This is a genomic window from Aeromonas sp. 600724 (genome assembly GCF_049175135.1).
Taxonomy (GTDB): domain Bacteria; phylum Pseudomonadota; class Gammaproteobacteria; order Enterobacterales; family Aeromonadaceae; genus Aeromonas; species Aeromonas veronii_A.
Genome location: NZ_JAAKUM010000001.1, coordinates 57,672 through 288,357 on the forward strand (window position 1 = coordinate 57,672; position 230,686 = coordinate 288,357).

200 protein-coding genes, 1 tRNA gene, 2 pseudogenes and 1 other annotated feature (1 of these 204 running past the window's edge) are annotated in these 230,686 nt (G+C 58.5%); of the genes and pseudogenes, 92 read left to right on the plus strand and 111 right to left on the minus strand.

Features of this window, described 5'->3' with window-relative positions:
* The 6 genes from fabA to G5168_RS00280 all read right to left on the minus strand — a co-directional run.
* Positions 1-226 carry the 5' end (the start) of a 3-hydroxyacyl-[acyl-carrier-protein] dehydratase FabA gene (fabA, locus tag G5168_RS00255; protein ID WP_196783564.1) on the minus strand. Its footprint begins 314 nt before the window's first position, so 226 of the gene's 540 nt are visible here — the first part of the coding sequence; its start codon is at positions 224-226; its stop codon lies beyond the left edge, outside the window.
* A gap of 98 nt (positions 227-324) precedes the next feature.
* The gene (locus G5168_RS00260) at positions 325-2,301 is read right to left on the minus strand and encodes a Lon protease family protein (protein ID WP_421172904.1); all 1,977 of its coding nucleotides are present in this window, start codon (positions 2,299-2,301) and stop codon (positions 325-327) included.
* A gap of 176 nt (positions 2,302-2,477) precedes the next feature.
* Positions 2,478-2,870, minus strand: a complete 393-nt coding sequence (locus G5168_RS00265) for a DUF2158 domain-containing protein (RefSeq protein ID WP_216962706.1) — start codon at positions 2,868-2,870, stop codon at positions 2,478-2,480.
* A 30-nt stretch (positions 2,871-2,900) separates the two neighbouring features.
* Positions 2,901-3,263: a hypothetical protein gene (locus tag G5168_RS00270; protein WP_216962703.1), complete on the minus strand. Its 363-nt coding sequence runs from the start codon at positions 3,261-3,263 to the stop codon at positions 2,901-2,903.
* A 1,290-nt stretch (positions 3,264-4,553) separates the two neighbouring features.
* Positions 4,554-5,831: a tyrosine-type recombinase/integrase gene (locus tag G5168_RS00275; protein ID WP_216963855.1), complete on the minus strand. Its 1,278-nt coding sequence runs from the start codon at positions 5,829-5,831 to the stop codon at positions 4,554-4,556.
* Between the two features lie 394 nt (positions 5,832-6,225).
* Entirely contained in the window at positions 6,226-6,528 is a 303-nt protein-coding gene (locus G5168_RS00280) for a YebG family protein (RefSeq protein WP_216962699.1), read from the minus strand.
* Positions 6,529-6,698: 170 nt separating this feature from the next.
* On the opposite strand from G5168_RS00280, the gene G5168_RS00285 reads away from it, so the two are divergent.
* The gene (locus tag G5168_RS00285) at positions 6,699-7,574 is read left to right on the plus strand and encodes an esterase/lipase family protein (protein ID WP_421251659.1); all 876 of its coding nucleotides are present in this window, start codon (positions 6,699-6,701) and stop codon (positions 7,572-7,574) included.
* Between the two features lie 90 nt (positions 7,575-7,664).
* Here G5168_RS00285 and G5168_RS00290 read toward each other — a convergent pair whose 3' ends face one another.
* A complete protein-coding gene (locus G5168_RS00290) occupies positions 7,665-9,638 on the minus strand; it encodes an SDR family oxidoreductase (protein WP_421221752.1) in 1,974 nt (657 codons plus the stop codon).
* A gap of 248 nt (positions 9,639-9,886) precedes the next feature.
* Here G5168_RS00290 and G5168_RS00295 point away from each other — a divergent pair, with 248 nt between their 5' ends.
* From G5168_RS00295 to G5168_RS00310, 4 genes are all read left to right on the plus strand, one after another.
* Entirely contained in the window at positions 9,887-10,459 is a 573-nt protein-coding gene (locus G5168_RS00295; protein WP_005333118.1) for a phasin family protein, read from the plus strand.
* 94 nt (positions 10,460-10,553) lie between these two features.
* Positions 10,554-11,741: a patatin-like phospholipase family protein gene (locus G5168_RS00300; protein WP_421251660.1), complete on the plus strand. Its 1,188-nt coding sequence runs from the start codon at positions 10,554-10,556 to the stop codon at positions 11,739-11,741.
* 1 nt (position 11,742) lies between these two features.
* Positions 11,743-12,384 (plus strand): TetR/AcrR family transcriptional regulator, encoded by a 642-nt coding sequence (locus tag G5168_RS00305; RefSeq protein WP_227342928.1) that lies wholly within the window; start codon positions 11,743-11,745, stop codon positions 12,382-12,384.
* A gap of 25 nt (positions 12,385-12,409) precedes the next feature.
* Positions 12,410-13,198, plus strand: a complete 789-nt coding sequence (locus G5168_RS00310) for a hypothetical protein (RefSeq protein ID WP_227342930.1) — start codon at positions 12,410-12,412, stop codon at positions 13,196-13,198.
* Positions 13,199-13,313: 115 nt separating this feature from the next.
* Here G5168_RS00310 and G5168_RS00315 read toward each other — a convergent pair whose 3' ends face one another.
* Both G5168_RS00315 and G5168_RS00320 read right to left on the minus strand, forming a co-directional pair.
* Positions 13,314-14,744 carry a wax ester/triacylglycerol synthase family O-acyltransferase gene (locus G5168_RS00315; protein ID WP_319920515.1) on the minus strand — a complete coding sequence of 477 codons (1,431 nt, stop codon included), beginning with the start codon at positions 14,742-14,744 and terminating at the stop codon, positions 13,314-13,316.
* A 255-nt stretch (positions 14,745-14,999) separates the two neighbouring features.
* The gene (locus G5168_RS00320; RefSeq protein ID WP_100645872.1) at positions 15,000-15,332 is read right to left on the minus strand and encodes a polyhydroxyalkanoic acid system family protein; all 333 of its coding nucleotides are present in this window, start codon (positions 15,330-15,332) and stop codon (positions 15,000-15,002) included.
* A 259-nt stretch (positions 15,333-15,591) separates the two neighbouring features.
* Between G5168_RS00320 and G5168_RS00325 the strand changes: the two genes are divergently transcribed.
* Complete coding sequence (locus tag G5168_RS00325; RefSeq protein ID WP_421251661.1) at positions 15,592-16,320, plus strand: FFLEELY motif protein; 729 nt, start codon at positions 15,592-15,594, stop codon at positions 16,318-16,320.
* A 99-nt stretch (positions 16,321-16,419) separates the two neighbouring features.
* Here the strand turns inward: G5168_RS00325 and G5168_RS00330 are convergent, their stop codons facing one another.
* From G5168_RS00330 to prpB, 3 genes are read right to left on the minus strand one after another with little or no spacing between them, the layout of a single operon-like run.
* Complete coding sequence (locus G5168_RS00330) at positions 16,420-17,865, minus strand: bifunctional 2-methylcitrate dehydratase/aconitate hydratase (protein WP_421251662.1); 1,446 nt, start codon at positions 17,863-17,865, stop codon at positions 16,420-16,422.
* Positions 17,866-17,875: 10 nt separating this feature from the next.
* Complete coding sequence (gene prpC, locus G5168_RS00335) at positions 17,876-19,003, minus strand: bifunctional 2-methylcitrate synthase/citrate synthase (protein WP_421251663.1); 1,128 nt, start codon at positions 19,001-19,003, stop codon at positions 17,876-17,878.
* Positions 19,004-19,013: 10 nt separating this feature from the next.
* Positions 19,014-19,901 (minus strand): methylisocitrate lyase, encoded by an 888-nt coding sequence (gene prpB, locus G5168_RS00340; RefSeq protein ID WP_421251790.1) that lies wholly within the window; start codon positions 19,899-19,901, stop codon positions 19,014-19,016.
* 147 nt (positions 19,902-20,048) lie between these two features.
* Here prpB and G5168_RS00345 point away from each other — a divergent pair, with 147 nt between their 5' ends.
* From G5168_RS00345 to rsmF, 4 genes are all read left to right on the plus strand, one after another.
* Positions 20,049-20,675, plus strand: coding sequence for a paraquat-inducible protein A (locus G5168_RS00345; RefSeq protein ID WP_005345516.1), 627 nt, complete (start codon positions 20,049-20,051; stop codon positions 20,673-20,675).
* On the plus strand, positions 20,659-21,261 hold the full coding sequence (locus G5168_RS00350) for a paraquat-inducible protein A (RefSeq protein ID WP_421251664.1): 603 nt from the start codon (positions 20,659-20,661) through the stop codon (positions 21,259-21,261). The genes G5168_RS00345 and G5168_RS00350 overlap by 17 nt, the downstream gene beginning before the upstream one ends.
* Positions 21,262-21,316: 55 nt before the next feature.
* On the plus strand, positions 21,317-23,869 hold the full coding sequence (locus tag G5168_RS00355) for an MlaD family protein (protein WP_421251665.1): 2,553 nt from the start codon (positions 21,317-21,319) through the stop codon (positions 23,867-23,869).
* A 144-nt stretch (positions 23,870-24,013) separates the two neighbouring features.
* On the plus strand, positions 24,014-25,444 hold the full coding sequence (rsmF, locus tag G5168_RS00360) for a 16S rRNA (cytosine(1407)-C(5))-methyltransferase RsmF (RefSeq protein ID WP_421251666.1): 1,431 nt from the start codon (positions 24,014-24,016) through the stop codon (positions 25,442-25,444).
* Positions 25,445-25,668: 224 nt separating this feature from the next.
* Here rsmF and G5168_RS00365 read toward each other — a convergent pair whose 3' ends face one another.
* The 15 genes from G5168_RS00365 to yceD form a co-directional block, all read right to left on the minus strand.
* Complete coding sequence (locus tag G5168_RS00365) at positions 25,669-25,953, minus strand: RepB family protein (protein ID WP_041235150.1); 285 nt, start codon at positions 25,951-25,953, stop codon at positions 25,669-25,671.
* Between the two features lie 161 nt (positions 25,954-26,114).
* Positions 26,115-27,056 (minus strand): site-specific integrase, encoded by a 942-nt coding sequence (locus G5168_RS00370; RefSeq protein WP_227342943.1) that lies wholly within the window; start codon positions 27,054-27,056, stop codon positions 26,115-26,117.
* A 373-nt stretch (positions 27,057-27,429) separates the two neighbouring features.
* Positions 27,430-28,209 (minus strand): TatD family hydrolase, encoded by a 780-nt coding sequence (locus G5168_RS00375; RefSeq protein ID WP_421251667.1) that lies wholly within the window; start codon positions 28,207-28,209, stop codon positions 27,430-27,432.
* 25 nt (positions 28,210-28,234) lie between these two features.
* Positions 28,235-29,182, minus strand: a complete 948-nt coding sequence (gene holB / locus G5168_RS00380; protein ID WP_042011462.1) for a DNA polymerase III subunit delta' — start codon at positions 29,180-29,182, stop codon at positions 28,235-28,237.
* Entirely contained in the window at positions 29,167-29,808 is a 642-nt protein-coding gene (gene tmk, locus G5168_RS00385; RefSeq protein WP_005345536.1) for a dTMP kinase, read from the minus strand. Before tmk ends, holB begins: the two co-directional genes overlap by 16 nt.
* Positions 29,808-30,809: an endolytic transglycosylase MltG gene (gene mltG / locus G5168_RS00390; protein WP_005333156.1), complete on the minus strand. Its 1,002-nt coding sequence runs from the start codon at positions 30,807-30,809 to the stop codon at positions 29,808-29,810. Before mltG ends, tmk begins: the two co-directional genes overlap by 1 nt.
* Positions 30,799-31,605 (minus strand): aminodeoxychorismate lyase, encoded by an 807-nt coding sequence (gene pabC, locus G5168_RS00395; RefSeq protein WP_421172891.1) that lies wholly within the window; start codon positions 31,603-31,605, stop codon positions 30,799-30,801. The genes mltG and pabC overlap by 11 nt, the downstream gene beginning before the upstream one ends.
* 68 nt (positions 31,606-31,673) lie before the next feature.
* Positions 31,674-32,915, minus strand: coding sequence for a beta-ketoacyl-ACP synthase II (gene fabF / locus G5168_RS00400; RefSeq protein WP_005333158.1), 1,242 nt, complete (start codon positions 32,913-32,915; stop codon positions 31,674-31,676).
* An 82-nt stretch (positions 32,916-32,997) separates the two neighbouring features.
* On the minus strand, positions 32,998-33,234 hold the full coding sequence (acpP, locus tag G5168_RS00405; RefSeq protein WP_005300909.1) for an acyl carrier protein: 237 nt from the start codon (positions 33,232-33,234) through the stop codon (positions 32,998-33,000).
* Between the two features lie 158 nt (positions 33,235-33,392).
* Positions 33,393-34,127: a 3-oxoacyl-ACP reductase FabG gene (gene fabG, locus G5168_RS00410; protein WP_005351850.1), complete on the minus strand. Its 735-nt coding sequence runs from the start codon at positions 34,125-34,127 to the stop codon at positions 33,393-33,395.
* 13 nt (positions 34,128-34,140) lie between these two features.
* A complete protein-coding gene (gene fabD / locus G5168_RS00415) occupies positions 34,141-35,076 on the minus strand; it encodes an ACP S-malonyltransferase (RefSeq protein WP_421231043.1) in 936 nt (311 codons plus the stop codon).
* 71 nt (positions 35,077-35,147) lie between these two features.
* Complete coding sequence (locus G5168_RS00420) at positions 35,148-36,107, minus strand: beta-ketoacyl-ACP synthase III (RefSeq protein WP_040065495.1); 960 nt, start codon at positions 36,105-36,107, stop codon at positions 35,148-35,150.
* 7 nt (positions 36,108-36,114) lie between these two features.
* On the minus strand, positions 36,115-37,134 hold the full coding sequence (plsX, locus tag G5168_RS00425; RefSeq protein WP_100653778.1) for a phosphate acyltransferase PlsX: 1,020 nt from the start codon (positions 37,132-37,134) through the stop codon (positions 36,115-36,117).
* 9 nt (positions 37,135-37,143) lie between these two features.
* Positions 37,144-37,311 carry a 50S ribosomal protein L32 gene (gene rpmF / locus G5168_RS00430; RefSeq protein WP_005300935.1) on the minus strand — a complete coding sequence of 56 codons (168 nt, stop codon included), beginning with the start codon at positions 37,309-37,311 and terminating at the stop codon, positions 37,144-37,146.
* 19 nt (positions 37,312-37,330) lie between these two features.
* Entirely contained in the window at positions 37,331-37,852 is a 522-nt protein-coding gene (gene yceD / locus G5168_RS00435) for a 23S rRNA accumulation protein YceD (RefSeq protein ID WP_216953599.1), read from the minus strand.
* 119 nt (positions 37,853-37,971) lie between these two features.
* Between yceD and G5168_RS00440 the strand changes: the two genes are divergently transcribed.
* Positions 37,972-38,553: a Maf family protein gene (locus tag G5168_RS00440; protein ID WP_421251668.1), complete on the plus strand. Its 582-nt coding sequence runs from the start codon at positions 37,972-37,974 to the stop codon at positions 38,551-38,553.
* 105 nt (positions 38,554-38,658) lie between these two features.
* Here the strand turns inward: G5168_RS00440 and G5168_RS00445 are convergent, their stop codons facing one another.
* Together G5168_RS00445 and rluC are read right to left on the minus strand one after the other, a co-directional pair.
* A complete protein-coding gene (locus G5168_RS00445; protein ID WP_421251669.1) occupies positions 38,659-39,321 on the minus strand; it encodes an HAD family hydrolase in 663 nt (220 codons plus the stop codon).
* Complete coding sequence (gene rluC, locus G5168_RS00450) at positions 39,321-40,265, minus strand: 23S rRNA pseudouridine(955/2504/2580) synthase RluC (RefSeq protein WP_005351815.1); 945 nt, start codon at positions 40,263-40,265, stop codon at positions 39,321-39,323. Before rluC ends, G5168_RS00445 begins: the two co-directional genes overlap by 1 nt.
* Before the next feature lie 413 nt (positions 40,266-40,678).
* Between rluC and rne the strand changes: the two genes are divergently transcribed.
* On the plus strand, positions 40,679-43,762 hold the full coding sequence (gene rne / locus G5168_RS00455; RefSeq protein ID WP_421251670.1) for a ribonuclease E: 3,084 nt from the start codon (positions 40,679-40,681) through the stop codon (positions 43,760-43,762).
* A 446-nt stretch (positions 43,763-44,208) separates the two neighbouring features.
* On the opposite strand, the pseudogene G5168_RS00460 reads toward rne, so the two are convergent.
* The 5 genes and pseudogenes from G5168_RS00460 to apbC form a co-directional block, all read right to left on the minus strand.
* Positions 44,209-44,831: pseudogene (locus G5168_RS00460) on the minus strand (IS3 family transposase); the annotation flags it as partial.
* A gap of 116 nt (positions 44,832-44,947) precedes the next feature.
* Positions 44,948-46,417: an inorganic phosphate transporter gene (locus G5168_RS00465; protein ID WP_216950818.1), complete on the minus strand. Its 1,470-nt coding sequence runs from the start codon at positions 46,415-46,417 to the stop codon at positions 44,948-44,950.
* Between the two features lie 376 nt (positions 46,418-46,793).
* Positions 46,794-47,375 (minus strand): dCTP deaminase, encoded by a 582-nt coding sequence (gene dcd, locus G5168_RS00470; RefSeq protein ID WP_005336719.1) that lies wholly within the window; start codon positions 47,373-47,375, stop codon positions 46,794-46,796.
* Between the two features lie 63 nt (positions 47,376-47,438).
* Positions 47,439-48,083, minus strand: coding sequence for a uridine kinase (udk, locus tag G5168_RS00475; protein ID WP_005352133.1), 645 nt, complete (start codon positions 48,081-48,083; stop codon positions 47,439-47,441).
* A 110-nt stretch (positions 48,084-48,193) separates the two neighbouring features.
* Complete coding sequence (gene apbC / locus G5168_RS00480; RefSeq protein ID WP_421251671.1) at positions 48,194-49,276, minus strand: iron-sulfur cluster carrier protein ApbC; 1,083 nt, start codon at positions 49,274-49,276, stop codon at positions 48,194-48,196.
* 186 nt (positions 49,277-49,462) lie between these two features.
* Between apbC and metG the strand changes: the two genes are divergently transcribed.
* Positions 49,463-51,496, plus strand: coding sequence for a methionine--tRNA ligase (gene metG / locus G5168_RS00485; RefSeq protein ID WP_201932064.1), 2,034 nt, complete (start codon positions 49,463-49,465; stop codon positions 51,494-51,496).
* Between the two features lie 137 nt (positions 51,497-51,633).
* On the opposite strand, the gene G5168_RS00490 is transcribed toward metG, so the two are convergent.
* A complete protein-coding gene (locus G5168_RS00490) occupies positions 51,634-52,500 on the minus strand; it encodes a CHAD domain-containing protein (RefSeq protein WP_421251672.1) in 867 nt (288 codons plus the stop codon).
* Between the two features lie 15 nt (positions 52,501-52,515).
* Positions 52,516-52,788 (minus strand): acylphosphatase, encoded by a 273-nt coding sequence (locus G5168_RS00495; RefSeq protein WP_005345583.1) that lies wholly within the window; start codon positions 52,786-52,788, stop codon positions 52,516-52,518.
* An 82-nt stretch (positions 52,789-52,870) separates the two neighbouring features.
* Between G5168_RS00495 and G5168_RS00500 the strand changes: the two genes are divergently transcribed.
* Positions 52,871-54,301, plus strand: coding sequence for a methyl-accepting chemotaxis protein (locus G5168_RS00500; RefSeq protein WP_421251673.1), 1,431 nt, complete (start codon positions 52,871-52,873; stop codon positions 54,299-54,301).
* A gap of 129 nt (positions 54,302-54,430) precedes the next feature.
* Here the strand turns inward: G5168_RS00500 and G5168_RS00505 are convergent, their stop codons facing one another.
* Positions 54,431-54,910: a flagellin gene (locus G5168_RS00505; protein WP_421251674.1), complete on the minus strand. Its 480-nt coding sequence runs from the start codon at positions 54,908-54,910 to the stop codon at positions 54,431-54,433.
* Entirely contained in the window at positions 54,900-56,000 is a 1,101-nt protein-coding gene (locus tag G5168_RS00510; protein WP_421251675.1) for a hypothetical protein, read from the minus strand. The genes G5168_RS00505 and G5168_RS00510 overlap by 11 nt, the downstream gene beginning before the upstream one ends.
* A 293-nt stretch (positions 56,001-56,293) precedes the next feature.
* On the opposite strand from G5168_RS00510, the gene G5168_RS00515 reads away from it, so the two are divergent.
* Complete coding sequence (locus G5168_RS00515) at positions 56,294-57,487, plus strand: class I SAM-dependent methyltransferase (protein WP_421251676.1); 1,194 nt, start codon at positions 56,294-56,296, stop codon at positions 57,485-57,487.
* 344 nt (positions 57,488-57,831) lie between these two features.
* Positions 57,832-59,016: an acyltransferase family protein gene (locus G5168_RS00520; protein ID WP_421251677.1), complete on the plus strand. Its 1,185-nt coding sequence runs from the start codon at positions 57,832-57,834 to the stop codon at positions 59,014-59,016.
* Between the two features lie 34 nt (positions 59,017-59,050).
* Here the strand turns inward: G5168_RS00520 and G5168_RS00525 are convergent, their stop codons facing one another.
* Positions 59,051-59,479: a GNAT family N-acetyltransferase gene (locus tag G5168_RS00525; RefSeq protein ID WP_421251678.1), complete on the minus strand. Its 429-nt coding sequence runs from the start codon at positions 59,477-59,479 to the stop codon at positions 59,051-59,053.
* Positions 59,480-59,884: 405 nt separating this feature from the next.
* Between G5168_RS00525 and selD the strand changes: the two genes are divergently transcribed.
* From selD to G5168_RS00540, 3 genes are read left to right on the plus strand one after another with little or no spacing between them, the layout of a single operon-like run.
* The gene (gene selD / locus G5168_RS00530; protein ID WP_201905315.1) at positions 59,885-60,922 is read left to right on the plus strand and encodes a selenide, water dikinase SelD; all 1,038 of its coding nucleotides are present in this window, start codon (positions 59,885-59,887) and stop codon (positions 60,920-60,922) included.
* Positions 60,919-62,034, plus strand: a complete 1,116-nt coding sequence (gene mnmH, locus G5168_RS00535) for a tRNA 2-selenouridine(34) synthase MnmH (protein ID WP_421251679.1) — start codon at positions 60,919-60,921, stop codon at positions 62,032-62,034. The genes selD and mnmH overlap by 4 nt, the downstream gene beginning before the upstream one ends.
* A 22-nt stretch (positions 62,035-62,056) precedes the next feature.
* Entirely contained in the window at positions 62,057-62,701 is a 645-nt protein-coding gene (locus tag G5168_RS00540; protein ID WP_270904892.1) for an MBL fold metallo-hydrolase, read from the plus strand.
* A 188-nt stretch (positions 62,702-62,889) separates the two neighbouring features.
* Here G5168_RS00540 and rnd read toward each other — a convergent pair whose 3' ends face one another.
* The 7 genes from rnd to G5168_RS00575 form a co-directional block, all read right to left on the minus strand.
* Positions 62,890-64,002 carry a ribonuclease D gene (gene rnd, locus G5168_RS00545; RefSeq protein WP_216962853.1) on the minus strand — a complete coding sequence of 371 codons (1,113 nt, stop codon included), beginning with the start codon at positions 64,000-64,002 and terminating at the stop codon, positions 62,890-62,892.
* A gap of 108 nt (positions 64,003-64,110) precedes the next feature.
* Positions 64,111-65,787 (minus strand): long-chain-fatty-acid--CoA ligase FadD, encoded by a 1,677-nt coding sequence (fadD, locus tag G5168_RS00550; RefSeq protein WP_302054526.1) that lies wholly within the window; start codon positions 65,785-65,787, stop codon positions 64,111-64,113.
* Positions 65,788-65,985: 198 nt separating this feature from the next.
* Complete coding sequence (locus tag G5168_RS00555) at positions 65,986-66,864, minus strand: alpha/beta fold hydrolase (RefSeq protein ID WP_421251680.1); 879 nt, start codon at positions 66,862-66,864, stop codon at positions 65,986-65,988.
* An 8-nt stretch (positions 66,865-66,872) separates the two neighbouring features.
* Positions 66,873-67,388, minus strand: coding sequence for a Slp family lipoprotein (locus tag G5168_RS00560; protein ID WP_076491763.1), 516 nt, complete (start codon positions 67,386-67,388; stop codon positions 66,873-66,875).
* A gap of 118 nt (positions 67,389-67,506) precedes the next feature.
* Complete coding sequence (tsaB, locus tag G5168_RS00565; RefSeq protein ID WP_202003965.1) at positions 67,507-68,208, minus strand: tRNA (adenosine(37)-N6)-threonylcarbamoyltransferase complex dimerization subunit type 1 TsaB; 702 nt, start codon at positions 68,206-68,208, stop codon at positions 67,507-67,509.
* Between the two features lie 90 nt (positions 68,209-68,298).
* Positions 68,299-70,218, minus strand: a complete 1,920-nt coding sequence (locus G5168_RS00570; RefSeq protein WP_421251681.1) for an ATP-dependent DNA helicase — start codon at positions 70,216-70,218, stop codon at positions 68,299-68,301.
* Positions 70,219-70,285: 67 nt separating this feature from the next.
* Complete coding sequence (locus tag G5168_RS00575; RefSeq protein ID WP_005336755.1) at positions 70,286-70,531, minus strand: hypothetical protein; 246 nt, start codon at positions 70,529-70,531, stop codon at positions 70,286-70,288.
* A 187-nt stretch (positions 70,532-70,718) separates the two neighbouring features.
* Positions 70,719-70,843 (plus strand) — a sequence feature (His leader region).
* A 29-nt stretch (positions 70,844-70,872) separates the two neighbouring features.
* On the opposite strand from G5168_RS00575, the gene hisG reads away from it, so the two are divergent.
* From hisG to hisIE, 8 genes are read left to right on the plus strand one after another with little or no spacing between them, the layout of a single operon-like run.
* On the plus strand, positions 70,873-71,769 hold the full coding sequence (hisG, locus tag G5168_RS00580) for an ATP phosphoribosyltransferase (RefSeq protein ID WP_071910208.1): 897 nt from the start codon (positions 70,873-70,875) through the stop codon (positions 71,767-71,769).
* 12 nt (positions 71,770-71,781) lie between these two features.
* On the plus strand, positions 71,782-73,107 hold the full coding sequence (gene hisD, locus G5168_RS00585) for a histidinol dehydrogenase (protein ID WP_421251682.1): 1,326 nt from the start codon (positions 71,782-71,784) through the stop codon (positions 73,105-73,107).
* Positions 73,104-74,174, plus strand: coding sequence for a histidinol-phosphate transaminase (gene hisC / locus G5168_RS00590; RefSeq protein WP_421251683.1), 1,071 nt, complete (start codon positions 73,104-73,106; stop codon positions 74,172-74,174). The genes hisD and hisC overlap by 4 nt, the downstream gene beginning before the upstream one ends.
* A 15-nt stretch (positions 74,175-74,189) precedes the next feature.
* Positions 74,190-75,299: a bifunctional histidinol-phosphatase/imidazoleglycerol-phosphate dehydratase HisB gene (gene hisB, locus G5168_RS00595; protein WP_421251684.1), complete on the plus strand. Its 1,110-nt coding sequence runs from the start codon at positions 74,190-74,192 to the stop codon at positions 75,297-75,299.
* Positions 75,299-75,940, plus strand: a complete 642-nt coding sequence (hisH, locus tag G5168_RS00600) for an imidazole glycerol phosphate synthase subunit HisH (RefSeq protein ID WP_421251685.1) — start codon at positions 75,299-75,301, stop codon at positions 75,938-75,940. Before hisB ends, hisH begins: the two co-directional genes overlap by 1 nt.
* A gap of 5 nt (positions 75,941-75,945) precedes the next feature.
* On the plus strand, positions 75,946-76,707 hold the full coding sequence (gene hisA / locus G5168_RS00605; protein ID WP_236398436.1) for a 1-(5-phosphoribosyl)-5-[(5-phosphoribosylamino)methylideneamino]imidazole-4-carboxamide isomerase: 762 nt from the start codon (positions 75,946-75,948) through the stop codon (positions 76,705-76,707).
* Positions 76,707-77,480, plus strand: a complete 774-nt coding sequence (hisF, locus tag G5168_RS00610; protein ID WP_058056834.1) for an imidazole glycerol phosphate synthase subunit HisF — start codon at positions 76,707-76,709, stop codon at positions 77,478-77,480. Before hisA ends, hisF begins: the two co-directional genes overlap by 1 nt.
* Entirely contained in the window at positions 77,473-78,123 is a 651-nt protein-coding gene (gene hisIE / locus G5168_RS00615) for a bifunctional phosphoribosyl-AMP cyclohydrolase/phosphoribosyl-ATP diphosphatase HisIE (RefSeq protein WP_421251686.1), read from the plus strand. The genes hisF and hisIE overlap by 8 nt, the downstream gene beginning before the upstream one ends.
* A 33-nt stretch (positions 78,124-78,156) precedes the next feature.
* Here the strand turns inward: hisIE and G5168_RS00620 are convergent, their stop codons facing one another.
* Positions 78,157-79,671 (minus strand): KAP family P-loop NTPase fold protein, encoded by a 1,515-nt coding sequence (locus tag G5168_RS00620; protein WP_227340601.1) that lies wholly within the window; start codon positions 79,669-79,671, stop codon positions 78,157-78,159.
* Positions 79,672-80,030: 359 nt separating this feature from the next.
* Here G5168_RS00620 and G5168_RS00625 point away from each other — a divergent pair, with 359 nt between their 5' ends.
* Positions 80,031-81,320, plus strand: coding sequence for a sensor domain-containing diguanylate cyclase (locus G5168_RS00625; protein WP_421251687.1), 1,290 nt, complete (start codon positions 80,031-80,033; stop codon positions 81,318-81,320).
* Between the two features lie 86 nt (positions 81,321-81,406).
* Here G5168_RS00625 and G5168_RS00630 read toward each other — a convergent pair whose 3' ends face one another.
* Entirely contained in the window at positions 81,407-83,029 is a 1,623-nt protein-coding gene (locus tag G5168_RS00630; RefSeq protein WP_257687535.1) for an acyl-CoA synthetase, read from the minus strand.
* A gap of 666 nt (positions 83,030-83,695) precedes the next feature.
* Here G5168_RS00630 and G5168_RS00635 point away from each other — a divergent pair.
* Positions 83,696-85,222 (plus strand): YfcC family protein, encoded by a 1,527-nt coding sequence (locus G5168_RS00635; protein WP_201910884.1) that lies wholly within the window; start codon positions 83,696-83,698, stop codon positions 85,220-85,222.
* Positions 85,223-85,284: 62 nt separating this feature from the next.
* On the opposite strand, the gene G5168_RS00640 is transcribed toward G5168_RS00635, so the two are convergent.
* Positions 85,285-85,473 carry a hypothetical protein gene (locus G5168_RS00640; RefSeq protein WP_106843660.1) on the minus strand — a complete coding sequence of 63 codons (189 nt, stop codon included), beginning with the start codon at positions 85,471-85,473 and terminating at the stop codon, positions 85,285-85,287.
* Between the two features lie 502 nt (positions 85,474-85,975).
* On the opposite strand from G5168_RS00640, the gene G5168_RS00645 reads away from it, so the two are divergent.
* Entirely contained in the window at positions 85,976-86,515 is a 540-nt protein-coding gene (locus tag G5168_RS00645) for a glycine zipper 2TM domain-containing protein (protein ID WP_026035120.1), read from the plus strand.
* 115 nt (positions 86,516-86,630) lie between these two features.
* On the opposite strand, the gene xdhC is transcribed toward G5168_RS00645, so the two are convergent.
* The 11 genes from xdhC to mocA all read right to left on the minus strand — a co-directional run bounded on the left by xdhC (position 86,631) and on the right by mocA (position 104,563).
* Positions 86,631-87,116 (minus strand): xanthine dehydrogenase iron sulfur-binding subunit XdhC, encoded by a 486-nt coding sequence (gene xdhC, locus G5168_RS00650; protein ID WP_021230037.1) that lies wholly within the window; start codon positions 87,114-87,116, stop codon positions 86,631-86,633.
* Positions 87,113-87,991: a xanthine dehydrogenase FAD-binding subunit XdhB gene (gene xdhB, locus G5168_RS00655; protein WP_421251688.1), complete on the minus strand. Its 879-nt coding sequence runs from the start codon at positions 87,989-87,991 to the stop codon at positions 87,113-87,115. Before xdhB ends, xdhC begins: the two co-directional genes overlap by 4 nt.
* Positions 87,984-90,302, minus strand: a complete 2,319-nt coding sequence (xdhA, locus tag G5168_RS00660; protein WP_421251689.1) for a xanthine dehydrogenase molybdenum-binding subunit XdhA — start codon at positions 90,300-90,302, stop codon at positions 87,984-87,986. Before xdhA ends, xdhB begins: the two co-directional genes overlap by 8 nt.
* A gap of 373 nt (positions 90,303-90,675) precedes the next feature.
* A complete protein-coding gene (locus G5168_RS00665) occupies positions 90,676-91,977 on the minus strand; it encodes an NCS2 family permease (protein ID WP_180343373.1) in 1,302 nt (433 codons plus the stop codon).
* A 397-nt stretch (positions 91,978-92,374) separates the two neighbouring features.
* The gene (gene guaD / locus G5168_RS00670) at positions 92,375-93,691 is read right to left on the minus strand and encodes a guanine deaminase (RefSeq protein WP_005336781.1); all 1,317 of its coding nucleotides are present in this window, start codon (positions 93,689-93,691) and stop codon (positions 92,375-92,377) included.
* 51 nt (positions 93,692-93,742) lie between these two features.
* The gene (locus tag G5168_RS00675; protein WP_421251791.1) at positions 93,743-95,266 is read right to left on the minus strand and encodes a nucleobase:cation symporter-2 family protein; all 1,524 of its coding nucleotides are present in this window, start codon (positions 95,264-95,266) and stop codon (positions 93,743-93,745) included.
* A 95-nt stretch (positions 95,267-95,361) separates the two neighbouring features.
* A complete protein-coding gene (locus G5168_RS00680; RefSeq protein WP_421251690.1) occupies positions 95,362-98,259 on the minus strand; it encodes a molybdopterin-dependent oxidoreductase Mo/Fe-S-binding subunit in 2,898 nt (965 codons plus the stop codon).
* Complete coding sequence (ygfM, locus tag G5168_RS00685; protein WP_421251691.1) at positions 98,256-99,032, minus strand: molybdopterin-dependent oxidoreductase FAD-binding subunit; 777 nt, start codon at positions 99,030-99,032, stop codon at positions 98,256-98,258. Before ygfM ends, G5168_RS00680 begins: the two co-directional genes overlap by 4 nt.
* An 80-nt stretch (positions 99,033-99,112) precedes the next feature.
* Complete coding sequence (gene ssnA, locus G5168_RS00690) at positions 99,113-100,441, minus strand: putative aminohydrolase SsnA (protein WP_421251692.1); 1,329 nt, start codon at positions 100,439-100,441, stop codon at positions 99,113-99,115.
* A 30-nt stretch (positions 100,442-100,471) separates the two neighbouring features.
* Positions 100,472-103,582, minus strand: coding sequence for a putative selenate reductase subunit YgfK (gene ygfK / locus G5168_RS00695; RefSeq protein ID WP_421251693.1), 3,111 nt, complete (start codon positions 103,580-103,582; stop codon positions 100,472-100,474).
* Positions 103,583-103,912: 330 nt separating this feature from the next.
* A complete protein-coding gene (gene mocA, locus G5168_RS00700; protein WP_421251694.1) occupies positions 103,913-104,563 on the minus strand; it encodes a molybdenum cofactor cytidylyltransferase in 651 nt (216 codons plus the stop codon).
* Here mocA and yqeC point away from each other — a divergent pair.
* Together yqeC and yqeB are read left to right on the plus strand one after the other, a co-directional pair.
* Positions 104,562-105,410, plus strand: coding sequence for a selenium cofactor biosynthesis protein YqeC (gene yqeC / locus G5168_RS00705; RefSeq protein WP_421251695.1), 849 nt, complete (start codon positions 104,562-104,564; stop codon positions 105,408-105,410). The genes mocA and yqeC overlap by 2 nt on opposite strands.
* A gap of 27 nt (positions 105,411-105,437) precedes the next feature.
* Entirely contained in the window at positions 105,438-107,030 is a 1,593-nt protein-coding gene (yqeB, locus tag G5168_RS00710) for a selenium-dependent molybdenum cofactor biosynthesis protein YqeB (protein ID WP_421251696.1), read from the plus strand.
* 119 nt (positions 107,031-107,149) lie between these two features.
* On the opposite strand, the gene G5168_RS00715 is transcribed toward yqeB, so the two are convergent.
* From G5168_RS00715 to ygeW, 7 genes are all read right to left on the minus strand, one after another.
* Entirely contained in the window at positions 107,150-108,235 is a 1,086-nt protein-coding gene (locus tag G5168_RS00715) for a calcium/sodium antiporter (RefSeq protein WP_151285962.1), read from the minus strand.
* A gap of 160 nt (positions 108,236-108,395) precedes the next feature.
* The gene (locus tag G5168_RS00720) at positions 108,396-109,319 is read right to left on the minus strand and encodes a DMT family transporter (RefSeq protein ID WP_421251697.1); all 924 of its coding nucleotides are present in this window, start codon (positions 109,317-109,319) and stop codon (positions 108,396-108,398) included.
* 171 nt (positions 109,320-109,490) lie between these two features.
* Entirely contained in the window at positions 109,491-110,423 is a 933-nt protein-coding gene (arcC, locus tag G5168_RS00725; protein WP_421251698.1) for a carbamate kinase, read from the minus strand.
* Between the two features lie 95 nt (positions 110,424-110,518).
* Positions 110,519-111,943 carry a dihydropyrimidinase gene (gene hydA / locus G5168_RS00730; protein WP_421251699.1) on the minus strand — a complete coding sequence of 475 codons (1,425 nt, stop codon included), beginning with the start codon at positions 111,941-111,943 and terminating at the stop codon, positions 110,519-110,521.
* Between the two features lie 119 nt (positions 111,944-112,062).
* Positions 112,063-113,280 carry a YgeY family selenium metabolism-linked hydrolase gene (locus tag G5168_RS00735; RefSeq protein WP_201973183.1) on the minus strand — a complete coding sequence of 406 codons (1,218 nt, stop codon included), beginning with the start codon at positions 113,278-113,280 and terminating at the stop codon, positions 112,063-112,065.
* Positions 113,281-113,419: 139 nt separating this feature from the next.
* A complete protein-coding gene (dpaL, locus tag G5168_RS00740; RefSeq protein ID WP_421251700.1) occupies positions 113,420-114,619 on the minus strand; it encodes a diaminopropionate ammonia-lyase in 1,200 nt (399 codons plus the stop codon).
* Positions 114,620-114,756: 137 nt separating this feature from the next.
* Positions 114,757-115,944 (minus strand): knotted carbamoyltransferase YgeW, encoded by a 1,188-nt coding sequence (gene ygeW / locus G5168_RS00745; protein WP_005336811.1) that lies wholly within the window; start codon positions 115,942-115,944, stop codon positions 114,757-114,759.
* A 610-nt stretch (positions 115,945-116,554) separates the two neighbouring features.
* Here ygeW and G5168_RS00750 point away from each other — a divergent pair.
* Complete coding sequence (locus G5168_RS00750; RefSeq protein WP_421251701.1) at positions 116,555-117,148, plus strand: hypothetical protein; 594 nt, start codon at positions 116,555-116,557, stop codon at positions 117,146-117,148.
* A gap of 41 nt (positions 117,149-117,189) precedes the next feature.
* Here G5168_RS00750 and G5168_RS00755 read toward each other — a convergent pair whose 3' ends face one another.
* Positions 117,190-118,194 carry a Wadjet anti-phage system protein JetD domain-containing protein gene (locus G5168_RS00755; protein ID WP_421251792.1) on the minus strand — a complete coding sequence of 335 codons (1,005 nt, stop codon included), beginning with the start codon at positions 118,192-118,194 and terminating at the stop codon, positions 117,190-117,192.
* Positions 118,195-118,406: 212 nt separating this feature from the next.
* Here G5168_RS00755 and G5168_RS00760 point away from each other — a divergent pair, with 212 nt between their 5' ends.
* The 3 genes from G5168_RS00760 to G5168_RS00770 all read left to right on the plus strand — a co-directional run bounded on the left by G5168_RS00760 (position 118,407) and on the right by G5168_RS00770 (position 121,256).
* On the plus strand, positions 118,407-119,648 hold the full coding sequence (locus G5168_RS00760) for a lipase family alpha/beta hydrolase (protein WP_421251702.1): 1,242 nt from the start codon (positions 118,407-118,409) through the stop codon (positions 119,646-119,648).
* A 479-nt stretch (positions 119,649-120,127) separates the two neighbouring features.
* The gene (locus G5168_RS00765) at positions 120,128-120,331 is read left to right on the plus strand and encodes a hypothetical protein (protein ID WP_158110807.1); all 204 of its coding nucleotides are present in this window, start codon (positions 120,128-120,130) and stop codon (positions 120,329-120,331) included.
* A 298-nt stretch (positions 120,332-120,629) separates the two neighbouring features.
* On the plus strand, positions 120,630-121,256 hold the full coding sequence (locus tag G5168_RS00770; RefSeq protein ID WP_042055942.1) for a heme-binding beta-barrel domain-containing protein: 627 nt from the start codon (positions 120,630-120,632) through the stop codon (positions 121,254-121,256).
* Between the two features lie 36 nt (positions 121,257-121,292).
* Here the strand turns inward: G5168_RS00770 and G5168_RS00775 are convergent, their stop codons facing one another.
* From G5168_RS00775 to cmoM, 6 genes are all read right to left on the minus strand, one after another.
* A complete protein-coding gene (locus G5168_RS00775; RefSeq protein ID WP_421251703.1) occupies positions 121,293-121,820 on the minus strand; it encodes a DUF6979 family protein in 528 nt (175 codons plus the stop codon).
* Positions 121,821-121,978: 158 nt separating this feature from the next.
* On the minus strand, positions 121,979-122,365 hold the full coding sequence (locus G5168_RS00780) for a septal ring lytic transglycosylase RlpA family protein (RefSeq protein ID WP_162506377.1): 387 nt from the start codon (positions 122,363-122,365) through the stop codon (positions 121,979-121,981).
* Positions 122,366-122,623: 258 nt separating this feature from the next.
* Complete coding sequence (mukB, locus tag G5168_RS00785; RefSeq protein WP_421251704.1) at positions 122,624-127,051, minus strand: chromosome partition protein MukB; 4,428 nt, start codon at positions 127,049-127,051, stop codon at positions 122,624-122,626.
* A gap of 3 nt (positions 127,052-127,054) precedes the next feature.
* Entirely contained in the window at positions 127,055-127,774 is a 720-nt protein-coding gene (mukE, locus tag G5168_RS00790) for a chromosome partition protein MukE (RefSeq protein WP_005336835.1), read from the minus strand.
* Positions 127,755-129,074, minus strand: a complete 1,320-nt coding sequence (mukF, locus tag G5168_RS00795) for a chromosome partition protein MukF (protein ID WP_042030892.1) — start codon at positions 129,072-129,074, stop codon at positions 127,755-127,757. The genes mukE and mukF overlap by 20 nt, the downstream gene beginning before the upstream one ends.
* A 100-nt stretch (positions 129,075-129,174) precedes the next feature.
* Positions 129,175-129,951 (minus strand): tRNA uridine 5-oxyacetic acid(34) methyltransferase CmoM, encoded by a 777-nt coding sequence (cmoM, locus tag G5168_RS00800; protein ID WP_033113262.1) that lies wholly within the window; start codon positions 129,949-129,951, stop codon positions 129,175-129,177.
* A gap of 101 nt (positions 129,952-130,052) precedes the next feature.
* On the opposite strand from cmoM, the gene elyC reads away from it, so the two are divergent.
* The 3 genes from elyC (at position 130,053) to pfkA (ending at position 132,835) form a co-directional block, all read left to right on the plus strand.
* On the plus strand, positions 130,053-130,823 hold the full coding sequence (elyC, locus tag G5168_RS00805) for an envelope biogenesis factor ElyC (protein ID WP_421251705.1): 771 nt from the start codon (positions 130,053-130,055) through the stop codon (positions 130,821-130,823).
* Between the two features lie 135 nt (positions 130,824-130,958).
* Positions 130,959-131,714 (plus strand): triose-phosphate isomerase, encoded by a 756-nt coding sequence (gene tpiA, locus G5168_RS00810; RefSeq protein WP_421251706.1) that lies wholly within the window; start codon positions 130,959-130,961, stop codon positions 131,712-131,714.
* A gap of 149 nt (positions 131,715-131,863) precedes the next feature.
* Positions 131,864-132,835: a 6-phosphofructokinase gene (gene pfkA / locus G5168_RS00815; RefSeq protein ID WP_005336840.1), complete on the plus strand. Its 972-nt coding sequence runs from the start codon at positions 131,864-131,866 to the stop codon at positions 132,833-132,835.
* Positions 132,836-134,478: 1,643 nt separating this feature from the next.
* Here the strand turns inward: pfkA and G5168_RS00820 are convergent.
* Entirely contained in the window at positions 134,479-135,720 is a 1,242-nt protein-coding gene (locus G5168_RS00820; RefSeq protein WP_005352303.1) for a dicarboxylate/amino acid:cation symporter, read from the minus strand.
* 270 nt (positions 135,721-135,990) lie between these two features.
* Here G5168_RS00820 and G5168_RS00825 point away from each other — a divergent pair, with 270 nt between their 5' ends.
* From G5168_RS00825 to G5168_RS00835, 3 genes are all read left to right on the plus strand, one after another.
* Positions 135,991-136,275, plus strand: a complete 285-nt coding sequence (locus G5168_RS00825; protein WP_005336842.1) for a pyrimidine/purine nucleoside phosphorylase — start codon at positions 135,991-135,993, stop codon at positions 136,273-136,275.
* Positions 136,276-136,427: 152 nt separating this feature from the next.
* Positions 136,428-137,813 carry an L-serine ammonia-lyase gene (locus tag G5168_RS00830; protein ID WP_139443603.1) on the plus strand — a complete coding sequence of 462 codons (1,386 nt, stop codon included), beginning with the start codon at positions 136,428-136,430 and terminating at the stop codon, positions 137,811-137,813.
* Positions 137,814-138,088: 275 nt separating this feature from the next.
* A complete protein-coding gene (locus G5168_RS00835; RefSeq protein WP_005336844.1) occupies positions 138,089-139,459 on the plus strand; it encodes an L-serine ammonia-lyase in 1,371 nt (456 codons plus the stop codon).
* Positions 139,460-140,283: 824 nt separating this feature from the next.
* On the opposite strand, the gene G5168_RS00840 is transcribed toward G5168_RS00835, so the two are convergent.
* Positions 140,284-140,562, minus strand: coding sequence for a YcgL domain-containing protein (locus G5168_RS00840; protein ID WP_005360946.1), 279 nt, complete (start codon positions 140,560-140,562; stop codon positions 140,284-140,286).
* A gap of 107 nt (positions 140,563-140,669) precedes the next feature.
* Here G5168_RS00840 and minC point away from each other — a divergent pair, with 107 nt between their 5' ends.
* The 5 genes from minC to mtgA all read left to right on the plus strand — a co-directional run bounded on the left by minC (position 140,670) and on the right by mtgA (position 143,788).
* Positions 140,670-141,389 (plus strand): septum site-determining protein MinC, encoded by a 720-nt coding sequence (minC, locus tag G5168_RS00845; RefSeq protein ID WP_227340627.1) that lies wholly within the window; start codon positions 140,670-140,672, stop codon positions 141,387-141,389.
* A gap of 18 nt (positions 141,390-141,407) precedes the next feature.
* Entirely contained in the window at positions 141,408-142,220 is an 813-nt protein-coding gene (minD, locus tag G5168_RS00850) for a septum site-determining protein MinD (protein WP_005336847.1), read from the plus strand.
* Positions 142,221-142,222: 2 nt separating this feature from the next.
* Positions 142,223-142,489, plus strand: a complete 267-nt coding sequence (gene minE, locus G5168_RS00855; RefSeq protein ID WP_005336848.1) for a cell division topological specificity factor MinE — start codon at positions 142,223-142,225, stop codon at positions 142,487-142,489.
* A gap of 196 nt (positions 142,490-142,685) precedes the next feature.
* Entirely contained in the window at positions 142,686-143,012 is a 327-nt protein-coding gene (locus G5168_RS00860; protein ID WP_005352317.1) for an HI1450 family dsDNA-mimic protein, read from the plus strand.
* Positions 142,997-143,788 (plus strand): monofunctional biosynthetic peptidoglycan transglycosylase, encoded by a 792-nt coding sequence (gene mtgA, locus G5168_RS00865; RefSeq protein WP_227340628.1) that lies wholly within the window; start codon positions 142,997-142,999, stop codon positions 143,786-143,788. Before G5168_RS00860 ends, mtgA begins: the two co-directional genes overlap by 16 nt.
* Before the next feature lie 3 nt (positions 143,789-143,791).
* Here mtgA and G5168_RS00870 read toward each other — a convergent pair whose 3' ends face one another.
* A complete protein-coding gene (locus G5168_RS00870) occupies positions 143,792-143,920 on the minus strand; it encodes a hypothetical protein (protein ID WP_019445852.1) in 129 nt (42 codons plus the stop codon).
* Positions 143,921-144,067: 147 nt separating this feature from the next.
* Between G5168_RS00870 and G5168_RS00875 the strand changes: the two genes are divergently transcribed.
* On the plus strand, positions 144,068-144,391 hold the full coding sequence (locus G5168_RS00875; RefSeq protein ID WP_005336851.1) for an HI1450 family dsDNA-mimic protein: 324 nt from the start codon (positions 144,068-144,070) through the stop codon (positions 144,389-144,391).
* Between the two features lie 57 nt (positions 144,392-144,448).
* On the opposite strand, the gene G5168_RS00880 is transcribed toward G5168_RS00875, so the two are convergent.
* Together G5168_RS00880 and G5168_RS00885 are read right to left on the minus strand one after the other, a co-directional pair.
* Positions 144,449-144,760, minus strand: a complete 312-nt coding sequence (locus tag G5168_RS00880) for a DUF1289 domain-containing protein (RefSeq protein WP_107683055.1) — start codon at positions 144,758-144,760, stop codon at positions 144,449-144,451.
* Position 144,761: 1 nt separating this feature from the next.
* The gene (locus tag G5168_RS00885; RefSeq protein WP_005336853.1) at positions 144,762-145,622 is read right to left on the minus strand and encodes a CvfB family protein; all 861 of its coding nucleotides are present in this window, start codon (positions 145,620-145,622) and stop codon (positions 144,762-144,764) included.
* 231 nt (positions 145,623-145,853) lie between these two features.
* On the opposite strand from G5168_RS00885, the gene G5168_RS00890 reads away from it, so the two are divergent.
* The 4 genes from G5168_RS00890 to G5168_RS00905 all read left to right on the plus strand — a co-directional run bounded on the left by G5168_RS00890 (position 145,854) and on the right by G5168_RS00905 (position 148,237).
* A complete protein-coding gene (locus tag G5168_RS00890; protein ID WP_421251707.1) occupies positions 145,854-147,068 on the plus strand; it encodes a UPF0149 family protein in 1,215 nt (404 codons plus the stop codon).
* A 170-nt stretch (positions 147,069-147,238) separates the two neighbouring features.
* Positions 147,239-147,703, plus strand: coding sequence for a MarR family winged helix-turn-helix transcriptional regulator (locus G5168_RS00895; RefSeq protein ID WP_005336856.1), 465 nt, complete (start codon positions 147,239-147,241; stop codon positions 147,701-147,703).
* 2 nt (positions 147,704-147,705) lie between these two features.
* On the plus strand, positions 147,706-147,894 hold the full coding sequence (locus tag G5168_RS00900) for a DUF4250 domain-containing protein (protein WP_227340630.1): 189 nt from the start codon (positions 147,706-147,708) through the stop codon (positions 147,892-147,894).
* A 163-nt stretch (positions 147,895-148,057) separates the two neighbouring features.
* The gene (locus G5168_RS00905; protein WP_139741912.1) at positions 148,058-148,237 is read left to right on the plus strand and encodes a hypothetical protein; all 180 of its coding nucleotides are present in this window, start codon (positions 148,058-148,060) and stop codon (positions 148,235-148,237) included.
* A 186-nt stretch (positions 148,238-148,423) separates the two neighbouring features.
* Here the strand turns inward: G5168_RS00905 and G5168_RS00910 are convergent, their stop codons facing one another.
* Positions 148,424-149,011 (minus strand): FMN-dependent NADH-azoreductase, encoded by a 588-nt coding sequence (locus G5168_RS00910; protein WP_162506373.1) that lies wholly within the window; start codon positions 149,009-149,011, stop codon positions 148,424-148,426.
* A gap of 226 nt (positions 149,012-149,237) precedes the next feature.
* Here G5168_RS00910 and G5168_RS00915 point away from each other — a divergent pair, with 226 nt between their 5' ends.
* The 4 genes from G5168_RS00915 to G5168_RS00930 all read left to right on the plus strand — a co-directional run bounded on the left by G5168_RS00915 (position 149,238) and on the right by G5168_RS00930 (position 152,653).
* Positions 149,238-150,128, plus strand: a complete 891-nt coding sequence (locus G5168_RS00915) for a DMT family transporter (protein WP_100653666.1) — start codon at positions 149,238-149,240, stop codon at positions 150,126-150,128.
* Between the two features lie 85 nt (positions 150,129-150,213).
* On the plus strand, positions 150,214-151,392 hold the full coding sequence (purT, locus tag G5168_RS00920; protein ID WP_227340632.1) for a formate-dependent phosphoribosylglycinamide formyltransferase: 1,179 nt from the start codon (positions 150,214-150,216) through the stop codon (positions 151,390-151,392).
* A 126-nt stretch (positions 151,393-151,518) separates the two neighbouring features.
* Positions 151,519-152,178, plus strand: coding sequence for a hexitol phosphatase HxpB (hxpB, locus tag G5168_RS00925; RefSeq protein WP_005360961.1), 660 nt, complete (start codon positions 151,519-151,521; stop codon positions 152,176-152,178).
* A 271-nt stretch (positions 152,179-152,449) separates the two neighbouring features.
* Positions 152,450-152,653 carry a CPXCG motif-containing cysteine-rich protein gene (locus tag G5168_RS00930; RefSeq protein ID WP_042012540.1) on the plus strand — a complete coding sequence of 68 codons (204 nt, stop codon included), beginning with the start codon at positions 152,450-152,452 and terminating at the stop codon, positions 152,651-152,653.
* 80 nt (positions 152,654-152,733) lie between these two features.
* Here the strand turns inward: G5168_RS00930 and G5168_RS00935 are convergent.
* Positions 152,734-152,977 (minus strand): annotated as a pseudogene (locus G5168_RS00935) (IS5/IS1182 family transposase); the annotation flags it as partial.
* 87 nt (positions 152,978-153,064) lie between these two features.
* Entirely contained in the window at positions 153,065-153,712 is a 648-nt protein-coding gene (locus G5168_RS00940) for an Arm DNA-binding domain-containing protein (RefSeq protein ID WP_227340633.1), read from the minus strand.
* A gap of 188 nt (positions 153,713-153,900) precedes the next feature.
* Here G5168_RS00940 and sbcB point away from each other — a divergent pair, with 188 nt between their 5' ends.
* Together sbcB and G5168_RS00950 are read left to right on the plus strand one after the other, a co-directional pair.
* A complete protein-coding gene (gene sbcB, locus G5168_RS00945) occupies positions 153,901-155,316 on the plus strand; it encodes an exodeoxyribonuclease I (protein WP_421251708.1) in 1,416 nt (471 codons plus the stop codon).
* A gap of 155 nt (positions 155,317-155,471) precedes the next feature.
* The gene (locus G5168_RS00950; protein WP_005360277.1) at positions 155,472-155,972 is read left to right on the plus strand and encodes a hypothetical protein; all 501 of its coding nucleotides are present in this window, start codon (positions 155,472-155,474) and stop codon (positions 155,970-155,972) included.
* A gap of 78 nt (positions 155,973-156,050) precedes the next feature.
* Here G5168_RS00950 and G5168_RS00955 read toward each other — a convergent pair whose 3' ends face one another.
* A complete protein-coding gene (locus tag G5168_RS00955; RefSeq protein WP_421251709.1) occupies positions 156,051-157,760 on the minus strand; it encodes a glycoside hydrolase family 36 protein in 1,710 nt (569 codons plus the stop codon).
* 164 nt (positions 157,761-157,924) lie between these two features.
* Here G5168_RS00955 and G5168_RS00960 point away from each other — a divergent pair, with 164 nt between their 5' ends.
* The 3 genes from G5168_RS00960 (at position 157,925) to cdd (ending at position 160,034) form a co-directional block, all read left to right on the plus strand.
* Positions 157,925-158,281: a CidA/LrgA family protein gene (locus G5168_RS00960; RefSeq protein ID WP_005333279.1), complete on the plus strand. Its 357-nt coding sequence runs from the start codon at positions 157,925-157,927 to the stop codon at positions 158,279-158,281.
* Positions 158,278-158,964, plus strand: a complete 687-nt coding sequence (locus G5168_RS00965; protein WP_108572843.1) for an LrgB family protein — start codon at positions 158,278-158,280, stop codon at positions 158,962-158,964. Before G5168_RS00960 ends, G5168_RS00965 begins: the two co-directional genes overlap by 4 nt.
* Positions 158,965-159,149: 185 nt before the next feature.
* Positions 159,150-160,034: a cytidine deaminase gene (gene cdd, locus G5168_RS00970; RefSeq protein ID WP_421251710.1), complete on the plus strand. Its 885-nt coding sequence runs from the start codon at positions 159,150-159,152 to the stop codon at positions 160,032-160,034.
* A 135-nt stretch (positions 160,035-160,169) separates the two neighbouring features.
* Here cdd and G5168_RS00975 read toward each other — a convergent pair whose 3' ends face one another.
* Positions 160,170-161,555, minus strand: coding sequence for a tryptophanase (locus G5168_RS00975; RefSeq protein ID WP_421251711.1), 1,386 nt, complete (start codon positions 161,553-161,555; stop codon positions 160,170-160,172).
* A 460-nt stretch (positions 161,556-162,015) separates the two neighbouring features.
* Here G5168_RS00975 and G5168_RS00980 point away from each other — a divergent pair, with 460 nt between their 5' ends.
* From G5168_RS00980 to asd, 4 genes are all read left to right on the plus strand, one after another.
* Complete coding sequence (locus tag G5168_RS00980) at positions 162,016-162,180, plus strand: DUF2256 domain-containing protein (RefSeq protein WP_128816034.1); 165 nt, start codon at positions 162,016-162,018, stop codon at positions 162,178-162,180.
* Positions 162,180-163,700, plus strand: a complete 1,521-nt coding sequence (locus G5168_RS00985; protein ID WP_421251712.1) for a cryptochrome/photolyase family protein — start codon at positions 162,180-162,182, stop codon at positions 163,698-163,700. The genes G5168_RS00980 and G5168_RS00985 overlap by 1 nt, the downstream gene beginning before the upstream one ends.
* A 142-nt stretch (positions 163,701-163,842) precedes the next feature.
* Complete coding sequence (locus tag G5168_RS00990) at positions 163,843-165,150, plus strand: D-amino acid dehydrogenase (protein WP_323896744.1); 1,308 nt, start codon at positions 163,843-163,845, stop codon at positions 165,148-165,150.
* A gap of 360 nt (positions 165,151-165,510) precedes the next feature.
* Positions 165,511-166,623: an aspartate-semialdehyde dehydrogenase gene (gene asd, locus G5168_RS00995; protein ID WP_005345266.1), complete on the plus strand. Its 1,113-nt coding sequence runs from the start codon at positions 165,511-165,513 to the stop codon at positions 166,621-166,623.
* Between the two features lie 105 nt (positions 166,624-166,728).
* On the opposite strand, the gene fdhD is transcribed toward asd, so the two are convergent.
* The 5 genes from fdhD to G5168_RS01020 all read right to left on the minus strand — a co-directional run bounded on the left by fdhD (position 166,729) and on the right by G5168_RS01020 (position 173,402).
* Positions 166,729-167,559, minus strand: coding sequence for a formate dehydrogenase accessory sulfurtransferase FdhD (fdhD, locus tag G5168_RS01000; RefSeq protein WP_323905560.1), 831 nt, complete (start codon positions 167,557-167,559; stop codon positions 166,729-166,731).
* Positions 167,556-169,688, minus strand: a complete 2,133-nt coding sequence (locus tag G5168_RS01005; protein WP_421251713.1) for a sigma 54-interacting transcriptional regulator — start codon at positions 169,686-169,688, stop codon at positions 167,556-167,558. The genes fdhD and G5168_RS01005 overlap by 4 nt, the downstream gene beginning before the upstream one ends.
* Positions 169,689-170,116: 428 nt before the next feature.
* On the minus strand, positions 170,117-170,515 hold the full coding sequence (locus tag G5168_RS01010) for a hypothetical protein (RefSeq protein WP_005351584.1): 399 nt from the start codon (positions 170,513-170,515) through the stop codon (positions 170,117-170,119).
* 96 nt (positions 170,516-170,611) lie between these two features.
* Positions 170,612-172,756, minus strand: coding sequence for a formate dehydrogenase subunit alpha (fdhF, locus tag G5168_RS01015; RefSeq protein WP_421251714.1), 2,145 nt, complete (start codon positions 172,754-172,756; stop codon positions 170,612-170,614).
* 46 nt (positions 172,757-172,802) lie between these two features.
* Complete coding sequence (locus G5168_RS01020; RefSeq protein ID WP_033112617.1) at positions 172,803-173,402, minus strand: 4Fe-4S dicluster domain-containing protein; 600 nt, start codon at positions 173,400-173,402, stop codon at positions 172,803-172,805.
* 791 nt (positions 173,403-174,193) lie between these two features.
* On the opposite strand from G5168_RS01020, the gene G5168_RS01025 reads away from it, so the two are divergent.
* The 20 genes from G5168_RS01025 to hypA all read left to right on the plus strand — a co-directional run bounded on the left by G5168_RS01025 (position 174,194) and on the right by hypA (position 198,967).
* A complete protein-coding gene (locus G5168_RS01025; protein WP_421251715.1) occupies positions 174,194-177,562 on the plus strand; it encodes a hypothetical protein in 3,369 nt (1,122 codons plus the stop codon).
* A gap of 5 nt (positions 177,563-177,567) precedes the next feature.
* Positions 177,568-178,026, plus strand: coding sequence for a response regulator (locus G5168_RS01030; protein ID WP_139724729.1), 459 nt, complete (start codon positions 177,568-177,570; stop codon positions 178,024-178,026).
* Positions 178,004-179,218, plus strand: coding sequence for a hypothetical protein (locus G5168_RS01035; protein WP_421251716.1), 1,215 nt, complete (start codon positions 178,004-178,006; stop codon positions 179,216-179,218). Before G5168_RS01030 ends, G5168_RS01035 begins: the two co-directional genes overlap by 23 nt.
* 563 nt (positions 179,219-179,781) lie before the next feature.
* Positions 179,782-181,650 carry a low affinity potassium transporter Kup gene (gene kup / locus G5168_RS01040; RefSeq protein ID WP_158113053.1) on the plus strand — a complete coding sequence of 623 codons (1,869 nt, stop codon included), beginning with the start codon at positions 179,782-179,784 and terminating at the stop codon, positions 181,648-181,650.
* Positions 181,651-182,124: 474 nt separating this feature from the next.
* On the plus strand, positions 182,125-182,790 hold the full coding sequence (locus tag G5168_RS01045) for a 4Fe-4S dicluster domain-containing protein (RefSeq protein ID WP_005360206.1): 666 nt from the start codon (positions 182,125-182,127) through the stop codon (positions 182,788-182,790).
* A complete protein-coding gene (gene hyfB, locus G5168_RS01050) occupies positions 182,790-184,661 on the plus strand; it encodes a hydrogenase 4 subunit B (RefSeq protein WP_421251717.1) in 1,872 nt (623 codons plus the stop codon). Before G5168_RS01045 ends, hyfB begins: the two co-directional genes overlap by 1 nt.
* A gap of 1 nt (position 184,662) precedes the next feature.
* Positions 184,663-185,616: a respiratory chain complex I subunit 1 family protein gene (locus G5168_RS01055; RefSeq protein WP_005345231.1), complete on the plus strand. Its 954-nt coding sequence runs from the start codon at positions 184,663-184,665 to the stop codon at positions 185,614-185,616.
* An 80-nt stretch (positions 185,617-185,696) separates the two neighbouring features.
* A complete protein-coding gene (locus G5168_RS01060) occupies positions 185,697-187,415 on the plus strand; it encodes an NADH-quinone oxidoreductase subunit C (RefSeq protein WP_421251718.1) in 1,719 nt (572 codons plus the stop codon).
* Between the two features lie 9 nt (positions 187,416-187,424).
* Entirely contained in the window at positions 187,425-187,982 is a 558-nt protein-coding gene (locus G5168_RS01065) for a formate hydrogenlyase complex iron-sulfur subunit (protein WP_005345227.1), read from the plus strand.
* A complete protein-coding gene (locus G5168_RS01070; protein WP_421251719.1) occupies positions 187,982-188,797 on the plus strand; it encodes an NADH-quinone oxidoreductase subunit B family protein in 816 nt (271 codons plus the stop codon). The genes G5168_RS01065 and G5168_RS01070 overlap by 1 nt, the downstream gene beginning before the upstream one ends.
* Positions 188,790-189,203, plus strand: a complete 414-nt coding sequence (locus tag G5168_RS01075; RefSeq protein WP_421251720.1) for a formate hydrogenlyase maturation HycH family protein — start codon at positions 188,790-188,792, stop codon at positions 189,201-189,203. Before G5168_RS01070 ends, G5168_RS01075 begins: the two co-directional genes overlap by 8 nt.
* Positions 189,203-189,694: a hydrogenase maturation peptidase HycI gene (gene hycI / locus G5168_RS01080; protein ID WP_421251721.1), complete on the plus strand. Its 492-nt coding sequence runs from the start codon at positions 189,203-189,205 to the stop codon at positions 189,692-189,694. The genes G5168_RS01075 and hycI overlap by 1 nt, the downstream gene beginning before the upstream one ends.
* Before the next feature lie 213 nt (positions 189,695-189,907).
* Positions 189,908-189,999: transfer RNA gene (locus G5168_RS01085), tRNA-Sec, on the plus strand.
* A 314-nt stretch (positions 190,000-190,313) separates the two neighbouring features.
* Entirely contained in the window at positions 190,314-191,792 is a 1,479-nt protein-coding gene (selA, locus tag G5168_RS01090) for an L-seryl-tRNA(Sec) selenium transferase (RefSeq protein ID WP_421251722.1), read from the plus strand.
* 4 nt (positions 191,793-191,796) lie between these two features.
* The gene (selB, locus tag G5168_RS01095) at positions 191,797-193,680 is read left to right on the plus strand and encodes a selenocysteine-specific translation elongation factor (RefSeq protein ID WP_421251723.1); all 1,884 of its coding nucleotides are present in this window, start codon (positions 191,797-191,799) and stop codon (positions 193,678-193,680) included.
* Positions 193,677-196,103 carry a carbamoyltransferase HypF gene (gene hypF / locus G5168_RS01100; RefSeq protein ID WP_421251724.1) on the plus strand — a complete coding sequence of 809 codons (2,427 nt, stop codon included), beginning with the start codon at positions 193,677-193,679 and terminating at the stop codon, positions 196,101-196,103. Before selB ends, hypF begins: the two co-directional genes overlap by 4 nt.
* Before the next feature lie 5 nt (positions 196,104-196,108).
* Positions 196,109-196,360 carry a HypC/HybG/HupF family hydrogenase formation chaperone gene (locus tag G5168_RS01105; protein WP_216962483.1) on the plus strand — a complete coding sequence of 84 codons (252 nt, stop codon included), beginning with the start codon at positions 196,109-196,111 and terminating at the stop codon, positions 196,358-196,360.
* Entirely contained in the window at positions 196,354-197,466 is a 1,113-nt protein-coding gene (hypD, locus tag G5168_RS01110) for a hydrogenase formation protein HypD (protein WP_335841370.1), read from the plus strand. The genes G5168_RS01105 and hypD overlap by 7 nt, the downstream gene beginning before the upstream one ends.
* 85 nt (positions 197,467-197,551) lie before the next feature.
* Positions 197,552-198,556: a hydrogenase expression/formation protein HypE gene (gene hypE, locus G5168_RS01115; protein ID WP_216962479.1), complete on the plus strand. Its 1,005-nt coding sequence runs from the start codon at positions 197,552-197,554 to the stop codon at positions 198,554-198,556.
* Positions 198,557-198,625: 69 nt separating this feature from the next.
* Positions 198,626-198,967, plus strand: a complete 342-nt coding sequence (gene hypA, locus G5168_RS01120; protein WP_024944968.1) for a hydrogenase maturation nickel metallochaperone HypA — start codon at positions 198,626-198,628, stop codon at positions 198,965-198,967.
* On the opposite strand, the gene G5168_RS01125 is transcribed toward hypA, so the two are convergent.
* Positions 198,945-199,301, minus strand: coding sequence for a hypothetical protein (locus G5168_RS01125; protein ID WP_421249252.1), 357 nt, complete (start codon positions 199,299-199,301; stop codon positions 198,945-198,947). The two genes, hypA and G5168_RS01125, sit on opposite strands and share 23 nt — an antisense overlap.
* On the opposite strand from G5168_RS01125, the gene hypB reads away from it, so the two are divergent.
* Positions 199,188-200,054 carry a hydrogenase nickel incorporation protein HypB gene (hypB, locus tag G5168_RS01130; RefSeq protein WP_421251793.1) on the plus strand — a complete coding sequence of 289 codons (867 nt, stop codon included), beginning with the start codon at positions 199,188-199,190 and terminating at the stop codon, positions 200,052-200,054. The two genes, G5168_RS01125 and hypB, sit on opposite strands and share 114 nt — an antisense overlap.
* Before the next feature lie 361 nt (positions 200,055-200,415).
* Here hypB and G5168_RS01135 read toward each other — a convergent pair whose 3' ends face one another.
* The 15 genes from G5168_RS01135 to G5168_RS01205 form a co-directional block, all read right to left on the minus strand.
* The gene (locus G5168_RS01135; protein ID WP_421251725.1) at positions 200,416-201,057 is read right to left on the minus strand and encodes an ATP-binding cassette domain-containing protein; all 642 of its coding nucleotides are present in this window, start codon (positions 201,055-201,057) and stop codon (positions 200,416-200,418) included.
* A complete protein-coding gene (locus tag G5168_RS01140; protein ID WP_421230785.1) occupies positions 201,057-201,845 on the minus strand; it encodes an ATP-binding cassette domain-containing protein in 789 nt (262 codons plus the stop codon). Before G5168_RS01140 ends, G5168_RS01135 begins: the two co-directional genes overlap by 1 nt.
* Positions 201,839-202,654, minus strand: coding sequence for an ABC transporter permease (locus tag G5168_RS01145; protein WP_421251726.1), 816 nt, complete (start codon positions 202,652-202,654; stop codon positions 201,839-201,841). Before G5168_RS01145 ends, G5168_RS01140 begins: the two co-directional genes overlap by 7 nt.
* A complete protein-coding gene (locus tag G5168_RS01150; RefSeq protein ID WP_421251727.1) occupies positions 202,644-203,654 on the minus strand; it encodes an ABC transporter permease in 1,011 nt (336 codons plus the stop codon). Before G5168_RS01150 ends, G5168_RS01145 begins: the two co-directional genes overlap by 11 nt.
* Positions 203,639-205,249 carry an ABC transporter substrate-binding protein gene (locus tag G5168_RS01155; protein WP_421235823.1) on the minus strand — a complete coding sequence of 537 codons (1,611 nt, stop codon included), beginning with the start codon at positions 205,247-205,249 and terminating at the stop codon, positions 203,639-203,641. Before G5168_RS01155 ends, G5168_RS01150 begins: the two co-directional genes overlap by 16 nt.
* 131 nt (positions 205,250-205,380) lie before the next feature.
* Positions 205,381-205,920: a hydrogenase-2 assembly chaperone gene (gene hybE / locus G5168_RS01160; RefSeq protein ID WP_421251728.1), complete on the minus strand. Its 540-nt coding sequence runs from the start codon at positions 205,918-205,920 to the stop codon at positions 205,381-205,383.
* Positions 205,902-206,432 (minus strand): HyaD/HybD family hydrogenase maturation endopeptidase, encoded by a 531-nt coding sequence (locus tag G5168_RS01165; protein ID WP_421235825.1) that lies wholly within the window; start codon positions 206,430-206,432, stop codon positions 205,902-205,904. The genes hybE and G5168_RS01165 overlap by 19 nt, the downstream gene beginning before the upstream one ends.
* Complete coding sequence (gene hybC / locus G5168_RS01170) at positions 206,432-208,135, minus strand: hydrogenase 2 large subunit (protein WP_421251729.1); 1,704 nt, start codon at positions 208,133-208,135, stop codon at positions 206,432-206,434. Before hybC ends, G5168_RS01165 begins: the two co-directional genes overlap by 1 nt.
* On the minus strand, positions 208,132-209,319 hold the full coding sequence (gene hybB / locus G5168_RS01175) for a Ni/Fe-hydrogenase cytochrome b subunit (protein ID WP_421251730.1): 1,188 nt from the start codon (positions 209,317-209,319) through the stop codon (positions 208,132-208,134). Before hybB ends, hybC begins: the two co-directional genes overlap by 4 nt.
* On the minus strand, positions 209,312-210,358 hold the full coding sequence (hybA, locus tag G5168_RS01180) for a hydrogenase 2 operon protein HybA (RefSeq protein WP_115522337.1): 1,047 nt from the start codon (positions 210,356-210,358) through the stop codon (positions 209,312-209,314). Before hybA ends, hybB begins: the two co-directional genes overlap by 8 nt.
* A gap of 2 nt (positions 210,359-210,360) precedes the next feature.
* Positions 210,361-211,494 carry a hydrogenase 2 small subunit gene (gene hybO / locus G5168_RS01185; RefSeq protein WP_005333367.1) on the minus strand — a complete coding sequence of 378 codons (1,134 nt, stop codon included), beginning with the start codon at positions 211,492-211,494 and terminating at the stop codon, positions 210,361-210,363.
* Positions 211,495-212,465: 971 nt separating this feature from the next.
* Positions 212,466-213,602 carry a glycosyltransferase family 4 protein gene (locus G5168_RS01190; RefSeq protein WP_421230778.1) on the minus strand — a complete coding sequence of 379 codons (1,137 nt, stop codon included), beginning with the start codon at positions 213,600-213,602 and terminating at the stop codon, positions 212,466-212,468.
* 12 nt (positions 213,603-213,614) lie between these two features.
* Positions 213,615-214,886 (minus strand): glycosyltransferase family 4 protein, encoded by a 1,272-nt coding sequence (locus tag G5168_RS01195; RefSeq protein ID WP_421251731.1) that lies wholly within the window; start codon positions 214,884-214,886, stop codon positions 213,615-213,617.
* Positions 214,883-216,289 carry an O-antigen ligase family protein gene (locus tag G5168_RS01200; protein WP_100653873.1) on the minus strand — a complete coding sequence of 469 codons (1,407 nt, stop codon included), beginning with the start codon at positions 216,287-216,289 and terminating at the stop codon, positions 214,883-214,885. Before G5168_RS01200 ends, G5168_RS01195 begins: the two co-directional genes overlap by 4 nt.
* Positions 216,277-217,596 carry a lipopolysaccharide biosynthesis protein gene (locus tag G5168_RS01205; RefSeq protein ID WP_421230776.1) on the minus strand — a complete coding sequence of 440 codons (1,320 nt, stop codon included), beginning with the start codon at positions 217,594-217,596 and terminating at the stop codon, positions 216,277-216,279. The genes G5168_RS01200 and G5168_RS01205 overlap by 13 nt, the downstream gene beginning before the upstream one ends.
* A gap of 299 nt (positions 217,597-217,895) precedes the next feature.
* On the opposite strand from G5168_RS01205, the gene G5168_RS01210 reads away from it, so the two are divergent.
* The 4 genes from G5168_RS01210 to G5168_RS01225 are packed head-to-tail and all read left to right on the plus strand — an operon-like array spanning position 217,896 to position 222,872.
* On the plus strand, positions 217,896-218,651 hold the full coding sequence (locus tag G5168_RS01210; protein ID WP_021230246.1) for an acyltransferase: 756 nt from the start codon (positions 217,896-217,898) through the stop codon (positions 218,649-218,651).
* Positions 218,648-219,847, plus strand: a complete 1,200-nt coding sequence (locus G5168_RS01215; RefSeq protein WP_421251732.1) for a glycosyltransferase — start codon at positions 218,648-218,650, stop codon at positions 219,845-219,847. The genes G5168_RS01210 and G5168_RS01215 overlap by 4 nt, the downstream gene beginning before the upstream one ends.
* A complete protein-coding gene (locus tag G5168_RS01220) occupies positions 219,844-222,384 on the plus strand; it encodes a hypothetical protein (RefSeq protein WP_421251733.1) in 2,541 nt (846 codons plus the stop codon). The genes G5168_RS01215 and G5168_RS01220 overlap by 4 nt, the downstream gene beginning before the upstream one ends.
* An 11-nt stretch (positions 222,385-222,395) precedes the next feature.
* Positions 222,396-222,872 (plus strand): hypothetical protein, encoded by a 477-nt coding sequence (locus G5168_RS01225; protein ID WP_421251734.1) that lies wholly within the window; start codon positions 222,396-222,398, stop codon positions 222,870-222,872.
* On the opposite strand, the gene G5168_RS01230 is transcribed toward G5168_RS01225, so the two are convergent.
* On the minus strand, positions 222,850-223,296 hold the full coding sequence (locus G5168_RS01230; protein WP_042083518.1) for a hypothetical protein: 447 nt from the start codon (positions 223,294-223,296) through the stop codon (positions 222,850-222,852). The genes G5168_RS01225 and G5168_RS01230 overlap by 23 nt on opposite strands.
* Positions 223,283-224,050, minus strand: coding sequence for a hypothetical protein (locus G5168_RS01235; RefSeq protein ID WP_042083515.1), 768 nt, complete (start codon positions 224,048-224,050; stop codon positions 223,283-223,285). The genes G5168_RS01230 and G5168_RS01235 overlap by 14 nt, the downstream gene beginning before the upstream one ends.
* A 157-nt stretch (positions 224,051-224,207) precedes the next feature.
* Between G5168_RS01235 and G5168_RS01240 the strand changes: the two genes are divergently transcribed.
* Positions 224,208-225,053: a DUF1194 domain-containing protein gene (locus G5168_RS01240; protein ID WP_042083513.1), complete on the plus strand. Its 846-nt coding sequence runs from the start codon at positions 224,208-224,210 to the stop codon at positions 225,051-225,053.
* 85 nt (positions 225,054-225,138) lie between these two features.
* Here the strand turns inward: G5168_RS01240 and G5168_RS01245 are convergent, their stop codons facing one another.
* The 4 genes from G5168_RS01245 to G5168_RS01260 form a co-directional block, all read right to left on the minus strand.
* Positions 225,139-225,783 (minus strand): tetratricopeptide repeat protein, encoded by a 645-nt coding sequence (locus G5168_RS01245; protein ID WP_155395931.1) that lies wholly within the window; start codon positions 225,781-225,783, stop codon positions 225,139-225,141.
* Positions 225,784-225,914: 131 nt separating this feature from the next.
* A complete protein-coding gene (locus G5168_RS01250) occupies positions 225,915-226,514 on the minus strand; it encodes a hypothetical protein (protein WP_421251735.1) in 600 nt (199 codons plus the stop codon).
* 333 nt (positions 226,515-226,847) lie between these two features.
* A complete protein-coding gene (locus G5168_RS01255; protein ID WP_155395930.1) occupies positions 226,848-227,552 on the minus strand; it encodes a Cthe_2314 family HEPN domain-containing protein in 705 nt (234 codons plus the stop codon).
* Positions 227,553-227,937: 385 nt separating this feature from the next.
* Complete coding sequence (locus tag G5168_RS01260; protein WP_421251736.1) at positions 227,938-229,362, minus strand: GumC family protein; 1,425 nt, start codon at positions 229,360-229,362, stop codon at positions 227,938-227,940.
* A gap of 157 nt (positions 229,363-229,519) precedes the next feature.
* Here G5168_RS01260 and G5168_RS01265 point away from each other — a divergent pair, with 157 nt between their 5' ends.
* Positions 229,520-230,683, plus strand: coding sequence for a glycosyltransferase (locus tag G5168_RS01265; RefSeq protein ID WP_421251737.1), 1,164 nt, complete (start codon positions 229,520-229,522; stop codon positions 230,681-230,683).
* Positions 230,684-230,686 lie beyond the last annotated feature (3 nt).

Sequence of the window (230,686 nt, forward strand, 5' to 3'; positions counted from 1 at the left end):
CGAAGAACCAGAGATCCGGAGTAATGTCGAGCTCAGCCAGGATCTCGCCCTTGCCGTGTTCGCCGCCGTTGTCATTGATCTTGACGATGCGGTCCATCATCAACATGTTGGGGGCAGGCAGCTGACTGTTACCCTCACCAAACAGTTCGCCACGGCTGCAAGCCAGCAGCTCTTCACGGGTAAAAGAGTTCTTGCCCTGTTCGCACAGGGAAAGGCGGGCTTCCATGGTGGTATTGTCTACGGTCACGCGGTATTTCCTTCAAATGGGTCAAATCCGGGCCAATTTAGCTTACAGTTGTTCGCTAAACAACTCCGATCACTTCATCAGCGGCCAAACAGGCGCCCCAGCAGGGATTGCAGCAGTCCGACTTTGGCAGTGGAGCCGTTCAACTCGTCCAACCGCTCCTGAATACGGCCAAACAGGGTATCGGGTATATCAGGCTCACCGGCGACACAGCCAGTCAGCAACTCGATGGCCTCTTCCACATGATCCACCGGGTGGATGTGGAACTGGCCCGCTTCAACCGCTGCAATCACCTCGTCAGAGAGGTTCAGCTGCTGGATGTTGGTGCCCGGCAAAATGATCCCTTGCTTGCCAGTGATGCCGTGGATTTTGCACACCCGGAAGAAGCCTTCAATCTTCTCGTTGACGCCACCAACGGCCTGCACATTGCCAAACTGATCGACCGCACCGGTCACGGCGAAGTGCTGATAGATAGGCTGGCGGGCGAGGGCAGAGAGTAGGGCACACAAGCCGGTCAGGGAGGCACTGTCGCCATCAATTTCGTGGTAAGACTGCTCGAACACCAGATTGGCCGACAGGGGGGAGGGGTTCTCTGCACCAAATTTGTTGGAGAGATAGCCGTGGATAATCATCATCGCCTTGGCGTGGATATGACCGGCCAGCTCCGCTTTGCGCTCGATATCCGCCACATCGCCATCACCAAGGTGTACGGTAGCAGTGAGGCGCACCGGTTCACCGAAGTCATAGGGGTGACCGGAGACCTGAATGACAGACAGGCCGTTGATCTGGCCAATCTCTTCGCCATCGGTTTGCAGCAGGATCTGGCCGTCGATAACCCCCTGATCGGACTGCTCAACCAGATAGTTGAGGCGGTAATCCTGCTCTTCCAGTGCGCCGCGAATATGCTCGTCGGTGACCACATCAGATTCCAGCTCCCGGGCCAGACTGTCAGCCATCCGCATGATGGCGGAGAGTTGCACTTCGGAGAGCGACAGCCACTCCTGATGGTCACAGAGGCGGCTGGCATGACGACAAATGGCGGCGAGGGCGGCTGGCGTGAAGTCCAGCAGGCTCCAGCGCTGGCGCAGCCAGGCCAGGTACTGCAGAAATTCCTGCAGATCCTCTTCAATATTCACCTCTGACACCAGATCCGCGCGCAGGAAGATGCGCTCGGACATATCCCGATCCAGCATCTGGAACTCGGCCACGTCGAGTCGGTCACCCACCAGGATCAGCTTGAGCTTGATGGGGGTCGCTTCAGGCGCGAAGAAGGGGGTCAGGGTTTTCCCTTCCTGATAGGCGTTCCAGTCCAGCTCGCCTTTTTGCATGGCATTTTTCAGTTTGAACCAGAGGTGCGGCTGATCCAGCAGCTCGTCCAGTTGCAAAATGAGGTAGCCGCCGTTGGCTTCGCGCAGCAAGCCAGGCTCCAGCAGGTGCTGGTTAGCATACACAGAGCCTTGCTCGGTCTGGTAGTTGATGGAGCCAAACAGGGTATCCCAGTTGAGATCACGGCCATAAATTACCGGCGCTTCCTGCGCTTCGTGGTGGATCAGCAAGTTGATCAGAATGGGGTGCTGGAATTCCAGACCCAATGCCACGTGAGCCGCCAGATCGGAGAGGAAATCATCGATTTTCGGATCATTGTTCTGCTTGCGCATGATGCGGGTCACGATGCGTTCGGCATCGAGATGGTGGCTCAACAGCTTGAGCAGCTCGCCAACCATTTCGCAAAACTCAACGCCGGTGCCTGGTTGCAGGCGCAGCCAGATAGGCTTGTAGGGGTTGTTCAGATTCTCGGTGTAGCAGAGATCAAACAGGTCACCATCCTTGCCATTGGAGTCGGCAATCAACGTTTGGCAAACGCCTTCGTAATCTGCGCCGGGGAACCCGTTGAGCAGCATGACCGGACAGTCACCATCAAAGCTGGCAAGACGTTTGATGCCGGAAATGGCTCTGGGTTGCAGCGCAGCAAAGGGGATAGGTTCAAGCTCGCTAAGCTTGGGGAACTGTTCAATCGCAAAAGCGGGTTTTAATTGTTCTGATGTTAATTCAGCCACTTAAGACATCCGGTCGAAGATAGGATCAATTGTTGCCATTATACACAGTTCAATAAGTGGTGACAGGAAACAAGACAATTGATTTAACATAATATACATTATGCGCAGTAATGCTTAGGGGCATGACAAAGGGGCCGGAGGCCCCTATATACGAAGTCACAGCAGATTTTGATGATCTATACTGCCACGAGCATTTCCGATGGGAATGAAGACATCAAAGGTTCTCGGCTTTTCTTATCGTGCCAGATGCAAAACACCAAGGTCACACCGGTAAGGCTTTGGCTATTCTGCACTGTCATCGACGGCCCGCCACTACGAAGCCTTACTGCTGCACCAGGCTCAAAACGAGTATGCAAATAGCCATATTGCTCCTGATTTTCTTGCAACTTCAGAATGCGGCTTGGGAAAGTCCATTCTATAGGTTCGCCGCCCATGTCGGTGTTGAACCAGACACAGCAAGCGTCAATCCCTTTGTCATCTTCATCTTCGGCAGGTTTAACGGTCATGGGGTAACTACCGCCCGACAGTGTAACGACTTGCCCAGGATAGAAGTATTGGTATTTTTGCATCATCATTCCTTGTTATGCCAAAAACTATGTTTATAGGTAAGCGAGAGCTGCTTTATAGACGATATTCAGATCTCGAGTAATATTCAGGGTCATATTGTCGGTTGATTTAAATCCATCTAGAAAACCAGCCGGTCTTCTTGCCGATTCTTCAAAGCGTTGATGCCATGAGTGGTCATCAGTCACGATGACCGGATCACTACAATCAGGAAACTGGTCTGCAGTGATATCGATAATGTATCCACTGACCTCTAACCAAGCATGGGATTGCTGGTTATCAGCTGAGCCGCTGACGTAATCGATGTCATTGATTCCTTGTTTATAAAGGTATTCGGCGAGAATATCGCTGATATCCCCACACGTCCCAGCCGGAAATTGTCTGAAGTTCGCTGGCATAGAACCCCAGTCTCAACGTTCCAAAGCCAGACGAAAGTCGCTAGCGTGCTTCCTAAGCTCAAAAATGTTCATAAATCCCTCGTCAGGGACAAGACGCCGATAAATAGGGTTATCGGCATCATTGTGAGAGATAACAAGGCTTGTTAAAAGCAGTAGCCCGCAGCTTTTCCTTAGCTAAAAGGTTCGGAAATCGATCTGGATCGAGGCTACACACAGACCTCCAGCAATCTTACTGCCCAAAGCAGAAGGACAATATCTGGTTGATTCCCCCTGCAGATGCTCTTGCAGCGATAACAGAATAACACATCAACCGCCCTGCCCCACATCACCGAAATGTCCCATTTTGAGACAAGAGTCCACTATTAAATCAAGACGTTGTGCGGAATCCCCCTCACTTATTGAACATTATGTTTGATTTTCACAGTTATAACCCTCGTTATTACAATGAATATTCTTAGAAATATCTGCCCCCCTACTTGAAATGTCTCTCTCTGGAGATATTGATACTCCTTCTTGTAAAACAGCCATAAAATGCCGACTATCGCGATAGATTCCCCTCCCCTTAATCGTCACGGCTTATTGTTGTGGCTGGTATGATTGCGGCTTGAAGAGTATTTTGCATTTCTTTTTGGAAGTTTGGTCAATTCATATTCAAGGCACGTTTGGCGATGGCCAATGTGGGTGGCTGGCAGGTCAAGTAGAGGTTGCTGTTGAATTGCTGCAATATGCGTTTGAGCTCGTTCATATCATCGGGATGGAGGGTTAAGGACCAGAGTGCTCTGGGCTGGCCGTGATAGAGGCCATTGGTATAGATAATGGTGCAATCTTCAATACGCAACTCTTTGCAGTGGGCCTGAAGAGATAAAGGTGAACTGGGCCATGAGCGACCCTTTGCCAACGATCCTGAAGGTGTTTTCCACCACTGCCACTTGCATACCTGCTCCTTGGTACCTCATTAATATTGACATCAATATCACCAATGATGACTGGATATGCAAGTGTGATAACAAGGCGCTGTTCAACCGAATATGATTGCTTCCGGCATCGGGTGTTCTCGTTGTTTCAGCAAGCAATTTCGTTTTTTGCTTCTCTGCTACGGGATAAATATGTATCCCGCAGATGGCAAGGTGCCTGTTCTGAATCATCCATGTGTGCCAAAAATATTTCCTGAACCGATTGTCATCCAGAGAAGTACAACATTGCCGAGCCAACTTCTATGACACCCCAAACAAGCCATTGTGTTTTCTAAGAGCAGTCAATACAAATCAAGGGTTAATGTCACGTTGTTCGTTAGCTTTTGTGAACGTTATCTCTCATTTGTTGCTTCAGTCGGTCTAGCGGCTTTTGCTGGGCGCTCTCATGTCGTTCACTGTTGCTGGTGTGCAGGTATTTCGAAGTGGTGTCGATGCTGTCATGTCCTGCATCGGCCTGTACGTGGGAGAGCGGCCGCCCGTGCAGATTGATGTCATGGGTGATCCCGGTATGGCGGATCGCATGGGGAGATAGTTGCCGCATTTCGGCTGCATCCTGGGCAAATCCATCCTGCTCTGCCAATTCTGCCCCTTTACCGATGATCACCATGATCAAATCCCGTAGCTGGCGAATGCCGAGGTTGGCGTTGATCTCCCCCTGCTCGCGACCGTGGGCTGCCGCTTTATGGCGAACGAACAGTGGCGTCTGTTCATCCGGTGTCGGCAAGGGAGAGAGACCGAGGAAGCGGCGGTAGCGTTCAAGTGCCGCCAACAGTGCTTGGGATACCGCTACGGTACGCCGTTTGCCCCCTTTGCTTTGCGGAATAAAGTAGCCCCAGACGCCGGTTTTGCGATCCCGCCTGAACTGCCCCATCACAGGGGTAAAGCCCGGCCGGGCTGCAACCTCAGAGATCCGCAGATAGCAGGCGTACATCAGAATGGTGAGAAAACGGCTGCGCTCGTGTTGCTCCGGATGGTCGTTGGCAAGGGTATCGGCGGCCTGCATCACGTATGACCACTGCAATTCGCTGAAGGCCTGCACCTGATCATCGGCCTCCTGCTGTTGCGGCCGTTTGACCCGCTGCAGCAGCAGAGCGGGATTCCTGTCCATGTACTCCTCCTGGATCAGGAACTGGAAGAAGGCCGACAGGATGGCGAGCTTGGTCTTCATCGCCTGCTCGCTAAGACGATAGGGCAAGGTGCGGCCCAGCTCCCGCTTGCCGAGGAACGGTCGCCATTGCGGATTGGGCAAGCGCTCTCCCCACTCCTTGTCGAGGACAAATTGCGCCACGTTGCGATAGGCGATCAACTCGTCAGGGGGGGACTGACAATAGTCGAGATAGCGGATCATGATGCGGCGAGTGAGATCTTTCGGGCTGATGGCCGCCTCTCGAAAGCACCAGTGCAAAAAAGTGGTCAGTTCGCTGCGATAGGTTTTGTAGTTGTTTTCGCTGTTGCGCTGCTCCAGCAGCCAATCGACCGCCAGTTCGTAAACCAGCCCTGCATCGGGAACATCGTTGAGGCTGAGGTTGGCAAGGTACTGATTGACCTGTGGGTTACCGGCCTCCAGATAGATAAGGCTGTCAAACAGCGGCATGGCTGGCGGCAAGGATAATGGTTGTTGAATCATGGTGTTGCTTGTTGCTTGTTGCTTGTTGATGCTGAGATGAGTCGATATGAGACTGTGAGCCGAGTTGCTAGAAAAGGGCTCGTGATACATGAATGCGGCTTCTATTGGGATTGGTACTACCTCTTGTTGTTGCTGATTAAGGTCACCAGGAGCGATCTGGATAACGTTTTCTCCACTGTTTGCTCATGATTTCCTCATAGATCTGGCTGATGTCGCTCAGTGGTGCACGCTATTTAGTTATGCATTAGATATGCACCGTTGTTAGAAAATTCTCGGGGGAAATAGCCGTAAAATTAGTTTTAAATGCAAATAAAGTGAATGCCGCGAGCTGTTTATCCCGAGAAATAGCAGGTCTGTGCAATCAGGCCACCTGCTTGAGTGGCTTCTCCTTGCGCTTGGCTGCTGGGGCATCTTCCTCTTTCGTGCCCGCCTGAACCTTGCCGCCGCGCAGCAGGGTTTGCAGCACATCGCGCTGTTCTGCCAAGTAGAATGCCAGACTCTCTTGCTGCTCTGGTGCCAGCTCGATCGGGGCGCCAGCCAACAGGGTCATCAACTCATCGGCTGTATCCAGCAGCTTGTCATAGGCATCGGCCTCTTTTTTGCTGGCAAAGGTCATCTTTTCCACTCCCCCACGAACAACCACATATTTGATCTCGACAGCCATGATGGCCTCCTCTTGGTGATGATGGATAGAGTATATGTATGGATATACAGTATTGCAAATAACCTCATCGGAAAAGAGTTCGCCGGGGGTTAGCGACAAAAGCCGCGCTGGATCAAGCTGTCTCAAAGTGCCATTTGACTTCCACGCCTGACTGGTCGGATCATGGCCTTATGACGATCGTACGACACCTGTTTATCCTGCTGATGGTAGAGGTGCTGCTCCTCGGGAGTATCGCCCACTTGGTCGTGGGACTTTCTTGGTTGCTGACCCTGCTGTTTGTCGTGTTTGCCCTGCTTGGGTTGCGCTGTTTGGTGGTGCTCGGCAGCTGGCTGTTTACCCGCTTCTACCCCTCCCCGGCTATCGGCCCCGGGCGCCGGGTGAAGATGATGGCGCAGGAGATGCTGGCCTACCTCTACACCTTCACCTTGCTGTTGCCATTCGAGCCTTTGCTGATGGCACCCGATCGGCTGCGTCCATGCCAGCGTCCCGTATTGCTGGTACATGGTTACGGTTGCAGCCGCGGGATCTGGCGCACCCAGCGCACCCGGCTAGAGACCGCAGGCCATGTGGTCGCCACCATTACATTGATGCCACCATTTGGTCATATCGATGAGATGGTGCCGCTACTGGCCAAGCGAATTGACGATGTGCTCGCGCAAACCGGGGCTGACAAGCTGGTGCTGGTCGGTCACAGCATGGGTGGGCTGGTCTGCCGCGACTATCTGGCTATCCATGGTGGTGACAAGGTCGTGCGTCTGATCACCCTGGCTACGCCTCATCAGGGGAGTCAGCTTGCCGCCCTTGGGCTTGGGGCCAATGCCCGTGAGATGGAGCCCGGTTCCGGCTGGTTGCAGCGTTTCGCCTCGGTTCCTCTCTGCGTACCCGGCATCTCGGTGCGCACCAGTCACGACAATGTGGTGATGCCGCAGGAGCGGCAACGATTGGCGGGAATGGAAGATATCGAGTTGCCTGCCATTGGCCATCTCTCTCTGCTCTACTCCCGTCGCACGACTGATCTGCTGCTTGATCTGTTGTCCCGAGTCTGACCCTCCTTATTCGTCCTTCAACTGTTATTCCAAATAAAACAGGGGCCTGATTGCTCAGGCCCCTGTTGATCTCTTTATCCCATCATCCGGTTAGAAGTGTATCCCCTTGATCAGGGTCGAGACGGCAACCTGATCGGCGGTGGCTTTGGATTTGTCGCCATCCTTGGGATCGGCAAAGGTGCGGAAGCTGGTGTTCATGATCACCTGGGCGACACGTGGTGCCAGGGCATGCACCACCTGACCAAACACCCCGAGGCGAGTGGCCAGTCGCACATGCTTGTTGATGATGGTATCGCACACCAGATCGGCCGCCTCTTCCGGCGTCATCATAGGTACCTGCTCATAGACCTTGGTCGGCGCTACCATCGGCGTTTTCACCAGCGGCATATTGATGATGGAGAAGCTGACCCCCTTATCGGCAAACTCGGAGGCGGCGGTACGCACCCAGGCATCGAGGGCCGACTTGGAGGCAACATAGGCGGAGAAGCGCGGCGCATTGGTCAACACCCCGATGGAGGAGATGTTGATGATGTGCCCTTTTTTCTTCTCAATCATGGTGGGCAGCACCCCCATGATCACCTTGAGTGCGCCGAAGTAGTTGAGCTGCATGGTGCGCTCCAGATCGTGGAAGCGATCGAAGGAATCCTCGATGGAGCGGCGGATGGAGCGGCCGGCATTGTTGACCAGAATATCGACGCCGCCGTGATCGGCCACGATGCGAGCGGTGATCTCCTCGGCCTGCGCCAGATTGGAGAGATCCCCCTGATAGATCTCGATGGTCAGCCCCAGCTCGGCAAACTCGGCTTTAGTCTCGGCAATCTTCTGCTCGTCGCGGGCGATGGTAACGACGTTGGCCCCCGCACCCGCCAGCTTGCGCGCGGTTGCACGGCCGATACCAGAGGTTGCCCCGGTCACCAGCACTACCTTGCCCTCTACCCGACCACGCAGGGAGCGATCGATAAAGAGCTCGGGGTCAAGGTGGCGCTCCCAGTAATCCCACAGCCGCCAGGCGTAGCTGTGCAGTGGTGGCACTTCGATACCGGTCCCTTTCAGTACTCGCTGGGTTTCGCGACTGTCGAAACGGGTGGGATAACTGATAAGGCGGAACACATCCTTGGGCAGACCCAGATCGGCGATGGCGGCATCGCGGATGCGGCGCACCGGCGCCATGGTCATCAGCATGGCGGTCAGGTGGCGGGGAATGAAATTAAAGAGAGAGGCATTGATGCGGATCGCAGGCTCCGGCGCATGGGCGGCGCGGGAGAAGGTGCTCAGCATGTCGCCGACCCGCATCGGGTTGGGGTCGGTCAGGTGGAAGGTCTTGTTCTCCTCGCCCTCTTGATGGGCGATATGCACCATGGCATCGACCACGAAGTTGACCGGCACGATATTGATGCGCCCGCCCTCAACCCCGATGGCTGGCATCCAGGGCGGCAGCAGACGGCGCAGCTTCTGAATGGTCTTGAAGAAGTAGTAAGGGCCGTCGATCTTGTCCATCTCGCCGGTATTGGAGTCACCGACAACGATCCCCGGTCGATAGACTCGCCACGGAGCTGTGCACTCGTTTCGCACAATCCCTTCCGCTTCGTGCTTGGTCTGGAAGTAAGGCATGTCGAGGTGTTCGGCCTCATCGAACATGTCCTCGCGAAACAGACCGTCAAACAGGCCCGCTGCAGCGATGGAGCTGCAGTGGTGGAACTGCCCCGCCCCCAGCCGCTCGGCAAGTTGAACAGCCTGACGGGTCCCTTCGGTGTTGACCTGCTGCTGGATCCCCGCCTTGGCGTTGAGATCATAGATGGCAGCCAGATGGAAGAAGTGGTCGATCTTGCCGATCAACTGCTCCTGCATCTCGACCGATACCCCCAGCAGCGGTTGTGTCATGTCGCCAAAAACCGGGACTGCGCGCGATTCATCCACATTCCAGAATGAGAACAGCTCTGGCAATTTCTCCTGATGAGAGGCGCGCATCAGAAAATAGACGGTACAGTCGGGATGCTGTTGGAATAACTTTTTGATCAATCGACGCCCGATAAAACCACTACCGCCAGTAATGAAATAGTTCATAAAGAGAATCCTGCTACTGATTAGGGTGTTACTAGGTTGTTAGATATATCACGATTCATATGGGAATCTGCAATTTGATTGTCGGTTCGTGAGCAAACCCTAATTTCGGTGGTGTGCCTGTTCCGTTATTAGGTAGAACCCTCTATTTTTTGTCCCTAGACTGAAGTCGAAAAATCAGTAATGCCACAACCCGATTGCAGTTTCGTTGTCGCCATTACATTTAACAGTCGTTATTCAAGGAGAAGATCATGGCTAAGAAATTGAAAGCGCTGGCAGGGTCAGTGACCGACAACCAACTCACCTCCACCATCAAGGAGTCCACCCAGCAGATCTGGTTGGCGGGTCTGGGTGCCTATGCCAAGGCGCAGGAAGAGGGTGGCAAGATCTTTGAAGCCCTGGTGCAGGAAGGGGAAGCATTGCAGGCCAAAACCCGTCAGAGCGCAGATGAGAAGATTGCCGCTGTGACCGACAAGACCGCCAATACCTGGGGTCGTCTGGAGCAGGTGTTTGAAGATCGCGTGGCCCGCGCTGTGGCCAGCCTCGGCATTCCGACCCGCAAGGATATCGACAAGCTCTCCAAGCGCATGGCCGAGCTGACCGATGTAGTCCAGCAACTGCTGGATGCGCAGGAAGAGGAAGCCCCTGCCGCTGAAGCCAAACCGGCTGCCGCCAAAAAGCCCGCTGCCCGCAAGCCTCCGGTAAAGAAGGCGCCGGTAGCCAAGGCTAAAGAGGCCGTGGTTGAGCAGGCCGCCGATCTCCTCTCCGCCGCTGAAGATGCGGTGAAAGAGGTGAAAGCCAAAGCAGAGAGCGTCCTGCCCTGATCCCTCGCGGTGACGGAAGGTGATTGATACCGGCCCATGCCCTGCGCTGGGCCGGTCTTGTCATGGTGAATGTCATGGATAGAGAGGCGACGCTATGAGTACCATCGCAATTGCCCTTGCTGGCGGCGGGCCGCTCGGCGGCATCTACGAGATCGGTGCCTGCGCAGCCCTCTCTGACAGCATCAACGGCCTGCGCCTTGACCATGCCGATATCTATGTCGGCGTCAGTTCGGGGGCCGTGGTGGCATCGGCGCTGGCCAACGGCATCTCGCCGGCTAAGCTGGTGCGGATCCTGCTCAGCGATGATTCGGGGGAGATGTTTGACCCGGCCACCTTGCTGCGCCCCGCCTTTCGTGAATATGCCGACCGCCTGACCTCGATCCCGCCACTGGCGTGGCAGAGCCTGACCTACTATCTGGCGGCGCCCTGGAAGCGCAGCCTGTTTGAATCGCTGCAGGGGCTCTCCAAGGCCATTCCGACCGGACTGTTCGACAACCGCGGGGTGGATCGCACCCTGACCCAGTTTTTCTCTCGTCCCGGCCGCAGCAACGATTTCCGCCAGTTGCGCAGTCGACTGTTTGTGGTAGCCACCGAACTCGACACCGGTCATCCGGTCGCCTTCGGCAGCTCGGGGCTCGATGATGTGCCCATCTCGGCGGCGGTACAGGCGTCAGCCGCCCTGCCCGGTCTCTTTCCGCCCTCCTTGATCAACGGTCGTTACTATGTGGACGGGGCGCTGATCAAGACTCTGCACGCTTCGGTAGCGCTGGAAGAGGGGGCGGATCTGGTGTTCTGCATCAATCCGCTGGTGCCCTATGATGCGGACATGGCCGCCGGCGCGCCCACCAATCTGGTGGACAGCGGTCTGCCGGTGGTACTGGCCCAGACCTTTCGCGCCATCATCCACTCCCGTATGCATGTGGGGATGGATCGCTACAAACACCAATATCCGGACGCCGACGCCCTGCTGTTTGAGCCCTCTTCTGCCGATGGCGAGATGTTCTTCACCAATGTGTTCAGTTATCGGGATCGCCGCCGTCTCTGCGAGCACGCTTACCAGCATACCCGCCGCGATCTCTGGCAGCGCCGTGACGAGCTGGCGCCGGTGCTGGCCAAGCATGGCCTCGAGCTCAATCTGGCCGCGCTGGCCGATGAAGATCGCACCCTGCTGGCCCCCGGCATTGGCTCGGTTGCCGCCCTCGACAAGTCGCTGGAGCAGCTGCAGCACTGGCTTGCCAAACGCTATCGCCACGGCGTGCGTCGTTCATCACCAAAGGAGTAGCATGGATCGCAAACCCAAACGTCGTACCCGGGAGCGGATCCTGACCACTGCCCTCGCCTGCTTCAATCGACAAGGGGAACCCAGCGTCACCACCTCGGCCATTGCGGCCGAGATGGAGATCAGCCAGGGCAATCTGTACTACCACTTCCACAACAAGGAGGAGATCGTCAACGCCCTGTTCTGCGAATTTGAACAGCAGATGGATCGCCTGCTGGAGGCGGTCAGCACCCCGTCCGATGAGCCAGAAGATATCTGGCTCTTTCTCCACCTGATGTTTGAAGCCATCTGGCAGTACCGTTTCCTCTACTACGATATCGCGACCCTGATGAGTGGTTATCATCAGGTAGAGCACCGCTTTTCCGCCCTGCTGCGCCGCAAGGAGCAGACTGCCATCGCCATTTGCAACCATCTGCAAACGGTCGGGCTGATGGAGGGCACGGCGCAACAGATGCGCACGCTGGCGGCCAATGTGGCGCTGGTGGGCACATTCTGGATCTCTTATCAGCGGGCACTGCACCCCAAGGCGGACGCCGATATTGCCCTCGGCGTCTTTCAGGTGATGCAGCTGGTCGCACCCTATTTGCGGGCCGATGCTCGCGCTCATTTGGGCGCCCTCGCCCACCACTACACCGACAAGGTTTGATTCACATGCTACAGGGAGAACAAGCATGACCACTTCACAACTCGAATTTGTCCCCTTCCCCTACGCGGATGCGGCCTATGACTATGCCGGCCAGAAGCTGGCGGACAACTGGGATCGACTCCATCAGGGGGATGCCGAACCTTGGCCTGAAGATGAACAGGTTCAGGATGCCTGGCGGGCCTATCATGCCGGGGATTTTGCCCAGGCCGTCGCCCTTGGCGAAGCGGCCGGTGAGGCGGGCTTCAATGTGGCGAACAAGGCACTGGTGATCCATGCCAGCTATCTGCTGGAAGACAAATATGCCAAGCGCGCCGCCTTCGAGCGGGCGGCCAGCCATGCCGAGAAGCTGCAAAAGCGTCAACCCAAGAACGCCAACGCCTGGTATTTCCACGCGCTGGCCCTCGGGCGCTACAGCCAGGTGATCTCCATCTCCAAGGCCCTCTCGCAAGGAATTGGCGACAAGATCAAGGCAAGCCTTGAGAAGACTCTGGAGCTGGCGCCAGATCACGCCGAGGCCCATATTGCCTTTGGCGCCTGGCATGCGGAGATCGTCGACAAGTTGGGGGCCATGATCGGCGGCCTCACCTATGGCGCCAAGAAGGAGGAGTCCGAGCGTCACTTCAAGGAGGCGCTGGCGCTGATCCCCGACTCGGCTATCGCCCGCATGGAGTACGCCAACGCTCAGGTGATGCTGCACGGCAAGAGCCGCCTGAAAGCAGCCGAAGCCCTCTATGCCGAAGCGGCTGAGTGCGAACCCATGGATGCCATGGAGCGCCTCGATGTAGAGGCGGCGCGGGAAGAGTTGGAGGATTAACCACCATTCTTGCCACGGATAGATAACAAAACAAGAGGCCAACCCGCGGGTTGGCCTCTTTTATGATGGGGGCTGACCGGTTGGCTACGCCGTTACCGGTCGCTCAAGTGCACACTCAACCGAGCAGCGCATCCAGTCCGTTGGGGTCAAACAGTAGCTCCGGCTCCATCAGAACCAGCAACAGCAGTTGCTCGAACTCCACCGCAAACCGCTCGACCACCCGATCCGGATCCGGTACCAGCTTCTTGTCGGTGATAAGGCCCAGCTGCACCTTGTGATCGTAAGAGAGGATGGAGACGCCGACGCCGATATCCCCCGATTGCGGCACCCAGAACAGCGGCTGACGCAATTTTGCTCCAGCCAGATAGAGGGTCTGCTGCGGGCCGGGCACATTGGTGATCACCGCGCTGGCCTTGGCCGTGAGCAGCTCGACGGCCTGCTGTTGCACCGCATTGGGGGCCATGCCAAGGGCATGTAACAAGTTGAGCACCACCACGGGTTGCAGCGAGGTGCGTAGCGCCTGCATCCGGTCACGCACGGTATAGAGCCGCTGCAACGGGTGTGCAACATCCAGTGGCAAGTCCAGGGCCACCAGCCCGAAGCGGTTGCCAAGTGCCCCCTCATCGTCCGGTGCACGCATATTGACCGGCACCAGGGCGCGGATCTTGACCTTGTTGGCATCATCCCCCTTCTCCTGCAGGTAGTGGCGAAACGCCCCTGCGGTGGCGGCGATCAGCAGATCGTTGACCGAGCAGCCCAGCACCTTGCCCACTGCCTTGATATCCGGCAGATCAATTTGCTCCGACCAGGCCACCCGCTTGGTGCTGGTGGTCTTGCCCCGCAGGCGGCAGGGTGAATCATCACCTAGGGTGGCGATATTGCACAGCTCGCTCGCCACATCCCGCCCGGTCTTGAGGTAATCCACCGCCTTGGTGGGATGGGTGACCACTTCGACATATTTGGACCAGAGGCTACCGGTCAGCTTGAGACCGGCCCGCACCAGACGGCTGCCCTGGTGGCAATCCTCCTCATCCTCGTCATCGCTGTCATCCAGTGGCTCCGGTGACGGTGGTCGCGGCGCCCCTTCCGGGGTGTTATCCATCATGGTCAGCATGGCCCGCACCAGCGAGAAGCCGTCGCCCATGGCGTGGTGAATGCGCACCACCAGCGCTTGCCCACCCAGCGACGTGTCGGTCAGGTGCATATCCCACAGGGGGCGCTGGTGGTTGAGCGGCGTCGAGGCGAGATCGGCCACCAGCTTCTCCAGCTCCAGCTTGCCTGCTTCACCCGGCAGGATCACTCGCTTGAGGTGCTGATCGAGATCGAAATCGGGATCATGGCGCCAGTAGTAGGAGCCCCCCTCCAGCACGGCCCGCTGGTGGAAGCGGGGTTGCACCGAAATGGTGTGGCGCAATCCGGCCCGCAGACGCGCTTCATCAAGCTCTCCTTCAAACATCAGGACACCGATGATCTGCATCAGGTTGTTGGGTCTGTCCATGCGTAACCAGGCGGTATCGACGCAGGAGATAAATTCACTCAGTGGCATGGTTGTTTCCCTACAAAATGAATTTACCGAGGCGGCAAATTGCTCCTGCCCTCATATCCGGATGAAGACTTGATGCAATCAGAATGACATTAATGAGTGCCGACTCGAAATATGAAATAAAGATGAAAGATTACTTAAAAAATAGAATTGAGACCTCGCCGAATAATAAATCTGACAAACTATATGGCTTGCCAACTTATTTCAAACAGCCATCGTTTACAGCTGGTTTATTTAAAACCAGTGCAACGAAGAGTTTCAAACACGTTTGGGGCAAGGTAAGCGATTGTCGACATAATCGAGGATCTCCTGCTCCAGTACGCTGCGTACAGGCAACAGCATCAAACCAAGATGCACTTCCAGTTCCAGGGTATCTTCGTCCAGGGTGAGAGTGCCATGTACCCCTGAGCCGCGAAAACGAAGCTCGGTCTCCTCTTCATCTGCCCATTCGCAATCGAGTTGATAGCTCTCGCTCATGTCCGCAGCGATGGCTTCGGCCGCGATCCGGGCGGCGGCCAATCCCAGCGGATGCTGACGGCTGATCTGGATGGTAGAGAGTGCGCTGCTGCCAGCGAGCGAGTTGAAGAACATGGTCGTTACTCTGGGTCATAAGTTAGTTATTGATATTAAACACATGTTCACAACAAATGAAAGGATGGTTCACATAAATGGGACTCACTTAACAGAGTCGAGAGGGATGCAGGCCATCAGCGGGGCATGGCATTTATTCCCTCCCCCGTGCGCGCTACACTTGTCACGGAACCTTCAGCAAAAGCTGCTTGTTTTTCATTCACTTGTATCTTCGTATCACCCAATTCCCATCAATGGGCCCAAGGCCAGAGAGCTGTAGATGACGCATCAAGAACATGCCCACGACGACGATAGCACCCTGGGTCGGCTATACCGCCAGCTCAAGCGGGTTGCAGCCTTGCGCGAGCAGATGCGTGCCCACCCGGAAGATCAGCAGGATCGGGATCGGCTACGCCAGTGGCAGGCCGACCGGTTGGGGCGAACCCATCGTGATCTGCTGGAGAGTGACCGCTACGGCCCTGCCGCCGAGTTTTTCCTGACCGATCTCTATGGCCCGGGGGATTGTGCCCGCCGCGATGCGGACGTGATGCGGGTGATGCCGACCGCCGAGCGGTTGTTGCCGGAGTCCGGTCTCAAGGTGCTGGCGCAGGCGATCGAGCTAGACGCTCTCTCCGAAGAGCTGGATTACCTGATGGTGGTGGCGCTACGGCGCATTGGTGGCATTGCTCCCATCACACCGGACCATTACACCATCGCCTATCGTGCCGTAGGTGAACAGGCGCGCCGGGAACATCAGATTGCGCTGGTGAGCGAGCTTGGCATGACGCTGGACAGGCTGGCGAGAAAACCACTGCTGGGGGCGACCCTCAAGCTGGTGTCAGGTCCCGCCCATCTGGCGGGGCTTGGCGAGCTCTTCTCCTTTGTCGAGCGTGGTTATCAGGTGTGTCATCAGATGGGGTGTGCCAACGAGTTTCTCGAAACCATCGCCAGTCGCGAGACGGCCATCATGACGGCGCTTTTTAACGGCGACAGCCGTGTGCTGGGGTGAGGCTTATCGAGGGATAAGCCGCCAGAATAACAAAGCGGGCCGATGAGCCCGCTTTTCGTTTATCACTGTTTGCCGATATGTTGGCCAATGCAAGACCGGTCAGATCACCAGCAGATCCATAAAGGCGTGTACCGGGGTGGCGGCAAGACGCGGCCCATCCTGACAGAGGGCCAGAATGTCGCTGACCCGTTTGGCCGGGAAGCGGGTGGCCAGATTGTGTTGGAATTTCTCCACCAGCAGCGGGATCCCCTCCTCCCGACGGCGACGATGGCCGACCGGGTACTCCACCTCCACCTTGGCAGTGTGAGTGCCGTCCTTGAAGAAGATCTGGATGGCGTTGGCAATGGAGCGTTTGTCCGCCTCCAGATATTCGCGGCTGTAGCGTTTATCCTCTTGTACCACCATCTTGCTACGCAGCGCGTCGATGCGGGGATCGGCGGCTACATCGTCCTCGTAATCCTCGGCGATCAGGCGACCGAAGATCAGCGGTACTGCCACCATGTACTGCAGGCAGTGATCCCGATCGGCCGGGTTGTTGAGGGCGCCGACCTTGCTGATGATGCGAATGGCCGACTCATGGGTGGTGAGCTCGATGCGGTCAATCTCGTCGAGCCGCCCCTTCACCTGCCCATGCAGCTTCATGGCGCACTCTACCGCGGTCTGGGCATGGAACTCGGCGGGATAGGAGATCTTGAACAGCACGTTCTCCATCACATAGCTGCCGTATCCCTGATGCAGGGCGAACTGGTTGCCCTTGAATAGCACGTCGTAAAAACCCCATTTGGGCGCGCTCAGTACGCCGGGATAGCCCATCTCGCCGCTCATGGTGATAAGGGCGAGGCGCACTGCGCGGGAGGTGGCATCCCCCGCCGCCCAGCTCTTGCGCGACCCTGCATTGGGGGCATGACGGTAGGTACGCAGGCTCTGGCCATCGACCCAGGCCTGGGAGACCGCATCGATCACCTGATCGCGGGTGCCCCCCAGCATATGAGTCACCACGGCGGTACTGGCGACCTTGACCAGTACCACGTGATCGAGACCGACCCGATTGAAGGAGTTCTCCAGCGCCAGCACCCCCTGAATTTCGTGGGCTTTAACCATGGCCACCAGCACATCGCTCATGGTGAGCGGCGCCTTGCCCTCGGCCACGCGAGTACGGGAGAGCCAGTCGGCAGTGGCGAGAATACCGCCCAGATTGTCGGAGGGATGACCCCACTCGGCGGCCAGCCAGGTGTCGTTGTAATCGAGCCAGCGGATGATGGCACCGATGTCCCAGGCTGCCTTGACGGGGTCGAGGCAGAGCTGGGTACCGGGCACCCGGGCACCATGGGGCACGACAGTACCGGGTACGATGGGGCCAAGGTGCTTGGTACACTCGGGGAAGCGCAGGGCCAGCAGGCCACAGCCGAGCGTATCCATCAGGCAGTAACGGGCGGTGTCGAGAGCCGCCTTGCTGGTAATGGGGTGGTTGCAGACATAATCGGCAATATCGACCAGCACCTGATCGGGGTCTGGTCTGTGGTTGACGTCGACGTTGGCGGACATCGTGACTTCCTTATCGTTGTTGTAGAGAGACAAAGTGACGGGGGGCCGGGCCGACATAATCGGCGCTCGGACGGATGATCCGGTTGTGCTCGCGCTGCTCCATCACGTGGGCGCACCAGCCGGTGACCCGCGAGCAGACGAAGATGGGGGTGAACAGCTTGGTCGGGATCCCCATGTAGTGATAGGCGCTGGCGTGGAAGAAGTCGGCGTTGGGAAAGAGCTCTTTCTCCTCCCACATCACCTTCTCCGCCTCGCAGGAGACGCGATAGAGGCGATCATCACCCACCGCCTCGGCGAGCTTGGCCGACCACTCCTTGATGATGACGTTGCGCGGATCCGAGGTGCGGTAGATGGCGTGGCCAAAGCCCATGATCTTCTCCTTGGCCGCCAGCTTGGCCAGCAGTTCGCGCCTTGCCTGCGTCTCGTCTTGCCAATCTTCGATCATCGCCATGGCTGCCTCGTTGGCCCCGCCATGGAGCGGGCCGCGCAGGGTACCGATGGCGGCGGTGATACAGGAGAACATGTCGGAAAGGGTCGAGGCGCAAACCCGCGCCGCAAAGGTGGAGGCGTTGAACTCATGCTCGGCGTAGAGGATGAGAGAGACATGCATCACCCGCCGCTCCAGCTCGCTCGGTGCCTTCTGGTGCAGCAGCGCCAGAAAGTGGCCACCGATACACTCCTCGTCGCTGTCGAGGGCGATACGAATACCTTCATGGCTGAACTTGTACCAGTAGATCAGAATGCCCGGAAAGGCCGCCAGCAGCCGATCCGCCACTTCATGCTCATGCTCGAAACCATCTTCCGGTTCCAGATCGCCGAGCATGGAACAGCCGGTGCGCAGCACATCCATGGGGTGAGCATCGGCGGGAATGCGCTCCAGCACTTCCAACAGCGGCTGGGGCAAAGTGCGCAGGCGACACAGTTCGCGCTTGTAGGCGTCAAGCTGCTGCTCATCGGGCAACTCCCCCTTGAGCAGCAAATAGGCGACCTCCTCGAACTGGGCGCTGTCGGCCAGCTCCTTGATGTCATAGCCGCGATAGGTAAGACCGGTACCACTCTTGCCTACTGTGCAGATACTGGTCTCCCCCGCACTCTGCCCGCGCAGACCTGCCCCACCCAACGGTTTTTGCTGTCCCATAAGCTGCCTCCTATTCCTTGGCTGTAAACAGACGATCCAGTGTCTGCTCGTAGTGGTGATATCCGAGGAAGTCGTAGAGCGACTCCCGGGTCTGCATGGTCTCCACGACAGCCCTTTGATGGCCATCCTGGCGAATATGTTGATAGACGTTGAGAGCGGCCTGATTGGCGGCTCGGTTGGCACTCAAGGGGTAGAGCACCATGTCGACTCCGTGCGCAGCCAGTTGCTCTTTGTCAAACAGCTCGGTTTTGCCGAACTCGGTCATGTTGGCGAGGATCGACACGTTGGCCGCTTGCTTGAACTGGTCGTACTGGGCCAGCTCGGTCACCGCCTCGGCGAAGATCATGTCGGCCCCGGCGGCCACATAGGCGGCAGTGCGTTCAAGAGCCGACTCCATCCCCTCCACCGCCAATGCATCGGTGCGGGCCATGATGACGAACTCGCTATTCTCGCGGGCATCCACCGCTGCCTTGATGCGATCGCACATCTCCTCAAGCGACACCACCGCCTTGTTGGGACGGTGGCCGCAGCGCTTTTGGGCCACCTGATCTTCCATATGGACGGCGGCAACTCCGGCCCGCTCGAACGCGCGGATGGTGCGGGCGATATTGAATGCCCCGCCCCAGCCGGTATCGATATCGACCAACAGCGGCACACGGGTCGCTGCGGTGATCCGCTCGGCATCGATCAGCACGTCGTTGAGGGAGGTCATACCGAGATCCGGCAAGCCGTAGGAGGCATTGGCTACTCCGGCGCCGGAGAGATAGAGGGCTTGAAAACCGCTGCGCTCGGCCATCAGCGCCATATAGGCATTGATGGTGCCGACGATCTGTAGTGGCTTTTCGTTGGCAAGGGCGGTGCGAAAGCGCAGGCCTGCAGAGGGGGACAAACTGGACATCATGACTCCTTTCACCTGTCTAGTCTGGCTATCTAATATCACGTTTACGTTAACGTCAATTATACTTTCGTAACATTCCGGCCGCAGGCAAGACAGGAAACCGGTTTTAGGGTAAATTTCACCAATTCCTTCAACAGGTTGAATTGTATGATGGAGCCCGGTTCCGTAATTGTCTGTCCGGCGTGCGACTTGCTGATCCAGCGCAAAGCACTGCCGCTGCGTCGTCATGCCCACTGCCCGCGTTGTCACCAGCATCTCTATGGCCGTTATGCCTTTCGTCCCTCCCAGTTGATGGCCCTGACCATCACCGGATTTCTGCTACTGCCCTCTGCATTTTTTGAGCCGTTGATCTATCTGCGGCTGGCTGGGGTCAACACCGATGCCGACCTGCTGCGCGGTATTCTGGTGCTGTTTGGCGAGGGCGAATGGTGGGTGGCCAGCCTGGTGCTCTGGTGCGCCGTGTTGGCGCCGGTGGGATTATTGGCGGGGATCTTTGTGCTGGCTTCGGGTCTGGCCAAACGTTGGCACATTCTTCCCGTCACCTTGAAGCTGGTCGAGGTGTTTCGCCACTGGGCCATGCTGGAGGTCTATATCGTCAGCCTGCTGGTTGCCCTGTTCAAACTGATCGACATCGCCGATGTGCGCCTCGGTGGCGGCTTGCTCAGCCTCGGTATTCTGATGCTGCTCAACATGACCCTGCTGATCCTGTTTGACCCCGCCCCCTACTGGGCGCGGATCCCGTTAAAGGAGCCGGAACATGACCAGCGCCCGTGAGATGGGGCTCTGCCGCTGCCATACCTGTGGTTTGCTGGTGCGCTATCAAGCCGGGGCAGTCTGCCCCCGTTGCAGCAGCAAATTGCAGGTGCGCATCCCCCGTTCCCTCGCCTGGTCGTGGGGCTTGCTGGCGCTCGCCACCTTCATGTTGCTGCCTGCCAATCTGTTGCCCATTACCCATTTCTACAACAAGGGGTTGCTGCAGTCAGATACCATCTTCAGCGGTATCATGATGCTCTATCGCAGCAAAATGAGCGGGATTGCCACCATAGTCCTCACCGCCAGCATACTGGTGCCGGTGGGAAAAATATTGGGGCTGGCCTGGATCTGCTGGCAGTTGCAGCGGGCCAGACCGGTGCGGCGCAAGCGCCAGCTGGTGATGTATCGGGTGATCGATTTTATCGGTCGCTGGTCAATGCTGGACCTGTTCGTGATTTCTCTGATGGTGGCGCTGGTCGATCGGGGGGTGCTGCTGAGTGTCCGCGCAGGCCCGGGGGCCACCGCCTTTGCCGGTGTGGTAGTGCTGACCATGATGTCGGCCCGCATGCTCGATACCCGTTTACTGTGGGACAAGGCGGCCCGTTGATGATTTCTCTGTTTTTGTCTGATGTGCTGTTTAATCCAGCCAATAAGGAGTCACTATGATCGGGGCTGAACCCGTCATCGAAAAGCGTCGCTGGTTATCGCCGGTCTGGCTGTTACCCCTGATAGCCCTGCTGCTGGCAGGTGGCTTTCTCTATCAGCAGGTATTGAGCCGTGGCCAGCTTATCCAGATCAACTTCGCCCAGGGCAACGGCATCTTGCCGGGTAAAACCCAGGTTCGTTATCAGGGGGTGGCCATCGGCGTGGTGCAAGAGCTGGAGCTGGCTGAAGATGGCCGCAAGATTGCGGTGATGGCCAAGATTGACAGCCGTGCCAGACCGCTGATCCGCAAGGGATCCGACTTCTGGCTGGTGAGCCCCAAGGCGTCGCTCACCGAGATCTCCGGCCTCGATACCCTAGTCTCCGGCAACTACATCAACCTGCAACCGGGGCGTGAAAGCAATCCGCTGGAGGAGACCTTCGATGCACTGGAGGGCCCTCCTCCCGGCTATCAGGCTCAGGGGCGCATGCTGCACCTGACTGCCGATTCGCTGGGTTCTGTGGGGATTGGCGCCAAGCTCTATTTCCGCGGCATCGAGGTGGGCAGCGTCATCAATACCCGTCTGGGTCAGGACAATCAGAACGTCATTCTGGATCTGGTGATCGAGCCGCGTTTCGAGCATCTGGTCAAAGCTGATACCCGCTTCTGGAATATCAGTGGTATCAAGGGCTCCTTCAGTCTGGCTGGCGTCAGCGTGGAAGCTGGCAGCCTCACTTCCATTCTGAGCGGCGGCATTGCCTTTGACTCGCCCAAAGATTCACCGGAACCGGAGAAGGGACAGACTTTCGTCCTCTATAAAGGGCTGGCGGAAGCGGCGCGTGGCGAGCGTATCGACATTGCGGCTGGCGATCTTCCGGTCAAGGAGGGGATGCCCATCCTCTATGAGGGGATCGAGATTGGTCGTATCGACCCCATTCGCCTCACCGACAAAGGCCGTGTGGTCACAGCGCTGATCAACCCGGAGCAGGCTTACCGCATTACTGACAAGAGTCAACTGGTGTGGGAGAGCGTCTCCCTCTCCGCGACCGGCGTGCAGCATGCAGATCGCCTGCTCTCCGGCCCGGCCATTCGCCTCGACTATGTAGCGGGCAAACCGGTACAGAAGATGACCCTGACCGATCGCGCCCCCCAGAGCGGTACCAAGGTGACGCTGCAGGCTGACGATCTGGCGGGGCTCAATCAGGATGCACCTGTCTGGTACAAGGGATTGCATGTGGGCCGTATCAGCCAGCTCACCTTGGATGCGCGCGGCAATGCCAGCGTTGAGCTGGTGATGGCGCCGAACTATGGCCATCTGCTCAACCGTGCCCGCTTCTATCGCGCCGCCCCGTTGCAGATCGATGCCGATCTGAGTGGCATCAAAGTAGAAACCAGTCCGGCCAGTGCCTGGTTGGGAGGCGGGATCAAGCTGATACAAGCCAGTAGTGGCGAGCGGATTAACCGTCTCTACCCGAGTCAGGAGTTGGCACTGCTCGGTACCCGTGATGCCAAGCCGCAGCGCTGGTTGCTCAAGGCAGATCAGGCCGATGGCATTGGGATTGGCTCGCCTGTGCTCTATCTGGGGTTGGAAGCGGGCAAGGTCAAACAGCTGCGCGCCGCCAAAGAGGGGATCGAGATCGAACTCGAGATTGATGGGGTCTATGCTCCCCTCCTCGTCCAGCAACCCCAGTTCTGGAAAAAACCGGCCATCGACACCAAGGTGCGGGTCGATGGGGTGCAGGTCAAGGTGGGCAACCTCGGTACCCTGCTGCGCGGCGCCATCGAGTTCGATCGGCTGGCCAATGGCCGCAGCAGTCATCAACTGTTCGATTCCAGGGAGCAAGCCAAGGCCAAGGTGCGCCAGCTGTCACTGGTGGCAGAGAGTAACCCGGGGCTCGGGATTGGCAGCCCGATCCGCTATCGTGGGGTCGATATCGGCAAAATTGAAGAGATCGAGCTGGAGCCGTCTCTGGGTCAGGTGATCTTCAAGGCCGAACTCGATGGCCACTATGCCGAGCGTTTCCTGCAGTCCGGCGCCCGCTTTACTCTGGTGCAGGCCAAGCTGGGGCTGGGCGGTGTCGCTCACCTCGATACCCTGATCAAGGGGGCGTTTGTAGAAGCACAACCCGGTAAAGGCGCTGGCAAAAATCGCTTCCCCTTAAGTCAGGTCGGCCCGGTGGGTCTGGCCCTGACCCTCAAGAGCCCCTCCGTCAATGGCCTGAGCGTCGGCAGCCCGCTGCTGTTTCGCAAGATGGTTGTGGGCAGTGTCACCAAGGTGGCGCTGGCTCGGGATGGTAGCGAGGTGGTGATCGACGTTAACGTGGATCAGGAGTATGCCCATTTGGTGCGGGCCAACTCCCGTTTCTGGAATGTCTCCGGGGTCAAGGCGGATATCGGGCTGACCGGCGGCACCATCGAAGTGGAGACGGTGCAGAGCCTGCTGGCTGGCGGCATTGCTTTCAATACGCCGGAGAGAGAAATGGGTCCAACCGTCAAGGCAGGACACAGCTATCCGCTCTACGGCAAGGCCGAGAAAGAGTGGTTAGAGTGGAGCCCTCGTATCCAGCCCTGATCTCTTCCCTTTGTATCTCATCAAAGCCCGGCACTGTGCCGGGCTTTTTTATATTCCGGTGCTTGTTGATAGGGTTCAGATTCAGAATATTCTTAGCCTTGTGGTAGGATATCGCCCCTCTTTTTCGGTCAACGAGACGGCACAGTGCACGACAACACCTTCCTTCCCGATTACTTTTTACGCCACATTGCGGCCATCATGCCGGCCCATCTCTCGATGGAAGACTTTGTGGCCAGTTGTCGACGTCCGCTGCGCCGCAGCATTCGGGTCAATACCTTGAAGATCGCCGTCTCGGATTTCGTCGCCCTGATGGAGCCACTGGGTTGGCAGCTCGACCCCGTACCTTGGTGTGATACCGGCTTCTGGCTGACCCGCAGCGATGAAACTGTCCCCCTTGGCAACACCGCCGAGCACTTGAGCGGGCTCTTCTACATTCAGGAAGCGAGCTCCATGCTGCCGGTGACGGCACTCTTTGCCAGCGACAAGATCAAAGCGGATGGCATGTTGCTGGATGCGGCGGCGGCCCCCGGCTCCAAGACCACCCAGATAGCCGCCTTGATGAACAATCAGGGAATGCTGGTTGCCAACGAGTTTTCCAGCAGCCGGTTGAAAGTGCTTAGCGCCAATATCCAGCGCTGCGGCGTGACCAATGTGGGGATGACCCATTTTGATGCCAAGGTATTTGGCCAGTGGTTGCCGGAGACCTTCGACGCCATCCTGCTCGATGCCCCCTGCTCCGGCGAAGGGACGGTGCGCAAGGATGAAGATGCGCTGCGCAACTGGAGCATCGAGAGCATCGACGAGATTGCAGCGGTGCAACAAGGGTTGCTGGAGAGCGCCTTCCATGCCTTGAAACCGGGCGGTGTGCTGGTCTACTCCACCTGTACCTTGAGTGAGCAGGAGAATCAGGCGGTCTGCCAATCCCTGCTGGACAAGTTTGGCGATGCCTTGAGTTTTGATTCGTTGGCAGACCTGTTCCCCCATGCAGAGCAGGCCTGTACATCCGAGGGATACCTGCACGTTTGGCCCCAGATCTTCGACAGTGAGGGCTTTTTCGTCGCCAGATTGCGCAAGCATCACTCGGTGCCCAACACCATGTTCAAGCCGGGCAAGCTAGGTAAATTCCCCTTTGCGCCGCTTCTTGCCAAAGAGGCGGAACCCATGTTGCGCGAGATTGAAGCCAACTTCGGGGTGGCACCGCAGGGTCAGCTGTTTGGCCGCAATGACGAGATCTGGCTCTTCCCCCAGCGGTTTGATCAGGTGCAGGGCAAGTTGCGCTTCGATCGCATCGGCATCAAGTTGGCCGAGACCTTTAAAAAAGGCTATCGCCTCACTCATGAGTGGGCACTGGCCTATGGCGATACAGCGAGCAAGGGCGTGGTTGAGCTTGATAGCGCCAATGCGCGGGAATTCATGATGGGGCGGGACGTCTGGCCAGAACAGGATGCGGGCACTGGCGAGGTGATCGTCCGCTATCAGGGACATACCCTGGGGATGGGGAAATGGGTGGGTAGTCGGGTCAAGAATGCCCTCCCCCGCGAGTTGGTGCGTGACAACAATCTGTTCAATGCGTAGGGCCGTTCGGTGCATAAGCACTTGAACGAGTCTGAAATACCCACACTCTGGTTGAACTTTTCTTCGGATCTTGAAAAGCCTTGAGCCTTGTCTAAGCTTAAGGCAATCCGAACACCAGTTAGCGCACGGCTCTGCAAGGAGCCAATTCCCCTATGCCAGGTACAAGGAATTCGTACCTGGCTTTTTTTATCTCTTCACGTATCGCTGTTACTTCACTCTTGTGTCTATTCAACGGTCTCTTCGACCTGTGTGGCGACTCTGTTTTCAAACGGAGGTTCTCTACCCAGCTCATGTTGGTAGAGCAGATCGATCGCCTGCTCGATGAGTGATGCCTGACTGTCTTCGAGATGAAGACCCAGTGCGGCCAATCGTTCGGCGTGGCGATTGCTGATCCAGCATTGCAGCCGGGTATGGGTCTCCTGCTTGCGTTTTACATGTTGGCGCTGCCGCTCGGCATTGTTTTGGGGCCCCGCTTCTTGCTCTTCACGCACTGTCATTTCTTGGCTCATATGTCCTTGCGATATTACGTTTCCGAGTTTGTTATCTCTCATCACATGCCATTATCCATTGGAAGATGCCCCTTCCACCTTGGGCTGCTGGCTACACGGCAAATATATCATCAGATCAACAAGATATCATTTAACATAAAAAATGCAGTAGCGCAGTTGTGTCAAAGCAAGCCATCAAGGGCATGATCGGAGAATTTATGGGCGTCATCGAAGTACTCCTGCAGGGTTCGCATATCCTTGTGGCGCGTTACCTCGATGATCTTGTTCATTGGCTTGCCGGCAGTCACCGCCGAGGTGATAAATCCGCGCCGCAGGCTATGGCCACTGACGTAGAGATCGTCGATGGTTTGACCGGTTCGCCGCTTGATCATCAGATTGATGCCCTGGGGGCCGAGTGGTTCAGCCATCAGTTGACCCCAGCGGTTCATGCGCCGAAACAGCGGCCCCTCGCTGATCCGGCTTTTGTGTAGCCACTTTTGCAGTGCCGAGACGGGACAGTAGTGCTTGCCCGGGATCAGGGCGATCTCGGTTTCATGCAGCTGATGTTTGCTCGGTTTGAGGCGAAGGCGGATCCCCTGCCCCATAAAATCGAGATCGCTCACCTCAATTCGGGCCGCTTCCGAACGGCGCAAGGCGCCACTGAACATCAGCAGTATCAGGGTGTGATCACGTAAACCCGCGAGGTCATTGGTGTCGATGCCATCCAGCACCTGGGTCAATGGTTGCAGCGTCAGGGCGCCGGTTTTGCGTTTACGGTTATCCCCCAACCTGACAATACCGCGCATCATCTCCTTGATTTCGGGATGTTCGGTGGGCATGGGGTGAATGCCTTTCTGCTTGAAGGCATAACGGATCCCCGCCAGCCGTCTCACCAGGGTTGCTGGTTTTCGAGGCTCGCCATTACGCAGTTCTCCCTTCCCCTCCTCTTTATCCAGCCATACCCAGTCGGCCAATACGCCGTCGGCCTGATCAGCGAGAAAATTCATGATGTCGTGATGGGTCGTTTGCAGCGGATCCAGCCCGTGCAATTGACACCAGAAGACAAAAATACGGGTATCCGCCTGATAGGCATTGAGGGTGGAATCCGCTTTTGCACTGCGCAAAAAGCGGCGTGCCCGACTATTTAGCTGTGCATCGAAAACAGTCTGCAGTGACTGATGAGCCGGATTGGATAAGGATGGATATGCCACGGAACACTATGATTCATATGAAGTTTGATAGGATCTTACAGGATCCTCCACACACATCAAGTATCGATAATGAATATTATCGTTACTTAGAACATCTTATTTCAATACCCTTTGACCACGCTGAATAAAGGAAACATAGGAATATCATTCGACCCAGTTTAGCAAAAACGAAAAAGTAAAATTGGCAGGAAGAAGTGAGAGATAACGTAGCTCGGTGTTGATATTCAAGTGGGTAATCAGCTTGATATTTGAAAATTAAAAAGCCCCGAATAACGGGGCTTGGGGGTTATTTTTTCGCCAGCTTGAACAGTTCAAAGAAATTCCGGCTGGTGGCTTCTGCCAATTCATTTAGCGGAATATGACGCAGGTCAGCAATAAACTGGGCAACGTCTCGTACAAAGGCGGGTTCGTTCTCCCTCCCCCGATGCGGTACGGGGGCAAGATAGGGTGAGTCGGTCTCGACCAGCAATCTGTCGAGGGGCAGAGCCTTGACCACCTCTTGCAGGGCAGACGCATTTTTGAAGGTGGCGATCCCGGAGATGGATATATAGAACCCCATCGCCATTGCTGCTTCTGCCATTTCGAGGGATTCGGTGAAGCAGTGCAGCACACCGCCAACCTGATCAGCGCCCTCTTCAAGCATGATCTGCAAGGTATCTTGCTGGGCATCGCGGGTATGGATGATCAGCGGCTTGTTCAGCGCGCGAGCAACCCGGATATGTTCGCGGAAAGAGGCTTGCTGAACTTCCTTGTTCTCGGGCGAGTAAAAGTAATCGAGACCGGTCTCACCGATGGCCACCACACGTGGATCGGCAGCTTGCTTGAGCAGCAACTCGGCATCCACCCCGGGTTCCTGATTGAGCGGGTGTACCCCGCAAGAGGCAAACACCTGGGGATAGGGGGCGATCGCCTCGAGCATGGTCGGGAACTGTGCCTGAGTCACACTGACACAGAGAAAATATCCCACGTCCAGTTGCGCGGCCTTGGCCAGCACATCGGCCATGCTGGTCTGCTTGCTACCATAGCTGAGGCGATCGAGATGACAGTGGGAATCAACGAGTAACATATAAAACCTTTCTACTTGTCGGTACTTATAACCAGCGACTGAGCCAGTTCATCAGATGGATGGTGGGATTGGAGAGCTGACCCGGCTGGCATGCCGCTTTCAGGGCAACCAGATCTTGTTCTGCCTCCAGCAGTTTTTCGCTGGAGTGCTGCTCCGCCAACCGTTGACTCAAGATGGCCAGATCAGGCATTGCCAGCTGATGGTGACCGCATCCTGCCTGGGTTTTCAGGGCATCGCACAAGAAGAGCTGCAACCAGTGCAACCTGACCTGCGTCTCCTGACCAAGCTGGCTGCACAGTGCCGTCGCCTTGACCGGACTTTGACTCAGGGCGACAAACTGCTCCAGCAATTCGCGGCGAGTACCGTCCTGTTGCTGCTCGATATAGTCGAGTACCCGCAGCGGGGCCCCCTGACAGATCCGCACCTGAGCCAGAGTAGCCTGATGACCCTGCTCGGCCAACCAGCGTACTGTTTCCCCTTCCGCTGGCAACTGGCAGACATGTTTGTGACAGCGACTGAGAATGGTGGGAAGCAACCGGGAAACCTGGGAGGCAATCAGCAACAGCAAGCTGTCGCCGGCCGGCTCTTCCAGGGTTTTCAGCAGGGCATTTGCCGCCGATTCGGTCATCCGCTCCGCATCTGGAATGATCACCACCTTGCCACGGCCGAGCTGGGCAGAGCCCTGCAGCCGGGTGCAGATCTCGCGAATGGCCTCTACCCCGATGGTCTTGCTGTCGCGAGTTATGGTGCCGAGATCCGGGTGGTTGCCCTTGTCAAACAGCTGGCAAGAGTGGCAGTGGCCGCACGGCTCTCCGCGATCCGGTTGCTGGCAAAGGTGCAAACGTGCCAGCCGCTCGGCCAGTTGCTCCTTGCCAAGACCGGGATCGCCCAGCAACAACCAGGCGTGACCGAGACGTCCGGACTGAGCCGTCTGGCTCAGGGCATGCCAGTCGGGGATCAGCCAGGGATACATAGCGGCTCGTTCGACAGATAGTGATCCAATGCACGCTCGATGGCAGCTTTGACCTGTTCCGGCGTTTGCGCCGCATCGATCACCACAATGGAATCATCCTTGGCGGCCAGTTCGAGATAACGAGTTCGGGTACGCTCGAAGAAGCTCAGTTGCTCCAGTTCGATGCGATCCAGCTCGCCACGATGGCGCGCGCGCTGCAAGCCAAGGGCAGGATCGATATCGAGATAGAGGGTGAGATCCGGCTTGAAGTTGCCGAGCACCGCCTGTTTGATGGCTCCGATAAGCTGGGCATCGATACCACGGCCACCCCCCTGATAGGCCTGGGAGGAGAGATCGTGGCGATCCCCCACCACCCAGACACCGTCGGCCAGTGCGGGTTTGATGCGGGTCTCCACCAGTTGTACCCGGGAGGCATACATTAGCAGCAGTTCCGCCTCGATGGTGAGGCGTTCGTCGTGCACCTCTTTGACGATGGCCCGCATCCGCTCGGCCAGCGGCGTACCACCCGGCTCGCGGGTGCACTCGATCCGGTTGATGCCGTGGCGCTGCAGATAGTCGGTCACATAACGCACGGCCGAGCTCTTCCCTGCCCCTTCCAATCCTTCGATCACAATAAATTTAGACATTAAGGTTTCTTCAATATGTATTCGCGAACCGCCCGATTGTGTTCATCGAGGGTCTTGGAGAAATAGTGGGCACCGCCCCCCTTGGCGACAAAGTAGAGATAATCGGTCGACTTGGGGTTAAGCGCAGCTTCGATGGAGGCCTTGCCCGGCATAGCGATAGGCGTGGGCGGCAAACCGTCAATCACATAGGTGTTGTATGGGTTCTTGTCGGTCAGATCGCTACGGCGAATATTGCCATCGTAGCGATCCTTCACCCCGTAAATGACAGTGGGATCGGTTTGCAACTTCATGCCCAGACGCAGACGATTGACAAACACCGAGGCGATCTGTGCCCGCTCGTCCGGCTGACCGGTCTCCTTCTCGATGATGGAGGCCATGATCAACGCCTCGTAGGGGGTCTTGTAAGGCAGGTTGGCCTGACGTTTCTCCCAGCTCTGCTGCAGGAAAGTCTCCATATCCTGATGGGCACGACGCAAGATCGAGAGATCGCTGGCATGGGTGGTATAGGCGTAGGTTTCCGGCAGGAACCACCCCTCCAGCTTGCCATTCTCGATGCCGAGCTCCTGCGCCAGGTCGGCTTCTGATTGCTCGACGGTCAATCGCTCAAGGTATGGCGCGCTGGAGAGCTGCTTCTGCCAATCCTCGAAACGGGAACCTTCGACGAAGGTGAGGCTGAAGTGAAACTCCTTGCCCGATGCGAACAGAGAAAGGGTCTCCTTGAGAGGGGCCCCTTCCTTGATTTCGTAGGTGCCCGATTTGATGGCCACCAGTTCGGGGTGGCTACGCAGCCAGAGCCGTACCGCCCAGGGGCTGGTTTCCCCCTCCCCCAGTTCGGCGATGAGGCGCGCCGCATGGGCGCCCTTCTCCACCGTAAAGAGCCGGGTCGGCCCCTTGTTGGTGAGCGTTTCTACCTGTTGCCATTTGTAATGTACATAGCCCCCGGCAGCGGCTACCGTCAGTGCCGCCCCCGCGAGCAGGGTGTAAAGCCGATTAAACTTCAATGACCAAACGCTCCTGTAAACGGCGACTCAATACCGCTGGGGGATAGTGAATATCCTCGATGCCATTGACCGGCACGATCCCCATCAGGGTATTGGTGAGCCACACCTCTTCCGCCTGCCATAGTGACTCCAGCGGAGCCTCTACCACACGCAACTCAATACTCATCTGTTTCAACATCGCCATCACCTGGCGGCGCATGATGCCATCGACACCACCGCGGGCGAGATCGGGCGTAAACACCGTCTTGCCCCGACGCCAAAACAGATTGGCACTGACCCCTTCAATGAGAAAACCGCGACTGTTAAGCACTATCCCTTCGACTGCATTTCGGCTGACAAGTTCGCTTTTCAGCAATACCTGCTCCAGACGATTCAAGGTTTTAAGCCCGGCCAGCATGGGGGCATCGCCGATCCGCTGGCGGCACACCACCATCTCGATCCCCTCCTGTTGCCACTGGCCATAGTGAGTGGGAAATGGCGCCAGAGTGACCATCCGGGTTGTGTGCTGACATCCGCTGCCATCATAGCCCCGTCCCCCTTCGCCGCGGGTCAGGATCACCTTGGCCACGCATTGTGGCTGGTCGGCCACCATCTCTTCAACCTCCCGGGTCAAGAGATCCCAGTCCGGTTCAACCAAGCCCAACCGGTTGTTCGCCTGCTGCAACCGTGCCAGATGGGCAGGCCACTGCAACACGCGACCCTCCCTGACCGCCATGGTGGTGAAATGACCGTCACCATAAGCCAGCCCCCGATCATGGGCCGAGATGGTATCAAGCTTCATGCCATTGATAAGCAAAGGGATCCCTCCGATAAAAAAGGCCCGATACCGGCAGTATCGGGCCTGTGTCTTTGCCCTGCGGCAAATTATACGCGTTTGAAGATCAGTGAGCCATTGGTGCCGCCAAAACCAAACGAGTTGGAAAGGGCGTACTCGAAGCTACCTGGCTTGGCCACATGGGGCACCAGATCCAAGTCGCACTCTTCATCCGGGTTGTCCAGGTTGATGGTGGGCGGAGCCACCTGATCACGCAGGGCCAACACTGTGATGATCGCCTCGATGGCACCGGCGGCGCCCAACAGGTGACCGGTCATGGACTTGGTAGAGCTCACCATCAGGGATTTGGCGTGCTCACCAAACACCGACTTCATGCCACGCAGCTCGGCCACATCACCCAGCGGGGTGGAGGTACCGTGCGCGTTGATGTAACCAATCTGCTCGGGAGCAATGCCGGCATCCTTGATAGCATTTTTCATGGCGCGAGCACCACCGTTGCCATCTGCAGGAGGCGCAGTCATGTGGTACGCGTCACCGCTCATGCCAAAACCGACCAGCTCGGCGTATATCTTGGCGCCACGGGCCTTGGCGTGTTCGTACTCTTCCAGTACCAGCACACCGGCACCGTCACCCAGCACGAAACCATCGCGATCTTTATCCCACGGACGGCTCGCTTTTTGCGGCTCATCGTTGCGGTTGGAGAGTGCCTTGGCGGCAGCAAAACCACCCATCCCCATCGCGGTGGAGGCTTTCTCGGCACCGCCAGCGACCATCACGTCTGCATCACCGTAAGCGATCATCCGGCCAGCCATACCGATGGCATGGGTACCAGTGGTACAGGCGGTAGTCACGGCGATGTTCGGCCCTTGCAGACCTTTCATGATAGAAAGATGACCGGACACCATATTGATGATGGTGGACGGAACGAAGAAGGGACTGATCTTGCGCGGGCCGCCGTTGACCAAGCTTTCGTGGTTCTGTTCAATCAGACCCAGACCGCCGATACCGGAGCCAATCGCCACGCCGACACGTTCGGCATTCTCTTCATTGATGGTCAGGCCGGAATCATCCAGCGCCTGCATACCGGCCGCGATGCCGTATTGAATGAAGAGATCCATCTTGCGAGCGTCTTTACGGTTGATACCGTACTGCTCTGGATCGAAATCCTTGACCAGACCTGCGAAGCGGGTTGCAAACTCGCTGGCATCAAAGTGTTCGATAAGGGAAATGCCGCTCTGCCCGTTGAGCAGTGCTTGCCAGCTGGATTCGGCAGTGTTACCCACCGGGGAAAGCATCCCCAAGCCGGTCACCACGACTCTGCGTTTTGACACTGAGGTAGTCTCCGAGAGGTGTTTTGAAAAGGAACAAATACAAAAGAAGCGGCCCTTGGGCCGCTTCTTTCAGAACAGGAACTTATTCCTGATTAGCGGTGATGTAGTCGATAGCCGCTTGAACAGTGGTGATCTTCTCGGCTTCTTCATCAGGAATTTCGGTATCGAATTCTTCTTCCAGCGCCATTACCAGTTCAACGGTATCCAAAGAGTCAGCGCCCAGGTCGTCGACGAAGGAGGCAGCGTTCTTAACGTCTTCCTCTTTAACACCCAGTTGTTCGATGATGATTTTCTTTACGCGTTCTTCGATGTTGCTCATGACCTGAATTTTCCTTTAAAAATACGCTATTTGCGTCTGGTTGGAGTAGTTTATTCAATTGACGTGAGTTTGCAAGTAGCTTGCCGCTGGTCAAACCACGAAATGTGCCAAACTTCGGCGTACTATCGCAAATTTGAACAGATCTTACGACAAATTGATTACACCATGTACATCCCGCCATTAACATGCAGGGTTTCGCCGGTGATATAGGCTGCTTCATCAGAAGCCAAGAATACCACAGCTGCGGCAATTTCTTTTGGATCACCCAAACGGGCGGCAGGCACCTGACTCATGATGCCGGCACGTTGATCGTCATTCAGGGCACGGGTCATGTCGGTTTCGATGAAACCGGGAGCAACCGCGTTCACTGTGATACCACGGGATGCCACTTCCCGCGCCAACGATTTGGTAAAACCAACCAGACCGGCCTTGGCGGCAGCATAGTTGACCTGACCGGCATTGCCCATGGTTCCCACCACGGAGCCAATGCTGATGATGCGACCGTGACGTTTCTTCATCATGGCACGCAACACCGGTTTGCTCAGACGGTAAAGCGAGGTCAGATTGGTATCGATGATCTCGTTCCACTCGTCATCTTTCATCCGCATCAACAGGTTGTCACGGGTGATCCCTGCGTTGTTGATCAGGATGTCGATGTCGCCAAAGCGCGCCTTGATGGCGGCGAAGACAGCTTCGATGGATTCCTGGCTGGTCACGTTCAGTGCCATACCGCAACCATTGTCGCCCAGATAGGCGCTGATTGCCTCGGCACCGCTCTCGCTGGTCGCCGTACCGACCACTTTCGCGCCACGGGCCACGAATGTTTCGGCAATCGCACGGCCGATGCCACGACTGGCACCGGTCACCAACACAACCTTATCGGTAAAACTCATCACTTGCTCCTGTTTACTTGATCTGGGCCAGCGCCTGCTCGAAAGAGGCGGCATCGTTGGCGTGAATACCTTCCACGCGCTTGTCGATGCGCTTGGCGAGCCCGGTCAACACTTTGCCCGGTCCCATCTCGATCTCGAGGGTAACCCCATCATTGGCCATCCGCTCGACAGTCTCGGTCCAACGAACCGGGCTGAACAGTTGACGTACCAGCGCTTGCTTGATGGCGGCCGGATCCTGTTCACAGGATACGTCGACATTATTGATGACCGCGATGGTTGGAACCTTGATCTCGATCCCGTCCAGCGCAGCTGCCAGTTTTTCTGCGGCAGGTTTCATCAGCGCGCAGTGAGACGGCACGGAGACCGGCAGCGGCAGCGCACGCTTGGCGCCCGACTCTTTCATCAGCACGTTGGCGCGCTCAACGGCTTCTTTGTGACCGGCGATAACCACCTGGCCCGGGGAGTTGAAGTTGACCGGAGAGACGACCTGCCCTTGTGCCGCTTTTTCGCAGTTGGCTGCGATGGATTCGTTATCCAGACCGATGATAGCAGCCATGGCGCCGGTGCCTTCCGGTACCGCTTCCTGCATGGCCAGACCACGCAACTCGACCAGTTTGACCGCATCGGCAAAATCGAGTGCGCCGCTGCAAACCAGCGCGGAGTACTCACCCAGGCTGTGACCCGCCATCATGGCAGGAGTTGCCCCACCCAGCTGTTGCCACAGGCGCCACAGAGCGACAGAGGCAGTCAGCAGTGCAGGCTGGGTGCGCCAGGTTTTGTTCAGATCTTCAACCGGACCATCCATCACCATGGCAAACAGGTCATAACCCAGCACCTGACTCGCCTCGGCGAAGGTCTCCTTGATCACGGCATGTTGTTCGGCCAGCTCGGCCAGCATGCCTACGGACTGGGAACCTTGTCCCGGGAAGGCAATGGCAAATTGGGTCATCATTGATTCCTTTTAGATAAGACAAAAATGAAATCGGTGACGGGATGATAGGCGCACCATCCCGCCGAAGATCAGAGGCGAACCAGCGCCGAGCCCCAGGCGAAACCGCCACCAAAGGCTTCCAGCAGTACCAGCTGACCCGGTTTGATCCGGCCATCCCGCACCCCTTCGTCGAAGGCGACCGGAACGGAAGCAGCAGAGGTATTGCCGTGCTTGTCGAGGGTCAGCACCACTTTATCGAGGCTCATACCCAGCTTCTTGGCGGTGGCACTGATGATGCGGAAGTTGGCTTGATGCGGTACCAGCCAGTCCAGCTCGCTCGGCTCGATGCCAGCTGCGGCCAGCGTTTCGGTGACGATCTCGCTCAAACGGGTGACCGCGACCTTGAAGACATCGTTGCCCTTCATATACATGTAGGCTTCGAGCTCAGCACCCGGCATGCCGCGACGGGGATGAGGCAGCTTGAGCAGCTCACCATAACGGCCATCGGCATGGAGATGGGTAGAGAGAATGCCCGGCGTCTCGCTGGCACCGACAATCACAGCCCCTGCCCCATCACCAAACAGGATGATGGTGCCGCGATCTTGCGGATCGCACATGCGGGAGAGCACATCGGCCCCGACGACCAGCACATGGCGGGCGGCGCCGGATTTGACGAACTGATCGGCAATGGAGAGTGCGTAGGTGAAACCGGCACAGGCCGCTGCCACGTCAAAGGCAGGAATGCCCGGTACGCCGAGCAGCCCCTGCAGCTCGCAGGCGGCAGCCGGGAAGGCATTTTCAGCACTGGTGGTGGCCAGCACTATCATATCGAGATCGGCAGCGGTCAAACCGGCTGCATCCAGGGCGCGCAGAGCGGCCTGGTAAGAGAGGGTGGCAACGGTCTCGTCAGCCCCGGCAATACGGCGCTCACGGATACCGGTACGTTCCACGATCCACTCATCACTGGTCTCAACCATCTGCTCGAGATCGGCGTTGGTACGCACTGAACTCGGCAGGTAGCTGCCAGTACCCAGAATTTTGCTATGCATAGAGTTCTTATAGATCCCTGTCAGAGAAGACAGCTTCAAGGCGATCTGCTATTTGCAGTGGAAGTTGATGTTTGGCCTCTTGTGCGGCCAGCAGGATCGCATTACACAGAGCGCGCCGTTCGGCCCGCCCATGACTTTTTACCACAATGCCGCGCAATCCTAACAGACTTGCTCCGTTATACTGGTCGGGGTTCAGGTAAGAAAAACGCCGTTTGAACATAAATCCGGCGATCCGGCCAAGAAAAGTGCGTTTCTTGCGGGGATATCCGGCCAGCTGGGCCATCATCCGCACCACCCCTTCTGCCGTCTTGAGGGCGACATTGCCGACAAAACCGTCGCAGACGATCACATCGCTGTCGCCGCTGAAGATGCGATCCCCTTCGACGAACCCGACATAATTGAGCGCTTGGCACTGACGCAACAATTCGGCGCTGTGGCGCACCAGATCGTTGCCCTTGATCTCCTCCTCGCCGATGTTGAGCAAGGCAACACGGGGGGATGCAATGCCTTCTACCTTTTCGGCCACGACGGAGCCCATCACCGCAAACTGCAGCAAGGTATCCGCATCGCAACTGACGTTGGCGCCTAGATCCAGCATCACGGTGCGTTTGCCGCTCAATGTCGGCAGCGCCTTGATAAGTGCCGGCCGATCGACCCCGGGCAGGGATTTGAGCACGCACTTGGCCATCGCCATCAACGCACCGGTATTGCCGGCACTGACGCAGGCATCGGCCTCACCGGCTTTCACCAGATTGAGTACCACCCGCATGGAGGAGTCTTTCAGAGTACGCAGCGCCACGATCGGTTTATCGCCCATGCCAACCACTTGGGATGCATGTACGAAACGGACTCGGGGATGATTCAGCAAACCATGTTGCTGCAGCAGAGAGGAGGTCTGGTGCTGGTCGCCGACCAGGATCAGTTTTAACTGGGGTAAAAGAGACAGTGCCTGCACGGCGGCAGGCACTGTTTCCGAGGGGCCAATATCTCCCCCCATGATGTCTAGCGCGACAGTTTGCGTAGACAAAGGCAATCCTTAAGCGATTACCTTTTTACCGCGGTAGAAACCATCGGCAGTCACGTGGTGACGACGATGAATTTCGCCACTGGTCTGATCAACAGTCAGGGCAGCGGTGGTCAGCGCATCGTGGGAACGACGCATGCCACGCTTGGCACGGGTTTTACGGTTCTGTTGTACGGCCATTGTAGGCTAACTCCTAAATTCACTTACGTTTAAGCTCTTCAAGAACTGCAAAGGGATTCGGCCGCTCATCAGCAGGTTCGATTTCACCCCAAGTCATCTCCATGTTTCCTCTCGGGCATGCATCCAGAGAATGCATTGCGACTTGAGGCAACGAGAGGATGAGCTCATCCTCCAGGATTTGATGAAGATCTATCTCGCCGTTTTCGTCCAACTCAATGGGCTCATAAGCTTCCGGCAGTTCTTCCTCGTTTGTTCTTTCGAACAGCGGAGTGTAGATAAATTCAGCTTCACAGAGGTGTTCGAATGTCTCTCCGCAACGTTGGCAAACCAGGTCAACCTTGGCATGGGCAGTGCCTTTCATAACGGTCAACTTCTGGACATCTTTACCAAAGTGCAGTGATACATCGATATCACTCTGCAAGCCAGCGGTTGATTCCTCCAGCCTGGGCATCTGCGACTTTTCCACTATCCCGACATAGTCGAGCAGCTTCAAGGCACTACGGACTGGATCAACCTTAACGGGCAACTTCACCTTTTGCATAGGGCGCGAATAATATAGGTCCAACAACTGATAGTCAAAGGAAAAAGTCCTTACCGCCGATGATTTTAACGTCACAAGTCCCTAGAATGCCGGTACCTGCTTTCATCGGTAACTCGATTATGCCACAGAATCTGATCCTCGCCTCAACTTCTCGCTATCGCAAATCCCTGCTGGAGAAGCTTGGTCTCCCCTTTGAATGTGCCGCCCCCGATGTGGATGAGCGACCGCTGGCTGGCGAATACGCCGAGGCGCTGGTGGCCAGACTGGCTCGTGCCAAGGCTGATGCCATCGCCCAATATCGTGATCACGGCTTGATCATCGGCTCTGATCAGGTGTGTGTCTGCAATGGCCACATCCTCGGCAAACCGGGCACCATAGACAATGCCATAGCACAGCTGATGGCGGCTCAGGGGCGCAGCGTCACCTTTTACACCGGCCTGTGCGTACTTAACGCTGCAACCAATGAGATTCATCAATTGATTGAACCGTTTACGGTTCACTTTCGCGATCTCGACGAAGCCGCCATTCGCCGCTATGTAGAGGCTGAACTGCCCCTCGATTGTGCTGGCAGCTTCAAATGCGAAGGTATGGGCATCGTACTGTTCAAGGGGCTGGAAGGGCGCGATCCTAACGCCTTGATCGGTCTGCCACTGATCGGCCTGATCGAACTGCTGGAGCGCCACGGTATTGCCCTGCCCTGATTGCGGACGAGACGAATAGATAAGCTAGATCGAGGATATAAAAAGCCCGATCAATACACCGGGCTTCTGTTATCAATCAGATTGATGTCTCTTAAAGAGAGGCATCTATAACAGCCCGCGAAGAGCCGCCATAGAATCCACCACCGCCACTGGCCCGTGACGACTGAGGGTATCGCGGCTATCCACCCCCCAGGTGACACCAATACGCGGCATGGCGATCACCTCGGCCATCGCCATATCGTGAACAGAGTCGCCGATCATTACGGCCTGACGGGGTGACAGCCCCAGCTCGTCCAGGATCTGCTCAAGCATCAGCGGATCAGGCTTGGATCGAGCCTCATCGGCCCCACGACTGGTCATAAACAACGGGCGCAGCCCGGTCTCATCCAATACCCGATCCAGCCCACGGCGCGATTTGCCGGTCGCGACGGCCAGTTGCAGCCCTCGTGACTGCCAGTCATGCAGCAACTCCCCTGCCCCGGCAAACAACGGGCTGGGGGTGGCATCGTGCAGATAGTGATGACGATAGCGATCGATGAGTGCGGCAATCTGGCGCTCATCAAAGGCACTACCACTGCCACTACTTAAAGGAAACAGACGGGACATGGCGACATCAAGGCTCAATCCGATGATCTGCCGGATCTGGGCTGGTGCAGGTACCGCCAGCTCACAATCTCTGGCGGCCCCTTGCACACAGGCAACAATCCGGCCTACCGAATCCATCAGGGTGCCGTCCCAATCGAAAATGGCGAGCCGGATATCTTGCATCAGCGTGGCAAGCCGTTGAGGAAGTTGTCGAGCTCAGGTGCCAGCGGCGCTTCTACCTGCATTTCGCGACCATCGGCCGGATGGGTGAAGCTGAGCTTCCAAGCATGCAAAAAGAGCCGTTTCAGACCTTGGCTGCGCATTTTCTCGTCAAACGCCGCTTCACCGTACTTATCGTCACAGGCGATCGGGTGACCGGCATGCAGGGTGTGCACGCGGATCTGGTGGGTACGACCAGTAATGGGGCTGCACTCGACCAGAGTCGCTTCGGCAAATTGACGCACGATGCGGAACCGGGTTTCGGAGGGCTTGCCATCGGCACTGACCCGTACTACCCGTTCACCGGATTGCAGATCGTTTTTGCGCAGCGGCGCATTAACCACCTTGACGTGAGCCTGCCACTTGCCACGCACCAGCGCCAGATACTGCTTGCGCATGGTCTTGACGCGCAACTGCTCATGCAGGCTGCGCAGGGCGCTGCGTTTTTTGGCAACCAGCAATACCCCAGAGGTGTCGCGATCCAGTCGATGAACCAGTTCAAGGAAGCGGGCTTCCGGACGCAGGGCGCGCAGCCCTTCAATCACGCCAAAGCTCAGACCGCTGCCACCGTGTACTGCCATGCCGGAGGGCTTGTTCAGCACGATCATGGCATCGTCTTCGAACAGGATCTGGCTCTCCAGACGCTGGATAACCCCGAGGTTGGCTGAAGGCAGCTCATTCTTCTCGGCAACGCGCACGGGGGGTACCCGCACCTCGTCACCTGCGCAGAGTTTGTACTCCGGTTTGATGCGCTTTTTGTTTACTCGCACTTCGCCTTTACGAAGGATGCGATAGATCAGGCTCTTGGGGACGCCCTTTAGCTGAGTCTTGAGAAAATTGTCGATGCGCTGCCCGTCATGCTCAGCTTCGATGGTGAGCAGCTGCACTTGTTGTTGTATCTGTGTCATGGCGCGGATTTTAACACTGCCAGCGCCCCTTGGCTGCATGGTTTGTTGAAAAATGGCGCCTTGCTATAAAAGAGGTTTAAATGGGATAATAAACAAGGTTTTGTCATTGTGTTCAAGCCTTGTACTAAGTGGCCAAAAAGTATGCCACCCAATCCCGAAACACCGTGTATACAAGAACATGACGGTTCCCGGGTGCGAGGTACAACGCATGGAGAACACAAACATCACCGTTTATTTGTCTCCATTTCGGCATCCTTATTCATTCCTTCTCGAGAAGTGATGACCAGAACGCCCTTAGTTTGCGCCTCATGCATACCCCAACCGGGAGGTTGCCCCAGTATGCTGAAGACCCGAGGCCGGCGCTGGCAGGACCCAGATGGAGGAAATCAAAATGACACAATAATGAGAACTCAATGAAAAGAATGCTTATCAACGCAACTCAAGAAGAGGAGTTGCGCGTAGCGCTGGTTGACGGACAACAGCTCTACGATTTGGATATTGAAAGTCCGGGACACGAGCAGAAGAAAGCGAACATTTACAAGGGTAAGATCACCCGCGTAGAACCCAGCCTTGAAGCTGCTTTTGTCGACTACGGCGCCGAGCGCCACGGTTTCCTGCCGTTGAAGGAGATCGCCCGCAATTACTTCCCCTCCGGTTACTCCTATCAGGGTCGTCCCAACATCAAAGAAGTGGTCCGCGAAGGTCAGGAAGTTATCGTCCAGATCGACAAGGAAGAGCGTGGCACCAAGGGTGCAGCCCTCACCACCTTTATCAGCCTGGCAGGTAGCTACCTGGTACTGATGCCCAACAACCCCCGTGCCGGTGGTATCTCCCGCCGCATCGAGGGTGATGAGCGGACTGAACTGAAAGAGGCCCTGAGTGGATTGACCGTGCCGGAAGGCATGGGCCTGATCGTGCGCACCGCTGGTGTGGGCAAGTCTCCGGAAGAGCTGGAGTGGGATTTGAACGTTCTGCTCAACCACTGGGACTCCATCCACAAGGCCTCTCAGGAGCGCGCTGCGCCGGTGCTGATCCACCAGGAAAGCAACGTCATCGTGCGTGCCATCCGTGACTATCTGCGTCGCGATGTGGGCGAGATCCTGATCGACAATCCGGTGATTTTTGATCGCGCCAAGGCCCATATCGAGCTGGTACGTCCCGATTTCCTCAACCGTGTGAAGCTGTACAAGGGTGAAGTCGCCCTGTTCAACCACTTCCAGATTGAGAGCCAGATTGAATCAGCCTTCCAGCGTGAAGTGCGCCTCCCCTCCGGCGGCAGCATCGTTATCGATCCGACCGAAGCGCTGACCTCCATCGATATCAACTCCTCCCGCGCCACCAAGGGCGGCGATATCGAAGAGACTGCGCTGCAAACCAACCTGGAAGCGGCCGACGAAATTGCCCGTCAATTGCGTCTGCGCGACCTGGGTGGCCTGATCGTTATCGACTTCATCGACATGACGCCGGTTCGCCATCAGCGCGAAGTGGAAAACCGTCTGCGTGAAGCAGTTCATCAGGATCGTGCCCGCATCCAGCTGGGCCGGATCTCCCGTTTCGGTCTGCTGGAGATGTCTCGCCAGCGTCTGCGCCCCTCCCTCAACGAATCCAGCAGCCACATCTGCCCACGTTGCCAGGGTCAAGGCGTGATCCGTGACAACGAATCTCTCGCCCTGTCCATCCTGCGTCTCATCGAAGAAGAGGCCATGAAGGACAACACCGAGCAGGTTCACGGTCAGGTGCCGGTAGATGTTGCCGCCTATCTGCTTAACGAGAAGCGTGCCGCCATCGCCAGTCTGGAACAGCGCAATGATGTGCGTGTTTACATCATTCCGAACCAGCATCTGGAAACCCCGCACTACGAAGTGACTCGCATTCGTCAGAACGAGATCCCGGAAGCGGCCAGCTACGAGCTGAAAACCGAGATTGCCAAGCCGGTCTACCAACCGAAACAAGCTCAGGTGATCGAGCGCGAGCAACCGCTGCTGCAAGGCTTTGCCCAACCGGCACAACCGGCCCCTGTTGCACCGCAACAGCAAGCGGCTCCCGTTGCTGCGGCCCCTGCCGAAGCCGGTTTCTTCAGCAAGCTGATCAAAGGCATTACCGGCCTGTTCAGCAGCGATGCAGCCCCTGCCGACGTGAAAGCGCCCGCCGAGAAACCTGCTGCTCGTGAAGCACGCAAGGATGAAGGTCAACGTCACCAGCGCGAAGAAGGTCGTGGCCGTGGTCAGCGTCCTCGTCGTGACGACAATCGTGGCAACCGCAACAATGCGGAAGCTGGCGAGAAGCGTGAAGGTGGCAACCGCGAAGCCGGTGAAAACCGCAATCGCCGTCCCCGCAAAGAGCGCGAGCCTCGTCAGGAGCGTGAAGCCCGTGGTGAGGGGCGTAGCGAACAGCGCATGGAACGTGAACCCCGTCAGGAGCGCGAACCTCGCGAGCCGCGCCAGGAACGTGCGCCACGTCCAGCCCGTGAACCTCGTGCTCCCCGTGAGCCGCGCGCCGAAGTCGTTGTTGACGCAGTAGATACTGTCGATGCATCTGCTGCCCAGCCACGCCAGGAGAAAGAGCAGAAAGTAGCCGAGCGCCGCGAACGTCGTCAACTGCGCAAGCAGATCCGCGTCGATGTCGCCGCTGCTGACACTCCTGCCCTGCCGGTTGACGAAGTACCAGCGCAAGCTGACGTGATCGATGCCACCGTGGGTAACGAGCAGGAAGAGCAGAGTGAAGGCCAGCGCCGTTCACGCCGCACTCCGCGTAGCCAGCGTATCGAAGGTCAGCGCCGCAAGCGCATCAACGAAGATGCCCGCAGCCAACGTGACGAAGAACAGCAAGATACCACAACTCTGGCCACCGCAGCCCAGGCAGATATTGCCAAAGCACAGGTTGAAGAGCCGGTAGTGCCTGTTGTTACCATCCCGAGCGCTGAAGCCGTCGCTGCTGCCCTGCAAGCCTCTGCTGCACTGACCGAGCATGTGGTTGTCGAAGCCGTTGCTGAAGAAGCTGCCGAGCAGGCTGCTGCCCAGGTCCAAGCAACTCAAGCCGATGTGGCTGCCAGCCCGGTTGTTGCAGCTGTCGCAGAAGTCGTGGTTGCAGCAGAGCCGGAAGTTGCCGTTGTCGCCGCGCCCATTGCCGACATGGCTGCCACTGAAGTCGTTGAAACTGCTCCGGTTGTTGAAGAAACCCCTGCTGTCAGCACTCCTGTCGTGGAAGCTGTACCGGCTGCAGTCGAAATACCAGTTGCAGCCCCGGCACCTGTCGCTGCGGTTGTGGTGGAAGAGACTCCGGTCGTGACCAAACAGGTAGCTCACGGTGCTGGCCTGCTGGCTCGTGCCCGCAAAGCATCCGCGCCGATGGCAACCCCCGCCGAAGCCCCTGCCCTGCCTGCTCGTGAGCCGGTTAACTACCCGCCGCTGGTACGCAACGAAGTGAGCACATCAGGTCGTCACGGTGGCAGCACTGCCGCCGTCAACGTGGCCACCTGCCCGGCCGGCCGCCCCTGATATCCACCGGTAACGACTAAATCGAGAGCCACACCATTGTGTGGCTCTTTTTTTATCTTCATGACATAGATTGCTCGAGCTTCATCGATAAGGAGTTTGGATGAGGAACCTAATGCAAATATCCTCTTGAACACCCGACTCCGGTCAGTAATACCTCGGATATGGACAAACAAATCCGCTACCGACACGCTGCATGGCATTGACCAAGCCACAGACTGGCTCATGACTCTCTCCTCTGTTTGAACCGGGAGCTTGGCGACAGCAAACTGTGTCTGTGTCGTAAAGGTTTGCTAAACCGGCTCAAGATTTTCATTCTATCTTCCGACTCGTTAAAAATGATATTCTACTTCTAGTCTGTTGGCATATAACAGCAAAGCATCGCTCAGTACATACAAAATACAAACAGGGATTAATCGGCATTACTGCGCGACGAGGAAACCCTAGACTGGGCTGCACCAGTAGCGGTACTCGGCCAATATCCGAAACAGCCTGTCCCGCCCGACCTTGAACTAGGCATCATCCTGACCCTGAAGCAGATAATGCAGCTTGCTAGTGCCGACCTGCAGTTGTCGCAGCCGAACCTGACGCACAAATCGCACCACCTGCAGCCCCTGAGCTTAGATGTCCGTCCGCAACCCGATTGCGCTTGTAGAAAGCCTGCCGGCTTATTCCCAGAAACAGGCAAGCCCTGACAATGGTCAGTCTCTCGACCTGCCGCTGCGAGAGGACTTGTCGGGTCGCTTTTTTACGATGGAAACGCCTAGTCGTTCTTCAGCACATCGACGACTTGGGCCTTCAGGCTTATCAGCGCCAGCTGCTCGAGCTCTTTGATACATTGTTGGTGCGTCTGTTTGTCGGGGTCAGGCATGGTGATGCTATTGCCGGCGGGTACAGATACCCCAGGCTCCAATCTTGCCAACCATGTTTACGCAAACCACACCAGAATGGTCGAATTGCCCTGAATGCCATATCGGGCTTGTGCTTGCAGGCAGCTGAGCTCGCCTTTTTCAATCTGCTCGACCAACGCCAGTTTAAACGTCAGCGAGTCATCGCGCGGTGTCCGTTTCACACCTTATCCCATAGGACTGTTCATTTATTGGGGGGAAAGGTGTAAACCGTATTCAGGAGAGGACAGGAAACACAAAAAAGGGCCCGCAGGCCCTTTATCGAATATGGTATTGGCATTTAGCCAAACAGATGATGGCTGACGATGAACAGGCCGCCGGAGAGCAGCATGGTCAGCGGCAGGGTCAGCACCCAGGCCATCAGGATGGTCTTGATAGTCTGGCTCTGCAGGCCGGATTTGTTGGCAATCATGGTCCCCGCCACCGCAGAAGAGAGGATGTGGGTGGTGGACACCGGCATACCAGTCAGACTGGCGACCCCGATGGAGGTTGCAGCCGTGATCTGGGCCGCGATGCCCTGGCTGTAGGTCATGCCGGTCGTGCCGATCTTCTCTCCCACGGTATGGACGATACGACGCCAGCCCACCATGGTGCCACAACCGAGCGCCAGTGCGATGGAGACGATCACCCAGGTCGGTGCGTATTCAGCGGTCGCGGTCAGATCCTTGCGCCATTTGGCCAGGTCGGTCAGCTCCTTGGCGGGCAGCGGCAGCTTGGCAACCTTGCGGGCAGTGTCATCGATACAGAGCAGCAGACGACGCACTTCGCGACGGTCGGTCAGGCTCATCTGATCATAAGTACGCACAGCACCCAGACGGGCATCCAGGGTGGCCATCGCCTGCAGCACGCCATCTGCGGAGCAGTGAGTCATCAGCTCTTCCTGAGCCGTTGCAGGTGCAGAGAAGTTGATGACGCCAGAGAGGGCGGACTGGTTGCGCTGGTAGATCTCCATGATGCGCTGGTTGGCATCCTGGGTCCGATCCAGGTCATAAGAGCGGCTGTTCATGTCCAGCGCGAAATAGGCGGGTGCCATGCAGATCAGCACCAGCATCACCAGACCGATCCCCTTCTGGCCATCGTTGGAGCCGTGCACGAAGCTGACGCCCATGGCCGAGGCCACCAGGGTAAGACGCGCCCAAAACGGCGGGTGCTTCTTGCCATCCACCAGCTGACGCTCTTCCGGCGTTTTGTGGATCTTGTTGCTGGTCCAGATGCGTTTCATTGCCAACAGCAGCAGTGCCGCGATGATGAAACCTATGGTGGGAGAGATGATGAGGGAAAGCATGATGTCGATCGCTTTGCCCACGTTGATCCCTTCTGTCACCGGTTTATGGGTGATCCAGGCATAGGCGCCGCCTACCCCCAGAATGGAACCGATCAAGGTATGTGAACTGGAGGCCGGGATCCCGAAGAACCAGGTGCCCAGGTTCCACACGATGGCGGAAAACAGCAAGGAGAAGACCATGATCAACCCTTGGGTGGAGTCCATCCCAAGCAGCAGGTCGATAGGCAGCAGATGGACAATGGCATAGGCCACCCCCAGACCACCGAACATGACGCCAAAAAAGTTGAAGATCCCCGATGCGACGACCGCCAGGTGAGCTGGCATCGCCTTGGTATAGATAACCGTTGCTACCGCGTTGGCGGTATCGTGAAAGCCGTTGATAAATTCATAGGCAAGCACAAAAAAAACGGCCAATACCAAACCGATTGACCACCACAAACCCAAACCACTAAACATTTCAAACATAAAAAAAAGCCTGTTTATGAGTTGCGGCGGATTATGCCAGATGGCGGCCAACACCATAGCCACCATTGAAATATTTCAGCCATAAAAAAAAAGAGCTTTTTGGAAAAAAATATCCTAGAGCCAGTCCTCATGCGGCTTGCCATCGATTAATTAAAGCCATCAATGATTGCGGGAAAGGGCAAAAATAGCTGACAATTAAGCCAATAATTTCATTTTTATGACGTTTTTATGACAGAAAACGGGCGAAAGTGGTGATAAAACGTCCCTGCCCCGCCAATCTCATCCGACCAGCACCATCAATCCCATATCCGTTTGATTCCAGATGCAAAAAGGGAGCACCTTGTGCTCCCTTGAATCGTTGCCGTGTTGCCAGTTATCAATCCTGATTGATACGACTGGCAACGGCGCCCTGCTGGCTCTTGTACTTGGCATTTTCCCGCTTGTTGTAGGGGCGGGCCGCGACGCCGGAGAGCATCTCGAAGTTCAAGGCGCCGATCTTCATCTTCGGACGCAGCGCCAGCGGCAGTTTACCGCCGTTGTAGAACTCCAGCACGATGCGACCGGACCAACCCGGATCGATCCGGTGCGCCGTCACGTGCACCATCAAACCCAGGCGCGCCAATGAAGAACGGCCATCCAGCCAGCCGACGATATCGGCCGGCAGGGTGACGGACTCGTAGGTCACCGCCAGCGCCAGCTGACCCGGGTGAAGATAGAAGGCTTCGCCATCGGGGATGTGGATCTCGTCACTCATCACCCGATCGATGGCATCGGCCATCTCGCTGCTCGGGCCGCTCAGGTCGATATAGGGCGCGGTATGATCGCGAAACACCCGAAACTCGTTACCCAGCAGCACATCGACACTGACACCACTGATCCGCTCTACCCCGGGCCGTGGCTCAATGACGATCTTGCCTTCATCCAGATGGCGTTCAATATCGGTATCACACAGACGCATTGGGCGACTCTCCTGACAAATTGTGCTTTTAAAAAAGCCGGGCATCACCCGGCTTGTTTCATCTTAACCAATCAACATGTGGCGGATACGCGCCTTGAGCATGTCGATGGCGATGCGGTTCTTGCCACCACGAGGCACGATCACATCGGCATACTGTTTGGACGGCTCGATAAACTGCAGGAACATCGGACGCACCGTCTTCTGATACTGCTTGAGCACGGAGTCCATGGTACGGCCCCGCTCCTGCACATCACGCACCAGACGGCGCAGCAGGCAGATGTCGAGCGGGGTATCCATAAAGATGGAGGCATCCATCAGATCCCGCAGACGGCTGTCGGTCAGCAGCAGGATCCCTTCCAGAATGATCACCCGGCGCGGGGCAAACGGGGTCACTTCGTTCATCCGGGTGTGTTCGGTGTAGGAGTACTGGGGAATGGCAACCGCGTCACCTTTGACCAGCTGGCTCAGGTGCTGTACCAGCAAGTCGTGATCGAGCGCGTTGGGGTGGTCATAGTTGGTCTTGACCCGCTCTTCCATGGTCAGGTGGGTCTGATCACGGTAGTAGCAATCTTCGGTGATCACACCAATCTGACCTGCGCCCAGTTCGGCCACCAGCTCTTCATAAATGGTCTGGGCTATAAGACTTTTGCCAGACGCAGATGCGCCCGCAATACCGATGATCACACACGAATGTTGAGTATCAGACATGACAAATACCTAAAAGAGAAGAGCAGTGGGGATGGTTTAAACCGATCCATTATATAAAAAAGGGTGGGTCATGCCCACCCTCAATTCCCTTTCAAGTGACCGACCGCCGATTATTCATCCAGCTCCATGGCATAGAGGGGGGTCGCAATCGGTTTTGCGCTGAAAAAGAGTTCAGCACCAACCCTGCGCGCCAGCTTCAAATAGGCCTGAGCCAGGCTTCCTTCCGGTGCGCCGAACACCGTCGGGCAGCCATCATCCATGTGTTGGCGGATATCGATGTGCAGCGGTAATTGACCAAGCAGTGCCACTTGATACTGCTCTGCCATCTTCTGGCCGCCACCGGTACCGAATAGCGGCTCATGATGACCGCAGGCGCTACAGACGTGATAACTCATGTTCTCGATAATACCGAGCACCGGCACATTGACCTTGTTGAACATGGCGATCCCCTTGCGGGCATCGGCCAGCGCCACATCTTGCGGGGTTGTGACAATCACCGCCGCCGAAGTCGGCACCTGCTGGGCCATGGTGAGCTGGATATCGCCAGTGCCCGGCGGCATGTCTACCACCAGATAATCCACCTCGCCCCAGCGGGTCTCATGGAGGATCTGCGCCAGCGCCTTGCTCGCCATCGGGCCACGCCAGATGGTTGCATCCTGCTCGGAGACCAGATAGCCGATGCTGTTGCTCTTGAGGCCGCAGGCCATCACCGGCTCCATCAGCTTGCCGTCATGGCTGACCGGGCGCTCTGTGAGAGTGCCCATCATGGTGGGAATGGAAGGGCCATAGATATCGGCATCGAGAATAGCGACCCGCGCCCCCTCTTTTTGCAGGGCCAGCGCCAGATTGACCGCGGTGGTGGACTTGCCTACCCCCCCCTTGCCGGAAGCAACCACGATGATGTTGCGAATGCCCTGCACGGCATTGAGGCCCTGGGCCCGCGGCATGCTGGCGACGTCAATCTCCAATGCCCAGTCGATGCGGGCGGCGCCGGTGGCGCTGCGCAGTCTGGCATCGTAGTTCTCTTTGAGCTGATCGAGCAGCGAGAGACCGGCAAACGGCAAAACCAGCCGGATAGTAAGCCCCTGACCCTGATTGATGATCTCGCGAACGAATCCGGCATCCACCAGATCCTTGTGCCAGCCTGCTGGCTTAAATTCGGCGAGGATCTGTTTTACTGAATCAATCACCATTAACTCCTCATTATCTTGTCATTATCTTGAGGTGAACGGTTACCGCACACAAATCAGTGGCTTGCCTGCCATCGTAACAGCAGGTGCTGCCAAGGTTGGCATAGCCACAACCCTAGGCAGGCTACCCCCAATTCGGGTAACATGCACGGCACTCTATCATCCCAACAAGCACATCAAGAACGTAATATGGCAACTGATCCTCGTAAAATGCTGGTAACCTGCGCCCTCCCCTATGCCAATGGCTCCATCCATCTTGGCCACATGCTGGAACATATCCAGGCCGATATCTGGGTTCGTTATCAGCGAATGCGCGGCCATCAGGTGCACTTCATCTGTGCCGATGATGCCCACGGCACCCCGATCATGCTCAAGGCACAGCAGATGGGGATCACCCCGGAAGAGATGATTGCCGCTGTCTCCAAGGAGCACCAGGCCGACTTCGCCGGGTTCAACATCAGCTTTGACAACTATCACTCCACCCACAGCGATGAAAACCGCGAGCTGGCGGAGTTGATCTACGGCCGCCTGAAAAATGGTGGCTTTATCAAGAGCCGCACCATCTCCCAGCTGTTCGATCCGGAAAAATCCATGTTCCTGCCGGACCGTTTCGTCAAGGGTACCTGCCCCAAGTGCAAATCTCCGGAGCAGTATGGCGACAACTGTGACAGCTGCGGCGCCACCTACAGCCCGACCGAGCTGATCGATCCGAAATCTGCCGTCTCCGGCGCGACTCCGGTAATGAAGGACTCCGAGCACTTCTTCTTCGACCTGCCGCAGTTTGAAAAATGGCTCTCTGAGTGGGTACGTGGCTCCGGCGCCATTCAGGAAGAGATGGCCAACAAGATGCAGGAGTGGTTCGAAAGCGGCTTGCAGCAGTGGGACATCACCCGTGACGCCCCCTACTTCGGGTTCGAAATCCCCGGCGCCCCGGGCAAGTACTTCTACGTCTGGCTGGATGCCCCCATCGGCTACATGGCTTCTTTCAAGAACCTGTGCAACAAGCGTGGCGACATCGACTTTGACAGCTACTGGAAAGCGGACTCCGACGCCGAGCTCTACCACTTCATCGGCAAGGACATCGCCTACTTCCACTGCCTGTTCTGGCCGTCCATGCTGGAAGGTGCCAACTTCCGCAAGCCGACCAAGGTCAACGTGCACGGTTATGTGACCGTTAACGGCGCCAAGATGTCCAAGTCCAAGGGCACCTTTATCAAGGCATCCACCTACCTGAACCACCTGGATCCGGAGTGCCTGCGTTACTACTACGCCGCCAAGCTCAACAGCCGCATCGATGATCTGGACCTGAACCTCGAAGATTTCGTGCAGCGCGTCAACGCCGACGTGGTCAACAAGCTGGTCAACCTCGCCTCCCGCAACGCCGGTTTTATCGCCAAGCGTTTTGGCGGCAAGCTGGCGGCAACCTGCGCCGAACCCGAGCTCTACGCCGAATTCGCCAATGCTCGTACCGCCATTGCCGAGGCTTATGAGAGCCGTGAATTCAGCCGCGCCATCCGCGAAATCATGGCGCTGGCCGACAAGGCCAACCGCTACGTGGACGACAAGGCTCCCTGGGTTATCGCCAAGCAGGAAGGGGCTGACGCCGAGCTCCAGGCGGTCTGCTCTGTTGGCATCAACCTGTTCCGCGTGCTGATGGCCTACCTCAAGCCCGTCATGCCGCTGCTGGCCGAACGTGCCGAAGCCTTCCTGGCCGAAACCCTCAGCTGGGATGGCATCGAGATGCCGCTGGTCAATCACACCGTTGCGCCGTTCAAGGCCCTCTTCTCCCGCATCGAGCCGGCGAAGATTGAAGCCATGATCGAGGCATCCAAGGAAGACCTGGCCAAGGAGCAGGCACCGAAAGTGACCGGTCCGCTAGCTGATGACCCCATCAGCGAAACCATCACCTATGACGATTTTGCCAAGATTGACCTGCGCGTCGCGCTGATCAAGAAGGCCGAAGCGGTACCGGAAGCCGAGAAGCTGCTCAAGCTGCAACTGGATATCGGCGGCGAAACCCGTCAGGTGTTTGCCGGTATCAAGTCCGCTTACAACCCGGAAGATCTGGAAGGCAAGCTGACCGTGATGGTGGCCAACCTGGCGCCGCGCAAGATGCGTTTCGGCATGTCCGAAGGCATGGTGCTGGCTGCAGGCCCGGGCGGCAAGGATCTCTGGATCCTGGAGCCGCAAGAAGGTGCCCAACCGGGCATGCGCGTCAAGTAAGCGTATCGCTGACTGCGACCACAGCCAGATAGAGAAGAGAGGCCAAACGGCCTCTCTTTTTTTGTCTCGCATTTGTGGCTTGGAGAGTTTTTGTAGATGCTGGTCGCGGATGACTTTCGTAGATTGCGGCCTTGGGGCTATCCACCGCTTGACTTGGCGGACGATACATTTTGTTCTGAATAGCTGATCACCCGACTTGGCATGTCATTCATGTTGTGGCCTGCCTGCATCGCCAGTTTGAGCGCCACCAGCTCCGCCTGCTGGCAGTCCAGTTGACGCAAGCGGGCGGTGATCTTCCCCTTCAACTGCTGCCGCAGTTTCGTCTGCTTGCGGGTGTTCCCCTGCTCTGCTCGCAACCTCCGCCGCCATTGCCGCCAATCCTGCAACTGGCCGAGTCGCTCCTGCCAGTGAGTCAGGGTGCTCAACCAGCCGGGATCTCCACTCCCCAGATCCAGCAACAGTTCCACGCCATAACGGGCCTGCTTGATCTCGAGGCGCAGCCGATGCCAGCGGCGCAACTGTTGCTGACGGGAGCTGGCAGATTTCCCAACGCAGGGAATAGGTTCATCGAGAGCGCTCTGCGCCTCATCAAGGCACAGGGCCAGATGCTGCTGATAGAAGAACGCCAATGCCCGCGCATCCTGCACCTGCGCCACCACCGCAAGCCAGCGGGCCAATCGCCGCGACAACAGGGGCACACGACAGGCCGATTTGTGGGTATTACCAGTGCTGGCAGGCGGCTTGCCAAAACGCTCGGCGTAGACCTGAGCATCCCGCAGCGCCGAGAGCCGCCCGACCGAGCGCAGCAGACGCCGCTCCAGCTCGGGATGATAGGTGAGTGGTCGCCACAGGGCGAGCAGTGCCAGCAAGCGGCGCGCCGCGATACGGTAGCCATGCACGGCCGGTTCGCTGGCCTCTTCGCGCACCGCTCGCGCCGCCTCCTGATAACGGGCGACCCAGCTTGTTGCCTGAGTCAGCAACAGACCTTCCTTGTCAGCGTCCATCTCGTCTCCGCCCCTTCAGTTGGTGTGAAAGCCCTGACCGGTGGGTGGCAGCGCCTCTTCATACTCCATCCGGGTCACCCTGGCGGTACGCGGGCCATGCTCCAGCCACCCCAGCATCATCTGCACCCCCTGTGCGGGGCCGCTGATGAGGATCTCCACCGAGCCATCCTCCAGGTTGTAGGCATGGCCCCGCAAACCCAGTTGCAGCGCCCGCTCACGGGTGAAATAGCGAAATCCCACCCCCTGCACCTGCCCCCACACCCGAATGACAAACGATTGCTCTCCCATTTCTCACACCTTCCGCTTAAGAAAAAATTTCCCGAGACGATAATGTGCTCGACACTCTATCTCTGCAGGATGCAGCTCCATTATGAAAGAAGTTAAATTCCGGTGGGTTGACCGCTATCTCATTCACCTCACCATCAGTGAAAAATTCCATATCGCGTTCTGGTTACCTCTCTTCATCATCGCCTTTCTCAGCTGGTATATGCTGGCGGCCAGCCATCAGCAGGAGATCTCCCTGCGGGTAGCGCAGTTGCAGCAACGGGTCGAGACCACAGCGCAACTGGTCAGCCAGCAGCCAACGCTCACTCTGCCAGCCGATCTACGCATCCAGCCACAAGGGGTGAGCGGGCTCGAACAGCAGGGCGATCGCTACCGCTTCACCGCACCAGCGGGTCAGGCAGGCTACGTCACCGGTGATCTCGATACCAGCAACCTCTCAATGTGGGAGGGTCAGGGCTCGACCCTGCTCCTGATCGGCGCGCTGGCCGCCCTGATGGCGCTGGTGATCCACTACATGATGACCTTTGTCTCCGGTGCGCTCTACTCCACCAACAAGGCGCTGCAAACCGTGGCGGACGGCGATCTCACGTTCCGACTCAACTTCTTCCCGGTGCGGGACGAGTTCTCCACCCTGGCGGGCAGCATCGACCGCTTTACCGACCGCCAGCACCAGATCGTCAAACTGGTGGAAGAATCTGCCGAAGCGCTGACCATGGCCGCCGACGAGTTTCGTGACCATGCCCGCGAAGGCGAGACCATGGCGCGTTCCCAGCGCCAGCACATGGATTCACTGGCCACTGCCATGGAGCAGATGTCGGCGGCGATCCGCGAAGTGGCGCGCAATGCCAACGACACCCTGCAGCAGACCCGCCAGTCGAGCGAAGAGGCAGCCAATGGCGCCAACCGGGTAGCCCGCACCATCGAGGCGATCCGCACCCTGGCCGACGAGATTGGCAACGCCTCCGGCGCGGTCGAGCGCCTGACCCACAACGCCAACCGGATCAACGAGGTGGTCAACGTCATCAACGCCATCTCCCAGCAGACCAACTTGCTTGCCCTCAACGCCGCCATCGAGGCGGCCCGTGCCGGTGAGCAGGGTCGCGGCTTTGCGGTGGTAGCGGATGAGGTGCGTACCCTCGCCAGCCGTACCCAGCAGGCGACGGTGGAGATCCAGCAGATGATCGAAGAGCTGCAGACCGGTACCGGCGCGCTGAACGAGATCATGGAAAAGACTGTAGGGCGCGCCGCCAGCAGCCAGCAGCTCATCAGCGAAGTGGGGCTCGATATCGAAAAACTGAGCAACCACAGCGATGCGGTGCTGGAGATGAGCACCCAGATCGCTACCTCGAGCGAAGAGCAAAGCTCGGTCGCCGCCGAGATCACCCACAATCTGGATCAGGTACGCCATGAAGCGGCCCAGGTGGAAGAGTCCGCCAGCGCCTCGGTAGCCGGTACGCAGGGGCTTAAAGCCACCGCCAGCGAACTGGCCCAGGCACTCAAGGGGATCACTCTCTGACGCTGCCGAATAGCATCCGGCAACAAGAAGCAATAAGAAAAGAGGCCACCCATTGGGTGGCCTCTTTGTCTTTATGGATAGTGACCATGAATGATAGCGACCAATTGCTATGCCAGCTGGCAGTCCCACTCAGGATTGCAGCAAACTCAGGGCCGCATTGGGGCGACTGTTTGCCTGACTCAAAATCGAAGCACTCGCCTGCTGCAAGATTTGGGTGCTGACCAAGCGAGCCGATTCCACAGCCATGTCGGCATCCCGGATCCTTGAGCGGGCAGCGCTGAGGTTCTCATTGGCATTGGCCAGATTGCGTACCCGTGAATCCAGCGCGTTGGCTTGGGCACCGAGCCGAGCGCGCTGAACACCCAGCTGTTTCATACCCACATCCAGGGTTTTGATGGCCCTGCTGGCGTTGTCTTCACTAAGAACATCAATATTATCAACGGTATATTTCTTCTTGTCCTCTTGATAAAAGCCAAGCGCATGCAAGCTGGATCCCTGCATATCAATATTGGAATACTTGTCGCCTGATGAGCGCAGCTCCATCTGACCGATATACGTCGTCGATGTAACATCGGGTAACAGAGAGCTCAGAGAGGAACTACTGATCACCGGAGGCGCCGGTGGTGATGGTTGCGGAGGGGGGGGTTGTGCCATTGGCCAGCGCAAGGCTGTTGCCCTGAGCGCTATGCATGGTCAATGAATTGCTGGCGGGATTGCTGTTGTTGGAGGCACTCACATAAAAACCCAGACCTGCCGATTGCGCAGTACTGTTGATGCGTTGAACCACGGTTGCCATGATGGCACTATTTTTTGCTGTCGGATTGACCGGATCCCATCCGGTCATATCAATGCCTGTGGTCAAATCCACAGAGTGACCCGCTACATCGATATAGGAGGGTAATGCGGATAAATCGACCGCGGAGGCGACAGAAAATGGCAGTTGTTGCGCTTGTACCGGCCCCTGATTATTGGGAAAGGTGGTGCCATTAATATCTGCCACGAACGCTTCCAGGGTTGAATAGTCCTTGTCAAAAGTGACGCCATTAAGGGTGATAGGCTGAGATGAAAGCTTGAGATCAGCAATGTCATACGCCCCTGGCTTGCTTCCTGCCGGACTACGCGCTCGCCACTCCATCTCCCCCAGATTTTTGGTCTGGGCATTGAGATCGGTAATGACGGTATTCTGTCCTGCATAGGCACCGACCAAGAAGATACCTTCGTAACTCCCCGCCAGCAGGTCCTGTCCGGCAAACCGGGTACCTGTGGCAATCCGGTCCATCTCCAACTGCAGTTGCTTGAACTCAGCATTCAGGGCTACGCGATCCTCTGCCGTATTGGCACCGCTTCCCGACTGCAGTGCCAGGGTGCGCATCCGCTGCATCAGGTTCACCGACTCATCAAGCGCCCCATCGGCGACGTTGATCACCGAGATCCCATCATTGGCGTTGCGAATAGCGGTGTTGGTCCCGTTCACTTCACTGGTGAGGCGATTACTGATCTGCAAGCCTGCTGCATCATCAGCGGCACTGTTGATGCGCAAGCCGGATGAGAGTCGTCGATATACCGAATCCAGCGTGTTGGATGATTGACCAAGATGGCGAGAAGCATTGAGGGCAGAAATATTTGTAGCGATGGAGAGGAACATGGACAGCTCGATACAGGAAAGATTCAAAATGGTCTCCCCCACTATCGACATCATCAAATGACTCTTTAGCGAAAATCACTATAAAGTAAGGTTAAAACGCTTTATTGACTAAATTGCGTACACATAACGACCAACACTGAACAAAAAACAAGCATAACCAACTGTGGCATATAAGATAAACAGCGTGAAACGCCAACATTGAGATTCTGCAAACCTTGCATATGCAACACTCGGGCGTTGTCCAGATGTACAACTCGTCACTCTGCCATATACCAGCAAAGGCTGGCTTAGCCGCACTATTGCACATAGAATGTGGCCCCTTTTCTTTCTACCATCGGCAAACATCCATGAGCGCTTCCATCTATCTCGTCAAAGGCCGCGAAAAATCCCTGCTGCGTCGCCACCCCTGGATCTTCTCCAAGGGGATTGAGCGGGTTCAGGGCAACCCCATTGACGGCGATACCGTCGAGATCTATGCCAACGATGGCAAGTGGCTCGCCCGTGGCGCCTGGTCAGGCAGCTCCCAGATCCGTGCCCGGGTCTGGACCTTCGACAAGGATGAGACCGTCGATCTCGACTTCTTTATCCGTCGTCTCAAATATGCGCAGGAGTCTCGCGATCCGCTGATCAAGCGTCAGGGCCTCACCGGTTATCGCCTCTGCGCCGCCGAATCCGACGGCCTGCCGGGTCTGACCATCGACCGTTATGCCGATTTTCTGGTGTGCCAGATCCTCTCTGCCGGCGCCGAGTTCCAGCGTGAGCTGATAACGCAAGCACTGCGTACCCTCTACCCCGTGTGCAGCATCTATGAGCGCTCCGATGTGGCAGTGCGCAAGAAGGAAGGGCTGAAAGAGCGCACCGGCGTCATCTATGGCGAGACCCCGAACGAGCCGGTGGTCATCGAAGAGAACGGTGGCGTCAAGATCCTGGTAGACATTCGCAACGGCCACAAAACCGGTTTCTATCTGGATCAGCGTGACAACCGTCAGGCTGCCGGCAAGTACACCGAAGGCAAGCGGGTGCTCAACTGCTTCTGCTACACCGGTGGGTTTGGCGTTTATGCCCTTAAGGGCGGCGCCAAGGAAGTGGTCAACGTCGATCTCTCCCAGAATGCGCTGGATATTGCCCGCCAGAATGCCGAGCTGAACGGGCTGGATACCAGCAACACCCAGTTTGTCCGTCACGACGTCTTCAAGCTGCTGCGGGAATATCGTGAGAAGGGCGAGAAGTTCGATGTCATCGTGCTGGATCCGCCCAAGTTCGCCGAGAGCAAGGCCCAGCTGCTGGGTGCCTGCCGTGGCTACAAGGACATCAACATGCTGGCGTTCCAGCTGCTGGCGCCGGGTGGCGTGCTCTTGACCTACTCCTGCTCCGGCCTGATGGAGCAGAGCCTGTTCCAGAAGATCGTTGCCGATGCGGCGCTTGATGCCGGTCGCGATGCCCAGATCCTGGAGCTGCTCTCCCAGGCCTCCGATCACCCTATCGGTACCGCCTATCCGGAAGGCTTCTACCTCAAGGGTCTGGTGGTGCGCGCCCGCTGATCGGCAACCACCCTCCCCTTGTGATCAATCAGGCCCCTTGCGGGCCTGATTGTTTTGCTTTACGCCTATAGACCTGCCCCTTGCTCCGTTGACCACCCTCTCTTCTTTATGGGTGTTCTCTCTCCTCCTCTTTCCCTACCAACTCCCCACGGCTTCTCTGTTTAAATTTCTTTGCACAATAACTGCACATTTATGATTTAAATCACACCCGTATGACTCTCTTTTCCGTAATGTGATCCCGCCTGCGGCAGCCAAGCCGAGGCAACCGACCCATCAGGATTGATGGACGGTACAACAACAAAAATCGATGTCAGGCCAAGCTGAACATCACAAGGGATCCCGTTATGAATCAATCATTGCCGCTGTTAACGCCGCTGCGGGGCATCGCTGCCCTGATGGTGGTGCTGTTCCATGCCCGCTTGCTGCTCTTTCCCCAGTGGATGGAGCCGATCGCAGGCCACACCCAACTCATCGAGAACGGCTACCTCTGGGTCGACCTGTTCTTTATTTTGAGCGGCGTGGTGCTGGCCCATGTCTATGGGGAGGCTTTCACCCGCACGCCCCGCACCGTGGGCTATGGCCGCTTTCTCTGGCTGCGGCTGACCCGCGTCTACCCCCTCTATCTGGTGACCCTGCTGCTGCTGGTTGGCTGGGAGCTTTACAAGGTGCGGCACGGAGTGGGCTTCTACGCCGGCCCCTTGTTCAAGATGTGGGAGTGGGAAGGGATGCCGCCTTTCGGTTCGCCCTTCACGCCATCCGAAGCGCTGCCCAGCGCCTTCCTGCTGCTGCAGGTGGTAACCGATCACGGGCTGACCTGGAACTTCGCCGCCTGGTCCCTGAGCGTAGAGTGGATCAGCTACCTGCTGTTCCCGCTGCTGATCCCGCTGGCGGTGGCCCGTAGTCGCTGGAGCCATCTCGCCCCCCTGTTGGCGCTGACGGTGCTGGCCTTTATCGTGCACAGTCGCGGCACCCTAGATGTCACCAGCGGCGCGCTTGCAGTGGGACGCGGGGTGAGTGAATTTGTGCTCGGCCTCTGGTTGCTGCCCAGGGTCAAGGCCGCGAAAGGCTCGCCCATGATGAAGCATGACCTACCCCTGCTGGTCGCCTTTGTGCTGCCCTTCGCGCTGATGCAGTTCACCATGACGCCGCAGCTGACCCTGCTGCTGATCGCCTCCTACGTGCTGCTAATCTGGATTTCAGCCGCTCAGGGGGAGCGCCAGAGCCCGCTGCTGCACCTTTTGGATAACCGCTTCACCAACTGGCTGGGGGACCTCTCCTACTCCATCTATCTGCTCCATGCGCTGGTGCTGCTCACCGGCTGCGAGCTCATCCACTATCTGGCACCGGGGCTCACCGAGTGGTGGTATGGCCAGACCAACCCGCTGCTGGGGGTAGTGGCAACCGTGCTGATGCTGGCGGTGCTGATCGGGCTCTCGGCGCTGAGCTACAACCTGCTGGAGCGACCACTGCAACGGCGCCTGCGCCGCTGGGGCAAGTCACGGCAACCGGCGCTGGAGCAAGCCGGATAAGCTAATCTCGCCCTGTCTGGATGAGTTGACGGCTTTATGCCAACTCATCCAGTACCAGTTCATCCAGACTGCTCATCACCCAGGCACTCGGGTGCTGGCTAAATCCGATCTTGGGGTAGTACGCCACCGCCTGCGGCGCGGCCAGCAGGATCAGCTTGCAGCCGGGCTGCAATTGTAAAAACGTCTCGCGAATAAGGGCTTTGCCAATCCCCTGCCCCTGCACTGACTCGGCTACCGCCAGATCCGAGAGGTAGCAACAAAAATGAAAATCGGTCACCGAGCGAGCCACCCCGACCAGGGTCTCGCCCTGCCAAGCGGTGATCAGCAAATTGGCGTTATCCAGCATGCCCTGCAGGGTGTCCGGATGGTCCAGCGGCCGTCTCGCCCCCAGCGAGGTCTGCGCCAACAACGCCGCAAACTGCGCCGTGGTAATGGGGTGGTTAACCAAAAATGTGGTGGTCACTAAGCTCTCCTGTTGTCGATCGGCTGTTGCGTGCTGTTGATCTCTTTGACGTCCTCTTTGCTGCATCTGTACTGCAATCAATCAGCCAGCGCCGGATCCAGAGCGATGACAGTCAAGTGCGGGCAATTCCCTGCTGTTTATGTGAATTCCTGTTCGAACCCCAAGGGGCAAATGTGGCATAATGCCCCGTCCTGTGGCCCTTGGCGGGGCTGCGCTGGCGCACCTTGTCGCCCTTTTCTTCCCCGTCCGGCCTGGCAGTCTTTCATAACTGCCAGTCATCGCTGCCCCTGTTGGCACCGAGGCCACCCATATTTGCGGCTTCTAGTCATTCTCTCTACAAGGCCGCCCATTGATCAAGACGGCTCCACAGAGCCTCTGCTCTGTTTGCAAATAAAAGGGGTAAGTATGTCTTCCATTCGTCTGACCCAATACAGCCACGGCGCTGGCTGTGGCTGCAAAATCTCTCCCAAGGTGCTCGACACCATTCTCAAGAGCCAGATCCCGGGCTTCAACGACCCGACCCTGATCGTTGGCAACAGCAGCAAGGATGACGCGGCCGTGGTCGATATCGGCAACGGTCAGGGCATTGTCTCCACCACCGACTTCTTCATGCCCATCGTCGATGACCCCTTCACCTTTGGCCGCATCGCCGCCACCAACGCCATCAGCGATATCTACGCCATGGGCGGCAAGCCCATCGTTGCCATCGCCATCCTCGGCTGGCCCATCAATACCCTGCCCGCCGAAGTGGCCCAGCAGGTGATAGATGGCGGCCGTCAGGTGTGCCACGAAGCGGGCATTTCGCTGGCCGGTGGTCACAGTATCGATGCCCCCGAGCCCATCTTCGGCCTCGCGGTTACCGGTATCGTGCCGCTTGATGCCATCAAGCAGAACGACACCGCCAAGGTGGGTGATACTCTCTATCTGACCAAGCCCCTTGGTATCGGTATCCTCACCACCGCCCAGAAGAAGGGCAAGCTCAAGCCCGAACACGAGCAGCTGGCCCCCAATGCCATGTGCACCCTCAACAAGATTGGCCAGCGCTTTGCCGAACTGCCGGGTGTGCACGCAATGACCGACGTGACCGGTTTTGGTCTGGCTGGCCATCTGCTGGAGATGTGCGAAGGCTCGAATGTCAGCGCACGCCTCGACTTCAAGGCGCTGCCGCTGCTGGATGAGGTGGATTACTACCTCGCCGAGGGCTGCGTACCGGGCGGTACCCTGCGCAACCACGACTCCTACGGCCACAAGCTGGATGCTATGGACGATCGCACCCGCAACATCATGTGCGATCCGCAAACCAGCGGCGGCCTGCTGGTCGCCGTGGGTAAAGAGAGCGAAGCCGAGCTGCTCGCCATCGCGCAAGACGCTGGGCTAGAACTCTCGCCCATCGGTCAGATCAAGCCCCTTGAGGGCTCCCGCTTTATCGAGATTGTCCAATGAGTGAATTGCCACTGGCCACGGACTACGCCCAGATTTTTTTAGGCGATGTGCCGTTGATTGATGTGCGCGCCCCCATCGAGTTCAAGGAGGGGGCCTTCCCCTGCTCGACCAGCCTGCCCTTGATGACAGACGATGAGCGCGCCCAGGTGGGGACCTGCTTCAAGAAGCAGGGTCAGGCCGCCGCCATTGAGCTTGGACACAAGCTGGTGGGGGGAGCAGTACGTGCCGAGCGACTCGAAGGCTGGCTGGCGCAATTGCGCCAGCAGCCCGATGCCGTGCTCTACTGCTTTCGCGGCGGCCTGCGCTCGCAAACCGTACAACAGTGGCTGGCTGATGCAGGGGTGACTCGCCCCCGCGTCGCCGGTGGCTACAAGGAGCTGCGCCGCTTCCTGATCGACACCCAGGACAAGGCCTCTGCCGAGTGTCGCTGGACTGTGCTGACCGGCATGACCGGCTCCGGCAAGACCCATATGCTGGACCACGTGGCCCAAGCGCTCGATCTGGAAGGACACGCCCATCACAGGGGCTCGTCGTTTGGTCAGCTGCCCGGCGGCCAGCCCAGCAACATCAATTTTGAAAACAACATGGCCATCGAACTGCTCAAGCGCCGCCATCAGGGCGAGCATGCCTTTGTGGTGGAAGATGAAAGTCGCCTGATCGGCCGCTGCTGCCTGCCCCTCTCCCTCCATGAGGCCATGAGTCAGGCACCGCTGGTGGTGGTAGATGTACCGCAGGTCGATCGCGCCGAGCAGATCCGCGAAGATTACGTGCACGATCTCTGGCTGCGCTATCAAACCATCTATGGCCAGGAAGAGGGATGGCCGCTGTTTGCCGCCTATCTCACCGATGCGCTGGCCCGTCTCAAGCGCCGCCTCGGCGATCAGGCCCACCGCGAGCTGGATGCCCTGATGCAGACCGCTCTCACCGAGCAGGAAAAGAGCGGCGATACCGCGCTGCATCTAGCCTGGATCACGTTGCTGCTGACCCGCTACTACGACCCCATGTATCTCTACCAGCTTGGCAACAAGCAGGAGCGCATCGTATTCCGCGGTGACAAACAGGCCTGTCTCGACTATTTCGCCGAGCAGCATGCCAGCGCGCTGCGCGGCTGACCCATCCCAAGAGAGGAACTCTATGTTGAAATTCGAGGTGATCCCGGTCACCCAGTTCGCTCAGAACTGCTCCCTCATCTGGTGTGACGAAACCCATCAGGCCGCCCTGATCGATCCGGGCGGCGAAGCGGACAAACTGCTGGCGGCCATCGCCAAACGCGGCCTGACCCTGACCCACATCCTGCTGACCCACGGTCATCTGGATCACGTCGGTGCTGCCGCCGAGCTGCGTGAAAAAACCGGCGTCGCCATTACCGGTCCCCACAAGGAGGACGCCTTCTGGCTCGACATGCTACCCCAGCAGAGCCAGATGTTCGGCTTCGCCCATACCTCCGCCTTCACGCCGGATCGCTGGCTTGAGCAGGGTGACAAGGTGCAGCTTGGCCAGTGCGAACTGGAGGTCTACTTCTGCCCCGGCCACACCCCGGGCCATATCGTGCTGCTGAGTCAGGCCGAAAAACTCGCCTGGGTTGGCGATGTGCTGTTTGCCGGCAGCATAGGCCGCACCGACTTCCCCCGTGGCGATCACGGCACGCTTATCAAGTCGATCACCGAGACCCTGCTGCCGCTGGGCGACGAGATCGTCTTTATCCCGGGCCACGGCCCCAGCTCCACCTTCGGTCGCGAGAAGGTGAGCAACCCCTATCTGACCCAGCCTATCTGGTGATCAAAAAAGCAGCGGTGTTAGCCGCTGCCTTTCCTTCTCTGCTCTCTTTTTCATTCTCGATTCCTGCCATCCGCCCAGCCACGTCCCACCAGCGTTCCCCATTTCGGCATGCCCATTTGTCTCTTTCGCCCAATAAAAATCCCCACCCGAGGGTGAGGATTGATTTATGGGTGCAACCGTCTGGTGGCTTATTGTGCCAGCAGGTGACCGACCAGCTCATGACGCCACCCTTGCAGCAACATCGGCTTGTCGCTGCGGGCCCGCTCTTCGTTGTTCATCCGCCAGCTCCAGGTGAAGTACTGGTGAATGATCTTCTTGCTGGCAATCAGCTCGGGCGGAATATTGCTCGCCTTGGCCTTCTCTTCCACCATGGCTTTGATGCGCTTGAGCTCGGCCTTGTACTGGGGGAAGTCCACCAGCCGGCGAATGGGCTCGGGCCAGCTGTCAGGATCGCTCTGCTGCGCCTTGGCGACGATATCGAGCATCCGCTTGCCGTGGATCTTGATCTCGATGGGCGAGAGGCCGAGCTCGTTGAGATCCCGCAGGGAGGCAGGACGACGCTCTGCCACCTTGAACAGGTGCAGCTCTTTGACCACGAAGTTCAGAGCCAAATCGCGGCGCACCGCCTCTTGCTGGCGCCAGGCTGCCAGTTCACGCAGGATGGCGAGCTCGCGGCGACCCAGTTGCCAGGCGTTGACGATTTCAAGATATGCCTGACGGGGATCGCTACCCTGGGTCTTGCGGGCGGAGTGGTTCTGACACTCCTGCTCGAACCAGGCAAACTTGCCGCTTTCCCGCAGTTTGGCCATCACCTTCTCGTAGAGCGGCATCAGGTAGAAGACATCCGCTGCCGCGTATTCAAGCTGACGTGGCGTAAGCGGGCGGGCCAGCCAGTCGGTGCGCGCCTGATCTTTTTCCAGCTCGACCCCAAGGAATTCGTTCACCAGCGCACCAAAGCCGACCGAGACGCCGTAACCGAGAAAGGCGGTAGCCAGCTGGGTATCGTGCATCTGGTTGGGCAGGTGGCCCGCCTGATGCTGGATAAGCTCCAGATCTTCGCCAGAGGCGTGCAGGATGGCGATCTGCCCTTCCTTGCCCAGTCGTTGCCAGAGGGCGGAGAGATCCAGCGTCAGCGGATCCAGCAGCGCCAGATGCTCGCCGTCATAGATCTGGAACAGGCCAAGCTGGGGGTAGTAGGTACGGGTGCGAACGAATTCAGTATCGATAGCCAGGGGAACGTCGGCCAGAGAAGCGAGATACTGCTCAAGTTCGGCTTGCTGAGTGATAAGTTGATAGTGCATCTGTGCCTGCGCGGTTGATCAGGGCCAAAAAGAAAAAACCGTGGGATGACCCACGGTTTTGCATAACGACGGTGCTGGTTTGCAGAGGCTTCTGCAGCCGCAGTCCGGTTATTGCTTGGCAATCTCCTCGTCGCGCAGTACGCGCCGCAGGATCTTGCCCACATTGGTCTTGGGAAGTTCGTCACGAAATTCTACCAGTTTCGGCACCTTATAGGCAGTCAGATGTTTGCGGCAGTGGGCAATAATCTCGTCCTCCTGCAATTTTGCATCTTTCTTGACCACAAAGATCTTCACCAACTCGCCGGAGACCTTGTGTGGTACACCGACAGCGGCCACTTCCAGCACTTTCGGGTGCAGGGCAACGACATCTTCGATCTCGTTCGGATAGACGTTGAAACCGGAGACCAGGATCATGTCCTTCTTGCGGTCAACGATCTTGAAGAAGCCCTGCTCGTCGCACACCGCGATATCACCGGTACAGAGCCAGCCATCCTGCATCACTTCGGCGGTCGCCTCGGGACGCTGCCAGTAGCCCACCATCACCTGCGGGCCGCGCACCTGCATCTCGCCTGGGGTGCCGAGGGCGTGGATCACCTGACCGTTGTCATCCACCAGCCGGATCTCGGTAGAGCAGACCGGCAGACCGATGGAACCGTTGTAATCAGTCAGATCGTAGGGGCAGACGCTCACCAGTGGCGAACACTCGGTCAGGCCATAGCCTTCCAGCAGCGGGGTATCGGTCAGTGTCTTCCACTTCTCCGCAACCGCGCGCTGCACTGCCATGCCGCCGCCGATGGTGAGCTTGAGCTTGTCAAAGGCGATCCCCTGAAACTCTTCGTTGTTGACCAGCGCATTGAACAGGGTGTTGACCCCGGTAATACAGGTGAAGGGGTACTTCTTGATCTCTTTGACAAAGCCTGGGATGTCGCGCGGGTTGCTGATCAGCAGGTTGTAACCACCGATGCGCATAAAGAGCAGGCAGTTCACGGTCAGGGCGAAGACGTGATAGAGCGGCAGCGCGGTGACCACGAACTCCTTGCCGCGCTCCAGCATGGGGCCGTAGACGCCGAGGCATTGCTCGACGTTGGCAATCATGTTGCGATGGGTCAGCATGGCCCCTTTGGAGAGGCCGGTGGTGCCACCGGTGTACTGCAGGAAGGCGAGATCGTCGTTGGTGATCTCCGGCTTGATGTACTGCAGGAAACGCCCCTTGGAGAGGGCCTGACGCATGGTGGTGGCGTGGGGCAGATTGTATTTCGGCACCAGCTTCTTGACGTACTTGACCACGAAGTTGACCAGGGTGCCCTTGGCCAGCCCCAGGTTGTCACCCATCCGGGTCAGGATAACGTGCTTGATCGGGGTGTCGTAGACTACTTTTTCCAGGGTATGGGCGAAGTTGGAGACGATGACGATGGCTTTGGCACCGGAATCTTTGAGCTGATGCTCCAGCTCGCGCGGGGTATAGAGCGGGTTGACGTTGACCACGATCATGCCGGCGCGCAGGATGCCGAACACGGCGATGGGGTATTGCAGCAGGTTAGGCATCATCACCGCAACCCGATCCCCTTTCTCCAGCTTCAGCTCGTTTTGCAGGTAGGCAGCAAAGGCGCGGGACTGCTCTTCCAGCCGGCGGTAGGTGATGGTTTGGCCCATGTTGACGAAGGCGGGCTGATCGGCAAACTGGGTCACCGAGGATTCGAACATCTCGACCAGGGAGCTGTATTGGTCTGGATTGATCTCGGCGGGGACCCCTTCCGGATAACGTTTCAGCCAGACTCTTTCCACAAACTTCTCCTGCATAACTAGCACCTGTGCGCTCACTGTGTTGCCTCCGTCCCGGTTCACATCCATTTTAATCGGTTGTTTTAAGCTGATGCTCTAATGCCGCACATATTTACACAGCGCAACATCAATTAACAGCAAATTAACAACAGAAAAATGTGAGGGAGAAAACAAACCTGGAATTATTGAAAGCTGGCGATTCTACCGAACTTGACAAAACTTTACGATACAAACGGCCGTATCAACCGAATTTTCCATATGAAAATGGTGGTTTCCACCCAATATGACCCGCTCGATCTGCTGGAAGGCATCCTGACGGGCCTGCCATTGGGCTTCAAGCGCAGCAAAGCCCTGTTCCCCCTGAATCAACAGCACCGGACAACGGATAGCCGCCATCAGTGCACGAGCTTGTCCTTCGCTCATTCTCAGGGGCGACAGATCCCGCAAGCGGGGGTCGCTGCGCCAGTGCCAGCGCCCTGCCCGCTCTTCAAGCTGCCGTTCACAGATAAGACGCGCCGCCTGCGGCGTGATATCCGCCACCTTGCAACGGGCGGCGACAGCCTCATCGATGGAGGCAAAGCCGTTGGCACTGCGCTCCCGGGTGCGACTACGGTTTAAAATCGCACGTCGCAGCTGGGCAGGTACCTCCTCATCGGGCTGACTGAGCGGGCCCAGCCCCTCCAGCATGATCAACCGCTCCACCTGTTCGGGAAACACCCCGGCATAGGCGGATGCGATCAGCGCCCCGAGGGAGTGACCGAGCAGAGTGAAACGCGACCAGCCCGCCGCCTGCACGATCTGGTAGAGATCGTCCAGCCAGTCGACAAAGACATAGGGGTTGGCTTTGTGATCGGAGTGACCGTGCCCCGGCAGATCGACACAGATGAGGTGAAAATCACCCAGATGCGGCGCCAGCGGCAAGAAGCTGGCACTGTTGTCGAGCCAGCCGTGCAGGGCAATCAGCAGGGGTTTGCCCTGCTGAGCCTGACCCGCGAGTTGATTCTCAAGCAGGGCCACCTGCCGACCATCTGCCAAGGTGAGCAGACGTTCGTGCAGAGTGCTTTTGATGCTCTTGATCATGGCAAGCCTTAACGACGCAGCGGCCGTCTCGGCCAGAAGGGATCATAGAAGGGGTCGTAGAAGTAGGGGTCCATATAGCGCACCTCCACCTCCTTGACTGGCGGCCACAGCTTGCTGCCAGTCACATTGAGCACCGAGAAGCGGTACTTGTGCTCGCCAATCTGGCTATCCACCGGTTGGCCTATGGTGCCAAGCACTGTCAGGCTGCGCCCCTTGGCGTACAGGGTCGGATCGACAAAACCCTTCATGATGGCCAGAAAACGGCCCGGGCTCTGTTCGGTCTGCTCCGGCACACCATTGGACTTGAGCGGCAGATAGACCACTTCAATAACGCTCTGATCCGCCTTGTTGTGCACCGCCGAGATAACACCGCTCCAGCGGGCCGGTTTGCCCTCCATCCCGCCAAGGGCGGGTTGATAGGCCACCAGCTGGTTTTCGGGCTCATAGGCCAGCTCCTTGGGGACCGAGCTGCAGGCCCCGAGCAGCAGAGCCAGCGCCCCGACCACCATCCCGCGTTTCATCATGTCGCTTCTGCTATTACGCATCATGTCTCTCTCCTGTTGCCAGCGTGGCCCGTCGGGCCACCCGCTTGTGTTGCAGCTGATGATCGGCAAGAGCGACATGACGTCAGTGCTCCTGCCCTTATTCGCGACCCGGCAGTTTTTTCCAGGTCACCTTGTCACGCAAATAGACCGGCGTCGCCTGCTCCACCGGCACCGCCTCCCCCGCCAGCCAGGCGGCGCGGGCCAGCGGCAGCATGTCCTCTGCCGCCGGGAAGCGCACCTGGCTCACCGCCAGCTCATCGGCCAGACCACTCAGGGTCTCGCCATAGGTTTCAAAACCGGTGCCGACGCAGGTCACAGGGCCCGTCAGCTTGCCACGGGCATCAACCAGCGCCGCGGGCTCACTCACCACCTCGTCCCCCACCAGCTGCATACGGCCATCAATGAGCTCATAGCGGCCGAAATATACCTCGTTCATCCGCGCATCGATGGCGGTCAGCACCTGCTCGGCGCCATCCAGTCGATAGGCGCCTTGCGCCATAGCGGCCAAGGTCGAGATGCCAATCAGCGGCACACCCGCACCAAACGCCAGACCTTGCGCCACACTGATGCCGATCCGCACGCCAGTAAAGGAGCCCGGGCCGCGACCGAACGCAATGGCATCGAGGTCACTCAAACTTATCCCGGCATCCTCTAACACAGCCTGAACCATGGGCAGGATTTTTCGGGTGTGATCCCGTGGCGCCTCCTCCCAGCGGGAGAACAGCTTGTCACCCACCAGCAAGGCGGCGGAGCAGGCTTCGGTGGCGGTATCAACGGCCAGGATCTTCAACTCGTTCATGCTTTCCAATCTCTATAAAATCAGTCAATTACATAACCGGCAAGCGAGATACGCTCACCCGTTGTTCAAATCTGTTAGCTGGCGGTACACTTATTCACCGCGTTCAGTGCGATCGAAAAAACGCCCCAGCGTTCCCAACTCCCGGGTACGGGGGATGGCGGGCAGACTCTTGATAAAGGTGGCGCCGTAAGGTTTGTTGACCATTCGTGGATCACAGATCACCAGCACCCCGTGATCACTGCGATCACGAATAAGCCGTCCCACCCCCTGTTTGAGGGCAATCACCGCCTTGGGCAACTGCAGCTCGGCGAAGGGATCCCCCCCCTTGAGTTTGCAATCATCCACCCGCGCCTTGAGCTGCGGATCATCAGGGCTGGCAAACGGCAGTTTGTCGATGATAACACACGACAACGCCGCCCCTCTCACGTCGATCCCCTCCCAGAAACTGCTGGTCGCCACCAGCACGGCGCGGCCATTCTCGACAAACTCCTTGAGCAACCGCTGCTTGTTATCCTCCCCCTGCAGCAAGACGGTGCGACCAATTTCCCGGCGCAGCACCTCAGCCACCTGACGCATCACCTGATAGCTGGTGCAGAGGAAGAAACAGCCCCCCGGTGTCTTGTTGATAAGCGGGATCATCAGATTGGCCAGCTGCTCGCCACGGCCAAAGGCGTTGGGCTCCGGCAGATAACGGGGCACACAGAGCCGCGCCTGCTCGCCATAGTCGAACGGACTGTCGAGGATCAGCTCGGCGCTGCCCGCCAGCCCCAGCTCGGCCTTGAAGTGATCAAAACGCATATCCACCGTCAGGGTGGCGGAGGTGAAGACCCAGGCCACTTCCGGTCTTTGCACCTCGGCACTGAATCGCTCGGCCACCGACAGCGGCGTCAGATTGAGGGTGAAATGAAGCCGTGAGCAGTCGTACCAGTAGGAGAAACCGGTCTGGTTGACCGCCAGCACTTCACCCAGGCGGGTGCGCAGTTCACTGATTCGCTCGAAGGCGTGATCCAGCTGCTCGCCCCGGCCGAGAGCCAGTTTGAGCACCTCGTAGCAAAGCCCGATGGCGTCGTTAAGACGAGCCAGAGCCTGCCCCCAGAGCGGCTGGCGCAGCATGTCGCGGGTATTACCGCGACCGCCATCCACCCCGAAGGCGAGACGCAGATCCTGACTGGCGATAGCGAGCCGGTCTGCCGCCTTGCCGAGCTGGGCCATGTCGTGAGCTTCAGCCCGATAGGCCAGCTGGATATCCTGTGCCAGATCCTGAATGGTGCGGCTGCCCACCGATTTGCCGAAGTAGTTGGTGGCGATCTCCGGCAGCTGATGTGCCTCGTCAAACACATAGACTTGCGCTTCGGGCACCAACTCGCCAAATCCGGTGTCTTTCACCGCCATATCGGCGAAGAAGAGGTGGTGGTTGATCACCACCACCTGGGCGTCCATGGCTCGGCGACGGGCTACCACCAGATGGCAGTCGTCGTAATAGGGGCAATCGCGACCGAGGCAGTTGTCGTTGGTGCTGGTGACGTGGGCGAGGATCTCGGCGTTCTCCTGCAATCCCGGAATATCCCCCACATCGCCGTTATCGGTGGCGGTGGACCAGGATTTGACCTTCACCAGATCGTTCAGGATCTCAGGCTTTTGCAGATGGGATTCGCTCAAGAGCCGGTTCATCCGCTCGATGCAGAGATAGTTGCTGCGCCCCTTGAGCAGGGCCACCGGCGGGGTGTAGGAGAGTGCGCCTGTGATGGTCGGAAGATCCCGATAGAAGAGCTGCTCCTGCAGGTTCTTGGAGCCGGTGCTGATCACCACCCGCTTGCCGGACTCCAGCGCAGGCACCAGATAGGCATAGGTCTTGCCGGTACCGGTTCCTGCCTCAACCAGCAGACGGCCACCACTCTTGATGGCGCGCGCGACCGCTTCGGCCATCTCCAGTTGGGGAGCGCGGGCTTTGAAACCGTCGATATGGCTGGCCAGAGGGCCATCTGGCTTGAACAGGGTCTGGATGGTCAAAAGGGCGTCCCGCAGCAAAAGCGGCCATTATGCCAAAAGCGCGGCAAAAGCGGGACAGATAATCTGCCTAGACGAACAGATCGATCTGATGCTCGGGATCCGGCTTGTGATCGCCTTCCTCCGCCTTGGGCTGATCACGCTTGGCGGGCGTGCTATACGCCTGCTGGCGCTGCTGGGAGTCACTGTTGTCAGTGCTGGTCTTGCGCAGCTGGTGCTTTTTGCTGATCTGGTTCACTTCCCGCTTGATCTCTTCGCTGCCGGGCGCAGCAGGCGCCCGGGGCAAAATGGGGAACAACAGGTCCTGGCTGGGCATGATGGCTACTCCTGCAGGGGTTATTGTCTAGTTATCGACCAGAAAACCGTTTTCGCCACTTTAATCGATCAAATCACGATTTCGGGTTGCATTTTCTGTCAAGGCAGGTAGTTTAAATCAGGCGTCAATTACGACATTTGATTTTGTAAAGGATTGATTACATGAAGTTCACCACCCTGAAGACTCATCACCACCATCATCATCCCGACTAGTCTTTCAGGAGGTTGACTGCTGGAAGACACTTAACTGGTGACTTCCAAAAGGACCGCAAGATTCATAAACCCTCGGAAGCACCCACTTCCGAGGGTTTTTTCGTTTTTGACTAGAAGGAAATCGAGCAAATGGAAACACAACGTCTGCGTATCGCCATGCAAAAGTCCGGTCGTCTGAGCCAGGACTCCCAGGCCCTGTTCAAGAGCTGTGGCCTCAAGATCAACCTGCGCGAGCAGCGCCTTATCGCCCATGTCGAGAACATGCCCATCGATATCCTGCGGGTGCGTGATGACGACATCCCGGGGCTGGTGATGGAAGGGGTGGTCGATCTTGGCATCATCGGCGAGAACGTACTGGAAGAGGTGCAGCTTATTCGCGCCTCACAGGGCCTGCCGTTCGAGGTCAAAACCCTCAAACAACTCGATTTTGGCGGCTGCCGCCTCTCGCTGGCGGTGCCAGAAGATGTGACCTACACAGGGCCAGAAAGCCTGGCCGGCAAGCGCATCGCCACCTCCTACCCCGGGCTGCTCAAGCGCTTCTTTGACGAAAAGGGGCTCGGCTTCAAGAGCGTGATGCTGGGCGGCTCGGTGGAAGTGGCACCCCGTGCGGGTCTGGCCGATGCCATCTGCGATCTGGTCTCCACCGGCGCGACCCTGGAGGCCAATGGCCTCAAAGAGGTAGAGGTGATCTACCGCTCCAAGGCGGTGCTGGTTCAGGCCCCCAACCCCTTGTCTGATGCCAAGCAGAAGCTCATCGACAAACTGCTGCCCCGCATTCAAGGGATGCAGCAGGCCCGCGAGAGCAAGTACATCATGCTGCACGCCCCCAAAGACAAGCTCGATGCCATCACCGATCTGCTGCCGGGTGCCGAGCGCCCCACCATCATGCAGCTGGCCGGTGACACCAATCAGGTTGCCTTGCACGTCGTCTCCAGCGAGACCCTGTTCTGGGAGACCATGGAGCAGCTCAAGGCCCTCGGTGCCAGCTCCATTCTGGTGCTGCCCATCGAAAAGATGATGGAATAAGGAAGGGACATCATGCAGACCCTGATCTGGAAGACCCTCTCCCCCGCCCAGCAGGCCGATGTACTGACCCGGCCCGCTCTCAATGACGAGGCCGATATTGGCGCCGTGGTGCGGGATATCATCGCTGCGGTGCGCAGCCGTGGCGATGAGGCCCTGCGCGAGCTGAGCCTGCGCTTCGAGCGCGCCCCCCGTGAACAGTTGCGTGTTAGCGAGGATGAGATTGAAGCCGCCTGCGCGCGGCTGGATGGCGGCATCAAAAGCGCCATTGAAGCAGCGATTGCCAACATTCGTACCTTCCACGCCGCGCAAGTTCAGCCGGTAGTGCGGGTGGAAACCCAACCCGGGGTGGTGTGCGAGCTGCGCACCCAGCCCATCAGCCGGGTCGGCCTCTATGTGCCGGGGGGCAGCGCGCCGCTTCCCTCCACCGTGATGATGCTGGCCATTCCGGCGGCTATCGCCGGTTGCCGTGAAGTGGTGCTCTGCACCCCGTCCCCCGCCAGCGACGAGATCCTGTTTGCCGCCCGCGCCTGCGGGGTCGAGAAGGTGTTCGCCATCGGCGGCGCCCAGGCTATCGCCGCCATGGCGTACGGCACAGAAAGCATTCCCAAAGTGGACAAGATCTTCGGCCCAGGCAACGCCTATGTGACCGAAGCCAAGGGGCAGGTATCCCGCGACTGGCGCGGCGCCGCCATCGACATGCCCGCCGGCCCCTCCGAGGTGCTGGTGATTGCCGACGAGAGCGCCAATCCGGCCTTCGTTGCGGCGGATCTGCTCTCCCAGGCCGAGCATGGCCCCGACAGTCAGGTCGTGCTGGTGACCACCTCGCCGCTGCTGGCCGATGCCATCGCAGGGGAAATCAAGAGCCAGTTGGCCAAGTTGAGCCGCCGCGATATCGCCGCGCAGGCGCTCGGCAGCAGTCTGGTGATCCTCTGTGATGACCTGGCCGAGGCGTGTGCCATCTCCAACGCCTATGCGCCGGAGCACCTGATTGTGCAGACCCGCGCTCCCCGTGATCTACTGGATCAGCTTGAGAATGCCGGCTCCATCTTCCTGGGAGCATGGACGCCGGAATCGGTCGGCGATTACGCCAGCGGTACCAACCACACCCTGCCCACCTATGGCTATGCCCGCACCTGCTCGAGCCTGGGCCTCGCCGATTATCAGCGCCGCTACACGGTGCAGGAGCTGAGCGAGCGCGGCATTCAGGGCCTTGGCCCTATAGTCGAGCGCATCGCCCAGGCCGAGGGGCTTGATGGCCACAAAAATGCCGTCACCCTCAGGTTGAACGCCCTGGCCGCCACGTCCCAACCAACAGCACAGCAGAAGGATTTGTCATGAGCATTGCCAACCTGGCGCGCCGCGTGGTGCGGGCCCTCACCCCCTATCAATCCGCTCGCCGCATCGGCGGCAAGGGCCACGTCTGGCTCAACGCCAACGAGGCGCCGCTGGCCTATCCCTTCACCATTGAGGGCGGCCGTCTCAACCGCTACCCCGAGTGCCAGCCGGCCGAGGTGGTGAACGGTTATGCCGCCTACGCCGGAGTCAACCCCGATCAGGTGCTGGTGAGCCGCGGTGCCGACGAGGCCATTGAGCTCTTGATCCGCACCTTCTGTGAAGCGGGTGAAGATCAGATCCTGATCTGCCCGCCCACCTACGGCATGTACGCCATCAGCGCCGAGACCTGTGGCGTTGGCATCGTCGAGCAGCCGCTGACCGCCAGCCGCCAGCCTGACTGGCCCGCCATTGCCGATCGCCTGTCCGACGTGAAGCTGGTGTTCCTCTGCTCCCCCAACAATCCCACCGGAGATCTGGTGGGCCGCGACGGTCTCATCGCCCTGCTGGAGAAGGCGCGGGATCGCGCCATCGTGGTGGTGGACGAGGCCTATATCGAGTTCTGCCCCGAGGCGTCCGTGGTAGACCTGCTGGCCCGCTTCCCCAATCTGGTGGTGACCCGCACCCTCTCCAAGGCCTTTGCCCTGGCGGGGATCCGCTGCGGCTTTACTCTGGCCAGTCCCGAGGTGATCGCCATGCTGGCCAAGGTGATCGCACCCTATCCCATCCCCGAGCCCATCGCCCAGATCGCGGCGCAGGCCCTCTCCCCCATGGGGCTGGAGCTGATGCAGGAGCGAGTGGTAGAGCTCAACAAGCAAAAAGCCGCCTTCAAGGCAGAGCTGGCAAAGCTGGCCTGCGTAAGGGAAGTGTTCGAAGACAAGGGCAACTTCGTGCTGGTGCGCTTTGTGGATGGCGCCGCCGTCTTTGCCGCCATGAAGGCCGCCGGCATCATACTGCGGGATTTCTCCAGCAAGCCGGGTCTGGACAACAGCATTCGCGTCACCATCGGCTATCAGGGCGAGATGGATGCCGTGCTGGCGGTATTGCGTGATCTGCCCTCTCCCTCTTTTTAAGACAAGGATGTAGCGATGAAGACCCCGTTTTTGTTTATCGACCGCGACGGCACCCTGATTGAAGAGCCGGTGACCGACAAGCAGGTGGACAGCCTCGCCAAGCTTCGCTTCGAGCCCATGGTGATCCCGGTGCTGCGCGAGTTGCAGGCCGCTGGCTACGTGCTGGTGATGGTGACCAACCAGGACGGGCTGGGTACGGCCAGCCTGCCGCTGGAGAACTTCCAGCCCCCCCACGACCTGATGATGCACCTGTTTGAATCGCAAGGGGTGAACTGGGAGCAGGTGCTGATCTGCCCGCACTTTCCCACCGATGGCTGCAGCTGCCGCAAGCCCCACCTCGGGCTGGTGAAGGAGTATCTCGCCTCCGGTCGCATCGACTTTGCCAACTCCTTCGTGATTGGTGACAGACAGACCGATCTGCAACTGGCCGACAACATGGGCATTGGCGGGATCCGCTACCACCCGCAGGATCACGACTGGCTCGCCATCCGTGATCAGCTGTTGTCCAAGGGGCGCGTAGCCTCAGTGGAACGCTATACCAAGGAGACCCGCATCCAGGCGGCAGTGGATTTAGACAAGAGCGGCGGCAACCAGATCGCCACCGGCATCGGCTTCTTTGATCACATGCTGGATCAGATTGCGACTCACGCCGGTTTCCAGCTCAAGCTGAACGTCAGCGGCGATCTGCATATCGACGATCACCACACGGTGGAAGACGTCGGACTGGCGCTGGGTCAGGCGCTGCGTCAGGCCCTTGGCAACAAGCGCGGCATCGGCCGTTTCGGCTTCGTGCTGGCGATGGACGAGGTACAGGCGGTGATCGATGCGCGCCCGCTGACCGAGCAGGAGGTGAGCACAGCGCTGGATCTCAGCGGTCGCCCCTACTTCGTATTTGACTGCCCGAGCGGCTTTGGTCGCGACAACGTGGGCGAGATGGCCACCGAGATGGTGCCCCACTTCTTCCGCTCGCTGTCGGATGCCATGGCCATCACATTGCAGATGAAGGTGGGCAGCGGCAACACCCACCATCAAGTGGAGGCGCTGTTCAAAGGCTTTGGCCGCGCCCTGCGTCAGGCCATTCGGGTGGAAGGGAGCGAGCTTCCCTCCAGCAAGGGAGTGCTGTGATGGATGTGAGCAAGCAGAAGCTGGTCATTATCGATACCGGCTGCGCCAATCTGGCCTCGGTCAGGATGGCGTTCGAGCGCCTCGGCGTGCAGCCGCTGGTCTCAAGCCAGGCCGCCGATATCGAGCAGGCGGACAAGCTGATCCTGCCCGGCGTCGGCACCGCGGTAGCCGCCATGAAGAACCTCAACGAGCGCGGGCTGGTACCCCTTATTCGTGCCGCCAAGCAGCCGCTGCTGGGCTTTTGCCTCGGCATGCAGATGCTGGCGGAGGCTTCCGAAGAGAGCATGGGTACGGATGACTCGTCAGAGCGGCTTATCGACTGCCTTGGCATAGTGCCGGGCAAGATCCGGCTGATGGAGGTGGACAATCTGCGCCTGCCCCATATGGGCTGGAACCAGATTGAGCATGACGAGACCCATCCTCTGCTCAAGGGGATCCCGAGCGGCAGCTACTTCTACTTCGTGCACTCCTATGCGCTGGAGGTGACAGAAGCGACGCTGGCGACCTGCGACTACGGCCAGCCGTTTACCGCCATCGTCGGTGGGGTTGCAGAGCACAGCAACTTCTTTGGCGCCCAATTCCACCCGGAGCGCTCAGGCGCAGCCGGTGCCCGTTTGCTGCAAAATTTTCTGGAGCTGTGACTAGCATGATCATTCCCGCAATTGACCTTATCAACGGTCAGGTGGTTCGCCTCTATCAGGGGGACTACGAGCAGAAGACCGAATACAGCAGCAGCCCGCAGGCCCGCTTCGATGAATATGTCTCCCAGGGGGCGGTGCAGCTCCATCTGGTGGATCTGGACGGTGCCAAGGATGCCAAGGCGCGCCAGCTGCCCCTGCTGACCCAACTGCTGTCGGCCACCGAAGCACCGGTGCAGGTCGGTGGCGGCGTTCGCACCGAACTGGATGTGGCGGATCTGCTGGCCGCCGGCGCCAGCCGGGTGGTGATTGGCTCCACCGCCGTCAAATCCCCGGATCTGGTGGCGAGCTGGATGGAGAAATATGGCCCCGAGCAGATCGTGCTGGCGCTGGACGTCAATATCGATGAGCAGGGCAATCGCCATATCGCGGTAGCAGGCTGGCAGGAGAACAGCGGCGTAACCATCGAGGCACTGATCGAGCGCTTCCTCCCCGCCGGGCTCAAGCATGTGCTCTGCACCGACATCAGCCGTGACGGCACCCTGGCTGGCACCAACGTCGAGCTCTATCGGGATCTCTGCGCCCGCTACCCGAGCGTCGCCTTTCAAGCCTCCGGCGGCATTGGCGGCATCGCGGATATCGAGGCGCTCAAGGGCTCCGGCGTCAAGGGGATCATCCTTGGTCGCGCCCTGCTGGAGGGCAAATTCTCGGTAGGTGACGCCATCGCCTGCTGGCAAGCCCCCGCAGCCGATACCACAGGAGGCAACTGATGCTGGCAAGACGCATTATCCCCTGCCTCGACGTGAAAGATGGCGTGGTGGTCAAAGGGGTGCAATTTCGCAACCACGAGGTGATGGGCGGCATTGTCGAGCTGGCCCGCCGCTACGCCGAAGAGGGTGCTGACGAGCTGGTGTTCTATGACATCACCGCCTCCAGCGATGCGCGGGTGGTGGACAAGAGCTGGGTGAGCCGGGTGGCGGAGGTGATCGATATCCCCTTCTGCGTTGCCGGTGGCATCAAAAGCGTCGAAGACGCCCGCCAGATCCTGGAATTTGGCGCCGACAAGGTCTCCATCAACTCTCCGGCGCTGGCCGATCCGACTCTGATCAGCCGACTGGCCGAGCGCTTTGGCGTACAGTGCGTGGTGGTGGGCATTGACTCCTACTTCGACGCCGACACGGGCCACTATCAGGTCAAACAGTTTACCGGTGACGAGAGCCGCACCCGCACCACCGCCTGGCACACCCTCGACTGGGTGCAGGAGGTGCAAAAGCGCGGCGCAGGTGAAATCGTGCTGAACGTGATGAATCAGGACGGCATGCGTCAGGGTTATGATCTCGATCAGCTCAAGCTGGTTCGCGGCGTCTGCAAGGTGCCGCTGATCGCCTCCGGCGGCGCCGGTGCCATGGCGCACTTTCGCGATGCCTTCACCCTCGCCGATGTGGACGGGGCGCTGGCCGCCTCTGTGTTCCACAAGGGCCTTATCCCCATTCCCGAATTGAAACGCTGGCTGAAAACCGAAGGAGTCGCCATCCGTGAATAACTTCTCTGATAACACGCAAACAACCGCCAGCGCGCGCCCCCTTGCCGAGCAACTCGACTGGGCTAAATGTGATGGCATGATCCCTGCCATCGTCCAGCACGCCGCCAGCGGCGAGGTGCTGATGCAGGGCTTTATGACCCGCGAAGCGTTGGAAAAGACCCAGACCACAGGTCAGGTCACCTTCTTTAGCCGCAGCAAACAGCGGCTCTGGACCAAGGGTGAAAGCTCGGGCAATGTGCTCCAACTCGTGGCCATCAGCACCGATTGCGATCAGGACTCCCTGCTGATTGCCGCCAACCCCGTCGGCCCCACCTGCCACAAAGGGACAACCTCCTGCTTCCATGGTCACCCGCTGCCACCGCTCGGTTTTCTGGCAGAGCTGGAGCAGGTGCTGGCTGCCCGCAAAGGGGCCGATCCGGCCACCAGCTACACCGCCAGCCTCTACGGCAAAGGCACCAAGCGCATCGCCCAGAAGGTCGGTGAAGAAGGAGTTGAGGTGGCGCTGGCCGCCATGGCCAAGGATCGGGAGGAGCTCATTAACGAATCCGCCGATCTGCTCTACCACCTGACCGTGCTGCTGCAAAACGAAGGGTTGGGATTACAGGATGTGGTACAGCGGCTTAATGAGCGGCACAATAAATAAACTGATAATAAAGCCGGGTTATCCCGGCTTTATTTAGTCAAGATGCACGGCCAACTCAACTAAATTCTTATACGTTGTTAAACGTCGTTCCAACTGTGACAGCTCTTTTTCTGCCAAAGTAGAACTCTCTTTTACTGTTAACTTACGACATTGACTTGAATATTCTTTTACTAAATCTAGAAGTCGATTCGAATAACTATAATCTAGTGCTGGATTTAGCATACTTTTATATGACGCCACCAACAGTTCCTTTAAAGAAACATTATACTCCTTGTCTTCGAAGGGGTTTCGATATTTACCATCACCCATAAACTCTATATGAGTACCCATGGAGCTTTCTGCCTTTATAAAACAAGAAAAATTTTGTTCTACATATTCATTGATTAGAGCGTTAAAGCCTTTTAGCTTAGGGTGATTATCTGTAGTAGGCATTTTTCCATCCACTACAGCTCGATAATCTTCATTGTTTTTCTCGCACAGAGAAAACAGATAAACAAGAAAAATCAGATTTATTGTGCAACCTTGGTAATTGACGATGGAAGCAATCATTCGGTCCAACACTTGCTCTGTTCTTCTTAAGCTCAATGAAAAATGATCACAGACAGCTGTTAATACATTTACCAACACTTGACTATCAGTTATTTTCGGCCATGCATTGATATGCTCAAAATGCAATTTTTTATCTACAATTGCCTGCTGAATAAACTCTCGCCTAGAGATACTGCCTAACGTAAATCGTCTATGAAAAAATCGTCCAAGATAGCTTTCTGCATCAAAACCATCGCCATAAATGACCTTGATAGCATGCTGCAACTGCTCAGTATCTGTTGCCAGTACAAACACCACCCCGGGAATATCAAAAATATGTTTGATGGTCTCCAGCATTTCTACAGCATAAGAGGGACGACAACGATCAAGCTCATCTATCAAAATAAATGCGGGATAATCCAGTTCTCCTTCACTTAAACCAACAGCTCCCTCAACCCATTGCCGGATCTCTTGTTTAAGAAACTGGATAGATTCATAACGCTCTTTGTGATTGCTACAAAGTGTATCAACCAGCTTATCTGCGTCTTCTCCTTCCACAGAAAAGTCACTATCTTCCCATCCAGCTTTTTTAATGGCTGACTTGAGTACCAATTTTCCGCCTACCTTGAGCAAACCCAATAGCTTGGGCTTGATGCCATCAGGTATGGAAACCTTATTTCCTGTTGCATCTTTCAATTGATCGATAATCGACGAAATCACCGTCAATAAGGGATCATCGGAAAAGTCCTGCTGCCAGGCGTCGATATAGACGGTGGGATAGTGCGCTTTCAGCTCCATATACCAGCGCTTGATAAACCAGGTTTTACCCGCCCCCCACTCGGCATTGAGGTTGAGCACATAGTTGCGCTGCTTGCCTTCGGCGGCGAGGTAGTTGGTCAGAAATTCGGCATAGCGGGCGCGATCCAGCCGATCTGCGCTCAAACTCTCTTCGCTACCCGCAATGGCCCCCGGCCCGTCCCACTGAACTGCGTCATTCCAATTAAACGGTGCCACTACCATCTCGTATCTCTCCATATTGCGTTGCTGGAGATGATATCAGGGACACCGAGGAAATAGTTTGACTAAAGACCTGTTCGTTACCCTTTTTGCCACTCGGGGAGGTTTATTTAGCTGTTGTTCAACTTCTCTGTCGAGAGCCGATGATACGGGGTCGATACATGGTGGCAAGCTATCTCAACAACCATGGACTCAACTGATTTCCTTTGATTTGCTAAGAGGTTACAACCATGTGACATAACGCAGAACCTGCGGAAATAAATGAGAAATATGCCGTGAAGAGTGCTTAATTTAAAGCAGTTGATGCACGTTGGCCTCGCGTTCAGCCAACCCATCACAGCGACCCAAGGATGGCCAACTTCATGAAGGATGAACCCTTCTCCACCCGATTGCAGCACGAGCTGGATCACCTCAGATCCATCTTTAACGAGATGGGGGCTTACCTCTTTACCAAGGATCTGGATGGCCGTTATATCTATGCCAATCAGGCTGTGCTGGATCTCTTTGGTTGTACCCTGGCCGAACTGCAAGGCAAGGATGATCGCGCCTTTTTTGACCTCGACTTCTCGGAAGATCTGAGACGAAATGATCGTCAGGTGCTGGAGCAGCAGGTCGCCATCGCCCGGGAGGAGATCAACTACCTCAAACCCACGGGAGAGAAACGGGTCTACTGGAGCGTGAAAAAGCCGATGTACGACCGGGATGGCACGCTGATCGGTCTGTGCGGCATCTCCACCGATATCACGGAACACAAGCTGATTGAGGCCCGTATGGCCGAGCAGCATCAGTTGCTGGAGATCATCCTGGCCAACGTGGATGCCCATATCTATATGAAGGACAGCCAGCACCGCTTTCTCTACGTCAATCAGAAGGTGTGTGCCCTGCTCGGTTTACCCGCCGAACAGATCATCAACCGCAGCGATAATGAGCTGTTCTCCCCACACGGAGCCAACCAGCTGTGGCAGCTGGACAACCGGGTGTTCGAAACGGGTGAGCTGCAAGCCGGTGAAGAGTCACTGACCGATACCGAAGGCAAGCAACATTACTACTGGTCTGTCAAAGTCCCCTTCAAGCTGGCTGATGGTACCCCCACCCTGATCGGTATCTCCTCCGATATCACCGAGCTGCACCAGCTCAAGGAACAACTGCAATATCAATCGGTTCGTGACAGCCTCTCCGGACTTTATAACCGCCGTTTCTTCTTCGAGGTGTGCGAAAAGAACCTGAGTATGAACATGCGCCACCAGCTCACCTCGGTGCTGATAGTGCTGGATGTGGATCAGTTCAAATGCATCAACGATCGCTACGGTCACCCGCTGGGCGATCAGGCGCTGATCCATCTGGGCAGGGTGATGCAATCGGTGCTGCGCAGCGAAGATGTGCTGGCCCGCATCGGCGGTGACGAGTTTGCCATCTTGCTGCCCAACACCACCCTCTCGGCCGCAGCATCTCTGGCCGAGCGGCTGCGCCTGCAGGTGATGCAAAGCCCGCTCCCCCTGCCCGATGGGGATAAGCTGATCATCACCATCAGCGCCGGACTGGTGGAAAATGGCGAAGGGGAGCTGATGGAGAGCCTCTACGCCCGCGCCGATCAGATGCTCTATCAGGCCAAACAGAGCGGTCGCAACTGCGTCGCTTGCAAGGCTCCCTAGCCATACAACGGGAGGGCCAGCAGCCCTCCAGACCCCTTGTATCTCCCTCCTATGAATTGCTGTGCTGGCTCCTTACGAACAGACCGCTACCCCAGCTGTTTGCGCAGCACGAATTTTTGCACCTTGCCGGTCGAGGTCTTGGGCAACGGGGTGAAGATGATGCGTTTGGGGGCCTTGAAGTGGGCCATCTGCTCACGACAAAAGGCGATCAGCTCCGCCTGGGTAGTCTCTCGCCCCTCTTTCAATTTCACGAAGGCGCAGGGTACCTCCCCCCACTTCTCATCGGGCATGGCGATCACCGCCGCTTCGTCCACATCGGGATGGCGATAGAGCACATCTTCCACCTCCAGACTGGAGATATTCTCCCCGCCGGAGATGATGATGTCCTTGGATCTGTCCTTGATCTCCACATAACCATCCGGGTGCCATACCGCCAGATCGCCACTGCGAAACCACCCCTCCGCCATCGCCTCGGCGCTGGCCGCCGGATTTTTTAGATAGCCCTTCATCACCACATTACCGCGCAGCACTATCTCCCCCATGGTTTTGCCATCCTTGGCCACCGGTTCGCCACTGACCGGATTGATGACCCGCATCTCCCCCTGCAGAGGCGACGCAACCCCCTGGCGCGCCTTGAGGCGGGAGAGCGCCGTGGCATCCTGCCCTTGCCAGCTTCTTTGCGGCTCGCACAACACGCAGGGGCCATAGGTTTCGGTCAGGCCATAGACGTGGGTCACGGCGATCCCCATCGCTTCCATCCCAGCGATCACGGTGGCGGGGGGCGCAGCGCCAGCGGTCATCACCTTGATGGGGTGATCCAGCCCCCGCTTGAGCGCCGGATCGGCATTGTTGAGCATATTGAGCACGATGGGCGCCGCGCAGAAGTGGCTCACCTTGTGCTCGTGCAGCGCCTCATAAATGGCGGCCGCCTGCACATGGCGCAGGCAGACGCTCACCCCGGCGGTGGCCGCCAGCGTCCAGGGGAAACACCAGCCGTTGCAGTGAAACATCGGCAAGGTCCAGAGGTAGACGGGATGTTTGGGCAGCTCCCAGGAGAGTACGTTGTTGATGGCGTTGAGGTGAGCGCCGCGATGGTGATAGACCACACCCTTGGGGTTGCCGGTAGTGCCGGAGGTGTAGTTAAGGGAGATGGCCTGCCACTCATCCTCTGGCAACCAGCCGGGTTCATCGCCGTTACCAGTGGCAATAAAGGCCTCATAGGTCAGTTCACTGACAAGCGCCCCTTCCCGGTAGAGGGGATCGTCGATGGCGATGACCAGCGGTTGGCGCTCCAGCAGATCCAGCGCCTTGCGCACCACGGCGCCGAACTCCCTGTCCACCAGCACCACCTTGCTCTGGGCATGCTGGAAGATAAAGGCCATCGACTCGGCATCGAGCCGGGTATTGATGGTGTTGAGCACGGCGCCGCTCATGGGCACCCCGAAGTGGGCTTCAAACATCGCCGGGATATTGGGCGCAACGATGGAGACGGTATCCCCCTCCCCGATACCGCTAAGCCGCAGGGCCGAGGCCAGCTGGCGGCAACGGCGGGCGGTCTCGCCCCAGCTCTGGCGCAGCGGGCCGTGGATCAGCGCCGGATAGTCGGGATAGACCCGCTCCGCCCGCCCCAGAAAGCTGATGGGGGTCAGGGCCTCGAAATTGGCGGCGGTTTTGGCAAGGTCGCGCTCATAGATGTTCTGCACTGTCATCGGATTCCTTCCTCACAGGTGGCACAAAACGGGCAGTTTCGGGATGATTCAGAGATCAGACAGCGACATAGGCATCCTGCCCGTCACTGGTCTCTTATGGGGATGACAGCCTAACAGCGAGCCTGCGGCGACAGGTATTAGCAAAACGTCTTAGACAGGGGCAGCCTGCTGCCAACAGGGGTTCCCTGTTTTCGTTGCAAAAAATATTTCGTTACTGGAAAGCGTGCCATTTTTTTCACAGGCTGTTTTTGGCGAATAACGAAAAATGACGATAGTGGAATATTATTCCGTCAAAGCTGCCTTATATGTCATTTCATTCATCTCGGCACGCACTATTTTCATGACCTTTATTTAAGGCAAGCTGCGTAAAACGAAAGCTGAAATAGTTATTGCATAATAACTTTTATTTCATATCAGCTGTTAAATCCATGGAAAATAAATTTTGTGAGCCATCCCATAAAGCGAGCATGGCACCATGTTCATCCAGCCGCGCACGGGTTACGGTTACAACGTGAAACAATCTACCGGATGTCCAATATCAGGCCAGATTTCTCGCCAATCACTACGCAATACACAGTGAATTTGCGTACCTTGGATGTATGACGCAGAAACCCTATCGACCCGATATTCCGCCGAGCCCAAACCTGCTTTATCAAGGAGCATTTTATGTGTGCCGTGCCGAATACCACACCACGCAGACAATTTCCTACTGCATTTACCATTCTGTTTCTTATTATGTTGCTGGCCATTGCGCTGACCTGGATAATTCCGGCGGGCGCCTATGCCAAACTCTCTTATAATCCGGCCAGTGAAAGCCTGATGGTCAATAGCCCACAGGGGGAAATAAGCCGACTTCCCGCAACCCAGGATGCCCTGGCAAAACTCAATATCAATATTGCGGTAGAGCAATTTACCAACGGCACCATCCGCAAGCCCATCGCCATTCCCGGCACCTATGCACGGCTGGAGCAAGCGCCCAAGGGGCTCGGTGACGTGGCAGTCAGCATGGTCAAGGGCACCATAGAGGGGGCGGATATCATCGTCTTTATTCTGGTGCTCGGGGGGCTGATCGGCGTCATCAACAAGACAGGTGCCTTCAGTGCAGGGCTGGTGGCGTTGTCGCGCAAGACCCGGGGCAACGAGTTCCTGTTTGTGGCGCTGGTCTGCTTCGTAATGGCGCTGGGAGGCACCACCTGCGGACTGGAGGAAGAGGCGGTCGCCTTCTACCCCATACTGGTGCCCATCTTTCTGGCGCTCGGCTATGACTCCATCGTCTGCGTAGGGGCCATCTTCCTCGCCGCCTCCATGGGCACCACCTTCTCCACCATCAATCCCTTCTCGGTGGTGATCGCCTCCAATGCCGCTGGCATTCCCTTTACCGAGGGGCTGATCTTTCGCGCCATTGGCTGTCTGGTGGGTACCCTGGTGGTGATCGGTTATCTCTACTGGTACTGCAAGAAGATCAAGGCCAACCCGGCCTTCTCCTACACCTATGAGGACAGAGAGAGCTTTCGCGCCCGTTTTCTCAAAGAGGGCTCTATGGACGAAGGGGTGCCCTTCACCCTGCGCCGCAAGATCATTCTGACCCTGTTTATCCTCGCCTTCCCGCTGATGGTGTGGGGCGTCTCCATGGCCGGTTGGTGGTTTCCGCAGATGGCAGCCTCCTTCCTGACCATCGCCATCATCATCATTTTTATCTCGGGTCTCAAAGAGAAAGAGGCGGTCGAGGCCTTCACTCAGGGGGCGTCGGAGCTGGTGGCGGTGTCGCTCATCATCGGGCTGGCACGGGGGGTCAATCTGGTGCTTGATCAGGGGATGATCTCGGACACTATTCTGGCCTACGCCTCCGATCTGGTCTCCGGCATGCATGGCGCCGTGTTCGCGGTGGCGCAGATGCTGGTGTTCACCCTGCTGGGGCTGGTGGTGCCCTCCTCCTCCGGGCTCGCAGTGCTCTCCATGCCCATCATGGCGCCGCTGGCAGATACCGTGATGATCCCCCGCTATATCGTGGTGTCGGCCTACAACTGGGGGCAATACGCCATGCTGTTCCTGGCCCCCACCGGACTGGTGCTGGTCACCCTGCAGATGCTCGGCATCCAGTTCAACAAGTGGGTCAAGTTCGTGCTGCCCATGGTGGGCTTTGTGCTGGGATTTGGCGCTCTGATGCTGGTGGCGCAAGTGATGTTGGCCTGATGGGCCTTTGATATATGAGTGACAACACCCCGTGCCTGGCGCGGGGTGTTCTTTTGTCAGCCTTAGTGGCGCACCCGCCCCTGCTGGCGGAAGCAGTAGAGTTTAAGGCTGATGTCGGCGATATCGGCGGGCAGCTCCTCTCCCTGCTCGGGCAGTGGCCGGTAGAGGGATGAGAGCAGACGTTCGGCCTGCTGCGCCGTGATGATGTTGGCCTGGATGGCCGGGGTGATCCAGCTGGGTAACATTGACATATCTCCCCCTCGTTGATCCGGTGATCTCGGGTGAACGTCTTCATATCAGGTCTTACGCGGTTGTCTGCCGACCCGTTCACCCTTTGCTTCACCCAATCAAAGCAAAATGCTTGCCGTGACCTCTTATCGGCCAACATCCGATGGGGCTGGAGCCATTTATCAGCCACTTGCGTGGCCTATCCAACGGTAGAGGGCACTGGCACACGCTTACCCTTGACCTCCATTCGTCAACCCTTTGCCGCTTTTGCGTTCTGCTCACCGCCCGCCTTGCAAATTGCGACTCGAATTGCTCCTTATCACACTGGCAGAGTCCACCATACGCCGGAAACCGGTCACTTTTAGTCCGTTGTCGCCAAAGCCAGACACTTTTTCGGTGTGACTATTTTTTGACCTTGCCAGCGCCTGTCGCAGACCCATCCCCCGCGCCTTGTCCGGCCAACCGGTTGTGACAAGATGGCGCCAGATTGGAACAGCCCGTATGGGTATGCAGGAGAACAACAAGATGAACAGATCCATGATGGCAGGTATCGGTATTGGCATCGCCTCGGCCCTGGCGCTCTCGGCAGCGGCCAGTGGCTCGCTCTTTACACCACAACCCACCTTTGCCGAGGTGATTGCCAGCAAGCCGATCACCGAGACCATCAAGACCCCCAGACAGGAGTGTCGCAACGTCACCGTGACCCACCGCAAACCGGTACAGGATGAGCACAAGATCCTCGGCACTGTGGTGGGCGCAGCACTAGGCGGCGTGGTTGGCCACCAGTTTGGCGGCGGCAGCGGCAAGAAGGTGGCCACCGCTGCCGGGGCGGTCGCAGGGGGTTATGCCGGCAATCAGGTGCAGGGCAATATGCAGGCGGGCGATACCTACACCACCACCGAGCAGCGCTGCAAAACCGTGCAGGATACGAGCGTCAACACCATAGGTTATGACGTGACCTATCGCCTCGCAGGTCAGGAGGGGGTGATCCGCATGAAGCAAGCCCCCGGTGCAACCATTCCGGTCAAGGATGGCAAATTGGTGATCGACCAGCCAAAAGTGTGATGTCTCTTGGCCCCACTCAGCAGCAGGCCCGCCTCTTTCGAGGCGGGCCTGAGTTTTTGGGCGGCTTGTTTCCTTTTTCAAACAACAGCACGCACCACTCACGGCACCCGAACTATCACCCTTTGCAGCACTTCTTCACCGCCCGCACCACGTTCTGATAACCGGTACAGCGGCAGAGGTTGCCTGAAAGGCCGCGGCGGATCTCCGCATCGGTCAGCGGACGGCGTTCGGTCTTGTCGAGCAAGGCCGCGCTCGCCATCACCAGGCCCGGGGTGCAAAAACCGCACTGCACCGCCCCCTCGTCGATAAAGGCCTGCTGCACGTCGGAGAGCTCATTGCCCTTACGCTCCCCCTCCACGGTGCGAATGGATTTGCCATCGGCCCAGACCGCCAGATAGAGGCAGCTGTCGATGGCGGTGCCATTCACCCGCACGGTACAGGCGCCGCACTCACCGACACTGCACCCCTCTTTCACACTGATAAGCCCCTGCCCGCGCAGGAAATGGAGCAGCGACATGGTGGGCGGCACTGCATAGGAGTAAGGCTTGCCGTTGATCTCGCACTGGATCTCTACGGCGGGACAGCTTTGCGGTTGCATCATAGGATCTTGCCTCCGGCACGTTCGACTGCGCAGGCGACCACCCGCTGCGCTAGGGTTTTGATAAGGTGCAGACGAAACTCCTTTTCCGCCCGCCAGGAGGATCGCGGCGCCACATCGGCCACTACCGCCTCGGCAATCGCTGCCAGTGTGGCGCGAGTCAGGGGTTGCCCTTCGGCCGCCGCTTCCGCGTGAGGCGTGCGCACCGGGGTCGGGGCCGCCACCCCATAGGCCAGCCGCAGGCGCTTGAAGTGGCCATCCTCAATCTGGCAGTAGGCGGCGCAGCCGATGGTGGCGATATCCATGGCATCGCGCATGGCGTATTTGAAGTAGTGGGAGCCCACCTGGGGATGAGTATCCGGGGAGAAATGAAACGCCACCAGAATTTCCGCCGGTTGCAGCGCAACCTTGCCGGGGCCGGTGTGAAAACCGACGATGGGGATGCGGCGCGTACCATTGGGCCCGGCAATTTCCAGCTCCGCTTCCAGCGCCACGGTAGGCGCCGCCGAGTCAGCACTGGTGGCGCCGTTGCAAATATTGCCGCCATAGGTGGCGACGTTGCGGATCTGCGGGCCGGCGATGGTAGCGGCCGCCTCGGCCAACATTGGCAGGCGGCGCTGCACCAGTTCGTTTTCAATCAGCTCGGTAAAGGTGGTGCCGGAGCCGATACGGATCGATCCGTCCGGCAACTCGCTCACCCCTTTGAGTTCGGGCAAGTCGTGAATATCGACGATATGGCGATAGACGGCGTTGAGGTGATGAAGCTGGATCATCACATCGGTGCCACCGGCCAAGAGGCGCGCCTCGGGGTCGGCCTGGCGCAGGGCGACGGCCTCGGCCACGCTGTGGGCCTTGTAGTAACGGGCAATATCAAACATGGTGTTGCTTCTCCCCTGATCCCTCGCCAATCAAACCCGCCGCGACAAACTCCCGGAACAGGGTTTTGGGGGTGATGGGCAACTCGTTGATAGCGACCCCGGTCGCCATTCGAATGGCGTTACGGATTGCGGGGCCCGGCGAGATGATGGGCGGTTCCCCCAGTGATTTGTGGCCATAGACCGACTGGGGCTCATAGGTCTGCACGAAGTCACATTCAAGCTCCGGCAAATCCAGCATGGTGGGGAACTTGTAGTCGAGCAGGTTGGGATTGCGCACCACGCCGCTCTTGGCATCGATGATCATCTCCTCGAACAGGGACCAGCCGATCCCCATCCCCATGCCGCCATGCACCTGTCCCTCCGCCAGTTGCGGGTTAAGGATCTTGCCCGCATCGTGCAGGTTAATGATGCGATTGATAGTCACCTTGCAGAGATCGATATCGACGCTGAGATCGACAAAGGTGCAGCCGAAACTGGGCGGGTTGGTGGTGGTCTTGTGGGAGACTTCCGAGGTGATCTGGCCACCGATGGTAAGGTGGTAATAGGCGTTGACCGACACCTCGGCGACGCTGATCAGCACCTTGTCCGGCGCACCGGCCAGCACCACGTAGCCGTCGATCAGGGTGAGGGATCCCACATCCTGATGGCAGAGTTGGGCCGCCAGCGACAAAATGCGGGCCCGCAGCTGCAGCGCCGCCTGATGGATGGCTGGAGCCGCCACATAGCTCTGACGCGAGGCGAACGAGCCAGGATCGTAGGCGGTGATGTCAGTATCCTGGGTCGAGATGACCCGGATCTGCTCAAACGGAATGCCTAACGTCTGGGCCGCCATCTGGGCAAAGACAGTATCCGATCCCTGCCCTATCTCGGTGGCGCCGATCTGCAGATTGACGGTGCCATCCTGATTGAGCAGCATGCGGGCGCCGGCAATTTCGACCCCCACCGGATAGGTGTTGGAGCCGTAGCTGAAACAGGCCACCCCGATGCCACGTCGCAGCCGGCTTGCAGGATCCTGCCCCAGACATTCGGCCTTGAGCCGAGCCCACTCGAACATCTCGCGACCACGCAGTAGGCAGTCCGGCAACCCGGCGCTATAGATGGTCTTCTGGTTGACCTGATTGACATCCCCCTCGCGCGCCACGTTGGCGATCCGCACATCGAGCGGATCCAGCCCCAGTTCGGCGCAGGCGTCATCCAGCATGCATTCGAGGGCAAAAATCGCCTGCGGCGCGCCGTAACCGCGCATGGCACCGGCGGTGGGCAGGTTGCTGTAGAAGGTTTTGGCGTCATAACCGAAGGCGCTGCGCGGATAGAGGTAGCTGATCTTGTTGCCCCCTGCGCTGGCGATGGAGTGGCCGTGAGAGGCATAGCCGCCGGTGTTGGAGAGCACGTCGAGCTGATAGCCCTTGAGGGTGCCATCGCGGTTGAGGCCCATCTTGCCATCGATGGCAAAGCCGTGGCGGGTGCGGGAGGCAAAAAAGCACTCCTCCCGGCTCAAGGTCACCTTGACCGGCACGCCGCCGAGTTTGTAGCTCAAAAACGCCGCCATCGGCTCTTCCAGCACATCCTGCTTGTTGCCAAAGCCGCCGCCCATATAGGGTTTGATCACCCGCACGCTGGACCAGGGCAGGCCGAGGGACTTGGCCACCCGGCTGCGCACTATCTGGGGGATCTGGGTGCTGCTGACAACGATGATGTGGTCCGGTTGATCCATGTAGGCGTAACAGGTCACCGTCTCCAGATGGCAGTGCTGCACCACCGGCGTCCGGTAGTGCCCCTGAAACTGCAGATCGGCCGCCGCGATGGCCTGCTCCGGGTCATTGGCGCGAAGCTGACTTTGCCGCAGCAGGTTGCCATTCGGATGGATGGGATAAGCATCCTCGGCCAACGCACTGTGGGCATCCGTCATCACCGGCAGCGGCTCGTAGGTCACCTTGACCAGGGCGGCAGCCTTCTCGGCCACCAGCGGATCGCGCGCCACCACGATGGCGACCCCATCACCAAAGTGACGCACATGGTCGGTGAGCAGACGCCGGTCTTTCACATCCCGCTTGGTCTCATCGAGGGACCAAGCGTGGCCGGCAGTGCGAAAACAGGTGGTGGGCACATCCTCGTGGGTAAACACGGCCTCGACCCCGTGCAGGGCCAGCGCCTCGCTGGCATCGATGGCAAGCACCTTGCCGTGGGCAATATTGCTTCGCACGTACTTGGCGTGGCGCATCCCGAGCATGATGTTGTCATCGGTATAGCGGGCGCTGCCGGTCACCTTGGCCTCGGCATCCACCCGCTTGAGCGGTAATCCTATGGACATATGCAAGTCCTTTTTCGAATGGAAAAATCTGGAACCGGCATAAAAAACAGCAAGATATGCGCCTGTTTCCCGCCATCGTCAGGAGAATGGGGAGAAGTGTGAAGGGGATCCCATCTAACCCGCTTTTGTTGGCCCGTAGCAGCGAGCCAAGCGTGGCCCCTGAACAAACGGGGCACATCAGCGGTTAAAAAAGCGGCAGAGCGAGGAGATCAAGGGTGGGAGCCTATCAATCTGGTAGGAGGATTTATCAAAATGGTATCGCGATGCCCCCCAACTGCGGAGACGGCCGAGGCGTGATGCCTGCGTGGGCGGGCTAAAAATAACAGGCATAAAAATGGGGCCGCCAGTGCGACCCCAAACGGGCGGGTTATCCCTAAATAGCCCACCCTCCAGCATAAAAGAGCACCAGCGCCAGGGCGATGACCACGGTGCCGACGTTGAGCTTGTGCCACTCCTTCGAGCAGATGCGGCCGATCACCAGCGAGCTGAAGCCGAGCATGATGCCGGTGACAATATTGCAGGTGAGCACGATAAAGACGGCGCATACCAGCCCGGACATGGCCCCGACAAAGTCATCGAAATCGAGCTTGGTGACGTTGCTCAGCATCAAGAGCCCCACATACATCAGGGCCGGTGCAGTGGCATAGGCGGGCACAAGATAGGAGAGCGGCGAGAGAAACAGCATCAGCAGGAACAGGCCGCCAACCACGGTCGCGGTCAGGCCGGTTTTGCCCCCCGCTGCCGTGCCCGCCGCCGATTCGATATAAACGGCAGCTGGCGCCGCCCCCACCAGACTGGAGAAGATGCTGCTGACCGAGTCGGCACTGAGCGCCTTGCCGCTGTTGATGATGTGACCATCCTTATCCAGCAGGTTGGCCTGCCCCGCCACGGCCCGGATGGTGCCGGTGGCATCGAATACCGCTGTCATCACCAGCGCCAGCACGCTGGGCAGCACCAGCGGCGAGAGGGCCCCCATGATGTCCAGACTGAAGATGAGGGACTTGCCCTGATCGTCCGAAAGGCTCGGCAGGGCGAACAATCCCTGATACTTCACCGCCGGATCGAAGATAAGGCCGAAGATGGAGATGGCGATGATCACCAGCAGGATCCCGCCCGGTACTCTCAGCTTCTCCAGCCCGAAGATCACCGCAAGGCCGATCAGGGACATGATGACCGGCATAGAGGTAAAGGCTCCCAGCGCCACCGGCAGCCCCTCCAGCGGGTTCTTGATCACCAGCCCCACCCCGTTGGCGGCGATAAGCAGCAAGAAGAGACCAATCCCGATGCCGGTGCCGTGGGCAATCCCCATCGGCAGGTTGTCGAGGATCCAGCTACGCACCCCAGTCACCGAGATGGCGGTAAACAGCACCCCCATCAGGAAGACGGCCCCCAACGCCACCGGAATGGGGATCTGCTGCCCCAGCACCAGACTGAAGGCAGTAAACGCCGTGAGGGAAATAGCGCAGCCGATGGCCATCGGCAGCTTGGCCCAGAGCCCCATCAAGAGCGAACCGAAACCCGCCACCAGACAGGTGGCGACAAACACGGCGCCGGGGGGAAAGCCCGCCTTGCCGAGCATGCTCGGCACCACGATCACCGAGTAGACCATGGCAAGGAAGGTGGTGAGGCCCGCCAGCACCTCCTGTCTGACATTGCTGCCCCGCTCGCTGATCATAAAGTAGCGATCAAGAGCCGTGAGCGGCTGTTGCTTTGCTGCGCTAGGGCTGGCGTCATCATTGGCCAGCTGTTCCACGCTGTTTGTCCTGCTGTTTGCTTGGGTCATACCCAACTCCTTCACACGCGCCTGAATGTTCCATGACGAAATGGCGACAGGATCTGCGGGTCTGCCTCGCGCCAGTCTGATGAGAAACAGGCGATGGAGGCAGAGGATGCTACAGACAGACCAGGGCAGGCAGCCTTGACTCAAACGTTTGCCTTGCTGGTCAAAAAAACCGGGCCATTTCACGTTCTATGCGGGGAGATCCCCTGTGGTGCGGCAAGACTGGCGCCCCTGTGGGGCACGCCAGCCACCGTATTCGTTGGGGCTGCGCCGCGGCAGCCCACTCCAGCCCCTACCCCCGTTCATGCACCAGTTGGCCATCCACATAGGTGCGGTAGATGGATCTGTCATCCCCCAGGGTCAACAGCACAAAGAGCTTGTCCCGCAGGGTGGTGGAGTTGTCATAACGCAGCTGCTGCAGCGGGGTGGCGACCGGGTCGAGCACCACAAAATCCGCCTCCTTGCCCACCGCAAAGCTGCCGATCTTCTCGTCCAGCCCCAGAGAATGGGCGCCGCCCAGGGTGGCCAGATAGAAAGCCTGATAGGCCGAGAGCCGTTCGCCCTGCAGTTGCATCACCTTGTAGGCCTCGTTGAGGGTCTGCAGCATATTGAAGGTGGTGCCCGCGCCGATGTCGGTGCCCATCCCCACCTTCACCTGCTTGCGCCACGCCTTGTGCAGCTTGAAGAGGCCGCTGCCGAGATAAAGATTCGAGGTGGGGCAAAACGCGATGGTGGAGCCGGTCTCCTTCAGGCAATCCCACTCCTGCTCTTCCAGATGGACGCAGTGGGCAAAGACGCAGTTGTGGCCGGTGAGCCCATGCTGGTGATAGACATCGAGATAGCCCTTGTGCGCCGGGAAAAGAGATTTGACCCAAGCGATCTCGTCCTTGTTCTCGCACAGATGGGTGTGCAGATAGGTGGTGGGAAACTCTTCGCGCAGTCGCCGCGCCATCGCCAGCTGCTCGGGTGTCGAGGTGGGTGCAAATCGTGGTGTGATGGCATAGAGCAGTCGACCGTTGCCGTGCCAGCGCTCGATAAGCTGCTTGCTCTGCACATAGCTGCTCTCGGCGGTATCGAGCAAATAATCGGGCGCATTGCGATCCATCATCACCTTGCCGGCGATCATCCGCATATTGATACGGCTGGCCGCCTCGAACAAGGCGTCTACCGACTCGGGGTGAACGGTGCCGAACACCAGCGCCGTGGTGGTGCCGTTGCGCAGCAACTGTTTGATAAAGAAGGTGGACATCTCGCGGGCATACTCGAGATCGTTGTAACGCCGCTCGGCCGGGAAGGTGTGGCGGTTGAGCCACTCCAGCAGCTGCTCGCCATAGGCACCCACCATCTCGCTCTGGGGGTAGTGAATGTGGGTATCGACAAAGCCCGGCACTATCATCTTGCCGCGGTAATCCCGCACCCGCACCTCGGCCGGAATGCGATCTTTCCCCTCCTCCCACTCACCGAACCAGTCGATGCAGCCGTTGCGAATGATCAGCAGACCATCCTCGATAAGACGGGCGTTGGACTCAATCTCCTCGGGCTGATCCACCACCCGGGTGATATCGAAGAAGCTGCCACGCACCGCTTTGACAGAGTTGTCGTTTTTCATAACCGTTTCCCTGTTTTCTTGTTCTGTTGACGTTTTTTGCCGGTTTAACCGTCAGATCCGTTCCACCTGTGGCGCCACCGCCTCCCCGGGCACTGGCTTTGGTGAACCCTCACCCTTGCTGGTCAATGGCTTGCCCGCACTGCGGGCGGTAAAGATCACATCCGGCTTGTCACTCAGCTGGATCACCTCCACCGCCTCGGCATCCCTGACGGCCGCCTTGCGTTTGCGGCTTTGCGGCAGCACCAGATTCATGATGATGGCGGTGATGCCACCGGCGCAGATGGGGTTCTCCACCAGCATGTAGATACCCGCCGGCAGCACCTTGAAGACGTTCGGGTCATAGGAAACCCCGAGCCCAAGACCCAGCGAAGTGGCGACAATCAGGGTCTCCCGCCGATCGAAGCCGTGGCTGATGATGATGCGACCACCGGCGATGGCGATCATCGAGAACATGATGACCATGGCGCCCCCCATCACAGGTGACGGTATGGTGGTAAAGAAGCGCCCCACCACTGGGAAGAGCCCCAGCAGCACCAGAATGACGGCGATAAACTTGCCCACATGGCGTGAGGCCACCCCGGTCATCTGGATGACGCCGTTGTTCTGGGCAAAGGTGGTGAGCGGCAAAGAGCCGAGTGCCGAGGCAATGACCGAGACCAACCCGTCCGCCAGTACGCCGCCGGAGAGCCGCTTTTGAAACTCGGGGCCCTGAATATTCCGGTGGGAGACCATGGCGGTGGCGGTGATGTCCCCCACCGCCTCCAGCACGCTCAACAGATAGATGGTGCCCGCTAACATAAAGGCGTGAAAATCGAAGGAGAAACCGTACTTGAACGGGATCGGCACAGTGATAAGCGGCAGGTTCTCAAGGGCGGAGAAATCCACCATGCCAAGCATCAGGGCCACCGCATAGCCCACCATCAGACCGATGGCAATGCCACTCATCCGCAGCAGCGGGCTTCGGCTGCAGTTGAAGGCGACGATAACGCAGAGCACCAAAAGCCCCAGCCCGATGTGCTCGTATTTGCCAAAGGTGCCGCTGCTCATGGCGGAGAAGCCGCCGCCAAAGTCGATGATCCCCACCTTGATAAGGCTCAGACCAATCATCAGCACCACTACCCCGCTCACGGTCGGGGTGATCACCCGCTTGAGGTAGGGCAGCACAAAGGAGGAGCCCATCACCAGAAAGGCGCCGACAAAGGAGACCCCGAGCAGGGTCGAGACGATCAGCTCCTCATGGATGCCATCTTTTTTCATGGCGCCGCCGAGCGCGATCATCACGGTCACGAAAGAGAAGTTGACTGACTGAATGGAGAGCAGCCCAGAACCGATGGGGCCATAGCGGTTTACCTGCAGCCAGGTGCCAATACCGGAGGCGATCATCGCCATGGAGACCAGATAGGCGGTGATCTCGGTAGAGAGGCCCAAGGCGCCGCCGACGATCAGCGCCGGGGTCACCATGGGGACAAAAATAGCCAGCAGATGGGTCACTGCTCCCATCAGGGTTTGATAAAACGGAGGTTTGTCTTCCAGCTCGTAAATGAGATCCGAGTGCTTACGTGTTGTTTTAGACATCATGTTTGTCCCATCACACAGAATGTAGGCGGAGTACTCATTCCGCCGTCAGGCGCTGGGGGCGAGCTGGCGCCCGCCCCTCACCTTTTCTTTTGTTATGCCGACACGTGTTGCTCCAGCTTGCCCAGTTCGCGCAGGATCTGCTCCGGCGTGAAGTGCCACTTGCGCAGCCAGACACCGCAGGCGTCGTGGATGGCGGTAGCGATGGCGGGCGCCGCGCCGTTGACCCCGATCTCCGAGATGGACTTGGCGCCGTAAGGGCCGACCTTGTCGTCACTCGGTACCAGGAAGGCCCGGAAGTCGCGCGGAATGTCGCCAATCTTGGGCGCGCCATAGCTCTTCAGATCCCGGGTGAGCGGAATGCCCTTGCCGTCGTAGCAGATCTCCTCGGTCAATGAGTGGCCGATGGCCCGCATGGTCGCCCCGTAGATCTGGCCGAGCGCCAGTTCCGGGTTGATGGGAGTGCCACAGTCGAGCAGGGCGTAGAACTTGTCGAGGCGGATCTCGCCGGTTCTGACGTTGACCGCCACCTCGGCGAAGTTGGCACCATACGGGAAGGCAAGCTCCGAAGTGATATAGCTGGCAGTGCCCACCAGAATGCCAAAGCCGGTACCGGTCTCGGCCTTGTGGGCCAGCTTGGCGAGGCTCACCTCCCCCAGCTTGCCGCGCACCACGCCCGGGAACGCCAGTTCAACATCTGTTACCGGCTCGCCCAGCATGGCGGCGCCGTGAAACAGGATCTTCTCCTTGAGGTTCTCGGCCGCCTTTTTGGCCGCATTGCCGGAGAAGCAGGTACCTGATGAGGCGTAAGCCCCCTTGTCGAACAGGGCGTGGTCGGTGTCGCCGGAGATGACATGCACATCCCCAAGCGGGCAGTGCAGCACCTCGGCGGTCAGCTTGGCCACCACGGTATCGAGGCCGGTGCCGATATCGGCGCCACCGGAGTGGACGATAAAGGTGCCGTCAGACTCCAGCTTGACCATGCAGTTGGCCTGATCGATATCCGGGATCCCCGATTTTTGCATGATGATGGCGACGCCACGACCGATGCGCCAATCCCCGTCAGCGGGTTTGGGACTATCCCAGGCAATCAACTCGCGGCCCTGTTTGAGGATGGGTTCGAGGGCGCAGCTGGCCGCATGGGGCACCGAGGTAGGCATCTTGCCCTCGCCAATGGCACCCAGCACCTTGAGGATGTCCCCCTCGTGCACCCGGTTGTGCTCCACCATGTCGAGCTGATCGATGCCCAGTTTCTCGGCAAGTTCGGCAATGGCCATGGTCAGGGCGAAGCTGCCCTTGGGCGCGCCATAACCCTGATAGGCGCCGGTCGGGCAGATGTTGCTGTAGTAGGTGTTGACGGTAAAGCGCACGTTGTCGCACGGATAGAGCGGCAGGGAGAGCGCCGGGCCGTTGCTCGGCACCGTCAGAGAGTGGTTGCCATAAGGGCCGGTGTTGGCACGAAAATCCATGTCGATGGCGGTGATGGTGCCATCCTTCTTGGCCCCCACTTTCACCTTCACCTTGGCCACGTGGCGGGAGGTGTTGCTGATGAACTCCTCTTCCCGGGTGTAGCGGAAGGTAACGGGACGGCCGGTGACCTTGGTCGCCCAGGCGCACACCTCTTCCAGCAGGATATCCTGCTTGGAGCCAAAGCCGCCCCCTACCCGCTCCTTGATCACGTGCACCTGATGTTGCTTGAGGCCGACGATCCGCGCCACCTGACGGCGCACGTGCCACGGCACCTGGGTGGATGCGTGAATGACCAGACGATCCCCATCCATGTAGGTGAAGCAGATATGCGGCTCGGTCGGGCACTGCTGGGCCTGGGTCGATTCGTAGGTGCGCTCGACAATCTCGTCCGCCTCTGCAAAGCCTTTGGCCACGTCACCGATCTGGCCATGGACGCTGGCGGCCAGGTTCTCGTGCGGGCGGGAACCGATGGGGAAGTTGATGATCATGTGCTCGTCACCGCGACGCACCGAGCAGGCGTTCTGCTGCTCGAGATCCGCCGGCGCCCCGGCCATGTAGACGATGGGCTCGTCGTGGACCAGCGGTGCATTGGGGGCCATCGCCTCGTCAATGCTCATGACCGCCGGCAGCACCTGATACTCGACCTCGATGAGTTTGAGCGCGGCCAATGCGATGGCTTCGCTCTCGGCCACCACGGCGGCCACCCGGTCACCGACGTGACGCAGCTTGCGGCCAAACATGCGGCGATCGAGCGGTGACGGCTCGGGCGCGCTCTGGCCACCTGGGGTGTAGTAGATATCCGGGCAGTTGAGGTGGGTGATGACATGCACAACGCCCGGCATAGCTTCGGCGCGGCTCACGTCGAGTTTGGTGATCACCGCATGGGGATGGGGGCTGCGCAGCATCTTGATGACCAGCGCATCCTCGGTGACCCGATCCTCCACGTAGCAGGGCTTGGCCTGTACCATCTTGGCGGCGTCCACTTTCGGGCAGCTCTTGCCGATGTGGCGCAGATCGTCGCGAAACTCCGGGGCGATCTGGCACAGGTAATCGGGATCCTTCATCCGTGAGCAAGCGAGCTCGATGGCCTGATAGAACTGCTGGTAACCGCCATCACGGTGAAACAGGCCCGAGAGCGCGTCATCGATTTGATCACGGGTCGGTTCGGGATGGCGATCAAGCAGGTCGGTGACGATGAGCGCCGCAGCCGGATCGTTATAGCCGGACTGCACCACGCCCACGTCCACCATCGCCTGCTGCACCAGACTGAGCTGGTTCCAGCTGCCGAGCGACTCGGCGGTGCGCACCTCTGATCCATCCAGCTGGGCGGCGATCAGCAGGGAGGCATTGATCACCTTGCCGTTGAAGAGAATGGCGTCAGAGCCGGCAAAGCCAAAGCCGTCGTCGCTGTTGCGCACCGAGTGCATCCGGCACTGGTTGAACAGCACCCGCTGGGCATTCTCGCCAGCCGGGGTGATGACAGTGCGCAGGGCACCGTTCAGTGTGAAGTTGAGTTCCATCATGCCTGTACCTCCTGCTGCTGGCACTCGACCAGCAGATCCGCCACCACTACCCCGCTGATATAGCGCTTGTAGGTCACGCTGCCGCCGAGATCCTCGCGCGGTGCAACCAGCTCGCTCACGGCGGCCTCCAGCGCGGCATCGTGCAGTTCACGGCGCTCCAAATCCCGCAGGCGCATCGGCTGCGGGGTGACGCCAGCGACGGCCACCCGCATCTCGCCAATGCTGTCGAGGGCTACGGCGGCAGTCATTACCGCCAGACCATCGGCGTTACGGCTGATGCGGCGAGTGGCGCAGCGCAGCGCGGGCTCCGGCAACACCACTCCCAGCACCAGCTCCTTGCGCTGGCCCGCCAGATAGGCATCGATGGGTTGCAACTGATTGTTCTCCAGCACCACCACGGCTTCGAGGACCAGCAGTACCGGCAACAGCGGGGAGTCCTGCTGCTGGCAGGCAAGCTCGCCGCCAAGGGTGGCCTGATTGCGCAGATGGCGGGAGTAGACAAACCCCAGCGCGTCGCACAGGGCGGCCGGGGTACGGGGATCATCTTTCAGGGTCTGCAGGGTGACGGTGGCACCGATATGGAGCTGGCCATGCTGTTGCTCAATCTGGTTCAGTCCCAGCTTGTCCAGTGAGATAGCGACCTTCTTGTCGGTGCGGGTCGGGGCGGCGTTAAGCTTGCTGCCGCCTCCCATGTAGACGGCGTCGTTGCCGAAACTGGCCTTGAGTTCCAAAGCCTGACCCAGTTGCTCGGGTCGGAAGAATTGCTCAATCATGTGTCGTCCTTACTCTTGCTGCCCGCCGCCGGGCAAATCCACAGGGCGGGCAATCCGGTCCAAAACTGTGGAAGGTGGCCTTAGGCCAGCTGATCCATCCGTTGCCACAGGCGGCTCGCCACCTTGCAGGCCTGCTCGTAAATGGGCGCGACATCGAACGGGAACTCGCGATCCTGATAGACCATGCGCCCCTCCACCATCACGCTGTTGACGCTGTTCGATCCCATACCAAAGGCGAGATGGCCACCGAGGTTGCGCGGCGCCAGCGGGGTCGGTGCGTCGTAATCACAGATGGTGAGGTCGGCCTTGTAACCCGGCTCCAGGCGGCCAAATTTGGCGCCGAAGTTGCGCTCCAGCAGGGTGTTGCCGTTCCAGAGGAAGCGGGCAAAGCTGTCGGGCCACAGCGCGCCACCGGCATCCTTGTGTTTGAAGTAGGCGAACTTGAGCTCTTCGAGCATGTCGGAGCCGATACCATCGGTGCCAAGCGCCAGATTGCGATACTCCGGCAGGTGCATGTTGTAGCCCACATGGTTGTTCATGTTGGAGCGGGCGTTGTGCACCAGGAAGGCATCGCGGCTGTTGAGCAGCTCGATGTCGGCCGGGCTCAGGTAGATACCGTGGGCGATCAGAGTCTTGCTGTCGATAAGGCCAAACTCGTCCAGCCGGGCGATGGGCTCCTTGCCATAGTGGTGGTGGCCGTGAGCCATGTCGTAGCGGTCTTCCGCCACATGGATATGCAGACCACGACCGGTGACCTGCACCGCTTCGCGCAGCATGGCTAGCCCCTCGTCGGGTACGGTGAAGGGGGCGTGGGCACCAATATGGGCCTCCACCAGATAGGGTTCGATCCCCTTGGCTTTGGCCGCATCGATCTGTTGGGCGAACAGGATGTTCTCCTCCACCCCGGCCTGCAGTTCGGCGAGGCCGCCGTTGCGATCCGTGGTCTCGAAGCAGGTCATGCCGCGCAGGCCCGCCTCCATAAACCCTTTGCGCAGCACATTCAGGGAGCCCTTGATGAAGTTGGGCGACGCGTGGTGGTCGATCACCGCGCTGCAACCGCTCTTGATTGCTTCCAGCGAGCAGATGAGGCCGCTGTAGTAGAGGGACTCCTCATCGAGCGCCCGATCGAGCCGCCACCAGAGGTTTTTCAGGGTGGAGATAAAATCCGGGCAAGGGGCGATATTGGCCATGATCCCCCGCGACAGGCCGGAGTAGAAGTGGTTGTGGGCACAGACGATGCCCGGCATCACCAGCTTGCCGCCCATTTCCCGATAGTTGGCCTCCGGGTAGAGGGCCCGCAGATTGGGCCCCACCGCTTTGATAAGCGCTCCTTCGATGGCGATATCCACCCCTTCCAGCACCCGGGTCGGCTCAAGCTGGACGGCGGTGACGTTCTTCAGAATAAACATGGTGTGCTCCTTCGCTTATTCGTTATTCGCTCAGGCCTCGACGGCCCCCAGTAGGTAGTGGTGATGAGCATGGACATGGCTGATGATGCGGCACATGTCGCCAAGGGCCGCTGGCGCATCCTTGATCCGGCTCTGGGCGTCTATGGTCAGGCGATAGGTCTCGCCATCCTGACGCACCCGCAGTTCGCCACCATCCGCCAGATAGAAACCGGGGTTGCGGCTGTTGTCGAAATCCTCGGGCAGGCTGAAGATTGTGACCTTGTCCTGATAGGGCTTGCCCTGCCACGGGCAGAACTGGGCACAGTTGCCACATTCGTTGCAGTAGGCATCCAGGTGCAGGGTCTGGAACTGATCCTTGAAGCCCGGCACCGCGATGGCGACGTTGGCCCGGTTGGGGCAGACATCCACACACTTGCTGCAGAGGTAGTTGCACTCGAGGCAACGGTGCGCCTCTTGCGCCACGAAGGCATCGCGCTCGCTCTTGTCAACCAGGGTGACGGCGATGCTCCCCTTGCGGCGGTAGATCTCATCCTTGCCCGACGGCTGGATGGTCACGTCACGCTGCTGGCTGGCGATATGCTCACGAGAGAGCACCAGATCCGCGGCGCGGCGGGCACCACCGATGGCACCGACGATGGAGGACGGGCCACTCTGCACGTCACCGATGAGGAAGACGTTGCGACGGCTGGTTTCGCCAGTCTGGCTGTCCACCTCGGGCCAGCCATCGCTGCCAAGGGGAATCCCCATCGCTTTGAGCACCTCGCAGTCAGGCTGCTCGCCGATGGCGGTGATCAGGGCATCCATCTGCATCACTTCGGTCTGCTCGGTGGGCACCGGACGGCGGCGGCCCTGCTCATCAGGTTCCCCCAGCGCCATCATCCGCACCGTGAGCTTGCCATCTTTGTCAAAGCGCTCCGGATTGGTGAGGAAGCAGAAACGCACCCCATCCTCCACCGCTTCCAGAACCTCCTCGCGATAGGCGGGCATCTCTTTTTCGCTGCGACGGTAGATAACGGTTACATCGCTGACACCGGGCACCTTGAGGGCGGCGCGGGCACAGTCCATGGCGGTGTTGCCGGCACCGATCACCGCCACATGGCGGCCCAGCGGCAGCGGTTTGCCCTGATTGAAGCTGCGCAGGAAATGGAAGGATTTGTAAATCCGCTCGTGGCCCCCATCGAGGCGCATGCCGCCATTCTTGTCGGCGCCGATGCCGACAAAGACATAGGTAAAGCCCTGGGCGTGCAGCTTGTCGACGGTGAGCGCCGGATCGCAGCCAAACTCGAACTTGACCCCGTGGGCGGCAACAAAGTCGATGTCATGCTGGATAAGTTCGGCCGGAATGCGGAATTCGGGGATGATGTGCTTGACCACACCACCGGCATCCGCTTCGCGCTCGAACACGGTGACCGGATAGCCGGCACGGGCCAGGAAGTAACCGGCGGAGAGACCGGCCGGGCCGGCGCCAATGACTGCAACCGGGTGCTTGTCACCACTGCCTGCCGGCTTGTGCCAGCGCGCCTTGTACCCTTCCCAGCCGCGCTCCAGCGCCACTTTTTTCAGCTCGCGGATATTGAGCGCGCTGTCGTAATCGAGACGGGTGCAGTTGTACTGGCACTGGTGATCGCAGATATGGCCGGTGATGGCGGGCAAGGCGTTGCGCTGATAAATCAGCTCAAGGGCAGCGACATACTCCCCCTCGCCCATCAGGCGAATGTACTCGGGGATATCCTGATGCACGGCGCAGGCAGTGACGCAGGGCGCCACGTAGCAGTCAGTCAGCGGCAGACCCCCCCCCACTTCGATGCGATCCTCGGACTTCCACTCCTTCTGGGTGTAATCCATGGTGAGGGCCTTGGCGGCAAGCGCTTCCAGCTTGGCCACGTCCACCTGACTCATGCCCCAGCTGTCAGAGGCGTCGATCTCTTTGAGGCACTCGATCTGACGCAGGTAGCCGCCCGGTTTCAGCAGGTCGGTGGCCATGGTGATGGGACGAATACCGGTCTCGAAAATCTCGGCGATGTTGAACTTGCTGGCGCCGCCCGAATAGGAGATGGGCAGCTTGCCATCGAAGGCGCGGGACAGCACGGCCGCCACGTTGATGGAGAGGGGGAACAGCGCCCGGCCGGACATATACATCTCATCGCCGGGCAGCGCCCCCTTGCGGTTGATGGTGCCGAGAGTGTTGGTAAGCTTGACCCCGAAGGTGAGCCCCTTCTCGGCTCCCAGCGCCATCAGACGGGTCAGCATCGCCTTGGCCTGATCCAGCTTGAGGTCGTGATCGAACGACGCTTCGCTCAGACCAATGTAATCAAAGCCGCAGGTATCGAGGATCTCGCGCACCCGCGGGTAACCCAGCAGGGTCGGGTTCAGCTTGACGAAGGTGTTGAGCCCCTTCTCTTCCAGCATATAGCGGCAGATGGCCTCGATTTCGTTGGGCGGGCAGCCGTGCATGGTAGAGAGGGTGACGCCGTGCACCAGATTGGCCGGAATGCGATCCACCAGCTGTTGCAGGCGATCGCGCCGCGCCCCCAGCCCCAGCTCGGCGATGAACTGCTCGTCGGCCACCAGCTCGCGTACCACCTGTTGGTACTCGGCAAACTTCGGACTTTGGCTTGCATCCATCAGGCTGTGGATAAACTGCTGCATCGGTGGCTGTTTGATGCCATCGAGGTTGTACCCCACGCTCATGTTGAAGATGAAGGACTTGGCCTCTCCGTCGAGCCGCGGGTCGAACACCTCTTCTAACAGGTAGAGGGCAAACCAGGATTTAAGATACTCGTCAAATGCCTTGGGCAGGGTGAACTCGGTAGACCACTCGGTGTTGAAGCACTCATCCTCGGCGTCAATACAGGGCTTTTCCAGTTCGAGACGGTCCAGGATCTGCACCGTCTTGAGCTCGATAAAGCGCCCGCCGGTCAGCCAGGAGGTGACGATGTTCTGGGCCAACTGGGTATGGGGGCCGGCTGCCGGGCCAATGGGGGTCTCGCAGGTTTCACCGAACACCTTGATCTTGCGCTCGTCCTGTTTGCGATAGAATTGCGCAGCGGGAATACCGAAAATGCTCTGACTCTCTTTATATTCCGCAAAAATACGGGTCAGCAGATTCTTGAACGGAACGGGTCGCATAATATCGCCCATGGCTATCTCCTTGCAGCTGTTCTGCCCATTGGCAGCATGAATAAATGGGGTATCCCGCACGGGTGTTCCCCCTTGGCAAGGAGAAGAGCAACAATCAGGCCACTACAGTTACAAAACGAGTTACAAAACTATTTTTAGGGTGAAAGCGTGAGGCAGCTCCAATTAATGGAGAGAATTTACGATGCCACCATTATGGGTATTGCGAGTAGTTATCAATCACTCTGGAATTTACTTAATGAGCAGTTCAAAAAGAACTCGCCCTATCAGATCAAGTGCGAGAAATATCACTTTGATACGCCATTTATCTCCCCGTTATCTTTTTAAACTGGGTTATTTCGTGGGCTCGCTCTCATTTTCAAGAATGCCACCCAGCAGCGCCTGATAGCGCTCCGGGGTATCCACATCAAACAGGATGGCGGGGCTGTCAACTGGCACCATACGGTGCGGATGCCCTTGCAACCAGCACCGTACCGACGACTGCACCGGGGCCGCTGCCAACTCGCGGGCAAGGGATTTTGGCAGCAACACCGGATGGCCCGCCTCCCCCTGCCAGGTGGGAAAAAGAGCCTCACAACCCCGTGCCTGCCAGAGCTGTTGATAGACCTCGCGCGGGATACAGGGGAGATCCCCGTGGCTGATAAAAAGGTAGTCAGCATCGCTGGCCGCCAGGGCGCAGTGGATGGAGCTGCCCAGCCCCTGCCGATAGTCGGGGTTGTGGACGACAACAATATCCGGCCATGATCCGTAGCGCGCTTGAAGTTCCTCGCCACGATGGCCCACCACCAGAATAACGCGATAACAAAAGGCCAGGGCATTTTTGAGACTTGCATCAAGCATTGTCCCCTGGCAATAAGGTAGCATCATTTTCCATGCCCCCATGCGGGATGAAAAACCTGCTGCGGTAATTATACAGTCACACTGTTCACGCCCCCGAGCCTGCACCTTTTCATTCACCTCGCTATTTATTTTGGTCATTGCCATGTCCTTGCCACACTCTGTTATTCACGCGTTTCCGGATATTGGTTCGCTTTTAAATCCACTGCTTGAAAATAGTGACAACCATACCACGCTAATTAGCCTTTGTGGTGCCGGTGGAAAAACCAGCACCCTGTTCTGGCTGGCGGAATATTTTTATCAACAGGGTAAAAAGGTGCTAATTACCACCACCACCCGGATGTTTCTGCCTGCCCCGTCACACTATCGGGAATTGATTATCGAGACGGATCCCGTTCGTCAACTTACCCGCTGTCAGACGCTACCGGATGGCCCGGCGCTGGTTGCCCTGTTCAGCCATCTCGACGAGCGCACCGGAAAGGTTGCGGGCCCCACGCCCCAGCAGATTGATCTCATCAAGGGGCAGCAGCGCTTCGATCTGATCCTGGTCGAAGCGGATGGCGCCCATCACAAGTTATTGAAAGTGCCCGCTTTGCACGAACCTTGCATTCCTCAGCACAGTGATTGGGTGATCGCCCTGACGGGCGGCGCCATGGTGGGGGCCAAGGCCAACCCGCAGCAGATCCACCGCTGGGCAGAGCTTCAGGCCCTGTGCGGGATAGAGGCCGGTGCCCCCCTCGACTGGGCCCTGTTTCACCAGCTGCTCTCCCACCCCGAGGGGCTGTTCAAAGGCACCCCGGGCAGGGCGCGCCGGATCTGGTTTATCAATGGGGATTATCAAAATGAGGCGTCGTGGCTCGATGAATTGATAAAGCTGCATAGCCGCCACCCCGAGATCTATGCCATCTGGCAGGGGGCGGTTCGCGAACCAGAGCCCATTCGCCTCGCACTCGGTTACTTCGCTCAGGATGAGGCACAGCCGCCTCGCCCATGATGGTTTAAGGATAAGAAGAGGTACCTTATGAATCTGTTTGCACACGCAGCCCGACTGGAACAGGAGAACACTCCCTTTGCCATGGCCCAGATCATCGAGAGCCGTGGCTCCACTCCCCGCCATCAGGCCCAGATGCTGGTGATGGCCGATGGCCAGATCCTCGGCACCATCGGCGGCGGCATGATCGAGCGGCTGGTGATCGAAGAGGCCGTGGTGGCCATTGCCGAACGCAAGCCCCGCATCTTCCATGGCCGGATGGCCCGCAACGGTGAACATGCGGTCGGGTCGGATTGCGGCGGCGCCATGTCGGTCTATATCGATGTCTATGGTCTGCGCCCCCGGCTGGTGCTCATTGGTGCCGGTCACGTCAACCGGGCGCTGGCCCATGCCGCCGCGCCACTGGGTTTTGATATCCATGTAGGCGACTGTTTTGAAGGGAGCCTCAATCCCGATCACTTCCCCACCGGCACTCACCTCAAACAGGCCGATACCATCAGCGCGGTGATCGAGGCGCTGGCCATCGAGCCCGCCAACTTCGTCATCATCGCCACCAACCATCAGGACAAGGAGGCGCTGGATCGGCTCATCAGTCGTCCCCTCGCCTATCTGGGGCTACTCGCCAGCAAGCGCAAGGTGCAGACCTTCACCCAGGCGCTGCGCCAGCAAGGGGTGAGTCAGGAGCAGTTGCAGCGGCTGCACGCCCCCATCGGCTACAACATAGGTGCCGAGACCCCCGAGGAGATCGCCATCAGCATCCTCGCCGAACTGCTGCAGGTGAAAAACGGCAAATCGGGTGGGCTAATGCAGGATGACGTGCGCCTCAAGCGGGATCAACTGGTGGTGATGCGCGGCTCCGGCGATATCGCCACCGGCGTCGCGTTGCGCCTGCACAATGCCGGCTTCAAGGTGGTGATGCTGGATCTCGACAAGCCCACGGTGATCCGTCGCACCGTCGCCTTCGCGCAAGGGATGTTTGACGGCGAAACCAGTGTCGAGGGTGTGCGCGCCAAGCGGGTCGAGAGCGTTGAGCAAGCGTTCGAGCAGCTGGATCGGGGCGTCATTCCACTGCTGGTCGACCCCGACTGTGCCACCCTCGCCGAGCTCAAGCCCCGCTATCTGGTGGATGCCATCCTCGCCAAGCAGAATCTCGGCACCCACAAGGAGATGGCCCCCATTACGGTAGCCCTTGGCCCGGGGTTTGAGGCGGGGCGCGACTGCGATGCGGTCATTGAGACCAACCGCGGCCACCATCTGGGCCGGGTCATCTATCAGGGCCCCGCCCAGCCCAATACCGGCATTCCCGGGGTGATCGAGGGGCACTCCGCCCGCCGGGTGGTGCGCGCCCCCGTCGCCGGAGTGATGAAGAGCATTATCAAGCTCGGTGATCTGGTGCAGGAGGGGGATGTGATCGCCCATGTGGGGGACGCCCCCATTATCGCGCCGCTCTCCGGCATGGTGCGAGGTCTGCTCAGCGATGGCATCGAGGTGACCGTCGGCTTCAAGATCGGTGACATCGACCCCAGAGGCGAGCGCGCCGACGCCACTACGGTATCGGACAAGGCACGCGCCATCGGCGGTGCCGTGCTGGAAGCCATGATGCATCTGGCCCAGCGCCGATAACGGCTCTTCGCGTCCCTCTTCAGCACCAAGTTCAGCACCAAGCAAAAGCCCCACCATGATGGTGGGGCTTTTTTCGGCCTGTCTGTTGATGCAGCTCCTTTACATCAGGAGAACCTGCATCACGACCGGGTTCGTTGCAATCGCCAGGCTCGCACCGCCAGCACAACCAGAGTGATGGCGGTGAGCGGCAACACAAAACCGGTTAGCGCTGCACTGAACTGACCTTGCAGCGGACTGGACGTGGCGTGGAGGATCAGCCAGCAGGTGTAGCCGATGTAGTAGGCCAGAAACAGCGCCCCTTCCCAGCGGGCGATGGTGTAACCGGTAAAGAAGATGGGCAGGCAGGCAAGCGCCACCGCAATCATTACCGGAATATCGAACTGAAGGGCGGTGGCCGACACTTCAAGCCCACCGGGAGTGACAATGGAGGTGAGCCCCAGCACGCAGAGGATATTGAAGATATTGCTGCCCACCACGTTCCCCACAGCGATATCCCGCTCCCCGCGCAGGGCTGCGACGATGGAGGTCACCACTTCGGGCAAGGAGGTACCGGCCGCCACTATGGTCAAGCCGATGATCAGATCGCTCACCCCGAAGTAGTGGGCAATCTCAACCGCACTGCCAACCAGCAGACGGGAGCCGAGGATCAGCAGACCCAGACCTGCGGCAATAAAGAGCAGATTGCGCAACCAGTTGCCCGCCGTACTCGCTTCACGGGTACCAAACTCCTGCTCGTACTCCGCCTGCACCGCTTTGTTTTCCCGTCGACTCTGGACAAAGAGAAACACGGTGTAGGCGATGATGCCGGCAAACAGCAGCGCCCCTTCCAGTGGCGCAATACGGCCATCGTAGCCCAGCAACAACACCAGAAAAGAGACCACTATCATCAAGGGAACGTCGAGACGTACCAGTTGCTGTGAGACGGTCAACGGTACGATCAGTGCCGAAATACCTAAAATAAACAGCACGTTGAAGATATTGCTGCCGACCACGTTCCCCACCGCTATCCCTGCCTGCCCCTCGAGGCCAGACTGGATGCTCACCGCCAGCTCGGGAGCACTGGTCCCAAAGGCCACTATGGTCAATCCCACCACCAGTGGCGATATCCCCATCATGGTGGCGAGGCGAGATGCGCCCCGCACCAGAGATTCGGCCCCCACCACCAGACACACCAGGCCTACAGCCAACCACACCAGCGTCATCATACGGTCTCATCCTTGCCGTTAGGTTCGTTGAAATAATCACAATAAATCAGATACCTGTGCTCCAGCACAGTCAGACCACGCCATTGTAACGAGGGGCTGGTCCCCTGTCGCGGGCTCTTTTGAGTGCTGTTTATCGTGCCACAGGCAGCCCAGTCACCACTCAACCGTGCTTGATACGGGTTTCCCCCGCCACTGACACCACGGAACGCTTGCCCTTGCGACTGATGACAAGAAGCGCCAGCACGATAAGGACGATGCCGCTCCCCTCCACCGGCCCCGGATTTTCGCCCAGCAGCCACCAGGAGAGCAGCACGCCGCTCACCGGCACCGCCAGAGTACTGAGGCTGGCGATCCCGGCAGGCAGCTTTTTCAGCACGAACAACCAGAGGCTCCAGGCCAGTGCCGTGGCGAAGATGGCGCTGTAGGCGAGCGCACCAAACACATAGGGCTGCCAGTCGATGGGTCGCTCCGGCACCAGAGCCGCCACCACTGCCATCACCATGGTGGCGTAGATCATCTGCCAGGTGGTGAGGGACATCAGATCCACCGCGGGATGGCGGGCATACATCCGCTTGGCGATGATGGCGCTGATCCCCCAGCAGATGCCGGAGGCAATCCCCAGCAGCGCACTCTTCATGGAATCGAGGTGCAGCTGCCAGGGCTGGATCACCAGCAGCAGGCCGCAGGCGGCCACCCCGACCGCCAGATAGTGGAGTTTGCGCATCCGCTCGCCGAGAAAGAGCGCAGCGAAGATCACCACCCAGAACGGCATGGTGTAGCTCAGAATGGCCACCTTGCCCGCCCCGCCGCTGATCAGCGCCCACTGGGCCAACCCCACCATGCCGCAGGTCTGGAACAGGGCGATGGCGAGGGTATAGCGAAACGGGGTAGGCTTGAGATAACGGCGGCCACGCAGGCACTGCACCAGCAGCAGAACCAGAGATCCGCACAGGCAGCGCAGGGCGGTGAACTCGAAGGCCCCCGCGTAGAGCATCACCTGCTTCATCACGATCCAGCTGTAACTCCAGATGGCGGTGAGCAGGATCAATCCCACCAGCGCCGCCATATTGATCTTTCCGCTCATTTGCTTGTTACTCACCTCTTGTCACTCATTGCGTCGGGTCTGTTCTCGGCCTCTTGCCCGCGCTTGAAGGCGGCCATCTTACGCCGCTCATCCTCCGCTGACCATGGTCGCCCCGAAATGAACAAGGGGGCCGTCGGCCCCCGCAATCACACGCAACCCGAGCTGGAACGCCTAGCGGCAGATAAGGGTTCCCGTCTTGCCGGCAATGCCGTCGGCGGCCTTCTCCAGCAAGGTGATCAGGGATTTGCGCCCCGGCATGGAGGTAGCGAACGAGAGCGCCGCCTCCACCTTGGGCAGCATGGATCCCTTGGCAAACTGCCCCTGCTCGATAAAACACTGGGCATCTCCCACGCTCAGCTGATCGAGCCACTGCACATCGGGTTTGCCGAAGTTGATGGCCACTTTCTCTACCGCGGTAAGGATGATCAGCATGTCGGCGTCAATCAGTTCCGCCAGCTTGGCACTGGCCCAATCCTTGTCGATCACCGCACTGGCACCGCGCAGGTGATTGCCCTCCCGCAGCACCGGAATGCCGCCGCCACCGACGGTGATCACCACCTGACCGGCGGCCAGCATCGCTGAGACGGTCTCTTTCTCGATGATATCGACGGGTTTGGGGGATGCCACTACCCGGCGATAGCCGCGACCGGCATCCTCTTTGAGCCGCTCGCCCTTGGCCATCAGCGCCTCGGCCTCTTCCTTGCTGAAGAAACCGCCGATGGGTTTGCTCGGGTCAAGGAAGGCGGGATCGTTTTTATCTACCTCCACTTGGGTCACCAGAGTGGCGACCGGCTTGTGGATGCCGCGTTCAAGCAGGGCTTCGCGCAGGGCATTTTGCAGGTCATAGCCGATATAACCCTGACTCAGGGCCACGCAGACCGACATGGGCAGATGGGGCGCCTTGGAGTCATGACGGGCCGCCACCTCGAACGCCTGCTGGATCATCCCTACCTGCGGGCCGTTGCCGTGGGTCACCACCACTTCATGCCCCTGAGCGATCAGGTCGGCAATGGTGCCCGCCGTGCTCTGCACCGCCTTCATCTGCTCGGGCAGGTTGTTGCCCAGCGCGTTGCCACCAAGGGCCAGTACGATTCTCTGTTTCATCTTGTTATCTCCAGTGATGGGACAAGCCGGCGCAATACCGGCCCACCTTTCGTTGTTCACATAACCTTGCTGCTCTGCGTGTTTCGAACGGATTGTCAGCCTGCAGCCGCGGGACAAGGCGAGTGCAGATCCGGCGCCAACGCCGGATCAAAGGGTGCTCTGGCCAAAAACCGGCCATGCCCCCGTTGTCCGGTAAACTCGCCATCGCGAGCGACTGTCTCGCCGCGACTGAGGGTCATCCTGATCTGGCCGGGACAACGCATCCCCTCGTAGGGGCTGTAGTCACCGTTGTCGTGCAGGGCGGCGTGACGGATCAGGGTCTCGCCACGGGGATCCATCAGTACCAGATCGGCGTCGGCCCCCGGTTGCAAGTTGCCCTTGCACGGCCAGAGACCGAACAACTTGGCCGAATTGGCGCTGGTGAGGGCCACGAAGCGCGATGGCGAGATGCGCCCGCCCAACACCCCGTGGGCAAACAGCAGCAACATCCGGTTCTCGACCCCGGGCAAACCGTTGGGACAGCGGCTGAAATCGCCACCAGACAAGGTCATGCGCTGGGCGTGGGAGAAGTTGCAGTGATCGGTCGCCACCGTATCAATGTCACCCGCAGCGATACCGACCCACAGCTTGTCCTGCTCGCGGCGCGAGCGCAGCGGCGGGCTCAGCAGATAGTCGACCCCGTTCTCCTTGTAATAACACTGCTCATCGAGCAGCAGATATTGCGGGCAGGTCTCGACCCAGACCGGCTGGCCCTGACGGCGCGCCAGTTTCAGATACTCCAGCCCCAAGCCATTGGAGAGATGGACGATATAGAGTGGCGCATTGCCCGCGAGCCCCGCCAGATTGATCATCCGGGCGATCGCCTCCGCCTCGCACTCCAGTGGGCGGCTTTGCGGGTGATACCAGGGTTCATGGTGACCGGCGGCGAGCAGGGCCGCACGGCGCGCCGCGATGGCGGCATCGTTCTCGGGATGGACGGTGGCGAGCGCCCCCACCTCCTTGAGGCGGGCCAGGGCGCGCAGCACGTCATGATCCCCCAGCTTGTACTGGTAGGTGAGATAGAGCTTGAAGCTGCTGATCCCCTCCTCCTGCACCATGGCGGCCATCTCGTGGAGGATGGAGTCATCCACATGCTGGATCACGCCGTGAAAGCTGTAGTCGATCACCGCCTGATCGGCGGCGTAATCGTGATAGCGGGCCAGCTGGTGATGCAGATTGCACCCCGCCGGGCCAAATCCCATGTGGTCGATGATGGTGGTGGTGCCACCACAGGCGGCGGCACGGGTACCGCTGAAAAAATCATCGCAACTGCGGGCAATCCCCACATCGATGTTGAAGTGGGTGTGGACGTCGATGCCACCCGGCATCACATAGCAGCCGCTGGCATCGATCACGTCGGTCTCGCCATCGGGCTGGATAGCGGCGGCTCGCGCGCGGATCACCCCGTTATCGATCAGCAGATCCTGACGATATTCACCCTGTGCATCGACCAGCACACCGTTTTTGATCAGCCGTTTCATCCCCACCACCTCGAATGCATTTTGCCTTCAAACAGCAAGGCCCCGCCTCAATGGAGACGGGGCACTTGCCACACTTGCGACAGCCGGGCGGCGATGGCAGTCACCACCCGGCAGACCCCTTACTTGTCCAGCTCGGCCAGATAGAGCATGGGGATCACGGCGTACATGGCGGCGCACTTGACCAGATGCTCTTTCCAGGTCTTCTCGTTCGGGGCGTGGGCCTCCGGCTCTTTACCCGGGCCAAAACCGATCACCGGAATACCGTGGCGACCCATGATGGAGACCCCGTTGGTCGAGAAGGTCCACTTGTCCACCACCGGCTCCTTGTTGAACAGCTCGCGATAAGCCTTGGAGAGGGTTTTGACGGTGATGTGATCCTCTTCCACCTTCCAGGTCGGGAAGTAGCACTCGGTCGGGTAGACCAGACCGGTATAGGCCGGACGGTCGTACTGGTACATGGAGACCTCGGCACCGGCGGCTTGCACCGCAGGCAGGGCACGGATCTCGTCGAGCGCACCTTGCCAGGTCTCGCCCCAGGTGAGGCGGCGGTCGATGGAGACGGCGCAGCTGTCCGCCACGGCGCAGCGGCTCGGTGAGGTGAAGAAGATCTCGGAGACGGTCAGGGTGCCCTTGCCGAGGAAGTCGTCATTGCCGAGGTTGTGGCTCAGCTCCTGCAGCTCGCCAAGGATGGGGCCCATCTTGAAGATGGCGTTGTCACCGCGCTCCGGTGCGGAGCCGTGGCAGCTGACCCCCTGCACATCGATGCGGATCTCCATGCGGCCACGCTGGCCACGGTAGATCTGGCAGTCGGTGGGTTCGGTACTGACCACAAACTCGGGGCGGATCTTGCTCTGCTCGATGATGTACTGCCAGCAGAGGCCATCGCAATCCTCCTCCTGTACGGTACCGGTCACCAGCAGGGTGTACTGATCTTCCAGCCCCAAATCCTTGATGATCTTGCCCGCATAGACCATGGAGGCCATGCCGCCTTCTTGGTCAGATGCGCCACGACCACCAATGATCTCGTGATCTTCCATCCCCTCATAGGGATCGAAGGTCCAGTTGGCCATGTTGCCGACGCCCACGGTATCGATGTGGGCATCCATGGCGATCAGGTGCGGGCCGTGGCCGATATAGCCCAGCACGTTGCCCATGGGGTCGATCTCGACCTTGTCAAAGCCAACCTTCTCCATCTCCTGCTTGATGCGCAGCACGACGCGCTCTTCATCGCAGCTCTCGCTCGGGATGGCGATCATGTCGCGCAGGAACTGACTCATCTCGGCCTTGTACTGGTAGGCCTTCTCCAACACCATTTCAAACGGAATTTGCTTGCTCATTGTGATTCTCCATAACAACTGAGAGTGCGCGGCCTGTTCGTCGGCAGCGCCCTGTGCCCGTTACCGCACCCCGTTGGCGAGGCGCGATCAATGCTTCAATTCGTGTCTCTGCTCTCGCAGGGATTACTCACAGCCGGGGTTAATCGCAGGCAGGATGTTTGCCTTCCCACACAACTTCCCGGTAGTGGGTCACATCGGTGTCCCCTTCGGTGTTGATGATCAGCACCACGGAGTCGCGACTTAGCCCGAGACGTTCCATCAGCGCCGCGCGATCCGGGTGGTGACGCACCGCCGCCAACACGCCGGTGCCGACCGAGCCGGATTCACCGGAGATGATGCGGGGGTCATTGCCAAGAGGGTTGCCAAGCACTCGCATGCCCAATGCCGACACCTTGTCGTGACAGGAGATGAACTGGGTGGTGCAGCTTCTGAGCAGCGGCCAGCCGAGCGGATTGGGTTCACCGCAGGCGAGACCGGCCATGATGGTGCGCATGTCGCCCCCCACGTTGACCATCTCCCCCGCCACACCGGAGCGGAAGATGCAGTCGGCCTGATCCGGTTCGACCACGATACTGTGCAGGTTTTTCGCCCCGAAGCAGTCCACCAGATAACCGAGCACACCGCCCGCCAGCGCACCAACGCCAGCCTGCAGCAACACGTGGGTCGGCTGCTTGATGCCCATGGCCTGCATCTGCTCGACCGCTTCGTCGGCCAGGGTGGAGTAACCCTGCATGATCCAGGTCGGGATCTTGGTGTAGCCCTCCCAGGCGGTGTCCTGCACTATGTGCCAGCCGCGCTCTTCGGCCATCTTCATGGTTAGGCGCACGGTGTCGTCATAGTTCATGTCGGTGACGATGCACTCGGCACCGAGATTGAGGATGTGGTCAACCCGCTCCTGGGCCGAGCCCTTGGGCATGTAGACCACCGCATGCTGACCCACCTGTTTGGCGGCCCAGGCAACGCCACGACCGTGGTTGCCATCTGTGGTGGTGGCGAATGTCATCGGCTCCTTGATGGTGCGTTTGATGAGATCGAAGGAGAAATCCTCGATGGCCACCCCGTACTTTTCACAGAGCAAGTTGGCGATGGCATAAACGCCACCCAGCATCTTGAAGGCGTTGAGGCCAAAGCGCTTTGACTCGTCCTTGACCAATATATTTTTCACCCCGATATAGGCGGCCAGATCTTTCAGGTCGCACAATGGGGTCGGTTCATAACCGGCCAGTTTTTTATGAAAAGCGCGAGCCTTTTGTGCTTCGGCGCGAGAAAACAGCGGAGATGGCTCGGCGGTAAAAAAGCGGTTATCGGCAATATCCATCTTCAGCGAAAATTGGGACATGCTTACCTCACTAGGCGTTACCTGACAAAGAGCTGCCTCGCCGGGAGATCCGTTATTCAGATACCACGGGGAGAAAACTCGAAATAATGAATTCGACAGCGTGGGCAGGATGAATATTCACCCTGCCCTTCTGTTATTTATTTCACCCGCTTTTGCGCCTCTTTAATCAGATTCTCCAGGGTTTCTGCCGGGGCGGAGAATTTACGGGCCATGATCATGGCGGCGATAATATAGGGCTTCCAGCTCGCCTCTTTGTAGGTGGCGATACGGTATTTCTCGAATACCCCTTCGGTTACTTCGCCCTCCTTGCAGGAGACGCCGGAAATATCGGCCGGCAGGCAGTGCATATAGAGCGCCTCGCCCCCCTTGGTGAGCTTCATCATCTCCTCGGTGCAGTGCCAATCCTTGTGCTTGGCGTTCTGCTCAAGGCAGTGTTTCTCCAGCTCTTTGAGACCGGCGTGGTCATTGGCACGCAACAGCTCGGTACGCTGCTCCATCACCTTGTAGGGAGCCCAGGACTTGGGATAGACGATATCGGCATCCTTGAACGCCTCTTCCATGGAGGTGACCTGACGGAAGCTGCCGCCGGAGGCCTTGGCATTCTCCTTGGCCACTTCGATCACGTCCGGGATCAGGTCATACCCCTCCGGGTGGGCCAGGGTCACATCCATACCGAAACGGGTCATCAGGCCGATGATGCCCTGGGGCACGGAGAGCGGCTTGCCGTAGCTCGGCGAGTAGGCCCAGGTCATGGCAATCTTCTTGCCCTTGAGACTCTCCAGGCTGCCGAAGTGCTCCTGCAACCAGGCCAGATCAGCCATCGACTGGGTCGGGTGATCAATGTCGCACTGCAGGTTGACCAGTGCCGGACGCTGGGGCAGCACGCCCTTCTCGAACCCTTCGTCCAGTGCAGCCCCCACTTCGCGCATATAGGCATTACCGGCACCGAGGAACATGTCGTCACGGATCCCGATGGCATCGGCGCAGAAGGAGATCATGTTGGCGGTTTCACGGACGGTCTCACCGTGGGCGATCTGGGATTTGCCCTCATCCAGATCCTGCTGGGCCAGACCGAGCAGGTTCAGCGCAGAGGCATAAGAGAAGCGGGTTCGGGTGGAGTTATCGCGGAAAACCGAGATACCGAGCCCGCTGTTAAACAGTTTGGTGCAGATATTTTCGGCGCGCAGGGTCTTGAGGGATTCGGCCAGTTTCAATACCAGCTCCAGCTCCTGAGGCGTTTGCTCCCAGGTCAGCAGAAAATCTTTTTCATGCAGGTTGGATTTGAGTGCTCTGATCTCTTTGATTAATTCGTTAACTGCTTTCATCGTTCGCCCCAATCATTGGATGAGATATGGATAGCTCCCCTTTCACTCACGATGTCACCAGCATCCCGGTTGTGGGTGAGCGCGTCGGTTAGCGTCGATATGAGGCAATCAATAACCATGCCAAACCAATAAAATGCAGGCAGATATTAATAAATGGCGAAAGTGTGTGATGTCACCCACAAAATCAGCGGCTATTTCAGCGATTTAATCCATAAAAATGTGCGCAGATCAGCCAAGCCATAAAATAGCAAGGTGATAATAATCAAAGGCGATATCTCGACGTCGGTGAGAATTATCATCAAAGGTCAGTTTCAGGGGCTGAAATGATATCAGCGGGGCTGTCGTTATCATTATGATAATGCCCGCAACACCTTTTCTCTTGGAAGGATCTCTCCAGCGTTGACACTGCTGCTATCTCGTCTCCCCTTCGCTCCCCGCCCGTATCACCTCTCGCCTTATCTTCCGGCCACATCGCTGGGCGCGGTTGGCCCAAGGTGCTAACGTGAATACGCCAGCTGCGCATCTGTATCGGATGCTCAGGAGAGGCCGACGTTCACTGCCGCAACTGCGCGGGTGAACCTGCATGACTTACATCTTTGAGGGATTATCTATGTCCAGGAATGCTGCTCTGCTCATCACCCTGACCCTGCTCGGTATCACCCCTGCCCACGCCATCAGCGCCAAATATGCCGAGCAACTGGAGCACTCCGGCTGCACCCAGGTCACCGAGGCGCAAGGCTGTGACATTCACAAAACCAAAGCGGAAAATGCCAAGGCGGGATTTGGCGCGGCCGCCCCGGCCGCGGAGGGCGGTCTGAATCTGAGCTATGAGCAGAAGCTGGAGCGCTCGGGCTGCACTCAGGTGAGCGAGCTCAATGGCTGCGATATCAACAAAACCAAGGCTGAGAACGCGGCTGCCAGTGTTGGCAATGCTCCGGCCGCGGCAACCAGCGCCAGCCCCTATGCGGGCAACTGGATCGCCACCTTCCCCCAAACCGGCGCCACCGTGGCCAATATCCGCATCGATGACAAGGATCAGGTGTGGGTCAACGACAAGAAGGTCAATGCCAAGAAATCTGATGGCGCGCTGGTGTTCAAGGATGGCATGGTCATCTACACCATTCAGGGGGATCGCCGCATCAAGGGTGAAGATGGCTGGGTCGATAATGATGCCGGCACCAAGGGGCCCATCAACGCCAAGTAAACAGCTGACCACGAAATGACGGGGAGCGCGGGCTCCCCGTTTCACACCTGATTGCCCATCTCTTCCAATGACCAGCTCCGCCAGTAAGAGGCCAGAATCAATACCTCCTGCTCCAGCCAAGTCCCGTCTGTGATCAGTTTATCGAGCCAGGGAACGCCTGCCAGCGTGCCATGACCATCGACCTGATCAGCCTGCGTCGTCACACGCCAGGGCACCTTGCCACTGCCCGCCGCAAAGGTGCGTACCGGACGGGCATAGTGCTCCAGATAAGGCTGCAGCTCACAGAGAAGCCAGAGCATGGCAGGACGATTTAGCTCGCGCGCCAGCTCGATGGCAATATCGATACTCCGTTGATCGAGATCACCGAAATGGGCCCACTGCACGCCCGCAGGCAACAGCGGGATCAGCTGTTTGGCCAAGGTGGTATTGCGACCGGGGGCAAAGAGCAGTAGTTGCCCGGGTTGCAGCGGGTAGTCGACAAAGGCTCCCTTGTTCTCCACCGTAATGACAAGCTCCCCTTGCCAGCCGATGGCCGCCAGCGTGCCCAGAGTCCGCTCCAGCAACGCCAACTCCCCCAGCAGCGCCATCATTGCCGTCATATCGTGCTGCTGACCCTGCCGATCGACCAGCGAGAGCGGTTCGAGGGAACGGATGCGGATCATCTTATCCTGCGTGAGCGACAAGTTCGCAAGCTGTGGCGCTGCAAGGGATGCTGACCGCGGATGCTTGCTGTCCCCATGCCAGAGGGCATAAAAGCAGGCCTGATTGAGCCGTGCAGGCAAACTCACTCCCAGACGTTGCAGCTGCTTACGCTTGTCCGGTTCGGGGGGCTCTGCCCGTGCCAGTTGTCCGGTCAGATAAGTCCGCCCCGCTTCGGTCAATATATGACGGGAACTGCGCCCAACTGACTCGACTCCGCCCACCGCCTGCAGCAACTCCTTCAACTCGCGGCCATGCCGACTCTCAAGGGAGCAGCCCTTTCCGTTCTGGCTATCGAACAACCGTGCACACAAATTCTGTACCCGCACCTCATTAAACAGCGACATCATCACCTCTCCATGTGGCTTCATATGACAAAGTAGAGGTGATTTTCCCTGTCATTACCGTGACCGGCTTCGCAAGCGGTTCTTATCAGCCCCGCCATGCATGGCCCGTTACTGGTAAACCCGCCACAAAGGGAGCAAGCTGGTTTGATATAGAGATACGCTGCGCTCTTCGCGGCACGACAACGCGATACCCGCTTTCACAAGGGCTTGCCATGACCGACGCCACAGACCCCTCGCCATCCTCTTCCTGGCATCTTTCGGATATCCGCGAGCTGGCGCACCTGCTGACTCTGGCGCTGCCCGCCGCGGTAGAGATCACCGAAGCGGTACATCAGGCGGTACTGAGTGGTATGGGGCTCAAGGGACGGGATGAGGGAAAAACAGCCGGGATCACCGGACTGGTCTACAAGAGGGTACATGACGCCGCCAACAACCTAAGCAGCGGCATCAACCATCTGCTCAGCCGCCTGCCAGCCACACCGCCGCCCCACCAGATCCCCGAAACCCCGAAACGCGCGGCCCTGATCGCCACGCTCAACGGCGTGTTGGGGGACAAGCTGGTCGAACACCACAATGCTCTCGCCACCCCCATGACACTGCGCTATCAGGGCAAGCCCCTCGATTGGCAGGCGATGCCAAAGGATCTACCCCGCGAGGGACGGGTGCTGCTGATGATCCATGGCCTCTGCATGAACGATCTGCAGTGGCAGACCGAGCATCAAGGCAAGCCGGTCAATCACGGGGAGCAACTTGCCAACGTGCTTGGCTATCAGCCTCTTTACCTGCGCTACAACTCGGGCTTGCCCATCGCACAAAACGGACAGGCGCTGGCCCTGCTGCTGGAGCAGTTGCTCGCCCACTGGCCGGGAGAGCTCAAAGAGATAACGATAATGGGCTACAGCATGGGGGGACTGGTTGCCCGCAGCGCCCGCCACCATGCCGGCGTGGCCGGGCTCACCTGGCCTGCGCACCTTGCCAACCTGATATTTCTCGGCACACCACACCACGGCGCGCCGCTCGAACACGCCGGTCACTGGCTGGAGCAGTTGCTGCCCGCCACCGCCTACAGCGAGCCCTTCGTCAGACTGGCGCGGCTGCGCAGTGCAGGCATCAGGGATCTGCGCCACGGCAAGGTGAGCGATACCGTTGCACGGCCGGATCCCGCCGTCCCCTCACAGGATCCTCGCACGCCACTCCCCTTGCCCTATGGCGTCAACTGCTATGCCATTGCCGCGACCACTGCCGCCAAGCGCAGCCTGCTGGCCGACCGGCTGATTGGCGATGGACTGGTGCCGCTACGCAGTGCCCTCGGTCAGCACAACGAAGCGCGCCATCAGCTGGCTTTTCTTCCTGCCCATACCCTGATTGTCTATCGCACCAGCCATATGGCCCTGCTCGCCAACCCGCAGGTTGGCCAGCAACTGCTGCGCTGGCTCAGCCCCTTGCAGTTATAGCGAACTGGCTATTAAAGCAACAGAATGCTGGTTCACAAAGGAGCCCTGTGGCACTCTGGGACGTCAAAGGGAAGACCCACACTGACACTTGATGTGTCCCCACTGCAAAGGAGCGCCACCGATGGCCAAAGCAAGCAAAAAAGAGATCAAGAAGAAGATCGCCGCTCGTCTTGAGAAAATTGCCAAGCATGAAAGCAAGATCAAGAAGCTGAAGAAGGCCCTGAAGTAGGGCCCATTGCATAAGAAAAACCGCCAATAGGCGGTTTTTTCATCCCCCTTTCGCCCCTTTACCATCGTTTTGATACCAATGGCCTTGATGTAAACGCCTCAAGCGCACCTCAGCAGAACAACCCAGCTGAAACCACGCACGTTCTCATCACCGCTATTTGGTCTAACAGCGCCAATCGGGCGCCGCGCGCCCCCTTGTCAGCAACTACCTTCAACGGAGTGTTTGATATGAGCCAGCAGTGGAGCGCCATATGTACTCTTACACCCTCACTTTCAAGGAAGATGTCGATCGCCTGACCGCCCCCGAGCAGGAGATCACCTTGCAGAGCCCCGCTCAGGCGGGGGATTTTGTTATCCTCTCCGACGGCAGCCGCCATCAGGTGATGTTTGTCACCCACAGGGCCAACTACAGCAGCCTCTATCTCGATAAAGGGGTCAGGGTGCCACAGAGTTAGTGGCTATCGCCTTCAATTGATGGGGCTGAGTGAAATATTCACGCCGTTGACATAATAATCATCGCATCATGTCAATTTTCCTTTATCTCTATCACGATATATCTGAGGAAGCGCGATGAAAAAATACAACATTGTCTTATATCAAATTCAATTTATTTAGCCACGAAAAAGCAAATCATACATCACAAAAACGAACCACCATCACTCAATATCATTGACCACACCCTTGGTGCGTTATAACAATTACTTTGCTGAACATATTTATTCGCAAGTCATTATTAGTGATGGAGTTATCACAATGAATAAAGTTATCTTACCCATAGCATTAATTACCTGTGCCACGCTCGCTCACGCAGAGTCCAGCACTATTATCAACGGTCTGGATTTTGGTCCATTAGCTCAGTTGGCTGGCACATGGAAAAGCACCGATGCTGGTGGTGTAGATGTAGCACCCGGCCAGGAGGGTAGCAAAGTTGGCAAAGGGGGGCCGGCAGTGGAACCCTTTTACGAAGTCATTACTTTTGAACCGGCAGCCGATGCTAAAAATGCCAGCGAACAATATCTGGTAGCCATGTATTACAAACAGGAAGTATTCAGAAAAAGCGATAATGGGAAATTTCATGACCAACGCGGCTATCTGATTTATGACAAGACTAATCAGCTTGTTTACAACTCATACTGTATACCCCGTGCAGTCTGTGTGGTCACTGAAGGCAAAGCGGGTAACAAAATCGAGTTCAAGACGGGCAAGCGCGGTATTGCGGAAAGCAATTATATGACCATTAATGATTCCACCACGGATTTCTCGATGACTCTGGACTTCTCAGAGAAAGATCTCCTCAAATACAGTCAAACCACCAACCTGATGGTGTATGGCAAGCCATTCGCACACTCCGATAGTGCATCCCTGACCAGAACCAATTGATGTTTCATGGCCAAGGTATTCATTACCTTGGCTTTTTTATATTCGTCGATAGTCTATCCTGATGGCATCCCTATCCCACTCGGGGTTAAGCACACCGGCATACCAGAGTGTCAGAATGACATCCATCTGATTGTTATGCTTAACAACCTTGCCGCTCTTACAGGCCGAGACCACTTCCAGCCATAACTGCTCGGGATTGATCGGTTTGGTAATATCCTTGTGTGACAATAAATCAATGGCAGCCAACACATATGCTCTGGTTTTGGTCGCAGCTACATAATGAACTGGCATGATGCAACTGATACAACCAAGACTGCAAAGAGTCAAAAAAGTTACCTTTGGATTATTCTTGAATTTCCCTGTACTAATATCATCACCAAATGCTTCAGCAATAGCCATATCCCAGGCGGTGGCATGCCCATAATTATTCTGCGCCATCAGATGAACAGCTCTCAGCGCTGCACCACCATATTTACCATAGATAATCATCACTAATCCCTCCTTTTGCCCCATAGTAAGGCCGAACAGGCGAGATAAGCTAAAATAAATATCAATCACGATCATCGATTTTTTCCATTGATAACAAATCCATTTTTAGCTGAATTAAATATTGATCCATATCAATGTTATATCTTTATCTACCGAAAGGCTGACTGGTCGATGTCAGCCTTCCAATATCATTCATCAACATCCATTTTCGTGTATAAACGGATTCACCCAGCCTAGAGCACCTCTATCTTTACTTTGATAATCCCGTCGCGAATATTGCCGATGGTGCTAAAGGCAGATTTGGAGAGATCGATAATACGCCCACTTTTAAAGGCGCCGCGGTCATTGACCTTGACCACTACGCTCTTGCCGTTGGCGAGGTTGGTGACCCGCACCATGGAGCCGAAGGGCAATTCCATATGGGCGGCGCTATTGAGGTTGTTGCGATAGATCTCGCCGCTGGCGGTCTTTTTGCCATGATAACGGTCGGCATAATAGCTGGCGTAGCCGGTTTCGCTATAGCCGCGCCAGCTGCCGCCGTGACTCTCGTCATAACGGCTGCTACAGGCCGCCAACAGCAGGCAAAGAGATAACAGCAGCCCTTTCTGGATATGTTGCACCTTTCACCTCTCCTCTCTTCTTCTTTTCGCTATGCGCAATTTTTCTTCTTCGATACGGCAGGTGACGCTGGCGACACGTTTGCAGGCGGGAGCTCTCACCTTGCCATAGCTCCAAGGCACTCACCATGTTACTCGCCTTGTTGTCAGGCAGCAGCGACCGTGCGGCTACTTTGCCATATCTTCCATGTAAAAAGGGAGGCAAATGCCTCCCTTTCAACTAGTTACCGGTCATCCCGTGTCGGATGGGCCAGAGACTTCTCAGGCAATCAGCTTGTCATCGGCAAAGCCGAAACCGCGCAGGCCCACCACATGTACGTGCTCGTGCTTGCCCTGCACCTTGCGGATGAGCTTGTAGGTGGTGCCCTTCTCGGGGCTGATGTTCTCGGGCGCCGCGATAAGCAGCTGCATATCCTGGCGCTCGCACAGCTCGAACAGGGTGGCGATGGATTTGCCATCCAGACGGGCCGCTTCGTCGAGGAACAACAGGCGGCAGGGGGCGATATCCTTGCCGCGCAGACGGCGGGACTCCTCCTCCCAGCTGATCAACACCATCAGCAGGATGGCCTGACCGGTACCGATCGCCTCACCGGTAGAGAGCGCACCGCTCTCGGCCCGCAGCCAGCCGTCGGCACCGCGCTGCACCTCGATCTCCAGCTCCAGATAGTTGCGATAGTCGAGCAGCACGTCGCCCATCACCTGATAGCTGCGATCCCCCTGCTCGATCTGCGGGTTCAGGCGCTGGAACAGCTTGGCCATCGCCTCGGAAAAGCTGAGCTCCTTGTCGGCGAACAGATCGTTGTGCATGGCGGTTTGATCGGCCAGCGCCGTCAGCAGTCGGGTATGGGCCTCGCGGATATTGACGTTGAGGCGCACCCCGCGCACCAAACCGAAGGCGATGTTCTGCAAGCCCTGGTTGAGCACCCGGATGCGGTTCTGCTCGCGGCGAATGATGTTGGTGATCTTGGCCGCCACCTCGTGGGAGGAGAGCGACAGGTGGGTTTCCCGCTGCTTGAGCTCGTCAGCCAGACGGGCCAGCTCGATCTCCATCTCTTCGATCGCCTCGACCGGATCATCGGAGCGGATGATGTCGTTGCGAATGCGATCCTTGAGGTAGCGGTAGACCTGCACATAGAAGGCCACCTTCTGCTCGGTGCTGCGGTTGCCCTCGGAGAGACGCAGCGCATCGCGAAGAGCTTCGTCGTGCGCCACCGCCACCCGCAGGGCGCCGAGGGCCTTGTCCGACATGGAGCGCAGCTCGTCGCTGTCTAGGTACGCCAGCTCGCGCTTGTTTAAACGCTTCTCGACGTCGGTCTCCCGCGCCAGCCGCACCACCCGCGACCAGCTCGCCTTGTGGCCCACCAGAGATTTACGGGCGCTGTAGTAATCCTTGCCTTCGAGCTTGAGACGACCGCCAAGGGATTCGATCTCGCGCTTGGTGACCTGCAACTGGGCCTCGGCGCTGGTGCGACGGGAACGGGTGCGGATCAGCAGCTCTTCGATCTCTTTCTTGTGGGCGCGCGCCTTCTCTTCCATGTCATCAGAGAGGGTCAGCCCCATGGCCGCCAGCTCCTGCTCGAACTCGGTCAGGGTCTGGCGCTTGGCCTCGACGCTGGAGTTGAGGGCGGTGCGCAGTTGTAGCGCCTCGGTGTGGCGCAGGGCAATCTGCTTGTGCTGCTCGCCAGCGGTGCGGGCGGCAAGCTCGGCCGCTTTCAGCTTCTCTTTGAGTCGCTCGCTCATCTCGGAGGCCTTGCCCAGCAGGTCTTGCGCATCCTGATAGGCAAAATGCGGCAGACGGGCCACCAGCTGATCGAGGGCGTAGCAACGGCGCTTCTGCTCGGCCAGCAGGTCGCTCACCTCATCATAGGCAGCCTGCAGCGCCGCAAGATCCTGCGGATCCTGACGCAGCACCTGCACCATGGTTTCCAGTTTTTCCAGCGACTTGCCGTGCTTGGCGATAAAGGCTTCGGCCTGTTTTAGCGCTTCCACATCGGCGTGAGCCGCCTCGAGGCGGGCCGCCAGATCAATCTCGGCAAACAGGTGGGCAAAGGGCAGCATCCCCTGCACCAGCTGGATATGGCGAGTCAGCTGGGCGCCGGCCGCTTTGGCATCACTCAGCTGCTTGTCGCACTCGCCGATGGCCCCTTGCAGCGCGCGCAGTTCGGCCTGTTTGGCCTGCACTTCGGCTTCCGGGTCGGGGCGGAAGGCGATATCCAGATGCTGGCCGATAAAGTCGCGGAAGTGACCGTAGAGACGGTGGTACTTCTGCTGCTCGAAAGCCGCCTTGGCGTAACCCTCGATGAGCCCTTCGCGCTCAAGGTCGAGCTGCTCGATCCGTTTTTCCCGGGCGGCGCGGCCAAACAGCGGCAGCTCGGGGTAGCGGGAGAAGCGCACCTGACGCTTGCTGGTGCGCACCAGCACGGCGTCTCCCAGCTCGTCCGCTTCCACCAGATCCTCGTCAAAGGAGTCGGGGTTGCCCTGAATCAGGTAAATATCTTCCGGGCAATCTTCCAGCTTTTTCAGCCGCTCGATGGCACCCTCAAGGTCGAGCACCACCAGGGCGCTGCGAGCCGGGCCGTAGAGCGCGGAGTAGTAAGGGGCATCGTCGATGGAGATATCGTCATAGACATCGGAGAGCAGCACGCCCCCCACCTGCTCGGCGATGCGGGCAAGACGGGGATCTGCCTCGCCAGCCCCCAGCTGCAGGTTGCGAATTTGCAGCTCCAGCGCCTGTTTCTGCGCCGCGATGCGGTTGCTCTCCTGTTCGAACTCGCGCTCCTTGTCGAGCACTGTCTGCATACCGGCCGAAAGCTCTTCAGCGGTGGAGAGCGGCAGACCGCTCTGCTCGCGCAGCTGCTCGAGTTTTTCAAAGGATTTGAGCCAGCGCGGCGCCAGCTTGGTGAGATCGCTGATATCGCGACCCAGCTGGGTGCCCTGATGCTCGAGGCTGGCGCGGCGCTGGTTCACCTCGGCCTGCTGCTCGGAGAGCTCCTCCTGACGGGGGCGCTGGGCTTCGAGGAAGATCTCCAGCTCATCGCTGCTGGCAATCAGCTGGCCAGAGGCCTGCTGCAGCTCGTCACGCAGCTTGAAGAGACTCTTCTGGCTTTCGCTCTCTTTCTCTAGGCGAGCCAGCGCGGCGCGCAGCCCCTGCCCCTGGGCAATGCGAGCCTTGTCTTCGATATGACGCTTGAGCAGCGCCTGCGCGGTGGGCCAGGCGGCCTCGCGCACTGTTTCCGGAGCGATACTGAGCAGCAGCGCCAGCGCCGCTTCGTGCTCGGCCACTGCCGCCTTGGCCAGTGCCAGCTGCTGCTCGGCCCCCAGCACCCGGCTGGTGAGGCTCTGCTCGGCTGCGCGGAACTGGTGCAGGGTGTCACTCGCCTGTTCGGCGGTCAGCCCCGGCAGCTCGCACTGCTCGCGGGCAGCATCGAGGGCCTGCACCGCCTGACGATACTGGATGGCGCGGGTCTGCTGGATATCGAGCGCCTGCTGGTAGTCGGCCAGCTGGGTCTTGAGGCTGTCGACTTCTGCCTGCGCCAGCTCCTTGCGCTCTTCCACTTCCAGCAGCTGGCTGTGGATCTCTTCCACTACCGCCTGCTGCTGTTCGAGTTTGTCAGAGAGATCCGCCAGATCGGCGCGATACATTTCGATCTTCTTCTGCAAGCTGACAGCCGCCATCACCTTGGCCAGATGCTCGGAGGCAGACTCCAGCTCGTCGGTCAGCAATTTTTCGCGGTTGGTGAGCTGCTCCACCTCGTCGGCCAGATAGATGGCGCGCTGCTTCTCTTCGGCCAGAATACGGCGCTTGTCGGCCAGCTCCTGGCGCGCCTTGAGGGCCAGCTCGGAGAGGCGGCTCTTCTCGGCGGCATTGCGCACATAGTCGGCGGCCACATAGTGGGTGGTCTCGGTGATCAGGTTCTTGAACAGATCCCGCTGACCCTGGGTCTCCTTGATGGCCTCCAGCGTGCGGCGGTTTTCATAGATGGCCGCCTCCATGTCTGCAAACGCCTTGCGCACCCCGGAGTTCTCCGGCAGCAGGTATTCGCGCAGGGAACGGCTGATGGACGAGGAGATGCCGCCGTAGAGGGAGGCTTCGATCAGGCGATAGAACTTGCCGCGATCTTTTTGATCACGCAGCTTCTTCGGGGTGATGCCGAACTCGAACATAAAGTTGTGATAGTCGGTCACCGTATTGAATTTGGCGACTTTCAACGCCCCCAGCTCGGCGGCCGCCCCTTTCAGGTCGGTAAAGGCGCGTACCCGCCCCTTGCCGCCATCGAGCTTCTCCAGCAGCAGATCGGTCGGCGCCAGATTCTCCGGCACATCCACCAGCGCAAACGGGGTGATGTTGACCTTGTTGTCGCGGTTGGCCACCTGCTCGAGGTGAACGCCGACCCAGATCCGCTGTTCGCGGCTGTTCATCACTTCCAGCAGGGAATAGCAGTGCCCGCGCTGCAGCTTGCCGTAGAGCCCCTTGTCACGGGAGGCGCTGCTCGATCCCGCTTCCGTGGTATTGCGGAAATGGAGCAGTGACTGGTCAGGGATGAGCGCTGCGATAAAGGCCGCCATGGTGGTGGACTTGCCCGCGCCGTTGCCGCCGGAAAGAGTGGTGACCAGTTGGTCGAGATCGAAGGTCCGGGCAAAGAAGCCGTTCCAGTTGACCATGGTCAGGGATTTGAACTTGCCTCGCACCGGTTATACCTCCAGATCCAGTTGTTCTTCATCGAGATCCGCCTCGATGTCATCAAAGAGCGAGTCGCTGCTCGGCATTTCGTCGTCGTGGAAGATGGCTTCACCCTCCTGGATCATCCGCAGCTGGACGGCACGCGGATCTTCATCGGAGCGCACGTCGGCGGCGAAACGGAACACCGATTCGTTGACCCGAAATTTATCGCCATTGCCAAGAGCGGTGATCATGCCAAGGCGGCGCAGACGGCGCATGGAGGTACGGATCTTTTCGAGCAACTTTTTCTTGTCGAGATCGGTACCGCCGGAGCGGCTGTTGACCATCCGCAGCAGCTGCTTCTCGTCGGCGAGGCTCAGCACCTCTTCCTGCAGCTCAGCCATGGCGAATACCCCTTCCGAGGCGAGACGATCCGGACTCAGGTAGAGGTAGCAGAGCACCTTGCCCACCAGCATATCGAGCTCGGAGAGCACAGTGGTGCCGATGTCGGAGCTCGGGCGCGGGCGCAGGTAAAAGAAGCCTTCCGGCGCCTTGATCAGCTCCACCTGATAGCGACCGTAGAAGATCTCCAGCTCGCTGTGATATTCGACCAGCGCCGAATGCTGCTCGAACTCGTCGGCACTGATGTGGCGGCCGGAGCGCAAGGCGGTGTCGATGCGCGGAAACAAGGGGTTGGCAATCGCCTCTGCGAGGCGCAGCGGCAAGGGAAACTCAGAATTGATCAATGACATAGGCCTGAACCTTGGATCCAGCTTGGTTAATGGGTTTCCATGCGGGTTGGCGATGCAGTTCGCGCTCGCCGCTGGCATGGCCCAGGCGCACGGCCTGGTCGATCAGAAGACGCGCCACATCGAAGTGGGCATGAGCCGGGTAGTCCAGCAGGTATTCGCGCAGCACATCGGCCAAGTCCAGCTGCTGCCCCTGCTCGGGGTAGCGGGCCAGATAGCGCTCGATACGCTCGGCCAGCTCCTGGTTGATGTCCACCATCTCGACGTACTCCATCTCGAGGGGCACCTCGCCGGTCACCTCCTCGTCATGGATGGCGATGGTCTCGTCGCGCAGCTCCAGCAGACGGGGCTCTTCGGCCACCCGCAGCTGCCAGTTGTGCTGCTCGAAATTGCGGATGGACTCGCGCAGCCGCTGGCTGAAGGCGCGGTTCTTGTCCATGTCGATGGCGTTGCGGATAAATTTGTGGACGTGCCTGTCGTAGCGGGACCAGAGCTCGATGCACTGCTGACCCCAGCTGGTGATGACGTCAAGGCGCCCTTGCAAGGCGTGAGTCAGCTCCTCGACGTGGAACAGATCGTCGCGCCCCTGCGCCGCTTCCTGAATGTTGAGCAGCCCAGCCTGCAGGCGGTGGCCGGCAGCGTCCAGGGTATCCTGCAGCTCGCGTAGGGTCTGGCCGGTCTCGTGCAGCAGCTTTTCGCAGCTGTGAATGGCATCGACCCAGTTCTGGGTCAGCAGGGCCGCAATCTCGCTCTTGACCTGATTCTGCTGTTCATCCATGGCGCGCTGGGTGAGATCGATGCGCCCCAGCGTCTCTTCCAGCGAGAAGGTGAGGCGCGGCAGCACCTCGGCATCCCACTGCTCGCGGGTGTTGGTCTCGAGCGCCGCCTTGCGGGCGGTGTCGAGCTCGGAAGCCAGGTGCTCGAGCAGAATGGAGAGCTTGATGGAGTCAACCTGACGCTGATCCATAAAGAAGTCGACGATGCTCACGCCCAGGCGAGACAGGCGGTAGAGGCTCTCCCCCGCCACCATGTCGGTGTTGAAACGCGACAGCAACTGCTGGCGAATGAGATCGTTGATGGCGTTGTTGGCGCGACCGGTGAGGGTCTCGTCCATCTGGCCGAAGGCGCTGCTGACATAGCCAAAAGCGTCGTGCAGTGCTGCTTCCGACAGGTCCGACTCATCTTCGGATAGCGTCTTGATTGCAATCAGAAAGGCCAGCCGATCGGTGGGCAGGCTCAACGCCAACCCCTCCTGCCTGACCCATCCCACCATTTCGGGCAGGGTACGGGATGTACTCATCATGATGTTGTCATCTCGTTGTTGTATTGGGCGCAAAATCGTGCGCGCGGCTACATCCGGTAGCATCGAAAACATGGTTCACATCGACGTGAACCGCGAGCAATCAGCTGGCCGGCTTCTGGGCCATCACATGGATATAGCGACCGAGGGAGACAAAAGGCTCCTGACGGCAATATTGCTGCTCCATGGCCAGCAGATCGTCGAACTTCTCCACCTGATCCTGCTTGTGACGCATATAGTCGTGGATCACCCGCACCCCGGTCTTGCCGATGATGCGCAGCCCCCCGCGACCAATCCAGTCATAGACCTGCTCCGGCAGCTGGGGATTGGTGGGCGTAAGCGCTGTCTGGCGCTTCTTGCGAAGACCAAGGCGCACATAGTCAAAATTGCCCACCACCAGGCTCTGGAAGAGCAAACCATGACGGTTGTAAAAAAGCAGCGACAGTATGCCCCCGGCATTGACGAAAGGGAACAGACCCAGCAAGGTCTGCCGCGGCTCGGCAAGCCACTCCAGCACCGCATGGCAGAGCACCAGATCAAAGGTCCCGGTCACGTGTTGCTTCAGATCCTGAATGGGGCAATGGATGAGACGAATTTTGTCTTCCAGCCCCTTCTCGGCGATCTGGCTGCGGGCCAGTTCCAGCATTTCTGCTGACAGATCGCACAGCTCCACCTGATGACCCATGGCCGCCAGCTTCTGGGCGAAATAGCCAAAACCGCCCCCCGCATCGAGGATGCGCAGCGGTCGGTTGCCAAGGCGGGCCAGGCAGGCTTCTATGTCGCTCCAGACAATGGTGGTGCGGATGCGCCCCTTGGTGGAGTCGTAAATGTTGCGGGCGAACTTGTCGGCGCGCCCGTCAAAACTCTGATCGTGCTTCAAGGAGAAACTCAACATTAGCGCCACAGGGTTGTGGCCATCCCAAAAAAGAGAGGTATTCTGTCACATCCCGAATTTGCTGAAAACTCAAGGAAGTGTCTGCCGTGTTTGTGCTCAAAAAGTGGCTTGGTCAGCTGTTGATGCCGCTCCCCTTCTCCCTCTCCTTGCTGCTGGTCGCCCTGCTGCTGCTCTGGTTCACCCGTTTTCAGAAAACCGGCAAGCTGCTGGCGACTCTGTCGCTGCTGCTGGTCGCCCTGCTGGGAATGCGGCCGGTGAGCTACGAACTGGCCCGCGGGCTGGAGCAAACCTTCCCGCCGTTCGAGGTGAGCCAGCATCCCAACATCGACGCCATCGTGGTGCTCGGCAATGGTCATGTCAGCGACCCGGCGGTGCCGATGCGCAGTTGGCAGAACAATATCTCGCTGGCACGGACTCTCGAAGGGGTGCGCCTCGCCGAGGCCTATCCCGACGCCGAGCTGGTTTTCTCCGGCTATGTGTCGGGGGATACCCTCTCCAATGCCGAGGTCAATGCCCGGATGGCCGAGAGCCTCGGCATACCCCGTTCGCGGATGACGTTGTTTGAAAACAACAAAGACACTCATGATGAGGCGGTCAGTATCAGCCGCCACCTCAAGGGAAAAGAGGTGGCGCTGGTCAGTTCGGCCACTCATTTGCCACGAGCCATGGCCCTCTATCAAGGTCAGGGACTCAATGCAGTGCCGGCCCCCACCGATTACACCGCCAAGCAGAGCCAGGTACCCCAGCCCCTCTACAGTTATTTACCCAAAGGGCGTTATCTGATGTATTCCGAAGCTGCCATCCACGAATGGATTGGGGTATGGTGGGCTCGCTTGCGGGGGCAGGTTAACGAATGAGCGATCAAGCGTTTCATTCCTGATTTGGATCAGGAAAGCGAAAAAAAATTACGTCATTTGCCGCCGGGTCAGCTATCTTGGGCTCGGTTCAATTCATATAATGTCGCGCAATCAAATGCCTAGGAGATATACAAGATGAGACAGCACCTGGTAATGGGTAACTGGAAACTGAACGGCACCAAGGCTTCTGTAGAAGCTCTGATCAAAGGACTGACCCCGGCTGCTGCCGCTCATCCTTCTGTGCAAGTCGCCGTCTGCCCGCCGGTTATCTTTTTGGGTCTGGTTGAGCAACTGACCGCTGGCAGCAAGATTGCCTACGGTGCCCAGAACGCTGACGTACACGAGTCTGGCGCCTTCACCGGCGAAAACGCCCCCTCCATGCTGAAAGCCTTTGGTTGCACCTACTCTCTGGTCGGCCACAGCGAGCGTCGTACCCTGCACGCAGAGACCGACGACGTGGTTGCAGCCAAGTACGAAGCCATCCAGAAAGGCGGCCTGATCCCGGTTCTGTGCATCGGGGAAACTCTGGAGCAGTTCGAAGCCGGCGTGACCAAGAACGTGGTTGAGACCCAGCTGAAAGCCGTTATCGACCGTTGCGGTATCGCCTCCTTCAACAACGCCGTTATCGCTTACGAGCCGGTATGGGCCATCGGTACTGGCAAGACTGCCACTCCGGAGATCGCTCAGTCCGTTCACGCTCACATCCGTCAGTACCTGTCCGGTTTTGATGCCGCTGTTGCTGCCAAAGTACAGATCCTGTACGGCGGTTCCGTCACTGGCGCCACTGCAGCCGACCTGTTCGGTCAGCCGGACATCGACGGTGGCCTGGTCGGTGGTGCGTCCCTGAAAGTGGACGACTTCTCCCAGATCATCGCTGGCGCTGCCAAGTAATCGCTGATTACGGCAAAGAGAGGGGCTCGTCCCCTCTCTTGTATCGCTTTTCCTATGGTGGCCCCCGCATCCCATATGAAAGCCGATATAGTAAAAGTGGCTTGTCTATTTAAACATTCGTATTTGACAACTCAGATCCAGAGGCACTCATGACCAAACAAATCAAACGTATTGGTGTTTTGACCAGTGGTGGCGACGCACCGGGTATGAACGCAGCCATTCGCGCCGTGGTTCGCGCCGGTTTGCATCATGGCCTGGAAGTTTACGGTATTTATGATGGCTACCTCGGTCTGCACCAGGATCGCATCGTCAAGCTGGAGCGTCACAGCGTCTCCGACGTGGTAAACCGTGGTGGTACTTTCCTCGGCTCCGCCCGTTTCCCTGCCTTCAAAGACCCCGCAGTGCGCGCCGAAGCGATCGAAAACCTGAAAAAGCACGGTATCGATGCGCTGGTCGTCATCGGTGGTGACGGCTCCTACATGGGTGCCAAGAAGCTGACCGAAGAGGGTTTCCCCTGCATCGGCCTGCCGGGCACCATCGACAACGACATCGCCGGTACCGACTTCACCATCGGCTTTGATACCGCACTGAACGTGGTGGTTGACGCCATCGACCGCCTGCGCGACACCTGCAGCTCCCACCACCGTATCTCCGTGGTCGAGATCATGGGTCGCCACTGTGGCGATCTGGCCATGTCTGCCGCCGTTGCCGGTGGTGCCGAGTATGTGATCGTGCCGGAAGTAGCCTTCGACAAAGAGAAGCTGCTCAAGCAGATCAAGGAAGGCGAAGCCAAGGGCAAGAAGCACGCCATCATCACCATCTGCGAGCACGTTACCGACGTGAACGCGCTGGCCAAGGACATCGAAGCCCTGACCGGTCGTGAAACCCGCGCCACCATCCTGGGCCATATCCAACGTGGCGGTGCCCCGACTGCCCGTGACCGCATCATGTCCAGCCGTATGGGTGCTTACGCCGTTGAGCAGCTGCTGGCTGGTCACGGTGGTCGCTGCGTCGGTATCCAGCGCAACGAGCTGGTACACCACGACATCATCGACTGCATCGAGAACATGAAGCGTCCGTTCGATCAGGAGCTTTACAACCTCTCCACCACCCTGTTCTAAGCCACGCGGCTTTTAACCGGCTGTTGATGACAAAAACCCTCCATCGGAGGGTTTTTTAATATCTTACAAAAACGGGGGCATCCGCACGCTGTGCGCCCCTCACCATACGGGTTGCCTGATCCCCAAGCCTTGCGTCATCTGACTGATCACCAGCCTTCCTCTCCTCACTCCAACCGGCATCAGCCTACGAACAGAGTTCCGGTATCGTCGTGGATATTTTATCACTGCGAACCGGATTGCGTTGAACTGCGCTCTATCGCCCCTGAAACGAGCTTGTTCAGCCTCCTCGTCATACACCGCTTTTTATATCTCAATCTTGTAGAAGGGATTCAGATATCTTACCCAACCATGCTCCGGCGCTGCGCTCGTATTGTACTCACATGACTCACGCAGATACACCGGCCACGCGGATCGCTACTCGCGCCCAGCCCAGCCCAGCCCAGCCCAGCCCAGCCCAGCCCAGCCCAGCCCAGCCCAGCCAGAGAATACGTCTCTGGCCTATTGCGCACCTCACTCTTGCTGCGGCCATGTCTATTCCGAGGCCAACGGGGAAATTGGCGGTGATAAAACAGCCAGCTGCTACTCTGTATCCCCCCGATGCACGACTCTCCTCCCTATGAACCCCGTGTATTGCTGTAAAAATGCGGAGACTCTGGACTGATAAAGTGATGGTGTGACAAGGGTTGGCAACCAGACTCTCTCCATAGACTTCTTTTGGATGGGCTATCTACGTCAGGAATCGTCAAATCATTGCCTTGTGCACTTTTTATGGCCTCAATGACACTATTACGAGGGTGAAAACTTATAAAATGCCACTTAAGCCCCATACAAAACCCATTGCCAAGCCAACCACTAACCAACCAACTAATTGAATTTAAATGAAATAACCATAAAAACAGAATCTTGAATGCCTAACATGCCATAGCAGGTGATAAAATCAGCTCAATATGACAAAAATAGCCATCTCAACCAACCACGCACACAAAGTAGCCATTTTATCAACTTACACCTTGTTTTACCCTCTTGTTATGGTATCTTGACTACATCAACCAACAACTTAGGGAGAGAAAAATGAAAGAGTTTGTCGTTACTGCCGTTTTCACGGTGTTTTTCACCCTGGTTGCTGTCTCTCTGCCCTCACTGTCACAGTTCTGAGCCGGATAGAGAGGCATCAATCCGGACCGACCCTCTTTGCCATGTCTGTTTAATCGCCACCAACTGGCGCTTTTCAGTAATAATGCCGAGATGGTCAACATAGATATGATTTCATCACGTTGACGCTGTTTCTTTCGCCACAAGGGTGTAACCAGGATGGTTTAACCATATGGCCTGATGGAGTAGAACCAGCAGCAGATCATATCCGAGGGGAGCAAGGCTCCCCTTTTTGTTACCTGTCATTTGACAACCCCATTGCCCCGGCGGACACACACGCAGCTATCCGTCACAAGGCCCATGCCCACAACTGATGTTTTCCCCTCCTGTACTCTCCATTCAACACAGCTAAATCCGTCAGCAATCTCTTGTGCACACCTTTGCTCTGATACTTGTCCGGCAGATATAAAAAAGCCCCCGCCATCATGGCAGGGGCTCGCGTTACGCAGTATCAGCTTAGGGCTGTTATATCTCAGCCCAGTTCAAAGCAATTATGCCTTGTTCCAGCGCTGTGGGTCATATTCCGGGCTGAAGCGGTCAACAATGACAGCACAGGCCGCATCGCCGGTGATATTGAGGGAGGTGCGGATCATATCGAACAGTCGATCCAGCGCGAACAGCAGCGGCAACCCTTCGATGGGGATCCCGGCCGCCAGCAGCACGGCAACCACCAGGAAGCTTGGGCCCGGCACACCGGCCTGACCGATCGCCCCCAGAGTGGAGGTCACAATGATGGCCGCCCAGGCACCGACGCTCAGATCGATGTTGTAAACCTGCGCGAAGAAGATGGCGACCAGGCCGTAATAGATGGCGTTGCCGCTCATGTTGATGGTGGCACCCAGCGGCAACACGAAGGAGGCGGTCGCGTTGGTCACTTTCAGATCATGCTCGCAGGTCTCCATATTGACCGGCAGGGTCGCCATGGAAGAGGCGGTGGAGAAGGCCACGATCTGCGGCTTCTTCATGGCAGAGAGGTACTTCATTACCGGCGTGTTGGAGAACATCATCACCAGCAGCGGGTAGACCACAAAGCCGAAGATGAGGATGGCAGCCACATAGACCACGAACAGCTTGAGTACCAGGGTCAGCACATCGAAGCCATAGGTACCGATGGCTTCCGCCATCAGACCGAACACCCCGAGCGGCGCGATGATCATCACCTTGTTGATCATCCAGACGAAGGCATCCACCAGGGTATTGAGCCCATCGACCAGCGGCTTGGCCCGCTCGCGCGGCTGTTTGGCCAGCGCAATGCCGAGGAACATGCAGAACACCAGGATCTGCAGGATGTTAGCCTCGTTGAGGGAGTTGAAGACGTTGGTGGGGATCATGCCAAGCAAGGTGGCGACTGCATCCGGCAACGCCCCTTTATCGGCGTAGTCACCACCAAACATGGAGGCGACGGAAGCGAAATCGACCCCGACACCCGGTTTGAAGATCTGCCCCATCACCAGTGCCAGCAACACGGCCAACGCTGAGGTCACGAGGAAGAAGGCCAGCGTAGCCGCACCGATCTTGCCCGCAGCCGGGCTGGCGCCCAGATTGGCGGCGCCGGAGAGGATGGCAACCGCCACCAGCGGGATCACCAGCATCTTGATCAGCTGGATAAACAGGGTACCGAGCGGTGCAAACACGGTGGCTTGTTCACCCATGAACGCGCCGACCACTGCGCCCAGTACCATGGCGACCACAACCTGGAAGCCGATGTTTTTAATGAGTCCTTTAGTTAACACAATATGTTCCTTTATGTAGCAAAATTCACACTTTTCCCAGTGCAATTAACCAAACAGGGGAATGAGCGGCTGCCCATTCCCCTGTTTGCGCGTGTTATCTCACATTTAATTGCTGTTTTAAATCAGCAAATCATTAACCTTGGCTATTAATAAGTTTGCGAAAAAGTGAAGATTCAAAGCGGTCTCGGCGATTTTTACCTCATTCCCCATGACAACTGGCAAAAGATTGTGCTAGTTTGGCTGCACAAACGTACACACAGGGATGTAAAGATGCTGAAAGTTAACGAGTATTTCGACGGAAATGTAAAATCCATCGGTTTCGAACAAAAAGGCGAGAAATCAACCGTCGGGGTGATGAACGCCGGTGACTACCTGTTCAACACCGCCGCCCCCGAACGGATGACAGTGATCAAGGGCGCCCTCACCATCCAGCTGGCTGATGAAGATGAGTGGCACACCTACAGCCAGGGTGAATCCTTCCTGGTGGCCGGTCACTCTTCCTTCAAACTGGAAGTGAAAACCCCCACCGCCTACCTGTGCGAATTTCTCGACTGATCAGGCCGGTTGAAGGGGCCCCCCCCCTTCAACCTTATTGGCCACCCCAGCCCCATTATCTGTGTCCATGTCACAGCACCGCACATCCCCGCTTCCTATCCATGGCAAAAATCCTAGAATAAACAGACATAAACCATCACCGGATTGATGTCATGATCAGCGTGTTTGACCTGTTTTCCATCGGAATTGGCCCCTCCTCTTCCCATACCGTCGGCCCCATGCGTGCCTCTTATGCCTTCGTCCAGCAGCTCAAGCTGCAAGGCCATCTGCCACAGGTCACGCGGGTCGAAGTGGAGTGTTACGGCTCGCTGGGCCAGACCGGCAAAGGGCACGGTACCGGCAAGGCAATCATTCTAGGGTTATCGGGCTTTGAACCGGAATCGGTCGATATCGATGCGATTCCCGCCATTCTGGCTCGAGTGGAAAAGGAGCAGAGCCTGCCGCTGGCAGGCGAGCAACCAAGCCATTTTCCGCGCACCGGTGCCATCATCTTCAACCGCCGCAAGACCCTGCCGGCCCACACCAACGGCATGACTCTGCGGGCCTTTGATAAAGAGGAAAACCTGCGCTTCAGCCAGACCTACTACTCCATCGGGGGAGGCTTCATCATTGAAGAGAGCCACTTTGCCACCGCCAAAGAAGAGGCCGCCAAGTCCGATGCCGAACATCCTGTCCCCTACCCGTTCGACAGCGGCGCCCAACTGCTGGCCCACTGTCAGGAGAGCGGCCTCTCCATCTCGGGGCTGATCCTGGCCAACGAGCGGGTCTTTCGCAGCGATGAGCAGATAAAAGCGGGGCTGCGCAAGATCTGGCAGGCGATGCAGGGCTGCGTCGAGCGAGGCTGCAAAAGCGAAGGGGTGCTGCCGGGCGGCCTCAAGGTTCGGCGCCGCGCCCCGGGGCTGTTCCGCCAGTTAAGCTGCGAGACCAACTTCAACAAGGATCCGCTGATGGTGATGGAGTGGGTCGATCTCTTTGCGCTGGCGGTCAACGAAGAGAACGCCGCCGGTGGCCGGGTGGTGACCGCCCCCACCAATGGCGCCGCGGGCATCATTCCCGCCGTGCTGCACTACTACGATCGCTTCGTTCACAAGGTGGATGACGAGACGCTGATCCGCTACTTCCTCACCGCGGCTGCCATCGGCATCTTATATAAGAAGAACGCCTCCCTCTCCGGGGCCGAAGTGGGCTGTCAGGGTGAAGTTGGGGTTGCCTGCTCCATGGCGGCTGGAGCGCTGACCGAACTGCTGGGGGGTAGTCCGGCCATGGTGGAGAACGCCGCCGAAATAGGCATGGAGCACAATCTCGGCCTCACCTGCGATCCCATCGGCGGACTGGTGCAGGTGCCCTGCATCGAGCGCAACGCCATGGGGGCGGTCAAGGCGATCAATGCCGCCCGCCTCGCCCTGCGCGGCACCGGTGAGCACAAGGTGTCGCTCGACAAGGTGATCAAGACCATGTGGGAGACCGGCAACGACATGAAGACCAAATACAAGGAGACGGCCCGTGGCGGCCTCGCCGTTAACATTACCGAATGTTAAAAAACGGCAAATGACTCCATTTGGTTCCGAAATGCCCGGCATCGCCGGGTATTTTTATGGGCAAACGCTTAACAAAATGGATAAGCACAAAAATAAATTTTATACTCGCGCCTCAGATTCAACAAAAATAGATCTATTTCAACTTTTTTTAGGTCTGGAGCCGTTACACTACGGTTATCTGGTTCTGTGACCTGCGCTGACAAGCGCGTTCCATGGATCTCCCAAATTTCTGTGAGTGGGCATGCCGCCCCCTTCTACCCTGAGGTAATAGTGACATGATCAGCGTTTTTGATATCTTCAAAATCGGTGTAGGCCCCTCTTCTTCCCACACTGTTGGCCCGATGAAAGCGGCCAAACAGTTTGTTGACGAGCTGCGCGCGGGCGGCAAGATCCGCGATGTAACCCGGATCAATGTCGACGTCTACGGCTCCCTCTCCTGGACTGGCAAAGGCCACCATACCGACACTGCCATCATCATGGGCCTGGCTGGCAACCTGCCGGAAAATGTCGATATCGATGCCATCCCCGAGTTTATCTCCCGTGTTGAACAGACCGAGCGCCTGCCGATCGGCCTGCACTGCCACACCGTCAGCTTCCCGCGCGACGCCATGGTATTCCACGACGAAGCCCTGCCGCTGCACGAAAACGGCATGAAGCTGACCGCCCTGATTGAAGATGAAGTGGTTTACAGCAAGACCTACTACTCCATCGGTGGTGGTTTCATCGTTGACGAAGAGAACTTCGGCAAGGCTGACAGCGGCGACATGTCCGTACGCTATCCGTTCAAGAGCGCCGCCGAGCTGGTTGCCCATTGCAGCCAGACCGGTCTCTCCATCTCTGCCCTGATGATGGAAAACGAGAAGTGCTTCAACACTCCGGAAGAGATCTACAAGAAGTTCGGCAAGATCTGGAACACCATGCGCGAAGGTATCGAGCGCGGCTGCCGTACCGAAGGCGTTCTCTCCGGCCCGCTGCGTGTACCCCGTCGTGCCGCACCGCTCTACCGTCAGCTCAACACCAACGAGAACCTCTCGAGTGACCCGATGAACATCGTTGACTGGGTCAACATGTTCGCTCTGGCGGTGAGTGAAGAGAACGCTGCCGGTGGCCGCGTGGTCACTGCCCCGACCAACGGCGCTGCCGGTATCATCCCGGCCGTACTGGCCTACTACGACAAGTTCATCCAGCCGGTTGGCCGCGACGAGTACACCCGCTTCTATCTGGCTGCCGGTGCCGTCGGCATCCTCTACAAGATGAACGCCTCCATCTCCGGCGCCGAAGTAGGCTGTCAGGGTGAAGTGGGTGTCTCCTGCTCCATGGCCGCTGCCGGTCTGACCGAGCTGATGGGCGGTAGCCCGGAGCACGTCTGCGAAGCTGCCGAGATCGGCATGGAACACAACCTGGGTCTGACCTGTGATCCGGTTGCCGGTCAGGTACAGGTGCCTTGCATCGAGCGTAACGCCATCGCAGCCATGAAGGCTGTCAACGCCTCCCGTATGGCCCTGCGTCGTACCTCCAAGCCGCGCGTCTCTCTGGACAAGGTGATCGAGACCATGTACATCACCGGCAAGGACATGGACTCCAAGTACCGTGAAACCTCCCGTGGTGGTCTGGCCATCAAGGTGATGCAGGTTGCTTGCGAATAAATAAGGGTTGCGACCCTCATCTGAACAAAGGCGGGATATCCCGCCTTTTTTATTGCCCGAATGGGATGCCGGGCACTTATAACGGCATACCGACCATTTCACTGTAGGGCGTTGCTGATATACCCCTGCTACGCCACCGCAATGTGGATTGCCTTGTCTAAATGCCTCTCTAATTACATACCTTGATTAACTCGTCTCAATGGATTGGAAGCGACGTTCTGCCCCTGCCACGCTTTCACAACTAATTGATATCAAGATGGCCCCTCAGCTCAATATCCTCCCCTTTGGGCATACCCTTGCCTGGCAAAATGCGGTTACCGCTCACCCTGCGGATATCACGCCGCCACTTTGATTTCCACCTATGTGGCACTTTCGTGATCAGGGCAAACAATCAAGCACACAAACAGTGGGTTAGCTCATCATTTTGGCCACAGCACATCGCGCAAACTGGTTTTAGCACAGTTATCATCGCCCTCTTTGCGCCCCATTTGATGGATAACTCATCGCGCAGTGGAGACAAAAAAAGCGCCCAAGGAAGAGGCTGAAAATAATCGATGAATGGGCCAATAGCCGTTGGAATGGCGGATATGAGTGCGCGCTACTCGCTATTTTTGTGAGCGCCAGCAAAGGTTGACGATATGGTGTTGGGAGCAGATTGACTTTCTATTTAAACAGCGAAAAGTGAATATCACCAAAGGGAGGGTTTAATTTGGCCAAATCCTGTCACGGGATTATCGCAGGCCACCTCTCCGGGGCCGGAATGCGTCATGCAGAGTCACAAAGAATTAGCCCCGCTGGGCAGAACGCACCACGGGGCTGGATATTCAGGATGGCTTTTTCAGGCTGGCCTTGTGCTGCTCCAGCAAATTCTCGGGAGGCGGCGGCACCTGCAGGTAGAACCCCTGGTTGGTCAGCGCGGCCATCACCTTGCCGACATCAGCCAGCCCCAAGGGCTTGGCCGGATCCAGCTTGGTCATCAACACCAGCTCGGGACGCCCGAATGCGCTCAGCAGTGGCTCGGGAACGCGGGAGAAATCCTCTCTTTTTTCAACAAAAAGGTAGGTCTCGGCTTTTTTGCGACTTTTATAGACTGCACACAACATGGAAATTGATATAATCCGACGAGTTTATTGCCTCTGATGGGGGCAAACTATAACATCAGGAATTGAATAACAATAACGGATTAGCATCTCTGCCTCGGGGAAGATTCATGGTTGAGCGCGATAACGAATTGAAAGGGACCACCTTCACTATTTCTGTGTTGCATATCAGCGATGGCGAGCCTGAGCGGATACGTCAGTTGTTGGCCGAAAAAGTGGCCCAGGCACCCTACTTTTTTAATTGCGCACCGCTGGTGATCAATGTTTCCCGACTGGAACATATTCCCGATTTCGAACAGCTCAAGGAGCTGGTGGAGTCCGAAGAGTTTGTGCTGGTCGGCATCACGGGGGCGCGCAGTGAAGAGATGAAGACAGCCGCCAAGGCGGTGGGACTAGCCGTGATGGCCTCGGGCAAGAGTCGCAAGAGCGAACCGGAACCCGAGCCTGCCCCCGCGCCAGCCGCCCCAGAGGTGGTTCCCGAGCCCGAACCCGTCCCCTTGATCCCGAGCAAGGTACATGTGGGACCGGTTCGTTCCGGCCAGCAGATTTATGCCGCCGGCACCTCGCTGGTGGTGCTGGGGTCCGTCAGTCCGGGAGCTGAAGTGCTCGCCGACGACAGCATTCATATTTATGGCACCCTGCGTGGCAGAGCCATTGCCGGTGCCCGGGGAAACACCCAGGCCCGGATCTATTGCCAGCAATTACAGGCCGAGCTGCTCTCCATCGCGGGCACATTCCAGCTGAGCGATGCACTGCCGGCAGGCCTGATCCAGCAACCGGTACACGTCCGGCTGGACAACGAACAACTCCGAATAGACCGTATCAAATAGAGTTACAAGGAAGCGAGAATGGCGCGAATCATAGTCGTTACATCGGGTAAAGGTGGCGTTGGCAAGACCACAACCAGTGCGGCCCTGAGCACCGGCTTAGCCCAGCGTGGTCACAAGACAGTGGTCATTGACTTTGACATCGGTCTGAGAAACCTGGATCTCATCATGGGCTGCGAGCGGCGCGTGGTGTATGACTTCGTCAACGTCATCAATGGGGAAGCAAACCTCAATCAGGCGCTGATCAAGGACAAACGCTCGGAAAATCTGTTTATCCTGCCCGCCTCCCAGACCCGGGACAAAGATGCCCTCACCCGTGAGGGGGTCGAGAAGATCCTGGATCAACTGGCGGAGATGAAGTTCGATTACATCGTCTGCGACTCCCCGGCGGGGATCGAGGCGGGCGCGCTGATGGCGCTCTATTTTGCCGACGAGGCGATCGTCACCACCAACCCGGAAGTCTCTTCCGTGCGTGACTCCGACCGCATCCTTGGCATCCTGGCCTCCAAGTCCCGCCGCGCCGAGCGTGGTGAAGACCCCATCAAGGAGCACCTGCTGCTGACCCGCTACTGCCCGACCCGCGTCAACCGCGGCGACATGCTGAGCGTGCAGGATGTGCAGGAGATCTTGGCCATCCCGCTGCTCGGGGTGATCCCGGAGTCCCAGGCGGTGCTGCGCGCCTCCAACTCCGGCGAACCGGTCATTCTGGACAAGGAGTCCGATGCAGGTCAGGCCTACGAAGATGCGGTGTCCCGCCTGCTGGGCGATGCCAAGGAATTTCGTTTTCTGGAAGAAGAGAAGAAGGGCTTCTTTAGCCGACTGTTCGGGAGTTAAACATGTCATTATTGGATTATTTTCGTTCCAACAAGAAACAGAACACCGCACAACTGGCCAAAGAGCGGTTGCAGATCATTGTTGCTCACGAGCGTTCATCCAGAGGGGGGCCGGATTACCTGCCCCAGCTCAAGCAGGACATCCTCGATGTGATCCGCAAATACGTCAACATTGATCCGGAGAAGATAACCGTCCAACTGGATCAGAAGAGTGATGAGCTGTCGGTACTGGAGCTCAACATCACCTTCGCCGATGACAAGAAGGGATGAGCTGACGCCCTATGCGTGACCCCTTCCCCCAATGAAGACCGGATCCTGTCACTGGATCCGGTTTTTTATTGGCACAAAAACAGGTCACAGCGGCTCGCATCATCTCGCCAAGGGGTCTGCCGACCGCTAGAATAGCGCCGCCCCGCAGGCTGTGATCTGCGTCGGCACCTTTTCTCTTTTCTGGAACAGACCGCTTATGTCTATGAATGACGAAATGCACAGCGTCGAGGAACTGCTCGATACCGCCCTCGAACTCTTTATGGAGCTGGCCTCTGACAACCTGCCGGAGCAGGAGATCGCCCGTTTCAATCAGGAGTTCAACGACCGCGGCCTGCTGGCCGAAACCGACCCGGCCGATGACTGGGAAGCGGACGTGGGTTTTGCGGTGAGCGACACCGACTATGCCGAGATCTGGGTCGGCCTTGGCAATGAAGAACAAGAGTATGAGCACCTGTTTGCCCGCATGCTGCTCTCCCGCCGTGTTGACGAGAAGTTCTGCCACATCGAATGGCTGCCCCAATAATTCCGGATCCCGATGATCCCAGCCATTATCAGTGGGAGTCTGACCCTGACTCTGTGGCCCCTGAGCGTCCATCTGCATCCCTTGGGCGCCGGGTGTTGAGGTGGGCAGGCAAGATCGCGCTGGCCGGGCTGCTCTGCTCGGTCGGCTCGGTCGCCTTGCTGCGTTTTATCGATCCGCCGATGTGGAGCTGGCGTATCGAGCGGGCCCTCTTTCCGCCCGCCAAGATCACCCAGGTACGCCATGAATGGGTAGACCTGGAGTCCATCTCCAAAGAGCTGCAACTGGCGGTGATCGCCGCCGAGGATCAGCGCTTTGCCGATCACAACGGCTTTGACATGGATGCCATCAACGCGGCGCTCAAGCACAACCAGCACAGCGAACGGGTACGCGGCGCCAGCACCCTCAGCCAGCAGACCGCCAAGAACCTCTTTATGTGGAGTGATCGCAGCTTCCTGCGCAAGGGGCTGGAGGCCTGGTTTACCCTACTGATGGAGCTGGGTTGGGACAAGGCCCGCATTCTCGAGGTCTATCTCAATATCGTGGAGTTCGGCCCCGGCATCTATGGCGCCGAAGCCGCGGCCCGTACCTACTTCGGCAAACCGGCCAGCCGCTTGACCCGCTACGAGTCATCCCTGCTGGCCGCCGCCCTGCCCAATCCGTGGCGTTATCGGGTCAAGCCCCCTTCACTCTATGTGCAGAAGCGCTCGGTCTGGATCCGCCGCCAAATGGGTCAACTGGGCCAGATCACCCTCAATCGGGTGCATCAGGCAGACTGATCCTCAGGGCTCATCGGGTTTCTCCGGTGGACCCAGATGACCGCCCACCGTCTCGCGGTGAAGCGGCAGATAGTGCCACCACCAGGCCTCGCGCCGTCGCTTGATCTGTTGCCGCCGTCCCCGCTGCTTCATCCCCTTACTCCCTGCCAGATGATCCGCGCCTTAACCATACTCCCCCAACGGCAACTTGGACAGGTCAGGCACGCCCGGCGCACTGGTCTGGCCGCCACAGCCAATAATTGTTACAGTAGCGAACCTCGATGTATCTGGAGTGATTTCATGGAACAGCGTACCCCGGATCAGCTGGTCGAATGGGCCTATGATCAGTTTCTTGAGCAGGCCGCCGATATGCTGGCCCCCGAACAAATAGTCGACATCACCCTGGAGTTTGAGCAGCGTGGCGCCGTGGAGGCGACTCTGCCCAATGCCGACTGGTCGACCGAGCTTGGTGAGCCGGTCGATATGGAGCGCTGGGTCGAAGTGTGGGTCGGTTTGCTGGATCATCAGGATGAGTTTGAGGTGATCTTCGCCACCTTCCTGCTGCCCCGTCTGTTGACCGAAGATCAAGTGCATGTGCGCTGGCATCGCCAGCAGCAGGCATAAAAAAGGCGCCATCGGCGCCTTTCTTGTTTCTGTATTCTCTTTTATTTCTGTTCTCTGCTAATCCTGCGCCGCGATGGCCTTGGCCAGACAGCGGCGGCACCAGCAAGCGCTGGCCTCCTGCATCGGCAATACCGGCAACTGGCTGCACCAGCACTGCGCAATAGTCTGACCGGCAGAGACGGCGCAATAGGCCGGTTCGCCACAACCCGGACAGCAGTGGGTGCTTTTCGAGCCATTCAGCTCGGCCATCACCGCCAGCTGGGCCTTGCTATCCATCGCCGACCAGTGGCCGATCTCGCTCAGGGTGCGGCCACAACCAAGGCAAAGCCCATCTTTCGCCTTGCAGAGGCCAACACAGGGGCTCGGCATCTTATTCGCTATCCACTGCCGAGTCGGTCTCTGTGGCCACCAGAGTGATGGCATTGTCTTCGATGACAATCTTGCCCTGCTTGTAGAGGCCGCCGATCGCCTTCTTGAAGGTACCCTTGCTCATGCTGAACAGCTTGTAGATGAGCTCGGGTTCGCTCTTGTCACCCACCGCCAGACTGCCGCCCTGCTTTTTCATCCGGCTCAGAATGCGTTCACCGGCGTCATCAACCCGCGCAAGACCCGGCTTTTGCAGGGTCAGATCGAGCTTGCCATCCTCGCGCACCTGCTTGACCCAGGCGGTTTGCGGCCGACCGGTCATCACCCGGCCAAACACTTCGTTCTTGAACAGCATGCCGGGATACTGACCGTTGACGATCACCTTGATGCCAAGGGGCGAGTGCTCGCCCGGCAGCGCGGTCACTTCGTCACCGACCTTGAAGTTACTGCCGGCCGGGGTCAGGAAACGCTCGATGCGGCTGGTGCCGACCATGCGCCCTTCGTTATCCAGTTGCAGACGCACCAGATAAACGTGGCCCACCTGCATCGGCTTGTTCTGCTCGCGGCTCGGCACAAACAGATCCTTTTTCATGCCCCAGTCGAGGAAAGCACCAATCTTGTTGGCATTGACCACTTTCAGACCGGCAAATTCGTCCACCATGGCAAATGGCTTGTCGGTGGTGATCACCGGTTCGCAATCGGCATCCAGATAGAGGAAGACCTGCACGCTATCCCCCTCTTTCACCCCTTCCGGCAGTTGACGCTTGGGCAGCAGCAGTTCACCGTACTCATCGGCCGCAAGCCAGGCGCCGCGATCTTCGAGTTCAACAACGGTGAGGGTGTTCATCTTGCCAATCTGTATCATGGTGCTCTCTTTTTTCATTACCCGGATGGGCCAACTGAACATGGCCCCTATGGGCGCGCATGTTACCTCAAGAGCGGTGATCCGGCCTAGTCCCCAAGCCACCACGAGCCGCCCTTTCGCCCCTATCTTATCCGCCAATGGTGATTAAATCGCCAAACAGGCGGCCATTTGCTGCAAATAACCCCACTTTTAGGTAGACTTCGCGGCTGTTCAAATCCAGAGGAACTGTCGATGAACCCATCCACTCGTACCCGCCATCTTAATCAATGGATCCAGAGCCACAGCGATCAGGACATGACCTACCCGGCCCTGCACGGTTTTCTCTGTGCCCGTCTGGTGGGGCCAGAGACCCCTGACTGGCAACGCCCGCTGGCTGGTCTGCTGGAACAGGATGCCGAGTTGGATGAAAAAAGCGCAGAAGCCCTCAACCACCTGATCGCCGAACTGGAATCCCAAGCCGACGACGCCCAGCTGGCCCTGCCCAGCCAGTGCCGCCTGCCCAGCGATAACCCCGAGCAGGTGTTCGAACAGAGCCACCCCCTCGGTCAATGGTGTTATGGCTTCAGCATGGGTTTTGCCACCTGGCCCAAGCCGAAGGATTTGAACGACCCGACCACCCAGTACCGCTTCAGTCTGGCCGCCGAGCTGAGCCTGTTTCGCGACAAGCAGATGGCCCAGATGCTCTATAGCGCCGCCGCCAGCGAACTCCCCTTTGTCGAGTTCTGCAAACGCCAGCGCCAGAATATGAAAACCGCCCTCAACCAGTTGCTCAACCTCGACCAGTATCAGGCCGCCCCCAGCGCTGATGTGGCCCTCAATGGCGAGCAGGCCCAACAGTGGCAGACCTGGTTCGAGCTGGCCGACAGCTGCCGCGATCATCAGGCCCGCCTCGGCTGGTTCGAGAAGATCATCGCTGATGCCACTCCGCTCTTTGATGAAGCCTTCTGGCAGCAAATCGCCGGTCACGGCTGGAGTACCCCCGAACTGCGCCCCCTGCTGGCCGCCAGAGCCGGCCGCGCCGACTGCCTGCTGCGCCTTGGCAAGCTGGGCGAGGCCAAAGCGGAGTATCTGGCGCTGCTGACAATCTGCGTGGCCGATGAGCTGGGTTGCCGCTACAACCTCTCCACCCTCTATGCACTGCAAGGGGATTGGCAGGCGCTGGCCGCCCTGCTGGTGCGCTTCGATGAAGCCTCCAGCTGGTTGCTCTATAACAAAGCGCTGATGGTCTTTGCTACCGAGGGTGCCGAGGCAGCCAAGCCCCATCTGCTGGTCGCCATCGAGGCCAACCCGCACATTCCGGCCTGCCTGCTGGGTCAGCGCAAGCTGCCCAAACAGGAGCCACAAAGCTGGCAAGCGGGCAGCCGCGACGAGGCCGCGCTCTACGCTATCCACACTCGCGAGGCCTGGCTCAAGCAGAACGCCCTCATCTGGTTGCGTAAAGGCTGAACAGCGTTGGCTTAAAATCCCGTCGGTCAGACCCGGTTTTTCCTTGAGGGCGTGCGCCACCGCACATTTCATCGCAACCGGGTCAGACAAATCAGCTTGAGTTTCGTATCATCAATGTCAAAGTATCAAAAGAAACTGCATCTGATGCAGCCGTCACAGCAGGGTGTAATATGTCAAAAATCATAGCGTTACTCGCTCACTACCCGCCCTATCAGTTGGTACATGCCGCCGAGATGCTACGGGATACCTTCGAACAGTTTTATGAACAGCGTTACCAGCTGACCGTGCCGCAATGGCGCCTGATGATGGTGCTCGGCCCCAACTACCCCATCAGCCAGAAAGAGCTGGTCGAGGCGAGCGGCATGGACAAGGTGCGCATCTCCCGCGAGATCCGCCGTCTGGTCGAAAAAGGGATCATCTTTACCGAGAGCAGCGAGCAGGACAAACGCATCAGCCTGGTCTCCCTCACCAATGCCGGGCTCGCCCTCTTCCTGCAGCTCAAGAGTGAAGCGGGCAGCTGGCAACATACCCTGACAGACTATTTGCCTAGCGAATCCCGCGAGGCGATCCGCCAGCATCTGCACAGCGTCAGCGCCGCCATCGAGCAGCTGCAATCACTGGATCGGGAGAAATAATCATGGATTTGAAAAAGTTTGCCACCATGGACATCAACATGCTGCTGAGCGTCGTCAATATGCAGCTGCGTGATCGCTATGACGATCTGGATGATCTCTGCAAAGCGCAGGAGATCGATCAGGCGGCACTGGAAGCGCGGCTCGCCAGCGGCGATTTTCACTATCAGCCAGAGCAAAAGCAGTTCAGATAAAGAGAGCTAGCGGGATCGGGATCACAGCGCCAGTGATGGCGCTGGCTCTGCGGTAAAAACCTGATATGGTCTGAAGAGCCCCAACAGGGTGATGCACGGATACATCACCCTGTCACAAGAGGGCATTAAAATCGTTTCAGGTGAGCAAACCAAGGATGACCCCATGATATTGATGACCCGCCAGAGCCTGTTGATCACGCTCTGTACCCTGTTGATGATCAGCCTCTTCACGCCCCACTTGCCGCAAAGTACCGAACAGTGGCTGACCACCCTCTTGCTTGGCCTGCTGGTCATGGTGGCATTGCTGCTGGTGCGTGGTTGTCGCCGCTTTATGATGGAGTAGTGACTCCGCCAGAGCGTCTATACCGACCGCTTGCCGCGATACTCTCTGTAGCATTACGGTCTTGTCGCAATCACACCAAGCCAAAAAAACAAACGCAGCCTGATGGCTGCGTTCTTGTATCTCGCAGGGCAACCCCTTGAAGAGATAACCCCTGACGGGATAGATAGCCCTTATAGAAGAGAGCCCTTAGATAGCCAGAGCCTCAAGCTGCGCTTTAGCCGCTTCCATCCCCTTGCTCTGGGCATCCGGGCCCATCCCCATCCCTTCGGCGTAGATGAAATCCACCTCTTTGATACCGATGAAACCTAGCACGGTACGCATGTAGGGAGTGACCAGATCGGTGGCGCTACCAACGTGCATGCCGCCGCGAGGGCTGATCACCAGCGCACGGGTATTTTCAACCAGACCGACCGGACCGGTCTCGGTATAGCGGAAGGTGACGCCGGCACGGGCAACCAGATCGATCCAGTTCTTCAGCTGGGTCGGGATGTTGAAGTTGTACATGGGGGCCGCAATCACCACCAAGTCGCTCGCTTTGAGTTCGGCGATCAGCTCGTCGGACTGGGCGATCACCGCCAGTTGACGCTCATTGAGGTTGTCACCACCGCGCAGGCCGGAGGCCAGCTCGCCATCCAGCACCGGCAGGTTGAGGGCAGCCAGATCACGTACGGTGACGACATCATCCTGATGGTCAGCCAGGAAGCCGTCGATCAGGGCGTTGGATTGGGAATATTGACCCAGGATGCTGGATTTGAGAACGAGGATATTGGCCATGGTGAAACTCCATTTGGTTGTCGGTTGAACAGCTGCGCTGTCGATGGAGGTCACTCTAAACATTGCGCTTCTTTGCTGATAGCGAAAATAGATGCTCAACTTGTTCAAAATTTTTGATGAAAGGCCACTTCCTCGCCAGCCAGCCACGCGGCCACGCCTCAACCCTTGGCAGAACAAACGATTGCCGTTATGATCCGCCGCACTTTTTTCCAGCGACCCGGATCCCATGATACCCTCGCGCAGGCACTCTCCTCTGGCCGGTGCAGTCTGGATGATGGTGGCAGGACTCTGCTTCGCCGCCGTCAACAGCCTGAGCCAGTATGTCAGCTTCAAGCTTGGCCTCCCATCGACCCAAGTCGCTTTTCATCAATACCTGATCGCCCTGATCTGCCTGCTGCCCTGGCTGGTTCGTCATGGCCTGCGCCAATCCCTGATGACCAATCAGTTCCGGTTGCACCTGTTGCGGGTATTGCTGGCAGTGATCGGCATCCAGCTCTGGCTCTGGGCACTGGCGTACCCCGTCCCCATCTGGCAGGGGATCGCCCTGCTGATGACCTCACCGCTGTTTGCCACCCTGGGCTCCGCCCTGCTGCTCAAGGAGCAGGTGAGCCGCGCCCGCATTCTGGCCACCCTGGCGGGCTTTGCCGGCGCCATGCTGATCCTCGCCCCCTGGACTGACGAATTCAACTGGGCCTCCCTGCTGCCGGTGGCGGCGGCGCTGTTCTGGGCAGGTTACTCCCTGATGGTGCGCTATCAGGCAGCCAACGAATCATCCCACACCATAGTGGTGTATCTGCTTATCTTCAGTACCCCGTTCAACGTCATGCTGGCCCTGCCGGAGTGGCAGTGGCCAAGCGAGAGCCAATGGCTGCTGGTAGCCGCCTCCGGCGTACTGACGGCACTGGCCCAGATGTCCATCGCTCGCGCCTACAGCGTGGCGGAGGCCTCCTTCGTACAACCTTTCGATTTTGCCAAGCTGCCGATGAACGTGCTGGCGGGCTGGCTGGTATTTGGCTGGGCGCCCCCAGGCCGTCTGTGGCTTGGCGCCGCCATCATCATTGGCGCCATTACCTTGCTGACCCATCTGGAGCAGCGCGCTCACAAACCCGTTTCCTGAGGTACGCCATGCGTGCCTCTTTTTTTGTCCGCTATTCGTGCGATAGCGATCATCAACAATGACCATCGACATCAGGAGAGATCGTATGTTTGGAACCGCAACCCGCCCCGGCGCCACCCGTGCCCTGCTGCTGGGCTCCGGCGAACTTGGCAAAGAGGTCGCCATCGAGTTGCAACGGTTCGGGATCGAAGTGATCGCCGCCGACCGCTATGCCAACGCCCCCGCAATGCAGGTGGCCCACGCAGCCCACGTGCTGGACATGCTCGATGGCAACGCCCTGCGTGCCCTGGTTGCCGAGGTTAAACCCGACCTCATCATCCCCGAGATTGAAGCGATTGCCACCGATACCCTTGCTGCCCTTGAGCAAGAAGGGGTCAAGGTAGTGCCCAACGCCCGCGCTACCCAGCTCACCATGAACCGGGAAGGGATCCGCCGCCTCGCCGCCGAGACCCTGGGTCTGCCCACCTCCCCCTACCGCTTTGCCCAGAGCAAGGAGGAGTTTGTCGCCGCAGTCGAGGCTATCGGCCTGCCCTGCGTGGTGAAACCTGTGATGAGTTCGTCCGGCAAGGGGCAGAGTGTACTGCGCGATCTCGCCAAGCTGGATGAGAGCTGGACATACGCCCAGGAGGGTGGCCGCGCCGGTCGTGGCAAGGTGATCGTCGAGGGCTTCGTTCCCTTCGAGTACGAGATCACCCTGCTCACGGTACGCGCCGTCGATGGCATTCACTTCTGCGACCCTATCGGCCACCGGCAGGAAGATGGCGACTACCGCGAATCCTGGCAGCCACAGGTGATGAGCGAGCTGGCGCTGGCCCGCTCCAAAGAGGTGGCCGCCAAGGTGGTCGAGGCCCTCGGTGGTTACGGCCTGTTCGGAGTCGAGCTCTTTATAAAAGGCGATGAAGTGTGGTTCAGCGAGGTATCGCCGCGTCCCCACGATACCGGCATGGTGACCCTGATCTCCCAGGATCTCTCCGAGTTCGCCCTGCACGTGCGCGCCATTCTGGGGCTGCCGGTCGGCACCATCACCCAGTACGGGCCGAGCGCCTCTGCCGTGGTGCTGCGCGAAGGGCACAGCCAGAATATCCGCTATCAGGGGATTGGTGAGGCATTGGCGCTGGTGCCGGGTGCCCAGCTGCGGCTGTTTGGCAAGCCGGAGATCGCCGGTCGCCGCCGTCTTGGCGTGGCGCTGGCCCGCGCAGAGGATTGCCAGGATGCGGTAGAGAAAGCCAAAGCCGTGGCCGCCAAGGTCGAAGTACTGTTCTAAGTGCTTTTTTGCCACAGCAAAACAAACGTTTGCCGATGTGATCGGGCGCAAGGGGCATGGCAATGCCCCTTTTGCATTTCCCCGTCAGGCTTATAATCCCCTCTTCAAATTTGTCAGGAGTACAAGATGTTAGCTGCCGTGATCTTCGATATGGATGGTGTTCTGATCGACTCGGAACCCTTTTGGCAACGGGCCCAAATCGCCGTTTTCTCCGAACTGGGTCACCCCCACACCGTTGAGGATTGTGAATCGACCATAGGCGTGCGCATCGATCAGCTGGTTGCCCACTGGTATCGCCTGCGCCCGTGGAGCGGCCCAACTCAGGAAGAGGTAGTACAGCGCATTCTGGATCGGGTCAACGCCCTGATCCTCTCCGAAGGTCAGGCCAAAGCAGGTGTGCTGGAAGCGCTCGACCTTATCGAGGCCCGCGGGCTGAAAGTGGGTCTGGCTACCTCATCACCCTTTGCGATGGTAGAAGCGGTGCTCGGCAAACTTGGCATTCGCGATCGCTTTATGGCGGTTCACTCCGCTGAAGTAGAGCGTTTCGGCAAACCGCACCCGGATGTCTACATCCACGCCGCCGAAAAGCTGGGAGTGGAACCGGTACACTGTCTGGCCATCGAAGATAGCTTTACCGGTCTGCTGGCGGCCAAGGCGGCCTCCATGACCGCGTTGATCGTGCCGGATCCCGCTTTAGTGGGTGACCCACGCTTGGCCATCGCCAACTACCAGCTCGGCTCGCTGGCCGAGCTCAATGCCGACATGTTGGCCAGCTGGGTCAAGTAGCGCCTATCGACGCCTTGTTGCGCTCGCGTTCTCATACCCGCAGGGGGCTCCTGCCCCCTGTGATTGCCAAACAACCGTTGGCAATTTCCCTCTTTTCACCTGTCATTCTCAACCAGATTGTTCCTCTCGCACACGACCAGTCCAACCGGTTGCACCTTGCCATCCCTCAGCCTTGATCTCTGTCATAAACGTGCGTTTGCTCGCGGTTAACCCCCTGCAGCCCGACTAGAATCAGGGTAGATAGGCGGCCTGAGGGCCCGAGGAGGTTATCATGATCGAGTACACCAGCAAGCGCATCGTCTGCCCCCACTGCGGTCACCATACCCGGGTCGAGCTGGATGCCAGCCAGGGTGATCAGGAGTTTTACGAAGATTGCATGGCCTGTTGCAATCCAATCCACCTGCGGCTGCATCGGGATGAGGAACGCGACCGTCTGCAGCTCTTTGTGGATGCCGACGACGAGCAACTGTTTTGATTGCGAGTCACAAAATGTCGAGCAGGGCATTGTTGCCTAACTCAGCCAGCAAGTCATGACTTCCGAAGCCCCATGTGCTGCTACAACACTTGGGGCTTCTTTACAGGCAGAGCAAGGAGTTCCGTTTGTTTATCGCACTCATATGCGCCACCACTTCTCCTACCTGACCGTTGCATTTCCTGAGAATGCTATTTCCTGCCAGCAACTGCTTGAACCGGTAAATTACCGTCACTGCCAACGGGCGATGGTGCTTCCCCTCCCTAATATCTTCTTTCGGTGCACCACTCTCTCCGTTTGCACCGCCTCATTCCTCGTATGCTCCTTTACCTATACCCCCGTATTTTAACGAGGAGGAATAGAGACTGATGCCCATGATGGTCGTGGTAAAACCAGTTGTTCATGACCTCGTTATCAACCCAGCAGGTGAGCCAGCTCTCGCTTGGTCGGCACGCGAGGCTCTCTCTCGGGTTGAAAGCCAACATGTTCGATACGTAATTTCGACTTCGGAGAGCCACCCATGAGATTACGTCGCATACAAAAACTCAGAATGGACTTTAACCTGCGCAATAAATGCCCTGCGTTTTTCGGCTTTTTCTTGCCAATCTTATCAAACCACTCCAGCCAGCTCGAAAACGGGATCTGTTCCACCGGAATACCAATAAACAGAGGTTCGAAATAGCGCTGCATGGTATGCTCATAGAGCATGACCGTACGAGGCCGCAGCTTGGGCAAATGGTGCTCACGAAAATGCTCGCAGCACTGTTTCAGGGTGACATCATGCTTCTGGTGGAGTTTATCCCAAAAAACTCTGGGATGTTCATTACGTTCAAGAGCGCCACGGATAGCAGGGATCAACGCCCTGGCATCAGCGAGTTTAAGGTCGGGATAGCGTCCAATTTTGAGTCTCGCCGCTTTTCCTTGCCAGCGATAGCGATATTGCCACGAGATGGTGCCTCGCTCGGTGATCCGAGCTGACAATCCATCACGGTCTGACAATTCCGTCTTGCCAAAGTAGGGCTTACCATAGAGGGCCCGTAGCTTCGTATCAGTAAGTGGCATATGACTCTCATGTGACTGGTTATCTGATTTTTCACTGACACATTAACGCGTCCTAACGTGTACACAGATATGTACCAAACTGGTCTGGAACGGACTGAATCAAGATCGGACAAAGTGAGACAATCTGAGATAACACCTCGTATAACGGCTTGTTTTTCAAACATATAGACACAATTCAGAACCACGTAATGAACCAGCAGACAAATCCTACCTTCTATTTTCACGACTACGAGACCTTCGGCATCAGCCCCGCCAAGGACAGGCCGTCGCAGTTTGCCGGTATTCGCACCGATGCGGATTTCAACATCATTGGCGAGCCGCTGGTGATTTATTGCAAACCGCCAGCGGACTACCTGCCGGATCCGGAGGCGTGCCTCATTACCGGTATCACGCCGCAAAAGGCGATGAAGGATGGGCTGTGCGAGGCGGATTTCATTCGCCAGATCCACGAGCAGTTCGCCACTCCGAATACCTGCGTGCTTGGCTACAACAGCATCCGCTTCGATGATGAGGTGACCCGCTACACCCTCTATCGCAACTTCTATGACCCCTATGCCTACAGCTGGCAAAACGGCAACTCCCGCTGGGACATCCTCGACATGCTGCGGGCCTGCTATGCCCTTCGGCCGGAGGGGATCGAGTGGGCCTTTGACGAGGAGGGTAAGCCGAGTTTCCGGCTGGAGAAGCTGACAGTCGCCAACGGCGTGGCCCATGCCAATGCCCACGATGCGCTCTCGGACGTGCTGGCCACTATCGAGATGGCCAAGCTGGTGAAAAAAGCCCAACCCAAGTTGTTTGGTTATCTCTTTGATCTGCGCAACAAAAACAAGGTGAAGGCGCTGATTGACGTGGTGACCATGAAGCCGCTGGCGCACGTCTCCGGCATGTTCTCCCCCTGGCAAGGGTGTGTGAGCTGGGTTTCGCCGCTCGCCTGGCATCCTACCAACCAGAACGCGGTGATCATGGTGGATCTGACCCGCGATCCGACCCCGCTTATCGAGCTCACCAGCGAGGAGATCCGCGAGCGCCTCTATACCAAGAAAGAGGAGCTGGGGGATCTGGCCAGCATCCCAGTGAAGCTGGTGCATATCAACAAGTGCCCGGTGCTGGCGCCGGCCGCTACCCTGACGGCGGAGCGCGCCGACCAGCTTGGCATCGACCGGGAGCAGTGCCGCAAGAGCCTAGATCTGCTGCGCGCCCACCCGGAGGTGCGGGAAAAACTGGTGGACGTGTTTAATCAGGAGTTCGCCGGCAGCAATGAGAGCGACCCCGATACCCAGCTCTACGCCGGCTTCTTTGGCCACGGCGACAAGTCCACCATGGATCTGGTGCGCGCCACCCCCGCAGATCTGCTGGGTGAGCGGGAGTTTGCCTTTACCGACGCGCGGCTGCCGGAGATGCTGTTCCGCTATCGCGCCCGCAACTGGCCACACACTCTGAGCGAAACCGAGCAGAAGCGCTGGCGCCTGCACTGCAGCGACTACTTCAGCCGCCGTCTGCCGGACTATGTGCCCCGTCTCGAGGAGCTGGCAGAGCAGAACCAGAGTAACGAACGGAACTTTGCGATTCTCAAGAGTCTCTATCGTTATCTGGAAGATTTATGAGTTGTGAGTAGTTTCACAATAAATCCTTCCCTCTCATCCCCTTCTTCAGGTCATAATGACGAAGGGGATTTCCCCAAAAACCAATATCTTGCAACATCCTGAGCGGATGTCTCCCAAGCAAGAGATCTTTTTGGCCGAACGGAAGCCATTTGCTGATGCCTCGTCACCACGCACTGCTCGGATTACTGGCCCTGCTGCCGCTGGCAGCCAACGCCGCATACCGGTTCGATGTGCCGGATTATCTTGCTCGCCTGCCCGAGCAGACCTATCGCATCGTAGAACAGAACTTCAACACCCTTTATCAGCAGACTGATTTCACTCCCCTGATCACCAACAGCTACTTCAACGGTTCCCATCTCTACAAGTTTGTCGGGGTACCGCTGGCCATCAGCGCACAGTCAGGTTTCCAGCTGGAGGTGTTTGGTCAGGTCTATAACCGCGCTTCGCAAGCCTATATGCACCTGAGCGAGGATATGTCCCTCTATCGGGTGATGCGGGTCGATCTGATGGGGAACCCCAATGATCAGCTGGCCATCGGTTTTGGTCTGGGGGTACCCATCACCCCGTTGCTGACCCTCAAGGCGATCGCCTCCGGCAGCGATATCCCGGGCTATGGCTCAGCCAAATACGCCGTCGGCTTTGAGTGGCGTTACTGAAAAACGTGGCTGATAACCGCTGATTGAAACAATTCAGGCTCCGTGATGGAGCCTGAATTGTTTATGGTGACGCTGTGATCAGGCGTAGTGGATCACCCGCCCCTCGCCCCCTTGCAGGGTCACGGTTGTGCCGACTGCCTGCCCATGCCAAAAATCGGTTCCCCCTTCCGGCAGCAGAAACTCCTGTGGTTGCCCCTCCCAGTTGAACAGGCAGAGCAGAGTGCCGCCCTCGGGCAGGCTTACTTCGCCACAGGCAAAGTCCATCGACTCGAAACGGGCAGAGGGTGCCCGGGCGGCGCAGAGCGCAAGCAGCTTATGCAGTTGCGCCGCCTGCTCCTCATCGAGATCTTGCAGTCGATCACCAGCCAGCATCATGCCGCCGCTCGCCACCAGCGCTGCCAGATGGAAGCTGTAATCCGCCTTGCTTGCCTGCTGGCTCGGTAGATCCCGCAGGCAGATGCAGTCGGGGTCGAGGGCCCAGAGCTTGTCGTTCTGCCAGGCGCGGCAGAAGGCTTCGCGAGCGATCTGGCGATAGCGGTGGCCGTTGCGTTCCACGTCATCGCTCACCCGCATGCCGTGCACCAACCCAAGGCTTGGCCAAATGGGGGCATTGCAACCGAGCAGGAAAGCGCCTTCACCTGCACCACGCAGGATGGCGGCCATACCGCGCCGATAGGCTTCAACCCGGGTGGCAGCCAGATCGTGGAAACGGCCACCGTGGATGGCGCCCCAGAAGTTGGCATCGAGTTTGAAGTAGTGGATACCCCACTGTTCGCGCAGGGTGCGGAACACCTGCTCAAGGTGCGCCTGCACCTCGGGGTGGGTACCATCCAGCACATACCAGGGGGTACAGCGCCAACCACCATAGGTAACCTGCTCTGAGGGCAGCGGCAAGCCGTCATCCCCCTTCACAAACCAGTCGGGGTGATCCTGAAACACCTGCGAACCGGGCTCTGCAATAAAAGGAGCGACCCAGAGGGCAGGCTCGCAGCCAGCCTGTTTGATCTCCTCAGCCAGTGATGCCACCCCCTGCTCGAACTTGGCCGACGGGGTGAGCCAGTCGCCCATCTTGGCCTGATAGCCGTCATCGATCTGCACGTAACGCAGGGCTGGGAAACGCTCGGCACGCACCTGCAGATTTTCGCGAATATCGGCAGCACTCACCTCGGCGTAGTAGTGATACCAAGAGCACCAACCGCTCGGGCGATCACTCACCTTGCCGATCAGCGAGCCATGCTCGGCCTCGATCAGCCATGCCAACTCAGCCAGCAGATCTTCGCGCTCCGGCCCTTCGAGGCAGATCAGCTCCTCACTCTGCCAATGCTCACCGGCCGCAAGTTTTCGCCCTTCGCAGTTCATCAGGATCTGCAAGCGACCATCGGGGTAGAGGCGAAACTCCCCGCCAAAACGGTGGCAGCTGGCAAAGGCGAGCAGCAGCCACCCCTTGCCATGCTCCACCAGCAACAGGTTGTGAATGGTGTGATAGTCATTGTCATCAGTGATGCGATAAACGCTGGCATCGGGACAACGGCCGACATGTTGCGGTGATTGCCAGCTACCCATGGTCTGGGCCAGCATCTGGAATCCTTCGCCATAAATGGCGCTCTCCACCGGCAGGCCAAGCTTGCCGTCAAACAGCACCCAGCGCTCGACCGGGGTGGCATCAGAACCGGTGTTGTCGAGTCGCACCCGACACAGAGGCCCTTCCCACTGACGGGTTTGCAGCAGATGGGGTGGCAACGCATTATCGTTCGCCAGCTGGCGAACTCGGGACAAGAGGGATGTCATCACTACTCCTTGTAGTTCGAAAAGGGTTCTATCAGACGATGTTCAACAGATAATCTGCATACAAATCAGCTTCAAATGAACTGATTTCAGTTGTTATTGTTTTAATGCCGCGACCCGGCCTCTCTGGTAAACTGCGATTTTTCATCACAGTCGATGAGGTTCACGTGATCGCGCAACGCGCCTTGCTGTACTTTCGTGACTTTATGGTCATCGTCGCCTGCCTGCTGGCAGGCAAATCCGTGGCAGCCATCCTGCCTTTCGCCTTTCCCGGCAGCATCATCGGCATGCTGCTGCTGTTTGTGCTGCTCTCCCTGCAACTGATCAAGCTGCACTGGGTCGAGCTGGGCGCTGGCTTGCTGCTGCGCCACATGGGCGTTTTGTTCGTGCCGGTCGCGGTCGGACTGGTGGCCTGGCTAGAGCCCCTGCGCCAATCCTTCGGCGTCATCATGCTCTGCATCGTGCTCGGGATTGTGCTGATCCTCGCCACCGTCGGTCGGCTCTACCAGAGGATGAACAAATGATCTTCTGGCTAGCCATTCCCCTGACCCTGGCGCTCTATTTCGCCACCCGCGCCCTCTATCGCCGCCTGCCCTGGCCCATCATCAACCCTGTGCTGGTGCCGACCGCGGTGATCATCGGCCTGCTGCTCTGGTTTGATCTGCCCCTTGAGCAGTACGAGCGCGGCAGCAGCCCCATTACCATGCTGCTGGAGCCCGCCGTGGTGGCGCTGGCGCTGCCGCTCTATCAGCAGGCGCGCCAGATCCAGGCCAAGCTCAAGCCCATCCTAATCTGTACCCTCGCCTCCGTCTTGATCTCGGTGTGCACAACCCTGCTGATCGGTCATTTTATGGGCACAGATCCGGCGCTACTCGCCTCATTGGCGACCAAATCCATCACCACCCCGCTCGCCATGAGCGTCAGCCAGTCCATCGGCGGCATTCCCGCCATCGCGGCGGCCGTTGTTGTGGTGGTGGGAATTGTCGGCGCCCTGATCGGCTACCCGCTGCTCAAACTGCTGAAAGTGACCGACCCGGAAGCGCAAGGGCTCGCCATGGGGGCCTGTGCCCACGCCATCGGCACCGCCACCTCCGCCGAGAAGGGGATCACCCAAGGGGCCTTTGCATCGCTCGCCATGGTGGTATGCGGGATCCTCACCGCGGCCGTTGCGCCCCTCCTTTTTGCCATCTATCACTGGCTCACCTGACCGATGATTAACCACCCCGACGGCTCTGCAGCGCTGTCGGGGTGCGACCTGCCGCACAATTTGCACAAGACAAACGTTTCCATTACCATCCCCCTCCGTTTGCCCGTCAGGGCGTGAGCCTGCTCACACATTTACCCGAGCTTGCTCCCTACAATGGCCGCCCAATTGGCCTTTGAGGACACACTATGCATCCCCGTTTTGCCAAGCCATTCGATACCCTCTCTGCCCCGCTCAAAGCAGCCGTGCAGCCCATACTGGATAGTGCCGACTTCAACGCCCGCTTCACGCCGGAGCAAGTCGCCACCCTGAAAGCCGCCACAGGTCTCGATGATCGCGCCCTGCGCCTCGCCCTGTTGCCGCTGGCCGCCGCCTGCTCGGTCGCGCCCATCTCCAAATTTTACGTCGGTGCCATCGCCTGCGGCCTGAGTGGCACCTGGTACTTCGGTGCCAACATGGAGTTTGCGGGGCAAGGTCTGTTCCACTCGGTGCACGCCGAGCAGTCCGCCATCTCCAACGCCTGGCTGGGTGGCGAGACCGGGATCTCTGAAATCACCGTCAACTACACCCCCTGTGGCCACTGCCGTCAGTTCATGAACGAGCTGAGCACCGCCAAGATCCTGAAAGTTTCTCTGCCGGATGACCTGAGCGCCCTGCAATCCTTCCTGCCCCACTCGTTTGGCCCGGCGGATCTCGACATCACGGATGCGCTGATGAGCCCGCAGGATCACGCCGAGCTTGAGCTTCAAAGCGAAGACCCGCTGTGGCAAGCCGCGCTGGCCGCCGCCCGTCAAAGCTACGCCCCCTACAGTCAGGGCTATGCCGCGGTGGCGCTGCTGTTTGCCGATGGCCGCATCTTCTCTGGCCGCTACGCCGAGAACGCCGCCTTCAACCCCAGCCTGCCGCCGATGCAGATGGCCTGCGCCCATGCGGTGCTTAATGGCGAAGATCTCGCAACCATCCGCCGCGCCGTGCTGCTGGAGAACAAAAACGGCCAGATCAGCCAGCGTGACTCCGCCCAGTCCACCCTCAAGGCGCTGGGCTCGGTCGAGCTGGAGTATCAGGCGGTCTGACCCCCGACTTTGCTTAGATAAACAAAAGCCCCCGCACCTTGGTGCGGGGGCTTTTTTACTGGGCTGTTTAACCGGGAACGGCCCTTGGTCTTCACAGCTTGGCGCGGTTGATCACCACGTCTAACCGATTGCTGATCAGACCGGTTTCAGCCGCGCAGTGAAGTGGCGCAGCAGCGGCGGCTCGTAGTCAAAGGTGAGCCCGCGAATGTCGCTGGCCCGCGCTTTCACCGCGATCAGGCAGTCGGCCACATAGTCCATATGATCCCGGGTGTAGACCCGCCGCGGAATGGTGAGGCGCAGCAGCTCAAAATCCGCCGCCTCCTGCTTGCCGGTTGCGGGATCGCGCCCGAGCAGCAGGGAGCCGATCTCCACACCGCGCACGCCCCCTTCCAGATAGAGCTCGCAGGCGAGTGCATGGGCGGGGAACTGCTCGGCTGGAATATGGGGCAGCAGCTTTTTGGCATCGACAAACACCGCATGGCCGCCGGTGGGGGTCTGGATGGGGATACCCGCCTCGGCCAGCCGCTCACCGAGATAAGCCACCTGACTGATGCGATAGGTGAGATACTCCTCATCCATCCCCTCCCGCAGGCCGATGGCCAGCGCTGCCATATCCCGCCCGGCAAGCCCGCCGTAGGTGACAAACCCCTCCATCGCCACACAGCGCACCTGCACCGCACGAAACAGGTCGAGATCTTCCTTGAAGCAACAGAGCCCGCCGATATTGACCAGCCCGTCCTTCTTGGCCGACATGGTGAAGATGTCCCCCAGCGCAAACATCTGGCGCACTATCTCCTTGATGCTGCTTTTGGCATAAGCCGGATCCCGCTCCTTGATAAACCAGGCGTTCTCGGCAAAACGGGCGGCGTCGATCACCACCGGAATCTCGTGGCGACGGGCCAGTTCGGAGACCGCCTCCATATTGGCCATGGAGACCGGCTGACCGCCGGCGCTGTTGCAGGTGACCGTGATGATGATGCCGGCCACGTTGTCGGCCCCCAGGGTCTCGATGGTGTCGCTCAGGCGAGGGAGATCAAAATCCCCCTTCCAGGCATAAGGAGCCGTGGTATCGAGGGCTTTCGGGGTGAGCAGATTGATAGCACGCGCGCCAGCCAACTCCACATGGGCCTTGGTGGTGTCGAAGTGGTAGTTGGAGATAAAGACCGGCGCCTTGCCCTTGCAGCGCTTGACCAGCTCGGGGAAGAGGATCTGCTCGGCCCCGCGCCCCTGGTGGGTGGGCATCACATGCTGATAGCCAAAGATCTCGCGCACCGTGCGCTCCAGCTCGACGAAGTTGCGGCTGCCCGCATAGGCCTCATCCCCCATCATGATGCCAGCCCACTGGCGATCGGACATGGCACCTGTGCCGCTGTCGGTCAGCAGATCGATATAGACATCCTCGGCCAACAGCAGGAAGGGATTCCAGCCAGCGGCCTCGAGGGCAGCACGGCGCTCGGCGCCAGTGGTCTGTTTGATGGGCTCGACCATCTTGATACGAAACGGCTCGGGTATACGACGCATATAAGACTCCTCACCGGCGCTAGGCCAGTATGTTTGAAATTGGAATTGGCAAAGAGGCCGGGGCGATCAGGGTCGTCCGGCTGACAAATTCAAACGGCGGGTGCCGCCAATCAGCGGTGAGGAAAGTCGAAGGTGAGAATGGGATCCCGGGTATACCAGTGGGCGAGCAGGCAAGCTGCCCGGGGCGTAGCTGTCATGATTGGCATCACTCCCCTCCATATCGGTTGTAGACAGTCGGTGGCCAACAAGATCCATTGATGGGTGCTGCCAACAGGCAGCCTCGCCACGTTAACGGCTGGTTAATTGGCAAACAAGAGATGCACCGACGGGCTGTGCGCCCGCTCACAAAGTGCGCATCTGCGCGGCAAACCGGCAGTGAGGTTGATCCGCCCGCGCCCCCGGTTCGTTATTCTCCCTACCCACACGCCACATCCCCCATCAGCCAAGGCCGGAAGCCATCATGCATCGCAAACCCCATCTGCCCGAGAAGATCTGCCCCGTCTGCCAGCGCCCCTTCAGTTGGCGGCGCAAGTGGGCGCGCAGCTGGGAGGAGGTTCGCTACTGCAGCGAACGCTGTCGCCACGCTCGTCACAGCAGCCAGCAACCTGAGGAGGAGCGAATCTGATGGAACTTCGCCTTGTCCTCGGCGATCAGCTAAACGCCGGTCACAGCTGGTTTCGCACCCCGGATCCGGCGGTTTGCTATCTGATGGCGGAGCTGCGCCAGGAGACCGACTACTGCCGCCACCATCGCCAGAAGGTGCTGGCCTTCTTTGCCGCCATGCGCGCCTTCGCGGCGGCCCTTGGCAAGGCGGGCCACCGCGTCTGTTACCTGACCCTTGATGAGAGTGCCCGCTGGCCCGACTTGCCCAGCCTGCTGGCACCCCAAATCGCGGCACATCAGGCCGACAGCTTTGCCTGGCAGAGCCCGGACGAGTGGCGCCTCGCCTGCCAGCTGAAAAGCTGGGCGGCTGGCCTTGCCATCCCTGCCACCGAGGTAGAGAGCGAACATTTCCTCACCCCCCGCGATGGCTGGCAGCGCTACCCCCACAGCCGGATGGAGTTCTTCTACCGCGCCCTGCGAAAGCAATATCAAGTGCTGCTCGATGAGCACGGCCAACCCCTTGGCGGGCGCTGGAATTTTGATGACGAGAACCGCGCCAAGCTGCCGGAGCGTCAGCCCATCCCGGAACCCCTCACCTTTGCCAACGAGGTGAGCGAGATTGATGCCATGCTGACCCGCCACGGGGTCAGCACCATCGGCGAGGCAGATGCCAGCAGGCTGCCCTGGCCCATCACAAGGCGCCAGAGTCGCGATCTGCTGGCCCATTTTCTCACCCACTGCCTGCCTCACTTTGGCCGCTATCAGGATGCCCTGAGCGAGCGGGGCTGGAGCCTGTTTCACAGCCGTCTGTCGTTTTCCCTCAACAGCAAGATGCTTCATCCGCTTGAGGTGATCCGCGCCGCCGAGACCCACTGGCAGGCCAATCAGGGCACTATCACGTTGGCGCAGGTAGAGGGTTTTATCCGCCAGATCCTCGGCTGGCGCGAGTTTGTCCGCGCCCTCTACTGGGAAAAGATGCCCGACTACCAGCAGACCAATTTTCTCGGGGCCAACCGGCCGCTGCCCGGTTTTTTCTGGAGCGGCGAAACCAAGATGGCCTGCGTGCGCCACGCCATCAACCAATCCCTTGAGCACGGCTACGCCCACCATATCCAGCGGCTGATGGTGACCGGCAATTTTGCCCTGCTGGCGGGGATCGACCCCGATGAGGTGGATCAGTGGTATCTCGGCATCTATGTGGATGCCATCGAGTGGGTGGAGCTGCCCAACACCCGCGGCATGAGCCAGTTTGCCGACGGCGGCCTGATGGGCAGCAAGCCCTACGCCAGCAGCGGCGCCTATCTCGAGCGGATGGGCCACTACTGCAAGGGGTGCCACTATCAGGTCAAAGCACGCCACGGCGACGGGAGCTGCCCCTTCAACAGCCTCTACTGGCACTTTCTTTGGCGCAATCGGGACAAACTGGGCGGCAATCCCCGCCTCGCCCTCCCCTATGCCAACTGGGATAGCCAAGCCGCCGAACAGCAGCACGCCATTCTGGCGACGGCGGAGCACTACCTGATCAAGCTGGAGCAGCTGTAAGTGGGCCATGCCCCTCACAACATCACAGCGCTTTACGCTGGAAATCAGACACGTTATCGCACCAAACACCAGCCTGTGACCAGCAAGCAGACGGAGATCCCAATCCTGCGCAGAGCAGTTGAATATCCTGTGGCGGCTGATTATGGTGGTGGCCACATCAGGAGATCAGTCAAGGAAAGACGATATGGAGATAGTGGTTCTCGGTGGCGGCGTAATTGGGGTAACCAGCGCCTGGTATCTGGCCAAAGCGGGTCACAAAGTAACCCTGCTGGAGCGACAAGGTGGCGTCGCCCTTGAAACCAGCCATGCCAACGCCGGGCAGATATCCCCGGGTTATGCGGCACCCTGGGCGGCCCCCGGCATCCCCCTCAAGGCCGCCAAGTGGATGCTGCAAAAGCATGCCCCCTTCACCGTGCGCCCCACTGCCGATCCCTTCCAGCTACGCTGGATGCTCAGAATGCTCGCCAACTGCACCCCGACCGCCTATGCCACCAACAAGGGGCGCATGGTGCGTCTGGCCGAATACAGCCGCGACTGCATGAAGCGGCTGCGTGACGAGCTGAACATCGATTACGAAGGGCGCCAGCTCGGCACCCTGCAGCTGTTTAGAAGCCAGTCCCAGCTCGATGCCAGTCAGCGCGATATCGAGGTGCTGGAGGAGTATGGCGTCCCCTACCAGTCGCTGGATGCCAGCGGCTGCGAATCGGCAGAGCCTGCGCTGGCGCGAGTGCGTGGCAAAATCGTCGGCGGCTTGCGTCTGCCCGGCGACGAGACCGGCGACTGCTTCCGCTTCACCAAGGCCCTTGCCCTTGAAGCCGAGAAGCTCGGGGTCAAGTTCGTCTTCAACTGCGACATCGACGAGATTGAGCAAGCCCGCGGCCGCGCCGTGGCGGTGCGGGCAGGCGAGCAGCGCTATCGCGCCGATGCCATCGTCTGCGCACTCGGCAGTTATGCCACCGGTTTTTTGCGGCCGCTGCTGCGCCCGCTCGGACTGGAGCTGCCGGTCTATCCGGTCAAGGGCTACTCCCTCACCCTGCCGATGATCAACGCCGAGGCCGCCCCGCGCAGTACCGTGCTCGACGAGACCTACAAGGTGGCCATCACCCGCTTTGACGAGCGGATCCGGGTCGGCGGCATGGCGGAGCTGTCGGGCTACAACCTCGCCCTCAACCCCAGACGCCACGACACTCTGGCGATGGTGGTGGGGGATCTCTTTCCCGAAGGGGGCGATATCAGCAAAGCTGAATTCTGGACCGGTCTGCGCCCCATGACACCGGACGGCACCCCGCTGGTGGGGCCAAGCCCCATTCCCGGCCTCTGGCTCAATACCGGCCACGGCACATTGGGCTGGACCATGGCGGCCGGTTCGGGTCAGCTGTTGTGCGATCTCATCAGCGGCAGCGAACCCGCCATCAGCGATGAGGGGCTCACCCTGGCCCGTTACGGCTAAGCGCCTACGCTGTCGGACTGTTTCACTCGCCAACTGCGCCCTCAGACCACAGCAGAGGACGTTCCCAACCGCTTTATTGACAGGCCACCGCCAAAACGGTGGCCTTTACGTCTGATGTTGACCTTCTCCCTCCCCGTCTGCCTGAGCGGTGCTCTGGCTGCCGGTTAATGCAGCAAACGGCACAGAATATTGCGCAATTCGACTTGCGCAAGCCGTCACAATCCGTAATGTGGATAGACGCATTTTTCGCAGCGCATATTTTTTAAATGGCCTGTAAACCGCTTGTAAACAGGCGTCGCCAGACAAGGGGGTACGGGTGTCACCACGAGTTTCTTTAGCAGCAATCCAGGGTAGGACAATATGAAAAAAGTAGGTTTGGTCGGTTGGCGTGGCATGGTGGGATCGGTTCTGATGAGCCGGATGCAGGAAGAGCAGGATTTCGCCCATATTCAACCCACATTCTTCACCACCTCCCAGGCCGGTGAGGCCGCTCCCAACTTCGGCGTCGATGCCGGTACTCTGCAAGACGCCTTCGATATCGAAGCGCTGGCCAAGCAGGATATCATCATCACCGCGCAAGGCGGCGACTACACCAAGGATGTCTATCCGCGCCTGAAAGCCGCCGGCTGGCAGGGTTACTGGATTGACGCCGCCTCCTCCCTGCGGATGGAGAAAGACGCCGTCATCATTCTGGATCCGGTCAACGGCGATGTCATCGAGCAGGCCCTGAACGATGGCATCAAGACCTTCGTCGGCGGCAACTGCACCGTCAGCCTGATGCTGCTGGCCCTCGGCGGCCTGTTCAAGGCCGATCTGGTGGAGTGGGTCAGCGTTGCCACCTATCAGGCAGCCTCCGGTGGCGGTGCCCGCCATATGCGCGAGCTGGTCACCCAGATGGGGATGCTGCGCGACGAAGTGGCGGTTGAGCTGGCAGACCCCGCCTCCGCCATCCTCGACATCGAACGCAAGATCACCGAGAAGACCCGCTCCGGCACCCTGCCGGTGGACAACTTCGGCGTGCCGCTGGCCGGTGGCCTTATCCCCTGGATTGACACCAAGCTCGACAACGGCCAGAGCCGTGAAGAGTGGAAGGGTCAGGCCGAGACCAACAAGATTTTGGGTATCGAGAATGCCGTCATTCCGGTGGATGGTCTCTGCGTGCGGATCGGCGCCCTGCGCTGCCACAGCCAGGCCTTCACCATCAAGCTGAAAAAGGATGTGCCGCTGGCGGAGATCGAAGCGCTGCTGGCTGCCCACAACGACTGGGTAAAAGTGATCCCCAACGATCGCGACATCACCGCCCGCGAGCTGACTCCGGCGGCCGTTACCGGCACCCTCAGCATTCCGGTGGGTCGTCTGCGCAAACTCAATATGGGCCCTGAGTATCTGGCCGCCTTTACCGTGGGTGACCAGCTGCTGTGGGGCGCCGCCGAGCCGCTGCGCCGCATGCTGCGTATCCTGCTGGCGCGCTAATCCGCCACAAAAGCAGAGACAACAAGGGCGGGGAGTCACACTCCCCGCCCTTTTTTATTGCCAGTTTTTATAAGCCCTTTAGCAGGCTCTCACTCTTGCAGTCACTTAAAGCAGAATACGCTGACAGCCGCTGTAGATCTCGGCCCGCCCGGGGCGGCAAAAACCCACCAGCGTCAGCCCTGTCTGCTCGGCCCGCTCGACCGCAAGCTCGGTGGCAGCGGAGATGGCGAGCAGGATCTCGACCCCAGCGCTGGCGCACTTTTGCACCATTTCGAAGCTGGCGCGGCTGGTCACCAGAATGGCGCCGTCACGGCGACCCGTGCGGCACAGATGGCCCACCAGCTTATCCAGCGCAATATGGCGCCCCACATCCTCGCGGATGGCGAGAATATTGCCCTCCCCGTCCAGATGCACAGCCGCATGGGTGGCGCCGGTGCGCTGGCCCAGCAGCTGGAGCGGGCGCAGTGCGCTCAATACCTTGTCGATATGGCCCACCGCCAGGCGCTGACTATCGGGCAAGCTTGGCTGGGTGCGGATCACCTGCTCCAGACTTTCGCTGCCACAGATGCCGCAACCGGTACGGCCCGCCAGGGTGCGCCGCTTCTCTTTAAGGCGATAGACACAGCGGTTGGCCAGGGTGATATGCAGCTCAATCCCCTGACAGCCATCAATCTGTTCGATGTCGTGGATATCGAGCAGGCTGTCGATGATCCCCTCGGATAGCGAAAACCCGATGGCGAAATCCTCCAGATCGGAGGCCGAGCACATCATCACGCTGTGGGCGATGCCGTTGTAGACCAGCGCCACCGGCGTCTCGGAGGGGAGCGCCATCTCGCTGTCGCAGGTCAAGGTATCGGCGCGGTAGTGCACCACCTCGCGGTGGATGGCGCAGCGGGCCAGTTCGTTCTGCGCCTCCAGCTCAAGTAGCTCTCTCATGGTGCGACCCCGTCAATGATCTCGGGATCTCTGGCCGAAATGCCGAGCCGCTTCATCTTGGAGAGCAAGGTGGTGCGCTTCATGCCAAGGCGGTTGGCCGCCCCCCGCTCGCCAGCGACAATGCCGTTGCAGTCGCGCAGGGCGGCGATGATCGCCTCGCGCTCATCAATCGGCCCCTCCTCGGCAAAGAGCGGCGTGGCGGGCTCGTCATAGACCAGGGTCTCAATCTTGTGGTAGCCCTTGAGGGGCATCAGCTCCTCCGGCGAGAGGTTGAGCACATGACCGCGGGTCATCACCACGGCGCGCTCGATGACGTTCTCCAGCTCGCGGATATTGCCGTACCAGGGCAGCGATACCAGCATCTTCATCGCATCGGCGGGGATAGAGGTGATGGTGCGGCGCATCCGCTTGGCGATCTTCTTGATAAAGAAATTGACCAGCAGCGGAATATCCTCGCGCCGCTCGCGCAGGGGGGGCAGCTCGATGGGAAAGACATTGAGGCGGTAGTAGAGATCGCTTCTGAAACGCTTGTTCTTGACCATTGAGAGCAGATCGCAGTTGGTGGCGGCCACCAGCCGCACATCCACTGCTATTGGGTTGCTGTTGCCCACCCGCTCCAGCTCGTGCTCCTGCAATACCCGCAAGAGTTTGGGCTGCAAGTCCAGCGGCATATCCCCCACTTCATCGAGGAACAGGGTGCCCTTGTGGGCCCGCTCGAAACGGCCGATGCGCTGGGTCAAGGCGCCGGTAAAGGCCCCCTTTTCGTGGCCAAAGAGATCGCTCTCGATAAGGCCGGTGGGAATGGCGGCGCAGTTCACCTTCACCATCTCGTGATCGTGGCGGGCACTCAGGGCGTGAATGGCCTGGGCGATCAGCTCCTTGCCGGTACCGGTCTCGCCGAGGATCAGCACGGTACTGTCGCTCTCGGCCACCAGCCGCACCTTCTCCAGCACGCTCTCCATCACCGCGCTCTGGTAGATGATGTGGGGGAACTCCCCCTGCATCTGCGGTTCGTTGATGCGAATGGTCTTCTCTTTGGCGCCGTTGGTGTTGGAGATCTCCTGCTGCGCCTGCACGTTGTTCATGGCAATGGCGGTGCGCGCCGCCACCTGCTCCAGCAAGGAGATATCGATATCGGCAAAGAAGTCGGCGTTGGGGTGCGAGAGGATCAACACCCCCAGCAGGTTGCCCCGATAGCGCAGCGGCAAAATGCAGGAGCTGTCAGCCTCGGGCGGCAGGATCTGGGAGGTAAAGCGGCAGCGATTGCTGCAGCCGTGGCCGTGTTCGCGATAGACGAAAAACGGCTCGCTGTGGCCAAGGGCCCCCTGCAGACACTTCTTTTCGAAACAGGAGTGATCGATGATGCCCGGCTGCTCGCTCTGGTGCTGATTGACCAGATAGCTTTTGAAGCTGTCGGAGGTGGCGTTGTATTCGGCCAGACACAAGCTGCTGATGCCGAAGTGGTGATGCAGGATGGCAAACAGGCTCTTGGGCAGCTCGGCGATGCGCACCAGTTTGATTACCGCGTTGGTTACATCCACCAGAATTTTGCAGCTGTCGCGCTCAAGGCGTAGGGAGTTGGCCTGCTCCAGGGTGCGCTCCTTGTCGAGCACGTTCTCCAGCGCAATGGCGATAATGGCCGCCAGCTGGGTCAGTTTGGCCAGGGTCTCCATGGTGAAGCTGTCGAGCTGGGTGTTGATAAACTCGACCCCGCCTAGATGGCTGCGGGCGGTGGTGATGGGGAGCTGGCAGTAGGAGCGCAGCCCCCCGTAGACCCCTTCGCGATCCAGCGCCGGGCAGCGATTCTCAAAGCGGGCGGCAGCGAGAATGATGGCCTGTTCCGGGGTCTCTTTGGTAGGACGGGGGGAGAGGTGCAGCTCTGCCTTGGGGCAGACCAGATGCTTTGGGCCGGAATGTCCCATGAAGTAGAAGATGGCCTCCTCGTCCGCACCCATGTTGAGGATCAGGTTGACCCGGGTCACGCCGCCGAAGCTGGCATCTATCTTGTTGAGTTTGTGGATAAAATCATCGAGCGTCACGGCCGACAGGAGGGATTTGGAGAGCAGGAGAAAACCGTCGTCCCAGATGGGAGAGATCTCGTCCAGGGGGATGGCACTCACATTTAGCATTGCGGCCTCACGTTATATCGATTTAGTCACCAGTCAGGCTGTCCATGCCATCGCATCACGACAAACACCCGTCACCAAAATAAATAGCCGCAGCCCGTAAAAGCGGCTGCCAATAAGAAAAGCGGTGACGAAAATTGTCGCATGTTGCAATTCCAGAGTTGTTATTAACGAACGACAACAAAAAGTAACATCGTTATCGGGGGATATATTGGAATGGCGACTCATCATAGATGAGCTCAAATTTCATTACAATCCGATTTAATATATCTGATGGCCATATTTAACCGGTTATTTCATCAGTTCTTGATCTCAATTAAGGCGCCCGAAAAGTGGGCCGCCGTCAACTGTCAGATCTGCCTCTCCTCTTCGCTGGCTGCTTCACTGGCTGCGGGTTTCGAGATGGCGTTTGCAACCCATCCCTCGGCAATTTATGAGGTGATGATCCGGCTGTGGCAGCACTTCAGGCCACCGAAGATAAAGAGGGCCGACAAGCTCTGGAAGGCCATCAGCAGCCAGCTGGCGTTGTCGGCAAGCTCGGCGGTGACGCTCTGATGCGTGAGGTAGACCAGCAGGGTGATCACCCCCAGCAGCAGGCCGTTGATCAAGGTGGTGGAGATAAACCCGATCAGCCAGGCACTGGAAATACTCAAGGCGGAAAATACGCTGCTCATGGCGAGCCGCGCTGCCATAAAACAGCCGAAAAAACCGAAGCCCAGCAGAAATATCATCTCGTCGCGCCAAATATAGCAACCTATTCCCAGCAATATCGCCGCCAGATAGGTGCCAATATAGAAAAGTCCGAATAAGCGACCAATTTCATGTTGCATCATTTACTCCCCTTTTTTTGGGTAATAAAAGGGTGCCCGACTCGATAAATCCGAGTCGGGTTCCCTTATTTGTGCAGAACCTCTTTTTTAGGGCGATCAGCCTTTGGCTGCGCTGCGCAATTTCGCCTTGAGCGCGCTGTATTCAGTCTGGACGTACACTTCCGCCTCAGGCTGATTGTCGATGCGCTCGATCTTCACCGCGCAGTACTTGTACTCCGGCGTGTGGGAGACGGGATCGACGTGCTCGATGGTGAGCTCGTTGCAGGCCCCGATCCACCACTGGTAGGTCATGTAGACCACCCCGGCGTTGACCCGGTCGTTGTAGTTGGCCCGGGTAATTACCTTGCCACGGCGCGACGAGATCCAGACCAGCGCCTGATCCTTCACCCCAAGCCTCTTGGCATCGCTCGGGTGGATCTGCACATAGCCCGGCTCATCGGCCAGGGTCTGCAGCGCCGAGCAGTTGCCGGTCATGGAGCGGCAGGAGTAGTGACCTACCTCGCGCACGGTGGAGAGCACCAGCGGGTACTCGGCACAGGGCTGCTCCAGCGGCGGCCGCCACTCGGAGGCAATCAGCTGACCCTTGCCGCTCGGGGTGGTGAACACGTTCCCCTCGAACAGAGTGCTGGTGCCCGGGTGATCCTCGGTCGGGCAAGGCCACTGCACACTCTTGAGATCGGCCATCTTGTCGTAGCTGACCCCGGCATAGAGCGGGCAGAGCGCACGCATCTCGTCCCAGATCTCTTCGGTGTTGTGGTACTCCATGGGATACCCCATGGCGGTCGCCATCAAGGAGAAGATCGCCCAGTCCGGTTTCACGTTCTCAGGGGGCGTCACCGCCTTGTAGAAGCGCTGGAAGCCGCGATCCGCCGAGCTGTAGACCCCTTCATGCTCGCCCCAGCTGGTGGCGGGCAGAATGACGTCGGCCATCTCGGCGGTCTGGGTCATGAAGATATCCTGCACGATCACCAGCTCCATCCCCGCCAGAGTGCGGCGGAACTGACCCAAGTCAGCCTCGGTCTGGGCCGGATCTTCACCGAAGATGTAGAAGGCCTTGCACTTGCCCTCCTCCACCTTGTGGCCAAGCTCGGTCAGGCGATAGCCGGGTTTCTGGGAGAGTGACGCCACGCCCCACGCCTTGGCGAACTTGGCGCTGATGGCGGGATCGGCCACCGACTGATAACCCGGAAACTGGTGCGGCAACATCCCCATGTCGCAGGTGCCCTGCACGTTGTTCTGACCACGCACCGGCCCGCAGCCGGTGCCGCGGCGACCGAAGTTGCCGGTCAGCAGCGCCAGACCCGCCAGCCCCTTGACCACGTCCACCGCCTGACCGTACTGGGTCACCCCCATGCCCCACAGGATCATGGACGCAGGCGACTCGGCGTAGGTGCGAATGGCGGCGCGGATATCGGCGGCTTTCAGGCCAGTGATCCCCTCCACATATTCCGGGGTGTACTTGGCTACCGTCGCCTTGAAGGTCTCGAACCCTTCGGTGTAGTTGGCGACAAAGGCCTTGTTGTAGAGCCCTTCATTGATCAACACGTTGGCGAAGGCGTTAACCAGCGCCATGTTGGAACCGTTTTTGAGCGGCAGCCACTGATCGGCGATACGGGCGGTCTCCACCATGCGGGGATCACACACAATCACCTTGGCCCCGTTTGCCTTCGCCTTGAGGATATGGCGGGCGACGATGGGGTGAGAGTCAGCAGCGTTGTAACCAAACACCAGCAGGCACTTGGTCTCTTGAATTTCGGGAATGGCGTTGCTCATGGCGCCGTTACCTACAGTTGTCTCCAGACCGGAGACTGAGGGTGCGTGTCACACCCTCGCGCAGTGGTCGACGTTGTTCGTCCCAATCACCGCACGGGCAAATTTCTGCATCACATAGTTGGCTTCATTGCCCGGGCCACGGGCAGAGCCGGTGGTCATGATGGCGTCCGGGCCATATTTCGCCTTGATGGCAGAGAGACGGCTGCTGGCGAACTCGATGGCTTCGTCCCAGGAGACTGCCTCAAACTTGCCACCGCGCTCGCGGCGGATCATCGGGCTCTTGAGACGGGGGGTCAGCAGGTTGGTGTCGTTCAAGAAATCCCAACCGTAATAGCCCTTGAGGCAGAGCTGCCCCTCGTTGGTCCGGCCGTTGGCGCCTTCGGCCCCCACCACCTTGTCGTTTTCAACCAGCAGGTTGATTTTGCAACCGGTGCCGCAATAGGGGCACACGGTAATGACTTTTTTCATGACTCACACTCTTGTTTGTTAACGAAAAACGGCTTGGCAAGCCCGCTCACACCCGCGCTGGCATCGCCAGCAGTGCCTCGGCACTGGCCAGCTGTTTCTGCCGGTTCAGGTTTTCAAGATGCTCCGGCGTGACCAGCCGCAGCGCCTGGGTCGGACACACCTCGACACAGGCCGGGCCCGCCTCGCGGTGACGGCAGAGATCGCACTTGAGCGCCTGCGCCTTGGTCTGCGGACGCTTGAAGAGCGAATCGGCAGCGGGGGCCACCTCTTTGAGCACCACCGCCATGGCGCCGTAAGGACAGGCCACCACGCAGGACTTGCAGCCGATGCAGCGCTCCTGCAACACCTTGACGCAACCATCCTCGCTGACGATGGCATTGTTCGGGCAGGCCATGGCGCACGGCTTGTCTTCACACTGGCGGCAGAGCACCGGCGTGGTCACCTTGCTGCCCACGATCACCTTCAGGCGCGGCTGAAAGTAGCTGTCCTTGGAGACCAGATGTCCATCCTCGATGGCAAGATGCAGGCCGCCCTCCCGCTCAAGGGTCCCGCTGCAAGACCCTGACTGGTGTGAAACGGCGCAGGCCACCTCACAGGTACGACACCCAATACAGAGACTGGGATCTGCAATCACGAAGCTGTTCATAGAGAGGGATCCTAAATGGTTCGTTACACCGGGCCGCCCGCCGACAGGCAAAGAGGCGGCCAGCCCCCCACAAAGCATTTATCAGACCAAAACGGGCCAAGGGTGCGATGAAAATTCACAACCATATGAAAATAAAGGAGTAATTAGAAAAGGATGCGTGCTGGATGCCGCTCCTGACAAGGGTGACGACGGGGTGGGAAGTGTGATCGACACGACAAAAGTGACGAGCTCGACACCGGCTGACCAGCCCCTGCCCCAGCCATATAACGAAGCCGTTCGAAGGCGTTGGCAACCAGGATCGGCCGCCCTATACCGGACAAGCGGAGGAACGACATCCGGGGAGAAAAGCCATAGCAAGGGCCAAAAGTGGGCTGTGCAGCACGCCAAAGCCGCTTGGAGCGGTGGCCAAGTTGTTTGGTTTTGCTATCGAGCTGGCAGGTCATCATCAAGTCAAACCGAACAAAAACAGGCCACTTATTGACTGATTTGTTGAGCCAGAGCCGGTTTTAGGCCCCTGCCCCTTCAGTTTTTCACCTGTCCGGTTAATATGTGCCACTTGGCAACCAGCTCCGTTGGGGTCGTTTCCATGCAGATAAGCGATAAACAGCACAGGTTAAAAGCAGCAAACTGGGAGCTGGAACTTAGGGGCGGTAGCTAAATCATATTGAATAGTATGGGTCTCAACTTTATGAGCACATCCTCCCCACATTGAATATAAGCTACACATAATTCTTACTATACAGTCTCCGCATATAGTTTAAATTAAACAAACTTCTGATATTTGGATTATTATGAGCCTAATTGAGAGCATTAAAGTAATTAAAATTCTTAGGGACACCGCGATTATTTCTACTAAAAAAGAGTCTCATAATGTAAATATGAGGACAATGAAATCGTTAGCCGATGGAGTTAGAAATCTAAAAGTGAATGAAGTCGGTAGGCTTGTATCCCTCATGGACAAGTATCCACATATAGAACGAAAAATATTTCTATTTAATAGTTATAAAGATAACATGATTTCGAATAGTAATTTTTATAATCTAGGTACAGTATTCAACATTTTATCTTTTGGCTCGTATATTACTAAAAATAATACATATATTGAACAATTCATCGACAAAAAGAATGAAACTGAACAACATGTTGTAAGAGGTGATTATGATATAGCACTCAGTCTCATAGATGAAATCGACAATGTATTTGGTAAAACTCTATGGAGTATTGATACAAGGATTTGTATATGGTCAATAAAAGGCTCGCAAGATGAACACAACATAATTGACGATATTGATGAATTAGCTAAGGAAAATGAGCTATTAACCCCATTCAAAAGTCTTTTATCGCAAAAATATATCCCTTTGAATTCTATTGATTTTTTGAGGAACACATTTTCAAAAACAGCAATGGAATATCGTTCAAGTGGCCACGCACCATATATCGACACAATTTCCACCATCATATCCCCTTATGAGTATGATAAAGAAAGAAACATAGATAATGTGGTTTTTTATAGTGAGGTATTAAACCCAATTGACAAATACTTAATATTTAGAAGAATCTTTTTCGAATATTTTACAGGTGAAAACAAAAGTGCTTACGACCAACTTTATGTTAATTTTATTGAGCATGCATCTATTGTCGAAAACGATCCGACATGGCGTTCAATAAATAGTATAAGAAACAATGAAATAAATGTAAGAACAACTAAAAAATCAAATGAAATAATAGACCTTTACACCAAAGGAATGTATAGCAGTGTTATAGTAGATTGTTTCTCAAGTATCAACGAGGCTAGGTTTGATTTTGGTTTAACCGATATTTTAGTCAGATCTTTAGCCCATACAATAAACGTAAACAACGAAGAAGAAATCAAAGAAAAGGTTAAATCACCTGTTTTAAGAATTATATTGGCAATGAGTTTGTCATTAGACCATAACCACGAAGAATTTAACATAAAGAAAAACATTGAGCAGTCTATAATAAAATTCTCCAGCTTCGAATTCATCAAATGCATTGAGGCTACAGCATACTCTCTACATCCTTACTCAAATGTAGAAAAAATTAAATCTGCTAGTCTCTCTGTTTTTTGCTCTGAATATACGTTTACGCCAAAATACCACTATTTTTCAATTCAAAAAAACATCCGGAGTAGTTATTATCCACTAGCTCATGCAAATTCAATAGAGAATTTATCAGCAAGTAGGTTAGCTCGAGCAAATATTGAAATAGCTCTAGATGATAAATCAGTTGAACTTCAAGCTTTAATAAAGCTACATGATGAACTATCTCAATATTCAGATATAACTAAATCAGAAAGACTGTATTTGATATCTGAGATGTACATATCTAGAGGTGCACTTGAAGAGTTGATGGAAATCATAGCTAAAGACTGTATTGAAAACCCAATAAATATCGTTTACTACCCCTTAATAACACTGATGGATTATATAGATACGAATAGTAACGCATGTCAAAACCCTAGTGCTCTTATATGTTGCTATTTATATCACACAACAGTAAACCCCGCTTATAGAGAGAAAACCTCTGAACTGCTCGAGGACTATCTGTTATCACTATCGCTTAAAAAACCTAGTGAACTATTTCTAGATGCAGAAAAAATTGACTCCTTAGGTATTTACATATTATCTAAGATATGTACACCAGAAATAATGAGTAGTCTCATTGAGATAACCAGTAATAGAGAGCTCCTCGTAGAACGGCTTAAAATAATAAAAGGTCTTTCCTCGCTCAAAGCAATGGATCAATCATTGAATGAGGAAGAAAGCAGTATCGTTAGAGATCTCTTATCTAGCAAACTAACAGCTCAACATGAAAAAAGCAAAATAACTATCAATACCGATGGAATAATTAAATCTCAATTAAGTGAATACAAAACTCTTTTGTATCACTACTTTATGATCACTCATAGAAATCAAGAGATATGTGATGACAACTTGGTCATTGGGAAAAATCTCACAGATGCAGTGCATTATTCTCTGTATTATCAAATTTATAAAGATTACATTCTCAACAATGATTTTGGTGTAGTAAGAAGCCTAAGCTCTGAAATAAGACATGGAGTCCTCCCAAATCAGATTAGAAGTGTATTTGAAGCTTATAACCTTGTGACAATTATGACCTCACAAAATGAATATGCACCAAATGAATATTGGAGAGACTACTTTTCACAAATACTTCGAGATAAAGCAGTCAACAGAATTGATGATGCATTTAAACTTTTCTCAAAAGAAGTAGACGAAATAATCAAAGAAGTAACAGAGTGGCCTAAAGTAGCACTGGTACATGATAGTCAAGATAAAAACCATGTTTTTCGCTTTGAATATAAAGAGTTAAGTATAAAAACCTTATACGAAACTGCCTGCATTGGATTGTCTTCAGAAGAAGATATATCTGATGACAGAGTAGTATCTTTCATGAAAGATATTGAAAACACGTGTTGGATTGAATTGCAGCCATCATTTAACAAGATGAAAGCACGCTTAAATGAAGAGCTAAAACCTATGTTTAACAACCTCTTGTCTCAATTAAAAGAAAATGTTTCCAAGATCCATCGTTCTATTCATCTAGAAGAGAATATTGATGAGTGTAATAGAAAACTGATTGAGGAAATTTCATACATTGAATCATGGTTCAAAAAACCAGAATATGCTTTAACAGATGTACAATTTGATATCTATGATGTGGTGAACTCTTCATTAGAGTGTATTCAAGCTATATATGAGCCAAAAACCTTGCATATAAACAAAAATTTCAATCAAACAGAAGAGAGTATTAGAATTGATAGTAAGCCATCTTTAGGTTTAATGCGTGCCTTGCTATCAATTTACAGTAACTGTCTCAAACATGGCTTGTCCGGCTCAGGCACTGAAATAACCATATCAATATATAATCATTCAGGCACATATATCATTGACGTGACAAATGATATATCATCCCTCTGCGAAAAGGATATCATGAGTAAAAATTTAATCAGCAAGATATCAGAATACAGCATCCAAGATAAAGGTGATAAGTTAACGAGCGAAGGTGATACTGGATTATATAAAATATATAGATATCTAACTGATAGTTATGGTAACTATTCATTTTCAGTGTTGTGTGAACATAGTAAATTCATTCAAAGAGTGATGATTTCATGAGCATAATGAACATACTATTGGTTGAAGATGGTGATTATAAAAGTAGACGTGTTTTTGATTTTATAAAATCTGAGTTCCCTAATGTTGAGATTATTATACGAAAGTCATACTCATCAGCATTAAAAGAGCTGACTTCGAATACATTCAACTTGGCTATTATCGATTTAAGCCTTCCAACATTTGATAGCGATAATGGTGAGGATGGGGGAGAATTTAGAGCCTATGGGGGCTTAGATATAGCAAAACAAATGAAAAGGCGAAAAATTTCCTTACCATTTTTGTTTCTAACTCAATATAGCTCTTTCTCTAACGATGGCACTAGTTTAAAAATTAATGACATTCAAGCTATCGCAAACAATGAACATGCAAACTTTTTAGGGTGTATATACTATGAACACTCTAACTCCAAGTGGCAGACAGAATTAAAGGAGATAATAAAAAATGAGTGTAATTCTAATCATTGACGATAATATCGAAAGAGGGAGAAACATAAAAAACACTCTCATTGAGATGAATAACAAACTCTCGGAAGAAACTTTTGAATTTGCTTACTGTTTACATCAAGCAAAACTAAAAATGCGCCAGAAAAGCTATGCGGCCATATTTTTAGATATGGCATTGCCTCAATTTAATGACTCCCCCAGCATAGATACAAACGCAGGTACAAAGTTACTAACCGATATAAAAAACACTAACGTTAATGCACCAGTAAGAATATTTGGGCTCACAGCTCTCAACGATAACATAGAAGAAAAAAATAAGTTATTTGAGGAGCTTGGGTTTAAGCTTTTTTATTCTCCACCAGGTGATTTATCTTGGCTAACCACAATTAACCCTCAACTAAATTACGCAATATCTGCACATAAATCAGTACCTAACACTGAAAAAGACATTGCCATTATAACTGTTCACGGTATAAGAACCTTTGGTTCGTGGCAAGAAAGATTAACTAATTTGATTAAAGATGCAAACATTTATGATCAGGTTGAACCTTTAAATTTCAAATTCACAGGAATAGACCTCTTCAGATTTATATTTCCACCATTAAGGAACAAAATCGTCAACCGTTTGTATGATGACCTAAATTCATGGTTGAATGAAAATAGAGCAAAGAAAATAGTTTGTTTTTCTCACAGCTTTGGCACATTTATTTTAATAAAGGCCATTGAAAAATTTTCTGATAAGTCACTAACTGAGAACATATCTCTCATCGTATTGTCCGGCAGTGTCTTAAAAAGAGACTATAACTTTGGTTTAGTAAAGAATTTATGTAATGCAAGCATTATTAATGAATGTTCAGTATATGACTTCCCTTTATTACTCAGTGAGTCATTTATAATTGGAACTGGCATGGCTGGTAAAGTTGGATTTAACAAATTAAACACCTCAAAATTTATTAATCGATATTATAATGGTGGGCATAGCTATTTCTTCGACAATAAAAATGAATTCATGAGTAAAATGTGGTTACCACTAATCAAAAATCATAATACCATTATGAGTGGAGAAGACGACATTAAAGTAAATTTTTTACATCAATTACTTATCGACGCAGCCAAACTATCTTCAAAAATCAAATACCTTTACTATGCTGTTTTAGCTTGGTTTATATTAGATTTTATTCTTCAACCAACTGTCCTCTCAATTATATATTGAGCGAAAGCTATGTCTTGAATATCTTTGCTTTCTAATACTTACCTTGTGTATGGTTGGCTCATATTCTATATCATTCGTTTCATTTTATGGTGGCTGCAAGTTATGGTAGCCACCTCCTTTCTCTATCCGCCCCCACACAAGTAAAATAAAGTCTCTATTGCCCCCTCCCCCTTGCCATCCTGCCAGCAATTAATTAGTCACTATTTTATCATCTGTTTTTCGCTCGCCTCGGTAAAAAATAGTGGCCAAACCACTTACCCAGATAAAACAAACGGTTGCCCGCAGAGTGGGTGAATATTTCAATCAACGGCCAATTAATAACCTTACTCAAAAGGACGTTTTGATTATTTATAACTGAGCATAGTCCCGCAGAGTGTGTGTCATTATAAGCTTAATGACAGATGAACAGACTGTGTTCCATGACAAGCAGATCACTATTCCGTTAGCGCCCTTTCCCATCGCAATCCATTAATTCTCTCCCGATTAAATATCACGACTCTCTTGGTAGGTCGGGCAGCTGTGCGTTGGCAAACGTGTAAACATCAAACTGACAAGATGAACTCATGAACTGTGATAAACAACAAGCCATGTCCGGCGTTATGCTGGCGGCGATTGGCGTAGTCTATGGCGATATCGGCACCAGCCCGCTCTATACCTTGCGCGAGTGCCTGTCAGGTCAATTCGGGTTCGGCGTCGAGCCGGCCTCCATTCTCGGCTTTCTCTCGCTGATCTTCTGGCTGCTGATCCTGGTGGTGTCGGTCAAGTACCTCTCCTTTGTGATGCGGGCCGATAACGCCGGCGAGGGTGGCATTCTCACCCTGATGTCGCTGGCGACCCGCAACGCCTCCACCCGCTGGACGCCGCTGCTGATCATCCTCGGCCTGATTGGCGGCAGCTTTTTCTATGGCGAGGTGGTGATCACCCCGGCGATGTCGGTGATGTCGGCCATCGAGGGTCTGAGCATTCTCACCCCCGCCCTCGACCCCTATATCGTCACCCTCTCGGTGCTGGTGCTGACCCTGCTGTTTGCCATCCAGAAACATGGCACCGCCATGGTGGGCAAGCTGTTTGCCCCCATCATGCTGATCTGGTTTATGACGCTGGCAGTGCTGGGGCTGCGCGGCATCATCCACAACCCCGAGGTGCTGGGTGCGCTTAACCCTATCTGGGCGGTGCGCTTCTTTATCCAGTACCAGACCACCTCCTTCTTTGCCCTCGGCGCCGTGGTGCTGGCCATCACCGGGGTGGAGGCGCTCTACGCGGATATGGGCCACTTCGGCAAAAATCCCATTCGCCTCGCCTGGTTTATCGTGGTGCTGCCCTCTCTGGTGCTCAACTACTTCGGTCAGGGGGCGCTGCTGCTGAGTAACCCTGCCGCCATTGCCAACCCCTTCTTCCTGCTCGCGCCGAAATGGGCGCTGGTGCCTCTGCTGCTGCTGGCAACCATGGCGACGGTGATCGCCTCCCAGGCGGTGATCTCCGGGGTCTTTTCGCTGACCCGGCAGGCGGTGCGCCTCGGTTATCTCTCCCCCATTCGCATCGTTCACACCTCCGAGCAGGAGTCCGGCCAGATCTATATTCCGGTCATCAACTGGATGCTCTATATCTCGGTGGTGATCGTCATCATGAGCTTCGAGCACTCCAGCAATCTGGCGGCGGCCTACGGCATCGCCGTGACCGGCACCATGGTGCTCACCTCCATCCTCTCCTGCTCGGTGGCCAAGAACAGCTGGCACTGGAACAAGTATCTGGTGGCCATCCTGTTTGCTGCTCTGCTCTGTATCGACGTGCCGCTGTTTGCCGCCAATCTTGCCAAGATCTTCTCCGGTGGCTGGCTGCCGCTCACTCTGGGCGCAGTGATGTTCACCGTGATGACCAGCTGGAAGAGCGAGCGCTTTCAGCTTATTCGTCGCCTGAACGAGCACGGCAACTCGCTGGAGCCAATGATCGCCTCGCTGGAGAAATCCCCGCCAACCCGGGTGGCCGGCACTGCGGTCTATATGTCGCGGGTGGTCAACGTGATCCCCCACGCGCTCTTGCACAACCTCAAACACAACAAGGTGCTGCACGAGCGGATCATCCTGCTCACCCTGCGGGTGGAAGAGGTGCCCTACGTTCACAACGTGCGCCGGGTCTGCATCGAGCAGCTCTCCCCCACCTTCTGGCGGGTGGTGGCAAGCTACGGCTGGCGCGAGACCCCCAACGTGGAGGAGATCTTCCACCGCTGCAACGCCGAGGGGCTCAGCTGCCGGATGATGGAGACCTCCTTCTTCATGGCCCACGAGTCGCTGATCATGAAGGAGCGCCCCTGGTATCTCTACCTGCGCGGCAAGCTCTTTATGCTGCTGCAGCGCAACGCCCTGCGCGCCCCGGATCAGTTCGAGATCCCGCCCAACCGGGTCATCGAGTTGGGATCCCAAGTGGATATCTGATGGCGTGTTGATGGCCTCTTAATGGCATAGAAAACGCCAGCAAAGAGAGAGGGAGGCATTGGCCTCCCTCTTCTTTTCCGCTAACTCCGATTACCGGCCCCCTCATCCCCAACCCTTCTCCCGCAAGGGGAGAAGGGAGCAAACCACATCGCCCCCCACAGACATCCCACCGTAGGGTGCAACAAGCGCAGCGCCGTGCACCGCGAACATATTTGATAGCGGTGCAATTCACTGCGTTCTTTGCACCCTACTTAATGCTGCGTTTTCCAAGGTGACGAACCCTCTTGGCGGCTTCGTCACAAGTGACGAACGTCACAGTTCGACAGCCACACCAGCTCTTTCCACCAACCAAATGAATATTTTTATTTATTTAAAAACAGTCACTTAAAAGCAATTTCGCAGTAAAAGCCATTCTGGCCCGTATCTTGCCAACCTGCCCCTACTTTCTCCGTTCGCGACACGACAAGGTAGGCTATGAACCGCTTCGTTATCGCTGACCCCAAGCTTTGTATCGGCTGTGGCACCTGTATGGCGGCCTGCAGCGAGGTACACAAGGCGCAAGGTTTGCAGCAAGCCCCCCGTTTAACCGTTATGCGACACGAGCAGGCGACCATGCCGGTTCAGTGCCGTCACTGTGACGATGCCCCCTGCATCAAGGTGTGCCCGGTCGAGGCAATTCGCCAGACCGGCGATTGCGTGCAACTCAACGAGTCGCTCTGCATCGGCTGTAATCTCTGCGCCGTGGCCTGCCCCTTTGGCGCCATCCAGAGCGGTGGCAGCCGTCCGGTGGCCGTGGCCACCAGTTACGACACCTATATCCCCTGCTCCATCCGCTCCAGCAACCCCTCCACCTCCGCCGGCCTGCGCTGCTTTGGCGAGGATCTGCTGAGCTGGGAGCCGGGGGTGCGCAGCATCGCGGTCAAGTGCGACCTGTGCGAGTTCCGCACCGACGGTCCGGCCTGTGTCGGTGCCTGCCCCTCCCAGGCACTGAAGCTGGTCAATGACGGCGACACCGAACGCGCCGCCCGTATCCGTCGCCAGCAAGCGGCCGACACCAACCCGCAAGGGGCCTCCGCCTTCTCGGCGCCTGCCACGGCGATCCCTGCCTCCGATTTATCCACCACAGAGGGAGTTCGCTGATGTTGTCCCCCCTTGTTATGGCCACGCTCCTGCTCTTTTTGCTGGGCGCTGCCGCCGGTTTGCTCCTGCAAAAGCTGCCCGCATTGGCCAACCGTCTCAACAGCGGTTTTGCCCTGCTGGGCTCGCTCGCGGGTCTGGTCGCCGCCATCCAGATCTTTGCCCAAGGCGCCCCCGTCGACGGCCAGCTCTGGCTGCTGGGCTCGGTTCATCTCGACATGCTGGCCGCGCTGATGCTGCTGGTGATTAGCACTGTCGGCGTCGCCGTCGCCCTCTACTCCTTTGCCTATATCCGCGAATATCAGGGCAAGGGGGATGTGGCCATCGGCGCGCTGATGAACCTCTTCCTCTTTGCCATGGTGGGCATGGTACTGGCCGACAATGCGCTCGGTTTCTTGCTCTGCTACGAGCTGGTGACCCTCACCACCTACTGGCTGGTCAAGACCAACCCCGAGGCCGCCAAACAGAGCCGCCTCTATCTGGTGATGAACCATATCGGCATGGCGCTGGTGCTGATCGCCTTCTGGCTGCTCTGCCGCGAAAGCGGCTCGCTGGAGTTCGCCGCGCTGCGCGAGCACCATCTGGCGGGCGGATTGGCCTCGCTGGTGTTTCTGCTCAGCTTCTGCGGCTTTGGCCTGCGCGCCGGTTTCGTGCCGCTGCACGGCTGGCTGCCGGTGGCCGAGCCCGTTGCGCCGTCCCATATCTCGGCGCTGATGTCCGGCGTGATGGTGAAGCTGGGTCTCTTTGGCATCTTGCGGGTCAGCATCGATTTTCTCGGCGCCAGCCAGCTCTGGTGGGGCTATGTGGTACTGATCTTCGGCGCCTGCTCGGCAGTGCTCGGGGTGCTGTTTGCGCTGGCCGAGCACGATCTCAAGCGGCTGCTCGCCTACCACACGGTGGAGAACATCGGCATCATCCTGATGGGGATGGGCATCGGCATGATCGGCATCGCCAACCAGCAACCGGCACTGGTAGTGCTGGGGCTGCTCGGCGCCCTCTATCACCTGCTCAACCACGCCATCTTCAAGAGCCTACTCTTTATGGGCACCGGCTCTGTGATGTTCCGCCTGCACACCCGTGACATGGACAAGATGGGGGGCCTGGCCAAACTGATGCCCTGGACTGCGCTGGCGTTCCTCATCGGTGCAATGGCCATCTCGGCGCTGCCGCCGCTCAACGGCTTTGTCAGCGAGTGGTTTATCTATCAATCCCTGCTCTCCATGACCAAACTCGGCACCTCTGTCGTTGCGCCGCTCGCGGTAGTGATGCTGGCGGTGACCGGCGCCATGGCGGTGATGTGTTTCGTCAAGGTGTACGGCATCTGCTTCTGCGGCGCACCGCGCAGCGAGAAAGCGAGCCACGCCCGCGAAGTGCCAGGAGCCATGGTGGCAGGCACCCTGCTGCTGGCCGCCGTCTGTCTGGTGCTGGGTCTGGGCGCCCCCTGGATTGCCCCCCATATCGCCAGCTATGGTCAGGCACTCGTTGCCAGCCAGATGAGTGTCGCCACCGGCGCCACCCTGCTGCCACTCGATAGCAGCCAGGCGATCCTCTCCCCACCCGTTATCGCCATCACCTTGCTGGGGCTGTTCCTCATCCCGTTGCTGGTACTGGCCATCTTCAAGGGCCCCAAGCTGGGTCGTCGTCACGCCGGCACCCCGTGGGCCTGTGGTTACGCCTATGAGGAGCGCATGAGCCTCACCTCTGGCGGTGTCACCCACACCTTGCGCCAACTCTGCGCGCCGCTCTATCGCAAGCAGCCGCAGCTCGATCTGGCCAGCGCCCTGCACGGGGTGAGCGATACCAGCGGAATGACTGGCTGGCTGCTGCACGCCATTGTGCTGGCGCTCTTTATCCTGATGGCTGTAGGAGTCTGATATGCCTGTTCTTGAAATGCCGAGCTGGGGCATGGTTGCCCTCGCCCTGACCCAGGCCATCGCCATGCTGGCGCTGGCGCCGCTCGCCACCGGTTTCAACCGGGTGCTGCGGGCCAAGATGCACTCCCGTCAGGGGCCGGGCCTGCTGCAGGATTACCGGGATATCGCCAAGCTCCTGCGCCGTCAGGAGGTAACCCCCGAGCCTGCCGGCATCATCTTCAACCTGATGCCTGCGCTGCTCATCGCCGCCCTCTTGCTGGTAGGGATGGCGCTGCCAACCCTGACTCACGAGTCCCCCTTCCCCATCGCCGGGGATCTCATCACCGATATCTATCTGTTCGCCATCTTCCGCTTCTTCTTCTCCCTCTCGGGGCTCGACAGCGGCAGCATGTTTGCAGGTATTGGTGCCCGCCGCGAGCTGACCCTCGGCATTCTGGTGGAGCCCATTCTGGTGCTCGCCTGCTTCATCATGGCGATGATGGTGGGCAGCTCGGATCTGGGCAACATCAGCAGCTATGTGGCGACCCAGCCACTGGCCGCGCCCATCGCCACCCTGCTGGCCGGTGCCGCCTGCGCCTTCGCGGTGTTTGTCGAGATGGGCAAGCTGCCCTTTGACTGCGCCGAAGCCGAGCAGGAGCTGCAGGAGGGACCGCTCACCGAGTACTCCGGTGCGGGCCTCGCCCTGCTCAAGCTCTCCATCGGCCTCAAGCAACTGGTGGTGGTGCAGCTCTTTCTGGTGATTTTCCTCCCCTTCGGCAAGGCGGCCAACTGGAGTCTGCCCGCGCTCATCGGCGCGGCGCTGATCCTCGCCTGCAAGCTGCTGGTGGCCTTTTTACTGGCCGGCATCATCGAAAACGCCATGGCCCGTACCCAGTTCGTGCGCACCCACAAACTCACCCGCTACGGCTTGGGGCTGGCCCTGCTGGCGCTGCTCGCCTATCTGGTCGGGATCTGAATCATGCCCGCCAGCACAGCAACTTTTTCCGATTTCATCATTTGTGAATGCTCATTCCCGAACATTAAAGTGAGAACTGCATGACCATCGCCATTTCGGATCGCATCGGCTGCGACTACATCCAGCAGGTGCGAGCCCAACTGCCCCACGCCATCGTCGACGAGGAGTGGCAAACCGCCGATCAGGCTACCATTACCGTCAAGCCCACCAGTCTGGTCGAGACGGCCAGCCTGATCTTCCATCAGCTGGGGGGCTGGCTTCCGCTCTCCTTTGCCAATGACGAGCGCAGCCTCAACGGCCACTTCGCCGTCTACCACGTCTTCTCCATGGAGGGCGACACCAAGTGCTGGATCACCGTCAAGGTGCTGGTGGATGCCGATACCCAGGAGTACCCCTCCATCACCCCGACCATTCCGGCGGCGGTGTGGGGCGAGCGGGAGATCCGCGACATGTACGGCCTGCGCGCCATCGGCCTGCCGGACGAACGCCGTCTGGTACTGCCGGACGACTGGCCGGAGGATATCCACCCCCTGCGCAAGGACGCCATGGATTATCGCCAGCGCCCGATGCCTACCACCGACACCGAGACCTACCCCTTCGTCAACGAGCTCGGCAGTGATGCCAACCGCATCGTGCCGGTCGGCCCGCTGCACATCACCTCGGACGAACCGGGCCACTTTCGTCTGTTCGTCGATGGGGAAGACATCATCGATGCCGACTACCGCCTCTTCTATGTCCATCGCGGCATGGAGAAGCTGGCGGAAACCCGGATGGGCTACAACGAAGTGGCGTTTCTGACCGACCGGGTCTGCGGCATCTGCGGCTTTACCCACAGCGTCGCCTACACCACCTCGGTGGAGAACGCCATGGGCATTCCGGTGCCGGAGCGGGCCAAGATGATCCGCGCCGTGCTGCTGGAGGTGGAGCGCCTGCACAGCCACATCCTCAACATCGGCCTGTCGAGCCACTTCACCGGTTTCGACACCGGCTTTATGCAGTTCTTCCGGGTGCGGGAGAAATCCATGACCCTGGCCGAGCTGCTGACCGGCGCCCGCAAGACCTACGGCCTCAACCTGATTGGCGGGGTGCGCCGCGACATCTTCAAGGAAGATCGCATCAAGGGTGCCCAGCTGGTGCGCGAGCTCCGTGATGAGCTCAAACCCCTGGTGGCCATGCTGCTGGATACCGCCAACATCTCCTCCCGCCTCATCGGTATCGGCAAGCTCGAGCCGCAGATTGCCCGTGATTTCAGCTGCGTCGGCCCCATGGTGCGGGCGAGCGGCTTCAAGCGCGACGTGCGCCGGGTCCACGACTTTGCCGGCTACCGCGAGTTGCCGATGGAGATCCAGACCAAGGCGGGTTGCGACGTGCAATCCCGGGTGCTGGTGCGGATCCACGAGCTCTACGACTCCCTCGACATGATTGAGTTCGGTCTGGAGCACCTGCCGGAAGGGCCACTGCTCACCGAAGGCTTCACCTACCAGCCGGGCAAGTTTGCGCTGGGCTTTACCGAAGCGCCCCGCGGCGAGAACGTCCACTGGAGCATGACCGGGGACAACCAGAAGCTGTTCCGCTGGCGCTGCCGCGCCGCCACCTACGCCAACTGGCCTGCTCTGCGCTACATGCTGCGCGGCAATACCGTGGCGGATGCGCCGCTGATCATCGGCAGTCTGGATCCCTGCTACTCCTGTACCGACCGGGTCACCCTGGTCGACCCCAAGAAGGGCAAATCCACCGTGGTCTCCTACAAGGAGATCGAGCGCTACTGCATCGATCGCAAAAACTCTCCGCTGAAATAAGGGGTCATCATGATCAAGCTGTTCAAGACCATCCTCAAGGCTGGCACCCCGACCGCCAAGTACCCCTTCGCCCCATACGAGGTGAACCGGGATTTTCGCGGCAAACCCAAATATCAGGCGGATCAGTGCATCGCCTGCGCCGCCTGCACCAAGGCCTGCCCGGCCAATGCGCTGGTGATGGAAGTGGATATGGAGACCGGCGAACGGCGCTGGGAGATCTCCATGGCGCGCTGCATCTTCTGCGGCCGCTGCGAGGAGGTCTGCCCGACCCGCGCCATCGCCCTCTCCCCCGAGTTCGAACTGGCGGTGACCAACAAGGCGGACCTTTATGAGGAGGCCCGCTTCGCGCTGGCCCCCTGCACCCTGTGCGGCACCTACTTTGCCCCGAGCAAGCTGGTGGCACTGGTGGAGGACACCCTCAAGCAAGCTGGCACGCCGCTGGCCACCCCGGAGCGGCTGCACCACTGCCCCGACTGCAAACGAAAACAGAGCATGCTGAGCCAGCCTGACTCGGCCCTGATCACACCGATAGCCACACCGATGGCCGCACAAAAGGAGTGGATGTGATGAGCAAGATCAAAGGCATAGAACCGGTTGTCGGCCATGCCCATACCCGCGCCGTGCCGCTGGCACAGGATCCCGAGATCACCAAACTCAAGAAGACCCTGCTCAAGGACATTCGCCGCTCGGCCTATGTCTACCGGGTCGATTGCGGCGGCTGCAACGCCTGCGAAATCGAGATCTTCGCCACCATCACCCCGCTGTTCGATGCCGAGCGTTTCGGCATCAAGGTGGTCACCTCCCCCCGCCACGCCGACATCCTGCTCTTTACCGGCGCGGTAACCCGGGCGATGCGGGTACCAGCCCTGCGCGCCTACGAGGCGGCGCCCGATCCCAAGATCTGCATCGCCTACGGCGCCTGCGGCTGTGACGGTGGCATCTTCCACGATCTCTACTGCGTCTGGGGCGGCACCGACAAGATAGTGCCGGTGGATGTCTATATCCCCGGCTGCCCTCCGACACCGGCGGCCACCATCTACGGCTTTGCCGTGGCGCTCGGTCTGCTTGAGCAAAAACTCAAAGCCACCAGCCACGAGGTGCAACCGGGTGAGCGGGTCGAGCTGCGCCACACCGGCATTCCCAATGAAATTCGGGTGATGATCGAGCGCGAAGCGCGCCGCATGGCCGGTTATCGGCAGGGGCGGATCATCGCAGACGAATTCATGGCCCTGCTCGAAGGGGCGACCCAGCAGGATGTGGATCTGCGCATCCAGAGCTACCTCGATCAGCACGACGATCCGCGCCTCTCGGAGATCGTCAACAACCTCGCAAACGCCTGCCTCAACCGGGCGGCCGGCAAGGGAGAGGCGGTGCATGGCTGACGAGGTTTTCTTCTACCGCCTGTCGCGCAAGTTCGTCGACGAGCAGTTCGACGTGCCGGAAGAGGCCAGGGAGGTGATGTACTACAGCCTCGCCATCGGCCACCACCTCGGCATCGTCGATTGCCTGCGAGCAGACCTGGTCTGCTCGCTGACCGGTTATCGCGACTGGGTAGCCAAGCTGCCAGAGGGAAGTGAAGCGCGCCGCAAGATGGAGGGATTTCTCACCTTTGGCGAGATCACCATCTATCGCGAGCACTGCCATATGCTGGCCTGCGCCTTCGACCGACTGCGCAAAGCCGACAATCTACTCGATGAGCAGGAGCAGGGCTGGACCAACACCTTTATGGATCAGCTCACCGCCCTCTTTAACGACCCCCATATGTACCTGATGGTAAGGAGCCGCTGATGGGCTGCAATCTCGTGTTGACCGTGGGCAATGCCATGATGGGGGACGACGGTGCCGGCCCCTATCTCGCCGACAAGCTGCAGGCCGCCCCCCTGCCCGGCTGGATCCATATCGACGGCGGCATCGCGCCGGAAAATGTGGTCTACAAGGTGCGGGAGCTGCAACCGGAGCGGGTAGTGCTGGTGGATGCCGCCGAGATCGGCGAGAAGGCGGGCACCCTGCAGGTGATCCCCCCCGAGACCATCGCCGAGATGTTTATCTTCTCGACCCACAATATGCCGCTCAATTTCCTGATCGACGAGCTCAAGACCTTTGTCCCCGAGGTGATCTTTGTCGGGGTACAACCGGCCATCGTGGCGTTCTCCTTCCCGATGACCGAGATGGTGAGCGAGGCGTTGGATTATCTTTATCAGCATCTTGATGCCGCCAGTGACACCAGTCTGTTAATAGATAAACTGGATCAGTGGAATATTGCCAACGCCAACCGGTGATTATTTATCGAGTTGTTAACGACCGTTATTGACCGACGGTTCCGGCAATGTGATCGAGGCCCGATGTTAAATTAAAAACATCGGGCTAATTGTGCTGAGCTTGATATAAAACAAGGTTCTTTGATTTTTTCAAAAAATCGCTAACTCTCGCTTTTTTATGACAAAAAAAGCGTTGCCAGTCACAGAAATTTGCCACAAAATGGCGACCGTTGCGGAAGTTGATGGGGTCTGGTGGCCTCCTCGGTCTTCAAAACCGATGTGAGCCGAGAAGGCTTTGGCAGGTTCGATTCCTGCCTCTTCCGCCAAATTCATCTATTGAACAAATACTCTCTCGCTGAATTCTTCGGCCTGGATGTTATTTCCATTGTTTGTTCAATATGTTTGAAGTAATACCTTAAAAAAGGTGCTTGCCGCTTGCCAATATAATCCGAACTCAGGTTATCTCGCTGGCCAAAAATTAATTTATCAGCATCGATGCAGCATTAATTTATACCCGCTCATTTATGCATCCAGTTTGCACTCATCCGCAAATCGCCAGCAGTGCCATAACCCGTCAGCTCGGCCTCTCTATCGGCAAACCGGTGCGCATCCCGAACCCACGCACAGCACTGGTAATCCCATGCCGAACTCGTCTCACGCGCCAGCCATCCCCCATCGCCAGCCCGCATCAGGTACGGCTGCCGACGATTCACTGCCAGATTATCAGCAACAGCCCGGCCAGCAACCAACCCGCCGTCTGCCCCAAGTGGAACAGCTGCTGCAGCAACCTTTTCTCGCCGGGTTTATCGAGGCGCTGAGCCGCCCGCTGGTGACCCAGGCGGTGCGCGACACCCTGAGCGAGCTGCGCCAGAGCGAAGATTTTCGCCAGCACGGCGTCGCCCCCGGGCAGATCGAGGCGCTGATTGCCAAACGCTGCCAACAGCAGTTGCGCCAGCGTCAAACCCGGGTGATCAACGCCACCGGCACCCTGGTGCATACCAATTTGGGGCGTTCGCCGTTAAGTGCCGATCTGTGGGACGAGGTGCGTGACCTCAACACCGGCTACAACAATCTGGAGCTGGATCTCGCCACCGGCAAACGCGGCGGGCGCAAGGGGCTGATCGCTCCCCTGCTCCATTGCCTCACCCAGGCCGAGGATTCGCTGGTGGTCAACAACAACGCCGCCTCGCTCTTTTTGCTGCTGCAGGAGGTGGCCAAGGGGCGCGAGGTGATCGTCTCGCGCGGCGAGCAGATCCAGATTGGTGGCGGCTTTCGCATCCCCGATATTCTGGCGCTCTCCGGCGCCAAACTGGTGGAGGTGGGCACCACCAATATCACTACCGCCAAAGATTACCTCGATGCCATCACCGATCAGACCGCGCTGGTGCTGATGGTGCACAGATCCAATTTCGCCATTCGCGGCTTTACCGAGTCCCCCGATATCGGCGAGGTGGCCCGCGCCCTGCCCGAACATGTAGTGCTGGCGGTGGATCAGGGGTCGGGCTTGACCACCGAAGAGTTTGCACCGGATGAAACCTCGGTACGGCAGTACATCAAGGCGGGGGCGGATCTGGTCTGCTACTCCGGTGACAAGCTCTTGGGGGGCCCGCAATCGGGCATCATCAGTGGCCGCAGCGACCTTATCAAGCGGCTGGAAAAACACCCCATGATGCGTACCTTCCGCCCGAGCCGCATCGTCTACTCCCTGCTCGAACGTCTGCTCATCCACAAGCTCAACAAATCCCCCATCGGCGAGGGTATCGCCCAGCGTACCTTGAGCAACCCGGCAGCCATGCAGGCGAGAGCCTCCCGACTGATGGCCGCCCTGCCCGGCTGCTTTGTGCCGGTCCCCGCCCAGTTGGTGGTGGGCGGCGGCACCTTGCCGGACGAGTTCTACCCGGCCCCTGCGCTGGAGTGCACCGACCCGCGTCCGGCCCAGCAGTTGCTCGACGCCCTGCGCGAACTGCCGGTGCCGGTCATCGCCACCGTGCGCCAGCAGAAGGTGCTGCTCAATATGGCGACCCTGCTGCCGACCGAGATGGAACTGCTGATCGCCCAACTCAGGGAGTTGCTACTGCCCGCCCCGTTCAATGCAACAAATGCAACCGAGGAGTCCTGATCCCATGACCCCCTATCGCGCCGTTATCGGTCTTGCCGGCCACGTGGATCACGGCAAGACCCTGCTGATCAAGGCCCTCACCGGCATCACCACGGCCCGCGCCCATGAGCAGGCCATCGGCATGACTCAGGATCTCGGCTTTGCCCACTTCGACGACGGTCAGGGCAACACCATAGGCGTCATCGACGTGCCCGGCCACGAGCGCTATATCCGCAATATGGTGGCGGGGCTCTGGAGTCTGGATCTGGTGCTGCTGGTCATCGCCGCCGACGAGGGGTGGATGCCGATGACCGGCGATCACCTGCGCCTGCTCAAGGCGATGGGGGTGCCGCGTCTCTTGGTCTGCATCAACAAGTGCGATCTGGTCTCCCCCGACGAGCTTTTGCTGTTGGAGGAGAGCCTGCTGGAGCGGGTAATGGACGAGAGTGGCATGGTGCCCGATATCGTCAGCGTCAGTGCCAAGACCGGCGCCAATATGGCCGCCCTGCACACCGCCATCGTGCGCCATTTGGGGGATATGGCCGAGCATCATGCCCCCCGCGAACAGGCCGCCCCGCGACTGTATGTAGACAGGGTCTTTACCGCCAACGGCACCGGTACCGTGCTCACCGGCACCCTGCAGCAGGGCAGCCTCAAGGTGGGGGACAAGCTGCGCCTCTACCCCACCGATCGGGAGGTGCAGGTGCGCTCCCTGCAGGCCTATCACCAGAGCGTCGACGAGATCGGCGCCGTCTGCCGGGTGGCGGTGGGCCTTAAAAAAGTGCCTCACAAGGAGGTGGCACGCGGTCACTGTCTTACCAGCACTGTCGGCCAGTGCGAGGCGGCGACCCACCTTATCGTGCGACTCAACGCCGAGAGCCTGAGCGGCAAGGCGCTACGCACGCAGGAGATCGAGGTGGCCCTTGGCAGCTGGCATGGCCGTGCGCGCTTTGTACCGATAAAAGAGACCCGGCTTGCGCGGCTGATCTTTGCCAGCCCCATCCCCTGCTTCTTCGGCCAGCCACTCGCCATCATTCGCCACGGCAGCAGCGAACTGCTGCACGGCGCCCGCATCGTCTGGTGCGGCGACATCCATCCCGCCAGACGCAAGGCGCTGCACGCCCTGCTGGGCGAGCTGCCAGATGAGCTCGATCACTACAACCCGGCCACCCTGCAGCTGGGGCTCAATGGCTATGTGCTGGCCAGCCGCTTTGACCAGCGGCCCGAACAGGTCACCCCTCTCGGTGACTGGCTACTGGATAGCTGCTGGCTGGCCCAGCGCCGCGACCAGTTGCTGGCCACCCTGGCCAGCGAACCGCTCAGCGCTGCGGAGCTCACGACCCGCTTTGGTATCGCCCTGCCGGTCATGCAAGCCCTGCTCCAGCAGCTCAAGAGCGAGCAGCTAATCCGCCTGCACCATGACAAGTGGCAGCCGGGCAGCGGCGAGTCGGAAGATGATCTGGGAGAAGAGGCACAGCTGGTGCTCAAGGTGGTGCGAGATCAAGGCAAGGAGGGGTACGAGCCCGGTAAACTGGGCCCCGGCGGCGTGGCGCTGGATCCCTTTATCACCCGCAAGCTGCCCGCGGCCCTGCAGCAGGCCTTGCAGCAAAAAGGTGCCCTGCAAAAGCAGCTTCGCAACCTGGCGCGACTCAAGTATCTGGTGCAGCTCGATGGCCCCATCTACTACGACGCCGCCCTTTACAACCAGATGGTCGCCGCCGTGCTGGCGGGCCATCAGGTGGGAGATCTGATCGACATGGCATCCTTCAAGGAGATCACCGGCTTGTCGCGCAAATACGCCATTCCGTTCTGCCTGCGCATGGAGATGGATGGCTGGGTGCGGCGCGAGGAGAACGAGCGCCGGGTGCTGCGTTTGCCAGCCACTCAAGATGAGATGGAGCCGGCATGAGCGCCACCATTGCCCCCTCTGGCTCTGCCAATCCTGTGACCAACAGGCTGCGCCGCGAATTTCATATCGACGGTATCGTGCAGGGGGTCGGCTTTCGCCCCTTCGTCTATGGACTGGCACTGCGCCACGGCCTTGCCGGTTATGTCTTGAACGATGCCAATGGCGTCACTATCGGCGCCGAAGGATCGCCCGAGCAGCTCGCTAGCTTTGCCCGCGAACTGCGGGAACTGGCACCACCGCTGAGCCGTATCGATCATTTCAGCGAACGGGAACTGCCCTTCGCTCATGATCCCGACTACAACGGCGCCTTTCATATCAAAGCCAGCCAGCAGCAGAGCGCCGCCACGGTCGCCATCTCGCCGGATCAGGGGATGTGCGAGGCGTGCGCCAACGATGTGGCCAACCCCAAAGATCGCCACCACCACTACCCCTTTACCAACTGCACCCACTGCGGTCCGCGCTACACCATTATCCGCCGCCTCCCCTACGACCGCCCCCACACCGCCATGGCCGGCTTTGCCATGTGTCCGCGCTGCGCGGCGGCCTATGAAAACCCGCTGGACAGACGCTACCACGCCCAGCCGGTGAGCTGCCCCGAGTGCGGGCCGCATCTGACCTGGCGCAGCGGTCGCGGCGATGCCCTGGCCGAGCGCGAGGATGCCCTGCTCGAAGCCGCCCGCGCCCTGCAAGCGGGAGCCCTGATTGCGGTCAAGGGGATGGGGGGTTATCACCTGATATGCGATGCCCGCAATGAACGGAGTGTGGCCAGATTGCGAACGCTCAAACGGCGCGCGCGCAAGCCGCTGGCGGTGATGATGGGCTCCCTTGCCGAGGCCAAACTGCATGTCACCGGCTGCGAGGCAGAGTGGAAGCTGCTCACCTCTCAGGCCAGACCCATCACCTTGCTGCGCAAGCGCAAAAATGATGATCGGCTCTCAGAATCCCGACACTCGGCCATACCGCTGGCCGAGGGGATCGCCCCCAGCATCCCCTACCTTGGCATCATGCTCCCCTATACCCCGCTCCATCAGCTGCTGCTGGACGCCTGTGCCATGCCGCTGGTGGCCACCAGCGCCAATGGTCGCGGCAGCCCGATCCTGATCGACTGTGAGGCAGTAGTAAGGGAACTCGGCAGCGAGATTGACGGCATCCTGGATCACAATCGCCCCATCCTGCACCCGTGCGACGACAGTCTGGTGCAGTGGGCAGGCGGGCGGCGCCAGACGTTGCGCCTCGCCCGGGGCTATGCCCCCTGCACCCCCAGCCTGCAAGAGGCGGTCAAGGCGCCGCTGCTGGCGGTCGGGGCGCAGCAGAAGAACCAGCTGGCGCTCGCCTTCGGCCGCCAGCGCATCTACAGCCCCTATATCGGCGATCTGCACAGCCTGCCAATGCAGGAGCACTTCGAGCAGACCCTGGCCACCTTTCGCGAACTCTACGATCTCAAGCCAGAACTGCTGGTGTCGGATCGCCACCCGGGCTATCTCAGCCACCAGTGGGCCAAATACTATTGCCAGGCTCAGGGTGCCACCCATCTCGAGGTGCAACACCATCACGCCCACCTGCTGGGGGTGATGGCCGAGCACAACATCACGGGCCCGGTGCTGGGTGTTGCCTTCGATGGCACCGGCCTTGGGGATGACGGCACCCTCTGGGGGGGCGAGCTGCTGATCGCAGACGTTCAGAGCTTTACTCGCGTTGCCCACCTCAAACCCTTCAAGCTGATCGGCGGCGAGGCGGCCATCCGCGAGCCGGTACGTCAGTTGCTGGGGCTACTGTTTGAATCGCACACTCCTGAGCAGATCAGCGCCCTCGATATTCCGTTGATCAAGCAACTGCCTATAGAGCGGATCCGCAACCTGCACCAGCTCTGGCAGCTGGGTCGCAACGCCCCCTACACCAGCGCCATCGGCCGGCTGTTCGATGCGGTAGCGGCACTCTTGGGGGTGATCAACACCCCGGATTACGAGGGCGAAGCGGGACTCCTGCTGGAGGCGGCCGCCTTGCAGCTGGCCCCCGATGAACAGCCCTTATCCCTTGCCTTTGATCTCAGCCAATCAGCGGAAGGGCCGCTGCAGATCCAATGGGCAGAGCTCATCAATACCCTTGTCAGCGAGCGGCATAAAGGCACCTCCACCGCCAGCCTGGCCGCCGGTTTTATCCGCGCCATCAGCGCTCTGGTCATCGCCCTTGCCGAGCGCTTCCCCGGCTATCCGGTGGTACTCGGGGGCGGCGTCTTTCAAAACCGGGTGCTGATGGACCAGCTGGTGCCCGCGCTCGAAGCAGCCGGCCGGCAGGTATTGACCAGCGAAACCCTGCCACTCAATGACGGTGGCATCGCCGCCGGTCAGCTCTGGTTTGCCATCCACCATCTTGCCACGCACCAGCCTGTCACAACCGGTTGTGCCACCTTGTCGGAGTCCTGAAATCCATGTGTCTATCCATCCCCTCTCAGGTGGTGCAACTGCACCCCGAAGATAACTGCGTCACCGTCGACACCCTGGGGGTGCAGCGGCGCGTCAGTTGCATGCTGCTCGAAGAGCCTCTCCAGGAGGGCGACTATGTGCTGCTCCACATCGGCTTTGTGATGAGCAAGATTGACGAAGAGGAGGCGCAGGCCAGCCTCGAGAGCTTCCGCCAGATGGTGGCCCTGATGCCCAAACAGGATATCTTGCCATGCTGACCCTCAATGATCTCTTTCAGGGCTTTCGTCAGCCCGACGTCATCCGCGCCCTCGCAACCCAGATCACCGAGCTGGCCAAAGATCTGCCCGAACCGCTGCGGGTGATGGAGGTGTGCGGCGGCCATACCCACACAATCATGAAGTACGGCCTGCACCAGCTGCTGCCGGCCAGCATCGAGTTTGTCCACGGTCCCGGCTGCCCGGTCTGCATCATGCCCAAAGAGCGCATCGATCAGGCTATCGAGCTGGCTCGCCAACCGAACGTCATTCTGGTCACCCTGGGGGACATGATCCGGGTGCCTGGATCCAAAGGCACGCTGGCCCAGCAGCGAGCCAAGGGGAGCGATATCCGCCCCGTCTATGACCCCCTCGATGCCCTGCGTATCGCCAAAGAGAACCCGGAAAAGACCGTGGTCTTCTTCGCCATCGGTTTCGAGACCTCTACCCCCATGACCGCCGCCTTGCTGGCTGCTGCTGAAGAGCAAGGGGTCGAGAATCTGCTGTTTCATATCAACCATGTGCTGGTGCCCCCCGCCATTCATGCTGTGATGGCCGACGGTGTGGCCAAGGTGAACGCCTTTATCGGCCCTTCCCACGTCAGCGTCATCACAGGCGCCGATATCTACCTGCCTATCGTCGAACGCTATCAGGTACCTGTGGTGGTGAGCGGCTTCGAGCCGGTGGATGTGATGGAGGCGCTCTTGATGATGGTGCGCCAGAAGGTTGAGGGTCGCTACGCGCTGGAGGTGCAGTACAGCCGCGCCGTCACTGCCAGCGGCAATAAAGCCGCCCAGCGGCTGGTCGAGCGCTTTTTCGAGACCCGCGAGCATTTTCGCTGGCGAGGTCTTGGCGATATCAACGCCTCCGCCCTGCGCCTGCGGGATGTCTTCGCCAAGCGCGATGCGGAGCGCCACTTTGCGCTCAATCAGACCCCCATCGATGACCACAAGGCGTGCCAGTGCGCCGATATCCTGCGCGGCCTGGCCAAACCGAACCAGTGCAAAGTCTTTGGCCGGGGCTGCACCCCGACCCAGCCCATGGGCAGCTGTATGGTTAGCTCCGAAGGGGCCTGCAATGCCTACTACCGATATATGGGGATCCAATGAGAGAAATTCAGTTAAGCCACGGCGGTCGGGTGATGAGGAGAGATGAACCAGCCTGTTTCTGCAATCTTGTGGAGATCCAATCACGATGAGAGAAATCCAACTTAGCCACGGCGGCGGCGGTGTCGAGATGAATCAGCTGATCAACCAGCTCTTCTTTCGCCACTTTGGCAACGAGATCCTGCTGCGCGGTGAAGATGCCGCTCTGCTGCCGGTAAACGGCCCCGTCGCCTTCACCACCGACAGCTTTACCGTCTCGCCGCTCTTCTTCGAGGGGGGTGATATCGGCAAGCTGGCCATCGCCGGTACAGTCAACGATCTCGCCATGATGGGGGCCAAGCCCGAGTATCTGAGCGCCAGCTTTATCATCGAGGAGGGGCTCCCCTACGCCGATCTCGCCCGCATCGTCGAGTCGATGGCCGCGGAGCTTGCCAAGAGCGGCGCCCGCATCGTCTGCGGCGACACCAAGGTGGTGCCCAAGGGAGCAGCCGACAAGATCTTCATCAACACCAGCGGGGTCGGCACCTTCCCGCTGCCTGAGCAGAGCCGGGGCATCTCGGTACGCAACCTCAAGGCCGGTGACGCCATTCTGGTGTCGCGGGATATCGGCAGCCACGGCGCCTGCATCCTGATGGCTCGTGACGCCCTGCAACTGGGATCTGATCTCAAGAGCGACTGCACCACCCTCTGGCCGCAGGTAGAAGCGCTGCTAAAAGCGGGTATTACCCCTCATGCCCTGCGCGATGCCACCCGCGGTGGCCTCGCCGCCGTGCTCAACGAGTGGAGCAGCGCCTCCCAGGTGGCCATCGAACTGGAGGAGTCCGCCATTCCGGTGTGCGATCCGGTGCGCGGCCTGTGCGAGCTCTACGGTTTCGAGCCCCATGATCTCGCCAATGAAGGAACCATGGTGCTGGCTCTGCCTGCCGAACAGGCGCAGGACGCGCTGGGCATCTTGCGGCAGTTCAACCCCGCTGCCAGCCAGATCGGCGTGGTGCAGGCGAGCGAGCGCCACAAGGTGATCCTCAACAACCCCTGGGGCAGCCGCCGCTATCTGGAGCTACCGCAAGGGGAGCTGCTGCCGCGGATCTGTTGAGCGGCCATGCCGTTCCGTCAATTACAGGGAGGAGTCACTGCTCCTCCCCATATCGGTTAAGGAGCCACCATGCACGAAATGTCTCTGGCCATGGCCGCCATCGATCTGGCCGCCGAGCAGGCCACCCAGCGGGGCTTTACCAAGGTGACCGCCCTCTGGCTCGAGGTCGGCAGCTTCTCCTGCGTCGACCCGGACACCATCGCCTTCTGTTTCGAGGCTGCCGCCAAGGGCACCGCCGTCGAAGGGGCCCAGCTTCACTTTCAACACCAGGCGGCAGAGGCCTGGTGTTACGACTGCAATCAGACGGTCACCCTCACCGAGCGCGGGCAGGCCTGCCCCGAGTGTGGCGGATACAAATTACGAGTCGCGCAGGGTGATAGCCTGCGCATCACCGACATCGAGGTAAGTTGATATGTGTAGCGTATGCGGATGCGGCCAGGCGCGGATCGCCGGCCATGAGCACGATCATGAGCATCATCACGAACATGATCATAAGCACGACCATCATCATGCTCATGATGCCCGTCACCATCATGACCAAGAGCAGGGTGCGCCGCGCACACTGATCATTCACCACCACTATCACCATCAGGGGGATGTCCATCACCACTACCACGGGGTGCGGGCACCCATAAGCCATGAGGGGAATGATCAGCCCCATGAGCACCACCATGATCACCCCCACGACCATCATCATGATCATGCCCACTCTCATGACCACGGCCATTCCCGCGCGCATCCCCATGATCACAGCCATGACCATGACCATGACCATGACCATGACCATGACCATCAGCAGGGTGATCTGCACTATGGCAAAGGGGAAGCGGGATTGTCGGTCCCAGGTATGGGGCAGCGCCAGCTGATCGCCATCGAGATGGATGTGCTGGCCAAGAACAACGCGCTGGCGGCCCACAACCGCGAACACTTCGACGAGGCGGCCCAGCTGGTGCTCAACCTGGTCTCTAGCCCAGGTTCAGGCAAAACCACTTTGCTGTGCGAAACCCTGCGCCAGCTGGCAGACAAGCGCCCCTGCGCGGTGATCGAAGGGGATCAGCAAACCAGCGCCGATGCGGACCGTATCCGCGCCACCGGCGTCCCTGCCGTGCAGATCAACACCGGCAAGGGCTGCCATCTGGATGCCAAAATGGTCCACGACGCCTGCCACCAGCTGCCCGCCAATGAAGGGGGCATCCTCTTTATCGAGAACGTCGGCAATCTGGTCTGCCCCGCCAGCTTCGATCTCGGCGAGAAGTACAAGGTGGCGATCCTCTCCGTCACCGAGGGGGAAGAGAAGCCCCTCAAGTACCCGGACATGTTCGCCGCCGCCCAGCTGATGGTGATCAACAAGATCGATCTGCTGCCCTACGTCAGCTTTGACGTGGCCCGCTGCATCGAGAACGCCAAACGGGTCAACCCCTATATCCAGGTGATCCAGGTCAGCGCCACCACGGGCGAAGGGATGGATGCCTGGCTTAACTGGCTGGCCAGTGCCTGAACCGGTTAAACGCCGCTGATAACGGTAGAAAACAAGAGAGGGAGGCTGATACCTCCCTCTCTTTATCTACAAACCTTATCAGGCGTTCTCTCTCTATACCGAATGGCCCGCGCCTCATACTCGCGTCCCCTCACCCTGACCCTCTCCCCAGGTAGAGGGAATCGGTTTGTGAATGCCGACAGCATGCTGCAACTATACGACGCCCTCAAACGCCTCAGGGGGCGGCTTCGAGCATAACAACCAGCCATATTTTCAAACCCCAAGGTTCTCCAAACCCTAAACCCCGAGCCTAGCGAGATGGCACCGTCTGCTCCCTTCTCCCCTTGCGGGAGAAGGGCTGGGGATGAGGGGGAACTAACCCTCAAGCCGCATTTTCAGCCAATACACCAGTCACGGGCTGCATCTCACCAAAGCGCAGCACCCGATAGCAGATCTGGCGCAGCAGTGCCTGCTGGTGGCTGAAGACAAGCATACCAAGCCCGCGCTGCTCGCATTCAACCATCAACTCCAGCCAGAGCTGGCGCTGAACTTGCGGGTCCAGCTGGGCAGTCACCTCATCGGCAATCAGCAGACGAGTGCGAGGATCTAGGGCACGCAGCAGCGCGATGCGGGCCAGCTCGCCACCGGAGAGCTGGCCGGGTTTACGACTGAGCCACGCAGGCTTGACCATAAAGCGAGCCAGCATGGCGTCATCGGGACGCCATACATCCCACAGCGCCTGCCCGGTGGTGCGATAGGGATTGAAGGTGAGTTCGGGGTGCTGGGGCACCAGCTGGATGGGGTTGTAGCCTTTTACCCGTTCAGGCACAGGCTGCCCATCCAGCAGGATCTGCCCGCCCGCCCGAACCGGTTGCCAACCGGCCAATACCCGCCCTAAGGTGGTCTTGCCATGGCCGCTTGGCGCAGATATCCCTAGCCGCTCGCCCGCTTTCACCGTCAGCGACAACCCCTGCCAGAGGGGGCGTCCCCCCTGGGCGATGGTGAAATCCCGTACTTCAAACATCAGGAAACCTCCGGCACAGAGAAGAGTGCATTGAACTCCGGCAGCGCCTGCCAGTGGGCGCGCAGCATCTCGCTCCCCTGCCCCTGGCGCAGATGGTGACAACTCAAGGTATCGCTCACCTGGCCCTGATGCAGGGCCACGATGCGATCGGCAAAGCGGGCCGCCAGCGCCAGATCGTGGGTCACCCAGAGGATGCCGCTGCCCTGATTGGCCAATTCACGCAACTGGGTGAGCAGTTGGCAGGCCAGCCCCTCGTCGAGCCAAGCGGTGATCTCGTCCGCCAGAATGTAGCGGGCGCCGCCAAGGGCCGCTGTGCAGGCCAGAATGCGCTTGGCCATGCCGCCGGAGAGCTGGCGCGGATAGCTGTCCAGGGTGGTGGCGGGCAGCTGGTAGCGCAGCAGCTGCTCGCCGAGCCGCTCGCGAGAACCGCTCTGGCCGCAGAGGCGTGCCGCCCGTCCCAGCTGACGCTCCACCGTCAGCAATGGATTGAGGGCGCTTACCCCCTGTGGCACATAGCAGAGGGTGTGACCGCGCAGACGGGCCCTACTGGCATCGCACAGAGGCGAGCCATCGAGGGAGATGCTGCCGCGCATCCTCAGGTTGTCCGGCAGCAATGTCAGGGCGCTTTGCAACAGCAGGCTCTTGCCCTCGCCGCTCCCCCCCACCAGCGCCACTATCTCTCCCGGCGCCAGTTGCAGGCTGATATCGGTCAGCAAAGGCTGCCAGCTGCGCCGCCCCAGCCAGGAGTAGTGGGCCGCCTCTATGGTCACCTGATCAAAACTCAGCATGGTTCACTCCTGTGCCACAACAGCTGTTGCAAGGCGCGGGTAGCCTGATCAAATAGCAGAACCAGCAGCAGCAACATCAGCCCCGGGAAGAGCGCCAGCCACCAACCGCCACCGGCCAGATAACGCAGGGCATCGGCCAGCAGCAAGCCCAGCGAGGCCTCGTGGGCCGCCAGGCCAAAGCCGAGAAAGCTCAGCGCGGCGCTGTGCAGCACCGCGTGGGGGAACATCAGCAGGGTGCCGATAAACCATTGGGGCAGCAGCCCCGGCAGCAGGTGGGTGCGCCAGCGGCGCAGCGTTCCCATCCCCTGACAGCGCGCCAGCACCACGTAGTCGCTGCTGGCGATGCGCCGCGCCTCGGCGCAGAGAATGAGCGCCAGCTTGGGCCAGTGGGTGAGCGCCACCGCCAGGATCACCCCGCGCATGCCGCCCCCTGCGGTAAAGCAGATCAGGATCAGCAGCAGCATATGGGGCAGCGCCAGCATGGCGTCGATCACCAGCCGCACCGCCGCATCGCACCTGGGATGAACCAGCGAGAGGCTGGCCGCCACCATGGCCAGCAGGCCGCTGCACAAGGCCGTGCTGATCCCCAGCTCCAGACTGGTGAGGGTGCCCTGAAAGGCCCGCAACCAGAGATCCCGCCCCATCTGATCGGTACCGAACCAGTGCACCAACGAGGGGGGCTGCTGGCGCGCCAGCAGATCCATCGGCACATCCTGATGAGAGAGGCTCCAGCCGTAAGTGGCCAGCATCGCCAATCCGAGCAGGGCAAAACCCAGCCGCAGTATGGAGGGAAGCGGATTAAACAGCATGCTCGCCCTCCCAGCCCCGATTAATGCGGGCCAACAGCACACTGGCCACCGTGTTGCCAATAAAGACCAGCAGGGTGCAGAAAAGCACGATTCCCATCAGCAGGGGAATATCCCCCCGCAGCCCCGCATCCACGGTGGCCTGGCCGAGCCCCGGATAGGAGAAGACCTTCTCGGCCAAGAGCGACCCGCCAATCAGCTCGCCAAGGGAGGCAAACTGCAGGCAAAGCGCCGGGGTCAGGGCATGGCGCAGCACATGAAAACGCAGCATGGGCCAGCCGCCATCCCCCTGAGCGCGGGCGTAGCGGATAAAGTCACTCTCCAACACCTCGGCCACCCGACCCCGGGTGTGCAGCGCAATATTGCCCAGTCCGAGCAGGGCGAGCGTGGTGACCGGCAGCAACAGATGGCGCGCTCGCAATGCCCAATCAGCCTCATCGGCGGAGAGGCCCGGCGTCCAGGCGCAGCAGACCGGCAGTAGCGGCCAGTGCACCGCAAACAGGGCGAGCAGCAAGAGGCCGACCCAGAAGGTGGGCAAGGAGGCGAGCAGGTAGGCAAAACGGCAAATCAGGCGATCGGGCCAGCGGTTGAGATAGCGACCGGCGCAGAGGCCCAGCAGAATCCCGAAAAAACCGGAGAGCAGCCAGGCGCCCGCCAGCAGCAGGAAGGAGGCGGCAAAGCGCTGGCCTATGACCTCACCCACAGGCGCGTTGTAGAGCATGGAGTAACCGAGATCCCCCTGCAGCACCTGGCTAAACCAGTGCCAGTAGCGCAGCCAGAGCGGCTGATCCAACCCCCAGCGAGCGGCGATGCGGGCGTATTGCTCTGGCGGCACATGGAGCAGATCGTTGCCGATATAGGCCTTGATGGGATCAATGGGGGAGTAACTCAGCAGCACAAAGGTGGCGACCGAGACCAGACATAACAGCCCTGCCAGACGCAGCAGGGCTTTTAGCAACAGATAACCTGAATGACTCAAGGGCGAACTTACCGGCACGTCCACCGCCAATCCTGCAGGTTGTTGAGCAGGGACCAGCTACCGTGGATTTCCGGCGCCCCCTTGCCAAGATCGATGCAACGGTTGGCGAGATAGGTGTGCTGCACATTGAGCAGCCAGGCCCAGGCGGCATCCCCCTGTACCCCGGCGCCGGTTTTGCCATCCCACTCCACCTGCTGCCAGAACGGCACGGCCGCCTGCCAGTTCGGAGCATCCAGCGCCTGCTTGAGGTGGCCATCCACAACAGGGTTGCTGTAGTAGCCCGGGTTGTAGAACTCCACGCCACCGGAGCCGCTCTGGTAGTGGTGATAGAGCTCCATGGGATCCAGACTCCCCCACCCCATCAGCACCGGATTGGCGTGCATCTCCCGCTCCACCTGCTCCCAGCTGCCGGACTTGAGGCTCACTTCGAGGCCGATGGGTTTGAGCATGGCCCGCACCGCTTCCGCCAGATCCCGGCGGGTGCTGTCGCCACTGGTGTACCAGAGGGTAAAGGCGGCTCTCAGGTCGCCCTTGTGGCGAATGCCGTCACTGCCCATCTTCCAACCCGCCTCGTCGAGCAGGGCGTTGGCGTGGGCGGCATCTCCATCCTTGAAGGCGGTGGCTTTGTTTAGCCAGGGCAAGCCTTCTACCGCGCTGTAGGCGGGGATAGCGTGCCCTTCCAGCAGTTGATCGGCCAGCAGCTTGCGGTCGATGGCGTAGTTGATGGCGCGGCGCACCGCCACATCCGAGGTCACGTCGTTGCCGATGGGATAACCCTTGGCATCTTTTTTACCAGCAGCAGGAATGGGGAAGACGATGCCGCGGTTCTCTACACTCGGCCGCACCCACAGCTTGAGGGAAGCAGGCACGGTGGGCGCCAGCGACGGGGCAATGCGCACCACATCGAGCTGGCTGCTCTGGGCGGCAGCATAGGCGCTCTCTTCATCGATAAAGACAAAGACCAGCCGTTTGAAGTCATTGTTGCCACCAGCGTAATAGGGGTTCGCCTCCACCACCAGTTGCTGCCCGGGCAGGAAGCTCACCAACCGGTAGGGGCCGGCACCGACCGGCTTTTGGGCATAGGCTTTTGCGTCGTAATCCCGCTTCGACACTATCCCCAAAGATCCCAGCACGTTGACGAAGGTGCTCTGAGGGGCGCTAAGAGTGATGGCCACCTCGGTGGGCGAGAGCACCTTGGCCGAGACAAAGTTGCCCATGTCGATCTTGCCGCCCCCCTTGGCGGCGCTGTTGTAGGTAAAGGCCACATCCTCGGCGGTGAGCGGCGCGCCGTTGGAGAATTTCAGGTCAGGCTTGAGGGTAATGAGCCACTCCTTGCCATCCTTGCTCGGGGTCACCGATTGGGTGAGCACATTCTGCCAGCTGAGATCGGCGTTCTGCTTGAGCAACGGGCTGTGCAGCAGCAGGTAGCTGCCGTGGCTCCAGCCAAGCAGAGGGTCAAACCCTTCGGTGGGTTCGGCTCCGATGGCGAGCTTGAGCTCGGCAGGCACAGATTGGGCGGCGGCCAGCACCGCGTGAGAAGCGGTGCCCAGCAGCAGGGTCAACAGAGCGGTAGCGCTGGATCTGGCGTAATGGCGAAGAGAATTGCGTGGAACAGTCATGGGGATCCTTCTTGTTTTGTACCACTTACGGATCATCACTCAAAAAAGAGGCAGAATGCGTGTCTGAACATGGGAGTGAGGGGCCAAAATGGCCCCCTATTCTAAACTTGATTTCGCGTGAAACCTAGCGACTATGCCGGTTGACCGCGCCGGGCACCGAATAGCCGTCTGCGACCCAGATCCACGCCGCCAGCCCCTTGCTGCACCGGCAAGGAGAGCAGCATCTTGAGGGTGCTGCTCACCAGCACGCGCCCCTCCCCGGCACCGAGATTGGGATCGAGCGGCGACATCAGGGAGCAGGACAACAGCTGACCCGTCTCGGGCAGTTCACCCACCATAAAGGTCATGTTGCCGCAGGGGAGCTGCAGGGCGAGCCGATCGCTGCTGCTGCGCACCGGCCAAAGCTGATCCGGCCCCGGCAGCACCACCACGCTCAGCATCCAGGGGGTGAGCACGCAGCCAAGCCACTGGTCTTCAAACAACACGCACTCCGCAACGATTGGCATGTCCAGGTGATAGAAGGGCAACGCCTGCATCTCTTCGCGAGCGATCCGCTCGTACTGGGCTACCAGCAGAGGCGCGGGATTGCTGGCAAAACCGGCAAACTCCTGCGCTGTCTCCGGTACTCTCTCCAGCACTCTCTCAGCCTCGCTTAAATAGGACTGCGCCATAGGCCCTCCCGTGCTTGTTCAGCTTTCTCCTGCTCAGAGAGCGCAATCGCGGGCGCGCCAACGGCAGCCAGCAGGGTCAAAATCCGATCCGTCGCCTCCCCCATGGCAGCCGCCACCACGGGGGTGAGGCCGATACGGGGCTCGAGGGATTCGGGCTCGACCCCGATCAGGGTGAGCCGCTTGGGCGACTCCCCTGTCATGTGCAGCGCCGAGAGCACGTCCGCCAGCCCCAGTTGGTGCGGGGAGATCTTGCGGCCAAACAGGGTCGGGATCTCCTCATCCTTCAGAGTCACCACTGTGCCCGGCGGATTACCGCTGCGCACCGCATCAACCAGAATGATGTGATCGCGACTGGCCATCGCTTCGAGCAACTCCATGCCGGCGGTACCGCCGTCGAGCAGCTCGATGCCGGGGGCGAAACGGTAGTTGCGCCCCAGCCCCTCAACGATGCGCACGCCGACGGCCTCGTCACTCAAGAGCAGGTTGCCCACGCCCAGGATCAAGGTGTTCATCACAGCACCTTCACCTGAGTCGTTTCGCCATTTTGGGTATCCACCACATGCACCGCACAGGACATGCAGGGGTCGAACGAGTGGATGGTGCGCACCACTTCCAGCGGCTTGGCCGGATCGGCTACGGGGGTGCCTACCAGCGATTGCTCGTAGGGGCCGGGTTCATCGTTGAAGTTGCGCGGGCCCGAGTTCCAGGTCGATGGCACCACCGCCTGATAGTTCTCGATCTTGCCGCCCTTGATGACGATCCAGTGGGAGAGCATGCCACGCGGCGCCTCTTCAAAGCCCACCCCGCGAAACTCTTTATCCGCCGGGATCTCTGCCTTAATGTAGGCGGTGGTATCCCCCTTGCCGATGTTGTCCACCAGCGCCTTCCACTGATGGGACAGGGTGTCTTTCAGCACACAGCAACGCACCGCACGGCCGATGATGCGGCCCATGGTGGAGTGCAGCTGCTCGGTCTTGATGGCCGAGCCGGTGAGCGCCTTGTAGATGCCATTCAGCTGATCGAAGTGCGCCACCGTCTCCGGGTGTTTGGCGGCAAGCTTGACCAAGAGGTCTGCGAGCGGCCCCACCTCCACCACCTTGCCGTAGAAGGTGGGGGATTTGACCCAGGAGTATTTGCCGTCATCCTGCCAGCCGGTGTAGTCGGGCTCGGTCTTGCCCTCCCAAGGCTTGAGGGGAGCGTCATCCTTGTACCAGGCGTGCTTGTTGCTCTCGGCGATGCCCTCCATCAGCCAGCTATCCTGATGGCTCTCGATGGGGCGATATCCCGCCAGATTGCCATTCTCGATGTAGCCGCCCGGCATCAGGAAGCTGCCGCCGTTGGCGTCGGTGGGGAGCTCCGGCACGCTCAGGTAGTGTTTGGCCCCCTGCCCCAGGTTCAGCCACTCGGGGTAGTGGGCGGCGATGATGGCGGCATCCACCTTGTAGACCTGCTCGATAAACTCGCCAAGCCGGTCGATAAAGCTCTTCACGTAGAGCAGCCGTTCCAGGTTGAGCACGCTCGGTGCATCCAGATTGATGGGGTTGGCCACGCCGCCCACCGCCAGATTCTGGATGTGCGGGCTCTTGCCACCGAGGATGGCGACAATGCGGTTGGCATCGCGCTGGCACTCCAGTGCCTGCAGGTAGTGGGCCACGGCGATGAGGTTCACCTCCGGGCTCAGTTTCATCTCCTTGTGACCCCAGTAGCCGTTGGCAAAGATGCCAAGCTGGCCGCTCGCCACCAGGGCGCGGATCTTGTCCTGCACCTTGGTCAGTTCATCGGCACTGTTGAGGGACCAGGTCGATACCCCCTTGAGCATGTCTGCCGCTTTTTGCGGATTGGCCTCAAGGGCCGCGGTGATGTCCACCCAGTCCAGCGCGGAGAGCTGATAGAAGTGGACGATGTGATCGTGGATGTTGTGGGCCGCGATGATGAGGTTGCGGATAAACTGGGCGTTGATCGGCACCTTGGCGCCGATGGCGTTCTCCACCGCCCGCACCGAGGCGATGGCGTGGATGGAGGTACATACCCCGCAGATGCGCTGCACTATCATCCAGGCATCGCGCGGGTCGTTGCCCTTGACGATCTCCTCCATCCCGCGCCACATGGTGCCGGACGACCAGGCTTTGGTCACTTTGCCACCTTCGATTTCGCAGTCGATACGCAGGTGCCCCTCAATGCGGGTGATGGGGTCTATGGTGATACGTTGGCTCATACGTTGGCTTTCCCTCGGGCCTGATAATCTTGGTGAACACGTTCAAGTGATGGCAGTACCGGCAAGAGCCGGATCAACAGCAAATAGGCACACACCTCGATGGCAACAAAGCCCAGAGAGATCAGCACCTCCTCCGCAGAGGGGAAGTAGTGGTAGCCATTGCCGGGGTTGAAGGCGAGCAGGGAGTAATCCAGCCGCCAGAGGGCGGCGCCCAGCAGCATGCTGAGGGCCCCCAGGAACAACATGCGCGAATCCCGGCGGCTCTTGTCCCAGTGGAACACCAGCAGCGGGAAGATCATCAGCGTAATCTCGCTCCAGAACATGATGGAGAAGCGATTGAACTCGGAGAGATACTCCGACTTGTCGTGGATGACGATCTCGGCAAAGCGCAGCGCCACAAACAGGATCAGGAAGATGTCGATCACCTGGGTCAGCTTGTAGAAGAGCGACTTCTCATTGGGGCCCCGCCCCGCCAGTCCCGCCTGCACCAGAGAGCCCTCAAATACCACGATGGAGAAGCCCATGATGAAGGCGGTCAGCAGCGAAAAGACCGGCAGCAACTCGTAGCTTTGCCAGAGCGGATGGATCTTCTCCCCCGCCACTATCATCAACGAGCCCATAGAGGATTGGTGCATGGTGGGCAGCAGAGCCCCCAGCGCCAGCACGAAGAACATGATCTTGTTGAGGCGAATGAGGGACGCCTTCCAGCCGAACTTCTCCAGCAGCACGGGAGCGAACTCCAGTGCCATCACCCCGATATAGATGGTCATGCAGACCGCCGTCTCGAACAGCACCGAGGAGGTGTTGAAGTGACCGGGCAGGTAGAAGTACGGCAGGTTCCAGTAACGGCCCACGTCGATGGTGATGGAGAGGCCACCGAGCGAGTAGCCAAACAGGCTCGCCAACAGCGCCGGTCGCACCAGCGGGTGATACTCGCCCCGGTTGAACACATAGACAGCCCAGGCCAGCGCCCAGCCGCCACAGGCGAAGCCGGTACCGATCAAGAGATCGAACGAGATCCAGAGCCCCCAGGGGTAGCCGCCATTCAGATCGGTGACCGAACCCAGCCCGAAGACGAGGCGTTTTAAAATCAACATGCCGCACAGCACGGCAAAGGGGGCCAGCACCAGCACAGGCCAGCTGACCAGCTTGCCGCCGAGGGGATACGCCTTGTGGTTACTCATGATCCTTGCCTCCCTTTGTGGTGCCCTGATCCTTGATCTGCGCACTCCCCTGATCATGGCCATCATCGTGATGGTGATCGTGACCATTCTTGGTGTTGCGGCGAATGAGCACCGAGAGGCCAGTCAGCACCACCATGGGCAGCACCATCCCCTTGTAGAGGGTGTGCTGGATATGCTCGGAGCGGGCACCGGAGGAGAGCTCCGGCAGATCGGGCATGTCGAGCTTGGTATAGGGCACCCCGGCCAGCACCAGCACCTGGGTGCCGCCCCCCTCCTTCTCGCCATAGACGTAAGGCTGGTAGTTGGGCACCTCGTGCAGGTAAGGGTCGTTGGCAGAGAGGGTCTGGCGCGGGTAGGCGTACTCGCTGCCCGGGGTCGCTAGCAGGCGGCGCTTGGCTTCTGCCATCAGCTCCTCGCGGGTGCCGAAGATCACGGCGCCGGTGGGGCACACCTCGACACACCCAGGCAACTTGCCCTGATCGATCCGCTCAAGCCCTTTCTGGTTGCAGAGCTCGCACTTGTGGATCGCCCCCAGCGGGTTGTCATAGTCATATTTGGGCACATCGAACGGGCAACCCACCATGCAGTAGCGACAGCCGGTGCAGACGCTCGGGTCGTAGTGAACGATGCCGGTCTTGGGATCTTTTTTAAGAGCCTGCACCGGACAGACAGAGACGCAGTTGGGATCGACACAGTGCATGCACTGCTTCTTGATGTAGGCGTAGCCATCCACCAGCTGATCCTTGTGCTCGCCAGTGCCGCTCTTCCACACCTGAATGATGTTGTTGGTGTAGGGGGTCAGCTTGTCGTTGTTGGACCAGGTTTGCGCCCCGGCTGGATTGGCCGGATTGCCGTTGAGGCGCTGACACTCCGCCACACAGGCCTGACAGCCGACGCAGAGGGTGGAGTCATACAACATGCCGAGCGCGCCGGGAATGGGCGGCTTGTTCTTGGCCGCCGCCAGTGCGGTGCCGGGTACGGCTGTGCCCGCCGCCAGCGCGCCGACGGAGGCAAATTTGAGGAAGTTGCGTCTGTTCACGGTTACTCCTCCCGTGATGGGGACTGCCCGGCTTCGTGGCGTTTCTGCTGGCGACCGAGTTCACGCACCGTCATCAGACTCACCCCTACCAGCACCCCGAGGGCGCCACCGATAAGGCCGGTCGCGGTGGGCGAGGTATAGCCCCCCTCCTGGATCTTCACATCCGGTTTATCCACCCTCGGAGTCGGGTTCTCTACCTTGGCAAGCTGGAAGATCCCCTTGCTAAAACCGACCCCCTGCTCGTTGCAGCCATAACAGGGGTGACCGATGCCGACCGGCCAGATGCCGCCGCCCACATCGCAGAACTCCAGAGTTGAACAGTTGCCATAGGTCTCCGGCCCTTTGCAGCCCAGATGGTAGAGACACCAACCCTGACGGTGACCCTCATCACCAAACTCCTTGGCAAAACGCCCTGCGTCAAAGTGCGGACGGCGCTCGCAGTTCTCGTGGATCAGCCGCTCATAGGCAAACAGCGGACGCTTCTTGCTATCCAGCGCCGGCAGCTTGCCGTAGGTGATGTAGTAGGCAACCGTGGTGAGGAAGTTGTGGGGATTGGGCGGGCATCCCGGGATATTGATGATCGGGGTGCCGATATTGCCGAGCGCCTCTTCCAGGCTGACCGCGCCGGTCGGGTTGCCGCCGCTGGCAGGCACACCGCCCCAGGCAGCACAGGAGCCGATGGCGATCACCGCAGCCGCGTCGGCGGCAGCACGGCGAATATGGTCGACGATAGGCTCACCGGCCACCATGCAGTAGACGCCACCATCTTTGAGCGGAATGGAGCCATCCACTACCAGCACATACTTGCCTTTATAGCGCTTGATGGCGTTGTGCTTGTTCTCTTCCGCCTGATGACCAAAGGCCGCCGAGAGTACCTCGTGGTACTCCAGCGAAATGGTGTTGAGGATCAGGTTCTCGATGGTGGGGTGGGTGGCGCGCAGCAGCGATTCGGTACAACCGGTGCACTCCTGCGCCCCAATCCAGATCACCGGCGGCCGTTCGGGGCTGGTGAGCGCAGTGGCCATCTTGGCGACGGCATGCTGACTTAATCCCAGGGTTGCGGCCATCCCGGCACACAATTTCATAAAATCACGGCGATTAATCCCATGAGCCGATAAAAAATTATCCTCGACCATTCTAGTTATTCCCGTAGTGAGCACTTGTTTGGTAAATGCTTAATAGGAGAAATGCTAAGGACTCACCCACATCACAGTATTGATCTCTATCAACTTCGACCGGCTTCCCCCTATTTACATAGCGAGCCACATCACAAACAGAATTAATTACCCCCAAAGAGATATTTGGCAGGGAAATAAATTTTATGAACTTAATTGGACAGCAAATAATTAATCACCGGACCAAATACCCTTTTGTTCCCAGTTAAATTAACATGCGGAATGACTGTGCCATGCCGCTTATTTCACAGTATTGACACCCGACAATAAATGTTCAATCAAATATACCTTTACTCACTGAATTGCATATTTTACTGGCTTTAAATCTGACTCAGCACGGTTTGCAACACCAAATCATGGCAGGAACAAGAGACCCGCTCAGCCCTTGCTGCCAGGGCCTTCATGGCAGAATTTCCCGTAAATTCGCGCAGATGGTCTCTGCCGGAAAGCACTAGCGGCAGCGCCCCTGGTTGCATCCCCGTCTGTTGAACCTGAGCAGTAAGAAGATGCAGATGATGTATTCATATCGGAGGGTATCCAGATATGCTTTATCATCCGATGTCGAGACGAGTAAAATATCGCGACGGTGGATATGTTTACGCATCATCATGAATTCACATTCAATTTTACGGTAAGATAAACAGTTCATCAGCAGACCATCTGCAACAAAGTGATAATATTTAATTGGCGGCGAACTCGTTTATCAGGTTACAGATGTTACCGCTCACACTCATACTATTTACCTTAACGTCACCTTGACTAATTAACCAAAGCGTAAATATCCCTCTTCATCAGCAACGATGATAATTGTTCTCGTTCAGTAATAGTCAGCAATAATGAGAGAGGGATAAACGGGCCAACCAAGAAAAATCCGTGGACCTTCAGTTGAGCAGTGGCACCGGCAACCGCCACGCCTGCTGGCCAAGCAAGCGCTAACCACTCACGGCAAGGCTCAACGCATCCCATCGCAACATACCTTCCCACTGATCCAGTGTGCTTTGATAGGTATCCGCCGCGTTGTAATGGACCATGGCATGCAGGCGGGCATGATGGCCAAGTCGCTTGACCACGTCGGGCATGGCATTGAGGCTGGCCAGCACCCGCGCCAGATCGCCGGGATCGTTTGGCTGATATTTGCAGCAATTCACGTCATCGGTGAGGTGTCGATCCCACCAGGCGCCATCGGCCGGGATCACTACGCATAATCCTGCCGCCATGGCCTCCAGAATGGAGAGACCAAAGGGTTCCTGATGACTGGTGGAGACAAAAATGCCGCATTGAGATCGGATCTCGTCAAGATTGGCGGGGTTGGCATACCAGTGCGTGTCTGGCAGCTGTGGCTGAGGCTGGCTGCAGGGTTGCAGCGTGCCCTTGGGCTGCAGATAGCACACCATCAGCTCGGGGCGAGCGTCAGGGATCATCTGATGGGCGGCAAGCATGGTCTCCAGCCCCTTCCAGCGCAGCAACGAGGCCGCCCACAAAATCCGGTGCCCCCCCAGGGTCGCTTTGGGCCAATCAATCTCGCTCAAACCGTTGGTAAATGGCTGCCAGTGTGACGGGAACTCGGTCTCGCCAAGCCGGGCCAGCAGCGCCGCCAGGGAGCTGCGGGTCGATTCGAGATAAAACACTAAACTCGCCCGTTGCAAGGCTCTGGCAGAGAGCCCCGAGCACCCCACAGGGCCATGGATCAGCTGAACCACCCGGCACCGCAACCAGCGGGCAGCCCAGTAACAGCAGAGATCCACCCCCGGCCCGGACGCCGCCACCAGGCACTTCACCTGCCCCAGACGCAACACCAGCCAGAGGATCAGCAGGGTCTGCCACCCCTGTTTAAGCAGATAACCGATGCCGGACTCCCGCCCCTTCAATATGTGGGGCAACCAAAGAGGATGATGCTGACAACGGGACCAGGAGTCGGGATCCTGGGTCAACACATGGCATGTGAGCCCGGGCATCCGTTTGGCCAACTCATCGAGCAGCACTTCGGTCGCAACCTTGGAGCCACCGCGAAACGGGATAGGATCCACAACGATGACCTTTCCGAACACCGGCTCAGTTTGCATGCTCATCTTGCTGCTCCCTTACTCTGGCACCTTGCGGCGGCCAAACCCCAGTTGCACTTTTTGCGCCACTCTTGCCATCCCACTCGCCAGCATATTGCGACCTCTGGCAAGGAGGCGTTGCCCCGCCCAATGCATGAGTGGTCGGAAGGGTGTGGGGGCCGTGGCGTGCCAACGACCAGCCAGCGCGGCGTCCCACACCGCCGTGACCCCGTCGACATAGCGCGCCACCGTGAACAACTGTGCGGCACGCAACTGAGCGGCCCGCCCCATTTCACATCGGAGCTGCGGATTGCTCAATTGCCGCCAGTGATCAGCCATCTCGGCCCAATCCCCCGGGGTTGCCAGCAAACCGGTCACCCCCTCTTCCACCACTTCGGGGATGCCGCCCACTCGGTAGGCACTGACCGGGAGCCCCAACATGCCCGCCTCCGCCAACGTCAGACCAAACACCTCCTCACGGGCTCCAGAGACCAGCAGATCCACCCCGCCCCGCAAGATAGCGGCACTGTCCGGCCGCTCGCCCAAAAAGTGGACCCGCTCGGCCACCCCGAGCTCGACAGCCAACGCCATCAATGCTTCCCGCTCCGGGCCGCTGCCAATGATCAGCAACTGGGCCTCCTCCCCCGATGCCATCAGGGCAGCCAGCGAGCGGATCAGCAGATCAATCCCCTTGCGTTTGATCAGGGAGCCGACGGTTGCGATGATCATATCCCCCGGGGGCAAGCCCAGCATGCCGACGACCGGCCAGTGAGCACTGCCATTCAGGCGAGCGGCATCCACCCCGTTGGGTACCCGGATCAACCGCTCGGCCGCGCAGCCATCCTGGCGCCAACCGGTCAACACCGGCTCGCTCACCCCGATCAGCACGCTTGCCTGATGGACCCGCAGGCTGAACCTGTCTCTTGGCTGGTAACGGGCATGGAGGTGGCACACCAGCGGTACCTGCAACGCCCGACAGACCCCCGCCAGCCACTGACAAGGGGCCGCGCTGTTGGCGTGCACCAGCCCAATCTGCCGCTCGGTGATGAGCTCTCTGGCTCGCCGGGAGAGGCGCCGATGGGCAGCAAGATCAAAGCGGGGCGCCTGCCATCCCAGCAGCAGGCTGAACGGCTCGACCATGGTTTCGACCCCGAGGGTGGCCGCCTCTGCCGCCAGCGTCGGGCTATTGCACCAGAGCAACGGCGTAAACCGGCTGCGATCGAGGTGGGCCAGCAGATCCAGCAGGCAGCGTTCGCTGCCGCGGATCCAGTCCTCTCCGTAGTGAACCAGCAAAACAGGGGTTGCGTTCATCCTCTTGCTCCCTTTGGTGGCACTGCCGGCAACCGGGTTGCCTCCTGATGATCCTCAGCGGTGGCCTTCGCCTCTGTGGCCGCCTGCTCCACGTACTTGATGGCGGCAACGGCCAGCGCCAGTTCCAGGTAGATGGGCCAGGTAAACCCCTGGGTCAGGAAGGATCCCGAAATCACAAACCCCACCATGCTGGCCATCACCCCCTGCATCGCCGTGATCACTGCAGGAGGCATGCCAGCAAGCTGGCAACGCCAGCAACTGCGCAGGGTCACCGTCACCATGCCGATAAACAGCGCCAGCCCGACAAAGCCGGTTTCAGCCAGCACCCCGAACCAGGTGGAGTGCACCGCATGATTGAGTCCATCCCAATGGGGGCTGTAGAAGAAGTAGTTGTAATAGAAATTGGACAAGCCCACCCCCACCAGCGGGTGGCCCAGCGCCATCCCCCAGGCCGCTTGCCAGGCGTAGATCCGCCCCATGGCCGAGGCATCGACCCCACTCTCGGCGGCACCGCCAGATGCCCGATCGCTAATCCCGGCAGCGGCAAACAGCACCACCAGCGCAACCATCCCCAGCGAGATCAACAGGGTTTTCGACTTCACCCGCTGCCAGGCAAACAGGCCACCAACGGCGCAGATACCCAGCAGACCACCCCGGCTCTGGGTGGCGATAATGGCGGCCGCAGTCAGCGCAAAGCCGAGCCCACCCAGCAAACGCCCCCCCACCCCATTGCCCTGATTGAGCAGTAAGCTCAGCGAAAAACCGGCAGGAAAGAGCAGCACCAGCGCCAGATCGTTGGGATCCCCCAGCACAGAGCCCAGCTCGCGCCCTATGGTCACCCGGGTGCCCTCCACCAGCCCGATCCCGCTCGCCTTGTTGTAGAGGGCCACCAGCGCCACCAGACAGCCCGCCACCACAAAGGTGCGCACCGCCAGCGCAAAATCCCCCGGAGTGCGCACCAGCCAGGCGGTGGCCAGGGTCATCAGATAGATCTTGCTGTAGCTGCCGGTCCAGGTGGCGATCGCCTCGCCCCGGTTGCTGGCAAACAGCACACCGATGGAGACCATCACAAAGAAGGCCGTCAGCCAGCTCAGGGCTGGACTCCAGTAGGGCTTGATCCGACCGGTCAGCAAAATGTGCCAGACCAGCGCACCGATGGCGGCCAGCGAGAAGAGCAGCGGGATCTTGAGGGGATAGAGCTGGGGGAACACCTCATGCAGCCGAAAGAAGGAGAAGGTGACAAACCCCAGCACCATCAAGAAGGGCCAGCGCAGGGCAAACCAGATGGCGGGAATGGCAAGGCCGAGCACCGGCAGCAGCAAGGGATGGGGCAGCCGCCACCAGAGCAGTGCCAGCACCAGACAGATGGCGCTTGCCCAGATGGCTGGCGTTAGACGAGCCATGATCCTGCCCACCATTGGCCGAGCCAGACCATCGCCAGCGCCCCGAGCGAACTGGCCCAGAGGGTCGAGAGGCGATACGGCAGCGGCAGCAACCGCTGGCTCACCAGATAAAAGGCCTGCGCCCGCACCAGATAGACCAGCAGTAGGGTCCAGATCACCCCGGCGACCCCGAAGGGGGGGATGGCGAGCAGAAAGCCTGCTACCCCAAGGGCGCTGCAGCCCAGATTGATCACCATCTGGGCATTGCTCTTCTCGCCGCTAAAGCAGCCGACATTGAGCAAGTCCGAAACATTGCGCACCGCCATACCCAGCACCAGCAGCGGAATATAGGCGATCGCCCCGTGATAGCTCTCCGGGGTCAGCCAGCGAATAAGCAAGGGGGCGGTAAGCCCGACAATCCCCGCGGTGACAAACCCCAGCACCGACCCCATCACGCTGTAGTGGGCATTGAGCCGCAGTCCATCCGGCTCACGCAGCAGCATGAAACGGCGGGGATACCACCAGAGGGCAAAGGGTTGCAGCAACAACCCCACCGCCAGCGCGAGCTTGCCTGCAACGGCGTAGTAGGCAAGCAGCGCCTCCCCCACCACATCGGCCAGCAGCCAGCGATCCAGTCCGCTCAGGGCAAAACCTGCCAGCCCGCTCACCACCAGGGGCAATCCATAGCGCAGCAGCGGCCGATAGTGCTGCCAGTCAAAGCGGATCCCGCTATCTCGCCACTGCCAGAGGCTCAGCAGCAGCGCCAGTGCAACGCAGGTCAGGGTGCCGGAGGCCAGCACCCCGCTCACGCCCCAGCCGAGCCAGAGCCACCAGCCGGTCAGCACCGACTGGATCACCGCCTTGCCTGCGGTTGCCACGAAAAAGAGCCGCGCCTGATTGCGCATGCGCAGCCATGCAAGTGGCACGCCGATCACCCCTTCAAACGGCAGGGCGCAAAGCACCCAGCGCACATCCGCAAGGCGAGTTTCCACCGGCAGCCAGGCTTGCACCACAGGTGCCAGCAGCCAGAGCAGCACCAGACTGGCCAGGGCGATCAGCCAGACCAGACCAAACATGCGGGCCACCACCTGCTGGCGCTCCTGCTCATCTTTCGCCAATCCGGCAAAACGGTAGAGGGCATCCACCAGCCCGAAGCCCAAAATAAGGGAACCCAGATTGATGAGGGTCAACAGCACCTCCAGCTGGCCGTATTCACGAGGCAGCAGCTGATGGGTCAGCACCGGCAGCATCAGCAGGGAGATCCCCTTCATCAGGAGCAAGCCGCCGGCGTAATAGAGCATGGCAATCTGGTTCACACCAAGTTTCATAGGGCCTCCCAGCCACCCGAAGCATCCTGCTCCGGGTCAGCTACCGCTAATGCAAAGCCCACGCCACTCACTCCCGCCCTGAAGCGATAGCTCCTCTGTGCGGCTTAACCGGCCTGAACAAGCCCAGAATGAGACTGGCATTTGCGTTTTGCACAACGCTGGCTGCAAATTGCACCGACCGGCGCAATCTGCCCCTCCTCTTAGCCCCATTTGGCCCGATCTAGCTGGGGCCGTCCTGTTGGCCCGATCCCTGCTTTCTGCTTAGCGAGCAACGGACTGCACCAGAGGGAGAGGTCGCAATGAACACCATCAACCTGCACCGGATGAAAAGCTGGGCCAAACAGGGGGAGACGCCACTGGCTCGCCGGGTATGGCGACTGGCCAAAAGTGCCCGCCACTGGTCATGCCCCGTGATCCCTCCCCTGCATCGGCTGCTTTATCGGCTCTATCTGTTGGGCAGCAACGCGCTGGCGACCCTGACCCGCACCCTTTGGTGGACTCCCTTGTTTCAATCTCGCCTCACAGCCCCCGCCCCGCGCCTCTATCTCTATGGCGGCATCCCCTATATCAGCGGTCCGGTCACCATCGAAATTGGTGCCGACTGCCGCCTCAGCGCCGCCATGACCATCAGCGGCCGGGCATCGAGCCAGACACCAAGGCTGGTCATTGGCCGCAATGTCGGGATTGGCTGGCAAACCACCCTAGCGGTGGGCAGCAAGATAGTGCTGGGGGATAACGTACGGATTGCAGGGCGTGCCTTTCTGGCGGGCTACCCGGGGCACCCGGTCAACGCCCGCGATCGCGCCCGGGGCCTGCCGGATCGCGATGAACAGGTGGGGGCCATTGTGCTGGAGCAGGATGTCTGGCTTGGCACCGGGGTGATGGTGATGGCCGGCGTCACCATAGGCGCTGGCACCATTGTCGCCGCTGGCAGCGTCGTCACCCGGGATCTGCCCGCAGGTGTGCTGGCAGCCGGAGTACCAGCCACCGTACTGCGCCCGTTGCAGCCACAGGATCACAGCGACCTCGCACACGCTTCGGAGACCTTTGCATGAAACCACACTCACTGCCGCAACTGGTGGTATTGGGAGAGGATTGGGGCCAGCACCCCTCCAGCACCCAGCATCTGATCAAGCGTCTGCTGCCCGATTATCAGGTGCTCTGGGTCAACTCCATCGGCATGCGCTGCCCCCGTTTTACCCTTCATGATCTCACCCGCATCGTCCGCAAAGTGGGGGCCGTGCTGCGCGGCGCGCTCCATGCTGGCAGCCAGTCGGTTGCGCCATCAGAGGTCAGCAGCCCCCGGGTTCTGCCGCCGCTCGCCTTGCCACTGCCGGGCAGTCGGCTGGCGGGCAAGATCAATGGCCACTGGCTGGCGGCGCAGATCCGGCGCCAGTTGCCCGAGCTGGATCGCCCCTTGCTCTGGATCTCCCTGCCCAGCGCCGTCGATCTGATTGGCAAGCTGGATGAGAGGGCGGTCATCTACTACTGCGGCGATGACTTCTCGGCGCTGGCGGGGGTGGATCATCAAGCCATTGCCCACTGCGAAGCCCGACTGGTGGAAAAAGCCGATCTCATTCTGGCCGCCAGCCCCGCGCTGGCCAGCCGCTTTCCTCCCCATAAAACCCGGCTCCTCAGCCACGGCGTGGATCTCGAGCTGTTTATGCCCCCCAGAGCGCGGCCGGCGGATCTTCCCTCCGGCCGCCCCATTGCCGGATTTTACGGCAGCCTGAGCGACTGGATTGATATCCCCCTGCTGGCAGAGACGGCTGCCGCCCTTCCCCACTGGGATCTGGTGCTAATTGGCCCGGTCCAGACCGATATCACCCCCCTCAAGGGGCTCCCCAATATCCATCTGCTGGGGCCCCGTCCCCATCACACGCTGGCGGCCTATGCCCAGCACTGGCAGGTGAGTCTGCTGCCCTTTGTCGACAACGCCCAGATCCGTGCCTGCAATCCATTGAAATTGCGCGAGTATCTGGCCGCAGGGCGCCCCATCGTCAGCACCGATTTTCCGGCTCTCGATGGCTATCGGGATCAGATCCAGCTCCCCCACGATGGGGAGAGCCTGGCCCAGGCCATCAATCGGGCAGCCTTTGATCAACCCAATCCGGGCTGGTTTCAGGAGAGTGGTTGGGAGGGGCTCACCCGCAGCGAAGGGCGCCACACTCGCCAGCAGCAGGTGGCCCTGCAAAGCTGGGATCACAAGGCTGCCGAGCTGAACAACTGGTTGAAGGGGCTGGCCGGATGAGCAGAGGGCTCTGGCTGGTTATCCTGCTCTGCTGCCATGCAGCAATGGCCGCCACCCGGCTGGAGGGGCAGACCCCGCTGCCCCTGACAGGCAACCAGACACCCCAGCGGCTCGATCTGAGCACCCACAACTGGCCAATAGGCAGCGATGATGAACTGGTGATCGAGGGCCATAACCCCAGCGCCCGCCCACAAACCCTGATCCTGCGTATCGACGATAACGCCTCGGTCAACTACCGCAGCCGGGTCAATCTGGAGCGGATTGTCGCCCCCGGCCCCTTCACCCAGCGCTTTGCCTTGAGTGAGTGGCGCACCAGCCAGCCCAGAGCGCTGGCGTTGGACAAACTCACCAAGCTCTATCTCTTTATGGCCGATAACGCCCCCTCAATGACCATTCACCGCTGGTACTGGGAGCCCGGTCTGACTCTGCCTGCGGGCACCATTGCGCTGGATCTGGGGGCCGCGGCTGCGCCCCGCTTTACCGGCTTTGAGCCCCTGAGCCCGGGGGATCCCCGGCTGATTGGCCACCCCACCACCATCATGCGTCCCTCCGGCGATGCCCTGGTTCGCGATGGACTGCGCAATCTCGACGGGGTGCGGCTGGACCTGGCCAAAGGACGCTACCAGCTCACCCTCTGGCTGGATGACCCCGGCGAGTGGGAGTACCTGCCCCACCCCTTCGAGCGCAGCGTGCTGGTCAATGGCGAGCCCATCTGGGCCGAGCAGTGGCAACCGCAGGAGTGGCTAACGCAGCGCTATCTGGCGGGGCAATCTCGCGAGGCACTGCCAAATCCGGATCCCTGGCAGCTGTTCGGGGCGCGTCAAGGCGGCCCGGTCCATGTCACCCTGAACCATCCCGGCGGCTCGCTCACTATTACACTGGTGGGCCACTCACCGGATGCCAAATACCTGGCAGGGCTGCTGCTTGCCCCCTCTCCGGCCCCCACCAGCAAAGAGGCTCTCCCGAATAGTGGAAAAGATCTCTCCGTATTGGCTGACGCTACCGCACTCGTGCTGACCAAGCAGCGCCAGCTGTTTTTGGAAAAGTGGACTCTGGCCCCCTATTCCCCAACCCCAGCCCCAGCTTCGCAGCAGCTCAGCCTCACGCCGATTACGGATGCCGCCCCAACCCTGCAGATCGCCCCGGCATCTGCGGCCGATGCATTGCAGCAGGCTGCACAACCGGTGCTGGCGGCCCGTGGCAGCAAGCTGCTGCTGGAGTTTGCCATCCACACCGCCACCGACGATCCGACCCCCTTGCTGGTGATCCAGCCCCCCGAGCAGGCAGGATCGCCGCTGGCGCTGACCCCCTATTACGGCAAGTGGCATCTGGTTCGCCCGCAGGCGAGCGGCACCCTGCTGGCGCCCTCAGATCAGGAGCTGGTCGAGGGGGTCGCCGGACTCACCCTGCTGGCAGGGGTACCTCGGCGTCTGGTGTTGCAGATCACCATCCCCCGCGATGCGCCGGCGGGGCGCTATCTGGGCAATATTCAGCTGCTTAGCCAACAGCAACTGGTGCAGTTGCCACTGACTATCGAGGTTCTGCCGCTGACTCTGCCCGCGGCCAGCAAGCCGGTCGGCATCTATGTCGAAGCGCCCCCTTATCTGAATTGGCTGAGCCCCAATCCCGAAGCGTTAAAAGAGCAGATCGCCGAGGCCAGTCGCTGCGATCTGCAGCGGCTCGCCAAGCTCGGGATCAGCGGCCTCTCGCCTGCCCTGCCACAGGATGAAGCGGGGATGCGGGAGATCATGGGAGAAGCGGCCGGGCTCGGCTTTGTGCCGCCCCTGCTGGCCTATACCCCGCTCAAACGCTGGGGGGGCGACCCTGCCAGCCAGCTCGAACAGTGGCAGGCGCGGCAACAGGGGCTGACCGCCAGCGGCTTGCCCCCGCTGGCATGGAGCCTGTTTGATGAGCCGGATCTCGCCACCCTGCCCGCCATCACCACCCTGGCGCGGGAGATGAAACGGCGGGATCCTGCGGTGATCCGCGCAGGCCACTTCAATCATCCGGGTCAAGTTGGTCTGCTGGCAGAGGTGGAGATTGCCCTGATCAACGCAGGTTTTGGCGCCGACAAAACCGATGTGGCGCGGGTACGCCAGCACAAGGTCACCCCCTGGTTTTACAATCTGGGCACCCCGAGAGCCGCCGGGTTCTATCTGTGGCAAAGCGGCGCCGAGGGCTATTTGCAGTGGCATGGCCGCATGCCCACCGCCCTGCCCTATGACCCCACCGACGGGCGGGAGAGCGACTTTATGCTGCTCGGCCCGCAAGCCTGCGAGGCGCACCGCCTCTCTCACGATCTGTTACTGTTGCAGCAAGCCATCGAAGATCTGCGCTGGCTCGCCTGGCTGGAGCAGGAAGCCCGCTATCAGGTGGAGGCCGCCCTGCTGCTGGAGCGCCTGCGCGATCAGCTGCCGACCCGCTGGCAGGTGGCAGAGCAACTGCCCTCTGCCGCCTGGATCCAGTGGCGCCGCGAGATTGAACGACTGGCCAAGGGATTGAAAACATTGCAAACTGGTGCCAACTCATCCTCCTGAAGTGACTGCGTATGGCCAACCAGACTCCCCGCTCCACAGCCAAAGACAGCGCCCTGCGCCGCCTGTTACCCCTGATGCTGCCGCTGCTGATCCTCACCGGTTGCGCCCGTCAGGAACCGGTCAATGAGACCCTGCCGCTCCTCAACCAGTTGCGGGAACAGCAGCTGGCCGAACAGCCCCAGCTGCAACTGCAGTACCAGAACGCGGAGACGCAACTGCCAGCGGATCAGGAGCAGCAGTTGCATCAGTTTTTGGGACGCAAGGATCCGGCCCGGATTGCGCTGGTAAGCGGCCCAGGGCTGCAAACCGACATGCTGGAGAGTGCGCGGATGGCGAGCGTGCGGCTGACGGCCCTCACCCGCTTGCTGGGCTCTCGCGCCATTGAACTGGAGCCCCGCTATGACCCCATGCTGGCCCCCAATACCTTGCTGATCCGCATTCTGCCAAACGGTGAATCGGGGGCGGTCACGCCAACGGCGGCGCAATAAGCGCGAGGCAAGAGGTTGGCAAGGCCACCCGATAGAGGGGATAAGGGGTCAGCCCCCACAACTTGCGCCAACCCTGGGTAAGACGGTACGAGAGCAGCGGCGGGCTCTGGTGCAGCTCGCCTAAAAACATCACCCCTTGGCTCATCCCTTCACCCGCCAGCGTCACTGACATCGCCTCGCTATCCGGCGCCACCAGCATGGCCTGCAGCAGGCCGTCACAACGGGGATGGGCAAGCTGATAGCTGACATAGGTGCCGCCCAATACCGGCGTAGCCACCCGCAAGCGCCATCCCAGCTGGACCAGCTCCAGCAGCATGGGCTTGGCCCCCTCGTTAACTGCCCGGTTCTGATAACGCCAGCCCATGGCGGCAGCACTGAGCAGCGCCACCAGCAACAGCAGCAGATACCCCCTAGATAGATGCATCACGGCGCCCCCTTAGAAACAGGATGGTCATCACCAACAACATGATGGCCCACTGGTAGAGCTGGGCCAGCGAGCCGGTATGGAGCCAGCCATACCAGCGCAGATCCAGGCTCATCAGCACCAGCCGCAGCTGATTGGCCCCGATATAGAGCAGGCAGACCAGCAGCAATATGGGCCACTGCCGGTAGAGTGGGCGCTCCGGCGCCAGCCAGCAGCAGGAGACCAGCCAGGAGAGCACCACCAGATAGAGTTGAGAAAACGAGGAGCACCCCTTGAGCACGATCAGCGCATGGCCCCCCAACCGCTCGATGCGATTGCCATCAAGGCGAGTCTCCCAGCCAAGCAGTTGCAACCACTGGCCCACCCCCCAGGCATCAAGCGCCAGCACAGGGCCAGAGAGCAGGGCAAACACCTGCTGCCCCCACAACACCGCCACGGTAAAGGCGAGCACAATCTGCAACACCGCCCGCTCATCGCCACTCTGATGACGGCGCCATAGCGAGGCCACCAACAGCAGACAGGCCAGCGCCTTGCAACTGGCGCTGGGGATCAGGATCAGCAGGATAAAGAGGGCGAGCGCCAGTGGATGCGGGCGCCAGCTCGGTGCAACCCGCGATGCAATTTGCCACCAGATAGCAATCAGCAACACCACCAGCAGGTTGAAGTGGCCCATATTGAGCCACACCATGCCCCACTGATTGGCCAAACCAAGTAGCAGCCAGTTGGGTGCCCACTGCCAGGGACGGATCTCCATCGCAACTCCTGCCGGTTATCAGCGCTTTTGACCGCTGTCGCAAGTTCCATGCCTGCCCGACCTCACCCGGATCAAGCCAAGTCAGAGGATTCGCCAAAGCTGGCACGCTTTATTCATTCCCCCTGCTGGCACTAGCGCCAGGGAGAAGGAGTGAGCAATGAAACTCAAACCGTTGGCAGGGCTGCTGGGGATGTTGTTGGTAACCTCCCCCGCATACGCCTTGACCGAAGTCGATACCGAACTGCAACTGCTGATGGATGTGTCGGGCAGCGTCAGTTCATCGGAATTCAATCTGCAATTACAGGGGTATGTGGACGCCTTTTACAGTCAGGATGTACAAAGCGCCATCCTCGACACCAGTGGCGGCAAACTCGGGTCCATCGCCGTACAGATGATCATGTGGAGCAGCAGCAACCAGCAGAGCGTGATGACTGACTGGTTCCACCTCTACGACATGACCTCCATCAACAACTTCGCCGCCACCCTGGATGCCCTGGTACGCCCCTATGCGGGGATGACGGCCCCCGGTTCGGCCATGGCCTTTGGTGCCCAGCAGTTTGATACCAACAACTTCACCGCCGCCCGCCAGGTGATGGATGTGTCGGGTGACGGTATCCAGAACAACGGGCTGGATACCTCTACCGTGCGGGATCAACTGCTCGCCTCCGGCATCGATACCATCAACGGCATCACCATAGGTCAGGACTATGCCGATGGGGTGCTGCAAGAGTGGTATGTGGAGAACGTGGCGGGCGGTCAGGATGCGTTTGTTATCAATGCCACCACCTTTGCCGACTTTGGCAATGCGCTGGAGCTCAAACTGGCGGCCGAAATTGAAGGGGGCATTATTCCGGAAGGTGCACTGGCCGCCCCCATCGAGGAGATCCCGCTGGCCGCCCAGCTGCTGCTCGGTATGCCGCTACTGCTGGCCTGGCGCTATCAACGCCGTAATCAGGGACGCCTGCAGCCCGCCAACGGGCAACTGGCCCCCGCCATCGGCTGATTTATCCCCCCGTGTGTTGCGATTAGGGAGCTATGGCTCCCTGATTTTTTTGTGGCGGTGATGACCTGAATACAGCGCGAAAAGGCTAGTCGCCCTGACGAAATTCGCCCGATTGACCAATATGCCAAGTCTTACCATATGGATGCTGCGCCGCTTGTTCTTCTGAGGGCAACAACGATAACGCCTCTAGAGTGGATGCGATAAGTTCACTCTTGCCCAGTGCCTGGCGTAGAGAGAGCGCCTCTGACAACACGGTGCGAGCGTTGTCATAAGCACCGGTCTGTACGAGAGCCTTGCCAAGATGATGCAGTGCGAAATGCCGCATAAGGGAGTTTGGTTGCAACCGTTCAACTACTTGGGAGGCCAAGCTGACAGCTTCGTCCAAACGGTCGAGCCGCTGCAAAACCTGCACCAGGCGTAGTTCTGAGCTAACGCGAGCAACATCGTCCTCTGAAACCATCTGCGCGGAGATCACCTCTCGGAGAATGGCTTCTGCCTGCGCGGCTCGCCCCACACATAGCAACATAAAGGCGGCAGCGCTCCGAGCTCTTGAAGCAGCTCGTGACAATGCAGCACAGGGATGTTGGTCGAGGGACTGATTGGCAGCAGCCTGCATGGCTATTGGGTCTACCGCTTCGGGGAGCAGATAGGGAGCGCACAAACGGTATTCCGTACCGGTGCCTGCGATGCAAAACGTGTAGCCATCAGTGAGCGCCATGGGTTGATTCATCGATCCTCACGTTTGAAATAAACTGCCTCGCAGCAGCCGCTACTTGCCAGAAGCAAGATACAAAGTTCGATTAGCTATATAACACCGCCTTCAGCTGCACCACCGCAGACGAATTCTGCTGGGAGGCTTTGTTATACGCGTTTAAAATTCAGGAGCGTTTTTAGAAAACTTAAAATATTAGGTCCATAATTCAATAAAGTTTTGGTTAGGCCATGAACCGCTGAGCATGATGTCACTGCCCAGGTTCCGTAGCCGGAGTCAACGTTTGAAAAATCAGCATATTTCTTGAAGTCGTATTCTTTCATGACATCAAAAAATGATTCACTGACACTTTTCAGAACATAATTATAAACATTTTCATTTACAGGCTTGGCGAACCTTAGTTCTTTCTCATCAATGTGTGGAAAAACGTCCTCGCCGAAGTATTTTCTCAATGTACCACCAACATGAGCCCCCCTTGTAACTTTTCTAGTCGCATAAAGAGTAGTAATAACAGCAATAATGGAACAAATAGTATCCCGATCTCTTACAACAGATGTCTCAATAGCTAATGCGACACTATCTTTTGTCGAAGGTCTGCTAACATTGCCTAACTTTTCTTGCAGCCAATCATCAATATTCTGTGCACCATCTAGAATAGAACCTCTCAATTCAGGATTCTGGGAGATTTCCTTCATAGCTCTTTCCATAAGAGTAATAATGAGTAGAGCTAATTTTATTTTTCCTTCCATAGCACACCTTTATGCATAAAAAACAATATTTTAAAATATTTTATGACAAGTGCCTAACGCCTTGTTTACCTGAAAATTAGGAGAACCATAGGTTCGATTAGCGAAGCGTAATCGGACGTTCGTGGCCTTCCTAGGAGATGCATCTTCAACAAGCCAACACTTTTCCATCTTGCTACTCCTATACCATCCCGAAGCTAACTCTCGAACAGACAGCAAAGGTCACCGCCTGAACGTATGCAACATTAGCCGGAAGTATCACCGCAAGCGTCCGATTACGCTTTGCTAATCGAACCTACGAGCTATATCAAATCCACATGCAGCAATTTGTTATGTTTACTTTGTATTTCTAATTTTGTTAGTTGCATAAATAAGTAACGACTTATCATATATTTTCTCTACTGATTCAACTATTGAATTTAAATGCTCTTTAAACTCACTTATTTGTATATGCATAAAATCATCAGTTAATTTGATTAGAACATCTTGAGGTAATGTAACGCTACTACCTTGCTTTTCACTGGCATCAAGTTTATGTAGCATTGACAACAAATCAAATGCTTCATCTGTGTAATTGGCATGATGAACGATTTTATTACGCATTTCTCTAAATTCAGTGCAATGCTTACGTAATTTTTTAAGTTGGTCAGCCATGCCAGATGATTGAACATGAGCATTTGTGACAACTGACATATGAGAAATAGATTCGTCGGCAATACCTAAGTCATGTAGACTACTGGCTAGTATTAAAGCACGATCATAAATAGCACTGCTTCTAATCAAGAAATTTTCAATTTCATATTCTATATAATCTGCGTTTGTAAATTTTTCATCTGAACGTTTTTTGTTAACAACATACTCCAATTGATTTAATGACAGATGGCATTTATCAATTGCACAAGACAAGCGAACCAGAGTTTGCGCACAACGGAATACATACCACTCCAAATTATTTTCACAGTGGACTTCTTTTCCTTCTAACCCACGCTTTCGTACTGGATTATCAGAATCGTATAAAACAACTTCCTCAAATAAATGCACGCCCCCTCCAAATAAACATAACATTAATTATATTGAAGGCAGTATTAAACCAATAACTTATCATTCCGAACGACGCCGCCCTTTGATACATCACCCACTCTGAAAATCACTTTAAAATCATTAAATTACCAACCTAGCTCCAGTTTATGAACTGATTGTCTCTGTTTCATTTATTTGGGTCCATTTCTACCACTGTACAAAATCACAGTCAATCTGTTGCTATGGAAAATGCTACCTGCCTCGTCTTCTTAACAACATCAGGACGCAAATCGAATCGAGCCTAATTAAATAGCGTCGCCTCCCAAAACACCGCCTGATACTCATAAAAAAGGCCTTATCACAAGGCCTTTTCAGATATATTCAGGTTCCGGCTGGTAGCCAGTTTTTACCGCAATCCCCCCGGCTCTGGTGACAAGGGCAACACCTGCCCATCCAGCACATGATCACTATTGGATGGATAGTCCGGCACTGGCTCGCAGTAGGGAATGCGGCTTAGCACCGGCGCCTTGACCAGGGCAGCCAGTTGATCGGAGCGGCGCAGGCTGGCATCCGCCAGTTCGGCCACCAGCGCCAGACCGCAGCCGAGCCCCAGCCCGCCAACAATGCCCGCCAGCAGGAACAGCCAGAGCGGGTAGTTGCTCGGCTTGCTGGGGGCAAAGGGTTTGTCGATCACCTTGATCCGCTCCCCCTGCTCGAAGTTGCCCAGATCGCCGGTCACCTTGGCCTTCTCATAGCGCAGCAGCAAATCCTGATAGAGGGTGCGCTTGACCGCCAGATCCCGCTCCAGCTCGGCGAGCTGGCGCTCGGTCTCCCCCTGGGAGTCGACCACCTTGTCCAGCCCATCCAGCTGGCTCTTCAGGCCGGCGGCGTTTTGCTCCGCCTCCGTCAACTGCGTCTGAGCCAACTGCCACTCGGGCCCGCGGGCCATATCCGGTTGAGATTTGAACTGCTCAAACTCCTGCTGCAACTGGTCAATCTGATAGCGCAGGCTCTGAACCTTGCTGTGCTCGTCGCTGTAGCGGGCCCGCAGCAACACCAGCTCGGTGCGCATCAGTTGCAGCTTCTCATCCAGTTGGCGGGCCAGCTGGCTCTCCTGCCCCAGCGATAGCTGATCGACCCGGGCCTTGGCCTGCTGCAGGGTGATCAGGCTCTCGGCATAACGCTCCTGCAAGCCATAGAGACGGGCGACGTTGGTACTCTGCTGCTGGGGCAAGGCGCTGGCATGCTCCCGTTTGAAGTCGGCGAGCAGCTGCTCGGCCCCTTGCAGTTCGCTGCGGCGGCTGTCGAGCTGGCTTTGCAGAAAACGTTCGGACGACTCCGCCGACTGGCGCCCCTTGCTAAGCAGGTTGAAGAAAAAGCGCCGCGAAATGGCTTCGAGCAAACCGGCGCTGTTGGCCGCCGAATCCGCCTTGACCTTTATCTCGATCACCTCATCGCCGATCAGCCGCAGCGAGACGGCACTCGAGAGCCAGTCCATGATGGCATCGCGCTGGGCTGGCGGGGTCTCGTCATTGACCAGACCGCGATCCCGCGCCACTCCATCGAGCACATAACGGCTGCGCAGCAGGGCTTCAAGTACCGCAAAGCGATCCTTGAGACTCTCCTGAGTGATCAGATCCTTGAGGGTCGGGGTCTGGTTGGCATCTTGCGGCACCATAAAGGTGGTGCGGCTCTCATACTCCTTGGGGGTGAGCAGGCCGACCGTCACGCCCACCAGCGGCATCACCAGTACCGGGATCACCAGCAGATAGCGACGGCGCCAGGCGGCAAAGAGAATGATGTAGAGGTTGTAATAGAACTGGACAGGCATGGCATCACTCCCTGAGAAAAGCCCTCCCCCCGCACGATGCAAAGGCAGTGCCACCAGAGGAGCTGATCGCCTCTGTGGGCAGATCGCAAGAGTGGTACAAGATTCGCATTCTCCCGCTATCCGGGGTGTCACCCCTTCCCTTGCCGGAGCGCGAACCATGTTGTCATCAACCCCGTCGCACAGACCCCATCCCCGCAGGGGCACCATCCCCCAGCCTATCGTGCAACCTGCCCTGCAACCTGTTATTCAACCTGTCGTACAAATCGTGCAGCACCTGCAGCCCGGCGGGCTGGAGACTATGGTGCTCAACCTCACTCAGGCAAGCCCTGCCGAGCAACCGGTGCATATCATCTCCCTCGAAGGGCGCAAAGGGGATGTGCTAAGGGCGTGGCCCGCCTTGCATCCCTTCGCAGGCAATATTCACTGTCTGGAAAAGCCCGCGGGCTGGTCGCTGGCGACCCTCTGGCGGCTCACCCGACTGCTGCGCCAACTCAAACCAGTCGCGGTACATACCCACCATCTGGGGCCCATGCTCTATGGCGGCCTCGCCAGTCGGCTGGCACGGGTGCCCACCCTGGTACACACAGAGCACGATGCCTGGTATCTCGATGATCCCCATCAGCGCACGCTGGCCCTCTGGGGACTGCGCGCCTTCAAACCCATTCTGGTGGCCGATGCCACGCCGGTGGCCAACCAGCTGCTGGCCAAGCTGGGGCAGTTGTCGCCAACCGTGATCCCCAACGGCATCGATGAGCGGCGCTTTGCCCCGGGCGCCGCCGCCCTCGCCCGTCAGGAGATGGGATTGCCGCAAGGGGTCAAGTTGATTGGCTGCGCCGCCCGCCTTGAATCGGTCAAGGGTCACACCTTGCTGCTGGAGGCGATCCGCACCCTGCCGGAAGAGGTGCATCTTGCGTTGGCAGGGGTCGGCAGTTTGCAAAATGCGTTGCAACAACAGTGTCAGCAACTGGGGATCGCCCATCGGGTCCATTTTCTGGGGCTGGTCGAAAACATGCCGCGCTTCTATCAGGGGCTGGATATCTTCTGCCTCCCCTCGCTGGCAGAGGGGATGCCGCTCTGCGTGCTGGAAGCACAGGCGTGCGGGGTACCGGTGGTGATGAGCGATGTGGGGGCGGCCAGAGAGATCGTCTGCCAGGCCAGCGGCCATATCCTGTCGGAGCGGGATCCCGGCCGCCTTGCCCAGCTTCTGGCACAAGGGTTGCTGCAGTGCCATAGCCTGCGTGCCGTCACCCGTGAGTTTGTGTGCCAGCAAAGCAGCTTGAGCCGGATGGCTCAGGCCTATCAGCAGCTTTACAGCCGCTGATCA

What these genes read in the sequence shown, in the direction of transcription:
- rluC (WP_005351815.1), bottom strand. Translation starts at nt 40,265, where the DNA reads ATGACACAGATACAACAACAAGTGCAGCTGCTCACCATCGAAGCTGAG.
- G5168_RS00860 (WP_005352317.1), top strand. Translation starts at nt 142,686, where the DNA reads ATGTCTATGAATGACGAAATGCACAGCGTCGAGGAACTGCTCGATACC.
- G5168_RS00515 (WP_421251676.1), top strand. Translation starts at nt 56,294, where the DNA reads ATGAGCGCTTCCATCTATCTCGTCAAAGGCCGCGAAAAATCCCTGCTG.
- G5168_RS00755 (WP_421251792.1), bottom strand. Translation starts at nt 118,194, where the DNA reads ATGTCGCTGTTTAATGAGGTGCGGGTACAGAATTTGTGTGCACGGTTG.
- G5168_RS00900 (WP_227340630.1), top strand. Translation starts at nt 147,706, where the DNA reads ATGGATTTGAAAAAGTTTGCCACCATGGACATCAACATGCTGCTGAGC.
- asd (WP_005345266.1), top strand. Translation starts at nt 165,511, where the DNA reads ATGAAAAAAGTAGGTTTGGTCGGTTGGCGTGGCATGGTGGGATCGGTT.
- yqeC (WP_421251695.1), top strand. Translation starts at nt 104,562, where the DNA reads ATGTCCTTGCCACACTCTGTTATTCACGCGTTTCCGGATATTGGTTCG.
- G5168_RS00930 (WP_042012540.1), top strand. Translation starts at nt 152,450, where the DNA reads ATGATCGAGTACACCAGCAAGCGCATCGTCTGCCCCCACTGCGGTCAC.
- sbcB (WP_421251708.1), top strand. Translation starts at nt 153,901, where the DNA reads ATGAACCAGCAGACAAATCCTACCTTCTATTTTCACGACTACGAGACC.
- fabG (WP_005351850.1), bottom strand. Translation starts at nt 34,127, where the DNA reads ATGAGTTTTACCGATAAGGTTGTGTTGGTGACCGGTGCCAGTCGTGGC.
- G5168_RS00640 (WP_106843660.1), bottom strand. Translation starts at nt 85,473, where the DNA reads ATGTCAATGTTACCCAGCTGGATCACCCCGGCCATCCAGGCCAACATC.
- G5168_RS01105 (WP_216962483.1), top strand. Translation starts at nt 196,109, where the DNA reads ATGTGTCTATCCATCCCCTCTCAGGTGGTGCAACTGCACCCCGAAGAT.
- G5168_RS00295 (WP_005333118.1), top strand. Translation starts at nt 9,887, where the DNA reads ATGGCTAAGAAATTGAAAGCGCTGGCAGGGTCAGTGACCGACAACCAA.
- G5168_RS00345 (WP_005345516.1), top strand. Translation starts at nt 20,049, where the DNA reads ATGATGGAGCCCGGTTCCGTAATTGTCTGTCCGGCGTGCGACTTGCTG.
- G5168_RS00985 (WP_421251712.1), top strand. Translation starts at nt 162,180, where the DNA reads ATGGAACTTCGCCTTGTCCTCGGCGATCAGCTAAACGCCGGTCACAGC.
- G5168_RS00775 (WP_421251703.1), bottom strand. Translation starts at nt 121,820, where the DNA reads ATGATCGTGATTGATATTTATTTTAGCTTATCTCGCCTGTTCGGCCTT.
- G5168_RS01195 (WP_421251731.1), bottom strand. Translation starts at nt 214,886, where the DNA reads ATGAACGCAACCCCTGTTTTGCTGGTTCACTACGGAGAGGACTGGATC.
- G5168_RS01060 (WP_421251718.1), top strand. Translation starts at nt 185,697, where the DNA reads ATGACCATCGCCATTTCGGATCGCATCGGCTGCGACTACATCCAGCAG.
- minC (WP_227340627.1), top strand. Translation starts at nt 140,670, where the DNA reads ATGGTTGAGCGCGATAACGAATTGAAAGGGACCACCTTCACTATTTCT.
- G5168_RS00950 (WP_005360277.1), top strand. Translation starts at nt 155,472, where the DNA reads ATGCCTCGTCACCACGCACTGCTCGGATTACTGGCCCTGCTGCCGCTG.
- G5168_RS00440 (WP_421251668.1), top strand. Translation starts at nt 37,972, where the DNA reads ATGCCACAGAATCTGATCCTCGCCTCAACTTCTCGCTATCGCAAATCC.
- G5168_RS01125 (WP_421249252.1), bottom strand. Translation starts at nt 199,301, where the DNA reads ATGGGGATGCGCGCGGGAATGGCCGTGGTCATGAGAGTGGGCATGATC.
- G5168_RS00305 (WP_227342928.1), top strand. Translation starts at nt 11,743, where the DNA reads ATGGATCGCAAACCCAAACGTCGTACCCGGGAGCGGATCCTGACCACT.
- G5168_RS00875 (WP_005336851.1), top strand. Translation starts at nt 144,068, where the DNA reads ATGGAACAGCGTACCCCGGATCAGCTGGTCGAATGGGCCTATGATCAG.
- hypF (WP_421251724.1), top strand. Translation starts at nt 193,677, where the DNA reads ATGAGCGCCACCATTGCCCCCTCTGGCTCTGCCAATCCTGTGACCAAC.
- G5168_RS01065 (WP_005345227.1), top strand. Translation starts at nt 187,425, where the DNA reads ATGATCAAGCTGTTCAAGACCATCCTCAAGGCTGGCACCCCGACCGCC.
- holB (WP_042011462.1), bottom strand. Translation starts at nt 29,182, where the DNA reads ATGTATCCCTGGCTGATCCCCGACTGGCATGCCCTGAGCCAGACGGCT.
- G5168_RS00575 (WP_005336755.1), bottom strand. Translation starts at nt 70,531, where the DNA reads ATGCCCAGCCAGGACCTGTTGTTCCCCATTTTGCCCCGGGCGCCTGCT.
- G5168_RS01055 (WP_005345231.1), top strand. Translation starts at nt 184,663, where the DNA reads ATGCCTGTTCTTGAAATGCCGAGCTGGGGCATGGTTGCCCTCGCCCTG.
- G5168_RS00420 (WP_040065495.1), bottom strand. Translation starts at nt 36,107, where the DNA reads ATGCATAGCAAAATTCTGGGTACTGGCAGCTACCTGCCGAGTTCAGTG.
- G5168_RS01240 (WP_042083513.1), top strand. Translation starts at nt 224,208, where the DNA reads ATGAAACTCAAACCGTTGGCAGGGCTGCTGGGGATGTTGTTGGTAACC.
- xdhA (WP_421251689.1), bottom strand. Translation starts at nt 90,302, where the DNA reads ATGTCCATAGGATTACCGCTCAAGCGGGTGGATGCCGAGGCCAAGGTG.
- G5168_RS00265 (WP_216962706.1), bottom strand. Translation starts at nt 2,870, where the DNA reads ATGCAAAAATACCAATACTTCTATCCTGGGCAAGTCGTTACACTGTCG.
- dcd (WP_005336719.1), bottom strand. Translation starts at nt 47,375, where the DNA reads ATGCGTCTGTGTGATACCGATATTGAACGCCATCTGGATGAAGGCAAG.
- fabD (WP_421231043.1), bottom strand. Translation starts at nt 35,076, where the DNA reads ATGACCCAATTTGCCATTGCCTTCCCGGGACAAGGTTCCCAGTCCGTA.
- G5168_RS01025 (WP_421251715.1), top strand. Translation starts at nt 174,194, where the DNA reads ATGAGCCTAATTGAGAGCATTAAAGTAATTAAAATTCTTAGGGACACC.
- G5168_RS01135 (WP_421251725.1), bottom strand. Translation starts at nt 201,057, where the DNA reads ATGTTTGAAGTACGGGATTTCACCATCGCCCAGGGGGGACGCCCCCTC.
- G5168_RS00330 (WP_421251662.1), bottom strand. Translation starts at nt 17,865, where the DNA reads ATGTCCGCCAACGTCGACGTCAACCACAGACCAGACCCCGATCAGGTG.
- hisH (WP_421251685.1), top strand. Translation starts at nt 75,299, where the DNA reads ATGGATGTGAGCAAGCAGAAGCTGGTCATTATCGATACCGGCTGCGCC.
- G5168_RS00770 (WP_042055942.1), top strand. Translation starts at nt 120,630, where the DNA reads ATGAATAAAGTTATCTTACCCATAGCATTAATTACCTGTGCCACGCTC.
- G5168_RS00990 (WP_323896744.1), top strand. Translation starts at nt 163,843, where the DNA reads ATGGTGGTGGCCACATCAGGAGATCAGTCAAGGAAAGACGATATGGAG.
- G5168_RS00315 (WP_319920515.1), bottom strand. Translation starts at nt 14,744, where the DNA reads ATGCCACTGAGTGAATTTATCTCCTGCGTCGATACCGCCTGGTTACGC.
- G5168_RS00825 (WP_005336842.1), top strand. Translation starts at nt 135,991, where the DNA reads ATGCTGAAAGTTAACGAGTATTTCGACGGAAATGTAAAATCCATCGGT.
- G5168_RS01035 (WP_421251716.1), top strand. Translation starts at nt 178,004, where the DNA reads ATGAGTGTAATTCTAATCATTGACGATAATATCGAAAGAGGGAGAAAC.
- kup (WP_158113053.1), top strand. Translation starts at nt 179,782, where the DNA reads ATGAACTGTGATAAACAACAAGCCATGTCCGGCGTTATGCTGGCGGCG.
- G5168_RS00290 (WP_421221752.1), bottom strand. Translation starts at nt 9,638, where the DNA reads ATGAACTATTTCATTACTGGCGGTAGTGGTTTTATCGGGCGTCGATTG.
- G5168_RS00320 (WP_100645872.1), bottom strand. Translation starts at nt 15,332, where the DNA reads ATGTTCTTCAACTCGCTCGCTGGCAGCAGCGCACTCTCTACCATCCAG.
- mnmH (WP_421251679.1), top strand. Translation starts at nt 60,919, where the DNA reads ATGAGTGAATTGCCACTGGCCACGGACTACGCCCAGATTTTTTTAGGC.
- G5168_RS01220 (WP_421251733.1), top strand. Translation starts at nt 219,844, where the DNA reads ATGAGCAGAGGGCTCTGGCTGGTTATCCTGCTCTGCTGCCATGCAGCA.
- G5168_RS01165 (WP_421235825.1), bottom strand. Translation starts at nt 206,432, where the DNA reads ATGAACACCTTGATCCTGGGCGTGGGCAACCTGCTCTTGAGTGACGAG.
- G5168_RS00350 (WP_421251664.1), top strand. Translation starts at nt 20,659, where the DNA reads ATGACCAGCGCCCGTGAGATGGGGCTCTGCCGCTGCCATACCTGTGGT.
- hypD (WP_335841370.1), top strand. Translation starts at nt 196,354, where the DNA reads ATGCTGACCCTCAATGATCTCTTTCAGGGCTTTCGTCAGCCCGACGTC.
- G5168_RS00975 (WP_421251711.1), bottom strand. Translation starts at nt 161,555, where the DNA reads ATGCGTCGTATACCCGAGCCGTTTCGTATCAAGATGGTCGAGCCCATC.
- cdd (WP_421251710.1), top strand. Translation starts at nt 159,150, where the DNA reads ATGCATCCCCGTTTTGCCAAGCCATTCGATACCCTCTCTGCCCCGCTC.
- G5168_RS00620 (WP_227340601.1), bottom strand. Translation starts at nt 79,671, where the DNA reads ATGGTAGTGGCACCGTTTAATTGGAATGACGCAGTTCAGTGGGACGGG.
- arcC (WP_421251698.1), bottom strand. Translation starts at nt 110,423, where the DNA reads ATGAAACAGAGAATCGTACTGGCCCTTGGTGGCAACGCGCTGGGCAAC.
- G5168_RS00645 (WP_026035120.1), top strand. Translation starts at nt 85,976, where the DNA reads ATGAACAGATCCATGATGGCAGGTATCGGTATTGGCATCGCCTCGGCC.
- metG (WP_201932064.1), top strand. Translation starts at nt 49,463, where the DNA reads ATGGCAACTGATCCTCGTAAAATGCTGGTAACCTGCGCCCTCCCCTAT.
- G5168_RS01235 (WP_042083515.1), bottom strand. Translation starts at nt 224,050, where the DNA reads ATGGAGATCCGTCCCTGGCAGTGGGCACCCAACTGGCTGCTACTTGGT.
- G5168_RS00510 (WP_421251675.1), bottom strand. Translation starts at nt 56,000, where the DNA reads ATGATGTCGATAGTGGGGGAGACCATTTTGAATCTTTCCTGTATCGAG.
- G5168_RS01155 (WP_421235823.1), bottom strand. Translation starts at nt 205,249, where the DNA reads ATGACTGTTCCACGCAATTCTCTTCGCCATTACGCCAGATCCAGCGCT.
- G5168_RS00735 (WP_201973183.1), bottom strand. Translation starts at nt 113,280, where the DNA reads ATGAGCAAGCAAATTCCGTTTGAAATGGTGTTGGAGAAGGCCTACCAG.
- xdhB (WP_421251688.1), bottom strand. Translation starts at nt 87,991, where the DNA reads ATGTTTGATATTGCCCGTTACTACAAGGCCCACAGCGTGGCCGAGGCC.
- G5168_RS01225 (WP_421251734.1), top strand. Translation starts at nt 222,396, where the DNA reads ATGGCCAACCAGACTCCCCGCTCCACAGCCAAAGACAGCGCCCTGCGC.
- G5168_RS01045 (WP_005360206.1), top strand. Translation starts at nt 182,125, where the DNA reads ATGAACCGCTTCGTTATCGCTGACCCCAAGCTTTGTATCGGCTGTGGC.
- mocA (WP_421251694.1), bottom strand. Translation starts at nt 104,563, where the DNA reads ATGGCAATGACCAAAATAAATAGCGAGGTGAATGAAAAGGTGCAGGCT.
- hxpB (WP_005360961.1), top strand. Translation starts at nt 151,519, where the DNA reads ATGTTAGCTGCCGTGATCTTCGATATGGATGGTGTTCTGATCGACTCG.
- G5168_RS01250 (WP_421251735.1), bottom strand. Translation starts at nt 226,514, where the DNA reads ATGGAAGGAAAAATAAAATTAGCTCTACTCATTATTACTCTTATGGAA.
- G5168_RS00375 (WP_421251667.1), bottom strand. Translation starts at nt 28,209, where the DNA reads ATGTTACTCGTTGATTCCCACTGTCATCTCGATCGCCTCAGCTATGGT.
- G5168_RS00835 (WP_005336844.1), top strand. Translation starts at nt 138,089, where the DNA reads ATGATCAGCGTTTTTGATATCTTCAAAATCGGTGTAGGCCCCTCTTCT.
- hypE (WP_216962479.1), top strand. Translation starts at nt 197,552, where the DNA reads ATGAGAGAAATCCAACTTAGCCACGGCGGCGGCGGTGTCGAGATGAAT.
- apbC (WP_421251671.1), bottom strand. Translation starts at nt 49,276, where the DNA reads ATGGTGATTGATTCAGTAAAACAGATCCTCGCCGAATTTAAGCCAGCA.
- G5168_RS01210 (WP_021230246.1), top strand. Translation starts at nt 217,896, where the DNA reads ATGAACACCATCAACCTGCACCGGATGAAAAGCTGGGCCAAACAGGGG.
- hisF (WP_058056834.1), top strand. Translation starts at nt 76,707, where the DNA reads ATGCTGGCAAGACGCATTATCCCCTGCCTCGACGTGAAAGATGGCGTG.
- G5168_RS00910 (WP_162506373.1), bottom strand. Translation starts at nt 149,011, where the DNA reads ATGGCCAATATCCTCGTTCTCAAATCCAGCATCCTGGGTCAATATTCC.
- G5168_RS00895 (WP_005336856.1), top strand. Translation starts at nt 147,239, where the DNA reads ATGTCAAAAATCATAGCGTTACTCGCTCACTACCCGCCCTATCAGTTG.
- tmk (WP_005345536.1), bottom strand. Translation starts at nt 29,808, where the DNA reads ATGTCTAAATTTATTGTGATCGAAGGATTGGAAGGGGCAGGGAAGAGC.
- hisB (WP_421251684.1), top strand. Translation starts at nt 74,190, where the DNA reads ATGAAGACCCCGTTTTTGTTTATCGACCGCGACGGCACCCTGATTGAA.
- hybC (WP_421251729.1), bottom strand. Translation starts at nt 208,135, where the DNA reads ATGAGCCAACGTATCACCATAGACCCCATCACCCGCATTGAGGGGCAC.
- udk (WP_005352133.1), bottom strand. Translation starts at nt 48,083, where the DNA reads ATGTCTGATACTCAACATTCGTGTGTGATCATCGGTATTGCGGGCGCA.
- G5168_RS01205 (WP_421230776.1), bottom strand. Translation starts at nt 217,596, where the DNA reads ATGAAACTTGGTGTGAACCAGATTGCCATGCTCTATTACGCCGGCGGC.
- G5168_RS01145 (WP_421251726.1), bottom strand. Translation starts at nt 202,654, where the DNA reads ATGCTGTTTAATCCGCTTCCCTCCATACTGCGGCTGGGTTTTGCCCTG.
- G5168_RS00750 (WP_421251701.1), top strand. Translation starts at nt 116,555, where the DNA reads ATGTCCAGGAATGCTGCTCTGCTCATCACCCTGACCCTGCTCGGTATC.
- G5168_RS01200 (WP_100653873.1), bottom strand. Translation starts at nt 216,289, where the DNA reads ATGGCTCGTCTAACGCCAGCCATCTGGGCAAGCGCCATCTGTCTGGTG.
- hybO (WP_005333367.1), bottom strand. Translation starts at nt 211,494, where the DNA reads ATGGTCGAGGATAATTTTTTATCGGCTCATGGGATTAATCGCCGTGAT.
- rpmF (WP_005300935.1), bottom strand. Translation starts at nt 37,311, where the DNA reads ATGGCCGTACAACAGAACCGTAAAACCCGTGCCAAGCGTGGCATGCGT.
- G5168_RS01070 (WP_421251719.1), top strand. Translation starts at nt 187,982, where the DNA reads ATGAGCAAGATCAAAGGCATAGAACCGGTTGTCGGCCATGCCCATACC.
- G5168_RS01075 (WP_421251720.1), top strand. Translation starts at nt 188,790, where the DNA reads ATGGCTGACGAGGTTTTCTTCTACCGCCTGTCGCGCAAGTTCGTCGAC.
- G5168_RS01215 (WP_421251732.1), top strand. Translation starts at nt 218,648, where the DNA reads ATGAAACCACACTCACTGCCGCAACTGGTGGTATTGGGAGAGGATTGG.
- tsaB (WP_202003965.1), bottom strand. Translation starts at nt 68,208, where the DNA reads ATGAACGAGTTGAAGATCCTGGCCGTTGATACCGCCACCGAAGCCTGC.
- yceD (WP_216953599.1), bottom strand. Translation starts at nt 37,852, where the DNA reads ATGCAAAAGGTGAAGTTGCCCGTTAAGGTTGATCCAGTCCGTAGTGCC.
- G5168_RS00520 (WP_421251677.1), top strand. Translation starts at nt 57,832, where the DNA reads ATGAATCAATCATTGCCGCTGTTAACGCCGCTGCGGGGCATCGCTGCC.
- G5168_RS00625 (WP_421251687.1), top strand. Translation starts at nt 80,031, where the DNA reads ATGAAGGATGAACCCTTCTCCACCCGATTGCAGCACGAGCTGGATCAC.
- G5168_RS00285 (WP_421251659.1), top strand. Translation starts at nt 6,699, where the DNA reads ATGACGATCGTACGACACCTGTTTATCCTGCTGATGGTAGAGGTGCTG.
- G5168_RS00665 (WP_180343373.1), bottom strand. Translation starts at nt 91,977, where the DNA reads ATGATCAGCGAGCGGGGCAGCAATGTCAGACAGGAGGTGCTGGCGGGC.
- G5168_RS00365 (WP_041235150.1), bottom strand. Translation starts at nt 25,953, where the DNA reads ATGAGCCAAGAAATGACAGTGCGTGAAGAGCAAGAAGCGGGGCCCCAA.
- G5168_RS00310 (WP_227342930.1), top strand. Translation starts at nt 12,410, where the DNA reads ATGACCACTTCACAACTCGAATTTGTCCCCTTCCCCTACGCGGATGCG.
- hisG (WP_071910208.1), top strand. Translation starts at nt 70,873, where the DNA reads ATGGAAACACAACGTCTGCGTATCGCCATGCAAAAGTCCGGTCGTCTG.
- G5168_RS01140 (WP_421230785.1), bottom strand. Translation starts at nt 201,845, where the DNA reads ATGCTGAGTTTTGATCAGGTGACCATAGAGGCGGCCCACTACTCCTGG.
- G5168_RS00275 (WP_216963855.1), bottom strand. Translation starts at nt 5,831, where the DNA reads ATGCCGCTGTTTGACAGCCTTATCTATCTGGAGGCCGGTAACCCACAG.
- G5168_RS01260 (WP_421251736.1), bottom strand. Translation starts at nt 229,362, where the DNA reads ATGCCTGTCCAGTTCTATTACAACCTCTACATCATTCTCTTTGCCGCC.
- G5168_RS00540 (WP_270904892.1), top strand. Translation starts at nt 62,057, where the DNA reads ATGTTGAAATTCGAGGTGATCCCGGTCACCCAGTTCGCTCAGAACTGC.
- G5168_RS01190 (WP_421230778.1), bottom strand. Translation starts at nt 213,602, where the DNA reads ATGAGCATGCAAACTGAGCCGGTGTTCGGAAAGGTCATCGTTGTGGAT.
- G5168_RS01010 (WP_005351584.1), bottom strand. Translation starts at nt 170,515, where the DNA reads ATGCAACATGAAATTGGTCGCTTATTCGGACTTTTCTATATTGGCACC.
- G5168_RS01245 (WP_155395931.1), bottom strand. Translation starts at nt 225,783, where the DNA reads ATGAATCAACCCATGGCGCTCACTGATGGCTACACGTTTTGCATCGCA.
- G5168_RS01020 (WP_033112617.1), bottom strand. Translation starts at nt 173,402, where the DNA reads ATGAACAGCTTCGTGATTGCAGATCCCAGTCTCTGTATTGGGTGTCGT.
- G5168_RS00675 (WP_421251791.1), bottom strand. Translation starts at nt 95,266, where the DNA reads ATGTCTAAAACAACACGTAAGCACTCGGATCTCATTTACGAGCTGGAA.
- G5168_RS00495 (WP_005345583.1), bottom strand. Translation starts at nt 52,788, where the DNA reads ATGGGAGAGCAATCGTTTGTCATTCGGGTGTGGGGGCAGGTGCAGGGG.
- G5168_RS00870 (WP_019445852.1), bottom strand. Translation starts at nt 143,920, where the DNA reads ATGAAGCAGCGGGGACGGCGGCAACAGATCAAGCGACGGCGCGAGGCC.
- prpC (WP_421251663.1), bottom strand. Translation starts at nt 19,003, where the DNA reads ATGGGACAGCAAAAACCGTTGGGTGGGGCAGGTCTGCGCGGGCAGAGT.
- G5168_RS01230 (WP_042083518.1), bottom strand. Translation starts at nt 223,296, where the DNA reads ATGCATCTATCTAGGGGGTATCTGCTGCTGTTGCTGGTGGCGCTGCTC.
- selD (WP_201905315.1), top strand. Translation starts at nt 59,885, where the DNA reads ATGTCTTCCATTCGTCTGACCCAATACAGCCACGGCGCTGGCTGTGGC.
- guaD (WP_005336781.1), bottom strand. Translation starts at nt 93,691, where the DNA reads ATGAAAAACGACAACTCTGTCAAAGCGGTGCGTGGCAGCTTCTTCGAT.
- G5168_RS00635 (WP_201910884.1), top strand. Translation starts at nt 83,696, where the DNA reads ATGTGTGCCGTGCCGAATACCACACCACGCAGACAATTTCCTACTGCA.
- hisD (WP_421251682.1), top strand. Translation starts at nt 71,782, where the DNA reads ATGCAGACCCTGATCTGGAAGACCCTCTCCCCCGCCCAGCAGGCCGAT.
- G5168_RS00280 (WP_216962699.1), bottom strand. Translation starts at nt 6,528, where the DNA reads ATGGCTGTCGAGATCAAATATGTGGTTGTTCGTGGGGGAGTGGAAAAG.
- mtgA (WP_227340628.1), top strand. Translation starts at nt 142,997, where the DNA reads ATGGCTGCCCCAATAATTCCGGATCCCGATGATCCCAGCCATTATCAG.
- G5168_RS00555 (WP_421251680.1), bottom strand. Translation starts at nt 66,864, where the DNA reads ATGATCAAGAGCATCAAAAGCACTCTGCACGAACGTCTGCTCACCTTG.
- tpiA (WP_421251706.1), top strand. Translation starts at nt 130,959, where the DNA reads ATGAGACAGCACCTGGTAATGGGTAACTGGAAACTGAACGGCACCAAG.
- pfkA (WP_005336840.1), top strand. Translation starts at nt 131,864, where the DNA reads ATGACCAAACAAATCAAACGTATTGGTGTTTTGACCAGTGGTGGCGAC.
- G5168_RS00885 (WP_005336853.1), bottom strand. Translation starts at nt 145,622, where the DNA reads ATGATACAGATTGGCAAGATGAACACCCTCACCGTTGTTGAACTCGAA.
- G5168_RS00880 (WP_107683055.1), bottom strand. Translation starts at nt 144,760, where the DNA reads ATGCCGAGCCCCTGTGTTGGCCTCTGCAAGGCGAAAGATGGGCTTTGC.
- selA (WP_421251722.1), top strand. Translation starts at nt 190,314, where the DNA reads ATGCCGAACTCGTCTCACGCGCCAGCCATCCCCCATCGCCAGCCCGCA.
- rne (WP_421251670.1), top strand. Translation starts at nt 40,679, where the DNA reads ATGAAAAGAATGCTTATCAACGCAACTCAAGAAGAGGAGTTGCGCGTA.
- mukE (WP_005336835.1), bottom strand. Translation starts at nt 127,774, where the DNA reads ATGTCATTGATCAATTCTGAGTTTCCCTTGCCGCTGCGCCTCGCAGAG.
- acpP (WP_005300909.1), bottom strand. Translation starts at nt 33,234, where the DNA reads ATGAGCAACATCGAAGAACGCGTAAAGAAAATCATCATCGAACAACTG.
- G5168_RS00915 (WP_100653666.1), top strand. Translation starts at nt 149,238, where the DNA reads ATGATACCCTCGCGCAGGCACTCTCCTCTGGCCGGTGCAGTCTGGATG.
- minE (WP_005336848.1), top strand. Translation starts at nt 142,223, where the DNA reads ATGTCATTATTGGATTATTTTCGTTCCAACAAGAAACAGAACACCGCA.
- G5168_RS01265 (WP_421251737.1), top strand. Translation starts at nt 229,520, where the DNA reads ATGTTGTCATCAACCCCGTCGCACAGACCCCATCCCCGCAGGGGCACC.
- ygeW (WP_005336811.1), bottom strand. Translation starts at nt 115,944, where the DNA reads ATGAAAGCAGTTAACGAATTAATCAAAGAGATCAGAGCACTCAAATCC.
- G5168_RS00630 (WP_257687535.1), bottom strand. Translation starts at nt 83,029, where the DNA reads ATGACAGTGCAGAACATCTATGAGCGCGACCTTGCCAAAACCGCCGCC.
- G5168_RS00300 (WP_421251660.1), top strand. Translation starts at nt 10,554, where the DNA reads ATGAGTACCATCGCAATTGCCCTTGCTGGCGGCGGGCCGCTCGGCGGC.
- hypA (WP_024944968.1), top strand. Translation starts at nt 198,626, where the DNA reads ATGCACGAAATGTCTCTGGCCATGGCCGCCATCGATCTGGCCGCCGAG.
- G5168_RS00490 (WP_421251672.1), bottom strand. Translation starts at nt 52,500, where the DNA reads ATGGACGCTGACAAGGAAGGTCTGTTGCTGACTCAGGCAACAAGCTGG.
- G5168_RS00325 (WP_421251661.1), top strand. Translation starts at nt 15,592, where the DNA reads ATGACGCATCAAGAACATGCCCACGACGACGATAGCACCCTGGGTCGG.
- G5168_RS00560 (WP_076491763.1), bottom strand. Translation starts at nt 67,388, where the DNA reads ATGATGAAACGCGGGATGGTGGTCGGGGCGCTGGCTCTGCTGCTCGGG.
- G5168_RS00965 (WP_108572843.1), top strand. Translation starts at nt 158,278, where the DNA reads ATGATCTTCTGGCTAGCCATTCCCCTGACCCTGGCGCTCTATTTCGCC.
- rnd (WP_216962853.1), bottom strand. Translation starts at nt 64,002, where the DNA reads ATGCACTATCAACTTATCACTCAGCAAGCCGAACTTGAGCAGTATCTC.
- G5168_RS00955 (WP_421251709.1), bottom strand. Translation starts at nt 157,760, where the DNA reads ATGACATCCCTCTTGTCCCGAGTTCGCCAGCTGGCGAACGATAATGCG.
- dpaL (WP_421251700.1), bottom strand. Translation starts at nt 114,619, where the DNA reads ATGTCCCAATTTTCGCTGAAGATGGATATTGCCGATAACCGCTTTTTT.
- G5168_RS00500 (WP_421251673.1), top strand. Translation starts at nt 52,871, where the DNA reads ATGAAAGAAGTTAAATTCCGGTGGGTTGACCGCTATCTCATTCACCTC.
- G5168_RS01030 (WP_139724729.1), top strand. Translation starts at nt 177,568, where the DNA reads ATGAACATACTATTGGTTGAAGATGGTGATTATAAAAGTAGACGTGTT.
- G5168_RS00890 (WP_421251707.1), top strand. Translation starts at nt 145,854, where the DNA reads ATGAACCCATCCACTCGTACCCGCCATCTTAATCAATGGATCCAGAGC.
- minD (WP_005336847.1), top strand. Translation starts at nt 141,408, where the DNA reads ATGGCGCGAATCATAGTCGTTACATCGGGTAAAGGTGGCGTTGGCAAG.
- ygfM (WP_421251691.1), bottom strand. Translation starts at nt 99,032, where the DNA reads ATGATTGAGCAATTCTTCCGACCCGAGCAACTGGGTCAGGCTTTGGAA.
- hisC (WP_421251683.1), top strand. Translation starts at nt 73,104, where the DNA reads ATGAGCATTGCCAACCTGGCGCGCCGCGTGGTGCGGGCCCTCACCCCC.
- hisA (WP_236398436.1), top strand. Translation starts at nt 75,946, where the DNA reads ATGATCATTCCCGCAATTGACCTTATCAACGGTCAGGTGGTTCGCCTC.
- hycI (WP_421251721.1), top strand. Translation starts at nt 189,203, where the DNA reads ATGGGCTGCAATCTCGTGTTGACCGTGGGCAATGCCATGATGGGGGAC.
- prpB (WP_421251790.1), bottom strand. Translation starts at nt 19,901, where the DNA reads ATGTCCAGTTTGTCCCCCTCTGCAGGCCTGCGCTTTCGCACCGCCCTT.
- xdhC (WP_021230037.1), bottom strand. Translation starts at nt 87,116, where the DNA reads ATGATGCAACCGCAAAGCTGTCCCGCCGTAGAGATCCAGTGCGAGATC.
- purT (WP_227340632.1), top strand. Translation starts at nt 150,214, where the DNA reads ATGTTTGGAACCGCAACCCGCCCCGGCGCCACCCGTGCCCTGCTGCTG.
- hydA (WP_421251699.1), bottom strand. Translation starts at nt 111,943, where the DNA reads ATGAAACGGCTGATCAAAAACGGTGTGCTGGTCGATGCACAGGGTGAA.
- ssnA (WP_421251692.1), bottom strand. Translation starts at nt 100,441, where the DNA reads ATGTTTATTCTGAAGAACGTCACCGCCGTCCAGCTTGAGCCGACCCGG.
- yqeB (WP_421251696.1), top strand. Translation starts at nt 105,438, where the DNA reads ATGAATCTGTTTGCACACGCAGCCCGACTGGAACAGGAGAACACTCCC.
- G5168_RS00765 (WP_158110807.1), top strand. Translation starts at nt 120,128, where the DNA reads ATGTACTCTTACACCCTCACTTTCAAGGAAGATGTCGATCGCCTGACC.
- G5168_RS00445 (WP_421251669.1), bottom strand. Translation starts at nt 39,321, where the DNA reads ATGCAAGATATCCGGCTCGCCATTTTCGATTGGGACGGCACCCTGATG.
- hyfB (WP_421251717.1), top strand. Translation starts at nt 182,790, where the DNA reads ATGTTGTCCCCCCTTGTTATGGCCACGCTCCTGCTCTTTTTGCTGGGC.
- G5168_RS00270 (WP_216962703.1), bottom strand. Translation starts at nt 3,263, where the DNA reads ATGCCAGCGAACTTCAGACAATTTCCGGCTGGGACGTGTGGGGATATC.
- G5168_RS00840 (WP_005360946.1), bottom strand. Translation starts at nt 140,562, where the DNA reads ATGTTGTGTGCAGTCTATAAAAGTCGCAAAAAAGCCGAGACCTACCTT.
- G5168_RS00355 (WP_421251665.1), top strand. Translation starts at nt 21,317, where the DNA reads ATGATCGGGGCTGAACCCGTCATCGAAAAGCGTCGCTGGTTATCGCCG.
- G5168_RS01005 (WP_421251713.1), bottom strand. Translation starts at nt 169,688, where the DNA reads ATGCTAAATGTGAGTGCCATCCCCCTGGACGAGATCTCTCCCATCTGG.
- G5168_RS00980 (WP_128816034.1), top strand. Translation starts at nt 162,016, where the DNA reads ATGCATCGCAAACCCCATCTGCCCGAGAAGATCTGCCCCGTCTGCCAG.
- ygfK (WP_421251693.1), bottom strand. Translation starts at nt 103,582, where the DNA reads ATGGGCGATATTATGCGACCCGTTCCGTTCAAGAATCTGCTGACCCGT.
- G5168_RS00905 (WP_139741912.1), top strand. Translation starts at nt 148,058, where the DNA reads ATGATATTGATGACCCGCCAGAGCCTGTTGATCACGCTCTGTACCCTG.
- G5168_RS00940 (WP_227340633.1), bottom strand. Translation starts at nt 153,712, where the DNA reads ATGCCACTTACTGATACGAAGCTACGGGCCCTCTATGGTAAGCCCTAC.
- hybB (WP_421251730.1), bottom strand. Translation starts at nt 209,319, where the DNA reads ATGAGTAACCACAAGGCGTATCCCCTCGGCGGCAAGCTGGTCAGCTGG.
- G5168_RS00830 (WP_139443603.1), top strand. Translation starts at nt 136,428, where the DNA reads ATGATCAGCGTGTTTGACCTGTTTTCCATCGGAATTGGCCCCTCCTCT.
- mukF (WP_042030892.1), bottom strand. Translation starts at nt 129,074, where the DNA reads ATGATGAGTACATCCCGTACCCTGCCCGAAATGGTGGGATGGGTCAGG.
- hybE (WP_421251728.1), bottom strand. Translation starts at nt 205,920, where the DNA reads ATGGCGCAGTCCTATTTAAGCGAGGCTGAGAGAGTGCTGGAGAGAGTA.
- G5168_RS00760 (WP_421251702.1), top strand. Translation starts at nt 118,407, where the DNA reads ATGACCGACGCCACAGACCCCTCGCCATCCTCTTCCTGGCATCTTTCG.
- selB (WP_421251723.1), top strand. Translation starts at nt 191,797, where the DNA reads ATGACCCCCTATCGCGCCGTTATCGGTCTTGCCGGCCACGTGGATCAC.
- G5168_RS00715 (WP_151285962.1), bottom strand. Translation starts at nt 108,235, where the DNA reads ATGATGACGCTGGTGTGGTTGGCTGTAGGCCTGGTGTGTCTGGTGGTG.
- G5168_RS00465 (WP_216950818.1), bottom strand. Translation starts at nt 46,417, where the DNA reads ATGTTTGAAATGTTTAGTGGTTTGGGTTTGTGGTGGTCAATCGGTTTG.
- G5168_RS00680 (WP_421251690.1), bottom strand. Translation starts at nt 98,259, where the DNA reads ATGATGGAACTCAACTTCACACTGAACGGTGCCCTGCGCACTGTCATC.
- G5168_RS00720 (WP_421251697.1), bottom strand. Translation starts at nt 109,319, where the DNA reads ATGAGCGGAAAGATCAATATGGCGGCGCTGGTGGGATTGATCCTGCTC.
- fdhD (WP_323905560.1), bottom strand. Translation starts at nt 167,559, where the DNA reads ATGAGAGAGCTACTTGAGCTGGAGGCGCAGAACGAACTGGCCCGCTGC.